Source organism: Pseudomonas sp. ML2-2023-6 (assembly GCF_037055265.1).
Taxonomy (GTDB): Bacteria; Pseudomonadota; Gammaproteobacteria; order Pseudomonadales; family Pseudomonadaceae; genus Aquipseudomonas; species Aquipseudomonas kulmbachensis.
The window spans coordinates 3616757-3846171 of the sequence record NZ_CP146347.1 but is presented as its reverse complement, the minus strand read 5'-3'; the positions used below and the strand labels follow the sequence as shown (position 1 = coordinate 3846171).

208 protein-coding genes, 1 tRNA gene and 3 pseudogenes (2 of these 212 running past the window's edge) are annotated in these 229415 nt (G+C 58.4%); 138 read left to right on the top strand and 74 right to left on the bottom strand.

The window, feature by feature from the left end; translation table 11 throughout:
* Both V6L79_RS17660 and V6L79_RS17655 read right to left on the bottom strand, forming a co-directional pair.
* Positions 1-449 carry the 5' portion of a GNAT family N-acetyltransferase gene (locus V6L79_RS17660; protein WP_321833605.1) on the bottom strand. The gene continues 7 nt to the left of window position 1, outside the view, so 449 of the gene's 456 nt are visible here — the first part of the coding sequence; its start codon is at positions 447-449; the stop codon falls past the left edge of the window.
* A 17-nt stretch (positions 450-466) separates the two neighbouring features.
* The gene (locus tag V6L79_RS17655; protein ID WP_338579268.1) at positions 467-1444 is read right to left on the bottom strand and encodes a threonine dehydratase; all 978 of its coding nucleotides are present in this window, start codon (positions 1442-1444) and stop codon (positions 467-469) included.
* 85 nt (positions 1445-1529) lie between these two features.
* Between V6L79_RS17655 and V6L79_RS17650 the strand changes: the two genes are divergently transcribed.
* The 3 genes from V6L79_RS17650 to V6L79_RS17640 all read left to right on the top strand — a co-directional run bounded on the left by V6L79_RS17650 (position 1530) and on the right by V6L79_RS17640 (position 3886).
* The gene (locus tag V6L79_RS17650) at positions 1530-2915 is read left to right on the top strand and encodes a PLP-dependent aminotransferase family protein (protein ID WP_338579267.1); all 1386 of its coding nucleotides are present in this window, start codon (positions 1530-1532) and stop codon (positions 2913-2915) included.
* Between the two features lie 35 nt (positions 2916-2950).
* Positions 2951-3175 carry a hypothetical protein gene (locus tag V6L79_RS17645; RefSeq protein WP_095000442.1) on the top strand — a complete coding sequence of 75 codons (225 nt, stop codon included), beginning with the start codon at positions 2951-2953 and terminating at the stop codon, positions 3173-3175.
* Positions 3176-3283: 108 nt separating this feature from the next.
* Entirely contained in the window at positions 3284-3886 is a 603-nt protein-coding gene (locus V6L79_RS17640; RefSeq protein WP_261738624.1) for a hypothetical protein, read from the top strand.
* Between the two features lie 44 nt (positions 3887-3930).
* On the opposite strand, the gene V6L79_RS17635 is transcribed toward V6L79_RS17640, so the two are convergent.
* The 4 genes from V6L79_RS17635 to V6L79_RS17620 form a co-directional block, all read right to left on the bottom strand.
* Positions 3931-4608: an RES family NAD+ phosphorylase gene (locus V6L79_RS17635; protein WP_321833601.1), complete on the bottom strand. Its 678-nt coding sequence runs from the start codon at positions 4606-4608 to the stop codon at positions 3931-3933.
* A complete protein-coding gene (locus tag V6L79_RS17630) occupies positions 4608-5009 on the bottom strand; it encodes an MbcA/ParS/Xre antitoxin family protein (protein ID WP_261738622.1) in 402 nt (133 codons plus the stop codon). The genes V6L79_RS17635 and V6L79_RS17630 overlap by 1 nt, the downstream gene beginning before the upstream one ends.
* A gap of 80 nt (positions 5010-5089) precedes the next feature.
* Positions 5090-6166 (bottom strand): DUF1615 domain-containing protein, encoded by a 1077-nt coding sequence (locus tag V6L79_RS17625; RefSeq protein WP_321836519.1) that lies wholly within the window; start codon positions 6164-6166, stop codon positions 5090-5092.
* A gap of 76 nt (positions 6167-6242) precedes the next feature.
* Entirely contained in the window at positions 6243-6584 is a 342-nt protein-coding gene (locus tag V6L79_RS17620; RefSeq protein ID WP_261738621.1) for an FKBP-type peptidyl-prolyl cis-trans isomerase, read from the bottom strand.
* 302 nt (positions 6585-6886) lie between these two features.
* Between V6L79_RS17620 and V6L79_RS17615 the strand changes: the two genes are divergently transcribed.
* The 4 genes from V6L79_RS17615 to V6L79_RS17600 all read left to right on the top strand — a co-directional run bounded on the left by V6L79_RS17615 (position 6887) and on the right by V6L79_RS17600 (position 11438).
* Positions 6887-9145, top strand: a complete 2259-nt coding sequence (locus V6L79_RS17615) for a FepA family TonB-dependent siderophore receptor (protein WP_321833598.1) — start codon at positions 6887-6889, stop codon at positions 9143-9145.
* 130 nt (positions 9146-9275) lie between these two features.
* Positions 9276-9566: an iron transporter gene (locus V6L79_RS17610; protein WP_261738619.1), complete on the top strand. Its 291-nt coding sequence runs from the start codon at positions 9276-9278 to the stop codon at positions 9564-9566.
* On the top strand, positions 9563-11101 hold the full coding sequence (locus tag V6L79_RS17605; RefSeq protein ID WP_338579266.1) for a PepSY-associated TM helix domain-containing protein: 1539 nt from the start codon (positions 9563-9565) through the stop codon (positions 11099-11101). The genes V6L79_RS17610 and V6L79_RS17605 overlap by 4 nt, the downstream gene beginning before the upstream one ends.
* Position 11102: 1 nt before the next feature.
* On the top strand, positions 11103-11438 hold the full coding sequence (locus V6L79_RS17600; protein ID WP_261738617.1) for a DUF3325 domain-containing protein: 336 nt from the start codon (positions 11103-11105) through the stop codon (positions 11436-11438).
* A gap of 109 nt (positions 11439-11547) precedes the next feature.
* On the opposite strand, the gene V6L79_RS17595 is transcribed toward V6L79_RS17600, so the two are convergent.
* The 5 genes from V6L79_RS17595 to V6L79_RS17575 form a co-directional block, all read right to left on the bottom strand.
* Entirely contained in the window at positions 11548-12231 is a 684-nt protein-coding gene (locus V6L79_RS17595) for an amino acid ABC transporter permease (protein WP_321833596.1), read from the bottom strand.
* A 2-nt stretch (positions 12232-12233) separates the two neighbouring features.
* Entirely contained in the window at positions 12234-12962 is a 729-nt protein-coding gene (locus V6L79_RS17590) for an amino acid ABC transporter permease (RefSeq protein ID WP_261738615.1), read from the bottom strand.
* Between the two features lie 77 nt (positions 12963-13039).
* Complete coding sequence (locus V6L79_RS17585) at positions 13040-13846, bottom strand: ABC transporter substrate-binding protein (protein WP_261738614.1); 807 nt, start codon at positions 13844-13846, stop codon at positions 13040-13042.
* Between the two features lie 146 nt (positions 13847-13992).
* The gene (locus V6L79_RS17580) at positions 13993-15381 is read right to left on the bottom strand and encodes a HAMP domain-containing sensor histidine kinase (RefSeq protein WP_261738613.1); all 1389 of its coding nucleotides are present in this window, start codon (positions 15379-15381) and stop codon (positions 13993-13995) included.
* Positions 15359-16042 carry a response regulator transcription factor gene (locus V6L79_RS17575; protein ID WP_321833593.1) on the bottom strand — a complete coding sequence of 228 codons (684 nt, stop codon included), beginning with the start codon at positions 16040-16042 and terminating at the stop codon, positions 15359-15361. Before V6L79_RS17575 ends, V6L79_RS17580 begins: the two co-directional genes overlap by 23 nt.
* A gap of 218 nt (positions 16043-16260) precedes the next feature.
* Here V6L79_RS17575 and V6L79_RS17570 point away from each other — a divergent pair, with 218 nt between their 5' ends.
* The 9 genes from V6L79_RS17570 to V6L79_RS17530 all read left to right on the top strand — a co-directional run bounded on the left by V6L79_RS17570 (position 16261) and on the right by V6L79_RS17530 (position 28025).
* On the top strand, positions 16261-17616 hold the full coding sequence (locus tag V6L79_RS17570) for an MATE family efflux transporter (RefSeq protein WP_261738611.1): 1356 nt from the start codon (positions 16261-16263) through the stop codon (positions 17614-17616).
* A 329-nt stretch (positions 17617-17945) separates the two neighbouring features.
* Positions 17946-18926 (top strand): YCF48-related protein, encoded by a 981-nt coding sequence (locus V6L79_RS17565; RefSeq protein WP_321833590.1) that lies wholly within the window; start codon positions 17946-17948, stop codon positions 18924-18926.
* A complete protein-coding gene (locus tag V6L79_RS17560; RefSeq protein ID WP_261738609.1) occupies positions 18923-21349 on the top strand; it encodes an RND family transporter in 2427 nt (808 codons plus the stop codon). The genes V6L79_RS17565 and V6L79_RS17560 overlap by 4 nt, the downstream gene beginning before the upstream one ends.
* Before the next feature lie 149 nt (positions 21350-21498).
* A complete protein-coding gene (locus V6L79_RS17555; RefSeq protein ID WP_261738608.1) occupies positions 21499-22749 on the top strand; it encodes a helix-turn-helix transcriptional regulator in 1251 nt (416 codons plus the stop codon).
* Positions 22750-22840: 91 nt separating this feature from the next.
* Positions 22841-23608 (top strand): SDR family oxidoreductase, encoded by a 768-nt coding sequence (locus V6L79_RS17550; protein WP_338579265.1) that lies wholly within the window; start codon positions 22841-22843, stop codon positions 23606-23608.
* A gap of 16 nt (positions 23609-23624) precedes the next feature.
* The gene (locus V6L79_RS17545; RefSeq protein ID WP_261738606.1) at positions 23625-24458 is read left to right on the top strand and encodes an SDR family NAD(P)-dependent oxidoreductase; all 834 of its coding nucleotides are present in this window, start codon (positions 23625-23627) and stop codon (positions 24456-24458) included.
* A gap of 230 nt (positions 24459-24688) precedes the next feature.
* Positions 24689-25726 (top strand): Rieske 2Fe-2S domain-containing protein, encoded by a 1038-nt coding sequence (locus tag V6L79_RS17540; protein WP_261738605.1) that lies wholly within the window; start codon positions 24689-24691, stop codon positions 25724-25726.
* A 28-nt stretch (positions 25727-25754) separates the two neighbouring features.
* Positions 25755-26930 (top strand): MFS transporter, encoded by a 1176-nt coding sequence (locus V6L79_RS17535; RefSeq protein ID WP_338579264.1) that lies wholly within the window; start codon positions 25755-25757, stop codon positions 26928-26930.
* A gap of 81 nt (positions 26931-27011) precedes the next feature.
* Positions 27012-28025 (top strand): AraC family transcriptional regulator, encoded by a 1014-nt coding sequence (locus V6L79_RS17530; RefSeq protein ID WP_261738603.1) that lies wholly within the window; start codon positions 27012-27014, stop codon positions 28023-28025.
* Here V6L79_RS17530 and V6L79_RS17525 read toward each other — a convergent pair.
* The 3 genes from V6L79_RS17525 to V6L79_RS17515 all read right to left on the bottom strand — a co-directional run bounded on the left by V6L79_RS17525 (position 28011) and on the right by V6L79_RS17515 (position 31986).
* A complete protein-coding gene (locus tag V6L79_RS17525; protein WP_338579263.1) occupies positions 28011-29552 on the bottom strand; it encodes a SulP family inorganic anion transporter in 1542 nt (513 codons plus the stop codon). The two genes, V6L79_RS17530 and V6L79_RS17525, sit on opposite strands and share 15 nt — an antisense overlap.
* A 370-nt stretch (positions 29553-29922) precedes the next feature.
* Entirely contained in the window at positions 29923-30978 is a 1056-nt protein-coding gene (locus V6L79_RS17520; RefSeq protein ID WP_321833577.1) for a permease, read from the bottom strand.
* Between the two features lie 231 nt (positions 30979-31209).
* Positions 31210-31986, bottom strand: coding sequence for an IclR family transcriptional regulator (locus V6L79_RS17515; RefSeq protein ID WP_261738600.1), 777 nt, complete (start codon positions 31984-31986; stop codon positions 31210-31212).
* Positions 31987-32158: 172 nt separating this feature from the next.
* On the opposite strand from V6L79_RS17515, the gene V6L79_RS17510 reads away from it, so the two are divergent.
* Genes V6L79_RS17510 through V6L79_RS17500 form a run of 3 tightly spaced genes read left to right on the top strand, consistent with a single transcriptional unit; the run spans position 32159 to position 34925 of the window.
* Complete coding sequence (locus tag V6L79_RS17510) at positions 32159-32920, top strand: ABC transporter substrate-binding protein (protein WP_261738599.1); 762 nt, start codon at positions 32159-32161, stop codon at positions 32918-32920.
* 59 nt (positions 32921-32979) lie between these two features.
* On the top strand, positions 32980-33636 hold the full coding sequence (locus tag V6L79_RS17505) for an amino acid ABC transporter permease (protein ID WP_261738598.1): 657 nt from the start codon (positions 32980-32982) through the stop codon (positions 33634-33636).
* A complete protein-coding gene (locus V6L79_RS17500) occupies positions 33633-34925 on the top strand; it encodes an FAD-binding oxidoreductase (protein WP_321833575.1) in 1293 nt (430 codons plus the stop codon). Before V6L79_RS17505 ends, V6L79_RS17500 begins: the two co-directional genes overlap by 4 nt.
* A 47-nt stretch (positions 34926-34972) precedes the next feature.
* On the opposite strand, the gene V6L79_RS17495 is transcribed toward V6L79_RS17500, so the two are convergent.
* Both V6L79_RS17495 and V6L79_RS17490 read right to left on the bottom strand, forming a co-directional pair.
* Positions 34973-35194 (bottom strand): YgdI/YgdR family lipoprotein, encoded by a 222-nt coding sequence (locus V6L79_RS17495; RefSeq protein ID WP_261738596.1) that lies wholly within the window; start codon positions 35192-35194, stop codon positions 34973-34975.
* A 376-nt stretch (positions 35195-35570) separates the two neighbouring features.
* Positions 35571-36245, bottom strand: coding sequence for a histidine phosphatase family protein (locus V6L79_RS17490; RefSeq protein WP_338579262.1), 675 nt, complete (start codon positions 36243-36245; stop codon positions 35571-35573).
* Positions 36246-36507: 262 nt separating this feature from the next.
* Between V6L79_RS17490 and V6L79_RS17485 the strand changes: the two genes are divergently transcribed.
* The 7 genes from V6L79_RS17485 to V6L79_RS17455 all read left to right on the top strand — a co-directional run bounded on the left by V6L79_RS17485 (position 36508) and on the right by V6L79_RS17455 (position 43977).
* Positions 36508-37212 carry a YoaK family protein gene (locus tag V6L79_RS17485; RefSeq protein ID WP_261738594.1) on the top strand — a complete coding sequence of 235 codons (705 nt, stop codon included), beginning with the start codon at positions 36508-36510 and terminating at the stop codon, positions 37210-37212.
* A gap of 80 nt (positions 37213-37292) precedes the next feature.
* The gene (gene hutC, locus V6L79_RS17480) at positions 37293-38045 is read left to right on the top strand and encodes a histidine utilization repressor (RefSeq protein WP_261738593.1); all 753 of its coding nucleotides are present in this window, start codon (positions 37293-37295) and stop codon (positions 38043-38045) included.
* A 300-nt stretch (positions 38046-38345) separates the two neighbouring features.
* Positions 38346-39506 (top strand): CaiB/BaiF CoA-transferase family protein, encoded by a 1161-nt coding sequence (locus tag V6L79_RS17475; protein WP_261738592.1) that lies wholly within the window; start codon positions 38346-38348, stop codon positions 39504-39506.
* Entirely contained in the window at positions 39503-40645 is a 1143-nt protein-coding gene (locus tag V6L79_RS17470) for an acyl-CoA dehydrogenase family protein (RefSeq protein WP_261738591.1), read from the top strand. Before V6L79_RS17475 ends, V6L79_RS17470 begins: the two co-directional genes overlap by 4 nt.
* A 131-nt stretch (positions 40646-40776) precedes the next feature.
* On the top strand, positions 40777-42204 hold the full coding sequence (locus V6L79_RS17465; RefSeq protein ID WP_261738590.1) for a cytosine permease: 1428 nt from the start codon (positions 40777-40779) through the stop codon (positions 42202-42204).
* A 76-nt stretch (positions 42205-42280) separates the two neighbouring features.
* The gene (locus tag V6L79_RS17460; protein ID WP_321833569.1) at positions 42281-43045 is read left to right on the top strand and encodes an electron transfer flavoprotein subunit beta/FixA family protein; all 765 of its coding nucleotides are present in this window, start codon (positions 42281-42283) and stop codon (positions 43043-43045) included.
* Positions 43046-43047: 2 nt separating this feature from the next.
* Entirely contained in the window at positions 43048-43977 is a 930-nt protein-coding gene (locus V6L79_RS17455; RefSeq protein ID WP_261738588.1) for an electron transfer flavoprotein subunit alpha/FixB family protein, read from the top strand.
* A gap of 54 nt (positions 43978-44031) precedes the next feature.
* Here the strand turns inward: V6L79_RS17455 and V6L79_RS17450 are convergent, their stop codons facing one another.
* A complete protein-coding gene (locus V6L79_RS17450) occupies positions 44032-44361 on the bottom strand; it encodes a hypothetical protein (RefSeq protein WP_261738587.1) in 330 nt (109 codons plus the stop codon).
* A 664-nt stretch (positions 44362-45025) separates the two neighbouring features.
* Between V6L79_RS17450 and selD the strand changes: the two genes are divergently transcribed.
* The 7 genes from selD (at position 45026) to V6L79_RS17415 (ending at position 52890) form a co-directional block, all read left to right on the top strand.
* Positions 45026-46060 carry a selenide, water dikinase SelD gene (selD, locus tag V6L79_RS17445; RefSeq protein WP_321833567.1) on the top strand — a complete coding sequence of 345 codons (1035 nt, stop codon included), beginning with the start codon at positions 45026-45028 and terminating at the stop codon, positions 46058-46060.
* Positions 46060-47166, top strand: coding sequence for a tRNA 2-selenouridine(34) synthase MnmH (gene mnmH / locus V6L79_RS17440; protein WP_321836517.1), 1107 nt, complete (start codon positions 46060-46062; stop codon positions 47164-47166). The genes selD and mnmH overlap by 1 nt, the downstream gene beginning before the upstream one ends.
* 145 nt (positions 47167-47311) lie before the next feature.
* Positions 47312-48976 carry an AMP-binding protein gene (locus V6L79_RS17435; protein WP_261738584.1) on the top strand — a complete coding sequence of 555 codons (1665 nt, stop codon included), beginning with the start codon at positions 47312-47314 and terminating at the stop codon, positions 48974-48976.
* Between the two features lie 15 nt (positions 48977-48991).
* Entirely contained in the window at positions 48992-49759 is a 768-nt protein-coding gene (locus V6L79_RS17430; RefSeq protein ID WP_261738583.1) for an SDR family NAD(P)-dependent oxidoreductase, read from the top strand.
* A gap of 10 nt (positions 49760-49769) precedes the next feature.
* Positions 49770-50963 (top strand): acetyl-CoA C-acyltransferase, encoded by a 1194-nt coding sequence (locus V6L79_RS17425; RefSeq protein ID WP_338579261.1) that lies wholly within the window; start codon positions 49770-49772, stop codon positions 50961-50963.
* A gap of 9 nt (positions 50964-50972) precedes the next feature.
* Complete coding sequence (locus V6L79_RS17420) at positions 50973-52100, top strand: acyl-CoA dehydrogenase (RefSeq protein ID WP_338579260.1); 1128 nt, start codon at positions 50973-50975, stop codon at positions 52098-52100.
* Positions 52101-52116: 16 nt separating this feature from the next.
* Entirely contained in the window at positions 52117-52890 is a 774-nt protein-coding gene (locus tag V6L79_RS17415; protein WP_321833564.1) for an enoyl-CoA hydratase, read from the top strand.
* Between the two features lie 66 nt (positions 52891-52956).
* Here the strand turns inward: V6L79_RS17415 and V6L79_RS17410 are convergent, their stop codons facing one another.
* The 7 genes from V6L79_RS17410 to V6L79_RS17380 all read right to left on the bottom strand — a co-directional run bounded on the left by V6L79_RS17410 (position 52957) and on the right by V6L79_RS17380 (position 59658).
* Positions 52957-54108 carry an acyl-CoA dehydrogenase family protein gene (locus V6L79_RS17410; protein WP_261738579.1) on the bottom strand — a complete coding sequence of 384 codons (1152 nt, stop codon included), beginning with the start codon at positions 54106-54108 and terminating at the stop codon, positions 52957-52959.
* Positions 54109-54111: 3 nt separating this feature from the next.
* A complete protein-coding gene (locus V6L79_RS17405) occupies positions 54112-55218 on the bottom strand; it encodes an enoyl-CoA hydratase/isomerase family protein (RefSeq protein ID WP_338579259.1) in 1107 nt (368 codons plus the stop codon).
* 148 nt (positions 55219-55366) lie between these two features.
* Positions 55367-56137 carry a 3-hydroxybutyrate dehydrogenase gene (locus V6L79_RS17400; protein ID WP_261738577.1) on the bottom strand — a complete coding sequence of 257 codons (771 nt, stop codon included), beginning with the start codon at positions 56135-56137 and terminating at the stop codon, positions 55367-55369.
* Between the two features lie 116 nt (positions 56138-56253).
* Complete coding sequence (locus V6L79_RS17395) at positions 56254-56535, bottom strand: peptidylprolyl isomerase (protein WP_016781241.1); 282 nt, start codon at positions 56533-56535, stop codon at positions 56254-56256.
* Positions 56536-56627: 92 nt separating this feature from the next.
* On the bottom strand, positions 56628-57509 hold the full coding sequence (locus tag V6L79_RS17390; protein ID WP_261738576.1) for a triacylglycerol lipase: 882 nt from the start codon (positions 57507-57509) through the stop codon (positions 56628-56630).
* 110 nt (positions 57510-57619) lie between these two features.
* Positions 57620-58708: a 3-deoxy-7-phosphoheptulonate synthase gene (locus V6L79_RS17385; RefSeq protein WP_338579258.1), complete on the bottom strand. Its 1089-nt coding sequence runs from the start codon at positions 58706-58708 to the stop codon at positions 57620-57622.
* A 707-nt stretch (positions 58709-59415) separates the two neighbouring features.
* Positions 59416-59658: a DNA-binding protein gene (locus V6L79_RS17380; protein WP_261738574.1), complete on the bottom strand. Its 243-nt coding sequence runs from the start codon at positions 59656-59658 to the stop codon at positions 59416-59418.
* Between the two features lie 81 nt (positions 59659-59739).
* On the opposite strand from V6L79_RS17380, the gene V6L79_RS17375 reads away from it, so the two are divergent.
* From V6L79_RS17375 to V6L79_RS17355, 5 genes are all read left to right on the top strand, one after another.
* Entirely contained in the window at positions 59740-60087 is a 348-nt protein-coding gene (locus tag V6L79_RS17375) for a helix-turn-helix transcriptional regulator (RefSeq protein WP_338580328.1), read from the top strand.
* A 149-nt stretch (positions 60088-60236) separates the two neighbouring features.
* Positions 60237-60875 (top strand): UvrY/SirA/GacA family response regulator transcription factor, encoded by a 639-nt coding sequence (gene uvrY, locus V6L79_RS17370; RefSeq protein ID WP_261738573.1) that lies wholly within the window; start codon positions 60237-60239, stop codon positions 60873-60875.
* A gap of 2 nt (positions 60876-60877) precedes the next feature.
* Positions 60878-62701, top strand: a complete 1824-nt coding sequence (gene uvrC, locus V6L79_RS17365) for an excinuclease ABC subunit UvrC (RefSeq protein WP_261738572.1) — start codon at positions 60878-60880, stop codon at positions 62699-62701.
* A 32-nt stretch (positions 62702-62733) separates the two neighbouring features.
* On the top strand, positions 62734-63291 hold the full coding sequence (gene pgsA / locus V6L79_RS17360) for a CDP-diacylglycerol--glycerol-3-phosphate 3-phosphatidyltransferase (RefSeq protein WP_261738571.1): 558 nt from the start codon (positions 62734-62736) through the stop codon (positions 63289-63291).
* Positions 63292-63354: 63 nt separating this feature from the next.
* Positions 63355-63430: transfer RNA gene (locus tag V6L79_RS17355), tRNA-Gly, on the top strand.
* 108 nt (positions 63431-63538) lie between these two features.
* On the opposite strand, the pseudogene V6L79_RS17350 reads toward V6L79_RS17355, so the two are convergent.
* Positions 63539-64033: pseudogene (locus V6L79_RS17350) on the bottom strand (prepilin peptidase); the annotation flags it as partial.
* Between the two features lie 211 nt (positions 64034-64244).
* Between V6L79_RS17350 and pstS the strand changes: the two are divergent.
* From pstS to V6L79_RS17310, 8 genes are all read left to right on the top strand, one after another.
* Entirely contained in the window at positions 64245-65276 is a 1032-nt protein-coding gene (gene pstS / locus V6L79_RS17345; RefSeq protein WP_321833521.1) for a phosphate ABC transporter substrate-binding protein PstS, read from the top strand.
* Positions 65277-65351: 75 nt separating this feature from the next.
* A complete protein-coding gene (pstC, locus tag V6L79_RS17340; RefSeq protein ID WP_261738553.1) occupies positions 65352-66317 on the top strand; it encodes a phosphate ABC transporter permease subunit PstC in 966 nt (321 codons plus the stop codon).
* Positions 66317-67210 (top strand): phosphate ABC transporter permease PstA, encoded by an 894-nt coding sequence (gene pstA, locus V6L79_RS17335; protein WP_261738552.1) that lies wholly within the window; start codon positions 66317-66319, stop codon positions 67208-67210. Before pstC ends, pstA begins: the two co-directional genes overlap by 1 nt.
* A 76-nt stretch (positions 67211-67286) precedes the next feature.
* Entirely contained in the window at positions 67287-68048 is a 762-nt protein-coding gene (gene pstB / locus V6L79_RS17330) for a phosphate ABC transporter ATP-binding protein PstB (RefSeq protein WP_261742447.1), read from the top strand.
* A 102-nt stretch (positions 68049-68150) separates the two neighbouring features.
* Positions 68151-68852, top strand: coding sequence for a hypothetical protein (locus V6L79_RS17325; protein WP_261738551.1), 702 nt, complete (start codon positions 68151-68153; stop codon positions 68850-68852).
* On the top strand, positions 68849-69484 hold the full coding sequence (locus V6L79_RS17320) for a hypothetical protein (protein ID WP_338579257.1): 636 nt from the start codon (positions 68849-68851) through the stop codon (positions 69482-69484). Before V6L79_RS17325 ends, V6L79_RS17320 begins: the two co-directional genes overlap by 4 nt.
* A 116-nt stretch (positions 69485-69600) precedes the next feature.
* Positions 69601-70698 (top strand): carboxynorspermidine decarboxylase, encoded by a 1098-nt coding sequence (locus V6L79_RS17315; RefSeq protein ID WP_338579256.1) that lies wholly within the window; start codon positions 69601-69603, stop codon positions 70696-70698.
* 28 nt (positions 70699-70726) lie between these two features.
* Complete coding sequence (locus tag V6L79_RS17310) at positions 70727-71971, top strand: saccharopine dehydrogenase family protein (protein WP_338579255.1); 1245 nt, start codon at positions 70727-70729, stop codon at positions 71969-71971.
* Between the two features lie 122 nt (positions 71972-72093).
* Here the strand turns inward: V6L79_RS17310 and V6L79_RS17305 are convergent, their stop codons facing one another.
* The gene (locus tag V6L79_RS17305) at positions 72094-72984 is read right to left on the bottom strand and encodes a LysR family transcriptional regulator (protein ID WP_261738547.1); all 891 of its coding nucleotides are present in this window, start codon (positions 72982-72984) and stop codon (positions 72094-72096) included.
* Between the two features lie 165 nt (positions 72985-73149).
* Between V6L79_RS17305 and V6L79_RS17300 the strand changes: the two genes are divergently transcribed.
* The 4 genes from V6L79_RS17300 to V6L79_RS17285 all read left to right on the top strand — a co-directional run bounded on the left by V6L79_RS17300 (position 73150) and on the right by V6L79_RS17285 (position 78393).
* Entirely contained in the window at positions 73150-74232 is a 1083-nt protein-coding gene (locus V6L79_RS17300; protein ID WP_261738546.1) for a 4-oxalomesaconate tautomerase, read from the top strand.
* Between the two features lie 45 nt (positions 74233-74277).
* Complete coding sequence (locus V6L79_RS17295) at positions 74278-75603, top strand: dicarboxylate/amino acid:cation symporter (protein WP_261738545.1); 1326 nt, start codon at positions 74278-74280, stop codon at positions 75601-75603.
* A gap of 140 nt (positions 75604-75743) precedes the next feature.
* Entirely contained in the window at positions 75744-77048 is a 1305-nt protein-coding gene (locus V6L79_RS17290) for a citrate:proton symporter (RefSeq protein ID WP_338579254.1), read from the top strand.
* A gap of 91 nt (positions 77049-77139) precedes the next feature.
* Positions 77140-78393, top strand: a complete 1254-nt coding sequence (locus tag V6L79_RS17285) for an OprD family porin (RefSeq protein ID WP_338579253.1) — start codon at positions 77140-77142, stop codon at positions 78391-78393.
* Positions 78394-78532: 139 nt separating this feature from the next.
* Here the strand turns inward: V6L79_RS17285 and V6L79_RS17280 are convergent, their stop codons facing one another.
* A complete protein-coding gene (locus tag V6L79_RS17280) occupies positions 78533-79432 on the bottom strand; it encodes a LysR family transcriptional regulator (protein ID WP_338579252.1) in 900 nt (299 codons plus the stop codon).
* A gap of 130 nt (positions 79433-79562) precedes the next feature.
* Here V6L79_RS17280 and V6L79_RS17275 point away from each other — a divergent pair, with 130 nt between their 5' ends.
* The 9 genes from V6L79_RS17275 to V6L79_RS17235 all read left to right on the top strand — a co-directional run bounded on the left by V6L79_RS17275 (position 79563) and on the right by V6L79_RS17235 (position 89582).
* On the top strand, positions 79563-80390 hold the full coding sequence (locus V6L79_RS17275; protein WP_338579251.1) for a MaoC family dehydratase N-terminal domain-containing protein: 828 nt from the start codon (positions 79563-79565) through the stop codon (positions 80388-80390).
* Positions 80391-80437: 47 nt separating this feature from the next.
* Complete coding sequence (locus V6L79_RS17270; protein WP_338579250.1) at positions 80438-81601, top strand: acyl-CoA dehydrogenase family protein; 1164 nt, start codon at positions 80438-80440, stop codon at positions 81599-81601.
* 37 nt (positions 81602-81638) lie between these two features.
* The gene (locus V6L79_RS17265) at positions 81639-83009 is read left to right on the top strand and encodes an MmgE/PrpD family protein (RefSeq protein ID WP_338579249.1); all 1371 of its coding nucleotides are present in this window, start codon (positions 81639-81641) and stop codon (positions 83007-83009) included.
* Positions 83006-84211 carry a CaiB/BaiF CoA-transferase family protein gene (locus tag V6L79_RS17260; protein WP_338579248.1) on the top strand — a complete coding sequence of 402 codons (1206 nt, stop codon included), beginning with the start codon at positions 83006-83008 and terminating at the stop codon, positions 84209-84211. Before V6L79_RS17265 ends, V6L79_RS17260 begins: the two co-directional genes overlap by 4 nt.
* Positions 84212-84227: 16 nt before the next feature.
* Positions 84228-85055: a CoA ester lyase gene (locus V6L79_RS17255; protein WP_338579247.1), complete on the top strand. Its 828-nt coding sequence runs from the start codon at positions 84228-84230 to the stop codon at positions 85053-85055.
* Positions 85056-85144: 89 nt separating this feature from the next.
* Positions 85145-86137: a TRAP transporter substrate-binding protein gene (locus V6L79_RS17250; protein ID WP_261738536.1), complete on the top strand. Its 993-nt coding sequence runs from the start codon at positions 85145-85147 to the stop codon at positions 86135-86137.
* Positions 86138-86233: 96 nt separating this feature from the next.
* Entirely contained in the window at positions 86234-86872 is a 639-nt protein-coding gene (locus V6L79_RS17245) for a TRAP transporter small permease (protein ID WP_321833498.1), read from the top strand.
* Positions 86869-88149: a C4-dicarboxylate TRAP transporter large permease protein DctM gene (dctM, locus tag V6L79_RS17240; RefSeq protein ID WP_321833496.1), complete on the top strand. Its 1281-nt coding sequence runs from the start codon at positions 86869-86871 to the stop codon at positions 88147-88149. Before V6L79_RS17245 ends, dctM begins: the two co-directional genes overlap by 4 nt.
* Positions 88150-88370: 221 nt before the next feature.
* Positions 88371-89582 carry a YeeE/YedE family protein gene (locus tag V6L79_RS17235; RefSeq protein ID WP_338579246.1) on the top strand — a complete coding sequence of 404 codons (1212 nt, stop codon included), beginning with the start codon at positions 88371-88373 and terminating at the stop codon, positions 89580-89582.
* Between the two features lie 59 nt (positions 89583-89641).
* Here V6L79_RS17235 and V6L79_RS17230 read toward each other — a convergent pair whose 3' ends face one another.
* From V6L79_RS17230 to V6L79_RS17215, 4 genes are all read right to left on the bottom strand, one after another.
* Positions 89642-90040 carry a hypothetical protein gene (locus V6L79_RS17230; RefSeq protein WP_261738532.1) on the bottom strand — a complete coding sequence of 133 codons (399 nt, stop codon included), beginning with the start codon at positions 90038-90040 and terminating at the stop codon, positions 89642-89644.
* Positions 90041-90354: 314 nt separating this feature from the next.
* Positions 90355-91881 (bottom strand): nucleobase:cation symporter-2 family protein, encoded by a 1527-nt coding sequence (locus V6L79_RS17225; RefSeq protein WP_338579245.1) that lies wholly within the window; start codon positions 91879-91881, stop codon positions 90355-90357.
* A 126-nt stretch (positions 91882-92007) separates the two neighbouring features.
* Positions 92008-93366 (bottom strand): 8-oxoguanine deaminase, encoded by a 1359-nt coding sequence (locus V6L79_RS17220; protein ID WP_338579244.1) that lies wholly within the window; start codon positions 93364-93366, stop codon positions 92008-92010.
* Between the two features lie 801 nt (positions 93367-94167).
* The gene (locus V6L79_RS17215; protein WP_261738529.1) at positions 94168-94590 is read right to left on the bottom strand and encodes an ester cyclase; all 423 of its coding nucleotides are present in this window, start codon (positions 94588-94590) and stop codon (positions 94168-94170) included.
* A gap of 131 nt (positions 94591-94721) precedes the next feature.
* Between V6L79_RS17215 and V6L79_RS17210 the strand changes: the two genes are divergently transcribed.
* Positions 94722-95615 (top strand): LysR family transcriptional regulator, encoded by an 894-nt coding sequence (locus tag V6L79_RS17210; RefSeq protein WP_261738528.1) that lies wholly within the window; start codon positions 94722-94724, stop codon positions 95613-95615.
* Between the two features lie 290 nt (positions 95616-95905).
* Positions 95906-96490, top strand: a complete 585-nt coding sequence (locus tag V6L79_RS17205; RefSeq protein ID WP_261738527.1) for a dihydrofolate reductase family protein — start codon at positions 95906-95908, stop codon at positions 96488-96490.
* A 404-nt stretch (positions 96491-96894) separates the two neighbouring features.
* Here V6L79_RS17205 and V6L79_RS17200 read toward each other — a convergent pair whose 3' ends face one another.
* Complete coding sequence (locus tag V6L79_RS17200) at positions 96895-97410, bottom strand: DUF2938 domain-containing protein (RefSeq protein WP_338579242.1); 516 nt, start codon at positions 97408-97410, stop codon at positions 96895-96897.
* 79 nt (positions 97411-97489) lie between these two features.
* Here V6L79_RS17200 and V6L79_RS17195 point away from each other — a divergent pair, with 79 nt between their 5' ends.
* From V6L79_RS17195 to V6L79_RS17185, 3 genes are all read left to right on the top strand, one after another.
* Positions 97490-97930, top strand: coding sequence for a helix-turn-helix domain-containing protein (locus V6L79_RS17195; RefSeq protein WP_261738525.1), 441 nt, complete (start codon positions 97490-97492; stop codon positions 97928-97930).
* Between the two features lie 253 nt (positions 97931-98183).
* Entirely contained in the window at positions 98184-99392 is a 1209-nt protein-coding gene (chrA, locus tag V6L79_RS17190; protein ID WP_338579241.1) for a chromate efflux transporter, read from the top strand.
* 137 nt (positions 99393-99529) lie between these two features.
* Complete coding sequence (locus V6L79_RS17185; protein WP_321833480.1) at positions 99530-100492, top strand: hypothetical protein; 963 nt, start codon at positions 99530-99532, stop codon at positions 100490-100492.
* Positions 100493-100564: 72 nt separating this feature from the next.
* Here the strand turns inward: V6L79_RS17185 and V6L79_RS17180 are convergent, their stop codons facing one another.
* Positions 100565-101449, bottom strand: a complete 885-nt coding sequence (locus V6L79_RS17180; RefSeq protein WP_261738522.1) for a LysR family transcriptional regulator — start codon at positions 101447-101449, stop codon at positions 100565-100567.
* Positions 101450-101563: 114 nt separating this feature from the next.
* On the opposite strand from V6L79_RS17180, the gene argC reads away from it, so the two are divergent.
* A complete protein-coding gene (argC, locus tag V6L79_RS17175; protein ID WP_261738521.1) occupies positions 101564-102493 on the top strand; it encodes an N-acetyl-gamma-glutamyl-phosphate reductase in 930 nt (309 codons plus the stop codon).
* A 71-nt stretch (positions 102494-102564) separates the two neighbouring features.
* Here the strand turns inward: argC and V6L79_RS17170 are convergent, their stop codons facing one another.
* Complete coding sequence (locus tag V6L79_RS17170; RefSeq protein ID WP_261738520.1) at positions 102565-103356, bottom strand: PhzF family phenazine biosynthesis protein; 792 nt, start codon at positions 103354-103356, stop codon at positions 102565-102567.
* Positions 103357-103514: 158 nt separating this feature from the next.
* A complete protein-coding gene (locus tag V6L79_RS17165; RefSeq protein WP_261738519.1) occupies positions 103515-104273 on the bottom strand; it encodes an SDR family oxidoreductase in 759 nt (252 codons plus the stop codon).
* A gap of 101 nt (positions 104274-104374) precedes the next feature.
* Between V6L79_RS17165 and V6L79_RS17160 the strand changes: the two genes are divergently transcribed.
* Positions 104375-104968, top strand: a complete 594-nt coding sequence (locus V6L79_RS17160) for a TetR/AcrR family transcriptional regulator (protein WP_338579240.1) — start codon at positions 104375-104377, stop codon at positions 104966-104968.
* 56 nt (positions 104969-105024) lie between these two features.
* Here the strand turns inward: V6L79_RS17160 and dctA are convergent, their stop codons facing one another.
* Complete coding sequence (gene dctA, locus V6L79_RS17155; RefSeq protein ID WP_261738517.1) at positions 105025-106332, bottom strand: C4-dicarboxylate transporter DctA; 1308 nt, start codon at positions 106330-106332, stop codon at positions 105025-105027.
* Positions 106333-106434: 102 nt separating this feature from the next.
* Entirely contained in the window at positions 106435-107604 is a 1170-nt protein-coding gene (locus V6L79_RS17150) for a mandelate racemase/muconate lactonizing enzyme family protein (protein ID WP_261738516.1), read from the bottom strand.
* Between the two features lie 99 nt (positions 107605-107703).
* Here V6L79_RS17150 and V6L79_RS17145 point away from each other — a divergent pair, with 99 nt between their 5' ends.
* On the top strand, positions 107704-108579 hold the full coding sequence (locus V6L79_RS17145; protein WP_321833467.1) for a LysR family transcriptional regulator: 876 nt from the start codon (positions 107704-107706) through the stop codon (positions 108577-108579).
* A gap of 156 nt (positions 108580-108735) precedes the next feature.
* On the opposite strand, the gene V6L79_RS17140 is transcribed toward V6L79_RS17145, so the two are convergent.
* Positions 108736-110226 (bottom strand): MFS transporter, encoded by a 1491-nt coding sequence (locus tag V6L79_RS17140; protein WP_338579239.1) that lies wholly within the window; start codon positions 110224-110226, stop codon positions 108736-108738.
* Between the two features lie 114 nt (positions 110227-110340).
* On the opposite strand from V6L79_RS17140, the gene soxR reads away from it, so the two are divergent.
* Positions 110341-110820 (top strand): redox-sensitive transcriptional activator SoxR, encoded by a 480-nt coding sequence (gene soxR / locus V6L79_RS17135; protein ID WP_261738513.1) that lies wholly within the window; start codon positions 110341-110343, stop codon positions 110818-110820.
* On the opposite strand, the gene V6L79_RS17130 is transcribed toward soxR, so the two are convergent.
* A complete protein-coding gene (locus tag V6L79_RS17130; RefSeq protein WP_261738512.1) occupies positions 110808-111209 on the bottom strand; it encodes a GFA family protein in 402 nt (133 codons plus the stop codon). The genes soxR and V6L79_RS17130 overlap by 13 nt on opposite strands.
* A gap of 181 nt (positions 111210-111390) precedes the next feature.
* Between V6L79_RS17130 and V6L79_RS17125 the strand changes: the two genes are divergently transcribed.
* The gene (locus V6L79_RS17125; RefSeq protein ID WP_261738511.1) at positions 111391-112254 is read left to right on the top strand and encodes a sensor domain-containing diguanylate cyclase; all 864 of its coding nucleotides are present in this window, start codon (positions 111391-111393) and stop codon (positions 112252-112254) included.
* Between the two features lie 5 nt (positions 112255-112259).
* Here the strand turns inward: V6L79_RS17125 and V6L79_RS17120 are convergent, their stop codons facing one another.
* Entirely contained in the window at positions 112260-112799 is a 540-nt protein-coding gene (locus V6L79_RS17120) for a DUF1523 family protein (protein WP_261738510.1), read from the bottom strand.
* Between the two features lie 261 nt (positions 112800-113060).
* Between V6L79_RS17120 and V6L79_RS17115 the strand changes: the two genes are divergently transcribed.
* From V6L79_RS17115 to V6L79_RS17100, 4 genes are all read left to right on the top strand, one after another.
* A complete protein-coding gene (locus tag V6L79_RS17115; protein ID WP_261738509.1) occupies positions 113061-113570 on the top strand; it encodes a sigma-70 family RNA polymerase sigma factor in 510 nt (169 codons plus the stop codon).
* Entirely contained in the window at positions 113567-114517 is a 951-nt protein-coding gene (locus V6L79_RS17110) for a FecR domain-containing protein (protein WP_321836927.1), read from the top strand. Before V6L79_RS17115 ends, V6L79_RS17110 begins: the two co-directional genes overlap by 4 nt.
* 118 nt (positions 114518-114635) lie before the next feature.
* Positions 114636-117035 (top strand): TonB-dependent receptor, encoded by a 2400-nt coding sequence (locus V6L79_RS17105; RefSeq protein WP_338579238.1) that lies wholly within the window; start codon positions 114636-114638, stop codon positions 117033-117035.
* Between the two features lie 115 nt (positions 117036-117150).
* The gene (locus V6L79_RS17100) at positions 117151-118176 is read left to right on the top strand and encodes a GlxA family transcriptional regulator (RefSeq protein ID WP_261738506.1); all 1026 of its coding nucleotides are present in this window, start codon (positions 117151-117153) and stop codon (positions 118174-118176) included.
* 3 nt (positions 118177-118179) lie between these two features.
* On the opposite strand, the gene V6L79_RS17095 is transcribed toward V6L79_RS17100, so the two are convergent.
* From V6L79_RS17095 to V6L79_RS17080, 4 genes are all read right to left on the bottom strand, one after another.
* The gene (locus tag V6L79_RS17095; protein WP_321833451.1) at positions 118180-118659 is read right to left on the bottom strand and encodes a hypothetical protein; all 480 of its coding nucleotides are present in this window, start codon (positions 118657-118659) and stop codon (positions 118180-118182) included.
* Between the two features lie 125 nt (positions 118660-118784).
* The gene (locus V6L79_RS17090; RefSeq protein ID WP_321836516.1) at positions 118785-119105 is read right to left on the bottom strand and encodes an addiction module antidote protein; all 321 of its coding nucleotides are present in this window, start codon (positions 119103-119105) and stop codon (positions 118785-118787) included.
* A 1-nt stretch (position 119106) separates the two neighbouring features.
* Positions 119107-119400: a type II toxin-antitoxin system RelE/ParE family toxin gene (locus V6L79_RS17085; RefSeq protein ID WP_261738503.1), complete on the bottom strand. Its 294-nt coding sequence runs from the start codon at positions 119398-119400 to the stop codon at positions 119107-119109.
* A gap of 177 nt (positions 119401-119577) precedes the next feature.
* Positions 119578-120804, bottom strand: coding sequence for an MFS transporter (locus V6L79_RS17080; protein ID WP_338579237.1), 1227 nt, complete (start codon positions 120802-120804; stop codon positions 119578-119580).
* Between the two features lie 122 nt (positions 120805-120926).
* On the opposite strand from V6L79_RS17080, the gene V6L79_RS17075 reads away from it, so the two are divergent.
* A complete protein-coding gene (locus tag V6L79_RS17075; protein WP_261738501.1) occupies positions 120927-121376 on the top strand; it encodes a helix-turn-helix domain-containing protein in 450 nt (149 codons plus the stop codon).
* Positions 121377-121456: 80 nt separating this feature from the next.
* On the opposite strand, the gene V6L79_RS17070 is transcribed toward V6L79_RS17075, so the two are convergent.
* From V6L79_RS17070 to V6L79_RS17060, 3 genes are all read right to left on the bottom strand, one after another.
* The gene (locus tag V6L79_RS17070; RefSeq protein ID WP_338579236.1) at positions 121457-122638 is read right to left on the bottom strand and encodes an acetyl-CoA C-acetyltransferase; all 1182 of its coding nucleotides are present in this window, start codon (positions 122636-122638) and stop codon (positions 121457-121459) included.
* A 25-nt stretch (positions 122639-122663) separates the two neighbouring features.
* Positions 122664-123323 (bottom strand): CoA transferase subunit B, encoded by a 660-nt coding sequence (locus V6L79_RS17065; protein ID WP_261738499.1) that lies wholly within the window; start codon positions 123321-123323, stop codon positions 122664-122666.
* A 63-nt stretch (positions 123324-123386) separates the two neighbouring features.
* Complete coding sequence (locus V6L79_RS17060) at positions 123387-124085, bottom strand: CoA transferase subunit A (RefSeq protein WP_338579235.1); 699 nt, start codon at positions 124083-124085, stop codon at positions 123387-123389.
* A gap of 134 nt (positions 124086-124219) precedes the next feature.
* Here V6L79_RS17060 and V6L79_RS17055 point away from each other — a divergent pair, with 134 nt between their 5' ends.
* The 7 genes from V6L79_RS17055 (at position 124220) to V6L79_RS17025 (ending at position 131015) form a co-directional block, all read left to right on the top strand.
* A complete protein-coding gene (locus V6L79_RS17055) occupies positions 124220-125119 on the top strand; it encodes a LysR family transcriptional regulator (protein ID WP_261738497.1) in 900 nt (299 codons plus the stop codon).
* Positions 125120-125290: 171 nt separating this feature from the next.
* The gene (locus tag V6L79_RS17050) at positions 125291-126271 is read left to right on the top strand and encodes a quinone oxidoreductase (protein WP_261738496.1); all 981 of its coding nucleotides are present in this window, start codon (positions 125291-125293) and stop codon (positions 126269-126271) included.
* A 21-nt stretch (positions 126272-126292) separates the two neighbouring features.
* Positions 126293-127141, top strand: coding sequence for a TauD/TfdA family dioxygenase (locus V6L79_RS17045; protein ID WP_261738495.1), 849 nt, complete (start codon positions 126293-126295; stop codon positions 127139-127141).
* Positions 127142-127203: 62 nt separating this feature from the next.
* Entirely contained in the window at positions 127204-128256 is a 1053-nt protein-coding gene (locus tag V6L79_RS17040; RefSeq protein WP_261738494.1) for a 3-keto-5-aminohexanoate cleavage protein, read from the top strand.
* A gap of 91 nt (positions 128257-128347) precedes the next feature.
* Positions 128348-129679 (top strand): MFS transporter, encoded by a 1332-nt coding sequence (locus tag V6L79_RS17035; RefSeq protein WP_261738493.1) that lies wholly within the window; start codon positions 128348-128350, stop codon positions 129677-129679.
* 8 nt (positions 129680-129687) lie between these two features.
* Positions 129688-130008, top strand: coding sequence for a Rieske 2Fe-2S domain-containing protein (locus V6L79_RS17030; RefSeq protein ID WP_261742446.1), 321 nt, complete (start codon positions 129688-129690; stop codon positions 130006-130008).
* Positions 130005-131015, top strand: a complete 1011-nt coding sequence (locus V6L79_RS17025; protein WP_338579234.1) for a putative sulfate exporter family transporter — start codon at positions 130005-130007, stop codon at positions 131013-131015. Before V6L79_RS17030 ends, V6L79_RS17025 begins: the two co-directional genes overlap by 4 nt.
* 57 nt (positions 131016-131072) lie before the next feature.
* On the opposite strand, the gene V6L79_RS17020 is transcribed toward V6L79_RS17025, so the two are convergent.
* A complete protein-coding gene (locus tag V6L79_RS17020; protein WP_261738491.1) occupies positions 131073-132092 on the bottom strand; it encodes an AraC family transcriptional regulator in 1020 nt (339 codons plus the stop codon).
* A gap of 253 nt (positions 132093-132345) precedes the next feature.
* On the opposite strand from V6L79_RS17020, the gene V6L79_RS17015 reads away from it, so the two are divergent.
* The 7 genes from V6L79_RS17015 to V6L79_RS16985 all read left to right on the top strand — a co-directional run bounded on the left by V6L79_RS17015 (position 132346) and on the right by V6L79_RS16985 (position 143410).
* Complete coding sequence (locus V6L79_RS17015) at positions 132346-132900, top strand: alpha/beta hydrolase (protein ID WP_261738490.1); 555 nt, start codon at positions 132346-132348, stop codon at positions 132898-132900.
* Between the two features lie 109 nt (positions 132901-133009).
* Complete coding sequence (locus V6L79_RS17010) at positions 133010-134872, top strand: DUF1302 domain-containing protein (protein ID WP_338579233.1); 1863 nt, start codon at positions 133010-133012, stop codon at positions 134870-134872.
* A gap of 39 nt (positions 134873-134911) precedes the next feature.
* The gene (locus V6L79_RS17005; protein ID WP_261738488.1) at positions 134912-136270 is read left to right on the top strand and encodes a DUF1329 domain-containing protein; all 1359 of its coding nucleotides are present in this window, start codon (positions 134912-134914) and stop codon (positions 136268-136270) included.
* 66 nt (positions 136271-136336) lie between these two features.
* Complete coding sequence (locus tag V6L79_RS17000; protein ID WP_261738487.1) at positions 136337-137410, top strand: YCF48-related protein; 1074 nt, start codon at positions 136337-136339, stop codon at positions 137408-137410.
* Between the two features lie 31 nt (positions 137411-137441).
* Complete coding sequence (locus V6L79_RS16995; protein WP_338579232.1) at positions 137442-139973, top strand: MMPL family transporter; 2532 nt, start codon at positions 137442-137444, stop codon at positions 139971-139973.
* Positions 139966-141744, top strand: a complete 1779-nt coding sequence (locus tag V6L79_RS16990; protein WP_338579231.1) for an acyl-CoA dehydrogenase C-terminal domain-containing protein — start codon at positions 139966-139968, stop codon at positions 141742-141744. The genes V6L79_RS16995 and V6L79_RS16990 overlap by 8 nt, the downstream gene beginning before the upstream one ends.
* 22 nt (positions 141745-141766) lie before the next feature.
* A complete protein-coding gene (locus V6L79_RS16985) occupies positions 141767-143410 on the top strand; it encodes a fatty acid--CoA ligase (RefSeq protein ID WP_338579230.1) in 1644 nt (547 codons plus the stop codon).
* A gap of 15 nt (positions 143411-143425) precedes the next feature.
* On the opposite strand, the gene V6L79_RS16980 is transcribed toward V6L79_RS16985, so the two are convergent.
* From V6L79_RS16980 to V6L79_RS16965, 4 genes are all read right to left on the bottom strand, one after another.
* Entirely contained in the window at positions 143426-144550 is a 1125-nt protein-coding gene (locus V6L79_RS16980) for a tryptophan 7-halogenase (RefSeq protein ID WP_338579229.1), read from the bottom strand.
* Positions 144537-146561 carry a CTQ-dependent lysine 6-oxidase LodA gene (gene lodA / locus V6L79_RS16975; RefSeq protein WP_338579228.1) on the bottom strand — a complete coding sequence of 675 codons (2025 nt, stop codon included), beginning with the start codon at positions 146559-146561 and terminating at the stop codon, positions 144537-144539. The genes V6L79_RS16980 and lodA overlap by 14 nt, the downstream gene beginning before the upstream one ends.
* A 497-nt stretch (positions 146562-147058) precedes the next feature.
* Positions 147059-147331: a hypothetical protein gene (locus tag V6L79_RS16970; protein WP_338579227.1), complete on the bottom strand. Its 273-nt coding sequence runs from the start codon at positions 147329-147331 to the stop codon at positions 147059-147061.
* Between the two features lie 399 nt (positions 147332-147730).
* Entirely contained in the window at positions 147731-149068 is a 1338-nt protein-coding gene (locus tag V6L79_RS16965; RefSeq protein ID WP_321836942.1) for an amidohydrolase, read from the bottom strand.
* A 178-nt stretch (positions 149069-149246) separates the two neighbouring features.
* Between V6L79_RS16965 and V6L79_RS16960 the strand changes: the two genes are divergently transcribed.
* The 9 genes from V6L79_RS16960 to V6L79_RS16920 all read left to right on the top strand — a co-directional run bounded on the left by V6L79_RS16960 (position 149247) and on the right by V6L79_RS16920 (position 158154).
* Positions 149247-150203 carry an AraC family transcriptional regulator gene (locus tag V6L79_RS16960; protein ID WP_338580327.1) on the top strand — a complete coding sequence of 319 codons (957 nt, stop codon included), beginning with the start codon at positions 149247-149249 and terminating at the stop codon, positions 150201-150203.
* Between the two features lie 148 nt (positions 150204-150351).
* A complete protein-coding gene (gene benA, locus V6L79_RS16955; protein WP_261738479.1) occupies positions 150352-151707 on the top strand; it encodes a benzoate 1,2-dioxygenase large subunit in 1356 nt (451 codons plus the stop codon).
* Complete coding sequence (gene benB, locus V6L79_RS16950; RefSeq protein ID WP_321836943.1) at positions 151707-152195, top strand: benzoate 1,2-dioxygenase small subunit; 489 nt, start codon at positions 151707-151709, stop codon at positions 152193-152195. The genes benA and benB overlap by 1 nt, the downstream gene beginning before the upstream one ends.
* Positions 152196-152265: 70 nt before the next feature.
* Positions 152266-153276, top strand: a complete 1011-nt coding sequence (gene benC / locus V6L79_RS16945) for a benzoate 1,2-dioxygenase electron transfer component BenC (protein WP_261738477.1) — start codon at positions 152266-152268, stop codon at positions 153274-153276.
* 21 nt (positions 153277-153297) lie between these two features.
* Positions 153298-154059: a 1,6-dihydroxycyclohexa-2,4-diene-1-carboxylate dehydrogenase gene (locus V6L79_RS16940; RefSeq protein WP_261738476.1), complete on the top strand. Its 762-nt coding sequence runs from the start codon at positions 153298-153300 to the stop codon at positions 154057-154059.
* Positions 154060-154094: 35 nt separating this feature from the next.
* On the top strand, positions 154095-155213 hold the full coding sequence (locus tag V6L79_RS16935) for a muconate cycloisomerase family protein (protein WP_321833417.1): 1119 nt from the start codon (positions 154095-154097) through the stop codon (positions 155211-155213).
* 135 nt (positions 155214-155348) lie between these two features.
* Entirely contained in the window at positions 155349-155639 is a 291-nt protein-coding gene (catC, locus tag V6L79_RS16930) for a muconolactone Delta-isomerase (RefSeq protein ID WP_261738474.1), read from the top strand.
* Between the two features lie 38 nt (positions 155640-155677).
* Positions 155678-156604, top strand: coding sequence for a catechol 1,2-dioxygenase (gene catA, locus V6L79_RS16925; RefSeq protein ID WP_261738473.1), 927 nt, complete (start codon positions 155678-155680; stop codon positions 156602-156604).
* A gap of 125 nt (positions 156605-156729) precedes the next feature.
* Positions 156730-158154 (top strand): FAD/NAD(P)-binding protein, encoded by a 1425-nt coding sequence (locus tag V6L79_RS16920; RefSeq protein ID WP_338580326.1) that lies wholly within the window; start codon positions 156730-156732, stop codon positions 158152-158154.
* A gap of 49 nt (positions 158155-158203) precedes the next feature.
* On the opposite strand, the gene mgrA is transcribed toward V6L79_RS16920, so the two are convergent.
* Positions 158204-159241, bottom strand: a complete 1038-nt coding sequence (gene mgrA / locus V6L79_RS16915; protein ID WP_338579226.1) for an L-glyceraldehyde 3-phosphate reductase — start codon at positions 159239-159241, stop codon at positions 158204-158206.
* 361 nt (positions 159242-159602) lie between these two features.
* Between mgrA and V6L79_RS16910 the strand changes: the two genes are divergently transcribed.
* Both V6L79_RS16910 and V6L79_RS16905 read left to right on the top strand, forming a co-directional pair.
* A complete protein-coding gene (locus V6L79_RS16910; RefSeq protein WP_321836945.1) occupies positions 159603-160703 on the top strand; it encodes a polyamine ABC transporter substrate-binding protein in 1101 nt (366 codons plus the stop codon).
* A gap of 89 nt (positions 160704-160792) precedes the next feature.
* A complete protein-coding gene (locus tag V6L79_RS16905) occupies positions 160793-161905 on the top strand; it encodes a P1 family peptidase (protein ID WP_338579225.1) in 1113 nt (370 codons plus the stop codon).
* Positions 161906-162058: 153 nt separating this feature from the next.
* Here the strand turns inward: V6L79_RS16905 and V6L79_RS16900 are convergent, their stop codons facing one another.
* On the bottom strand, positions 162059-163798 hold the full coding sequence (locus V6L79_RS16900) for a dipeptidase (RefSeq protein ID WP_338579224.1): 1740 nt from the start codon (positions 163796-163798) through the stop codon (positions 162059-162061).
* Between the two features lie 103 nt (positions 163799-163901).
* Positions 163902-164684: a LuxR C-terminal-related transcriptional regulator gene (locus V6L79_RS16895; RefSeq protein ID WP_321833408.1), complete on the bottom strand. Its 783-nt coding sequence runs from the start codon at positions 164682-164684 to the stop codon at positions 163902-163904.
* A 93-nt stretch (positions 164685-164777) separates the two neighbouring features.
* Here V6L79_RS16895 and V6L79_RS16890 point away from each other — a divergent pair, with 93 nt between their 5' ends.
* Both V6L79_RS16890 and V6L79_RS16885 read left to right on the top strand, forming a co-directional pair.
* Positions 164778-165602 carry a carbon-nitrogen hydrolase family protein gene (locus V6L79_RS16890; RefSeq protein WP_338579223.1) on the top strand — a complete coding sequence of 275 codons (825 nt, stop codon included), beginning with the start codon at positions 164778-164780 and terminating at the stop codon, positions 165600-165602.
* Positions 165599-166699, top strand: coding sequence for a polyamine ABC transporter substrate-binding protein (locus V6L79_RS16885; protein ID WP_261738466.1), 1101 nt, complete (start codon positions 165599-165601; stop codon positions 166697-166699). Before V6L79_RS16890 ends, V6L79_RS16885 begins: the two co-directional genes overlap by 4 nt.
* A 419-nt stretch (positions 166700-167118) precedes the next feature.
* On the opposite strand, the gene V6L79_RS16880 is transcribed toward V6L79_RS16885, so the two are convergent.
* Together V6L79_RS16880 and V6L79_RS16875 are read right to left on the bottom strand one after the other, a co-directional pair.
* Positions 167119-168705 (bottom strand): transporter substrate-binding domain-containing protein, encoded by a 1587-nt coding sequence (locus V6L79_RS16880; protein WP_338579222.1) that lies wholly within the window; start codon positions 168703-168705, stop codon positions 167119-167121.
* Positions 168706-168715: 10 nt separating this feature from the next.
* Positions 168716-169339 carry a response regulator transcription factor gene (locus V6L79_RS16875; RefSeq protein WP_261738462.1) on the bottom strand — a complete coding sequence of 208 codons (624 nt, stop codon included), beginning with the start codon at positions 169337-169339 and terminating at the stop codon, positions 168716-168718.
* Positions 169340-169555: 216 nt separating this feature from the next.
* Between V6L79_RS16875 and V6L79_RS16870 the strand changes: the two genes are divergently transcribed.
* The 3 genes from V6L79_RS16870 to V6L79_RS16860 all read left to right on the top strand — a co-directional run bounded on the left by V6L79_RS16870 (position 169556) and on the right by V6L79_RS16860 (position 172341).
* Positions 169556-170641 (top strand): fimbrial protein, encoded by a 1086-nt coding sequence (locus tag V6L79_RS16870; RefSeq protein ID WP_338579221.1) that lies wholly within the window; start codon positions 169556-169558, stop codon positions 170639-170641.
* A 278-nt stretch (positions 170642-170919) separates the two neighbouring features.
* Entirely contained in the window at positions 170920-171702 is a 783-nt protein-coding gene (locus tag V6L79_RS16865) for an EAL domain-containing protein (protein WP_338579220.1), read from the top strand.
* Between the two features lie 9 nt (positions 171703-171711).
* On the top strand, positions 171712-172341 hold the full coding sequence (locus V6L79_RS16860) for a thiol:disulfide interchange protein DsbA/DsbL (RefSeq protein WP_338579219.1): 630 nt from the start codon (positions 171712-171714) through the stop codon (positions 172339-172341).
* Here the strand turns inward: V6L79_RS16860 and V6L79_RS16855 are convergent.
* Positions 172338-173567, bottom strand: coding sequence for an MFS transporter (locus V6L79_RS16855; RefSeq protein ID WP_338579218.1), 1230 nt, complete (start codon positions 173565-173567; stop codon positions 172338-172340). The two genes, V6L79_RS16860 and V6L79_RS16855, sit on opposite strands and share 4 nt — an antisense overlap.
* 177 nt (positions 173568-173744) lie before the next feature.
* Entirely contained in the window at positions 173745-174959 is a 1215-nt protein-coding gene (gene mhpT, locus V6L79_RS16850) for a 3-(3-hydroxy-phenyl)propionate transporter MhpT (protein WP_261738457.1), read from the bottom strand.
* Between the two features lie 298 nt (positions 174960-175257).
* Here mhpT and V6L79_RS16845 point away from each other — a divergent pair, with 298 nt between their 5' ends.
* Positions 175258-176541 carry an OprD family porin gene (locus tag V6L79_RS16845; RefSeq protein ID WP_338579217.1) on the top strand — a complete coding sequence of 428 codons (1284 nt, stop codon included), beginning with the start codon at positions 175258-175260 and terminating at the stop codon, positions 176539-176541.
* Between the two features lie 156 nt (positions 176542-176697).
* Here V6L79_RS16845 and V6L79_RS16840 read toward each other — a convergent pair whose 3' ends face one another.
* Positions 176698-177186: a MarR family winged helix-turn-helix transcriptional regulator gene (locus tag V6L79_RS16840; RefSeq protein WP_261738455.1), complete on the bottom strand. Its 489-nt coding sequence runs from the start codon at positions 177184-177186 to the stop codon at positions 176698-176700.
* A gap of 200 nt (positions 177187-177386) precedes the next feature.
* Here V6L79_RS16840 and V6L79_RS16835 point away from each other — a divergent pair, with 200 nt between their 5' ends.
* The 8 genes from V6L79_RS16835 to V6L79_RS16800 all read left to right on the top strand — a co-directional run bounded on the left by V6L79_RS16835 (position 177387) and on the right by V6L79_RS16800 (position 188792).
* The gene (locus tag V6L79_RS16835) at positions 177387-178217 is read left to right on the top strand and encodes a p-hydroxycinnamoyl CoA hydratase/lyase (protein WP_261738454.1); all 831 of its coding nucleotides are present in this window, start codon (positions 177387-177389) and stop codon (positions 178215-178217) included.
* 72 nt (positions 178218-178289) lie between these two features.
* Complete coding sequence (locus tag V6L79_RS16830) at positions 178290-179738, top strand: aldehyde dehydrogenase (RefSeq protein ID WP_261738453.1); 1449 nt, start codon at positions 178290-178292, stop codon at positions 179736-179738.
* 111 nt (positions 179739-179849) lie between these two features.
* A complete protein-coding gene (locus V6L79_RS16825; protein WP_338579216.1) occupies positions 179850-181733 on the top strand; it encodes a feruloyl-CoA synthase in 1884 nt (627 codons plus the stop codon).
* Positions 181730-182971 carry a thiolase family protein gene (locus tag V6L79_RS16820; RefSeq protein WP_338579215.1) on the top strand — a complete coding sequence of 414 codons (1242 nt, stop codon included), beginning with the start codon at positions 181730-181732 and terminating at the stop codon, positions 182969-182971. Before V6L79_RS16825 ends, V6L79_RS16820 begins: the two co-directional genes overlap by 4 nt.
* A 9-nt stretch (positions 182972-182980) precedes the next feature.
* Complete coding sequence (locus V6L79_RS16815) at positions 182981-184741, top strand: acyl-CoA dehydrogenase (protein WP_338579214.1); 1761 nt, start codon at positions 182981-182983, stop codon at positions 184739-184741.
* Between the two features lie 430 nt (positions 184742-185171).
* Entirely contained in the window at positions 185172-186503 is a 1332-nt protein-coding gene (locus V6L79_RS16810; RefSeq protein WP_261738449.1) for an MFS transporter, read from the top strand.
* A 117-nt stretch (positions 186504-186620) separates the two neighbouring features.
* The gene (locus V6L79_RS16805; protein ID WP_321833379.1) at positions 186621-187847 is read left to right on the top strand and encodes an OprD family porin; all 1227 of its coding nucleotides are present in this window, start codon (positions 186621-186623) and stop codon (positions 187845-187847) included.
* A 231-nt stretch (positions 187848-188078) separates the two neighbouring features.
* Positions 188079-188792: a GntR family transcriptional regulator gene (locus V6L79_RS16800; RefSeq protein WP_261738447.1), complete on the top strand. Its 714-nt coding sequence runs from the start codon at positions 188079-188081 to the stop codon at positions 188790-188792.
* Positions 188793-188795: 3 nt separating this feature from the next.
* Here the strand turns inward: V6L79_RS16800 and V6L79_RS16795 are convergent, their stop codons facing one another.
* Both V6L79_RS16795 and V6L79_RS16790 read right to left on the bottom strand, forming a co-directional pair.
* A complete protein-coding gene (locus tag V6L79_RS16795; protein ID WP_338579213.1) occupies positions 188796-189746 on the bottom strand; it encodes a PDR/VanB family oxidoreductase in 951 nt (316 codons plus the stop codon).
* 65 nt (positions 189747-189811) lie between these two features.
* Complete coding sequence (locus tag V6L79_RS16790; protein ID WP_321833376.1) at positions 189812-190870, bottom strand: aromatic ring-hydroxylating dioxygenase subunit alpha; 1059 nt, start codon at positions 190868-190870, stop codon at positions 189812-189814.
* 291 nt (positions 190871-191161) lie between these two features.
* Here V6L79_RS16790 and V6L79_RS16785 point away from each other — a divergent pair, with 291 nt between their 5' ends.
* A complete protein-coding gene (locus V6L79_RS16785) occupies positions 191162-192346 on the top strand; it encodes a sugar transporter (protein ID WP_261738444.1) in 1185 nt (394 codons plus the stop codon).
* Between the two features lie 31 nt (positions 192347-192377).
* On the opposite strand, the gene V6L79_RS16780 is transcribed toward V6L79_RS16785, so the two are convergent.
* Together V6L79_RS16780 and V6L79_RS16775 are read right to left on the bottom strand one after the other, a co-directional pair.
* Positions 192378-193121, bottom strand: a complete 744-nt coding sequence (locus V6L79_RS16780; protein WP_261738443.1) for a response regulator transcription factor — start codon at positions 193119-193121, stop codon at positions 192378-192380.
* A 9-nt stretch (positions 193122-193130) separates the two neighbouring features.
* Entirely contained in the window at positions 193131-194375 is a 1245-nt protein-coding gene (locus V6L79_RS16775; protein ID WP_321833373.1) for a GAF domain-containing sensor histidine kinase, read from the bottom strand.
* 268 nt (positions 194376-194643) lie between these two features.
* Here V6L79_RS16775 and V6L79_RS16770 point away from each other — a divergent pair, with 268 nt between their 5' ends.
* Genes V6L79_RS16770 through V6L79_RS16750 form a run of 5 tightly spaced genes read left to right on the top strand, consistent with a single transcriptional unit; the run spans position 194644 to position 200026 of the window.
* A complete protein-coding gene (locus tag V6L79_RS16770) occupies positions 194644-195666 on the top strand; it encodes an ABC transporter substrate-binding protein (protein ID WP_338579212.1) in 1023 nt (340 codons plus the stop codon).
* Between the two features lie 25 nt (positions 195667-195691).
* Positions 195692-197146 carry a sugar ABC transporter ATP-binding protein gene (locus V6L79_RS16765; RefSeq protein WP_338579211.1) on the top strand — a complete coding sequence of 485 codons (1455 nt, stop codon included), beginning with the start codon at positions 195692-195694 and terminating at the stop codon, positions 197144-197146.
* The gene (locus tag V6L79_RS16760; RefSeq protein WP_338579210.1) at positions 197143-198141 is read left to right on the top strand and encodes an ABC transporter permease; all 999 of its coding nucleotides are present in this window, start codon (positions 197143-197145) and stop codon (positions 198139-198141) included. Before V6L79_RS16765 ends, V6L79_RS16760 begins: the two co-directional genes overlap by 4 nt.
* Positions 198138-199100 carry an ABC transporter permease gene (locus tag V6L79_RS16755; RefSeq protein WP_261738438.1) on the top strand — a complete coding sequence of 321 codons (963 nt, stop codon included), beginning with the start codon at positions 198138-198140 and terminating at the stop codon, positions 199098-199100. Before V6L79_RS16760 ends, V6L79_RS16755 begins: the two co-directional genes overlap by 4 nt.
* 14 nt (positions 199101-199114) lie before the next feature.
* Positions 199115-200026, top strand: coding sequence for an SMP-30/gluconolactonase/LRE family protein (locus tag V6L79_RS16750; RefSeq protein ID WP_261738437.1), 912 nt, complete (start codon positions 199115-199117; stop codon positions 200024-200026).
* Positions 200027-200066: 40 nt separating this feature from the next.
* Here V6L79_RS16750 and mntP read toward each other — a convergent pair whose 3' ends face one another.
* Both mntP and V6L79_RS16740 read right to left on the bottom strand, forming a co-directional pair.
* On the bottom strand, positions 200067-200636 hold the full coding sequence (mntP, locus tag V6L79_RS16745) for a manganese efflux pump MntP (RefSeq protein ID WP_261742442.1): 570 nt from the start codon (positions 200634-200636) through the stop codon (positions 200067-200069).
* A gap of 403 nt (positions 200637-201039) precedes the next feature.
* Positions 201040-201477 (bottom strand): hypothetical protein, encoded by a 438-nt coding sequence (locus V6L79_RS16740; RefSeq protein WP_321833363.1) that lies wholly within the window; start codon positions 201475-201477, stop codon positions 201040-201042.
* A 266-nt stretch (positions 201478-201743) separates the two neighbouring features.
* Here V6L79_RS16740 and V6L79_RS16735 point away from each other — a divergent pair.
* The 6 genes and pseudogenes from V6L79_RS16735 to V6L79_RS16710 all read left to right on the top strand — a co-directional run.
* Positions 201744-202190: pseudogene (locus V6L79_RS16735) on the top strand (TauD/TfdA dioxygenase family protein); the annotation flags it as partial.
* Positions 202191-202225: 35 nt separating this feature from the next.
* Positions 202226-202828: pseudogene (locus tag V6L79_RS16730) on the top strand (TauD/TfdA dioxygenase family protein); the annotation flags it as partial.
* Positions 202829-202856: 28 nt separating this feature from the next.
* A complete protein-coding gene (locus V6L79_RS16725) occupies positions 202857-203876 on the top strand; it encodes an ABC transporter substrate-binding protein (RefSeq protein WP_261738430.1) in 1020 nt (339 codons plus the stop codon).
* A 5-nt stretch (positions 203877-203881) separates the two neighbouring features.
* A complete protein-coding gene (locus tag V6L79_RS16720; RefSeq protein WP_321833358.1) occupies positions 203882-204742 on the top strand; it encodes an ABC transporter ATP-binding protein in 861 nt (286 codons plus the stop codon).
* A gap of 18 nt (positions 204743-204760) precedes the next feature.
* Positions 204761-205627, top strand: a complete 867-nt coding sequence (locus tag V6L79_RS16715) for an ABC transporter permease (protein ID WP_261738428.1) — start codon at positions 204761-204763, stop codon at positions 205625-205627.
* A gap of 247 nt (positions 205628-205874) precedes the next feature.
* Positions 205875-206861: a hypothetical protein gene (locus tag V6L79_RS16710; RefSeq protein WP_261738427.1), complete on the top strand. Its 987-nt coding sequence runs from the start codon at positions 205875-205877 to the stop codon at positions 206859-206861.
* A gap of 20 nt (positions 206862-206881) precedes the next feature.
* Here V6L79_RS16710 and V6L79_RS16705 read toward each other — a convergent pair whose 3' ends face one another.
* Both V6L79_RS16705 and tauA read right to left on the bottom strand, forming a co-directional pair.
* On the bottom strand, positions 206882-207319 hold the full coding sequence (locus V6L79_RS16705; RefSeq protein WP_338579208.1) for a YqaA family protein: 438 nt from the start codon (positions 207317-207319) through the stop codon (positions 206882-206884).
* A 204-nt stretch (positions 207320-207523) separates the two neighbouring features.
* The gene (gene tauA, locus V6L79_RS16700; protein ID WP_338579207.1) at positions 207524-208498 is read right to left on the bottom strand and encodes a taurine ABC transporter substrate-binding protein; all 975 of its coding nucleotides are present in this window, start codon (positions 208496-208498) and stop codon (positions 207524-207526) included.
* A gap of 267 nt (positions 208499-208765) precedes the next feature.
* Between tauA and V6L79_RS16695 the strand changes: the two genes are divergently transcribed.
* Positions 208766-210799 (top strand): c-type cytochrome, encoded by a 2034-nt coding sequence (locus tag V6L79_RS16695; protein WP_338579206.1) that lies wholly within the window; start codon positions 208766-208768, stop codon positions 210797-210799.
* A gap of 118 nt (positions 210800-210917) precedes the next feature.
* On the opposite strand, the gene mrdA is transcribed toward V6L79_RS16695, so the two are convergent.
* The gene (gene mrdA / locus V6L79_RS16690; RefSeq protein ID WP_338579205.1) at positions 210918-212813 is read right to left on the bottom strand and encodes a penicillin-binding protein 2; all 1896 of its coding nucleotides are present in this window, start codon (positions 212811-212813) and stop codon (positions 210918-210920) included.
* 169 nt (positions 212814-212982) lie between these two features.
* On the opposite strand from mrdA, the gene V6L79_RS16685 reads away from it, so the two are divergent.
* Positions 212983-213900: a pyridoxal-phosphate dependent enzyme gene (locus tag V6L79_RS16685; protein ID WP_321833347.1), complete on the top strand. Its 918-nt coding sequence runs from the start codon at positions 212983-212985 to the stop codon at positions 213898-213900.
* Positions 213901-213917: 17 nt separating this feature from the next.
* Here the strand turns inward: V6L79_RS16685 and V6L79_RS16680 are convergent, their stop codons facing one another.
* Together V6L79_RS16680 and V6L79_RS16675 are read right to left on the bottom strand one after the other, a co-directional pair.
* Positions 213918-214466 carry a cytochrome b gene (locus tag V6L79_RS16680; RefSeq protein WP_261738422.1) on the bottom strand — a complete coding sequence of 183 codons (549 nt, stop codon included), beginning with the start codon at positions 214464-214466 and terminating at the stop codon, positions 213918-213920.
* Positions 214467-214561: 95 nt separating this feature from the next.
* Positions 214562-215518 (bottom strand): DUF1853 family protein, encoded by a 957-nt coding sequence (locus V6L79_RS16675; RefSeq protein ID WP_338579204.1) that lies wholly within the window; start codon positions 215516-215518, stop codon positions 214562-214564.
* A 101-nt stretch (positions 215519-215619) separates the two neighbouring features.
* Between V6L79_RS16675 and V6L79_RS16670 the strand changes: the two genes are divergently transcribed.
* The 6 genes from V6L79_RS16670 (at position 215620) to pepN (ending at position 222297) form a co-directional block, all read left to right on the top strand.
* The gene (locus V6L79_RS16670; protein ID WP_095000386.1) at positions 215620-216510 is read left to right on the top strand and encodes an NAD(+) kinase; all 891 of its coding nucleotides are present in this window, start codon (positions 215620-215622) and stop codon (positions 216508-216510) included.
* Positions 216510-217481 (top strand): metallophosphoesterase, encoded by a 972-nt coding sequence (locus tag V6L79_RS16665; protein WP_261738420.1) that lies wholly within the window; start codon positions 216510-216512, stop codon positions 217479-217481. Before V6L79_RS16670 ends, V6L79_RS16665 begins: the two co-directional genes overlap by 1 nt.
* Positions 217478-218356 carry a rhomboid family intramembrane serine protease gene (locus V6L79_RS16660; RefSeq protein ID WP_338579203.1) on the top strand — a complete coding sequence of 293 codons (879 nt, stop codon included), beginning with the start codon at positions 217478-217480 and terminating at the stop codon, positions 218354-218356. Before V6L79_RS16665 ends, V6L79_RS16660 begins: the two co-directional genes overlap by 4 nt.
* A 183-nt stretch (positions 218357-218539) precedes the next feature.
* Entirely contained in the window at positions 218540-218800 is a 261-nt protein-coding gene (locus V6L79_RS16655; protein ID WP_261738418.1) for a YeaC family protein, read from the top strand.
* Complete coding sequence (locus tag V6L79_RS16650; RefSeq protein WP_338579202.1) at positions 218797-219627, top strand: DUF2797 domain-containing protein; 831 nt, start codon at positions 218797-218799, stop codon at positions 219625-219627. Before V6L79_RS16655 ends, V6L79_RS16650 begins: the two co-directional genes overlap by 4 nt.
* A gap of 12 nt (positions 219628-219639) precedes the next feature.
* Positions 219640-222297, top strand: a complete 2658-nt coding sequence (gene pepN / locus V6L79_RS16645; protein ID WP_321833335.1) for an aminopeptidase N — start codon at positions 219640-219642, stop codon at positions 222295-222297.
* Between the two features lie 98 nt (positions 222298-222395).
* Here pepN and V6L79_RS16640 read toward each other — a convergent pair whose 3' ends face one another.
* The gene (locus V6L79_RS16640) at positions 222396-223109 is read right to left on the bottom strand and encodes a FadR/GntR family transcriptional regulator (protein WP_261738415.1); all 714 of its coding nucleotides are present in this window, start codon (positions 223107-223109) and stop codon (positions 222396-222398) included.
* Positions 223110-223182: 73 nt separating this feature from the next.
* Here V6L79_RS16640 and V6L79_RS16635 point away from each other — a divergent pair, with 73 nt between their 5' ends.
* Complete coding sequence (locus tag V6L79_RS16635; protein WP_338579201.1) at positions 223183-223947, top strand: MgtC/SapB family protein; 765 nt, start codon at positions 223183-223185, stop codon at positions 223945-223947.
* A gap of 85 nt (positions 223948-224032) precedes the next feature.
* Here the strand turns inward: V6L79_RS16635 and alr are convergent, their stop codons facing one another.
* Positions 224033-225262: an alanine racemase gene (alr, locus tag V6L79_RS16630; RefSeq protein ID WP_338579200.1), complete on the bottom strand. Its 1230-nt coding sequence runs from the start codon at positions 225260-225262 to the stop codon at positions 224033-224035.
* Positions 225263-225553: 291 nt separating this feature from the next.
* Between alr and V6L79_RS16625 the strand changes: the two genes are divergently transcribed.
* Genes V6L79_RS16625 through V6L79_RS16610 form a run of 4 tightly spaced genes read left to right on the top strand, consistent with a single transcriptional unit; the run spans position 225554 to position 229076 of the window.
* Positions 225554-226591 (top strand): isopenicillin N synthase family oxygenase, encoded by a 1038-nt coding sequence (locus tag V6L79_RS16625; protein WP_338579199.1) that lies wholly within the window; start codon positions 225554-225556, stop codon positions 226589-226591.
* Between the two features lie 27 nt (positions 226592-226618).
* Complete coding sequence (locus tag V6L79_RS16620; RefSeq protein WP_261738411.1) at positions 226619-227434, top strand: MetQ/NlpA family ABC transporter substrate-binding protein; 816 nt, start codon at positions 226619-226621, stop codon at positions 227432-227434.
* On the top strand, positions 227431-228408 hold the full coding sequence (locus V6L79_RS16615) for a methionine ABC transporter ATP-binding protein (protein ID WP_338579198.1): 978 nt from the start codon (positions 227431-227433) through the stop codon (positions 228406-228408). The genes V6L79_RS16620 and V6L79_RS16615 overlap by 4 nt, the downstream gene beginning before the upstream one ends.
* Positions 228405-229076, top strand: a complete 672-nt coding sequence (locus tag V6L79_RS16610) for a methionine ABC transporter permease (protein ID WP_343228827.1) — start codon at positions 228405-228407, stop codon at positions 229074-229076. The genes V6L79_RS16615 and V6L79_RS16610 overlap by 4 nt, the downstream gene beginning before the upstream one ends.
* 9 nt (positions 229077-229085) lie before the next feature.
* Here the strand turns inward: V6L79_RS16610 and V6L79_RS16605 are convergent, their stop codons facing one another.
* Positions 229086-229415: the 3' portion of an EamA family transporter gene (locus V6L79_RS16605; RefSeq protein ID WP_338579197.1), read on the bottom strand. It continues 111 nt past the right edge of the window; the window shows 330 of its 441 coding nt (coding positions 112-441); the start codon falls outside the window, past its right edge — the gene reads right to left on this strand; it ends in the stop codon at positions 229086-229088.

The window sequence follows — 229415 nt, the reverse complement described above, 5'->3', positions numbered from 1 at the left end:
TCCAGACTCAGTGCCATGATCACGGTGCGCTCGGCCCCGTGAAATTCATCGCGGACTTTGTGAAAACCCAATTGCGCATAGAACGATTGCGCCGTCAGCGAGGAGGGCACCCGCAGCTCTTCGAGCTGGGCCGAAACAGCGGCTTCCTTGAGGCGCGCCATCAATTGCTGGCCGATGCCCCGACCCTGATGGCGCGGGCTGACGAAAACGCTGCGCACCACCGCCTGATCCAGGCTTGCGGTGCCGACCACATGCTGTTCGACCACGGCCACGTACATCTGGCGCTGCTTCATCAGCCTCAGGATCGAGGCCGGGCAGAAGTTCTCTTCGACCTGGGCGATCACCTCGGGCGGATAATCCCGCGCATTGGATTCGTGCAAGGCGGCGATCACCACTTTGCTGATGGCTTGTGCGTCGCTCTCGATGGCGCGGCGAATCTGGCACTGCATACAGACTCCTTGTTCTTTTATGACTTGGCTGATGGGGCACAGTCTTCGGCCAAAATACTGGCATACAGCTGACGGTCAATATTGGCCCCGCTTAAAATGAGCGCAATCCGACGGCTTTGCTGGCGCGATTGTTCGCTGATCAATCCGGCCAGCGCGGCGGCACCCGCACCTTCGGCGGTGTTGTGAGTGGTTTCATGGTAGACCCGAATGGCGTGGGCGATCTCCTGATCGGTTACCCGGATAACCCGTGCCGCGCCCTTGGCAATTATCTCCAGCGCCTCAGGCAGCGGCTGACGACAGGCCAGCCCGTCAGCGAATGTATTGGCGGAGTCCGTGCAAACCAGGCGGCCCTGTTCGACACTTTGCGCAAAGGCATCGGCCTGGCTGGATACGACGCCGACAATCTCGGTCTTTAGACCCAACAGATCACGGGTCTGGATCAATCCGCAAATTCCCGAACCCATGCCGATGGGTACATACACCGTATCCAGTTCTTCCACGGCTTCCAGCAACTCCAGAGCATACGTGGCGACCCCGCGAATCAGGTCCGGATGGAAGGCAGGCACCAGATGCAACTGACGGGTTTGCGCCAGTGCTGCGGCTTCGGCCCGCGCTTCGTCGAAGTCCTTGCCGCACTCAATGACCGTCGCCCCCAGTGCCCGCATGGCGGCGTTTTTTTCCAGCGAGTTGCCTTCAGGTACCACGATACGGATCGACAGACCCAAGCTCCGGGCCGCGAGCGCCAGGCTTTGCCCATGATTGCCACGGGTGGCGGTGACCAGGCCTTTGATATGTGGCTCCCGAGCCAACAAACCCTGCACATATAACAAACCGCCACGTACTTTGAATGCACCGGTGGGGGTGTGGTTTTCATGCTTGACCCACACCGTGCAACCCATACGCTCAGCCAGCAAGGGCCAGGCCAGTTGCGGTGTGGGCGCCAGGGTCTGGTGTACGGTTTGTGCTGCAAGGCGAAGGGCATTCAAGTCAAACATGGCGCACCGTCATCGAGGGATTTGACTCGATTCTAGGCACAACGCATTGTATGGGCCGACCCTTATATTGCATGGCCGACAATAAATGTGGATACCAACGCTTAGCGACACCGAGCAGCCGCGCTATCTGGCGTTGGTCGATGCCATCACCCAGGCCATCGCCAGCGGCGAGTTGCAACCCGGCGCACGCTTGCCGCCACAGCGGCGACTGGCCTGGGCGCTGGGCTGGAACCCCAGCACCACCATGCAGGCCTATCGCGAGGCGGCGCGCCGGCACCTGGTGTCGGGTGAGGTCGGGCGTGGCACTTATGTGCTGGCGGGCAGTCAGGAAGCGACCCTGTTTCGGCTGCAACACGCCGATGAGCACACGGCCCGCATTGACCTGAGAACCAATGTGCCGGCCATCGACAAGATTGGCGAGCAAGATGCACAGGCCTTGTCCTGGTTGCTCGACAGTAGCCAGGCGATCCGTTTGCAGGGCTACCTGAGTGCAGCGGATTTATTGCTGGCACGGGTACAGGGCGCGGCCTGGCTCAACGGACGAGGGCTGAAACTGAATGTGGACAACATCATGCTGTGCACCGGTGCTCAGCAGGGGCTGTTCACCGTACTGCTGTCGTTGTGTCAGGCAGGTGAGCCGGTGCTGGTCGAAGCCTTTACCGCGCCGGGAATAAAGGCTGCCTGCGCTCAGTTGCGTTTACCCATGCATGGGGTTGCGATGGATCGCCAGGGCATTGTGCCGGAAGACTTCGATCGGATGATCCGCGCCACGGGGGCACGGACTGCGGTACTAACGCCAACTCTGCAGAACCCGACCTCGGCGGTGATGAGCGTTGAGCGCAAACAGGCGATTGCCCAGATTGCCCGGCGTCACGGCGTGCATGTGATCGAAGATGATGTGTACGGCGCGCTGACTGACAGCCCGCCGCTGCACCTGTTTTTACCCGAATTCGGGGTGTTGGTGACCAGCCTGTCCAAGACCGTTGCGGCGGGTGTACGCCTGGGCTGGATCGCCGCGAGCCCACAACTGTTGGCGCGTATCGATCCCTATGCACAGTCGGCGCACTGGGGTGTTTCGCCGCTGTGCATGGCCATCGCTTGCCAATGGATCAGCGATGGCACGGCGCACGCGCGAGTGCAGTGGCAAACGCAGGAAGTTGCCCGGCGCTGGCGTTTGGCAAAAAAGATCCTTGGTCCGTCGATGTATCAGGCAGACACGCCTTCGCCGCATATCTGGGTAACAGTGGCTGAGGGTGCCGAAACCTGCCGTGCAGCCGGGGTTGATGTAGTGCCTGCGGATGTATTTGCGGTGAAGTCCACGGCGACCGATGCGGTGCGCATCAGCCTGACGGCGGCTGCCAGTGCCCAGGTTTTGAAAGTGGCGCTGGAGCGGATTACGGCAATACACCCACCTTGTGGGAGCCGGCTTGCCGGCGATAGCATCACTGGCAAGCCAGCTCCAACAGCTTGACCGACGCGTTCAGAATCCTCACAAAAGGCAGATCCATGCGCAGAGAAATTGGCTACTGGCACCGCGAAGGTCGCGAGTTGTTTTATTACCTGGAATTCAAACCCGAAACCGCCGAGTTTTACCTGACCTGCGAACACACCCCCGCAGAGGGCGAAGGCAGTGTGCGCTCGGTGTTGCTGAGCGAAGCCCGGGGCGAGCGCTACTACGAAGATGCGTTATTGATCATCAAGGAGGAACTGTTCAAGCAATACACCCTCTGAGAGGTGTCGCGATCAATGATCTGGTTTAAGGCCAGGGCAAGATAAGTCGATAATGCCGGGGGCCCGGCAGGTGTCGGGTCAGGACGTTGTAATTGAAAGGAGCTGTAGATGCGCGCGTTTTATATCTTTACCCTGTTGGGTACCTTGCTGTTGGCCGGTTGCGCAAGCAACCCGATGGACCCGGTCGCGGACCAGACGATACCTGCAGCTGCGCCGGACAAGGCACAAGTGGTGTTTATGCGCGATGCCTATACCGGCAAAGCGATTGTCTCTTCGCTGTATGACGTGACCGATGGCAAGACCCAATTTATTGGCGTAATGGCCAACGGCACGAAAATCGCCTACCCGACCACGCCAGGCAAACATACCTTTATGGTGGTGTCAGAAGCGGCGGACTTTATGGAAGCCGATCTTGTTGCAGGCAAAACCTACTACGCGCTGGTGACGCCGCGTATGGGCTTGTGGAAAGCACGTTTTTCACTGTGGCCTATCAGCAATGACCCTGAGGCGGCTCACAGCCTGAAGTCCAAGAACTTCAAAGGCTGGGTTGAAGATACCGATCTGGTGACCAACTCGCCGAAATCACTGGCCTGGTACGAGCGTGTTAAAGCCAGCATTGAGAAAAAACGCGCTGAATACTGGCCGGTCTGGCAGGAAAAGAGCGCTGACGCGGTTGCCGAGCGTACGCTCAAGCCGAGCGATGGCTTGTAACACTTGAGTCGAGGCAGGGCGGCGACAGTCATGTCGCCCTGACCTCATCTGGGTACTTCACTGACCTGCAACACCCAGGCAATCGCCTGCGTCCTTTCATCCCACACATACCGAAAATGCTGGCCCTGCACGGGTAGCGAAAGCGCTGGTGGGCGGAACGCTGCGACACATTCGTGGCCGCTCAGGCGCACGCTGTTGTACAGCAGCCCCCAAACACCCTCTTCGCGCAATGGCCGGGCGAAGGCCTGGGACAGGCCATAGCTGGCAGGTGCCGGCTGATGCAAGCCGGGGTCGCCACGCACATCTATCATCGGCTGCACCACACGGTTGATATAGGTACGCATGGTGATTTCAATACTGGGTTCGCGGGTGGCCCGCCAGAATTGCTCCTGATGAAAACAGGTTTCAGCAATCGCCGCCTCGACGCTGCTGGCGCAGTAATACACACCGTAGCTGCCATCGGTAAAGCGACTGGCTCGGCCAATATGGGTAAAGGCGGCCATCACCGGTGTTGAGCCTTCGCCGCACAGGCGGTCTTCTGGCCTGACCCTGTTCAGCACCCCGGCCTGGTCTCGCAGGCGATCATTGGTCAAGCTTTCGAGGACAAAGGCAATCTCCAGATCGGCCGGGTCCAGGGTGTCTTCAAATACTGAGATGGGCGGGAAAGCGCTGTTGATGATGCGATAAGCCTTGTTCCAGCCAGGCAGCACTGCATCTGGCATCAGCCGCGTACTCCATCCAGATAACGGCGCACATCCGCCAGGTCGACCACCTGGCCCGCAAGCATATAGCTCAAGGCACTCTGGCCATTAAAAGGCGCGGCGGTGTTGGCTTTGTGCACCCATTCATAGGCACGCTCAGGCTGATTACTGAACAGAATGCGCAACGCCTTGTGCATGCCCATCAGGTATGAAATGCGCTCCAGAGTGTCATGAGGCAAACGCACGTTCGGCAGCTTTTTGTACTTGAAGTATGTGGTGTTGCCGATGGAGCCGAGCAGTGTGCACTGTTGCTCCTTGGTGCACCCCCAATGTTCCATCAGGCTGAAGAAAAAGGTCAGGGCAACGCGACCGGCATCGCCGCTGGTGATATCGGGCTGGGGGTCGTGGGCAACTAGATGCATGACTGCCTCCAAGGTGTTTATGCCCTCAGCCTACACCCGATATGAATTATTTCAAGAAAACAGTTCGTATCTGAATATGTTCAGCGCCTTGGCAGTGTCTTCGCCCGGTTCATGCACTGCTGACGACGTTCATCTACCCGCTTGGCAAACCAGGCGGTGGTCAGGTTGCGGGTGATTTTCGGGCTTTGCAGGGTGATCCCCGGCAGTACGGCGCGGGGTAGGGGTTTGCCTTGTTGGCGATCGGCGAGGGCAAAGACGCCCTGGTAGAGATCGGTTTTATTGAAGTCCAGACTGTCGCCTTTTTCGAGTTGGCGGCGGATAGCGTTATTGCTCAAGCCCAATTGCTTGCCCAAGGCGCGCACCGCCAGCTCAGTCGAGCCGAGGTTGTAAGAGCCGGGGATGGTCAGATCGCCATCCAGTGCCAGCGGGATGCCTGAAGCCTGACTTACGGCGCTCTGAAACGCGGCATTGCGACTGGCGTACCAGCCGGCATTGAAGTCGGCAAAACGGTACAGCGATTGTGTGTAGTCGACCGGGTAGCCCAACAGGTGGGCGATGCCGAAATACATGCCACCGCGTCGGGTAAAGACTTCCCGGCGGATCGAGTGGGCAACGGGGTAGGGATATTCCCGCGCCTGTTTCTCGGCAAAGGCAATACTGACCTGCATCGGGCCGCCGGTGTGAACAGGATTCAAGCTGCCAAACAGGCTTTTGCCCAGCGGCACCATGCCGATAAAGTCGTCAAAAATAGCGCTCAGCTGACCTTCGGTGCGGGCCGCATCGAGGCGTTGGTTGTAGGTTTTACCGGTGGGCGAGGTGATATTCAGCGCGCTGCGCACCACAAATTCGGGGATATGCAGCTTGCCGGCGCGGCGGTTGATTTCGGTACGGGCGATAGTGGCCAGCCCCGGCACCGGCGGATCGGCCTGAAAGGTCGACTCCTGCTCTGTAACGGCCAATACCGAACACAGGTTTTCATCGGTGGGGGACAGCCCTTGTGCGGCAAAGGCTGCATAAATGTCAGTTGCCCAGCCCTGGCGATCCGAGGTCTTGGCCGGTAGCAGTTGCACGATGCGTGAGCGGGCCTGATCGGGGGTTATATCCGGCAGTGTGCGCGAGGCCTGGCTGCTGCAACCCGCCAGTACAACCAGCGGCATCAGCGGTAATAAACGCCTGAAAAATCGATTCACCCGATCAAACTCCTTAAACAATGCAGTGTGGGTACGCAGGCAATCAATCGTCGCGCGTCAGCACTTCCAGCAGTTCGATCTCAAACCGCAGGTTAGAGTTCGCAGTGATATGCGCGCCCATGCTTCTTTCACCATAGGCCAGGTGTGCGGGAACCTGCAGTGCACGTTTGCCGCCTACCTTCATTCCCATGAGGCCAATATCCCAGCCTTTAATTACCCGGCCGGTGCCAATAACGCACTGGAACGGCTTGCCACGTTGAAACGAAGAGTCGAACACAGTGCCATCTTCGAGCCAGCCGGTGTATTGCGTAGTGATCAATGCGCCTTTGACCACGGCTTTGCCGTCGCCGTGTAACAGGTCAGTGATGTGCAGTTCGTCAGTCATGGGCGGCTCAGAAAGTAGGATGAACGATTGATTTAGGCAGGGTTTTTCTCAATTTGAAGAGCATTTAGCAATGGATTTAAATTTTTTTCTGTGGGAAAAGGCTCTAAAACAAAGGGATTGGGGAACTTGCGAATGAGGTCCGATGTCAATTGCGCTTTACTCTCAATTGAGAGTGTTTATCATTACAGCCCTGGCAGTGCCGGGGAGAGCTAAACCACGACGTGCCCTTTTGGGGGCGTGCGTCAGCGATTTCCAGCCTTTGGCCTGCTGAGCACACTCCATTGTTAAGGGATCAACTGGACATGTCGTCTCGATTCAACCGCAGTCATCTTTCACTGGCTCTCATGGCCGCACTGGCTTCGCCAACCCTGCTCGCCGATGCACTTGAACGCGAGCGTGACGAAGTACCGGTAGAGGCCGCCGATTTGCCGGTGGATGGCACCCGACAGGCGCTGCAACTTGAAGAAACCCGCGTACTGGGCACCGCAGCCCAAGAGCTGAAGCAGGCTCCGGGTGTGTCGATCATCACCGCCGAAGACATCAAAAAACGCCCGCCCGCCAATGATCTCTCTGACATCATCCGTCGTGAGCCGGGGGTCAACCTCACTGGCAACAGTTCCAGCGGCGCGCGCGGTAACAACCGCCAGATCGACCTGCGCGGCATGGGCCCGGAAAACACCCTGATCCTGATCGACGGCAAACCGTCTTCTTCGCGTAACGCCCAACGTTATGGCTGGAGCGGCGACCGTGATACCCGTGGCGAAACCAACTGGGTGCCGGCCGAAGAAGTCGAACGCATCGAGATCCTGCGTGGCCCGGCAGCGGCACGTTATGGCTCAGGGGCAATGGGCGGGGTGGTCAATATCATCACCAAGCGCCCTTCGGACAAGCTTAGCGGCTCGATGACGGCCTATTACCTGTCGCCGGAAGACGACTCGGAAGGCGTCAGCAAGCGCACCAACTTCAATCTCAGCGGACCGATCACGGACGATCTGGTGTTTCGTGTATATGGCGGTGTAAACAAGACGGATGCCGATGATGCGGGCATCAACACCGCAGCCCAAGCGTCCCCCGACAGTGTAGTGGCTGGCCGCGAAGGCGTGCGCAACAAGGACGTCAATGGCTTGCTCAGCTGGCAGTTCACCCCGGAGCAGAGCCTGGATCTGGAAGCCAGCTATAGCCGCCAGGGCAATATTTTTGCCGGTGACACCATGCTCAATAGCGGTGGTGATTTCGTTAACAGCCTGACCGGTAAAGAAACCAGCGTGCTGCAGCGCAGCAGCTTTTCGGCGACCCACAATGGCTCGTTCGACTGGGGCTCCACCATGGCTTCGCTAACCCACGACCTGACCCGCAACGCACGCCTCAACGAAGGCCTGGCAGGTTATGGCGAAGGTGCGCCGTCTGAAAGTGCTGGCCGATTCGAATCGCGGTTGCGCAACACTCGAGCCACCGGCGAAGTGAACCTGCCGTTGAACATGGGCACCGCCCAAGTACTGACACTGGGCGGCGAGTACCTCTACGAGTCGCTCAATGACCCGGGCTCATTACGTGTGCAAAGCTGGGATCCGGGCACAGATGGCACGCCGGGCATTCCCGGTACGGACCGTACGCAAACCAAATCCACTGCCAACAGCTATGCGTTCTACGTCGAGGACAATATCGAAGTCGGCGCCAAGACCATCGTCACCCCCGGCGTGCGCTTCGATCACCACAGCGAGTTTGGCGGTAACTGGAGCCCGAGCCTCAACGCTTCGCACCAGATCACTGATGAGCTGAGCATCAAGGGCGGTATTGCCCGTGCCTACAAAACCCCCAACCTGTACCAGTCCAACCCCAACTACCTGCTGTACAGCCGTGGCACGGGTTGCAGTTCGGCAGAGGTGAATATCGGTGGTTGCTACCTGGTGGGCAATCCGGACCTGAAACCGGAAATCAGCATCAACAAAGAGATCGGCCTGGCATTCGACAAAGGCACATGGCGCACCAGCGCCACGTATTTCCGCAACGACTACCAGAACAAGATCAATGCCAGCAACGAATCGGCATTCCGCCTGCCCAACGGGCGTCGCGTGCTGCAATGGGAAAACAGCGGCAAGGCCATCGTGCAAGGGGTTGAGGGCAATCTATTTGTCAGCTTGCGCGACGATCTGGACTGGAACACCAACCTGACCTACATGATCGAAAGCAAGGACAAGGAAACTGGCGATCCGCTGAGTATTATCCCCAAGTACACCCTCAACACTATGCTCGACTGGTATGCCACCGAGAAGCTGTCGTTCCAGGTCAGCGGTACTTACTACGGCAAGCAGGAAGCGCCCAAGCGTAATAATCGCGCCAACGAAGCACTCGACAAATCGGTGCAGCAGCCCGTTGACCCGTATGGCCTGGTGGGCCTGAGCAGTGGCTATGAGTTCAATAAAAACTTCAGTGTGCGGGTGGGCATCAACAACCTGTTCGACAAGCAGCTGTACCGCAAGGGCAACTCTGACGAAGCGGGCGCGCAGACCTACAACGAAGCGGGCCGTGCCTACTTCGCCTCGGTGACCAGCTCGTTCTGATAACAACCCGGGCCTGATCACCGTTAGCGGTGCAGGCACTAACAGGCGCGACATTCGTGAATAACGGGTGCCGCGCCGTTGTCGCATCTGGCGCAGGCAAAACGCAGAGCTTGATGAGGAATTGAAAAACATGAAACTCGCAACCTCGGCCTGGGCGCCGATTGTGTCTCGCACACTGGCTGCATTGGTCGGTGGCTACGTTTTTACCTATGCCTTTACTGCTGCATTGGCGCGGCTGCTGCCGCTGGACAATGTAGATGCCATGATCGTCGCCAGTCTGCTGTCGTTTGTGATCTACACCTTCGCCATCCTGTGGGCGTTTGCCGCCCGCCACCAGTGGTCGGCCTGGATGGGCGCGGTACTTGCGCTACCGTTGGCCGCCATCGGTTTTTGGCCGCAATTGCTGGAGCAACTGGGATGAAACAGACCCTGACCCAATCCATGGCCTGGCTACACACCTGGGGTGGCCTGATTGTTGGCTGGTTGCTGTTCGTGATTTTTTTGACCGGCAGCCTGGCGGTATTCGATCAAGAGATCGATAACTGGATGACCCCCGAACTGCCTGCGCACCACCTCACCGATGAGCAGGCCGCGCAGCGGGCACTGTCCTACCTGCGAGAGCACAAGGCGGACGCGAAGCAATGGGGGATCAGCCTGCCTTACGAGCGTTCGCCGCAGCTTCAGGCCTCTACTGGCGGGCGCCGCGACGGCGTGTCGGTGACACTCGATCCCGACACCGGCGAAGTGATACCGGTACGCGAGACGGTCGGTGGGCGGTTTTTCTTCCTGTTTCACTTCACCTTGCATATGCCACGCATGATCGGCATCTATCTGGTCGGTGCACTGGCCATGGGCATGCTCGCGGCACTGGTCAGCGGCATCGTGATTCACAAGAAGTTCTTCAAGGAATTCTTCACCTTCCGGCCTGCCAAGGGCCAGCGCTCATGGCTTGACGCCCACAACGCCAGTGCCGTGCTGCTGTTGCCGTTTCACCTGATGATCACTTACAGCGGGCTGGCGATTTTTTTGGTGATCTACATGCCCGCCGCAATGGATGCGTTGTTCGATGGCAATCGCGAGGCTTTTTTCAAGGCCCAGGACTCGGCGCCACCGGCGCTTGAGGTCAAGCGCGGGGCGACTGTCGAACCGGCGCCGCTGGTGGCTCTTGGGCCGTTGCTGAGCAAAGCCCGCGAGGTGATGGGCCCATTGAGCGGAGTGAGCATCAGCAACCCAGGGCAGAGCAATGCCGAAATTCAGATCCGGCCGATCCTGGGCAATCGCATCGCTCTGATCAAAGGTGGAGGCATGCGCTTCGACGGGGTCACAGGCGAGCAAATATCCAGGCCGACTGAAATGCGTCCTACGGTGTTGACGCACCGGGTGATTTCGGGGCTGCACTTTGCCCAGTTTGGCGGCTATCCGATGCGCTGGCTGTACTTCGTTTGCGGCCTGATCAGCAGCGCCATGATCGGCAGCGGGCTGGTGTTGTTCACGGTCAAGCGGCGGCGTAAATACGCCAGCGAAAGCCGCGTGGCGCAGGCCCTCTATCGTGTGGTTGAAGCGTTCAACATCACCGTCATGGCTGGCCTGAGCCTGGCCTGCATCAGCCTGCTGTGGGGCAACCGCTTGCTGGCGTCAGGGATGGCAGAACGTGCCGATGCTGAATTGAACGTGTTCTTTGGTGTTTGGGCCTTGAGCCTGGTCCATGCGTTGTTGCGTCCGCGCATGCAGGCCTGGCGCGAGCAACTAGGGCTGGCGGGGCTGATGTGTTTGGGCTTGCCCTTGCTCAGCGTGTTGACGGTTAATCGGCCTTGGGCACTGCATAGCAGCATGGGCCTGGAGCTGACCGCGATGGCCCTGGGTGGCTTGTTGCTGTGGGCCTGCTGGAAAGTATCGCAACCGGTGGTTGAGCGGGTGCCGCGTAAAAAGACTGCCGCTATGGCCGAGGTGAATTGACATGCTGGCTAATTTTTTTGCCGCACTGGGGTTCGCTTACATCGGCATGCTTGCCCTGTGTCAGGGGTTGGAACGCCATTACAAACAGGTCTGGGGCAAACCCCCGTCGGTTCGCTTGAGCCGATTGCTGCGGGTTGCAGGCTGGGTGAGCCTGGGTTTTAGCTTCTGGTTTTGCGGGCAGGCCTGGGGTTGGGCGATGGGGCCGGTCGGCTGGTTTGGTATGCTCTCATTGAGTGGTTTTGGGTTACTGATGCTGTTGCCGTACCGGTCACGGCTGGCAGTGTGGTTGCCCATGGGTTTTGTGCCGGTGTGGGCGCTGATTGAAACCCTGGCCTGAAACCTGAAACCTGAAACCTGTAGCCGCTGCCGCAGGACCTTCTTTTGTAACCTTGATAGCGTGGGGGCCGCTGCGCTGCCTATCGCAGCCTGCGGCAGCGGCTACAGGTTTACTTGCGTGCGGTCTTGGGTTTTACCCAACGATTGGCAATCAAGTCCAGGCTGCTGCAAAACACGAAGTACACCAGTGCCACAAACAGGAAGATCTCGGTCGGGTGCACCATCACCCGATTGCTGACCTGGGTGGCGACAAACGACAGCTCGCCAACCCCAATCACATACGCCAGCGAGGTGTCCTTGATCAGTGAGATCCATTGATTGAGAAAAGACGGCAGCATCATTGGCAAAGCCTGCGGCAGGATGATCAGGCGCAGCACTTGCCAGCTCCCGAGCCCCAGCGCCTTGCCCGCAGCCCATTGCCCGGGAGGCAGGCTGCTGATCCCGGCATACACCGAGTGCGCCAGATACGCGCCACCGATCAGCGACAGCGCGCATACCACCGTGGCCAGTGCCGGTACATCGACCTTGAACATGATGGGCAGCAGGAAGTAACTCCAGAAAATCAGCATCACCACTGGAATCGCTCGCAAAAAGCCCAATACGCCGAGCAACAGCCAGCGCACTTTTCCGCGAATCATCACCAGCGCAATACCCAGCACCAGCCCCAGCACCGCCGAGATTACCCCGGACAGTGCACTCAAGAGCAAGGTCAGGGCTGCGCCGCCCAGCGGGCCGTTGGGCCAGGCGCCAATCAAGAAGTACGACAGATTGTCGCTAATTACCGAAAAATCCATGTTTACACCACTCCCTGGCGATACCACTTGCTGCGTGCAATCAATTGGCCGATCACCTCGATCAACGCAATGCTGGCCACATATAGCAGGGTGGCAAAACCGAAGGCTTGAAAGGTCTTGAAGGTTTCAGTCTCGACCTGACGCGAGGCGTAAGACAGTTCAGCCAAGCCAATGGCCATGGTCAGCGACGAGTTCTTCAGGGCATTCATGTACTGCCCCAACAATGGTCCCAAGGCCGTGCGCAGTGCCTGCGGGAACACGATATAGCGCCACACCTGCGCCGGTTTGAAGCCCAGCGCCAGGCCCGCCGCCCGTTGCTCAATGCGCACCGAACTGACCCCTGCGCGAAACTCTTCGCAAATAAAGGCGGCGGTATAAAGCATCAAGCCCCAGAACCCGGCAAGAAACTCGAAGGACGGCCATTCGATTTCAAACAGACCCAATGACAGGCTGCGCGGCTGATTGAGCCACATCACCAGCCCTTCGGGCAGCATCGCCGTGACCCCGAAGTACCAAAAGAACAGCTGCACCAGCAGCGGTGTATTACGAAACAGGGCCAGGTAGGCCCGTGCTGGCCACGACCACAGGCGCGACGGTGAGAGGCGCGCCAGACACAGCAAAAAGCCCAGCCCGGTTGCCACCAGGCAGGTCAGGAGCGAAAGAATCAGGGTGAGGACAAAACCATCGAGCAACCAGTGCAGGTATTGCGGGGCAAGCAGTTCACCGAACATAAACAGCGTCCATCCAGAAACGAACAAACCCGTCCGGTTGACCGGGACGGGCTTAAAGGTGCCGCGAAAAAGGGGAGTTAGCTTTTGTCACCGATCTTGTACAGACGGGTCAGCGGGGTCTTGGTGGTCGGGCCGAACCAAGTGTCATAGATGCCCTGTGCCTTGCCCTGGGCTTCCAGGTCGGTGAGGGTCTGGTTGACCACTTCGGTCAGGCGCGCTTCACCTTTTGGAATGCCGACGCCGATCAGGTCATTGGAAATGGTGAACGGCGGCACTTCGTATTTGTCCTTGTCCGGCACATTGGCCAGCAGGCCGATCAGCTTCGGGCCGTCCTGGGTGATGGCTTGCACGTTGCCGTTGCGCAGGGCAGTGAAGGCGAACGGAGTGTCATCGTAGGCCACCACTTTGGCGCCCGGGAACTTCTCGCGCAGCACACCTTCGTTGACCGTGCCCTTGTCGACACCCACGCGCCATTTGTTCAGTTCTTCCGGGGACTTGAGCGTGCCTTTCTTGACGATAAATTGCTGGCCCGAGGCGAAATACGGAATGCTGAAATTCACCTGCTCGGCGCGTTCAGGGGTGATGGTGAAGTTGGCCAGTACCAGATCCACCTTGTTTGCCACCAGCAACGGCACACGGTTGGCCGGGTTGGTCGGCTGTAGTTGCAGCTTCACGCCCAGCTTGTCAGCAATGGCCTTGGCGTAGTCGACATCCAGACCCTCAATCTGCTTGCTCTTGGCATCGACAAAACCAAACGGCGGGTTGCTGTCAAACGAAGCCACGCGCAGCACACCGGATTTTTTGATGTCATCCAGACGATCGGCGTGGGCCAGGCCAGACAAAACAGCCAAGGTCAGAGCGGTGAGGGCAGTGAGTTTTTTCATTTCGTTCTCATCATGAGTTGGAAGAGTTATGACGAGAGTCTTGCAGGAAAATTAGCTTTTAAAAAAGAATATAAAATGATTTAAATATTCTATTTTGGTATATGCAGTGGCGCCACTCACTCCCATAGGTATTGTGCAAAATTGGTCTACCCCTGATTTATCAGACTTTGCCGGCAATGCAGCGTTAGCCAGGCGCCGCCGCCTTCGCGGTTACTGACGTCCAAAGTAAAGCCATGCAGGCTGACGATGGCGGCGACGATGGACAGCCCAAGGCCAAAACCACCGTGCTTGTCATCACAACGGTAAAAGCGCTGGAACACGGCGACCCGCTCGGCTTCTGGGATGCCGGGGCCAGTGTCGAGCACCTCAATGCGCGGGCTGGCGCCATCGTCTGTGGCACGCAAGATCACTTCACCTCCGGGTGGGGTGAATTTGATCGAGTTGCTCAGCAGGTTGGCCAGCGCCTCGAACAGCAGCGCCCGATCGCCTGTCAGGCTGGGCAGTGTTTGCGCTGCGTCGAGAGTCAACGTGACCTGGCCCTCTTCAGCCAGTGGCAGGTAAAAGTCGTACAGTTCTTGTAGCAAGGGCAGCGGGTCGAGTTGCACAAAACCCGAGCGCCGTTGATGGTCTTCCAGCTCGGAAATACGCAGCAAGCCGCGAAAACGCGCCATCAGGGTGTCGGTTTCGCCAATCACTTCGTCCAGTTGCAGCGCTTCGGGCGAACCTTCCACGGCTTGCTGTCGAATTCTGTAGAGCTGCGCCCGCAGGCGAGTGAGCGGGGTACGCAGGTCGTGGGCGATGTTGTCGCACACGCCCTTGACCTCGTGCATCAGCCGTTCGATACGGTCGAGCATGGCGTTGACAATAGCGGCGAGCATGTCCAGTTCGTCACGCCGATTGGACAAGGGCAGGCGGTAGGTCAAATCCCCGGCGACAATGGCTTCGGCGCTGGCCTGGATGGCCCGGATGCGCTGCAGCGGGCGCCTGCGCAACAAGTGCCAGCCCGCAATCCCTGGGATAATGGTCAGCGACAAGCCCCAGAACAGCGCGTGCAAAATGATCCGGGTGACGGCAAACAGCGAGCCGTTGTCGCGCACCAGTACCAGCCAGCGCCCGTCATTGGTCTGGCTGGCCACGGCATCGCAGCTGTCTTGCGGCAGGTTGGGATCGTCGGAGTCGATGCAGGTGCTCAAGGCGTGGATCTGGCCATCCAGAGGCAAGCCTGCAGGGATTGTCTGGATCGGGCCGCTCAGCGGCTTGTGTTGCGCGTCGAACAGCCCATAGGCATCAACTGCACGCATATCGAACGTCATGCTGGTGGCCAGCGCTTCGTCCAGTTGCTCGCCTTCGAACCGGGCAAACAAATGCTGGCGCTGCATAAGTGAATGCTTGGCCAGGTTGCCCAGGTAATCCGAGACTTCGTAATACAGCACCCCCATGAGGATGCAGCTCCAGGCCACGAACAGAAAACTGTACAACGCCAGCAGTCGACTGCTGGAAGAACGCCAGCCCTTAGAGGGGTTCGGCAATGACATAACCCGAGCCTCGAACGGTGCGAATCAGAGGCACTTGGCCGGGCGGGTCGATTTTTTTGCGCAGGCGACCGATATGCACGTCGATCAGGTTGGTGCCCGGGTCGAAGTGATAGCCCCAGACTTCCTCGAAAATCATCATGCGAGAGAGGATTTGCCCGGTGTTGCGCATCAAAAATTCCAGCAGCTTGTACTCGGTGGGCAGCAGGCTCAGCTGTTGTTCGTTGCGGCTGGCTTCGCGGGTAATCAGGTTGAGTTCCAGATCGCAAACCCGCAATGAAGTTTCGAATTTGTCGACCGGGCTTTTGCGTCGTAACAGAACTTCAACCCGGGCCGCCATTTCGTCGCTGGCAAAAGGTTTGGTCAGGTAGTCATCCCCACCGGCGCGCAGGCCGCGTACCCGCTCGTCGACATCGGAGAGGGCGCTGATCATCAAAATCGGGGTGCTGACGCCAATGGTGCGCAGGGTGGTCACGATCGCCAAACCGTCCAGCTCGGGGAGCATGCGGTCGAGGGTGATCAGGTCGTAGTCGCCACTGACCGCCCGGACCAGGCCTTCACGGCCATTGGCTACCCAATCGACCTCAAGGCCGTGGCTGGTCAATTCAGCCACGATTTCTTTCGCCGTTACGGCATCGTCTTCAATGGTCAAAATACGGGTCATACCGTCACCTGATGGGCTTTTGCAGCGGTGAGCACATTTTGCCCACAAAAAGCTGAAACGTTTCTGAATATTTCTTCATGTTCAGCAACCCGTCAGGAAGGGTAGTTGAAATCACCTGTGGTGAGACCTTGAGTTCGTGTCGTGGTTATGCTCAACAGGAACATTCGGATACATTTGCGGTATAACCCTCGTTGTTAATTTTTTCAGGCACTTTGTTCATGCAAACCCCCTCGCAACGGCCGCTGTGGCGAACCTACCTGATTTTCCTCGCGCCGATGGTGCTGTCCAACTTCCTGCAGAGCTTTTCCGGCACCCTCAACGGTATTTATGTCGGGCAACTGCTCGGCACCCAGGCGCTGGCGGCTGTGTCGGGAATGTTTCCCATCGTGTTCTTCTTTATCGCGCTGGTGATTGGTCTGGGGGCCGGTGCGTCGGTGCTGATTGGCCAGGCCTGGGGCGCGCGGGAGACCACGATGGTCAAACAGATCACCGGGGCTACCTTGACCCTTGGTGCGCTGATCGGCCTGCTGGCGGCGGTGCTGGGCAGCCTGCTGGCACGGCCAGCCCTGCAGGCATTGGGCACACCGGTTGACGTGCTGGAAGAGGCAGTCGGCTATGCCCGGGTGATGATGTTGATCATGCCGTTGCTGCTGGTGTTTATTCTTTTTACGCAAATACTGCGTGGGGTCAGTGATACGGTTTCGCCGTTGCTGGCGCTGATGGTGTCTACGGCGGTGGGCTTGCTATTGACCCCGGCCCTTATCCTCGGCTGGATCGGGCTGCCACCGATGGGTATTCAAAGCGCGGCCTATGCGGGGCTGGTGGGTAATATTCTGGCCATGCTGTTTTTGGTGCTGCGCCTGCGCCATAAAAATCATGTGATGGCCCCGGACCGTGAGCTGTGGGCTGCATTGCGCCTGAACCGGGAGATTCTGGGCAAGGTGCTGCGCATCGGTTTGCCTACCGGCGTGCAGATGGTAGTGCTATCGCTGTCGGAGCTGGTGATTCTGGCGCTGGTCAACAGCCACGGTTCCCAGGCTACGGCGGCTTATGGCGCGGTGACCCAGATCGTTAACTACGTGCAGTTCCCGGCGCTGTCGATTGCCATTACTGCCTCGATTCTGGGTGCCCAGGCCATTGGTGCCGGGCGTATCGAGCGCATTGGGCCGATCCTGCGTACCGGTTTGCTGATCAACCTGTGCCTGACCGGAGCCCTGATTGTGCTGGGCTATGTGCTCTCGCACTGGCTGCTGGGGCTGTTTATTACCGACGTTGATGCACGTGTACGGGCTGAGCATCTGTTGCACATCATGTTGTGGAGCATTCTGGTATTTGGCTTCCAGGCAGTTATCGGCGGGATCATGCGTGCCAGCGGCGTAGTACTGGTGCCGATGGGAATCACGATTTTCTGCGTGCTGTGCATCGAGTTGCCGGTGGCCTATGCGCTCAATGCGCATTTTGGGCTTGAGGGCGTATGGATGGCGTTCCCGGTGACCTATATCGCCATGCTGGGCTTGCAGACCGCTTACTACCGGCTGGTCTGGCGGCACAAGCAGATTCAGCGGCTGGTTTGAGCCACTCTCTGTAGATACTCTGTTCCAGGTCAAGCCCCAGTGGGAGCGAGCCTGCTCGCGAATGATCTTCGCGAGCAGGCTCGCTCCCACGCTTGAAGTATCTCTGTAGCCGCAGCCTCGCGTAGCTCGTCAGCGGCTACAGGTGGCGTGCATCACCCACCATCAGGGCTAGGCCATTTGGACGATGTGCCCGTGACTGACCAGTCCGATGATCGAAGGCAGGTTCTGGCACCTCGCCGAGTAGGTAGCCAGAGCATCCACGATTATAAAAAGAGGACTGGCTGCATGAACTCTGCCCAGCAACTGAATCGTGCAGCGAGGCATCGACCATGCGCTCAATAATCGGCTATCTGGTTTGCCTGATTGTCGCTGCAACCATCGCGTTTACCTTCTCCCCCCGTCATGCCTCTAACGTCGCTTCGGCCCAGTTGCGCCCCGATCGTCTGCAAATCAACGGCATGCTGTATCTTGATCAGCGTGTAGTTGCAGTGGGTGAACGCGGCAATATTTTGCTCAGCGATGATCAGGGTGTGTCCTGGCAGTCGGCTGCGGTCAAGCCACAACGTGATTTGACCCTGACCGCACTGGTGGCACTGCAAGACAAAAGCTTGCTGGCAGTGGGTCATGATGGCTGGATTCTGCGCTCTGATGATGCAGGCGCGAACTGGTCCGAGGTTCGCTATGACGCTGAAATCGCCGAACCGTTGCTGGGTGTCTGGAGTGCGGGCGGTAATCGTGTGCTGGCGTTCGGTAGTTTTGGCAAGTTCTACCAGTCCGATGATGACGGTCGCACTTGGCAAGCCCAGCCATTGGAGGTGGACAGTGCCCACCTGAACGGCATGGACGGCGGTGCCGACGGTCGGCGGATGGTGGTCGGCGAGCAAGGGCTGGTGTTGCGCAGTGACGATGCGGGCCGCAGTTGGGAGAAGCTGGCTCCGTTCTACAACGGTTCATTGTTTGGCGTGGTGCGCTTGAGCCCGGATCGCTGGGTGACCTACGGCATGCGCGGCCATGTGTTTGTCAGCCAGAACTTTGGCCAGACCTGGCAGGCGGTGAATGTTGGCAATCAGTTGCCCCTCTACGGGCATGCTCTGTTGCCCAATGGCGGGGGCTTGCTGATTGTCGGCGCGGGCAGCTCGCTGGTGCGTCTGGATGGTAATGGTGCGCTGGTCAGCGCTACTCGTCTGCCGGGTCTGGGCACACTGACTTCGGCGGTATTGATCGGCTCTCGGCGCTTGCTGGTGGGCGGCGAGCGCGGTGTGTTCCAGGGCGCTGATGGTGGTGTTGCGGCGCTGGGAGGTGCCCAGTGAGTAGTCAGAAAACTGCGATAAACCGTGTGGTCGAGCGTATCGCCGACCTGTTGATTACTTGGCGCAAGGGTTTGCTGGCGCTGTTTGTGCTGTTGACCCTGGCCCTGGGTTACAGCGCTACCCATACGCAATTGGACCCGGGCTTTAACAAGCAGATCCCGGTACGCAACGCGTTTATGGTCAACTTCCTCAACTTCAGCCAGTACTTCACCGGCGCCAACCGCTTTTTGGTCAGCGTGAAGTGGAAGGGCGAGGGCGATATCTATAACCGCCAATACCTCGAAACCCTGAGCAAGGTTACGGATGATGTTTTCTTCATCAATGGTGTCAGTCGCGCCAGTGTGACTTCGCTGTTTACCGCCAATGTGCGTTACATCGAAATTACTGAAGACGGTTTTTTTGGTGATGTGGTGGTGCCTCCGCGCTTTACTGGCTCGGCCGAGGATCTGTCCCAGGTACGCAACAACGTCGCCCGTTCGGGGCAGGTCGGACGCTTGGTAGCCAACGACCTGACCTCCTCGATGGTGCGCGCCGACCTGCAGGATCTGGACCCCCAGACCGGCAAGTCGGTGTCGTATGCCGAGGTAGCCAAGCGGCTTGAGGACATTCGCTCCAAGTACAGCAATGACGAGATCGAGATCAATATCGTCGGCTTTGCCAAACTGGTGGGGGATGTGGTTGAAGGGCTGACTACAGTGATCGGCTTCTTTGTGATTGCCTTTGTGATCACGGCCCTGATGCTGTGGGTGTATTCACGCTCATGGCGGCTGACCGTCGTGGCTCTGGCTGTGGCGCTGTTGCCGGTGGTCTGGCTGCTGGGGTTGCTGCCTTTGCTGGGGCTGGGGATCGACCCGATGTCGATTCTGGTGCCGTTCCTGATCTTCTCGATTGGCGTGTCCCATGCGGTACAGATGACCAATGCCTGGAAACAGGATGTGCTGGGCGGCTGCTCGTCGGTGCAGGCGGCGCGCGGTGCCTTTTGCAAGATTTTCATCCCCGGCTCCCTGGCCTTGCTGATGAATGCCTTGGGCTTTGGCGTGATCATGCTGATCGATATTCCCATCGTGCATGAACTGGGCGTGACCGCGTGCATTGGGGTGATGCTGATGATCATCACCAACAAGCTGATGCTGCCGATCATCCTGTCGTATTTGAAGCTCGAGCCGAGCGCTCTGGCGCAAGGACTCAAGGTTCAGGGCAAGCACGCATTGTGGTGGCGGCTGTCGGCGCTGGCCGAGCCGAAACCAGCGTTGGCAGTCTTTGTAGTCAGCCTGTTGCTGCTCGGAGTCGGCGCCTGGAAGGCCCGGGATCTAGCGGTAGGCGATATTGGCGTTGGTGCGCCGGAACTGCGGGCAGACTCGCGTTACAACCAGGACAACCAGAAGATCATTAACAGCTACTCCATTGGTCTGGATGTGATGTCGGTGTTTGTACAGGTCAAAGGCATTGAAGAAGGTTGCCTGGCGCCGCAGGTGATGCGGGCCATCGAGTCGTTCGACTTTCAGATCCGCAGCGTGGCCGGGGTGCAGTCGGTACAGAGTGTGGCGGGCATGGGTAAAACCGTGATTGCCGGCAATAACGAAGGCAACCCGCGCTGGTCGGCGATCCCGGGTTCCGAACGCGGTTTGAGCCAGGGATCCCGTGCTTACATGCCGGATGACGGGCTGGTGACTGAAGGCTGCCAGCGCATGCAGATACTGGTGTTTCTAACCGACCACGAAGGTGCGACGGTGAGCCATGTGGTCGACGAAACCCAGCGCATCATTGCCGGTCTGCAAGGTCCGAATGTGGAGTTTCTGATGGCGGGCGGCAACGTCGGTGTGATGGCCGCGTCCAACGAAGCGGTCAAGCAGGCCGAGGTGGTGATGCTCGCTGCCCTGTTCGGCTCGGTGGCGCTGTTCTGCTGGCTGACCTTTGGCTCATTGCGCGCAGTACTGTGCATTCTGGTGCCGTTGGCGATTGTCGCGATCCTGTGTAATGCCCTGATGGCAACCCTGGGCATCGGTCTGAAAGTCGCGACGTTGCCGGTGATGGCGCTGGGCGTGGGCGTCGGGGTCGATTACGGGATCTACCTGTACGAGCGGATTGCCCATGAAATGGCCGACGGCAAGGACCTGCGTAACGCCTTCTACCAGGCCATGTGCCAACGCGGTACGGCGGCGGTTTTTACTGCACTGACCATGTCCATCGGTGTTTGTACCTGGGCCTTTGCCCCCTTGAAGTTCCAGGCCGATATGGGCGTGCTGCTGTCGTTCATGTTCCTGGTTAACGTGCTCGGGGCGATCTTTTTACTGCCTGCGCTGGCGGCCTGGTTCAATCTGGGGCGCCCGTTGGTCAAGGTTAAACCCCGGGGCCAGGATGTGCCTGCCGGGCATTACCCGCTCAAGCCGAGCGTTGCCGCCAAGGACTCGTCAAACCGCTGAAACAGACAGCTTGCCGGGCTTGTATGGCGACCAACATAAAGACACACTGAGGTGCTTTTGCGCAGGGCTGCAGTACCTGCGCAGAGGCAAGCCGCTGGTAATAAGAACAATAAAAAGGGCAGGTCCTGAACCTGACCCAATGCGAGGAAATGTCCGTGGATACAGTGACCCTGAATCATCAAACCCTGGCCAGTCTGGGACTTGAACTGGCCGATTACGATCAAATGATCGGCAGCTTCTACGACGGGGCGCTAGACCCGAAAGTCATGGGTCGTACCTTGTGCGCGGTTCGCAACATGTTCCAGGCCAACTACGCGACCTTGATTCTGCGCGTGCCGGATCAGCCTGACCTGGGCCTGATGATTGTGGCCGGGGATATTGAAGGCGAGGGTGAACTGACGTATCAAACCTACCCGCAAGCCAATACCCCGTTCGCCGGGCAAGCGCTGGATCAGGTGTTTACGGTTGAAGACCTGATGAGCGAGTCCGAATGGATGAGTTCGGCGTATTTCAAGGCTTACTGCGGCCCGCAAAATGTCTTCCATGTAATGGGGGCCGATATTTCCACCCCTGAAGGTGGCAAGCTGCGTTTTCGTCTGACCCGGCCCAAAACCTCTCCGAAATTTTCCAGTGCCGAACGTGCGTTGTGCAGCAGCTTCCTGCCGCATTTGCGCCGGGCCTTGCACTTGCACAACCTGCTCGATCGCAGCGAGTCCATGAGCGAGCTTTATGCGCAGGCTATCAGTCGCCTGTCCGTGGCGACCATTGTGCTCGACGAAACCGGCAAGGTGCTGCGCCTGAACCCGGTGGCCGAAGAAATCCTCAAAAACGCCGATGGCCTGAAACTGGTGGGTGGCAGGCTGGAAGCCACTTACCCCAGCGACAACCGTGAGCTGCAGCGTCTGGTCAAGCATGCCTTTAGTCAGGAAGTGCGCGATGGCGGGGTGACGGCAGATGCGATGTCCGTGACCCGACCTTCGGGGCAGGTCAGCTTGGGGCTGGTGGTCGAGGCTATTCCTTCGCTGGAATGGGCTGAAGGCAAGAGCAAACCGGCGGCGGTGATCTATATCCGCGACTCGGTCGGCAAGTCGCTGGCCAGCGAGGTGGTGACCAAGCAGCTGTTCAATCTGACCAAGGCTGAAACGGCGCTGGCGATGGAGTTGGCCAACGGTTTGTCCTTGGAAGAGGCCGCGGAAAACCTGAATATTCGACGCAACACCGCACGGGCGCATCTGCGTTCTATTTTCTCCAAGACCGGTGTGCGCCGTCAGACCGAGCTGGTAAGGATTCTGCTGAACAGCGTGGTCGCGCTGGGAAAGCCCAAGTGCGCCTTGCGAGCGGCTGAGTCAGTGATAGTGCCAGCGCCACAGTTGGCGCGGCCGCTTCGTAAAAGCGCTTAAACATCGTTTACCGGCCGACGGTGGCGATTGATCGCCACTGTCGGTTGCTCTTCAGCCAGGCTACTGCGCCTGCATCATCAAGGAAAGTCATATGCCAGTTACAGCTGTCAGCGGTTCCGCTTCCGGGATCGGCGCCGCCGTGTGCGCGGTATTACGGGCTGCGGGGCACCGCATTATCGGGATCGACCGGGCTAATGCCGAGGTGGTCGCTGACCTGTCGACCCGTACCGGGCGTCAGACAGCCGTGGCCCAGGTGCTTGAGCAGTCGGGCGGGGTGCTTGATGGCCTGGTGTGCTGCGCCGGACTTGGGGTGACGGCTTCTTCAAGCAGCCTGGTGCTGGCAGTGAACTACTTCGGCGTCAGTGAACTGCTTGACGGTTTGGCTGACGCGCTGGCCAAGGGTGAAAACCCGGCCGCGTTGGTGATTGGCTCGGTGGCCGCCACCCAGCCCGGTGCTGATCAACAGCCGATGGTTGCAGCGCTGCTGGCCGGTGACGAGACGCAAGCCCTGGCGCTGGCCGATGCACTGGGCCAGCCCCATATCGCCTATGCCAGCTCCAAATACGCGGTGACCTGTGAGGCACGGCGCAAGTCGGTGCAATGGGCTGCGCAAGGTATCCGCTTGAACGTGGTTGCACCGGGCGCGGTGGAAACTCCGCTACATCAGGCGGCCAAGGAGGATGCCCGGTTCGGCAAGGCAGTACGTGAGTTTGTCGCGCCATTGGGGCGTGCGGGAAGTCCTGCTGAAATTGCTCAGGTGGTGGCATTTCTGCAGTCGACACAGGCCAGTTTTGTCACTGGCAGCGTGATGTTTGTCGACGGTGGCATGGATGCGATGGTGCGCGCGCAGCGCTTTTGACCTTTAAGGAGCTCTTATGAACAAAGTGGCATTTATTACCGGCGCCAGTCGCGGTATCGGTCGTGAAACCGCGCTGGCGTTTGCCCGTGCAGGTTTCGATCTGGCCATCAGCGCTCGCAGCCTGGATGAGGGCGAAAGCCATACCCACGGCTTGCGCAACCCCGACGGCACAGCGCTACCCGGCAGTTTGAACGCCACGGCGGCAGCGATCCGCGAACTGGGGCGCAAGGCGCTGGTGGTACGCATGGACCTGCTCGACAGCGAATCGGTGCTCGCGGCAAGCCGTGCGGTGGTTGCCGAATATGGTCGGGTGGATGTGCTGGTCAACAATGCGATCTATCAGGGCAGCGACCTTAACGCAGCGTTTATGGAGTTGCAGCCCGAGACCCTGGAGCGGGTGTTTCAGGGCTATGTAATGACCCCGTTTTTGCTGACCCGGGCCGTGGTCAGCCAGATGCTGGAGCAGGGCGCCGGGGTGGTGATTAACGTCACCTCCGGCGCGGGTGAAACTGATCCGCCGGTGGCGGCGGGCAAGGGCGGCTGGGGCTATGCCTATGGCGCGGGCAAGGCGGCGGTATCGCGTTTGTCGGGTATTTTGTCGGTGGAGTTCGGCGAGCAGGGGATCCGCGCCTACACCCTCAACCCCGGCGTCGTGACCACCGATGCCTTGCGCGCCACCATCGGTGACAAGGGCGTGATTGCCTTGCGCGCAGGTTCTGCGCCACCCCAGGTGCCAGCAGCGGTGATGCTGTGGCTGGCGACCAACGATGCGGCAGTCGATCACCAGCGCAAGACCATTCATTGCCAGCCATTTGCCAGGGAACACGGGATTGTCGAGGACTGGCGGTAATACGAATTTGCACTCTCAAATGCTGTAGCCACTGTCCAGGAACGAGGCTGCGATAAGGGACGAAGGACCTTCAAGACATCGAGGCCGCTGCGCAGCCCATCGCAGCCTCGTTCCTCGACAGCGGCTACGGCGCCTCGGTGTACTAGTCCATCTGAACGATGAACCCGCCTCGGACCTCGGTGAAGATCATTCGGTAAGCGCCCTGGCCCTTAACCTGAGGAATAATAAAAATGACTAAACTCGCAGAAATCCACGTCGAGAATACTTTGTCACCGCGTTTTGGCCGTGGCTGGCATTGCCTGGGCGAAGCTAATGAATTCCGTGATGGCAAGTTGCATACCCTGAATGTGTTTGGCTCGCGACTGCTGGCTTTCGCCACGTCCACTGGCGCGATCAGTGTGCTGGACGCCCATTGCCCGCATATGGGGGCCGACCTGTCCCAGGGCACTATCGAGAATGACCGGGTGGTCTGCCCCTTCCACCACTGGCAGTACGACGCCAGTGGCAAGTGTGTCGAGATCCCTTACTGCAAGCGTATTCCGCCCAAGGCCAAAACCCGCGCCTGGCAGACCTGCGAAGTGAACAAGCTGCTGTTTGTGTGGAACAACCCTGAAGGCAAGCCGCCTGCCGAAGGCGTGGTGATCCCGCATCTGCCGGAAATGGACAGCGATGAGTGGCTGCACAGCTGGTACATGGACAAGCTGATCATCAATACCAACCCTCGTGAACTGGTCGACAACCTGGTGGATGCCCAGCATTTCGGCCCGGTACATGGCACGCCAACCAAGTATTTCCACAATGTGTTCGAAGGCCATATCGCTCAGCAAATATTCCACGGCGACTCCGAACGCTTGGGCGGCGACCTGGTGGCTGAATCGGCCTATTACGGCCCCGCGACTCACCTGACCCGCATGCGCGCCATGTTCGATGGTCAGGAAATCAAGTCCATCCTGCTTAATTGCCACGTGCCTATCGGCCCCAACAGTTTTGAACTGCGCTTTGGCTGCATGGTGAAAAAAGTGCCGGGCTGGACCCAGGAACAGAACGAAGCCCTGGCGTTGGATTACGTGCAACGCAACCGTGATTCGTTCTATCAGGACGTGGATATCTGGACTCACAAAGTGCGGGTCAACAACCCGGTTTTGGCCGAGGGTGATGGTCCGGTGTATCAGTTGCGCGAGTGGTATCAGCAGTTCTTTACAGACGAAGCCAGCGTTGCGGCGAACATGGCCGAGCGTCGTGAAATCACTACCGTAGATCACCGCTGATTGATTGCTTGAGCGAAGGGCACTGCCGATGACGCTGAACCAACGTAAAACCCTGACCTTTATGTTGGCCGCCAGCCTGGCGTCGACCATCGGTGGCTTGCCCTTCAATACCCTGCCCATTCTGCTGGGCTCACTGGCGGACAGTTTCGGTTTTGCACCGTCGCAAATCGGTTTGCTCGGCTCTGTGTGCTTCAGCGGCTATCTGGTGGGGACGCTGGTTGCTGTGGGCTTTATCGACCGCTGCAACTGGCGCGTCCTGACGTTTGGCTGCGCATTGGGCGCGGCGCTGGCATTGCTGGCCTCTTCACAGTTGCCGGCCCCTGCACAGCTGCCGTTGTGGGCGCTGATCGGTTTTTTTGCCGCACTGATGACCTGCCTCGGGCTGCGGATCATGGCCGAGATGCCCAACAAGGAGCGGGCGTTTGGCATGCGCCAGGGGATTGAGCTGGGCTTGGTGGCGCTGGTGCTGTTTGTGTTGCCTTCGATGGTGATCAGCAACTATCACTACGCCGGTGGCGCGCTGGTGCTGGCGGCCATGATTCTGTTACTGAGCCTGAGCGCCTTTGCGTTGCCGCGCCGCAGTGATTTCGCGGTACAGGCGGATTTGGCTAAAGAAAATTCCCTTCGAGGCCGTTTTCTCTTCCCTGTGCCTGCGTATTGGGCACTGGGGTTTTTCTTTGTGTTTGGTGCCGGGCAGATCGGTCTGTGGGCATTTCTTGAACGTCTTGGGCATGGTCTGGACGTGGCGCCCGCACAAATGGGGGTGGTGTTTGCGGTGCTTAAACTGCTCGGTGGCGGTGCGGCCCTGGCGCTGGCGCTGATTGGCGACCGACTCGGTACACGCTGGCCGCACTTGCTGGTGCTGGCGGTAATCGGTACGGGTTTGCTGTTGCTGGCCTATGCCGAAGGCTTTGTCCTGTACGCCCTGGGGGCCTGGATCTGGGAGGTGGGTTTCTGCTGGGGCTGCATCTACCAGACCGCTGCGGTTGCGAGGCTCGACCCGAGCGGGCGTTCGATCATGTTGATTCCTGCTGCCTTTGCCTTGAGCTCTATGGTCGGGCCAGCGCTGGCCGGGCAATTGGTGGTGGACGGTTTTGCCGGTCTGTTATGGCTGGCTCTGGCTACCGCGGTGGTCCCGGTGGTGGCGTTTGCCGGGTTGCTGGCCAAGCGTTTGGCAGCACCGCCATTGGCGCTGGCCGTATAAGGCTAAGGTACTGCTGGCTTTTTGATCCGTGCTGCTTAAGATGGCCGTCATCTAAAAGTCATCGGGCTTGGAACCGGGCCAATGCTGAACAAGGACACCATCTCCATTCATCTGGTGCGCGAGGCGCTGTTGCAGAGTTGTGCGCCGGGCAGTGCCACGGATGAAGTGTTGCACAAGGTCGGTATCGCTCCGGCGCTGCTCGACGAGCCGCAGGCCCGCGTGCCTGCAATAGTCTATGCACGTCTGTGGCGGCTGTTGGCGCGACGTCTGGATGACGAATTTTTTGGCATGGACCCACACAAGTTGCGCTCCGGCAGCCTGGAATTCATGTGCCGCACGGCCATGGCGCAGCCGACGCTGGCCCAGGGGCTGGAGGTGGTGCTGGGGTTTCTGTCGTTGATGCTTGAGCGCTTGCCGGCGCGGTTGGTGCGCCAGCAAAGCCTGGCCGAAATCGTCTTGCAGGAACCTGACCAGCAGACGAGCCGTGGCTTTACCTACTTCACCTACTGGATGATCGTGCACGGTGTGGCCTGCTGGCTGGCCGGGCGACGACTGCCGATTCTGGCCATCGAGCTGCGCTGTGAAGCGCCCGATTACTGCGGTGACTACGAAGTGATGTTCTCCGAGAACCTGCGCTTTGAGCGGCCACGCACACGGATGATTTTTGCCGCCGATTGCCTGGATGCACCGATCAAGCGCAACGCCCAGGAACTGAAGCGTTTTTTGGCCGAAGCTCCGGCCAATATTCTGGTCAAGTACCGTGACCCGTTGAGCCTGGCCAGCCAGATCAAACAGGATTTGCGCCAGTTGCCAGCCGAGCAGTGGCCTGAAACCCAGGGCATGGCGCAGAGCTTGTGCATGTCGGCGTCAACCCTGCGCCGCCGTTTGGCGGACGAGGGGCAAACCTTTCAAGGGATCAAGGACGGCGTGCGCAAGGAACTGGCGATTGGCTGGCTGGCCGACCCCGACCACAGCTTTGCCGACATCGCCCAGCGCCTGGGTTTTGCCGACACCAGCTCGTTTTACAAGGCCTTTCGCAAATGGTCAGGGACCAATCCTGGGCATTACCGGAGTTTGATTTTAGGCGGTGGCTGAACCCAGGCCCCGGGTGGTGCGCAGTCGGCCTTCCAGACGGCGTTTCAACCCCTGGGGTTCAATGATCAGCTTCGAGCCCTTGGCGGCATTGGCCCGCCCCCATTCCTCGAACAACTCCAGGCAGGAGTGATCGATATAGCTCAGGTTATTAAGTGGTACATATACGCTGCTGCCTGCTGGTACGCGAGCCAGTACCTGAGTTAATGCCGGTACTTTGAGGAAGGTCGCAGAACCATTGAGCCGCAACTCCATCTCGCCGCTTTGGGGCAGGTCAATCAAGCTGATTTTCAGACGTGCTGCTTTCCACGCCAAGTTGGCCAGGGTCAAGCCGAAACCCAGCAGTACCCCGGTCAGCAAGTCGGTGAAGATGATCGACAGCGCGGTTGCGGCATAGGTCAGCATCGGGATGCGGCCATAACGGGCCAGGCCGCGGAAGGCCTTGAGGTCCACCAATTTGATCCCGGTGTAGACCAGTACTCCCGCCAGGCTTGCCACTGGAATGCTTTGCAGCACACTGGACAGCAACATCACAAAAGCCAGCAGCCAAAGGCCATGGAACATTGCCGAAAGACGGGTGGTGGCGCCTGCCTGAACATTGGCCGAGCTGCGCACGATCACTCCGGTCATTGGTAATGCACCGAGCACGCCACAGAGCATATTGCCGACTCCCTGTGCCGTCAGTTCCTTGTCAAAATCAGAGCGCTTGCCGTTGTGCATACGGTCGACGGCCGCTGCGGACAGCAAGGTTTCTGCACTGGCGATAAACGCCACTGCAAACGCCGCGATCAACAGATTGGGATCGGCCAGGTTCAGCAGGTCGGCTGGGCGCAGCCAGTCGATAGCGTCCGCCAGGTTTTCCGGGACTTCAACCCGTTTTACCTGCAACGCCATTATCAGGCTGACCAGAGTGGTCAAGCCCACGCCGAGCAGGGCACCGGGGACAAAGCGCAGTTTTTGCGGGCGTAATTTGTCCCACGACCACATCACCAGAATGGTTGCCAGGCCCAGGAGTCCTGCCTGCCATCCAAGGCCACCACCCAGGGTTGGGATGGCTTGCGCCAATGCCTGCGGGAAACCTGCAAGGTTGTCCAGGCCGGAAGGTTTTGGCACGCCGTCGAGCATTACATGGATTTGCGACAGCACAATCAGCACCCCGATCCCGGCAAGCATGCCGTAGACCACAGCCGGGGCGGTGACGCGGAACCAGCAGCCCAGGCGCAAACGTCCGGCCAACAGTTGCAGAAAACCTGCCAGCAGCAGGATCGGCCCCAGCATGACCATGCCATGCTGGCGCACCACTTCGAATACCAGTACTGCCAGACCGGCTGCCGGGCCACTGACTTGCAGCGGCGACCCCGCCAGCCACCCCACGACCAGGCCGCCGATGATGCCGGTGATCAAGCCTTTGGCCGGTGGCATCCCGGAGGCGATGGCGATGCCCATGCACAAGGGCAGGGCGACCAGAAACACAACCACAGAGGCCAATAGCTCCCGTGGCAGTAGCGTTTTTAATTGCGCAGCACGCATGATGATTCTCCCTGGGGATTCCTGGAGGCGTGGCAAGGCCTGGCGTCATGTTCGGCCGCCACCGATACCTCGTTGGGATAGGTTTGGACGCGCGCTTCAGGTATCGCGCAAGGAGTTGTCTTCGGTGAGGAGATGCAAGTCAGGAAGGGTAGTAGTTGCAGTCGGGAGCTGTGTCACCTTGTTATCCATCGTTCATCCTCTGTGGTGGAGCAGGGGAATAGCTAATGCGAGTCATTTGTGACTCGCTGGTCACGTTAGCCCCCGAAACTTAACTGAACCTTAATTGACCGCTCTAGCACGGGCTTTACGGTGATGGTCAGAAGTTTCGCGAGCCCGCCCGCTCCACAGGCGCAGGGTGTTGTTGGCGGTTTTAAAGCAACCACATTCCGACCAGACCGCTGAGTACACCGACCAGCATGGTCATCAGAGCCACGCTGACCAGAACCCGGGTGTCGAAGTCTTTGCGTAGCATTAGCAGTGACGGCAGGCTGACGCTCGGCAAGGTCATCAGTAGCGCCACGGCTGGCGCTGTGCCCATGCCTAGAGCCATCATGGTCTGCACAATCGGAATTTCCGCCGCCGTGGGGATCACAAACAGCGTGCCGATAATGGCCAGAGGGACCAGCCACATCAGGTTATCGCTCATGGCGCCGTCCACATGGGGGAACAGCCATACGCGTGCTGCGCCCAGCAACAGCACTGCCAGCAGATACACCGGAATGGTATTCCAGAACAATTGCCACAAGGTCTGGCCCCAGCGGCTGAAGAAGTTCTGCTGGTCAATCTGGCTGGCCTCGGACACTGCGTCCAGTGCCGCGTCGGGGATACTTTCGGGGCGCGAGATGCGTTGTGCAATCAGTGACACACCAACCACCAGCACGATCCCGGCGACCAGGCGCAGAACACTAAAGCCCCAGCCCAGTACAAAGCCCATAAACACCAGGGTTGCAGGGTTGAGTACCGGGTTGGCGATCCAGAAGGCCAGTGCTGCGCCTACCGAGACTTTTTGCCGACGCATGCCAGCGGCTACAGGCGCCGCGCAGCAGGTACACATCATGCCCGGCAAGGCGAACAGGCCACCACGCAGGGTCGAGCCCAGCCCGGCCTTACCGAACAGGCGCAGCAGCCAGTCACGGGGGATCAGTACCTGAATCAGCGAGCCTAGAATGACCGCCAGCACGGCGGCTTTCCAGATTGCCAGAAAGTACACCTGGGCATAGGCCAGTGCGGCGGCGATGGGTTCGCCCTGATTATCGTTGAGGATCGAGGCACCGATGCTGTGGTTGTCGGCGGCGACAAAAGCCTTGAGGTAGTAGGGCGACCACTTGACGTAGTACAGACCAATACCGGCAATCAGCAAAAACAGCAGGGGCTTGCACCAGAATGACCAGCCTCTAGTGGGCTTGGCTGGGGAAATACTGGACATAAAGAGTTACCAAACGCAGGGAAATAGCGCCGCATGATACCTGTCCCCGGACCATAAATCCTGTAGCCGCCGACGAGCTCCGCGAGGCTGCGTTCGCGATGAGACAGCAAAACCAGGGTTCAGGGTTTACGGTCGCTGCGCAACCGGACGCAGTCTCGTTCTACTCGTCAGCGGCTACAGATACTTCAAGCGTGGGAGCGAGCCTGGAGCAGAGTATCGACAAGATCGGGGTTACAAGGTCCTGATCGAATTGCTGATTCCACGGGCGCATTGGATAACGGTCGAGGCAACTTTGTCTTCGGCGTCTTGCATGACCCAACGACTGCTGGGCACTACTACGTGTACGGCGGCAACCGGCAGGCCGTGGCTGTTGAATATCGGCGCAGCAATGGTCATGTCGCCGAGGAACATTTCTTCCTTGTTGGTGGCATAGCCCTGTTTGCGGCTGATTTGCACGCGCTCAAAAATGGCCGAGGCATCGGTCAGGGTGTAGCGGGTCAGTTCAACCAGTTCACTGGCTTGCAGCACGCTGTGAACCTCGTCGTCGGTCAGGCCACTCAGGTACGCACGACCGCCCCCGGAGCAGTACATGGGGATGCGGCTGCCGATGGGCATATGGATCGGGATAAATTTTGGCGCGACAAAACGCGAGACAAACACCATGTCCAGACCGTCCGGTTCTGTCAGGTTAACCGTCTCTCCGGTGATCTGGTTGAGCTCGGCCAGGTAGGGGTTGGCGACATCGACCAGGATGTCGGCCGTCAGGTAGTTGTAGCCGATCTCCATGACCTTGGGCGTTAACTGAAAGCGTCGGCTTTGCGGATGTTTGCGCACATAGCCGAGCTCCTCAAGGGTATGCACCATGCGCTGGGCCGAGCTTTTGCTGATGCCCGCCGCCAGCGCGATATCCGCCAGGGTCATGGTGCGCCGCGCTGCTCCAAAGCCGCGAAGAACGGCCAGGCCCTTTTCCAGTGACTGGTTGAAAAGAGGGTTGTTGTTATCGCTCATGGCGCATCCTATGCATTTTTCGGGCATATAAGTATCGATATCCGATACTTATAAATCTCTTTACGATTTAAGTAAATTGGTTATAGTCGATGGCGGCATTTTGTACCAGAGGGTGCAAGGGTTGTTGAGTGCCGCATAGGAACAACCAAAAGCGACCACAGGGAGATTCGCTATGCAAAAACCTTTTCAAGTACTGACGCTTGTTTGCGCCATGGCTGCCGGGCTGATTGGATCAGCCGCAGCTGTTGCAGAGCCTGTGTACAAAGTCGGAGCAACGGCGACGGGCATCCCGTTCACCTTCCTCGATATCAAGAGCGGTAAAATCCAGGGCATGATGGTCGACGCAGCTGAAGCTGTCGGCAAAGCCGGTGGGTTTGGTACCGAAATCCAGCAAACCACGTTTGCCGCACTGATCCCTTCGCTGACTACCAACAAGATTGACCTGATTTCCGCCGCCATGCTCAAGACCCCCGAGCGTGAGAAGGTTGTGCAGTATTCCGATCCTATCTTCAGCTACGGCGAAGGCCTGATGGTTCAGGCTGATGATCAGAAAGAATACAAGACCATGGCTGACCTGGCCGGTGAAGTGGTCGGTGCGCAAGTGGGCACGGTGTTCCTTGATGCGCTGAACAAGCACGGCGGCTTCAAGGAAGTCCGTAGCTACGACTCCATTCCAGACATGATGCGCGACCTGAAACTGGGTCGTATCAAGGCCGCATTCGGTGATCGCCCGATCATCGCCTACCAGTTGGCCCAGGGCAAAAACCCGGACGTGAAACTGTCGAGCAGTTATGTGCCGGTGGTGATGGGCGACGTATGCCTGGTCATGCGTCAGGGCGACGCCGAGAAACTGGCGCAGGTCAACAAGGGCATTGCTGCGATCAAGGCGGACGGCTCGCTGCAACGCATCATCGAGAAGTGGAAGCTGAACTGATGATCCTGTGGCCCCCGCGATGCGGTGGGCCACTTTTTGTAGCGGTGCGCAGGTAGTTTATGTTTCTCCAGGATGCGTTGGACTTTCTTCCGATTCTGCTCAAAGGCGCTGTGGTCACGGTTCAGGTCACGGCGGGGTCGTTCCTGCTCAGTTCAGTGATTGGCCTGCTGTTCGCACTGATGATGGTTTCCAAAATTCGTGCCGTCGCCTTGTTCGCCATTGGCGTGGTCAATGTGATTCGCGGACTGCCGATCATCGTGCAGCTGTTTTATATCTATTTTGTATTACCCGACTTCGGTATCCAGCTCAGCGCCATGCAGGCTGGGGTGGTCGGCTTGGGGATAGCCTATTCGGCTTATCAGGCCGAGAACTTCCGGGCCGGAATTCAAGCCATCGACATTGGCCAGATCGAAGCTGCCGAGTCTTTTGGCATGCGCGGCCTGCTGATCATGCGCAGGATCGTATTGCCCCAGGCGTTTCGCATTGCCTTGCCACCCTATGGCAACACGCTGGTGATGATGCTCAAGGACTCGTCACTGGTATCGACCATCACCGTGGCCGAGATGACTCGCCAAGGGCAACTGATCGCGTCTTCGACGTTTGAAAACATGACGGTCTACACCCTGGTTGCGTTGCTCTATCTGTCGATGAGCTTGCCGCTGTCCTATGGCTTGCGTCGTCTGGAAGGCCGTTTTGCGCTGCGGAGGCGTACATGAAGCCAACGTCAAAACTGAAACTGCCGCCTTCGCTATGGTCCGCGACCTCTCGTCCTGGAGCGCTGACCCGGCCCCTGGCAGAAAACAAGCGCGTCGATGTGGCGATTGTCGGTGCCGGCTACACCGGGCTGGTGACTGCGCTGCGCCTGGCGGAGTCGGGTGTCAGTGTGTGTGTGCTGGACGCGGGAGAGCCAGGCTGGGGGGCTTCGGGGCGCAACGGCGGGCAGGTGATTCCGGGGCTAAAATACGATCCGGATCAGTTGATTGAGCGCTTCGGTGCGGTGCGCGGTGAGAAGATCATCGAAGCGTGCGGCGGGGCAGCGGACGAAGTGTTTTCCTTGATTCGCGAGTACGGCATTGCTTGCGATGCCACGCGCAAGGGCTGGATCCAGCCGGCTTTTTCCTGTGCCACGATGAAGACCCTGGAGCACCGTGCCCGACAGTGGCAGCAGCGCGGCATCGCAGCCGAGTTGCTGGACAGCGATGCTGTTTGCCAGCGTATCGGCACGCAAAATTACGTGGGCGGGTGGGTTGATCCGCGAGCTGGCAGTCTGCATCCGCTGAACTATGCCCGGGGCTTGGCCAGATCGGCACTGGGCCGTGGGGTGATGATTCACAGCGACAGCCGGGTGACAGACCTGCGCCGAATTGGCCCGCAATGGCAATTGACCACCGCCCAGGGGCACACTGTCACCGCCGAGCGCGTGGTGCTGGCGACCAATGGCTATACCGATGGCTTGTGGCCCGGGCTGCGCCAAACCGTGCTGGCGGCCAACAGTTTCATGATCGCGACCCGGCCACTTTCACCAGAGTTGCGCAAAACCATTTTGCCCGGTGGGGAAGTGTGTTCGGATGCCCGGCGCTTGTTGTTGTATTTCAAGCAGGATGCTCAGGGCCGCGTGTTGCTGGGCGGGCGAGGGCCCTTCGCCGAGCCGCGTCGGGCTGAAGATTGGGGGCATCTGGAGCGCTCGCTGGTCAGCGTGTTTCCACAATTGGCGGGGGTCGCGATTGAATACCGCTGGAGCGGTCGTGTGGCGCTCAACCATAGCATGCTGCCGCAATTACATGAGCCGCAACCGGGGCTATCAATCCTGATGGGCTACAACGGGCGCGGTATTGCGATGTCGAGCACCTTGGGCAAGCACCTTGCGGCGCGGATCTCAGGCGCCAGCGATGACTTCCCGTTTCCGGTGACGCCGATTCGCCGAATTCCCTTTCACAGCTTGCAGCGCTTGTACGTGGCGGCGGGTATCAGCTACTACCGGCTGCTGGATGCGCTGAACGGGTAAGGGCAGCGGCAAGTTTCAAGGTTGCCGCTTACAGCCTGATGCTGTTGTCAGTCCGACTTGATGGTGGAGACATCATCAGCCCTGATCTTGATGTGTTTGCCTGCAATGTCCACGAACTCATAGAAGCCGTCCTTGTTGGTGGTGTTTGGCAGGTCTTTGGTCAGGTACTGCGTGCCGTTTTGCAGGGTCACAACGCTCGGGGTCGCGCAGCCAGCCAATCCCAGCAAGGCCACCAAAAGCAGGGGTAAACCGATAACGTTGATCTTCATGCGTGTACCTTGAGCTGTTGGCAAGTAAGAAAATAGTCGCGCCGGGCTTCGTTCTGCCGCCAGCGCTGCGAAGCAGTTGCTGGATCTGACAGCGTTTTTTCGATTTTGTGCCTGACGTCTTTGCTGGCGAGGAATGTACCTGTAGCTACTCTGTTCCAGGTCAAGCCCCAGTGGGAGCGAGCCTGCTCGCGAATGATCTTCGCGAGCAGGCTCGCTCCCACGCTTGAAGTATCTCTGCCGCTGATGAGGCACGAGGCTGCGATGGGCTGAGGCCCCGTGCCTCGTCAGGGGCTATAGGGGCTACAAAAAATCGTGGTGATGGTATAGGCATGTTCTGGCGCGGACAATGTTTATACCGGGGCAGAGCGTTGGCCGATCAGCTCGGGCAGGTCCTGGAGCCATTGTCCAGAAGCTGCTTTTCAGTGCGGTTGAGCAGTGTGGCCTTGCCGTCTTTCCAGGTCAGGGTCAGCACATACAGTGAGTCAAAGTCACTGCCGGGCCAGTCTTCAATCAATGAGGTTTTCTTGCCCAGCGCGTTGCTGGCGACGTCATTGATCAGCTCTGGCAGGTAGCCGTGGGACCAGGCGGTGTAGATGGTCGAGTTGTGATACTGGTCGTCGGTCAACTCATTGGCCAGGGCACGAGTGTCATTGGCCGAGTACTCCAGATTGATTGGCAAGCCCAGCTTGATGGCGCTGGGGTTGATGGTCATCAGTGGCCGTACGTAGCTGTAGGCGTCATCATCGGCGCCCTCTTCAACCTGGCGTGAGGGGTTGGCGGCAAACACGTAGTCGGCCTTGCCATAGCGTTGCGGCAGCAGGGTAGCCAGATCAATCGCGCGGTTAAGCCCCTGACAGGTGAGCTGGCCAAGGCCGTCGGCCGGTTTTTCGGCATGGCGCATAAACACCAGGGTCTGCACACCGTCTACCGGCTGGGCAAAGACGTCATCCGCATGTATGGCCAGAGTAATGGCGCCAGCGACCAATAACAGCGGGATAGCCGCCAGTACGTAGGGCTTGAGTCGAGGTTTAATCCAAACAGACTGGGTCATGGGGTTCTTCTGATTACATCTATTGAGGCTGATTGGCCTGGCACATCGAGCGTATCAGCCCGTGTGTTTCTCCTTGTTAGTGCTGCACTATCTAAGCTTTTTCATTCCTGAACAAAGCGTTCATTAGATACCGGTTTCAAAATTGGTTCGATTTTACCTGCGCTAGATAGCTAATAGTCCTACAGGTCGAGTGCTATGGTGGCTTTTTTATATGACAAAATCGTTCGCTCTTTAGTCCGGTATCTCGACAGAGGCTCCCGAAATGCTCCCAGCGCCATTCAGAAAACCGACCAATCCCGTGCACCTGCGTGTTCGTGCCTGGCGCGGCCGGGTGGGTTTGGCAATGGTCGCGAGCTTGTCGGTTCTGGCTGGCATGACTGACGCCATTGGCTTTCTGGCCACCGGCAATTTCATCTCGTTTATGAGTGGCAATACTACGCGTCTGGCCGTGGCGGTCGGTGAGGGTGACGTGAGCATGGTGGTACGCCTGCTGCTTGCGGTGCTGGCGTTTATTCTCGGCAATGCCCTGGGAGTATTGTTGGGGCGCTGGAGTGGGCGGCGGGCATTGCCGTTGATGCTGGTGATTGCCGGCTTGTTGTGTACCGCCGCGTTGCTGCCGCTGGCGACACAAGTACCCGCGTTGCTGGCGGCGATTGTGGCGATGGGCATGCTCAATGCGGCGGTGGAGCAGGTTAATGGCTTGCCGGTGGGTTTGACGTATGTGACCGGGGCGTTATCGCGTTTTGGTCGGGGCCTGGGGCGATGGATGCTGGGCGAGCGGCGCAGCGGCTGGCGAGTGCAGTTGGTGCCCTGGACCGGGATGTTGCTGGGCGCGGTACTGGGCGCGGTGCTGGAGGCGCAGTTCGGGCTCAAGGCCATGCTTTTCAGCGCCGGTTTTGCCGCAGCTCTGGGGCTGCTGTCGCTGAGAATTCCGCGTCGCTGGCAGCGCGATTACATGCCGCGCTAAACGCCCGTTTTTCTTCGCCCACGCTGGGCGTAAACTGGCCCGGCGCACCAGCATGCCCAACCCTACGAACAGGAGTCGTTGTGTCCAAGTCAGTCGATGACAATTCATCCCTTGAGTCATTTTCCATTGAGAGTCCTGCGCCGCTGTACGCGCGCGTCAAACAGGCCATCGCGCAAAAAATCCGTTCGGGCGCCTGGTTGCCCAATTCCAAGCTGCCTTCCGAGAGCGAGCTGCTCACCCTGCTGGGCGTGAGCCGCATGACCATCAATCGCGCATTGCGTGAGTTGACTATCGAAGGGCTGCTGGTACGCATGCAGGGGGTGGGAACTTTTGTGGCGGTGCCCAAAGGCAATGCGGCGTTGTTCGAGATCCACAATATTGCCCAGGAAATCGCCGACCGCGGCCACGTGCATCGCTGTGAGGTAATGGTGCTGGAAGAGGTCCCGGCCAAGGTTACACCTGTGCTGCCGTTTGCCCTGGATGGGGTCAAACGCTTCTTCCACTCGGTGATGGTGCATTACGAAAACAATGTGCCGGTGCAAATCGAAGAGCGCTATGTGAATGCCGAGATTGCCCCGGAATACTTGCAGCAGGACTTCACCCGTACCACCGCCTATGCCTACCTGATGAACCTGGCGCCACTGACCGGCGGTGAACATGTGGTGGAAGCGATTCATGCCAAATCTGCGGAATGCCGCTTGCTGAACGTCAAGCGAAATGAGCCATGCCTGCTGATTCGTCGCCGCACCTGGGCCGCTCAAGGCCTGGTGGGTTGTGCCCGGCTGGTGTATCCGGGTTCGCGCTATCGCCTGCAGGGTCAATGCGGGAACTGAGTGGTGGTTTGTAGCGGGTAGCGGTGTGTTACTCGCGTTACTTTTGGTGCGTTTTTGTTACCTTCCTACCTGTTGATGCACAAAGTTGCGGCACATTTTTGCAATTTTTCCGTGCGTAAAATTCTTTTTGTGAAAAACATTAGTTTTTTAACTATCTGATTTTAAATAATATTTTTCACTAATTTTAGCCTTCCTGCGCGATGCCTTTGGCGTGTTGGCCCTTCACTTGCATTCACTTGTACATACAGGTTGGTATAAGTGCGCACTAGTTTGCGCTGCTTGAGCATTTGAGGGGGTGGCATGAACAACAGTCCGTTTACGCAACAACTGCAAGGTGTACGGGTGCTGGATATCAGTCGCGTACTGGCCGGGCCGCATTGCACTGCGATGCTCGCTGATTTGGGGGCCGATGTGATCAAGTTCGAAGTGCCCGAGGAGGGTGATGATGCCCGTCACTTGGGGCCGTTTCTGGACGGTGAAAGTGTCTACTTCGGCCTTATTAACCGCGGTAAGCGCAGCGTTGAAATTGATTTCAAAAACCCAGCGGATCGCCAGCGTTTCTACGAGTTGGTGGCCGATGCTGATGTTGTGGTCGAGAATTTTCGCCCCGGCGTCACTCAGCGTTTGGGCATAGATTTCGACAGCCTCAAGCAGTACAACCCGCGTCTGATCTACGCCAGCATTTCCGGTTTTGGCCAGGAAGGTCCGCTGTCCAAGCGCCCGGCATACGACATCGTGGCGCAGGCCATGTCCGGCCTGATGAGTGTCACCGGATTCGCTGCCACCGGCCCGACCCGCAGCGGTGAGGCCATTGGCGATTTGTGTGCGGGGGTTTATGCGGCCTGGGCCATCAGCTCGGCGCTGTTTGCCCGTGAGCGGCATGCACCGGGCGCGCAGTACATCGATGTGGCCATGTTTGATGTGCTGTTCAGTCTGCAAATGACCGGTCTGTCCAACCTTTACGCCAACGGTGTGGCGCCGGGGTTGGTGGGTAATCGGCATCCGGTCTCGACCCCCTTTGATACCTACTGCGCGGCAGACGGTCAGGTGGTCATTGCGGTGGCAAGTAATCGCTTGTTTGAGCGCTTGTGCCAGTGCATGGGCCAGCCGGAACTGGCGACCGATGCGCGCTTTATCAATGACACCCAGCGCACCCTGAATGAACCGGCCCTGCGCGCCACCATTGAAGCCTGGACGGCGCAGCACAGTGTTGAACATTTGTGCGACGGCCTGCTCGATGCAGGTGTTCCGTCATCGCCCGTGTGGGATCTGGCACAAGCTGCGAGCAGTGAGCACGCCCGTGTGCGCCAGTTGCAGTTTCAGCCTGCGGGCGCGGTATTGCCGCTGGTGCCGCAACCGGTGTTCTTCAATGGCCTTAAACCCCACGCAACCACTATTGCCCCACGTTTGGGGGCAGACAACGCCGTATTTGGCTTGAGTAAAGCAGGAGCACACGCATGAACTTCGAAATGACTGCAGAAGAGTTGGCCGTGGTCGACAGCGCCGAGCAAGTGGCCCGCGAAGTGATTCAACCACTGGCCCAGCACTACGACGAAACCGAAAGCTTTTGTCTGGCGAGCATCCGGGCCCTGGGCGATTTGGGCTGCATGGGCATCAACCTGCCAGAAGAATACGGCGGCCTGGGCATCGGTAGCTTGGCGATGAGTCGTGTAGTGGAAGCGGTGGCGGGGGCCTGTGCCTCCACCGCATCGGCAATGACCGCACACTTTTTGGCCACGGACTCGATCCTGCTCGGCGGCACCGAGCAACAAAAACAGGAATGGTTGCCACGTGCAGCCAGCGGCGAGTTACTCGGTGCCTTTGCCCTGACTGAACCGGCGGCGGGCTCGAACCCGGCCGATATGCGCAGTCGCGCAGCACGTGAAGAGGGCGGTTGGCGCATACGCGGCAGCAAGCACTACATTACCAACGCCAAGGAAGCCGACTTTATTGTGCTGTACGTGAAGACTGACGCAGACGCCGGGCACAAGGGCATCAGTGCCTTTATGGTGCCCAGGGGCACGGCGGGCATCAGCTTCTCCAGTCCGGAAAAAACCATGGGCCTGCGTGGCAGTACCATCTATGAGCTGGCGCTGGACTGCTGGTTGCCGGAGTCGGCATTGCTCGGTGTTGAGGGCCAGGGGTTCAACACGGCAATGGCGGTGCTGGATCGCGGACGGGTGGAGGTGGCAGCCATGTCGCTCGGGATTGCCAATGCGGCTCTGCAAGCCAGCCTGAGCTGGGTGCGTGAGCGTCAGATCGGGCCCAAGCCTCTGGCGGCGTATCAAGGTACGCAATGGCGACTGGCAGACATGTACGCTCAGCTTGAAAGTGCGCGCATGCTGACCATGAAAGCCGCCGCCCGGCGTGATAGCGGCGAACGTTTCAGCCTGGACTCGGCCACCGCCAAATTGGTGGCCGCCGAATGCGCCGGGTTTATTACTGATGCCGCGCTGCAACTGCACGGTGGTTATGGTTACAGCCGGGATTTACCGCTGGAGCGCTATGTGCGTGATGCACGGATTTTGCGGATTTTTGAAGGCACCTCCGAGGTGCAGAAGATCATCATCTCCCGCGCCTTGCTCGACGCTACCAGGTAATCAACCTGTGGCAGGTGCAGGTTGGGGCCTGCCCGTTGTTGCATGGATGCACTGAAGTCCGGTCAAGGATTGGAAAAGTCTTTCCCAAAACAACACGGCGCACCTGTGGTGCCAGCCTGAAGGAACTGCTTATGTCCACGCTCAACCAAGATTCGCCGCGGGCTACGCTGGTAGAACAGCGTTCTATTGATTACATCCCTGAATCAGAGCGCCATGGGCGCCTGTTCAGCCAGTTCACCTTATGGTTCGGGGCCAACCTGCAAGTCACTGCAATTGTCACCGGGGCCCTGGCCGTGGTGCTGGGCGGCGATGTGTTCTGGTCGCTGATCGGTCTGCTGATCGGGCAAGTACTGGGCGGAACCATCATGGCGTTGCACGCGGCGCAGGGGCCGAAACTGGGCTTGCCGCAGATGATCTCCAGCCGAGTGCAATTCGGAGTCTACGGCGCAGTGATCCCGATTGTGCTGGTGTGCCTGATGTACGTGGGCTTTTCGGCCAGCGGTTCAGTGCTGGCTGGGCAGGCGGTGGGGCAACTGATCGGGGTGAGTGATTCGTGGGGCATACTGATTTTTGCCGCGCTGATCGTGCTGCTGACCATTCTGGGCTATCGCACTATTCACATGATCGGCCGCGTGGCGAGTGTGGTCGGGGTGCTGGCGTTTTTCTACCTGTTCTACACCTTGATTTCACAAAACGACATTGGTTTGTTGCTGAGCAACAAACACTTTTCATTGAGTAGTTTTTTGCTGGCCATTTCCTTGTCGGCGTCCTGGCAGATCGCCTTTGGGCCATATGTGGCGGACTACTCGCGTTACTTGCCATCCAATACCTCGTCGCTGAAAACCTTTCTGGCGGTGGGTCTGGGGTCGGTCGTCGGTTCGCAGATTTCGATGGTCTTCGGGGTATTTGTGGCCGCGTTGGCGGGCAGCAAGTTTGCCGGGCATGAGGTGTCGTACATCGTTGGCATGGGAGCGAGCGGGGCAATGGCGGCGTTGCTGTATTTTTGTGTGGTATTCGGCAAGGTGACCATCACCACACTCAATGCTTACGGCAGCTTCATGTCACTGGCGACCATTGTCAGTGGCTTTCGTGGCAACCATGAAATTTCCAAAGCTTTGCGCCTGTTTTACATCCTGCTCATGGTGGGCTTTGCTACCGCGTTGGCGTTGCTGGGGCAGCATTCGTTCCTCAAGGACTTCTCTGCATTCATCCTGTTTTTGTTGGCTTTTTTCACCCCTTGGAGTGCGATCAATCTGGTTGATTTCTACTTGATCAGCAAAGAGCGCTATGACGTACCGGCACTGTCTAACCCGAATGGCCGATACGGGCGCTGGAATCTGCGGGGTATTCTGGTCTACGCCTTTGGGGTGGTAATTCAGCTGCCGTTTATTGCCACCAGCTTCTATACCGGGCCTTTGGTCGAGCCGCTGGGCGGGACTGATATCTCGTGGATTATCGGCCTGACGCTGCCAGCGCTGGTGTATTACTTCGTGGCGCGTAACTCGGGGCAAGCGGTGCCGGATCAACTGATTTTGCCCGTTGAACCGGCGACGGTTTAAGGGCTTTCCAATCAACACAGGTGTGCGGTGCTGTTTGCTGTCGGCGCTGCCCCTGCAGCCATAGAGGGAAAAAACCATGAAGGTGCTGGCCTGTATCAAACGCGTGGTCGACTACAACGTTAAAGTACGCGTCAAGGCGGACAACTCCGGTGTTGACCTCGCCAACGTCAAGATGTCGATGAACCCCTTCTGCGAAATCGCTGTGGAAGAAGCCGTACGCCTGAAAGAGCTTTCTATAAAAGAAGGGGGTGTTGCGACTGAAATCGTCGTCGTCTGCATCGGCCCGACCACTGCTCAGGAACAGCTGCGTACCGCGCTGGCACTGGGTGCAGATCGCGCCATTCTCGTCGAGTCCGCCGAAGACCTGACCTCGCTCGCCGTGGCCAAGCTGCTCAAGGCAGTGGTCGACAAGGAACAGCCTCAGCTGGTGATCCTGGGCAAACAGGCCATCGACAGCGACAACAACCAGACCGGCCAGATGCTGGCTGCGCTGACCGGTTACGGTCAGGGCACTTTCGCCTCCAAAGTTGAAGTGGCGGGCGACAAGGTTGTCGTGACCCGTGAAGTTGACGGTGGCGCGCAAACTGTTTCGCTGAGCTTGCCAGCGATCATCACCACGGATCTGCGTTTGAACGAGCCGCGTTATGCGTCCCTGCCAAACATCATGAAAGCCAAGAAGAAGCCGCTTGAAGTGCTGACGCCAGAAGCGTTGGGCGTTTCCACTGCGTCGACCAACAAAACCTTGAAAGTCGAAGCGCCTGCTGCACGCAGCGCGGGCATCAAGGTCAAGTCGGTGGCTGAACTGGTCGAGAAACTGAAAAACGAAGCGAAGGTAATCTGACAATGACTATCTTGGTAATCGCAGAGCACGACGGCAAAACGCTGGCTCCGGCCACGCTGAACACCGTAGCCGCTGCCGCTAAAATCGGTGGCGATATCAACGTTCTGGTCGCAGGCCAGGGCATTGGTGCTGTAGCTGAAGCTGCTGCTAACATTGCTGGCGTGGCTAAAATCCTGGTGGCTGACAACGCGGCTTACGCGCATCAGTTGCCTGAGAACGTTGCCCCGCTGGTAGCTGAGCTTGCTGCTGGCTACAGCCATATCCTGGCTGCTGCCACCTCCAACGGCAAAAACATCCTGCCGCGCGTTGCTGCGCAGTTGGACGTTGACCAGATCTCCGAGATCATCTCGGTCATCAGCGCTGACACCTTCACCCGTCCGATCTACGCCGGTAACGCCATTGCCACCGTGCAGTCCACTGCACCGGTCAAAGTGATTACCGTGCGTGCCACCGGTTTCGATCCGGTTGCCGCACAAGGTGGTTCGGCAGCGGTTGAAGCACTTGCAGCGGTTCACGATGCAGGCACTTCGTCGTTTGTCAGCGAAGAGCTGGCCAAGTCGGACCGTCCTGAGCTGACCGCAGCCAAAATCGTCGTCTCCGGCGGTCGCGGGATGCAGAATGGTGACAACTTCAAGTACCTGTATTCACTGGCCGACAAGCTGGGCGCAGGTGTCGGGGCTTCTCGTGCTGCAGTGGACGCAGGCTTTGTACCCAACGACATGCAGGTCGGTCAGACCGGCAAAATCGTTGCTCCACAGCTGTACATCGCCGTTGGTATTTCCGGCGCGATCCAGCATCTGGCCGGTATGAAAGACTCCAAAGTGATCGTTGCGATCAACAAGGACGAAGAAGCACCGATCTTCCAGGTAGCGGATTACGGTCTGGTAGCGGACTTGTTCGAGGCGGTGCCTGAGCTGGAACAGGCGGTATAGCAGCCCAAAAAAAGCCCCGGAGATTATCCGGGGCTTTTTTGTACGGCGGGGTTATCAGCTGTAGCTGTTAACTTTGACCAGTGCCGGCTCGGTTTGAGCCTTTTCCCAGGTCAGGGTCAAGGTTTGCAGGACACGCGCCATGTAGTCGCTATCGGCGGCGGCCTTCTTGCCCACGTAGCCTTGGCCACGGCGGTACATTTTGAGGTGGGCTCGCATTTGTGGGCGTTCCTCCTCGAATCTGGTTTCTTCCTTGCACGATGTCACTGCGTCGATACGCACATCACCGGCGTCGCTGATCCACAGGATGTGGTCGTTCAGCGTGTCTTTCTGAGCGGCGAACAGTCGAGCCAGCTCGTTAACAGTCGGTTGGTTATTCAGGTTCATGGCTAACTCCGTGACTACTCGTTGATCTGTCTAATTGATTCGCGCAACTGCACCTGCAGCGCTACGTAGTGTCCATCTAAAGCAGATCTGCCTTGAGTTCGTCATATGTAGTCGTAAAACAAAGCGCTACATATAGAGCGTAAAGCGAGGGAGAGCAGCGTGAACCAGGATGCCAGGGTGACATGACGCATCAGCCACAAGCTTCTTGAGGACCTTTCGCTAGCCTCTGTCGTCTTTGACGCGGACGATCAAGCCAGGTCAGCTTCATCAATTCTGCCTTGTGGGCAGTACCTATCCCGGAACAGCCCGACAGCTCGTCGAGCATGCATGCAACAACCCTTTCCAGTGCTTCCGGTGGGGAAGACGTCTGCATAATGCTGGGGGAAAAACCTGTCGTCAATACATATGTAGTGATTATTTTTAAGCACTACATATGTGACTGGCAGGTCGATTTTCAGCATGCCGGTCATCCCTCTATGTTCACAAAACCTGTAGCCACTGCCGCAGGCTGCGATGGGTTGCGCAGCGGCCCCAGGGCGCTTCCATCAAAGGCGAAGGTCCTGCGGCCCTTGTCGCAGCCTTCGGCAGCGGCTACAGAAGACCTGCGGTGCAAGGCGCCGCTCTGCTAGTATCAGGCGCTTTGACATTGACTAGAGGTGCCTCCATGAGCGAGCCGATTCGCCTGACCCAGTACAGCCACGGCGCGGGGTGCGGGTGCAAGATTTCGCCTCAGGTACTGGAAGTGATTCTCGCCGGCAGTGGCGCGCAAAACCTCGATCCCAAACTTTGGGTAGGCAATGCGTCACGCGACGATGCGGCGGTTTATGCGCTGGATGACGAACGCGGAGTGGTCTCGACCACCGACTTCTTCATGCCGATTGTCGATGATCCCTACGATTTCGGCCGGATTGCGGCCACCAATGCCATCAGCGATATCTATGCCATGGGCGGCGACCCGTTGATGGCGATTGCGATTCTGGGTTGGCCGGTGCATTTGCTGCCACCCGAAGTGGCCCGTGAAGTGATTCGCGGTGGTCGTGCCGTGTGCGATGACGCTGGTATCCCGCTGGCGGGCGGGCATTCGATCGACACCCCAGAGCCGATTTTCGGCCTGGCCGTGACCGGTGTGGTCAACAAGCGCCACATGAAGCGCAACGACACGGCGACCGCCGGGTGCCTGCTGTACCTGACCAAACCCTTGGGTATCGGCATCCTCACTACGGCCGAGAAGAAGGGCAAGTTGCGCGCTGAAGACGTAGGTCTGGCACGGGACTGGATGTGCACGCTGAACAAGATCGGCAGCCAGTTTGCCAAGCTTGATGGGGTCAAGGCGATGACTGACGTCACCGGTTTTGGCCTACTCGGGCATTTGGTGGAAATGGCCGACGGCAGCCACCTGACTGCGCAGATCCAGTACGCCAAAGTGCCGCTTCTGGCCTCGGTTGAGTACTACCTGGAACAGGGCTGTGTACCTGGCGGCACGTTGCGCAACTTTGACAGTTACGCCAGCAAGCTTTCGCCGCTTCAGGAATTGCACAAGCGTGTGCTATGCGACCCGCAAACCAGCGGCGGCCTGTTGGTTGCCGTCAGTCCGGAGGGCAACCAGGCGTTCCTGCAAATGGCCAGCGAGCATGGCCTGGCACTGGAGCCGATCGGCCAGTTGGTTGAGCGACAGACGTACGCGGTTGAGGTGTCATGATGGCTTATGACGTAACCGACTTCCGCGAGCTGTTTCTCAATGATCGGCCGATGATGGACACCCGTGCGCCGATTGAATTTCATAAGGGGGCGTTCCCCGGTGTAGTCAACCTGCCGTTGATGACCGACCACGAGCGCGAACGTGTCGGTACCTGCTACAAGCAGCAAGGCCAGCAGGCTGCTGTGGTGCTGGGGCATCAACTGGTGTCGGGCCAGACTAAAGCCGAACGCCTGCAGGCATGGGCCGATTTTGCCCGGGCCAACCCCGATGGCTGCCTGTACTGCTTTCGCGGTGGCATGCGCTCGCAAATCGTCCAGCAGTGGCTCAAACAGGATGCCGGGATCGATTACCCGCGTGTCACCGGCGGCTACAAGGCGCTGCGTACCTTTCTGATCCAGACCGTTGATGATGCCGTTGCGCAATGCGCCATGACGGTACTCGGTGGCATGACCGGCACCGGAAAAACCGATGTGCTGGTGCAACTGAACAATGGCCTGGACCTTGAAGGCCATGCCAATCATCGTGGCTCAAGTTTCGGCAAGCGGGCGACCGGACAACCGTCGAATATCGACTTTGAAAACCGTCTGGCGATCGACGTGCTGAAAAAGCGCGCCAAAGGTCACGAAGGTTTTGTGGTCGAAGACGAAAGCCGCACGGTCGGCAGCTGCGCCTTGCCACTGGCGCTGTATCAACGCATGCAAGACGCGCCGATGGTCTGGCTGGAAGACAGCCTGCAAAGCCGTGTCGAGCGTATTTTGCGCGACTACGTCGTGGATTTGAGCGCTGAATTCACTGTCAAAAATGGCGAACACGGCTTCACCCTGTTTGCCCAGCGTTTGCTGGAAAGCCTGGCGAATATTCAGCGACGTCTGGGCGGCGAACGCCATCAGCGTTTGCAGGCCGTCATGGAAGCCGCCCTGCAAGAGCAGGAAAGCTGTGGTGCGGTGGACCTGCACCGGGTCTGGATCGAGGCTTTGCTGCGCGAATATTACGACCCGATGTACGCCTTCCAGCGCGAGAAAAAAGGCTCGCGCATTGCCTTTGCCGGTGATCAGGCGGCAGTGCTTGAGTATCTGCGCGAACAGGCGGGCAACACGGTTTCGTAGCAGCTACCGCGTGTGGTCCGGCATTGGCCAAAGCAGTCACCCAGCTTGAGCGGTTTGACCATTGTTGCAGAGCCTTCGCAAGGCGATTATCAGCAGGATTTTTCACGGTTCCCATCCTAAAAATAAAGACCGAGGGATTCTGCTGATGCGCGACTATCTGACTGCGATGAATGATTTTGACTACCAACGTACCGTGACGGGCGCACTGGACGGCCATTTGGCGGCCATCAATGCCTGTGTCGAGTGCTGTGATCGGCATGCCTTGCCGGGTCGTATTGCGTTGTTCTGGGAGGGTCGCGATGCCAGCAGCGCAACGTATACCTTCACGCAGTTACAGGATCAGGCCGCGCGCTTTGCCAATTTTCTGTTGGCCCAGGGCGTAAAGCGTGGCGATAAAGTTGCAGGCTTGCTGCCGCGTAACGTCGAGTTGCTGATCGTTGCCTTCGCAACCTGGCGGATTGGCGCCATCTACCAGCCGCTTTTCACCGCATTTGGCCCCAAGGCCATCGAGCACCGGCTCAATGGTTCCGGCGCTGCGCTGGTGGTTACGGATGCGGTAAACCGGGCCAAACTCAACGAGGTCAATGATTGCCCTGCGATTGTCACGGTGGCAGGGGCCAAAGGGCAGGGCCTGGTGCGCGGCGACTTCAGCTTTTGGGCGGAGCTGGATAACTATCCGGCTACCTGCGAGCCGGTGATGCTCACCGGTGAAGACCCGTTTTTGCTGATGTTCACCTCGGGCACCACCGGCCCGGCCAAGCCGCTGCTGGTGCCGCTCAAGGCGATTGTCGCGTTCCAGAGCTACACCCGCGATGCGGTGGGGCTGCGCCCTGAGGATTCGTTCTGGAACCTGGCTGATCCGGGCTGGGCCTACGGTATCTACTTCGGGATCACCGGGCCGTTGTCCATGGGCCACCCGATCACTTTGTACGATGGCCCGTTCACGGTCGAAAGCACCTGTCGGGTGATCAAGAAGTACGGCATCACCAACCTCACCGGATCGCCCACTGCGTATCGGATGCTGATCGCTGCCGGGGACGCGTTCTCCAGCAAGATCAAGGGCCAGTTGCGGGTGGTGAGCAGCGCCGGTGAGCCGCTCAACCCTGAAGTGATTCGCTGGTTTGCCGAAGAACTCGACGTCACCATCCATGACCACTACGGCCAGACCGAAGTCGGCATGGTGCTGTGCAACCACCACGGGCTCGATCACCCGGTGCATATGGGCGCCGCAGGTTTCGCCTCGCCGGGGCATCGGATCGTGGTGCTCGATGATAACTATCAGGAATTGCCCGTCGGCCAACCGGGGATTCTGGCAGTTGATCGCAGCCAATCGCCAATGTGCTGGTTTGGTGGCTACGAAGGCTTCAAGACCAAGGCGTTCGTCGGCAATTATTACCTGAGCGGCGACACCGTGGAGCTGAACCCGGACGGCAGCATCAGCTTCGTCGGGCGTAGTGATGACGTGATCACCACCTCCGGTTATCGCGTCGGGCCGTTCGATGTGGAAAGCGCCCTGATCGAGCACCCGGCCGTGGTCGAAGCCGCCGTGGTCGGCAAGCCGGACCCCGAGCGCACCGAGCTGGTCAAAGCCTTCGTGGTTTTGAACCCGCAGTACCTGGGCGATGCGCAACTGGCTGAAACCCTGCGCCTGCATGTACGCCAGCGTCTGGCCGCGCATGCCTATCCCCGTGAAATCGAATTTGTCAGCGAGCTGCCGAAAACGCCGAGCGGCAAGCTGCAGCGCTTTATTTTGCGCAACCAGGAAATTGCCAAGGCTGAACTGGCCGCAAGCGCCAAAGTCTCTGCTTAATAATCAGGAATTATCATGCAAATCGAGAACAAGGTTTTTATCGTCACCGGTGGTGCATCGGGACTGGGTGCAGCCACCGCCGAGATGCTGGTCAAGGCGGGCGCCAAGGTGATGTTGGTGGATATGAACGCCGATGCAGTGGCCGCCCAGGCAGCCAGACTCGGCAGCCAGGCGCGTAGCGCAGTGGCCGACATCAGCCAGGCAGATGCTGCGCAAGCGGCGGTCACGGCTACAGTGGCCGCCTTTGGCGGGGTCAACGGGCTGGTCAATTGCGCAGGTATCGTGCGCGGTGAAAAGATCATCGGTAAAAACGGCCCGCATGCGCTGGAGAGCTTCAGCCAGGTGATCAACGTCAACCTGATTGGCAGCTTCAACATGCTGCGTCTGGCCGCTGCGGCAATTGCTGAAACCGGCGCCGATGCCGATGGCGAGCGCGGAGTGATCATCAATACAGCTTCGGTGGCAGCCTTTGACGGCCAGATCGGCCAGGCCGCGTATGCCGCGTCGAAGGGGGCTATCGCCAGCCTCACCTTGCCTGCTGCTCGCGAATTGGCTCGCTTCGGGATTCGGGTCATGACCATCGCCCCGGGCATCTTTGAAACCCCGATGATGGCCGGCATGACTCCCGAAGTACGTGACTCCCTGGCTGCCGGTGTACCGTTCCCGCCACGCCTGGGCAAGCCTGACGAGTACGCGTCGCTGGTGCGGCATATTATCGAAAACAGCATGCTCAATGGCGAGGTGATCCGTCTTGACGGTGCCTTGCGCATGGCCGCCAAATAAGAGGTGTGAAATGACAATAGCCAATGATCCGGTCGTGATTGTGAGTGTTGCACGCACGCCCATGGGCGGTTTTCAAGGTGACTTCAAGGGCCTGACCGCACCGCAACTCGGCGCTGCGGCGATCCGTGCAGCGGTAGAGCGGGCCGGGGTGGCGCCTGATGGTGTGGAAGAAGTGCTGTTTGGCTGCGTGCTCTCGGCCGGTCTCGGTCAGGCACCTGCGCGTCAGGCCGCCCTGGGCGCCGGGCTGGACAAGGGCACGCGCTGCACCACGCTGAACAAGATGTGCGGTTCGGGTATGGAAGCCACCATTCTGGGCCACGACCGGCTGCTGGCCGGGGGCGTAGATGTGGTGGTGGCGGGGGGCATGGAGAGCATGTCCAATGCGCCGTACTTGCTGGACCGTGCCCGTAGCGGTTACCGCATGGGCCATGGCCGGGTACTGGACCACATGTTCCTCGACGGTCTGGAAGATGCCTATGACCGTGGTCGCCTGATGGGCACTTTCGCCGAAGACTGTGCCCAGCTTCATGGTTTCAGTCGCGAGGCGCAGGATGCGTTTGCCGTGGCTTCGCTGACCCGTGCGCAGCAGGCGATCAAAGACGGCAGTTTCAGCGCCGAGATCGTCCCGGTGCAGGTGACCGTGGGCAAGGAGCAACGCCTGATCAGTGATGATGAGCAACCGCCCAAGGCCAATTTGGCAAAAATTCCTACCCTGAAACCGGCGTTCCGCGATGGCGGCACGGTGACGGCGGCCAACTCCAGTTCGATTTCCGATGGTGCTGCGGCGCTGGTTTTGATGCGCAGCAGCGAGGCGCAAAAACGCGGGCTCAAACCCCTGGCGGTGATCCATGGTCATGCGGCGTTTGCCGATGAGCCAGGGCTGTTCCCGACGGCCCCTGTGGGCGCGATCAAGCGGCTGATGAGCAAGACCGGTTGGGATCTGAACCAAGTTGATCTGTTCGAGATCAACGAAGCGTTTGCAGTGGTCAGCCTGGTGACGATGAGCGAGCTGGATATCCCCCACAGCAAGGTCAATATCTACGGCGGGGCTTGTGCACTGGGGCATCCGATAGGCGCTTCGGGAGCACGGATCCTGGTGACCCTGCTTTCGGCATTGCGTCAGCAAAAGGCCAAACTCGGCGTTGCAGCCATCTGCATCGGCGGCGGTGAAGCCACGGCGATTGCCGTGGAATGTCTGTATTAAGGATTTTTTATGCTGCCCACATCCGAACAATTACAAATTCGCGAAGCGGCCCAACAGTTTGCCCAGGAACGTTTGAAACCCTTTGCGGCTGAGTGGGACAAGCAGCACCGTTTTCCTCGCGAGGCCATTGATGAGATGGCGCAACTGGGGTTTTTCGGCATGCTCGTACCTGAGGAGTGGGGCGGTTGCGACACCGGCTATCAGGCCTACGCAATGGCCCTCGAAGAAATCGCCGCCGGCGACGGATCCTGCTCCACGATCATGAGCGTGCATAACTCGGTGGGTTGCGTGCCAATCCTCAAGTACGGCACCGAGCAGCAAAAACAGGAGTTTTTGATCCCCCTGGCCAGTGGTGCGATGCTTGGCGCTTTTGCCCTGACCGAACCGCAGGCCGGCTCCGATGCCAGTGACCTGAAAACCCGTGCCCGCCGTGAAGGCGATCATTACGTACTCAATGGCTGTAAGCAGTTCATCACCTCGGGGCAAAACGCCGGGGTGGTGATAGTTTTTGCGGTGACGGACCCAGCGGCGGGCAAGCGTGGGATCACTGCGTTTATCGTCCCTACTGATTCGCCGGGCTATAGCGTGGCCCGGGTTGAAGACAAGTTGGGGCAGCATGCTTCAGACACCTGCCAGATCCTGTTTACCGACCTGAAAGTGCCGGTGGCCAACCGCTTGGGTGAAGAAGGGCAGGGCTACAAAATTGCCCTCGGCAACCTGGAAGGCGGGCGCATTGGTATTGCTTCGCAAGCAGTGGGCATGGCCCGGGCTGCCTTTGAAGCTGCCCGCGACTACGCCCGCGAACGCGTGACCTTTGGCCAACTATTGGTTGAGCATCAGGCGGTGGCGTTTCGTCTGGCCGATATGTCGACTGAAATAGCCGTCGCCCGGCAGATGGTTCGTTACGCCGCAGCGCTGCGTGACAGTGGCCAGTCGGCATTGGTTGAGGCCTCGCAGGCCAAGCTGTTTGCATCGGAAATGGCCGAGCGGGTGTGCTCCAAAGCGTTGCAAACCTTGGGCGGTTATGGCTATTTGAGCGATTTTCCGCTGGAACGGATCTACCGCGATGTGCGGGTGTGCCAGATTTATGAAGGCACCAGTGATATTCAGCGCATGGTCATTTCGCGCAATCTTTGAATCGAGGGCATAAGCGATGAGTTACGAAACCATTCTGTTGGACATTCATGGGCAGGTGGGCCTGATTACCCTGAACCGGCCGCAGGCGCTCAACGCCCTGAATGCGCAGTTGGTCAGCGAGGTCAACCAGGCGCTGGACACGCTGGAAGCCGATAACGGGATTGGCTGTATCGTCATTACCGGCTCGAAAAAAGCCTTTGCCGCGGGTGCGGATATCAAGGAAATGGCGGACCTGACCTATCCGCAAATCTATCTCGACGACCTGTTCTCGGACAGTGATCGCGTAGCGACCCGACGCAAGCCGATTATTGCTGCGGTGGCCGGGTTTGCCTTGGGCGGTGGCTGTGAACTGGCGATGATGTGCGACTTTATTCTGGCCGGTGACAATGCCAAATTCGGCCAGCCGGAAATCAACCTGGGGGTGTTGCCGGGCATGGGCGGTACGCAGCGTCTGACCCGTGCCGTAGGCAAGGCCAAGGCGATGGAAATGTGCTTGAGCGGACGCTTGATCGGCGCCGAAGAGGCCGAGCGTTCAGGGCTGGTAGCCCGTGTGGTGCCAGTGGATGAGTTGCTCGACGAAGCGCTGAAAGTGGCGGCGCTGATCGCCAGGAAATCTCTGCCGGTGCTGATGCTGACCAAGGAATGTGTGAATCGCGCTTTCGAAGTCAACTTGGCTGAAGGTGTGCGTTTCGAGCGTCGGGTATTCCATTCGATGTTCGCGACACACGACCAGAAAGAAGGCATGGCGGCGTTTGTGGGTAAACGTGAGGCGGAGTTCAAAAACCGCTAAAGATCAAAGTCCCCTCACCCTAACCCTCTCCCTTTGGGAGAGGGTTAGGGGCTCTCGTAGCACCCCTTAAATCAGATAATTCTTCAATTCCCGCGCAATCACCATCCGTTGAATCTCGCTCGATCCCTCATAGATCTGGGTGATTCGCGCGTCCCGGTAGTAACGCTCCACCGGATAGTCCTCAAGGTAGCCATAGCCGCCGTGGATCTGGATGGCTTTGGAGCACACATACTCGGCCATTTCTGAAGCAAACAGCTTGGCTTGCGAGGCTTCCGAGAGGCAGGGCTTGCCCGCGCTGCGCAGGCGCGCCGCATGCAGGATCAACAGGCGTGCAGCATTGATTCGGGTTTGCATGTCGGCCAGCATGTTGGCGATGCTTTGGTGCTCGATGATCGCTTTGTCAAACTGCACCCGGTCGCGGGCATAGCCCAGTGCCGCCTCAAAGGCCGCCCGGGCGATCCCCAATGCCTGTGCGCCAATACCGATGCGGCCGCCTTCAAGGTTGGACAGGGCGATGGCCAGCCCCTTGCCACGCTCGCCGAGCATATTGGCTTCAGGCACGCTGCAGTTGTTCAGGGTAACGGCGCAGGTGTCCGAGGCGCGGATGCCCATTTTGTGTTCGGTACGGTCGACGATAAAACCTGGGGTGGAGGTGGGCACCAAAAAGGCCGAAATGCCTTTTTTGCCCAAGTCGGGGTCGGTCACTGCAAATACGATGGCCAGTTTGGCGCGCTTGCCATTGCTGACAAATTGCTTGGCACCGTTGATCACCCATTGCCCGTCGCGCAGTTCAGCCCGGGTGCGCAGGTTGTGGGCTTCGGAGCCTGCTTGTGGTTCGGTCAGGCAAAAACAGGCGATGGTCTGGCCGCTGGCAAGCTCCGCCAGCCAGGTTTGCTTTTGCGTCTCGCTGCCATATTTGAGGATGGGCCCGCAGCCCACCGAGTTATGGATGCTCATCAGCGCCCCGGTTGCGGCATCCCCGGCCGAGATCTCTTCCACGGCCAGAGCATAAGCGACGTAATCGACATAAGTGCCGCCCCATTCCTCCGGGACCACCATGCCGAGCAGCCCCAGTTCGCCGAGCTTGGCGACCAGTGCATCGTCGATCCAGCCGGCCTTTTCCCAGGCCTGGGCATGGGGAGCGATTTCGCGGCGGGCAAAGTCGCGGGCCATGTCGCGGATCATCACTTGTTCTTCGCTCAGTTCGATGTCTTGCATGGCTCAGGCTCCCTTCGCGTTGAATTCGGTGAAAAAACTGGCGACATGGTTCGCATCCAGCGCGTCCAGGGTTGGCGGGTTCCAGTGCGGGGTTTTGTCCTTGTCGATAATCAGCGCGCGCACGCCCTCCATCAGGTCACCGCGATCAAACCACTGGCGGTCCAGGTGCAGCTCCAGGGCGAAGCACTGTTCAAGGGGCAACTCGCGTCCACGGCGCAACATTTCGAGGGTGACGGCCATGGCCAGTGGCGAGCGAGTTTGCAGCAGGTCAGCGGTTTCAATGGCCCAGTCGCGGGTTTCTGGTGCAATGACGGCGCGCAGGTGGGCAACAATCCGCGGCAGGTCGTCTTGGGAGAAAACACTGTCAATCAGAGGGCGCAGCCTGGCCAGCGGCGGATCGGGCAATGCAGCTACCGCGAACCTGGCTACCAGCGCAGTCAGGTCGTCAATGGGAGATGTTTGCCAAGCGAGGGTGTTCAGGCACTGATCCAGTTCAGCCAGTTTGCTGCTCTCCAGGTAGCCGTCAGCCAGTCCGCAATACAACGCATCGGCAGCGCGGATTTGCACGCCGCTGACGCCGAGATATGTACCCAGTTGGCCCGGTGTACGGGTCAGAAAATAGCTGCCGCCGACGTCAGGGAAATAACCGATGGCCACTTCCGGCATCGCCAGTTTGCTGCGCTCGGTGACCAGGCGCAGATCCGCGCCTTGCACCAGCCCCATGCCGCCGCCGAGGACGAATCCGTCCATCAAGGCAACCACAGGTTTTGGGTAGCGGTGCAGGGTCAGGTCGAGGGCGTATTCTTCTTCGAAGAACACGCTGTGCAGGGTGTCTTTGTTTTGATAGCTGTCGTACAACGAGCGAATATCGCCGCCAGCACAGAAGGCTTTTTCACCCGCGCCGCGCAGCACTACAGCCTTGATCTGTGGGTCTGTAGCCCAGTTATCCAGGTGTTGCTGAAGGCTGCGGACCATCTGCAGATTGATGGCGTTGAGGCCGCTGGGGCGGTTGAGGGTCAGGTGGCCAATATGGTTGCGGACCTCGGCCAGAATCGTGTCTTGTAGCGGCGCGACATCCGGTGTCGGTGAGGAGGAAACCTGAGCAGTCATCACTAACTCCCTGCTTTGTATTATTTTTAGAAGGTGTTCACGGGCGAACGATAGGCGATGCTAACAGTGCAAATTTGCCCATTACAACCCTGATAAGTGCAGGGTTGGTGTGCATTTTTGCATGTCCGGCGTGCAGTATTGCGCGAACTTATTGCGCCAGCCACCCGCCGTCCACATTCCAGGCTGCGCCGCGCACTTGGCTGCCAGCCTCACTGCATAGAAACAGCACCAGTTCGCCCAGTTGCGGCGGGGTCACGAACTCCAGTGAGGGTTGTTTTTCGGCCAGCAAATCATGCTGCGCCTGGTAGGGGTCAATACCCTGGCTGATGCGCTGGTCAATTTGCTTTTGCACCAGTGGTGTCAGCACCCAGCCCGGGCAGATGGCGTTGCAGGTGATGTTGCTGGTGGCGGTTTCAAGGCCTACCACTTTCGTCAGGCCGATCACCCCATGTTTTGCGGCAACATAGGCGGCTTTGCCGACCGAACCCACCAGCCCGTGAACCGAGGCGATGTTGACGATACGGCCCCAGCCGCGTTTGCGCATGCCGGGCAAGGTCAGGCGGGTGCTGTGGAATACAGAAGAGAGATTGATCGCGATGATCGAGTCCCAGCGCTCTACCGGGAATTCCTCGACGCTGGCGACATGCTGGATGCCAGCGTTGTTGACCAGAATGTCGATGCCGCCAAACTCGCGTTCGGCATAACTGATCATATCGGCGATCTGCGCGGGGTCGCTGACATCCGCCGGATGGTGGCCAACCTTGCCGCCGAACTGTTCGATCTCGGCAATGACTTTGCTGGCATCGCCAAAGCCGTTGAGTATCAGGTCCGCTCCGGCTTTGGCCAGGCTCAGTGCGATGCCCAGGCCGATGCCGCTGGTAGAACCAGTAACCAATGCAGTTTTGCCATTAAGGCTCATGATCAATTCCTCAGTACGATGGTTTCGTGAATGAGGAAACGTAGCACGCGGTTTGCAATTGCGGATACGAAACGGCCCACCAAAAGGTGGGCCGTTTTCACGCAGCGCGGGGAGGATTAGTCCTGGCGGCTGGTGACTTCCAGCAGGTGGTAACCGAACTGGGTTTTAACCGGGCCTTGCACCACGTTGATAGGTGCGCTGAAGACGACGGTGTCGAATTCTTTAACCATTTGGCCTGGACCGAAAGAACCCAGATCGCCGCCCTGACGGCTGGATGGGCAAGAAGAGTTGGCTTTGGCAACTTCGGCGAAATCAGCGCCGCCTTCGATTTGTGCTTTCAGTTCGTTGCACTTGTCTTCGGTGGCAACCAGGATGTGACGGGCAGTGGCTTTGGCCATGAGGGTGTACTCCTTTCAAGAAAGTGCCGAGCCTACCGGATTCAGTGGTTTTTTTCTCGGCAAATGTGCGGTTTTGGGGATTTCATTACCCGCTACAGATCTGCTTGCTTCAGCCGTCTGGCATGTTCCACGTAGAGCTGCATCGGGTCAATGTTCCTGCGGCTTCCTCTTGCTACCTGGTTGATGGTGTCGAGGTGGTCCATGGGGTAATCCGAGCGTATCACCTGGCCCAGATGCGAGCTGAAGCGCCCGACCATCCCGTCGTTTTCCCTGGTCTCGCGGGTAAAGAAGCTGCCAAAAACACGCAGGGCATTGTGCAGGGGGTCGAGCAAGTTCAGTGACTCCGTCAGCCGTGAACCTTTGATGATGCCGCTCCAGGAGTAATAGAAGACGTCATTGACTTGTCCGGGCCCCATGCCTCCCCACGTGGTGGGCAAGCCTTGAGGGTATTTCAGGTTAAAGGCGGCAACGCCTTCGGTGGTCAGGGCATTCAGTGCGTTCAAAGCATGTTGAGGCAGTTGCGGGTGGCCGCTGAGGGCCGACAGGAATGCGCTGAGTGCGGTGGTCAGGGCTGCCGCGACGGTTTCGGGAAGTCGTCCCGGGATCAAGGCCAAGCGCAAACGGTCGGCCAGTTCCGAGCCCTGGTTGGGGCCGCTGACTGAAGTGACGGAGGCGATGACCTCGGGGGCGATGGCTGCCGCATAACGTGCAGTCAGGGCGCCCTGGCTGTGGCCGATAAGGTTGACCCGTGGTGCTCCGGTCTGTCTGCGCAAGCCGTGTATTTGCTCGAGCAGTTGGTCGCCACGGGCTTCATTGCCGTTGGCGGCAGAAATAATCGGCACAAAGACGCTGGCACCACACTCAGTGAGCGCTTGCTTGATGCCATTGAAGTAATGGTGGGAGCCAATCCGGTCGAATCCAAAAAGGCCATGCACCAGTAAAATCGGGTATTGGGTGTTTGCAGAGTCATCCATGATCAATCTCGCTAGGTGTTTTTGAGTCATAAAAACACCTTAGTCGAAACCGGCTTTGCGCAACCGTGGGCATTTTCCCGGGTTGCGCTGTTGTTTGCAGAGCGTGGTTGTCAGGCGATGGCCTTGGCGCTGTGGCGCTGCGCTTGCAGTTGATGGGCGGCGTTGCGCAGCAGTTGCTCGGTTACATCCCAACCCAGGCAGCCATCGGTCACGGAAACCCCGTAGCGCATGTTCGTGCTCAGGGGCTGACAGCCTTCGAACAGATGGCTTTCGAGCATCATCCCAATCAGCGAATGGTCGCCTGCCAGGCGCTGCTCAAGTACCTCATTGAACACTTCAGGCTGACGCAACGGGTCTTTGCCGCTGTTGGCGTGGCTGCAGTCGACCATGATGCGGGTTGCAATAGCGCTCTTTTGCAGTCCGGCGCGGGCCTTGGCGAGGCTGGCACGGTCGTAGTTCGGGCCACTGTGGCCGCCACGTAACACCAGGTGGGTGTCGGGGTTGCCGCGTGTCTCGACGATTGCCGGATGGCCCTGCCTATCGACGCCGAAGTGACGATGGCTGTGTGCCGCAGAGCGCATGGCGTCGCAAGCAATTGCAACACCACCGTCGGTGCCGTTTTTGAAGCCCACCGGCAGATCAAGACCGCTGGCCATTTCGCGGTGGATTTGCGATTCGGTGGTGCGGGCGCCAATGGCCACCCAGCCCAGCAGGTCGTCGAAGTAGCCAGCGGCAATGGGTTGCAGCAGTTCGGTTGCAACCGGCAGGCCCATGCGCAGCATTTCAAGCATCAGTTCGCGTGACAGGGTCAGGCCGTGGGCCATGTCATCGCTGCCATCCAGGTGCGGGTCGTAGGCCAGGCCTTTCCAGCCGACGGTGGTGCGCGGTTTTTCGATATAGGCACGCATGACCAGCAGCAAGTCGTCGCGCACTTCATGTGCCAAGGCTGCGAGGTTGCTGGCGTATTCCAGTGCGGCGAGGGGGTCGTGGATGGAGCAGGGGCCTACGACAACCAGTAAACGGGAGTCTTCACCGTTGAGGATGGCGCGAATGGCTTGGCGCTGATTGCGGACCTGGTTGCCAAGCATGTCGCTCAGCGGCAGCTGCTGCTTGAGTTGCGATGCGCTGGGCAGACGACGGGTCGAAACGGTGGCAGTGGCAGTGTGTACGGTTGGCAGAGCTGAAACGGATGCGTTCATGGTGTGTGCTTCCTGGGCAGGCGACGGGTTGTCCCGCGCGCTCAGCCCTACTGGGGTGTTCGACAATTGGCCAGACTGGCTGTGAGTGCTTGCGTGCCACCAATGTGGGTCCGTTCGGAGGCGGCAGGCTGTCCCGAACGGCGGCTGATAAATCGCCATGCAGTGCAAAGGTCGAAGCGGTAATAAGTGGCGTAGTTCATGGGGTAAATCCTCAATTCAAGAAAATGTCAGGGGCTGAAAAAACAAAACCCCCGGTCGGGAAGCCGACCGGGGGTGAGAATTCTCTGGTAGGCGACCCCTAAGTAGTGGGCGCCGTGTGGGTATCAGGCGCGCCAGTGGCTAAACCAATACCCAAAATAAAATCGTGCTGTGGAGTGCATGTTGTTCGCGCACACAGCAGCAGCCAGACGCGATTGGCGTGTGGTCTTGCAAATGGCTGTGTTGGCGTGATGCAACATGGGTTGTCTCCGATTAGTGGTTTGCAGCTTACTCGACGCGAACCGACTGATTCAATAAAAAAATACTATCTGGAAGAACGATAAAGGCTATTGCCTGACGCCAATGTGCGTACCCAAGGCGCAGCGGTGGGTTACCCGCCGTTGGGTTCTTGCCCTGAAACGCTCTATTTGGGCTTTTGCGACCCATTTTAGTGAGGTGCGAAATGGCCTGCACACTAAATCGGGAGGGTTGGCCAATAAAGCGCATACTCAGGCGAGTACATCATCTTTTGACTCTGTCGGATGCATAGTCCTTGGCACAATGATGCCGTCCTTCATACCCAAAAGAACCGCTACCTTGTGAGCTTCACCGCGTTTTCCTTTTTTGCGGCCGGAGAGCACTTGATAGGTAGTTGCAGGGTCGATTCCATGCTCTCGAGCAAACTCTTGAACGGACTTTCCCTGGTGTTCCAGCCATGCCTTGGCTTGTGCGGCAGTACGGATTCCGGTCATGGTTCAAAACCGTTCAAAGTTGTTTAATATTCATCGATTATACCATCCTCGTGGGTGTTTAAAATGAGGTCTTACATCCAAATGGGTGGAATTGGTTTGCGCTTGAGGCAAGAGAGAGAGCGACTTGGCTTGTCGCAGAAATCTTTTGGCGAAATCGGTGGTGTCGAGGCGAACGCCCAAGGCAAGTACGAAAATGGCGATCGCGCTCCAAAAGCGGACTATCTGTCACGTGTCGCAGGGCGCGGTGTGGATGTGCTCTATGTGTTGACGGGCAGCCCAACCCCAACACTAATCGATAATCTCAGTCAGATAGAAGAAAAGGTTCTGATCAGTTACCGGGTGCTGCATAAGGAAGATCAGGACGCTATCCGCCGTTTGACCACAACCCTGGCAGAGTTGTCGGTCCCGCAGATGGTCAAAGAACGTTGAGATCTTGAGGAGGTCGATCCCGTCAAGGGGTGATTCTTTACAAGGCTTTAACGTTTCGGCATGGATAGTTGACGCATGCCGGTAGGTTGGTGCATTAGTTTTTGCTATGGTATCGGCAATCAAACAAGACCAATTTGCGAGGTGTCGACTTGATTCGGGTTCTAGTGGTCGATGATCACGATCTGGTGCGTACAGGGATCACACGAATGCTGGCCGATATCGAGGGCTTGCAAGTGGTCGGTCAAGCCGAGTCCGGTGAGGAGTCGCTTATCAAGGCTCGTGAGCTGAAACCGGATGTGGTCTTGATGGATGTCAAAATGCCCGGCATCGGTGGCCTTGAGGCTACTCGCAAAATGATGCGCAGCCACCCGGATATCAAGGTTGTCGCTGTGACCGTGTGCGAAGAAGACCCTTTTCCGACGCGTTTGCTGCAAGCAGGCGCGGCGGGCTATATGACCAAGGGCGCGGGCCTGGCTGAAATGGTCCAGGCCATTCGCCTGGTATTCGCCGGTCAGCGTTATATCAGCCCACAAGTTGCACAGCAATTGGCGCTCAAGTCCTTTCAGCCCGCCAGTGATTCCCCTTTCGATGCCTTGTCCGAGCGTGAAATTCAGATCGCGCTAATGATTGTCGGTTGCCAGAAGGTTCAGGTTATTTCCGACAAGCTTTGCCTGTCACCCAAGACGGTCAATACCTACCGCTACCGTATCTACGAGAAGCTTTCAGTCAAAAGCGATGTTGAACTGGCGTTGTTGGCCGTTCGTCACGGCATGGTTGATGCTGGCTAACGATGACTGACGTGTTCGACGCAAGTGCGTTTCTTTCGACCTGCAGCGGTCGACCTGGCGTGTATCGCATGTTTGATAGCGATGCGCGGTTGCTTTATGTGGGCAAGGCCAAGCACCTGAAAAAACGCCTGGCCAGCTACTTTCGCAAAACCGGCCTGGCGCCCAAAACGGCGGCATTGGTTGCGCGGATCGCGCAAATTGAAACCACTATTACCGCCAACGAAACCGAAGCGCTGTTGCTTGAGCAGACGCTTATCAAGGAGTGGCGCCCGCCGTACAACATTCTGTTGCGCGACGACAAGTCCTACCCCTACGTGTTTCTGTCAGATGGCGAGTACCCGCGTCTGAGTATTCATCGCGGCGCCAAGAAGAAAAAAGGCAAGTTTTTTGGGCCCTATCCCAGTGCGGGCGCTATTCGCGAAAGCCTGAGCATCTTGCAGAAGACTTTTCTGGTGCGTCAGTGCGAAGACAGCTATTTCAAAAATAGAACACGACCTTGCTTGCAGTATCAGATCAAGCGCTGCAAGGCCCCGTGTGTCGGTTTGGTCGACCCGCAAGAATATGCCGAAGACGTGCGTCACTCGATCATGTTCCTCGAAGGGCGCAGCAGTGCGCTGACCGACGAGTTGAACAGTGCGATGGAGCAGGCCGCCAGTACCCTCGATTTCGAGCGTGCAGCAGAGGTGCGTGATCAGATCTCCCTGCTGCGTCGGGTTCAGGATCAGCAGAGCATGGAAGGCGGAACCGGCGACGTGGACGTGATTGCCGCCTTTGTTAACCCCGGCGGCGCCTGTGTGCATTTGATCAACGTGCGCGGCGGGCGGGTACTGGGCAGCAAGAACTTCTTCCCTCAGGTAGGCATCGAGGAAGACGTGGCCGAAGTCATGGCGGCGTTTCTCGGGCAGTACTACATCAGCAGCCCTGAGCGCGACCTGCCGAGTGAGCTGATCGTCAACGTGGAGCATGAGAGCTTCGGGGCGATTGTCGAGGCGATAGACGAGCTGCGCGGCCGAGAGCTGGCTATCAGCTACCGGGTGCGTGGCACCCGGGCGCGCTGGCAGCAGTTGGCGGTCACCAATGCCGAGCAGGCGCTGACGGCGCGCCTGACCAACCGCCTGCATGTCGCGGCGCGCTTCGAGGCCCTGGCGCAAGTATTGAAGCTGGACGAGATTCCACAGCGTCTGGAATGCTATGACATCAGTCACTCCAGCGGCGAAGCCACCGTTGCATCCTGCGTGGTGTTTGGCCCCGAAGGTCCGATCAAGTCGGATTACCGGCGCTTCAACATTGAAGGGGTAACCCCTGGTGATGACTATGCCGCCATGCACCAGGCGCTGATGCGCCGCTTCAGTCGGCTTAAAGAGGGGGAGGGCAAGCTGCCGGACATCCTCTTGGTCGACGGTGGCAAGGGCCAGCTGTCGATGGCCCGTGATGTGCTCAATGAGCTGGCGGTGCCGGACCTGATTCTGCTTGGCGTGGCCAAGGGGGCGACCCGCAAGGCGGGCTTTGAAACCCTCTATTTGAACGACGCGGCCCATGAATTCACATTAAAAGGCGACTCGCCGGCCTTGCATTTGATCCAGCAAATCCGTGACGAGGCTCACCGCTTTGCAATTACCGGACATCGGGCGCGACGCGGCAAAACCCGTCGAACCTCAACCCTGGAAGGCATTGCGGGGGTAGGGCCGACACGTCGCCGAGATTTATTGAAACATTTTGGTGGCTTACAGGAGCTATCTCGTGCCAGCATCGAGGAGATCGCCAAAGCACCCGGGATCAGTAAAAAGCTCGCTGAGTTGATTTATGCAAACCTGCACAGCGAGTAGAATGCCACCTCACCTCGTAGCTAGTTGTGCCGATGAATATCCCTAATTTGATCACCGTACTACGCGTTCTACTTATTCCTTTCTTCATCCTGCTGTTCTATCTCCCCTACAGCTGGAGTTATGTAGCCGCCAGCTCAGTCTTCGCATTTGCGGCGGCGACCGATTGGCTCGACGGCTATCTGGCCCGACGACTGGAGCAAAGCACGCCTTTTGGCGCCTTTCTGGATCCGGTTGCCGACAAGCTGATGGTCGCTGTGGCTTTGGTTTTGCTGGTGCAAGAACACCACAACGTATGGTTGACCCTGCCTGCGGCCGTGATTATCGGTCGTGAAATCGTCATCTCGGCGTTGCGCGAGTGGATGGCGGAACTGGGCGCGCGGGCTCAGGTTGCCGTATCGAACATGGGCAAATGGAAAACCGCAGCACAAATGCTGGCGCTGATCATCTTGCTGGCCAACCCTTCGGACTTCAGTTTCTGGGTCCTGGTGGGTTACGGGTTGCTGCTGGTGGCTGCCGGGTTGACCTTATGGTCGATGGTTCAATATTTGCGGGCTGCCTGGCCGCATCTGAAGACGACCTCGGTCAAATAAATAAAACTTTTTGAATCAATGGCTTGACGCATTCTTTTATTGCTATAGAATGCGCCACACCAAGCGGGAATAGCTCAGTTGGTAGAGCACGACCTTGCCAAGGTCGGGGTCGCGAGTTCGAGTCTCGTTTCCCGCTCCAGACATGGCCCTACGAATTCATCGCAATTCGACAGGGCAAGAAAAAAGGACCTTCGGGTCCTTTTTTCGTTTCTGCGGCAGCGTATTTTTGTACAAAATACGCTGAGCACTAACCGACGAATTGCCAATAGAAGTTGGTTATTTGATCACCCCATATCAATGCAGCCCAGCCGGCCATGGCCAGATAGGGACCAAAGGGGATCGGTGTCGATACTTGAGCGTTGCGCAAACGCAGCAACGTCAGGCCGCCCAACGTGCCAGCCAGGGCCGCCAGCAGGATGGTCAGCGGCAATATCTGCCAGCCGCCCCAGGCCCCCAGCAGGGCCAGCAATTTGAAGTCGCCATAGCCCAAGCCGTCCTGGCCGGTGAGCAGTCGAAACAGCCAGAACACTGACCATAGACTCAGGTAGCCAGCCACCGCGGCCCACATCGCGTCCGTCAGCGGGACAAATACTCCGAAGCTGTTCACGATCAAGCCGAGCCACAGCAGCGGCAGTGTCAGCTCATCAGGCAATAATTGGTGGTCGGCATCGATCAGGCTCGCTGCCAGCAAACCCCAACTCAAGACCAATACTCCGGCGGCCTGCCAGCCAAACTGGAAGTTGGCGCGTACCTTGTCGCCAATAAACGCGTCTGCCTCACCGTTCGTCAGGCGGAGTAGCCCCTCGCCATCCTTGTGTACTAACAACGCACTATTACGACTGCCAGCAGCGGCGGGCAGGGTGGCAAAAGGACAGTTTGTCATCCGGCTTTCATAAAAACGTAACAATGCTGCTGCAAAGTTCGGGAGCCCGTAATCACAAGGAGTTCCTTTAATGAAAAGCTTGATGAAGTCTGCTGCACTCGCCGTTGCGGTTTCTCTTTGTGCCACCTCGGCATCCTTCGCCGCAGAGAGCGTACGCCTGACAGGTTCCGGTGCCAGTTTCCCGGCACCGATCTACCTCACATGGTTCAAGGATTTCAGCAAGAAAACCGCGGGTGTCACTGTGGATTACCAATCCAAGGGCAGCGGCGCGGGTGTACAGGACTTCCTGAATAGAACCGTCGATTTCGCCGCCAGTGACTCGGCCATGAAAGAGGAAGACATTGCCAAGGTCCCCGAGGGTGTGCAGTTGCTGCCGATGACCGCGGGTGAAATCGTTCTGGCCTATAACCTGCCGGGTAATCCCAAGGGCCTTAAACTGCCTCGTGACGTTTACTCCAACATCTTCCTGGGCAAGATCACGCGCTGGAACGATCCGCAGATCGTCGCTGCCAACCCCGAGCTGAAACTGCCCGACACGCCGATCACCGTTGTCGTGCGTGCAGACTCCAGCGGTACGACTGCGGTGTTCACCAAGCACCTGGCGGCCATCAACCCGGAGTTCAAGCAGGCGCTGGGTGAGGGCAATACCGTCAACTGGCCAGCCAGCGACAAATTCATCAAATCGCCCAAGAACGATGGTGTGACAGCTACCGTACGCCAGACCCCGGGCGCGATTGGTTACATCGAGTACGGCTTCGCCAAGCTGGCCAAGGTTGACTTCGCCCAGTTGCAGAACAAGGCCGGGCAGTACGTTGTGCCGAACGCTGAGAGCGGTGCCGAGGCACTGGCTGCGGTGAAAATGCCGGAAAGCCTGGTGGCCTGGTTGCCGGACCCGGACGGCGCCAAGTCCTACCCGATCACTTCCTACACCTGGATGATCTTCCGCAAGGACAACGGCAACCCGGCCAAGGCCAAGGCCATGCGTGAAATGGTTGAGTACAGCCTGACTGAGGGGCAGAAAATCGCCGACTCGATGGGTTACATCCCGCTGCCGCAATCGGTTGTCGATCAGGTTCGCAAAGCGTCCGCCAACATCCAGTAAAGCTCGTGAGGCCTCTCTCGGTGTGCGCTGTCAGCCATGCCGGGAGAGTTTCCCCCTCTGTTCCGGACTTAGCCAATGAACAAACCTTTTGTGGTGCCGGTTAACCCGGACTCTGCCTGCCAACCACCTTCTGCGAAGGACTTTCTGGTTGATCGCACCTTTCGTGCTCTTGCGCGTATAGGGGTGGTCCTGGTGTTGGCCTTGGTATTTGCCCTGGTATTCGAAGTAGGGCGCAAGGCGCTTCCAGGCATGGAAAAACACGGTTTTGACGTGATTTTTGGCAGTGTCTGGGACGTTAACCAAGGAAAGTACGGCATTTTGCCGGCTATCTGGGGCACGCTTTACAGCGCCATGATTGCGTTGCTGATCGCAGGCGTTTTCGGCGTCAGCATGGCGATTTTCCTTACTCAGGATTTCCTGCCCGCCCAACTGGCAGCGGTGTTTCGCACCATTGTCGAACTACTCGCAGCCATCCCCAGTGTCGTCTATGGCCTGTGGGGGATCTACGTGGTAATTCCGGCAATTCGCCCGCTCGCGACCTGGTTGAATACGGAACTCGGCTGGATACCCTTTTTCGGCACGTCCTTGAGCGGGCCGGGACTGTTACCGGCAGCACTGGTACTTGCCATCATGATTCTGCCGACCATTGCCGCCGTTTCGCAGGACGCCCTGACCGGCGTACCGATGAAAACCAAGCAGGCCGCATATGGCATGGGAACCACCCATTGGGAAGCGATTCTCAAAGTGATGGTGCCGTCCGCCGCCACCGGCATCTTCGGCTCTTTGGTTCTGGGGCTGGGCCGCGCGCTGGGCGAAACCATGGCCTTGGCCATGTTGGTCGGCAACGCGAACAATATTTCCCTTTCTCTGTTCGCACCGGCCAATACCCTGGCAGCCCTGTTGGCGCTGAACTTTCCCGAAGCAGGACCGAATGAGATCGAGGTGCTGATGTATGCCGCACTGGTACTCATGCTGATCACGCTGATCGTGAACGTTCTCGGCTCGATGATTATGGTTTATGCCCAGCGTGGTAATAAGTGATGACTGACTTAACGTCCCATATAACCGCCTTGCCAAGCCTGCAACGCAAATTTGAAGGCCGCGCTCTGCGCAGTCTGGTGTTGACCACACTGGTTTGGGTTGGCGCGCTGCTGGCCAGCGTACCGCTGATTTCCGTGCTCTACATGCTGATCATGCGTGGAGGGGCGCGCCTGAGCCTGGAAGTATTTACCGAGCTGCCGCCAACCGGTTTCGAGACCGGTGGCGGCTTCGGCAACGCGATGGCCGGCACCTTTGTCATGGTCGGTATCGCGGCTGCAATCGCGGTGCCGGTCGGCATCATGGCGGCCGTGTTCCTGGCCGAACTGGGACCGGACAGCAAGCTGGCGAACGCTGCGCGCTTTGCCGCCAAGATGCTCACGGGCCTGCCTTCCATTCTGGCCGGGGTTTTTGCCTACGCCCTGGTGGTGATGACCACCGGTACCTACTCGGCACCTGCAGGTGGCGTGGCACTGGCGGTACTGATGTTGCCCATCGTGGTGCTGACGGCTGAAGAGTCGATGAAGATGGTGCCCAAGATCATGAAGGATGCCGCTTATGGCATGGGCTGCACCCGCTCACAGGTGATCTGGAAAATCGTATTGCCTACCGGCCTGCCGGCGATCCTGACCGGTGTAATGCTGGCCGTAGCCCGCGCTGCGGGCGAGACCGCGCCGTTATTGTTTACCGCGTTGTTCAGCAACTACTGGATCTACCACGACGGCAGCCTGGCGGTCATGAACCCGACGGCCTCGCTTGCCGTACTGATTTACAACTTCTCCGGCATGCCTTTCGACAACCAGCTCGAGCTCGCATGGGCGGCCTCGCTGGTTCTGGTGATGATTGTGCTGGTCGTGAACGTTATCAGCCGTATTTTCGGCAAACCCAAGTATTGAGCACGGGAGCACCTGAATTTTGAACGTATCAACTGCGCAAAAAACCGCTCCGTTTGTCGCCCAAACGCCTGTGGTCATGGATTGCAAACTGGACAAGATTTTCTACGGCAACTTTATGGCTGTACGTGACAGCCATGTGCCAATCGAAAAAAACAAGATCACCGGCTTCATCGGCCCTTCCGGCTGTGGCAAAAGCACGGTGTTGCGCAGCCTTAACCGGATGAACGACCTGGTCAAAGGTTTTCGTTTTGAAGGGCATGTGCATTTCCTCGGCCAGGACGTCTATGGCAAGGGTGTTGATCCAGTGGTCGTGCGCCGCTATATCGGCATGGTGTTTCAACAGCCCAATCCGTTCTCGATGAGCATTTTCGACAACGTTGCATTTGGCCTGCGCCTCAACCGCTACAAGGGCGACCTGGGTGATCGCGTCAAGCACGCCTTGCAGGGCGCCGCGCTGTGGGATGAAGTCAAGGACAAGCTCAAGGTCAGCGGCCTGTCCCTGTCGGGCGGCCAGCAGCAACGACTGTGCATCGCTCGCGCGATTGCGACTGAACCCGAAGTGCTGTTGCTTGATGAGCCGTGTTCGGCGCTCGACCCGATCGCTACCCGCCGAGTCGAGGAGTTGATGGTCGAGTTGAAGAAGGACTACACCATCGCGCTGGTCACCCACAATATGCAGCAGGCCATCCGTGTCGCTGACACCACGGCCTTTTTCTCGGTGGATATTTCCCAGGGATCGCGCACCGGTTATCTGGTTGAGATGGGGCCTACGACCCAGATATTCGACAACCCGCGTGAACAAATGACCGAGGATTACATCAGCGGCAAGTTCAGCTAGGCAACCCCTCCGTCCGGTCAAGGCCACAGGTCTGCAACAACCAACGGCCTTGACCGGTATCTGCTCGCTTTACTTACTTATCTACCGTTTGCGGGATTGCCAATGTCTGTAACTCATCGTCTTGATTTGCCAGCGATTGAACGCGCACTGCGTGAGGTGCAAAGCCGCTTTGCCGAGCTGAGCATGCACTTTACCGAGCAGCGTGATCCCTTGACTGATGAAGTTCTGCACAATGTGCTTGAGGGCTATGCGCTGATTGACGACTACGTTGCACGTGGTGTCGACCTGTTTGATCTTCAGCAACTGAACCTGATGCTGGAAATCAACGCCACCGTTCTTTGTGGCCGAGACCCGGCACGCCGACTGGAGTACGCCCAGCACCTGGCTGCGACCGAGGAACACTTCTTCAATAACGTTGAGGGTGGGATCAAGGACTTATACAATTGGTACTGCTCGTATCGCAGCGAGTCAGTCTGGAAGCGGGCGGCGGGTGTTTATGTGCGCATCCTCAGCAAGCCGCAACTGTTTATAGAAGGCAATAACCGCAGCGGGTCGCTGATCGTCAGCTACTTGCTGATGCGCGCCGGGCTGCCACCGTTCGTGCTGACACTGGACAACGCCGAGGGCTATTTCAACCCGTCATCGGTTATCCGCAACTCAGCTAAACATGGTGTCAAGGCATTGTACGAACTGCCCAAGATCAAGAAAAAATATGCAGCATTCCTGGAAGAACAGGCACCTGACCCAATGAAGTTTTTTCTCAGTGACAAGCCCATGCCCACCTGTAAGGGCGGGCATCGATGAGCCGCTATCCAATTCTCGATACCTGCCGAGCTTCCGTTGGTCGGGCATGGCAGGCAATCGGCTGTGTTTTTGCGAGGCAACTGTTCGGTCGGCCGCGCATACGGATTTCGTTTGATATCGATGACACGCTGGCCTGCCAGCTCCACCATTGCGCCGTCGAGCGAAGCCGGCTGCCAGCCTGTGTTCATCGTTGGCTGGGTGAGCCGTTGCGGATCGGAACCCGCTCCCTGATCCGGGAGTTACGTCGCCAGGACTGCAGTATTTGGGTGTACACCTCGTCGGGTCGCACTCCGTCCTACATCCGGCGTTGGCTATTGCTGTACGGTATCCGCGTCGACGGAGTGGTCAACAGCGTGCTGCATAACCGTGCTCTGACAGTGCATGGGCTTTCGAACTCGCCATCGAAATTTCCACCGGCATTCGATATCGACTTGCATGTCGATGATTCCGAAGGTGTGCAGATAGAAGGCAAGGATCACGGCTTTCGGGTCGTTGTAGTACGTCCGGATGATGAGAACTGGGCGCAGAAAGTCCTCGATGCAGTCACTGCAGTCCAGGCCCAGCTCGCCTGGCAGCAACCACACCGGTACAAGGAGCCGGTGCGCAAACGCACTGAAGCTTTTTCCTCCTGAGGCATCAACACTAATCATCGACTGCTGGCATGCCGCACTTTCTGCTCTTTCGATCTGCAGTGAGTGCGGGCACAATACGCATCCTTTTTTTGGCTAGCCTTGCCCGAGGCCTCGAAATGATCAAAACGCCATACTACCTAATCGATAAAACAAAGCTGCTGGCGAACATGCAGAAGATCGCTTACGTGCGCGAACAGTCCGGGGCCAAGGCCCTGCTGGCACTCAAGTGCTTCGCCACCTGGTCGGTGTTCGACCTGATGCAGGAATACATGGACGGCACCACATCGTCGTCGCTCTATGAGCTCAAGCTCGGTCGACAGAAGTTCGTTGGCGAGACCCACGCCTATAGCGTCGCCTGGGCCGACGATGAGATCGAGGAGATGCTCGCCAACTGCGACAAAATCATCTTCAACTCCATCAGCCAGTTGCAGCGCTTTACCGAGCGCTCCGAAGGCAAGCCTCGTGGCCTGCGCGTCAACCCGCAGGTGAGCAGCTCTGACTACCTGCTGGCCGATCCGGCACGTCCGTTCAGCCGCTTGGGCGAATGGGATTCGGTGAAAATCGAAGGCGTCATTGATCAGATCTCGGGCTTCATGTTCCACAACAACTGCGAGAACGGCGACTTCAGCCTGTTCGACAAGATGCTGTGTACCATCGAAGAGCGCTTCGGCGAGTTGCTGCACAAGGTCTCGTGGGTCAGCCTCGGTGGCGGCATTCACTTCACCGGTGAAGATTATGCGCTGGACGCGTTCTGCGCACGCTTGAAGGCTTTTTCGCAAAAGTACGGCGTGCAGGTCTACCTGGAACCCGGCGAAGCGGCGATCACCAACAGTGCCTCGCTGGAAGTCAGCGTGCTCGACACCCTCTACAACGGCAAGAACCTCGCCGTGGTAGACAGCTCCATCGAAGCTCACCTGCTGGATCTGCTGATCTATCGCTTGAACGCCAAGCTGGCGCCGAGTGAAGGCGAGCATACCTACATGGTGTGCGGCAAATCCTGCCTGGCCGGTGATATTTTCGGGGAGTACCAATTTGATCGTCCGTTGGCCATCGGCGATCGGCTGTCGTTTATCGACACCGCGGGCTACACCATGGTCAAGAAAAATTGGTTCAACGGTCTGAAAATGCCGTCCATCGTAGTGAAACAACTCGACGGTACAGTCGAAGTGGTTCGTGAATTTGGTTACGACGACTACCTGTCCAGCCTTTCTTAAGCTGGCGGATATAGGAGAGACAAAGCAATTGAAAAAGAACGTTCTTATCATTGGTGCAGGAGGTGTCGCCAAGGTGGTGGCCCACAAGTGCGCGCAGCACAACGACGAACTCGGTCGTATTGCTATCGCGTCGCGCAACATCTCCAAATGTCAGGCCATCATTGATAGCGTCAAGGCCAAGGGCAGCCTCAAAGTGCCCGCCGATATCCAGGCTTTCTCGCTCAATGCCCTGGATGTAGAAGCGACCAAAGCGTTGATCCGCGAGACCGAATCGCAGATCGTCATCAACGTCGGTTCCGCTTTCCTCAACATGTCGGTACTGCGCGCCTGTATTGATACCGGCGTGGCTTACCTCGACACCGCCATTCATGAAGAGCCGGGCAAGGTCTGCGAGACCCCGCCTTGGTACGGCAACTATGAATGGAACCACCTGGAAGAGTGCAAACAGAAGAGCATTACCGCCATCCTTGGCGTGGGCTTCGACCCGGGTGTCGTCAACGCGTATGCAGCGCTGGCGCAGCAACAGCATTTCGACCACATTGATTCGATCGACATTCTCGACGTCAATGCGGGCTCGCATGGCAAATACTTTGCTACCAATTTCGACCCGGAAATCAACTTCCGTGAATTCACCGGACAGGTATGGAGCTGGCAGAACAGCCAGTGGACCAGCAACGCCATGTTCGAAGTCAAGCGCACCGATGATCTGCCGGTGGTCGGTTCGCAGAACCTGTACCTGACGGGTCACGATGAAGTGCACTCACTGTCGAAAAACCTCGACGTGCCCAATGTGCGTTTCTGGATGAGCTTTGGCGAACACTACATCAACGTGTTCACCGTACTGAACAACCTTGGCCTGCTCTCGGAAAAACCGGTTACCACGGCTGAAGGCCTGGAAGTCGTGCCGCTCAAAGTGGTCAAGGCCGTACTGCCTGACCCGAGTTCGCTGGCACCCGGCTATACCGGCAAGACGTGCATCGGTGACCTGGTCAAAGGCACCAAGGATGGCAAGCCCCGCGAGATGTTCATCTACAACGTGGCTTGCCACGAAGAAGCCTTTGCCGAGACGGAAAGCCAGGGCATCTCCTACACCGCCGGCGTTCCTCCAGTGGCTGCGGCCCTGTTGGTGGCCCGTGGCGAGTGGGACGTGCAACGTATGGCCAACGTCGAAGAACTGCCAGCAGAGCCGTTCCTCAAGGCGCTGGATGTGATGGGGCTGCCGACCCGCATCAAGGACGAGAATGGAGATCGTCCCTGGAACAGCAACGTCTGAGACACCTGAAACGAAGGTGAATCGCGCTTCCCGTTCCCTATGCAAAAACGCCGCTCTTTGAGCGGCGTTTTGCTTTGTGCGTTGGAGGTGTCTGTGAAACCAGGGCCACTCAAACAGTTGCGTTATTGCTCCCACTGCTCGAGCAATATTGATACGAATTTTTCCGCTGCCGGAGATAGTGAGGCGCCTCGACGGTAAACCAGCCCCAGCGATCGGTTTACGATGGGATCTATCAAAGGCACGCTCACCAGTGTTGGGTGATCCACGGCAGGCATGGCCAAACTCGGCATTGCCGATACACCCAATCCGGCTTCTACCAGGCCAAGCGAAGTTGACAGGTGTTGCACCTCGTAGAACCACTGCGGGCGCCAGCTCAAGCCCGACAAGGCGTGGTCAAGCAACATCCGGTTGCCGCTCAGTCGACCGACCCCGATAAGGCGGTAATTGCTCAGTTCAGCCCAGGACACCGAGCTACGTTCTGCCAGCTCATGATCGCGTCGACAGGCTAGAACAAAAGGTTCGTTGACCAAAGGCACAAACTCTATGTCGGGGTGCTGGCCGCTCATCATGTTGATGCCAAAGTCGGCTTCGCCGCGCAGCACAGCCTCCAGTCCTTCGTTTGCACTGAGATCAAGAAGGCGGATGCGGATTTGCGGGTAGCGCTCGTTGTAGAGGCGAATCACCGAAGGCAGGAAGTAGAAGGCTGCGGTGGGGATACAGGCGAGGGTGACACGGCCACTTTGGCGCTCGGCCAGCTCTCGGATGTTAAGTATCGAATCGTCGAAGTCATCCAGCAAGCGGCGAGCCTTTGGTAGAAAGTCCCGTCCAACACTTGTAAGACTTACTCTTCTTGTCGTGCGATCAAGAAGCGCTGTGCCCAGTCCATCTTCGAGCTTTTTCATCCTGCGGCTTAATGCCGGTTGGGATAGATGCAACGCATCAGCTGCTTCGTGAAAGCTGCCAAGTTCTGCGATTTTCACGAAAGATCGGATGTCATTGAGCTCATAGTTCATGTCTGTATCTCAGCCGAAGAGAAGAATGCAGCTAAATCATCCTAAATTTATCATTCGTCAAACGCAATAATCCGGCTGATATTTGCATTGGAAACAATTCTGGAAGCCTGCGACTCTTGCTTTCAAGACATCAATCACCCCGATTGATCAACAAGAGTCGATGTCATGCAACGAATTCCCTGTGTGCTAATGCGCGGTGGTACCTCCAAGGGGCCGGTATTTCTCGCCTGGGATCTTCCTGCTGCGATCCAGGAGCGGGACGAGTTATTGCTCAACCTGATGGGCTCTGGCCATGAACTGGAAATTGATGGTATCGGTGGGGGGAGCCCACAAACCAGCAAAGTGGCAATCGTAAGTCCGTCGCTGCACGCTGATGCGGATGTCGACTATCTGTTCGTTCAGGTCATGGTCTCTCAGCGTCGGGTCGATACCGCACCCAATTGCGGCAACATGTTGTGTGCCGTCGGCCCGTTTGCCATCGAGCAGGGGCTGGTAAAAGCCGCCAAAGACCTGACTTGTGTGCGTATTCGCAATCTCAACACCGGGACATTTGTGAACGCGCAAGTACAGACCCCTGACGGAAAGGTCAGCTATGAAGGCAACACTTCCATCGACGGTGTGCCGGGTACCGCCGCTCCCGTGCAACTGACTTTCCTTGATGCTGCGGGTAGCAAGACCGGCAAACTTTTCCCGACCGGGCAACCCCTGGATTTGATTGACGGTGTTGCGCTGACTTGCATCGACATGGCGATGCCTATGGTGATCATTGAAGCTGGTCAGTTGGGTAAGCGCGGAGATGAAAGTCCTGCTGAATTAGATGCCGACGTCGAGTTCCTTCGTCGCCTGGAATCCCTGCGCCTGAAAGCCGGTCTGGCAATGGGCCTGGGTGATGTCAGTGACAAAGTGATTCCCAAGCCAGTGCTGGTGTCACCGGCCAAGGCTGGCGGCACTATTCAAGTGCGCTACTTCATGCCTCACAACTGTCATCGCGCGCTGGCGATCACCGGTGCCATTGGCCTGGCTACTGCTTGTGTCACCGAAGGTAGTGTGATCGCGCAACTGCTCGGCAACGTCAGCGAGCCGCGCTTGAAGCACGTGCGTATCGAACATCCAAGTGGGGGGATAGACGTTGTATTGTCTTACACCGGTGCTCAGGGCGAGACAATTCGTGCCTCGGTAGTGCGAACATCGCGCAGGCTGTTCTCCGGTTTTGTTTACGCCACGGCTTCCCAACGACTCGCCGGGTAATTTCCTCCAGGTCATTGCCGCTTTTGCATCAGCACAATTCTAAAAATGGGTGATGCCATGAAAGTTGTAAAATCGCTCTACTTCCAGATTCTTTGCGCCGTAGTATTGGGCGTGCTGTTTGGACACTTTTGGTCGCAACAAGCCATTGCCTTGAAACCGCTTGGTGATGCGTTCATCAAGCTGATCAAGATGATGATCGCACCAGTGGTGTTCTGCACGATCGTTACCGGTATCGCCGGAATGAGCGACAAGCGCTCGCTAGGGCGTTTGTTAAGCAAGACCATGCTGCTGTTCCTGGCGCTGACCGTGATTAGCCTGATCATCGGCCTGGTGTCGGTCTACCTGTTCAAACCCGGTGTCGGGATGAATATTGACCCGACCCAGCTAAGTACCAAGGGGTTGTCGCAGTACACCGATTCGGCTGCGAAGCTGGGAGTGGTCGAGTTCTTCATGCACATCATTCCTGACACCTTCATGGGTGCTTTCAATAAAGGTGAAGTGCTTCCTGTGTTGTTCATTGCAGTACTTTGCGGTTTTGCGCTTTCGGCCATAGGTGAGCGGGGCAAGCCGGTACTGGATGTATTGGAATCTGCATCACACATGGTGTTCAAGATTTTCTCCTATCTGATGCGCTTTGCTCCGATTGGTGCGTTTGGTGCTTTGGCATTCACCGTAGGCCAGTACGGTATTACATCGCTCGGCTCGTTGGCCAAGCTGATCATGACCTTGTACATCGCCTGTGCCTTCTTCGTCTTTGTAGTGTTGGGGAGTATTTGCCGGGCTAACGGCTTCAGTCTCTGGAAGCTGCTGCGCTATTTTCGGGAAGAATTTTTGGTGGTGCTCGGGACTTCTTCCACCGAGCCGGTAATGCCGCGGATGTTGGAAAAACTCGAGGCCCTGGGATGCAAAAAAGGTGTGGTGGGGTTGGTGTTACCAACGGGTTACTCGTTTAACCTCGACGGCACGGCAATCTACCTGTCGCTGGCAGCGGTCTTCATCGCCCAGGCTTGTAATATCGACCTGAGCTTGACGCAAACCGTGACTATGCTGGCAGTCATGCTGTTGTCCTCCAAAGGGGCCGCAGGCGTCACCGGGGCCGGCTTTGTCGCGCTGGCCTCGACCCTTACCGTAATCCATGACATTCCTCTGGCTGGCCTTGCTCTGTTGATTGGTATCGACCGTTTCATGTCGGAAGCCAGGGCGTTGACCAGCCTGGCAAGCAACGCCGTGGCTACCGTGGTCATGTCCATCTCGGAAAATGCCTGCGATCGCGAAACCCTGATGCGGACATTGGACGGCAAGCCATTGCTCGATGCGGCCCAATCTCGGAACGAGCCTTGGGATGGCCCTAAGGTCGTTGAGCGCGTCTGACCCGTCACTGCAGTTTCATAATCCAATAAATATCTCGTAAGTCCTCCCGCCAGACACCGTTGGTTCGTGTCGTCCGGCGGGATTGGGGTCGTGCGCCTTTGCGTCGGCCGCGCTATTCATAAAAACAAGAGAATTGACCTATGCTCGCATTTCTTGGTTTGGCCATGGTGGTCGTCTTCACCTTTCTAATTATGACCAAACGGCTCTCACCGATTGTCGCGCTTGTTGTAGTGCCGATCGTATTTGCTGTTATTGGTGGCTTTGGCGGCACCACTGGCAAGATGATGCTCGATGGCCTGAAAATGGTCGCCCCTTCGGCTGCGCTTCTGCTGTTCGCCATTTTGTTTTTCGGCCTGATGATTGATGCAGGGTTGTTCGACCCGCTGATTCGAAAAATTCTCAAACGCGTGAATGGCGATCCGATGAAAATCGCTATTGGTACTGCTCTGTTGTCATTGGTGGTCGCACTCGACGGCGACGGTACAACCACTTACATGATTACCTGTGCGGCGATGTTGCCGTTGTACAAACGGATTGGCATGAACCCCATGATCCTGGCAACCATCGCCATGCTGTCCTTGAGCATCATGAGTGGCATGACGCCCTGGGGCGGGCCTGCAACCAGAGCAATCGCGGTCCTGGGCCTGGATGCCGGTGAATACTTCGTCCCGCTGCTGCCGACGATGATTGGTGGTGCACTGTGGGTAGTGTTTACGGCTTTTATGCTGGGCCGTGGCGAGCGCAAACGCATTGGTAATGTCCAATTGCAAAGCGGTGGGGGCAATTGCTACATCAAGGCGATTCTTGAAGATACGCCGCATAAACGTCCCAAGCTGGCCTACATCAACCTGCTGCTGGTGATCGCGGTGATGGTGGCTTTGGTAATGGGGATCATGCATTCGGCGATCCTGTTCCTGATCGGCTTTGTCCTGGCACTGATGATCAACTACCCGCAACTGGATATTCAGAAAGAGCGCATCCTCGCTCATTCCGGCAATGCGATGACGGTGGTGCTACTGGTGTTTGCCGCCGGTATCTTTGCCGGGATCTTCTCGGGCACCAAGATGGTCGACTCTCTGGCGCAAACTATGGTGGACTGGATTCCGCCGTCATGGGGGCATCTGTTCCCGCTGGTGGTGGCGATAACCAGCATGCCGCTGACTTTTATCCTTTCCAACGATGCTTACTACTTTGGGGTGGTGCCGATCCTGGCCAACGCCGCGGCGGCCTATGGCATCGACCCGGTTGAAATCGCCCGGGCCTCGATACTCGGGCAGCCAGTGCACTTGATGAGCCCGCTGGTGGCTTCAACCCTGTTGCTGGTGGGGATGGTTGACCGTGACATCGGCGACTTCCAGAAGGCTACCGTTAAATGGGCGGTGTTGACGTCCCTGGTGATTACAGCTCTGGCCTTGCTGATCGGGGCGATAAGCCTGTTCTCCTGAGTTACCCGATTCGCCTCGATAGTACCGGATGCCTCACGTGTGGGGCGTGCGCTGAGTTGCACCCTGAATAACAATAAAAGAGTGGTTTCATATGAGCATTTCATTTACCCGTTGGGTTTCTTTTCCTCTTGTTGCCATGCTGCCATTGGCCAGTGCAAGTGCAGAAGGGTTTATTGAAGACAGTAAGCTCAAGTTGCAGCTACGCAATGTTTACTTCAATGAAAACTTTCGTGATGAACATGGCTTGAGCGCTCGAGCGGCAAGAATCGCGAAGAGTGAGAGGACGGAATGGGCCCAAGGCTTTCTGCTGGATTACCAGTCGGGATTTACCCCTGGCACCCTCGGTTTGGGTGTTGATGCGCTGGGCCTGTTCGGGGTCAAGCTCGACTCTGGCCGTGGTCGTAGCGGTACTGGCTTGATGCCTGTCCATGATGATGGACGTGCGGCAGACGAGTTCGCAAGTCTCGGAGTGACCGCTAAAGCCCGGCTGGCTAAAACCACGTTGAAATACGGCACTTTGCTCCCCAAGACGCCGGTACTGATTTACAACGATGCACGCCTCTTGCCCCAAACGTATCAAGGCACCCAGATCAGCAGCATAGATATCGAGAACCTCACTCTGACCGGGGGCTACCTGGACCGATTCAAACTGCGAGACTCCACCGACAGTATGCCGATTGTGCCCGATGGCTATGGCGGAGATAAATCAGGGGACTTCAGCTATGCCGGTGCCGAGTACACGCTGAGGAAAAACGTACGCTTGAGTTACTTCTACGGCGAACTGGAAAATTTTTACCGTCAGAATTTCGCCGGTATCCAGCACGATCTTCCCTTGGGCACTGGCGTGCTGACCAGTGACCTACGCTATTTCAACAGTGTCGATAGCGGATCGGCTTACGGCGGCAAAATCGATAACAACATGCTGAGTGGGCAACTGTCTTACGCCATCTCCGGGCATACCTTCGGTGGTGGTTACCAGACCCTCAGCGGCGACGCAGGGTTGCCCTACATCAGCGGTGCAACCGTTTACTCGTTCAGCAACGCCGGCATAGGCAAGTTCATCGAGGAGGACGAGAAGACATGGATGCTGAACTACGGCTACAACTTTGCCGCCCTCGGAGTGCCTGGTCTGGCCTTTACCACTCGCTATCTGAGCGGTAACGACGGTAAGTCCAACACCACGGTCAAGGAGTGGGAACGTGATGCCGAACTTGCTTATGTCGTGCAACAAGGCACCCTCAAAGGCTTGGGCGTGCGGTTGCGTAATTACGTTTATCGCTCTGATTATTCACGTGGGCGAGACAGCAACCGAATCTACTTTACCTACGACATCGCTCTCTGGTGATCTGCTGAACGTGGCCTTATCTTGAACGGAGGCCAGAATACGCTTCTGGCCTGAGCGCGCCCCGGTAGGGGCGATTCAGCGTTCAATGGGGTGGACGTTGTTGCGGCGACCCTGCTCGAACCACCGGGTTCGACCGTGTTTATTCAACGCTCTTGTTATGCGCCAACAACAAATTGATCAAGACCCTGATCACATTGGGCAGCGCTTGCAGGTCGCGGACCAGAATACTTCGCTCACGAACCCGCCAGGGTTCGTCCAGCTCGATGACTGACAAGCCCATTGTCTGCTGATGACGACGGGCTGATGACTCCGGCAGGATGGCGATACCCACTCCCGCTTCGACCATCCTGCACATCGCTTCGAAACTGTAGACCTTGATGCGCATGTTCAATGTCTTGCCGTGCAGGGCGACTTGCTCATTCAAAAAACGCAACAGGGTAGTGCCTTCGTGCAGGCCGATGTGCGGAAAGGCCAGAGTCTCGGCCAGTTTGATCGACTTGCGTTGGGCCAGCGGGTGGCCAAGAGGGGTGACCAGAATCAACTGGTCAGTGCTGAAGTGGATGACCTGCAAACTGTCGGCCTCGACCGGGCCAGCAATGATGCCCATATCTGTTGAGCCATCCATCACTCCGCGAACAATGTCACGGCTCAGTCGCTCTTGCAGATCAACCGTCACTCCCGGTCGTTCGGCGAGAAAACCGGCAAGGATTTCGGGCAGGAATTCGGTGGCGGCCGTGGTGTTGGCAAAGATCTTGATATGCCCCGAAGACTCGGTTCCGTACTCGGTGAACTCGCTTTTCATGTAGTCCACCTGGCGCATGATCACGCGCGCATGGTGCAAAAACAGCTCGCCTGCCGGGGTCAGCTCGACGCCACGGCTGTCACGGTACAACAAGCGGCTGGAGAGGTTCTCTTCCAGGCTTTTGATCCGGGCACTGGCCGCTGCCGGGGAGATAAATGCCTTGCGCGCGCCCTGGGTCATGCTGGGGGATTCGGCGATATGAATGAACAGGCGCAGGTCGACCAGATCAAAATGCATGACTGCTTTCCGCTATGGATTGGTTCTGGCGTTAAGTAAAACCGAACGCCCCCTTACCGAAACGCAGATTCACAGATCGCCTGGCTTTTGGCAATCATGGCCAAAATAACAAGCCACGGGGAAACCACCGATGAGCGATAACGCACTGTCCGCCTGGATCGGTCGAACTGAAGAAATCCAGGATCACCTGAGCCTGAACCTGATCACCCGGATTGCCGCCACTCTCGGTGAGCCGGTGCCGCAGGCCGGGGAAGACCTGCCAGCGTTGTGGCAGTGGTGTTTCTTCCAGTCAGCGATGGAGGAAGGCGCTCTGGGCGGCGATGGGCATCCGGCCCGTGGGGGCTTTCTGCCACCCGCCGATAACCGCAACCGTATGTGGGCGGGTGGCCGTGTGGAGTTCCATACACCGCTCAAGGTGGATGCTCACGCGACGCGTATTTCCACCATCATCGACGTTCAGCAAAAGCACGGAAGGACCGGTTCGCTGCTGTTTGTCACGCTCCAGCATGACTATCTGCAGGATGGGCAACTGGCAATTCGCGAAGAGCAGGACATCGTCTATCGCGAGCCGACACCGCCTAGGCTCGTGGGCAGTGAGCCATTGCCCACGGGCGCCTGGCAGGAGTCCGTTACGCCCAGCACCACCTTGCTGTTCCGCTATTCGGCAGTGACCTTCAATGGTCACCGTATTCACTACGACTGGCCCTATGCGACTGCAACCGAGGGTTATCCGGGGCTGGTGGTGCATGGGCCGTTGATGGCCACGCTGAGTCTGCGCGCCTTCTGCCGCGCCAATCCCCAGGCTCGTGTGCGTGGCTTCGCGTATCGCGGCATACGCCCGCTGATGGCGCCCCATCCCTTTGTGCTGAGGGGGCGCATCGTCGCTGAGGGTAAGGCCGAGCTATGGGTGGGCAATACAGACGGTGTGGCCCAGCAGGGCGAAGTGACATTCGACTGACGATTACCCGGCGGCATTCAGTTCGATAACTACAACAAGGATCTGTAATGAATCCGTATCTGAACGAAGACTACAACGCCATCCGCGAGGGCGTGCGAGCCCTGTGTGCCGAGTTCCCGGCGCAGTACTGGCGCGAGATCGACGAGCAAAAGGGCTTCCCCGAGACCTTTGTCACGGCCATGACCCAAGCCGGCTGGTTGTCGGCAATGATTCCGGAGCAGTACGGCGGCTCGGGCCTGGGGCTGGCCGAAGCCTCGGTGATTCTGGAGGAGGTGAACCACTGCGGCGGCAACTCCGGCACCGTGCATGGTCAGATGTACAACATGTTCACCTTGTTGCGGCACGGCAGTGAGGCGCAGAAGAGCTACTACCTGCCCAGGCTGGCCAGCGGCGAGTTGCGCCTGCAGTCCATGGCCGTGACCGAACCGACTACCGGCACCGACACCACCAAAATCAAGACCACCGCCGTGCGCCAGGGCGACAAGTACGTGATCAATGGGCAGAAAGTCTGGATCTCGCGGGTTCAGCACTCAGACCTGATGATCCTGCTGGCCCGCACAACGCCGCTGGCGGAGGTCGAGAAAAAAGTCGACGGCATGTCGATCTTTCTGGTCGATCTGCGCGAAGCCATCGGCAACGGCCTGACCGTGCAGCCGATTGCCAACATGGTTAATCACGAGACCAACGAACTGTTTTTCGACAACCTTGAAATCCCGGTCAGCAGCTTGATCGGGCAGGAAGGCAAGGGCTTTCGCTACATTCTCGACGGGCTCAATGCCGAACGTACGCTGATCGCTGCCGAGTGCATTGGTGATGGTCGCTGGTTCAATGAAAAGTCCGCGCAGTACGCCCGTGACCGCGTGGTGTTCGGTCGTCCGATCGGGCAAAACCAGGGTGTTCAGTTCCCGATTGCCGAAGCCCATATCGAGCTTGAAGCCGCCGACCTGATGCGCTGGCGCGCCTGCGAGGAATACGACAGCGGGCGCAAGGCCGGTGCGGCGGCCAACATGGCCAAGTACCTGGCGGCCAAGGCCAGCTGGGAAGCGGCCAATGCCTGCCTGCAGACCCACGGTGGTTTTGGCTTCGCCAATGAATACGACGTCGAGCGCAAGTTCCGCGAAACCCGTCTGTACCAGGTAGCGCCCATTTCCACCAACCTGATCCTGTCTTACGTGGCCGAGCACCTGCTCGAGTTGCCGCGTTCTTTCTAAGCAAGTTCTACAAATAGACATTGATGGAGAACGCGGCATGAGTCAGCACACTCAAGCACTCACCGGTTTTTTGGCCGACCTGAATTACGCGCAACTGCCCGAAGCAGTTATCAGCCGCACCGAAGACCTGTTTCTCGACTGGCTGGGCTCGGCCTTGGCCAGTCAGGGAGCGCATCCGATCCCTTTGTTCGAGCGCTATGCGGCAATGATGGGCCCGGCCAGCGGGCCTGCCGGGGTCCTGGTCAATGGCACGACCAGCTCCGCGTATTTTGCTGCGCTGGTCAACGGCGCTAGCTCACACCTGGTGGAGCAGGATGACCTGCACAACAGCTCGGTCCTGCACCCGGCAACAGTGGTGTTCCCGGCGGTGTTGGCTGGCGCCCAGGACCTGGGCAAAACCGGCCGCGAACTGATCCTCGCTGCTGTCGCCGGTTATGAAGCGGGTATTCGCATCGGTGAATTTCTCGGCCGCTCGCACTATCGCACCTTCCACACTACCGCCACGGTCGGCACGCTGGCGGCGGCAGTTGGCGTCGGCAAGTTGATGGATTTCAATCAGGAGCAGTTCACCAACCTGCTCGGTAGCGCCGGAACCCAGGCGGCGGGCTTGTGGGAGTTCTTGCGTGATGCGGCCGACTCCAAGCAGTTGCATACCGCCAAGGCAGCAGCCGATGGCCTGCTTGCCGCCTACTTGACCGCCGAAGGGCTGAGCGGTGCAAGAAACATTCTTGAGGGCGAGCAGGGCATGGCCGCCGGGATGTCCAGCGATGCCAACCCAGCCTGCTTGTCCGATGGTCTGGGCAGGCGCTGGGCGCTGACTGAAACCTCGTTCAAGTTTCACGCGTCGTGCCGCCATACGCACCCGGCGGCGGATGCGCTGCTGGATCTGATGCAGCGCGAGCAGCTGCGCGCCGAGGACATTGCCCGCGTCACCACCCGCGTGCATCAGGGCGCCATCGATGTATTAGGCCGTGTGCTGGTGCCGAAGAGCGTCCATCAGGCCAAGTTCTCCATGGGCACGGTGCTGGGCTTGATCGCCGTTTACGGCAAGGCCGGATTGCCCGAATTTCAGCAACACGCATTGACCGACCCGCGCATCAGTGAGTTTCGCAACAAAGTACATATGGTGCTGGACGACGAAGTCGACAGCGCCTATCCGCAACGCTGGCTGGGCCGGGTGGAGGTGACCACGGTGCAGGGCCGAACCGTGCACGGCCGCATCGACGAGCCCAAGGGCGACCCTGGCAATACCCTGACTCGCGACGAGCTGGAAGATAAATTTCGCCGCCTGTTGGCTTTCTCGGGAGCGCGGAATGACGAACAGGCCAGCGGGCTTGTCGAGCTGGTCTGGTATCTGCGCCATCTCGACGATCTGAGTGTGCTGACCCGCACCGGGAGCTCCTCATGACCGCCACTACAGCCAAGCCCCGCCCGCTGGACGGGATTACCGTGGTAAGCCTGGAGCACGCCATCGCGGCGCCGTTTTGCACCCGCCAACTGGCAGACCTAGGAGCGCGGGTCATCAAGATCGAACGTCCTGGCTCCGGCGACTTTGCCCGTGACTATGACGAGCGGGTCAAAGGCCTGGCCTCGCACTTTGTCTGGACTAACCGCTCCAAGGAAAGCCTGACCCTCAACGTCAAACAGCAGGAGTCGGGGCAGGTGCTCGATAAACTGTTGGCCACGGCCGATGTGCTGGTGCAGAACCTGGCTCCAGGTGCGGCAGAGCGCATGGGGCTGTCTTTTGCAGCCCTGCATGAGCGTTTCCCGCGGTTGATCGTCTGCGATATTTCCGGCTACGGAGATGGCGGTCCCTACGAACAGAAAAAAGCCTACGACCTGCTGATCCAGAGCGAAGGCGGATTTCTGTCCGTAACCGGCGGGCCGGGCGAAAACGACATGGCCAAAGCCGGTTGCTCGATTGCCGACATCGCCGCGGGCATGTACGCATACACCGGCGTGCTCTCGGCGCTGCTGCTGCGGGACAAGACCGGGGAGGGCAGCCGCATTGATGTGTCGATGCTCGAAAGCCTGGTCGAGTGGATGAACTACCCGATGTATTACGCCTACGACGGGGCGCCTCCACCTCCGCGTGCCGGTGCCGCGCACGCCACGATCTACCCCTACGGACCCTTCCCTGCGGGCGACGGCGGTACGGTGATGCTCGGCCTGCAGAACGAGCGCGAATGGCAGCAGTTTTGCGACAAGGTGTTGCTGCAGCCGCATCTTGCGAGCGACCCACGCTTTAATGCAAACGCGCGGCGCTCGGATAATCGCACCGAGTTGCGGGCGATCATTGTTGCGGCCTTTGCCCGGATGAGCGCCGATGAAGTGATTGCACGGCTCGACGCGGCATCGATAGCCAATGCCCATGTCAATGATATGGCGGGTGTCTGGGCGCATCCGCAACTGCAAGCCCGTGATCGCTGGCGCGAGGTGGACAGCCCGGCTGGCAAGCTGCCTGCGCTGTTGCCACCGGGGCGCAACGCAGCCTTCGAGCCGCGCATGGATGCGGTGCCGTACTTGGGCGAACACACCGATAGCCTGCTGAGCGAGTTGGGCTATGGGATGGCTGACATCCAGCGTCTTCACCAGCAAGGAGCGGTATGAGCCATGGAGCACATTTATGAATAACACCACTATTCGTTCGGCGCTGTTTGTCCCGGCCACCCGCCCCGAGCGTATTGCCAAAGCCCTGGGCAGCGGCGCCGATGCGGTGATCGTCGATCTGGAAGACGCTGTAGCGGATAACCTCAAAGCCCAGGCGCGAGCCAACCTGGATGCTTTTCTGGATGCCAACCCGCAGGCCCGGGTACTGGTGCGTATCAATGCGCCGCAGCATGAGCAGCAAGCGGCAGATCTGGCGCTGTGTCGCCGTCAGCCCGGTGTGGTGGCGGTATTACTGCCCAAGGCCGAGAGCGCTGCACAGGTCGAACTGGCTGCGGCGTGTGGCAAACCGATCTGGCCAATTATCGAAAGTGCCAAGGGCCTGCTGGAATTACCGGCCATCGTGCGCGCAGCCGGGGTCGAGCGCCTGACATTTGGCGCTCTGGATCTGGGCCTGGATTTGGGGTTGGCCAGCGCGAGCGTCGCAGCGCTGCGGATACTCGATCAGGCCCGCTACGCCATTTTGCTGCACAGCCGGTTGGCGCAACTGGCGCCACCGCTGGACAGCGTGTTCCCGGATATCAAAAACACTCAAGGCATGACCCGAATGGCCGCCGATGCGAGGGATATGGGGTTTGGCGGCCTGCTGTGTATCCACCCCGGTCAGGTTGCATTGATTCACACAGCCTACATGCCAAGGCAGGAAGAGCTTGAGTGGGCAAGGCAGGTTCTGGCCGCGGTTGCGAGCGGAAACGGAGTGTTCGTGGTCGACGGGCAGATGGTCGATGCCCCAGTGATCGAGCATGCCCGGCGAATATTGCGCCGGGCAGGCTTGCCGTCTGCCTGAGTCAAAAAAGCAGATTGGCAGTCAAGTTCAAACGAAGTTCAGGCAACACCAGGCACTACCAAACTTATAACAACAAGAGGTATGTACCCATGTTCAAGCACACTCTCAAGGCCTTGGCCTGCGCACTTCCATTATTCGCAGGTTTTGCGAGCGCGGCCGACCCCATCAGTATCAAGTTCGCCCACGTGGTCGCCGAACACACGCCCAAGGGGCAGGGCGCGTTGCTGTTCAAAAAACTGGCTGAAGAGCGCCTGCCAGGGCGGGTCAAGGTCGAGGTTTATCCGAACTCGTCGTTGTTCGGCGACGGCAAGGAAATGGAAGCGTTGCTGCTGGGTGACGTGCAATTGCTGGCGCCGTCGCTGGCCAAGTTCGAGCACTATTCCAAGCCGATCCAGATTTTCGATCTGCCATTTCTGTTCAACGATATACAGGCGGTCGACCGCTTCCAGCAGAGCCCGCAGGGGCAGGCCCTGCTCAAGTCCATGGAAGGCAAGGGCATTACCGGCCTCGGTTACTGGCACAACGGGATGAAGCAGTTGTCCGCCAACAAGGCCCTGTACGAACCCAAGGATGCCCGTGGCCTGAAGTTCCGGGTACAGGCCTCCGCAGTTTTGGATGAGCAGTTCAAGGCTCTGCGCGCCGCGCCGCGCAAGATGAGCTTTGCCGAGGTGTATCAGGGCTTGCAGACCGGCGTGGTGAATGGCACCGAGAACACCTGGTCGAACTACGAGAGCCAGAACGTGTATGAGGTGCAAAAGTTCTTCACTGAGTCCAACCATGGCGCCATCGATTACATGGTAATCACCAACACCAAGTTCTGGAACGGCCTGCCGCCAGACGTGCGCACCACGCTGGATACGGTCATGACCGAGGTGACGGTCGAGGTCAACAAACAGGCCGAGGCGCTGAACCAGGCTTCCCGCCAGCGCATTGCCGATTCCGGCAACAGCGAAATCATCTCCCTTACTCCGGAGCAGCGCGAGCTATGGCGTGAAGCCATGCGCCCGGTGTGGAAGAAGTTCGAGAGTGCCATCGGTACCGATGTGATCGAAGCCGCCGAGCAAGCTAACCAAAGCAGCTAAGACCCGGATTGTCGCTGGTGACCCCGTGCGGGGTCGCCAGCGACTTCATCGGTCCCATTTGTCGCTTGGCGACCGCTCTTTATAGGGAGATACCCCATGCACGCAGTCGTTCGTGTCTGGAATCACGCGGAAGAAATGCTGGTGGCGTTCCTGCTTGCAGGCATGACCCTGGTCACTTTTTCGTATGTGGTGTTCAACAACCTTTATGGCATTTTCTACTCGCTGGGGGATTCGCTGCCCTTCGCCAACGAGACCCTGCTCAGCATCGGCGACGGTATTTTGTTTATCGCTCAGGAGATGACCTGGAGCGTGGCGCTGACCAAGGCCATGTTCGGCTGGCTGATCTTTGTAGGTCTGGCCTGGGGCGTACGCATTGGTGCGCACATTGGTGTCGACTTGCTGGTGCGCCAGTTCAACCCCGCCAACCAGCGCCGCGTTGCCTTGCTCGCGGTACTCATCTGCCTGGGCTACTGCGCCCTGATGGCGTACTCCAGCGAACAGTGGGTAGCCACGCTGTATGCGGTCGGCACCAGTGCCGAAGACCTGGACCGCTTTGGCATTCAACAGTGGCAAATCGTAATGATCGTGCCAATCGGCTTTGCCCTGATGTTCGTACGTTTTCTGCAGATTTTCATCCGTATAGCGCAAGGCAAGCAACAAGGCCTGGGCTTGCACAGTGAAGTGGATGACGCCGTCAAGCTGGCGGAAAACGACAAGTCGGGGACCGAAAAATGACCATCGCCTTCCTTTTTGTCGCCCTGTTCGTGCTGATGTTTGTCGGCATTCCGGTGGCGATTTCCCTGGGTTTATCCGGGGCCATGACCATCCTGTTCTTCAGCAACGACTCGGTGCGTTCGCTGGCGATCAAGTTGTTCGAAACCAGCGAGCACTACACGTTGCTGGCCATTCCGTTCTTTCTGCTGTCTGGCGCATTCATGACCAGCGGGGGCGTGGCCCGGCGCCTGATCGACTTTGCCAACGCGTGCGTCGGTCACATCAAAGGTGGCCTGGCCATCGCTGCAATTCTTGCCTGCATGCTGTTTGCCGCACTCAGCGGTTCGTCGCCGGCCACGGTGGCGGCGGTCGGTTCGATTGTCATCGCGGGCATGGTGCGCTCCGGTTACAAGCAGGACTTCGCTGCTGGCATCGTCTGTAATGCCGGGACCCTGGGTATCCTGATTCCACCGTCGATCGTCATGGTGGTCTACGCCACCGCGACCGAAACCTCGGTGGGCAAGCTGTTTATGGCCGGTGTGGTGCCGGGGTTGCTGTTGGGGCTGGTGCTGATGGTCACCATTTACATCATGGCGCGGGTCAAGGATATGCCGTCGCTGCCGCGTGCCTCGCTCAAGGAAATCATGACCGCAGGCCGCAGGGCCGGTTGGGGCCTGATGCTGATCGTGATCATTCTCGGCGGCATCTACTCGGGCATGTTCACACCCACTGAAGCCGCTGCGGTCGCCGCCGTCTATGCTGCGTTTGTGGCCATCTTTATCTATAAGGACATGACCGTTCGCGAATGCCCGAAGGTGATTATCGAAGCGGGAAAGCTGAGCGTGGTACTGATGTTTATCATCGCCAACGCCATGCTTTTTGCCCATGTCCTCACCACCGAGCAGATCCCGCAGTCGATCACCGCCTGGGTGGTGGAGCAGGGCTTTACGCCGCTTGAATTCCTGTTGGTGGTCAATATTGTGCTGCTGGTTGCCGGGACCTTTATGGAGCCTTCGGCGATCATCTTGATCCTGGCGCCGATCCTGTTCCCTATCGCCATGCAGCTGGGCATCGACCCGATCCACTTGGGCATCATTATGGTGGTGAACATGGAAATCGGCCTGATCACGCCGCCCACCGGACTCAACCTGTTTGTTACCTCGGCAGTCACGGGCATGCCGCTGACCCGCGTGGTGCGAGCGGTATCGCCGTGGCTACTGGTGATGCTGGCGTTCCTGGTCCTGGTGACCTACGTACCATTTGTTTCGCTGGCGCTGCCGAACTGGCTGGGGATGTAGGCGTAGCCTTCGTTCCTCTCCAGCGGCATGAGGGATACTTCAAGCGTGGGAGCGAGCCTGCTCGCGAATGATCTTCGCGAGCAGGCTCGCTCCCACTGGGGGGGCTTGACCTGGAACAGCGTATCTACAGCAATAGCCATCTATAACAGGATCAGTCTCACGCTCAGGTTTATACTCGGCGCCATTGCAATCAATCAAAATCCATTGAACCGAGATTTCCCATGAGCAGTTCGCTTCCCATGACACCTGCGCGCAAGCCCGTCGCGCCGCTGGTGGCTTTTGTCCTTTTGTTGCTTGGCGCCGTATTTCTGCAAAACAGCGTCGGCTCGCGCCAGGTGCTGTTGCTGGTGGTCGGCGCGGCGCTGGGTTTGACCCTTTATCACGCAGCCTTCGGGTTTACCTCGGCCTGGCGGGTGTTTCTCAATGACCGGCGGGGTGCTGGTCTGCGTGCGCAAATGGTGATGCTGGCCGTGGCGGTGGTGCTGTTTTTCCCCGCGCTGGGAGCGGGCACTTTGTTTGGCCAGCCTGTGGTCGGGCTGGTGGCGCCAATCGGGATTTCGGTCGTGTTCGGTGCGTTTATTTTCGGCATCGGCATGCAGCTGGGCGGTGGGTGCGCCTCTGGCACCCTGTTTACCGTCGGCGGCGGTAACGCGCGGATGCTGGTGACTCTGTTGTTCTTTATATGCGGTTCGTTGATTGCTACTCATCACGTTGACTGGTGGTTTGCGCTGCCTGCGTTCCCGGCCACCTCCATCGTTAAAAGCTTCGGCGTGGTTCCAGCATTGCTCGTGAGCCTGAGCGTGTTTGCGATCATTGCGGTGGTGACCGTACGCCTGGAAAAACGTCGCCATGGCACGCTTGAAGAAGGCGTGCCCAGCGAACACCTGGGCCTGCGCCGCTTCTTGCGCGGTCCGTGGCCATTGGTATGGGGGGCGATTGGCCTGGCGCTGCTCAACTACGCCACGCTGGCGCTGGCTGGGCGGCCATGGGGCATTACTTCGGCATTCGCGCTTTGGGGCGCCAAGGCTGCGAGCGGGTTGGGTGTGGATGTCGCCAGTTGGGGGTTCTGGCAAATGCCGGGCAATGCCAAGGCCCTGGCCGCGCCAGTTTGGGAAGACATCACCAGTGTCATGGACATCGGCATCGTCCTCGGTGCGCTATTGGCCGCAGGTTTGGCCGGACGCTTTGCGCCCAGCCTGAAAATCCCGGCCCGTTCGCTGTTGGCGGCGGTGATCGGTGGTTTGCTGCTTGGTTATGGTTCGCGTCTGGCCTATGGCTGCAATATCGGTGCGTACTTTAGCGGCATCGCCTCGGGCAGCCTGCATGGCTGGGTGTGGTTGGTGGCTGCGTTTATCGGGAACAGCGTGGGCGTGCGCCTGCGCCCGTGGTTCTTCGCCGGCGAGCGTCGGCAGGTGGCGTTGAGCGGCTGCTGAGAAAGTCGGTATTGCGGGCCTGCTGATCTCTTCGCAGCAGCGCCCGTGTTGTACCGATGCTAGCGACGATAGTAGCGGTGTTCGTCCTCGTAGCGCTGGCGCATGGCCCGATCATGGCGGCGCTCCCAATCTCTATGGCGTTCGGCTTCCCGGCGCGCCTGTTCTCTGCGCCATTGTTCTCGACGCCAGTTCTCCCGGCGTGAATCGTCCCTGCGATCGTGCCAGCGACCGTCATCCCTGTATCGGTCGTCATGGGCAAGTAATGTTGCTGGTTGCCTGGCGTCGATACTGGCCAAGGTCGGCCAAGGGTTTTCGCCAGCCTGGACCGGAACCTCAACGGCTGCGACTTCGGGGGCGAAAACAGGGCTTGAGGCTTTCATTTGTGTGGCTGATGCCGAGCCCACTGCCGCCAACGCGAACAGGCCGAAAAGCACCATTCGTGGGTCATGGAATTTCATGAGCGCAGAAAACCTCTGATTAACAATTGGACGTGTCGCCATCTGGCTGCGGGAACCTTCGGGTTCGGGCCTGCCGCGCAGATGTGCTTATTCACATAGACCAATAAACAGGGAAAAGTTCTAGGTGCCCGTTGCTTAAATCGCCAACGGCCCCAGAGTGCGGTTGTTTTTAGACTTGCTGTTTCGACATGCGTTTTCGGCTTGGAGCGTGTGAAAACCTGGTTGATTAGCCGTTATATTGCCCTTGAACAGGCATCCACAACGGCAGTATGGAAAGCGGCGCGTGCACGCCGCTTTCCTTGGCTCAGGGTGGCCTAGTGTTCCTGCTCGAAGCGCTTTTTGCGCAGTGCCGGGGCCTGCTCATGGCTCTCGTCGCTCTCTATAATCGGTACTTCCTTGCCGTTGCAGTCGAACAGCTTGCCATCGCGGAAAACATCACCGTCATTGAGTTCGCAGATATCCCGGGAGCGCAGGATGCGATCGCTGGCAGCAACGAATACCGATTGCTGGTCGGAGTTACCGGCCCGCAGATGGTTGAACAGCAGGTTGAGCAGGATGGCCATGATCGCTGCCGAGCTGATGCCGGAGTGGAAAATGGTCTCGAACCAGGTCGGGAAGTGATTGTAGAAGTTTGGCGCTGCAATCGGGATCATGCCGAAGCCGATTGATGTGGCCACGATGATCAGGTTCATGTTGTTGCGGTAGTCCACCTGGGCCAGGGTACGGATACCGCTGGCTGCGACGGTGCCGAACAGCACCAGACCGGCACCACCGAGGACGGCGGTAGGCACCGCGGCGACCAGTCTTCCCATCACCGGCAGCAGCCCCAGAGTCACCAGGATCAGCCCGGCGGTGGCCACCACATAGCGGCTCTTGATACCAGTCACGGCGACCAGACCAACGTTCTGCGCAAAGGCACTCTGGGTGAAGGAGCCAAACAGGGGCGCCAGGGCGCTGGAAATCATATCCGCCCGCAGGCCGTTGCCGAGGCGTTTCGAGTCGACTTTGGTATCGATGATCTCACCGACGGCGAGAATGTCTGCGGAGGTCTCGACCATGGTCACGAGAATTACGATCAGCATCGACAGGATAGCGGCGAACCGAAATTGCGGAAGGCCGTAGTGCAGGACTTCGGGCAGCGCCACCAAGGGGCCTTCGAGTACTTGGGAGAAATCGGCCATCCCACAAGCGGTAGCGACCAGTGTGCCGATGACGATTGCCAGCAGAATCGACAGGCGCGAAATACTCGCACTTCCCAGCTTGCTGAGCAGCAGTACGGTGACCAGTGTGAGTGCCGCCAGGCCTATGTTGGCCATGCTGCCAAAGTCGGCTGCCTGACTGTTACCGCCCATGGCCCAGCGTGCCGTGACAGGCATCAGAGTCAATCCGATGGTGGTTATGACGATTCCCGTCACCAGCGGCGGAAAGAACTTGATGATGCTCGAGAACAGCGGCGTGATCAGCAGGCCGATCACCGACGCAACGATTACCGCCCCGAATACCACGGGCAGTCCGCCTGTACCGTCACTGCCAATGATCGCGACCATGGTCGAAACACCGGCGAAAGACACCCCTTGAACCAGAGGGAGGCGACAGCCGAAGAAGGGAATCCCAAGTGTCTGCAGCAAGGTGGCCAGGCCTCCGGCGAACAGCGACGCGGCGATCAACAGGCCCACGTCGGCTGAAGAAAGCCCGGCAGCCTGACCGATGATCAGGGGGACAGCGATGATGCCTCCGTACATCGTCAACACATGTTGAAGACCGTAAGCCAGGTTGGCGCCAATACCGAGGTTTTCGTCCTCTGGACGAGATGAAGCTGAAGCTGAAGCTGAAGAAGTCATGGTGAGTAGCTCGCTTTTGTTATTTTAGATGCGTCTAACAGCACGTTCTCAGTCGCATTCGATGAGTGGGTGGGCGCAGTTGCGCCCGTCGTTGCACTCAGTGTCGAGGGCAGCGGTTGGTACGGGTCACTCGCCGCTGACCAACTGCCGGGCCAACCGGTTGTGGCGTTCCAGCACCAGGGGTAGGTCGACGGTGGTGAGGTGACCGTCCTTGACCACCACACGGCCGTTGATCACGCTGGTGTCGACGTGGGTCGGGGTGCAAAACACCAAGGCGGCTAGCGGGTCGTGAAGGGCGCCGGCATAGGCCAGATGTCCAAGGTCGAAGGCGACGAAGTCCGCAACCATGCCGGGGGCGAGGGCGCCAATATCATTGCGGTTGAGCACCTTGGCGCCGCCCAGTGTTGCGATTTCCAGTGCTTCACGAGCAGACATCGCATCGGGGCCAAAACCGACACGCTGCAACAGCAGCGCCTGGCGTACCTCGCCGATCATGCTGGCGCCATCGTTGGAAGCCGAACCGTCCACACCCAGGCCCACCGGGACACCCTGGTCGCGCATCTTGCGGATCGGAGCGATCCCTGAGCCCAGACGCATGTTCGAGCACGGGCAGTGGGCAACTCCGGTCCCGGTGCGCGCGAACAGCTCAATACCGTGCTGGTCGAGTTGCACACAATGGGCGTGCCATACATCGTGGCCGACCCAGCCCAGGTCTTCGACGTATTCGGCAGGGGTCATGCCGAACTTCTCGCGGCTGTAGGCGATGTCGCTGACGTTTTCTGCAAGGTGCGTGTGCAATGACACACCGTACTGGCGCGCAAGAACTGCTGATTCGCGCATCAGGTCACGGCTCACGGAAAAGGGCGAGCAGGGCGCCACGACCATGCGCAGCATTGAGCCATGGCTGGCATCATGGAACTCTTCGATCAGGCGCTGGGAATCCTTGAGGATGTAACTCTCTTTCTCCACCACGGAGTCGGGTGGTAGACCGCCTAGGCTGCGGCCCACACTCATGCTGCCGCGTGCAGCGTGAAAGCGCATGCCAATCTCTGCGGCGGCATGGATGCTGTCATCAAGCTTGCAGCCATTGGGGTAAATATAGAGGTGGTCACTGGAGGTGGTGCAGCCTGAGAGAATCAGCTCGGCCATCGCCGTTTGGGTCGATACCGCGATCATTTCGGGCGTCAGCCGGGCCCAGATTGGATACAGGTTGGTCAGCCAATTGAACAGCTCACCGTCCTGAGCCGCCGGCACTACGCGGGTGAGGCTCTGGTACATGTGGTGGTGGGTATTGACCAGGCCTGGAATTACTACTTTCCCGGCCATGTCCAGAATCACATCAGCATGTTGGGGCAGCGTTTCGGTAGGGCCGACCTGCTTGATCAGGTTGCCCTCGATGAACAGACCACCGCGCCTGATTTCTCGGCGCTCACCATCCATTGTCACCAAAAGCTCGGCGTTTTTGACCAGTAAAGTTTTGGGCATGGGTGCTCCTCTTCCGTATGGATCTTGGATACAAGTTGATTCTGGGCATACACCTGTTTTCGGCATCAGCGAAGCCCTTGCAGGCAGGTACTGCCTGTATGCAACGTGTTGCTGTCAGGCTCAGACTTCAGCAGACATTGACCCGCAGTGGGTTCCAGGAGGTTCCCGTAGGTGTGGTCGGCGAACGGCAGGAAGACGAATGTGTTGCTTGAACGATGGCTCAAGCAAGCATCGTAGAGGTCGTTGAACGACATCCGTGGATGACGTTCGATGGGTTGGAGCGGCTGTGGATGTTGCATGGTTTTTTGACCGTCGCAATACGCCCCGGCGATTACCGGGGTCGTAGGCGCGGAATAATGTAACCAGAACTTAAAGTTATTGTATACAACTAATGTGTGGCTCTGTTTTTCCGCCGTGATCGGGAGCCATTGCAACAGGGCAAGGTAGGTGAGCGCCTGGCCCTGCCTCCCTTCAGGACAAAAGCACCGGTCACGGCCTGATGGTTTTCGGCGCGAAGGCGGTTTTCGTCGATGGCGACAATGTCCCTGGAGCGATCCTGCAAATCTTTTCGAAAGCTCGGGTGATCCCAGGTATCTGCCAGCAGATCGAACTTGGCCTGAAAGGGCCTGGGTCACCTTTAGGTTTGCCAGATCGTTTTTGCCAAGAGGCAAGCCGGTTAAACCCATGACTTGAGCTTATATACGACGACGAACAAGTTGCCTTGGCAATTCAATCTGTAGAATATAAACAGCTTAAGTATTACCCGGTTTCCAGGCGAGCAAACCAGGCGCTGTGATTTACTTAGTCGTATTCAATAATGCCGAGCTGTTTCGCCATGAATAACTCATTTCGCTCAACAATTTCCTCAATGATCTTTCCCTCGGCATTGAATCGAAAATAAGTTAATGCCGTCCATGCGAGATCTTTTCCTGTGACATCAAACCCGTGCCAGGTATTGGATCCTTTGGCCTGATGCATTAATGCCACTACCACAACGTCGTCGACCACTATTTCTTTCTGAAAGGTCGTATGAATAGACTCATATCGATCAGTTACATTAAGCTTCAATGCTTCTTTAAAACGTTTTACACCCACGATAGGCGCGCTGCAGTCCGGTCGGTGAACTACGACATCATCCGCGAAGAATTCCTCCGCGCGATCCACATCTTTTCCATCAACACAGAATTTAAAATATTGTTTTACGGTCTCTAGATTATGACTCAATTGAATCTCCGTCGTGTTTCCCTCAGCGTAGATAATCTTTGCTGCAAGGGGTATATCTAGATTAGCGGTAGCAATTACTTTGAAAAAGTCTTTAACTGGAAATCACATTTCCACCCACCGGAACAATGCTGATGGATCGCTGGACAGAGTATGAGTTGTTTGTAAAGGTCACTGAACTGGGCAGCTTGAACAAAGCAGCTGAGGCGCTGGGCTTGTCCAATGCCGCTGCAAGCCGTCACCTGGCTGCGCTGGAGGATCGTCTGGGGGCCAGGCTGGTTGAGCGCAGTACCCGTCGACTGTTTGTTACCGAGGTAGGGAAGGACTTCTACAACAATTCCAAAGCTGCTCTGCTGGCCATGCAAGGGGCCACCGACGCCGTCTCTGCGACCAAAAGCCATCCAACGGGTGTGTTGCGTGTCACTGCCTCTTTATCTCTATGCCTGCAGTACATATTGCCCCTGCTGCCGAAGTTCAAACAGCTGTACCCCGATGTTCGCTTGGACGTCGTTGCTGAAAACCGTTATTGCGACATCATTGACGACAACATTGATGTCGCGCTGCGCACGCGTGAAAGTGAGCCTGACACCAGCCTTGTGGTTAGGCGTTTGACTGAGACACGCCGCACGCTAGCCGCGTCGCCTGATTATTTGCAACGCCACGGTTGTCCGGGGCATCCTCAGGAGTTGATTGACCATCAACTCTTGCTCTACACCTACGCCACCGACCCTTATGAAATGGTTTTCCAGCGCGAAGACCAGTCCATAAGGATTTCAACATCAGCCTCGTTCGAGTCCAACGATGGTCAGCTCTTGCGAGCCGTTGCGCTGCAAGGGTCAGGTATTCTTGCTCAACCGACATATGTGATACACGACGATATAGTCTCGGGTCGACTGATCCCGGTTCTGACCGACTGGGAGTTGCCTGGGTTAGCCATCAATCTCGTTTATACATCGCGGTTGCATTTGCCAGCGAAAACGCGCGCTTTCATCGACTTTATCGTCAAGGAGTCTCAACACTTGGACTAATGTAATAGCTCTATGCTTAAGCAATGAGCGCATTTCCGGCACCCGTTCAATACCTCGCCAGATGATCGTTTTGGGTTGATAGCCCTCTGTCAAGAAGGGCTGCTATCGGCCAGAAGAGACAGTCGGGACTGTCTCCTTTACGGAAGGCGGTTTAAGAATGACGTTCGGCTGATGTTCTACTGCGTAACCACGCAACATGGTGGGGAGAGGAAGGGTGGAAATGAAGGCAGAAACCAAGCACTGGCGGGACTTAACGAATATGTAATCAAAATAAAATCAAGGAGATAGTCATGCGGAAAATTGTTTCGTTTATGCATGTGTCACTGGATGGTTTTGTTGCCTCCACCGATGAAGGCATGGCTAGCTTGGGCTGGATCAGTCTGAGCGACGATTTGTTTGGATATGTGGACCAGCGGATTCAGCAGACCGACACCGCGTTATACGGGCGCGTCACCTATCAGATGATGGAGTCCTATTGGCCAACCGCTACCGAGCAGCCCAACGCCAGTACGCATGACCAGGCGCATTCGCGATGGTATAAAACCGCCCGAAAAATTGTGTTGTCGAAAACCCTGCTGGAAAAGAATAATCCTGATACTAAAATCATCAGCAGCCATTTAAGCGATGAAATCAGCAAGCTTAAGCATAGCGCAGGCAGCGATATTTTAGTGTTTGGCAGTCCCGGCGCCACACACGCGCTAATGGCGGAAAACCTCATCGACGAGTACTGGCTATTCATCAATCCGATACTGTTGGGACAGGGTATTCCTTTATTCAAAAATATTAAGGACAGAACTGCTCTCACGCTGGTGAAAAGTAAATTGTTTGACTCGGGAGTGCTGTTCCTGCACTACGAGGTAAAACAAAACCAATGATATGAGGTTGTGATTTTTTAGGGTGATTAGTCTTTTGAGTCGACACATCCATTACTTCGTTTTAGGCCGTTATTGGCGATTCAAAGTGAAGTTGATTCTCCCCCGGAACTCAACAGCGCTTGCTGTCCATCTGACTGCCTTTACATTGGAGTTCCGCTTCCTGGCGCTCGCTGTTATTGCACAGTGTTGTTTGCTGAATCTCACAATTTTGTGGTCTTGCGCATAGAAGTCTATCGGTCTCTTACTAGGGTGAAAGCAGCCCCTCGTGGCGGGCTGCGTTCGGCCAGAAGTAGCCCTTGACTCACATTCAATGCACCCGCCTTTTACCCCGTGTAGCAATCGGCTACAAACAGACACTCAGAACTTACGCTCTTACCCTAAGCACCAGCGCTGCCCAAAGGCACTCAACTTAGGCATAACGATGCCGGAAAGATCTGCATCAACAGCCATCCAGCTACAAAAAGCCCTAGTCCGAAAATCAGATGCGCAGTGATGCTTCTGCGCCTTGCCACGCTTGGTGCCGCTGTCTTCGACGCAGCAATGCCGAAACCGAACGCGGGCTGCATGATGAAGAAAGGCGCAATCACAGTGACCAACCCCATCACCAGCGCAGGCACCAGTGTGTGGTTGCAGAGCCAGGCAAGTCCTTTCGCACCGATCAACACCATTGCGAAGACTATGCCGGTGACGTAATGAAATACCCACCCCAGCAGGCGCTCATTCCTGACAGGAGCCGCCGTCATGATCGTGGAGTGACGAAACTGCCCTTGCAGCATGTGGCCAAGCCAACGACCGACCAGCCCATAGTTAGGCGACGTCAGGCCAAATACTCGTGCTTGAACAAAAGCCGATAGGTCCATGATCAGCGTGGCCCCAATTCCAACAAACAGAATACGCAGTGCTGTCTCGGCTATTTCCATGGTATTGCTCCTTGCCTTGAACCTGTTTTGGAGGTTTGATCCGAGTAGTCTGCAGGTTCAAGTCGACTTGAGGTCAAGTATGAAAGAGCTGGATATTGGTGAGGTGGCACGACGTTCCGGTCTACCGGCTTCAACGCTGCGCTACTACGAAGAGAAAGGTCTTATTCGTTCGATAGGGCGTCGGGGCCTGAGTCGCGTGTTTCATGGCGATGTACTCCAGCGATTGTCCTTGATCGCGCTCGGGCAGTCGGCAGAGTTTTCACTGGACGATCTCGTTGCCATGCAGGATGCGCAGGGCCAGCCTGATATCGATCGCCAGCGGCTTAACGAAAAGGCTGACGAACTGGACCGTACCATCGAGCGCCTTGGCGCCGTACGCGATGAGCTTCGTCGAGTAGCGTCTTGCCCTGCGGCACATCACATTGAATGCTCAAAATTTCAGAAAATGCTGAGCGCTATAGCGACGGGAAATCTCAAAAGAAAAGCCGGAAAAATCGACCTGCGCAGGCGTGGATCGTGAGAGGAGGGCGTGTCTGTTTTGGGTCGACAATTTCCACGATTGGTCGGAAGCGGCCAGTCAGGGCCCTGTCATGAAAGGCCAAATTTGAGGGTGTACCTTCGAACCAGGATCGGAAGGTGTGCCATTTCGAAGGTGTATAGCGCCGCGATGTGATCAAAACAAACTCCTCGAGAGGGGCCGTTTTAGATAGGCGAAATTCGCTATCGTAATTCGATTAATTTACCGGTCTTGTTCTAACCAGGTAGGCACATGCATGGCCAACTCTTATGTCGATAAACGCAGCAGCGCCTGGTCAGTTTTTTTCATCTTCATGCGCCTTGGGTTGACCTCGTTCGGTGGCCCTATTGCGCACTTGGGCTACTTTCGCGATGAGTTTGTCACACGACGGCGTTGGCTGACCGAGCGCACCTATGCGGACTTGGTCGCGCTCTGCCAATTATTACCTGGCCCGGCAAGCAGTCAGGTTGGCATCGCTCTGGGGGTGTCACGCGCAGGATACGGAGGGGCTTTCGCGGCCTGGGCTGGTTTTACGCTACCTTCGGCCATTGCGCTGATCCTGTTTGCGCTGGGCATCTCCCGATATGGCTCAGTCATCTCTCCCGGCGTCCTGCATGGCCTCAAAGTGGTCGCTGTCGCGGTGGTTGCTCAAGCTGTTTGGGGGATGGCGCGGCATCTGTGCACAGACGTGACGCGAGTCACCCTGATGGCGATTGCTACCTGCGTCGCCTTGCTTGAGCCGTCTGCAGGGGGGCAGGTCAGCGTGATTGTTGCTGCCGGGCTTGCAGGTTTGCTGCTGTTCAAACCCGGGCAGCGTGCCGAGCACGATCCATTACCGATCTCCATCAGCCGCCGGGCCGGGGGGATTTACCTGTCTTTATTCCTGGTATTGCTGGTGGGGCTGCCGCTATTGACCCAACTGTGGCCCAGTCAAGCCGTGGCACTGGTGGATGCCTTCTACCGCTCCGGCTCACTGGTCTTCGGTGGCGGGCACGTGGTGCTACCACTGTTGCAGGCCGAAGTGGTGCCCTCCGGCTGGGTCAGTAATGACGTGTTCCTGGCAGGATATGGCGCCGCGCAAGCCATACCTGGCCCCCTGTTCACGTTCGCCGCATTCCTCGGCACGTCGATGAATGTCCCTCCATCAGGATGGGCAGGGGGGATAATCTGCCTTTTGGCGATCTATGCGCCGTCCTTTTTGATCACTCTTGGCGCCTTGCCGTTTTGGGAGCAATTACGCCGTAGCGTACGAACTCAGGCCGCGCTGGCCGGGGTCAATGCCGCAGTGGTTGGTCTGCTGTTGGCTGCGCTTTACCATCCGGTATGGACGAGTGCCATTTTGCAGCCGCAGGATTTCGGTCTGGCCGTGCTGGCCCTGGTTGCGCTGATGTTCTGGAAGGTTGCGCCGTGGCTGGTCGTCATTGGGAGCGGGATTGCGGGCTGGGTGCTGAGTGTCACTATGTGAGGCGTAAGTAGTGGCCAGGGGCGTTCGCTCACCGCTCCATTTCAATGTCCACGTGTGGCCTGTGCCTCGATGCTTTCCCGGAAAGACCGGCCCAGGCTGGCAAACTGAACTATCCCCGACAGGAGTTGGAAAGACAGATGACCAAAGAAATTGAGCAGAGGCTCGAACGTATCCATCACGAGCTGAGCGGCTCCGAACGTGACTTGTCGAGTAACTCCCCGAGGTCGTTGAAGTACTACGTACGGGATATCCAGCGCAGATTGTCCGAATGGTTGATCGAGCACCGCCACCAGCAGGAAAAGCAGCGCCAAGATTTGCTCCGTGCCATGGTGGTGATTGGCGTCATCGGCGTCCTGCTGGCCATTGTGCGATCTGCCGCCAGTGACATGGAGTGGGTGCGCGAACATACCCTGGCATTTCGGCTGTGGGGGGTGAGCTTGTGTCTGATTTTCGTCGGCGTGTTGGTCGAGCGCTCGTCAGTGGTGAAGTCATTGTGGAGCTTCGCCGTCACCAAGTTATTGCTGTCGCTGATCCTTTCCGGGGCGTTGTTCTATGCGCGCGGCAGAGCAGCGGGGCACATCAATGGCGTGTTCCATGTGGACGCCTCCGCCTTGCCCATCACCCTGGTCCTGACCACAGGCCTGGTGCTGTTCAAACTGCTGGTGCCTTTTGTGCTGAGCATCGCGGCGCTGATTCTGGCGCTTCATCTCTTGTTCATCAGCAATTGGGTCAAGGGCAAAGCGACCGGGGATGTCCCGTGGTTCTCTGTGCTGTGCAGTGCGGTGGCGGGTGTGATTCTGTTTTTCGGTTGGAGCTGGCCCAGCGATCAGTTGAGCGATACGCGTATTCCGGAGAAGGTCTATCTGATCGCGCAGGCGCTGGATTTCAACCAAAGACATGAGTGCGCGAATGTCGATCCCGAGCGTCCTGTGGTTTTTCTCGGTGCCGGTCAGGAGTCCGTGCTGGTGGCGCCATACCGCCTGGAGGACTTCGACTTTGCCACTTTCTTTGAAAGCAGGGTGATAGTGCCAACCGCTTTTGTGCGCGAGAAGTGCGAGTACAAGCCGCTGCTGCCCCTGAAGTCATTGGGCAGCTATTGAGAGGTTGTTTCCTGGCGAGTGAATACAGCGCTGCAAGTAGCGCTCTGACGCGCCTTTTGTGATCCTTGTCGGCTACTGCGCACTCAACCCCCACAACACATCCAGTACATATTGCGTAGATCGTTCGATGTCGCCTTCGCGGTGAGCTATGCCCAGCTGCCGCCATAGCAAGGGATGTAAAGGCCGCATAGCGATTCTGGTATCAGGCAAGGGTGTTGAGGCCTCATACGGCAACAGGGTCGCGCCATAACCGGCTGCCACCAGGCTTTTGATCGCATCGTTGTAGTTCAGCTGGATACGCGGGGTTGGCTGGCGTCCATCACTGGCAAACCACTCTGTGGTCAAGCGCGAAAGCCGGGTCGTGTTGTCATTCAGAATTAATGGCTGAGCAGCCAGCCAGTCGGGGCTGACAACCTGCGGACATTCCCAGCGAGCGGGCAAGAAAGCCATGACCGGGTCCCGTCGCCATGGCTTGATCCGTAATTGCCTGACGGGAGTCTGAGGCAGCGCGACCAGACCTATTTCCAAAGAGCCCTCGGCAAGTTTTTTCAACGTTTCCTGCGACGTCAGCACTGCAACCTGCACATCGATTGCAGGGTGGCGCTGGCTCAAGATCTCCAACGCTTGCGGCATCAACTGGGCGATGGCACCGGTGGAGGCGCCCAGCCGCACGCGCCCTGAAAGGCCCTGCACCTGACGCTGCACGTCCTCCAGCGCCTGCTCCGCATCCGCCAGCAGACGTCGCGCGCGCTCCACCAGTGTTTCACCGATTGCCGAAGGCTGAACGCGGCCACGGGTGCGTGACAACAGCTTGCCGCCCACCCGCGACTCCAGGTCGGCGATATGCAAACTGACCGTGGGCGGCGAGAGATTCAGCACGCGGGCCGCCTCGGCAAATGAGCCCAGATCGGCGATAGCAACCAGCGTGCGCAGACGGTCGAGGCTGATTTCACGCATGGAGCGCTCCTTGTTCAGAAAAACTGAATCTCATCGTTTATAAATTCAACTTTTCCTATCTTAACTCCCGACTGATGATTGGGGCTCCTCATTTCCTGAGTCCGAGAGCATTCCATGGCAAGTCCACTTGTATTCATCGACGGCGACCAAGGCACCACCGGGTTGCAAATCCATCAGCGGCTACGCCACCGGACCGATCTGCAGCTTGTCACGCTCAGCGCTGAACATCGCAAGGATCCACAACGCCGAGCCGAGATCATCAATGCCTGCGATATCGCGATTTTATGCTTGCCCGACCAGGCCGCACGCGACGCGGTGGCGAGTATCGAAAACCCCGCAGTACGGGTGATCGATGCGAGTTCGGCACACCGTACCCATCCGGACTGGACCTATGGTTTCGCGCAAATGAACCCGCAGCAGGCGCAGCGCATTGCCACAGCCCGGCGGGTCAGTAATCCCGGTTGCTACCCTACCGGGGCGATAGGGCTGCTGCGTCCGTTACTGGAGGCCGGGTTGTTGCCAAGAGACTACCCGGCAAACATTTATGCCGTGTCGGGCTATTCGGGAAAAGGCCGCGTCGGCGTGCAGGAGTATGAAGGCGAAGGCGCGTCGCCGCCCCCGGCATTTCAGGTGTATGGCCTGGGGCTTGAGCACAAGCATGTACCGGAGATCCAGCAGCAAAGCGGCCTGAGCCAGCCCCCAATGTTCGTACCGGCCTATGGCGCTTTTCGGCAGGGGATCGTGCTGACCATACCGGTGCAACTTCGGTTACTGGCGCCGGGGGTGGATGCGGCGCAGCTGCATGAGTGTCTTGTGCGGCACTATCTGGATGCAGCCCATGTACAGGTGATGTCGCTGCAGGAGGCTAAACAACTGACGCACCTTGATCCTCAGGCGCTTAACGGGACTGATGATCTGCAGTTGGTGGTGTGTGCAAATGAACAGACGGGGCAAGTCTTGCTGGCTGCCATATTTGACAATTTGGGGAAGGGCGCTGCTGGCGCCGCGGTGCAGAATCTGGATTTGATGGTTGCAGAAATCTGACCCCCGACACTCGCCTGGAATGGAATCCGTGGCGCCGGGGGGCAGCATTTCATTGCGCCTTCACCTGGCGCTTACAGGTTAATAATCCCTTCCAGATATTGCACCGCCCGCCCTGAGACAAATACCCGGCCGTCATCAACCCGGCAGTCCAGCACACCGCGCCGACGGGAGGCCTGCAACGCTAACAACCGCGACTTGTTCAAGCGTTTTGCCCAGAACGGAGCCAACCCTGCATGAATGGATCCGGTGACAGGATCCTCATCGCCACCGTTGGCTGGCCAGAAGTAGCGCGAGACAAAATCGTACTGTTGACCGGGCGCAGTGACGACCACATCCCGCGGGCCCAGCTCTTTCAGCTTATCGAGTCGCGGCACCACGCTCTCGACCTGCTGTTGATCGGTATAAATCGCAAAGTAGGCTTGGCGGCTGACCCAATATTCGTTGGGTGTGATCGAAAGACCTTCGAGCAACTGGGCAGGCACATCAACCAGCGGGCGGGGAGCGAGTTCGGGGAAATTCAACTCTATCTCGCCGCCAGGTAACTGGGTGACCGGAATTTCTCCAACTGCCTTGGCCCAGAACGTGATGGACTTGCTGGCACCGGGCTGATTGAACAGCACAAAAGCGCTTGCCAGCGTGGCGTGGCCGCAGAAGTCGATCTCAGTGAATGGCGAGAACCAGCGGATTTCGTATTGTCCGCTCTGGTTAAGCACATAGAACGCAGTTTCCGGCAGCGAATTTTCAATGGCAATCGACTGCATGACCTCGACAGGTAGCCAGGCTTCAAGAGGAACCACGGCTGCCGGGCTGCCCGAGAATACCGTGGAGGTGAATGCGTCGATTTGGTAGAGGTTAAGCTGCATGGCTGAATCCAGTCGGTGTGGGTAAGGCGCACCCTAGCAGTCATGCAGCAACTTTCAGTAGTGACAGAGCCGCGTTTTCTGGAGCATACAGCGGCTGCTTGGGGCTTGTTCCTCGGCAGCCTCTTCCTTGGTAACAGCGCGTGCGCCGAAGCTTACCGTCACTCTGCCGGTGGTTTGTATCCCGCAAGCATTTTCAACACTTCATCATGTGAGCCACTCGCTTCAGCAAACCGTAATGGCTTGGCACGTTCGACGATCAGTTCGCGTGGGGTCGGAGAGATCTCGAGTAGCTCGAAGATTTCATCCAAAAACGCCTCCAACGGCATTGCGTGCTCGTCGTTTTCCTGCCCAAGCAAAGTGGTACGCACACCCGGTGGCGCAAGCTCGATAACCTCGACTGATGAGGCTTCCAGCTGAACTCGAAGGCTTTGAGTGAACGAGTGAACTGCCGCTTTGGTTGCGCTGTAGGTCGGTGTTGCAGGCAGCGGTACGAATGCCAAAGCCGAGCTTACATTCACAATCGTTGCACTGGACTGCGTGAGCAGGTGGGGAGTAAATGCATACACCATGCGGATCGTGCCCAGTAAGTTCGTTGTCACGATATCTTCGGCTGTGCTTAGGCTTTGCGGATCAGTCAGATCCTCCCAGTGCATGATTCCAGCGTTGTTTATAAGAACGTTTAGATTCGGATGGCTGATCGCAAGCGTTTCGCTGCTGCGCTGGATGGATTGTGGATCGGAAACGTCCAGCAATACTGATTCAATACCTGGGTGCTGCGACGTGATCTTGTCGAGCAGAGCTTTGCGACGTCCCGCGATGATGACTTTGTTGCCTGCCTTGTGAAGCCTAAGCGCCAGACCAAGGCCGATACCCGAGGTGCCGCCAGTGACCAGAATCGTATTGCCAGTGCTGTTCATAGTAAACTCCAGAAACGATGCTTAAGTGGACAAGTGTCCGCTTGAGAAAAATGTATCGGACAACTGTCCGTTTAGCAATGCGCTCAAGGAAAATTTTGCTCATGACTGACGATTTGGTGATGCGTTCTGACGCCAAGAAAAACCGTGAACGGATTCTGGAGGTCGCGGTGGTGGAGCTGACTCGTGATCCTGCGGTTCCGTTGAGCACGATTGCGAAGAAGGCAGGGGTGGGGCAGGGCACGTTCTATCGCCACTTCGCCACCAGAGAGAAGCTGGTATTCGAGGTTTATCAATTCGAGATGCAGCAGGTAGCCTCGTTAGCGGAACAGCTCCTGGCGATAAAACCACCTAAGGAGGCCCTCCGAGAATGGATGGACTGCCTCGCTGAATATGCAATGACAAAAGCAGGACTTGCTACCGCAATACAACAAGCTGCGTCTATTTACGAGTTCCCGGGGAAGTCAGGATACGCACCAGTTCAAGCAGCTGCCGAGTCGCTTTTGAGGGCAAATGAGAAAGCCGGAACGATTCGTAGCGGGATTACTAACGACGACTTTTTTCTCGCCATTGCTGGAATATGGCAAATGGACTCCCAGAGCGACTGGCGCTCGCGTCTCGCCAGATTGATGACCTTGGTGATGGATGGTCTGTGCGCTGGCAGCCCCGAAAGCTTAAAGAAAAACGCACAACCTTAAAAATCGGAACCGGTCATAACCGTTTCTGACGCGGAATGACCGGAGCGTGTGACGGATTATTTTTGCGCCAGTAACATCTTCCTTTGCGCCTTTTCGTGTTTCATTGCGGCGATTTCACGCTCGCAGGCCTCGACATCAAACGAGTTATCCCACTTGGCAATGGCGATGGTGCCGATGCCGTTACCGATCAGGTTGGTTACGGCCCTCGCTTCGTTCAGGAACCGGTCAATGCCCAAGAGCAAAACAAGGCCTACGAGAGGGATTGAATGGATGGTTGTGAGTGTTGCAGCCAGCGTCACAAACCCTGCACCCGCAACGCCAGCCGAGCCTTTTGACGTCAGCAGGAATACACCGAGCAAAATCATCTGATCCACAAACGTCAGTGGCGTATTGGTCGCTTGGGCGATAAAGATGGCGGCCATGGTGAGATAGATGCAGGTGCCGTCTGCATTAAAGGTGTACCCCGTTGGCAACACCATGCCCACTACTGATTTTTTGCAGCCAAGCTTTTCAAGCTTCACCATCATGCGCGGCAGTACGGCTTCGGTTGAGCAGGTGCCAAGCGTGATGAGAATTTCATCTTTGAAATAACGAAGAAATTGCATGAGCGGCATGCCTGACCATCTGGCAACAGTACCCAGCACCACCACGATGAAAATCAAGGTTGTGATGTAGAGCGCGACCAGCAACTGGCCGAGTGACAGCAAGGTACCAATCCCGTACTTGCCGATAGTGAACGCCATACCGGCACCAGCACCAATCGGCGCCAAGCGCATGACCATTGCAACGATCTTGAACAGACCTTGCAGGAACAGATCAATGGTGTTGATTAGCGGTTTGCTGGTTTCGCCCATTTGAACCAGAGCAACACCCATTAGTACTGAAAGCAGGATAACCTGAAGCATTACACCATTCGAGAAGGCGCCGATGAATGTATGCGGGATGATATTGAGGAAGAAATCAATGGTGCCACCTTGCTCACTGGCAGCTTGGCTGTATTTACTGACTGCACTTCCATCAAGCGCGCTAGCATTGATGTTCATACCTGCACCAGGCTTCACGATGTTGACCACAATAAGGCCGACGACGAGGGCGATGGTTGAAAGAATCTCGAAGTAGATCAGCGCTTTCACACCAATCCGTCCAACTTCCTTGATACTGCCCATTTTCGCGATACCGACGACCACCGTACCGAAAATAATAGGCGCCAACAGCATTTTGATGAGTTTGATGAAACCATCGGCAAACGGTTGGAGCTTGGCTCCAATATCAGGCATGAAGTAACCGATGGCGGCACCGATCACAATGCCGATCAGCACTTGCACATACAGCTGGCTATACCAGTGTGACTTGGAAATTTCCACGTAAGCACCTCATTTTATTTTTGTGATGGGCGTGTGGCTTGGCGTCAGTGGGGGACGCCGGATTCTGCGGCCTCTTTACAAGAGACCGCAGATTGAGGGCGATTAGCCTTCGCCTAACTCACGCATTACTGCGTACAAGGCGGACTTGGCTTCGAAGCCAACACCTGGAATATCCGGCAGACCGACGTAGCCATTTTCGACGCGGATACCGTCAGCGAAACCGCCGAAAGGCTGGAACACGTCCGGGTAGGATTCGTTGCCGCCCAGGTGCAGGCCTGCTGCGATGTTCAGTGACATCTGGTGGCCGCCATGCGGAACTACGCGTCGGGAAGACCAGCCCATTTCTTCCATCACCTTGAGGGTGCGCATGTACTCTACTAACCCGTAGGACAGGGCACAGTCGAATTGGAGGAAGTCGCGATCAGGGCGCATACCTCCGTGGCGCAGCAGGTTACGAGCATCCTGGTGGGAGAACAGGTTTTCACCGGTAGCCATGGGTAATTCATAGTGATTGGCCAGCTCAGCCTGGAGTGCGTAATCCAGAGGGTCGCCAATCTCCTCGTACCAGAACAGGTTGTACTGTTTGATCGCCTCAGCGTAAGCAATACCAGTCTGAAGATCGAAGCGCCCATTAGCATCGACTGCCAACCGACGACCATCGCCTACCACCTCAAGTACAGCTTCGATGCGACGGATATCCTCGTCCAGCGGCACTGCACCGATCTTCATTTTGACGACGTCGTAGCCGCGATCCAGGTAGCTTTGCATTTCTGCCTTGAGTTTAGTCTGGTCTTTGCCGGGGTAGTAATAGCCACCGGCTGCATAGACCCAGACCTTGTCATCCGCCACGCCGTTACGGTAACGGTCAGCCAGTAGGCGATACAGAGGTTTGCCTTCAATCTTGGCCACCGCATCCCATACAGCCATGTCGATGGTGCCAACTGCGACCGATCGCTCGCCGTGGCCGCCTGGCTTCTCGTTGGTCATCAGGGCTTTCCAGATGGCGAACGGATCCAGGTTGTTGTTTTCATGGTCGACAAGGGTGTCCGGGTCAGCCTCCGTGATACGCGCCAGGAAACGATCACGCATCAGAGCACCCTGGCCATAGCGACCGTTGGAGTTGAAACCGTAGCCGATGACAGGTTTACCATCGCGAATTACGTCCGTGATGACAGCGACGACCGAGCAGGTCATTTTGGAGAAGTCGATATAGGCGTTAGCAATTGGGGAAGCAATAGAGACAGTTTTTTCACGGATGTCTACGATACGCATGACGGGTTCCTCTTGTTGTTTGTGACCCCACGTTATGCTTTGCGATGATCCCCGCCCAATGCTATTAATGCCGCGCCCTATGCACAGGAGGCATTGCCCTTGGAACTCGTTTGGTTAGAGGATTTTTCAGCGCTTGCGGAGTACGGCAGCTTTGTTCGGGCGGCTGAAGCTCGCCACGTTACTCAGCCTGCTTTCAGTCGTAGAGTCCGTTCCCTGGAGAACTGGATGGGCGTCGAGTTGTTTGTTCGCACGCCCCAAGGCGCGACCTTAACCGAGGCAGGAAGACAGATTTTGTCTAGTGCCCAAGAGGCTGCTAGAGGTTTGTACCTGATGCGTTCCGAGGCACAGGAGGTGGCTGGGGTAGCCGCCAAAACACTGCAATTTGCAGCCACACATTCCTTGTCATTCACCTTCTTCCCACGATGGTTGAGAGGTGCAGAAAATGGCGCGCCGATAGATTCGGTACGTCTATATTCAGACAGCATGGCTGTTTGCGAGCAGATGCTAATCCACGGTCAGGTTCAATTCCTGCTTTGCCATCGCCACCCCGACGTCCCACCCTTGCTAGCACCTGATCAGTTCATTGGAAAGAAGGTCGGAGGGGATGTACTCGTGCCACTGGCGAGCGCCTCTGCCAATTTTGGTACTTCTCCTGAAACACTGCCTTACCTGGCCTATACCCACGAGTCGGGGTTAGGCCGAATCGTCGCTCACCGACTCCACGGCAAAGAAGATTATCTTCATCTTAAACCTCTTTTCAGCAGTCACCTTGCCGCCGTTTTGATGTCAATGGCCTTGGAGAGCAAAGGCGTCGCCTGGTTGCCCAAAAGCCTGACAGAACAGGAAATGACTGATGGGCGCCTTGTCAGGGCGCTCGACGAAAGCTGGGATATTCCTTTAGAGATTCATCTAACCCGCCCTACAGCGGCTATTTGCCCTTCTGCAGAAGAGTTCTGGGCCAAGTTGAGTGGCTAGATCCACTGGGCTACCGGCCTTTTTACATACAGATGGAACGTCTATCCTTGACCGTTCCTGGCCGAAACTGTGAAGCCGTAACAGGCCGCTTTCGCCCCGTAGCACACGGTCGTCTGCCTCTATAGACGACCGTGCATTTGAGCACTTAGCGAGCTCCTAAAACTTGGGGCGATTCAGCCGATGCCGCACTACACGCAAGGCCGTAAAAACACCAAGAACCGGTGCGAGTGCGAACACTCCAAAAAGCCAGGTTGCTGCTCTTGATACGCCGCCGACGCCTCCGGGATCAGTCAGGCCAGCGAGGTTTGCCACCATTCCCGCCAGCGCCGCACCGAGCGCTGTAGCGAACAGCTGCACGGTTGTGATCGAAGCGGCTGCCAGGTCCTGTTCCCCCGCCGTAGACACCTGAAAGACGCGGGTCAGCAGATGCGGCCAAGCCAGCCCTACGCCCAGCCCGATTGCGACCAATGCAAGGCAGATAGGGGTAAGTGCCTGCCAGCCACCTTCAGTTTCAGTTCGCATCAAAACGGCAAGCGCAACCATGCCCGCTAATCCAAGGATTGGGCCAGCGAGGATCGCGCGCCGGATGTTTCTACCGCTCACGGCGGCGCTTGCCAGTGAACCCAGGGTCCACCCGGCCGCCATCAGCGCTGCAAGATAGCCAGCGGCGAGCGGTGACTGGTGGTGCAGAACCTGAAGGAATAACGGCACAAATATTTCGCCACTGGTAACGGCTATCGCCAGCAACGACATAGTTGCATAAAGCGCCCCCAAGGCTGATGTGATGCGCAATGCATCTTGTGGCAGCAGCCTGTGTCGGGCGCGGCTTTCCGTTGTGACCAACAAGGCTGTCAGGATGACGGCCGCCGCCAGACCGACCATGTTCCAGAGGAAGGTTGCCGAGACGCTGCCAGCCGACACGACGAGAACAGCCGATGTCAGAAGGACCAGTTGGGTGAGAGGAAGCGGGGAGGGGGCAGTGCTCTGTGTGCTGCGTTTGGGCAGTACGGCCACAGCGAGCAGGGCGAACAGTAGTGCGACTGGAATCAGCGACCAAAACGCAGCCCGCCATATACCGAGCTCCGCGAAGACCCCGCCTACGGCAGGGCCAACGAGCGTTGCCACTCCCCACATTCCGGAGACCAAGGCCATTGCGCGCGGCCATAGGCTTTCATTGAAGACCAGCCTGATCATGGCATAGGACAGCGCGAACAGAAATCCGCCGCCTAGCCCCTGAATCAGTCGTCCGGCAAGCATGACAGGCATTGAGGGGGCGAATGCGCAGATGAGCGTACCAATTGCAAATACCAGGGTTGCGCTGACGTAAGCGCCGCGTGGCCCCGCGCGAATGAGTAATCGCGCCGACAACGCCGAGCCGAGAATCGAGGCTGCAACGAACAGTGTGGTATTCCAGGCGTAGTAGTCGATACCGCCGATGTCCCTTACGACAGATGGCAGAATTGTCGTGGAAATATAAACATTGACCGCATGCAGGACGACGCCGCCTGCGAGCGCAAGCGAACGCACGCCATTTGTACCAGAGAGCAGTGCTCCCCAGCCTGTAGTTGAGGGCGCGCTATCTCCAGATGCCCGTGGGTTCGATCTGTTGTGTGAGGGTTGATCAGATGGGATGTGACGCTTGTCCATGTTGGCTCCACTTCGAGAACTCACCCGCCCCAGCGAATGAAGGCTTGCAAAGGCAAGCCGACACTCTTTATAAAACCTCATGTATAGATGAGGTCAAGAGGGGGCCAGGAATCCATGATCGATGTGCGCGTACCTGTTTCGGTAGGAGAGTTAGCCCGCCGATCGGGCGTTACAATAGCGACCGTCCACTTCTACGAAGCCAAGGGACTGATTCAGGGGCAGCGGACTGCAGGCAACCAGCGTCGTTATGCTCGCGATACTCTTCGGCGCATTGCCATCATCAAGATTGCGAAGCGTGCGGGTATACCGCTGGCTGCAATCAAGGCTGCGCTGGACGAGCTACCCGCTGGAAGACCTCTAACTGCAAAAGACTGGGCGTCCCTTTCCACTAATTGGCGGGACATGTTGACTGAACGGATTCACAGCCTTACCCAGCTTCGTGATCAGCTCGATGGGTGTATCGGCTGCGGATGCCTGTCGATGGAGGACTGCCCTCTGCGCAACCCAGGCGATCATTTGCGTCTGCAGGGTGAAGGTGCCGTCTTGCTGGAACAAGACACCCCGCCTGCCGATCCGGGTAGTCAGTCAACCTGAGGGCCAGAGTTGGCTGGCGTATACCACTGGACGGCGCAGGCATGATGCAGGTGTTTCTGTTTTTGAGTGGCGAAGGGCGTGTCGAGTGTGCCCAGTGCTATCGAAACCCAGTCGGCAAATTCGCCTTCTGAGCGTGACCAGAACAAGGTCGAGCCGCACCGGGTGCAGAACTCGCGCAACACCGTCGCCGAGGAGCGATAGGCTGTAATGCTGGTGGCGCCTTCAAGTATCCGAAGCGCACTGCGGGGGACGCTGGCATACGAAGCAAATGCCGCACCGTGACCTTTACGGCACTGGCTGCAATGGCAATGACTCACTGCTTTTGGCGCAGTGAGCAGTTCATATCTGACCGCTGCGCACAGGCAGCTTCCTTGGTATACCTCAGTCATGTGCCCGTCCGTGCAGATGAAAAAACGCAATCTTAACTATCTCGGCTTGGTCCGTCTCGCGACGGCTTTCTTTTACAACCTCGGACATTGAGGTCGATAGGGCCATTTGAAATGGTTGCTTGGCCATTATTTAGCCATCAGTCTATTATCAAGACGACTTCCAATTGGATGCCCGTGACCTATGGCCGTTGACCTCCTAGCGCTCTATCCCAAACTGGTCCATCTGATGCTGGATACGGTGTTTGTGGTCGACAGGGACAACCAGATCGTTTTTGTGAGTGATGCCTGTGAGGCATTGCTCGGCTACCGTGCGTCCGAGCTGACGGGAACCACAATTACCGATTATATGCACCCTGATGATCTGGAAGCCTCGCATGCCTCCATTGCCCGGGTCATGAATGGTCAATCCCACATGGATTTTCGTAACCGTTACATCCGCAAGGATGGAGGTATCGTGCATATCCTGTGGGCTGCCTTCTGGTCCATGGAGGTCGGGGCGCGGATCGGTGTCGCGCGAGACATAACGGCACTCAGGCAGGCGGAGGATGAATTACGCTTCCTCGCCCATCATGATCCGCTGACAAAGCTGACCAACCGCTCGCTGTTCAATGAGCGGTTGGACGCGGCCCTGCGCGAGGCACGCCAGCACAAGAGCACGCTGGCCTTGCTGTTTCTGGACCTCAATGAGTTCAAGGGGATCAATGATGTTCATGGGCATGCAATGGGCGATAGCGTGCTCTGCATGACGGCGCGACGGCTGGAAGGCTGCGTAAGAGAGACGGACACGGTAGCCCGGATGGGCGGTGATGAGTTCACGGTTCTGTTGACCGATATCCAGTCGCCGGACGCCGTGTCCAAGCGGGTGGAGCAGATTCTGATGAAAATGGCCGAGCCACTTGGCGCTGAGTTTGGCGCGATCAAAATGCCGTCCTGCAGTATCGGCGTGGCCCTTTACCCCGCGGACGGGGAGGACGCCGATACGCTGCTCAACCATGCCGATGACGATATGTACCGGATTAAAAGGCACCACCGCTCAACTGAGTGATTCAATCAATTTACCGGCATTTGCGGACGTCGTTTCACGCGGCGCTTGATAAATACGGCAATAAACACCAGCCCCAGGGCCATCACGCTGAAAAACACCGTATTGAACCAAGGGAAGGGTTCAGTGCGAGTTTTGGTGGCTTCGATTGCGGTAATGTTAGGAAAAACCGAGAAGATCTTGATGCGCCAGCCGTAGTATCGAATCAGTGCCAGTTGCTCGGCATCGCGGGAGTACCCCTGGGCCTTGGCCTGGATATCGGCAGAATCGAACTTGAAATACCAGGGGAAGGACCAGCCGGTATCCTCGTTGCGATACACCATGACTTCCTTGGTGACCGGGTCTTCAGTGTTGATGAAGTAAACATCCCGGGTTGGGCCATCAGCCGGGTTTTCAGCGTTGATCACGCCATTGTGATCGACCCGTTTGACTTCAACCCCCGTGACCATCACCACATCGTGCTGGGGAAGAAAGTAAAACAGCCCAAGCGCTACGGCGCCGACTGCAAGCAGGACCGTGCCCAGAATGATGCCCTTGAGCCACTTCATGCAAAAACCACGTACATATCAATTATTCCTGATTGCTGTTGATTGAACTAATGGCGGAGCTTATCGCAGCCTGTGCAGGGGACTACAAGTTCTGAGTACGTTGCCTACATAATTTGTAGCAGTTTAGTGCTTCATCTACGCAGCAGAGCGCCGCTGGGAGCATCAAAGCGCTGAGCCTGACGAAAAAGAGCTTGGTTTAAAGATATAACACAAATTAGAATCACTCTCATTTACCTCGTCCTACGCACAGGGGCTCTTGAGATGATGGAAGCCGCGACACCGAAAGAGCAGACCCTGCATGCGCTGTATCGCGATCACAGCAGTTGGTTGGAAAACTGGCTGCGCCGACGCATGGGCAACGCATGGGATGCGGCAGACCTGAGCCAGGACACCTTTGTTCGGGTGCTTGCCAGTACCCAGCCCCTGGCTGACTTACGTGAGCCGCGGGCCTATCTGCTGACGGTGGGCAAGCGTCTACTGAGCAACTTCTACACCCGGCGCAGCCTGGAACAGGCCTATCTGGATGCGCTGGCGCAGTTGCCCGAAGAGAGTGTGCCGTCGCCCGAGCAGCGCTGGTTACTGCTTGAAACCCTGCAGGCGCTGGACGAGTTGCTTAACGGCTTGCCGCCAGTGGTGCGTCGGGCGTTTCTCTGGAGCCAGCTCGAAGGGCTGGGGTATCGGCAGATAGCCGAACGCCTGAAAGTGTCTGAGCGCACGGTCAAACGTTATATGGCCCAGGCTTACGAGCACTGTCTGTTGGTGGACGCTTGAAACACTCTGAACCTTCATCCGAACTGCGCAATGTTGCCCGGGCCGCGGCCCAGTGGTTGGCGCTGATGGAGTCCGGAACAGCCTGCGAGCATGATCGCGTGCATCTGCAACAGTGGCGCGACAGCAACAGTGCCCACGAGTCGGCATGGCAGAAGGCCCAATTGCTGCGCCAGCGTTTCCACAAGCTACCCACAGCGTTGGCGATGGCCACTCTTGACCGTCCTGACCCTGGGCGGCGTGCGCTCTTGAAGCAGGCACTGTGTGTGGCGGCTGTGGTGCCAACCGCCTGGCTGGTGACACGCCAGTTGCCGCTGGACGTATGGCGCGCCGATCTGCAAACCGCTACCGGCGAGCACACCCGCGTGCCGCTGGCCGACGGCAGCATGCTGCAACTCAATACTGCCAGTGCCGTCAATGTGGATATGAACGCCCGGTTGCTGACGCTGGTACGCGGCGAAATGGCACTGAAAGTCGCAGGCAGTGCGCCGTTAACCATCGAAGTGCCTTATGGCCGGGTCACGCTCAGCCGCAGCGAAGTTTGCCTGCGTCTTGAAGCTGGCGACTGTCGGGTCTCGGTGATCAGCGGAACGGCGCAATTGCAGCCATTACAGGGGGCCGCGCTGCTGTTGCACGAAGGCCAGCAGGTCAGCTTGGGCGTGACGGGAGCGGGGGCACTAAGTCAGTTCGATCGGCTTCAGCCCGGCTGGCGTGAGCAGGTGCTGATGGCGCAAAACCAGCCCTTGGGGGATTTCTTGCGTGAACTGAGCCGCTATCGCGCCGGTTTACTGCGTTGGGAACCGGCACTTGAACAACTACGGGTGACTGGCAGTTTTCAGCTGGGCAATACCGACCGCATCCTGACGCTACTGGCCGCGACCTTGCCGCTGCAAGTGCAAACACGCACGCGCTACTGGGTCACGCTGGTGCCACGAAACAGGCAGGCGTAAACCCTCCAAAACCTGTACTTGCTGCCGCGGTTACAGGTTTTGAGCAGATTTTGCTGTCCCTTTTTTTCATCTCAGCGGTCATCCAAGGCAAGTGAATAAAATACGAGAGCCTTGTCCCATGCTTGCAGTACCGTCCTTGCGCTTGCGCCCGTTGTTTCGATTGGGTCTTGTGGTGACCCTCAGTGCCAGTCCGTTGTTTATTGCCTGCAGCTGGGCCGACAGTAGCGAGCGCCGAACCTATCAGGTGCCAGCCGGAACTTTGGGTGCGGCCTTGACCCGCTTCGCCGGGTTGGCCGGAGTCAACCTCTCGGTAGACCCTGCGCTCGTCAACGGCCACAACAGCAACGGCCTGTCCGGCGCGTTCGCGGTAGAAGAGGGCTTTGCCCGGCTGCTGCAGGGTTCCGGCCTGCAATTGGTGCCCGCAGGCGACCAGGCCTATACCCTGATTCCTATCCCTCAAGGCAGCGTAGAACTGCCTAGTACCTCGGTTCTCGGTGCCGACGGTACGGCGGGCGGTGAAGTGTTCGCCGGTGGCCAGGTGGCACGCCGTGGTTCGCAAGGTATGCTCGGCTCGCGGGACTTTATGGAAACCCCGTTCAGCATGACCACCTACACCAGCGAGGCGGTCAAGAACCTGCAAGCCCGCACTCTGGGTGACCTGATCGGTAGCGACCCGTCGGTGCGCGCAACCAACCCGGCGGGCGGGCGCTATGAGCAATTCACCATTCGTGGCTTTAGCCTGTTCAACAGCGACGTGTCCTATAACGGCCTCTACGGCATCCTGCCGACTTACACCATCGACATGGAAATGGCCGACCGCGTCGACATCCTCAAAGGGCCAAGCCAACTGATCAACGGCATCTCGCCGCGCGGCAGTGTGGGCGGAGGCATCAACGTGGTGCCCAAGCGTGCCACCGACCAGCCGATCACCGAATTCACCGGCAGCTATGCCTCCAACAGTCAGGTCGGCGGTGCCGTGGATATAGGCCGCAGGTTTGGTGACGAGAACCAGTTCGGCTTGCGTTTCAACGGGGTAAAACAGTCCGGTGATACCGAGTGGGACCACCAGAGCGTTGACCGCGAGATGGCTGTCCTGGGCCTGGATTTTCGCGGCGAACGTTTGCGCCTGTCGACGGATATCGGCCGCACCGAACGCATCACCGACGCCCCGCAGGAGCGGGTGCAGGTTGGCCCCAAAGCCAAGGTTCCGGACGCCAACGATGTGCGCCATAACTACGCAGAACCCTGGACCCAGGCACACACCAAGGACACCTTCGGCGCAGTGAATGCCGAGTATGACGTCAACGACTCGGTCATGGTCTATGGTGCCGTGGGTGCCCGCAAAAGCAACCACGAGTTCCTGCGCCATGCAGTTTCAGTGAGCAACGATGCCGGTGACTTCCGTGTCCTGCCCCGCGATTTTACCCGTGACGAGAATGTGCGCACGGCTTCAGCCGGTGTACGCAACTGGTTCCACACCGGTGCTGTGAGCCATGAGGTCAATCTGGCCGCGAGTTACTTCTACATGGACTTCACCAATGGTGGCGCCCGTTATGCGGAGTCGACCAGCAACCTCTACGATCCCGTTGTAACCCCGACGCCCGGCACGCCCACGCGTCTTGATCCCGAGGTCTACACCGAGAGTCGCTACAGCGGTGTGGCGTTGTCCGACACCCTCGGTTTTTTTGACGATCGTCTGCTCCTGACCCTGGGCGCCCGCTGGCAGCGGGTCAAGGTTGATGACTGGAACAATGACATCAAGAGCAAAACCGCTTACGACGAAGAGAAGGTCTCGCCTTCGGGGGGCATCCTGTTCAAGGCCACCGACGAACTCTCGCTGTACGCCAACTACATGGAAGGCCTGAGCCAGGGCAAGACGGCGCCGTCGATCTCGGTCAACGAAGATGAAATCTTCCCGCCGTTTATCAGCCGTCAAATTGAAGCCGGGGCCAAGTACGACACGGGCCCGTTTGCGATCACCGCCAGTGTGTTCCGGATCAGGCAGCCTGCCTACGAAACCAATGCCACGACCAGTGTCTTTGGTCCTAATGGCAAACGGCAGAACCTGGGGGCCGAAGTGAGCGTGTTTGGCGAACCGCGCAAGGGCCTGCGCCTGCTGGGTGGGGTGATGTACATCGACAGCAAGCTGACGGATACCCTTGACGGCAAATATGACGGTAACCGTGCGCCTGCCACGCCCAAGTACAACGTCAATCTGGGAGCCGAGCTGGATGTGCCGGCTGTACAGGGCCTGACCCTCACCGGGCGCGGTATTTACACCAGCTCGCAGTATCTGGACCAGGCCAATACCAAGGAAATCGACGCGTGGGAGCGTTTCGACGTGGGTGCGCGTTACGCCTTCAAGGTCGATGAGAAGGCTGTGACCCTGCGGGCCAGTGTCGAGAACGTGCTGGGCAAGCGCTACTGGAGCTCGGCGGGCGCCTCGGATGACAGCGAGCCGGGCCTGACCCTCTCGACGCCGCGCACTTATCTGTTGAGTGCAACGGTGGGGTTCTGAGGGCACCGTTTTCACCAGGCAAACGGGTCCGGGTCGCCATCGAACGTGCAGGCACCGCCAGCAGGAGCTTTTTCGCCTGCTGGCGGGTAGCATTACGCCTTATAAATGCACAAAAATGGATCGGACCTTGATCGAGCGACGTCAGTTCAGCACAGGCATGAAGGGCAAAAACCTGCGCTATCTCAAAGACAGCCCCGCTGAGACAGGCCCAATGGTTCGTACCGGTTTTGTGCTGCTCGAGCACTTTTCGCTACCGGCCTTTACCCAGGCTCTGGACAGCATCATTACCGCCAACCTGCTGCGCGCCGACTTGTTTTCGGCACGCACCTATGGCCTGAGCGACAGCGAAGTAGTCAGCGATCTGGGCCTGGTGATCCGGCCCGATGCGCGGATTGATCCTTCGATGATCAATGAGCTGGACCTGCTGGTGATTTGTGGTGGCTACAGGACAGAGCTGAAGATCAGCGACGAACTGATCGGCTTGCTCCGCGCCGCTTCAAACGCGGGCATCACCTTGGGTGGGTTATGGAACGGTGCCTGGTTCCTGGCCAGTGCCGGGCTGCTGGACGGCTACAGATGTGCGATTCACCCCGAACATCGACCCGCTCTGGCTGAAGTGGCCAGGGCGGCACAGGTTACCAGTGAGCCCTACGTTATTGACCGCGACCGCCTGACCGCTTCAAGCCCTGCCGGAGCCTTCCAGATGGCATTGGGCTGGATCAAGGGGCTGCACGACAAGGCACTGGTCGAGGGCATCGAGGATATTCTGGCGTTCGAAGAGTCCCGTTATCGTCGGATCAAACCGGTGCAAAATATCTGCGTCAGTGCGCCGCTGCGTGAAGTGGTGAAACTGATGGATGCCAACCTTGAAGAGCCGTTGGAGCTTGAGCAACTGGCCGTGTTTGTCGGGCGCTCCCGGCGTCAGCTCGAGCGTCTGTTCAAGGAGCAGCTGGGCACCACGCCACAACGTTATTACCTTGAGCTGCGCATCACCGAAGCGCGCCGGTTACTGCAACACACCGAGTTGTCCCAGGTCGATGTGCTGGTGGCCTGCGGCTTTGTGTCGCCCAGTCATTTCAGCAAGTGCTACAGCGCCTACTTTGGCTACCGGCCGTCCAAGGAAGTCCGTTTGGTCAAGTAGAGGTCACTGCGGCGTTGGGCCCTGACGCACCAGCTTGAGTGTCTGGCTAAAGGTGCCATCCGGCTTCGGTTGCGTACTCATTTCACCCGTAAAGCCTGCGTATTTCCCGGTGCTGCCAATGACCGCCACCACCGATGTGCCGACCTCATGCTCTTGGCCTGCCACAACAATGCTGGCTTCAACTTTTCCCGCAGCGTCGGTGAAGGACAGGGTCCATTGGCACTGGCTGTGAACCGCGGGCACTGTATTGATGCAGTAGCCACTGTTGGTGCCGATATCCTGATGCGCTTCGTTCATCAGGGGTTGGTCAAATACAAACAGATCGCCCTGCGAGGGGCCTGGTGGGCCGATGTCGACAGCATTCTTGATCCCACGGTTGCCGTCCGCGAGGGTGACAAGGGTCAGTGATTCAGACTCATGCGCTTGAACGCCAATGGGCAAGGTTGTCAGCAGCAGGAAAAAAGCGTGAAGAGTGTTGTTCATGTGCGTGCCTTTATTTTTGGAAGGGGACGCGCAGCTCTGTGGGCGCAACTGCACCAAAAAAGACTAGCTGCCGGCCATTTGGCACGATAGGGCGGATATGTGAACGCTTGTGACGAGGCGGTTAGTCAGCGTGTAGTTGGCATGGATTTACGGGGTTTGCTGCGTTGAGCTGTTGCTTGCAAATCAATACCCAAGGAATGCATCACTTTAATCACGGTTTCAAACCGGGGCTTGGCACCCGGAGCGAAGGCTTTGTACAAACTGGCACGGCCAAGGCCTGTGTCATTTGCAATGTGCGCCATACCTCGGGCTTTTGCGACGTAGCCAACGGCACGGATAAGCTCGTCAGTATCGCCTTCGGCCAGCACTTGTGTCAGGTATTCAGTGATGGCTTCGTCGGTGTTCAGCAGTTCTGCCATATCAAACGGCAGCAGTGTAGTGGTCATGCTATATCTCCTTTGCCATTTTTTTTGCCTGGCGGATATCGGCAGGCTGTGTGGACTTGTCACCCCCGGCCAGCAAAATCACGATCGAGCCGCCGCGCAGGGTGAAATAAACGCGATAGCCGGCTCCGACATCAATGCGCAGCTCGGATACGCCATCGCCTACGGATTTAAAGTCTCCAAGGTTGCCCGTTATTACCCGGTCAATCCGTCGTGCGATGGCAATGCGTGCACGCAAATCTCTTACATTCAGCAGCCAAAGAGCAAATACCCTGGTTTGCTGTATTTCATGATTCATAAGTGATTGTCTCTATTTGGAGACAGATGGCAAGTACTGATACGTGCCTGCATCCTATTCTCCGATGAGTGGGTGTGGCTGCGCGCCGGTTGTCTGGAAAAAGACTAGCAACCGGGATTCATCGAAGCAGGGTGGATATGTGAGCAGCTATAACAGGACAGGCACCAATGCAGGTCTTTAAGTACAAGTTGCCGGTTGCTCAGCCGTCCCAGGGATATAACGCAATGTCACGGCCCAAAACCCAAGTGCTATCACGCTGACACCGGCGCCAAGCACGCACACGCCAGTCCAACCGTAAGCTGCGTAAAGGGCTGTGGATGCCAGTGCTCCCAGCCCGCTGCCGACGGCATAAAAGAGCATGTAGCAACCCACGATCCGGCTATGTGAGTCGGGACTTGCACTGAAGATCATGCTTTGGTTGGTCACATGAATGGCCTGCGCGCCGAGGTCGAGGATGACCACCCCGATGACCAGCCACAGCATCGAGTAAGGGGTGAGCCACAGGGCAAACCAGGCCAGTATCAGCAACCCCAGTGATACACCGGTTGTCCATTGGCCCAGGCCTTTATCTGCCCACACGCCTGCGCGCGTGGCGGCGAGCGCGCCCACTACACCGACCAGGCCGAATGTGCCGATGGCGGTGTGCGAAAACTCGTAGGGCGTCCGGGTCAGGAGAAACACCAAGGCGCTCCAGAAAATGCCCAGCACCGCAAAAATAAACAACGCGAGCATGCCGCGGATTTGCAGTACGCGGTCTTGTTTGAGCAACGTAAACATTGACCAAACCAGTCGTGGATACGGCATCGGGGCGGCTGAAGGTCGCTGCGTCGGCAAGACGCTGCAAAGGATCAAGCCGAGCACCGTCATCACCAGCGCTGAACCCAGATAAACCCAACGCCACCCAGCCAGGTCCGAGATCAGCCCGGCAGCCAACCGTGACAGCAACAGGCCAATCACAACGGCGCCTTGAACTGTGCCGACCACCCGGCCACGTTCCTGGGGCAGGGCCGAGGTGGCGGCGAAGGCAATCAGACCCTGGGTCATGGCGGTTCCCAACAGCCCGACCGCGAGCATGGCCAAAAGCAGGATCGCGGGGGAGTGGGTTGCGCCGACGCAAAATAGTGCCGCGATCAATGCGCCAATCTGGGCCAACATCAAGCGGCGGCGGTTGATCTGGTCACCCAGCGGCACGACCAGCAGCAAGGCCAGTACGCTGCCGATTTGGGTGGCAGTAATTACCCCGCCAACGGCGCCAGGGCTGATGGCAAAGTCGGCAGCCAGTTGATCCAGCAACGGCTGGGCGTAATAAACGTTGGCCACGCTCAGCCCGCTGGCGCTGGCAAGCAGCGCGACCAGCCCGCGTGGAGTTGCCGCAGGGGCTGGGTAAACATGATCACTGTGCACGGGCAAACCTCTTGGCAATCTAGTCTCAAAATAAGACTTGTTTCATTCTAGGCTAACCAGTCTTAAAATAAAACTTGTTGCGTGAAGTCAATCTGATTTCCGAGGCAAGCAAAGGAGCCTGTATGGCCAAGCAGCACATTGATCCAGCGCCAACCTGTCCGGTGGCCAGGTCTGTGGACTTGATCGGCGACCGCTGGTCGTTGCTGATTGTGCGCGACGCGTTTGATGGCGTTCGGCGTTTCGGTGATTTCCAGAGTGGTCTGGGGGTTGCGCGCAGCGTATTGACCAACCGCCTGAAAAACCTGGTTGAGGCCGGTATTTTTGAAGTGCGCCCGGCATCAGACGGGACCTCGTACCAGGAGTACGTGCTGACGGCGAAGGGCGAGAGCCTGTTCCCGGTGGTCGTTGCATTTCGGCAATGGGCCGAGCAGTACTTGTTCGAGCCCGAAGAGGCGCGTTCGCAGTTGGTGGACAGCGCCACAGGCCTGCCGCTGGGCCTGATGCAACCTGTCACTGACGATGGTCAGGTGATTGCTCCCGAGCAAACCCGGGTCAAAAAAAACCCGGCGTGACCGAAGTCACGCCGGGAGTAGTGCCAGCCAACGCTTGGATATCGTGGGTCCGCACGCTGGCTGTTTGAACGCTTTACACCTTAGCTGCGCTCGATGGCCAGGGCCACGCCCATGCCGCCGCCGATGCACAGGGTGGCGAGGCCTTTTTTGTCGTCGCGCTTGATCATCTCGTGCAGCAGCGACACCAGCACACGGCAACCTGAGGCCCCGATCGGATGGCCCAGAGCAATGGCGCCACCGTTGACATTAACCTTGGCCATATCCCATTCCAGCTCTTTGCCCACCGCCAGCGATTGCGCGGCGAAGGCTTCGTTGGCTTCGATCAGGTCCAGTTGGTTGAGGTCCCAGCCAGCCTTGCTCAGGCAGGTGCGGGTCGCCGCTACCGGGCCGATACCCATGATTGCCGGGTCGACACCGGCGCTGGCATAACCGGCGATCCGGGCCAGTACCGGCAGGCCCAAGGCCTTGGCCTTGTCGGCACTCATCAGCACCACGGCTGCGGCGCCATCATTGATGGTCGAGGAGTTGCCGGCGGTGACGCTGCCGTCTTTCTTGAATGCTGGCTTGAGCTTGCCCAGCGACTCGGCAGTGATCCCGGCGCGGGGTTGTTCATCGACCTCGAAGGACAGTGGATCGCCCTTGCGCTGTGGAATCAGGATCGGCGTGATCTCGTCCGCGAAGCGCCCGGATTCGATGGCCGCGCTGGCTTTTTGTTGCGAGGCGGCGGCGAAAGCGTCCTGTTGTTCACGGCTGAGGTGGTATTTTTCTGCCAGATTTTCGGCAGTGATACCCATATGGTAATCGTTGAAAGCGTCCATCAAACCGTCGTGCAGCAGGCTGTCGAGCATCTTCGCATGGCCCATCCGCAAGCCGGTGCGAGCGGCAGGCAGCACATAGGGCGCCAGGCTCATGCTTTCCATGCCACCGGCGATAATCACCTCGGCATCGCCGCAACGAATCGCCTGGGTCGCCAGGTGCAAGGCCTTGAGGCCGGAACCGCAGAGTTTGTTGAGGGTCAGTGCCGGGACCGTGTGGGGCAGCCCGGCAAGGATCGACGCCTGACGTGCCGGGTTTTGCCCGCAGCCTGCGGTCAGCACCTGGCCGAGGATTACTTCATCTACCTGATCACCCTTGAGGCCAGTTTTTGCCAGCAACTGACGGATCACCGCAGCGCCGAGTTCGGCTGCCGGGATATTGGCCAGCGCGCCCTGAAAACTGCCAATCGCCGTACGAGTAGCGGCGACAATGACGACTTCTTGCATCAAATCTCTCCTAAAAATGGCCGGTTCAGGCGAATTGCATTTCCGGTACGTGGTCCGGAACGATCAGCTTGCCCGCGGTTTTGCGGATGATCTCGTCAACACTGACGCCGGGTGCGCGCTCCTTGAGGATAAACGCACCGTTGTCGATTTCCAGGTAGGCAAGGTCGGTCAGTACGCGTTTGATGCACCCGGCGCCGGTCAGCGGCAGGCTGCAACGCGAGAGCAATTTTGACTCTCCGTCCTTGGAGGCATGGGTCATGGTGACGATGATGTTATCCGCGCCCGCCACCAGGTCCATCGCGCCGCCCATGCCCTTGACCATCTTGCCGGGAATCATCCAGGAGGCGATGTTGCCGTGTACGTCGACCTCGAAAGCGCCGAGTACGGTGAGGTCGATATGGCCGCCGCGAATCATCGCGAACGATTCGGCCGAGGAGAAAATCGACGCGCCCGTACGGGCGGTGACGGTTTGTTTGCCGGCGTTGATCATGTCGGCATCCGCTTCACCGACGCGGGGGAATGCGCCCATGCCAAGCAGGCCGTTTTCCGATTGCAGCATGACTTCCATGCCTTCGGGGATGTAGTTGGCCACCAGGGTCGGGATGCCGATACCGAGGTTTACGTAGAAGCCGTCCTGCATTTCGCGGGCGACGCGCTGAGCCATTTGTTCGCGGGAAAGAGCCATTTTTATTCTCCGTGCTCCGGGTCAAGAGCTTTGAGCTGGGGCTTGGGCAAATTCAGGTGGGGATCAGGAACGCTCGGTGAGCTGTTCGATACGTTTTTCGAACGTGCCGCAAATGATCCGGTCGACGTAAATGCCTGGGGTATGGATCTGCGTCGGGTCCAGCTCGCCGGGTTCGACGATTTCTTCGACTTCAACCACGGTGATCTTGCCCGCAGTGGCGGCCAGCGGGTTGAAGTTCTGTGCAGTGTGGCGGTAGATCACGTTGCCGAAGTGGTCGGCTTTCCAGCCTTTGACAATGGCGAAATCGCCGGTGATGGACTCTTCCATCAGGTAGGCGCGGCCCTTGAACTCACGGGTTTCCTTGCCGTCGGACACGGGCGTGCCGACGCCGGTGGCGGTGAAAAATGCCGGGATACCGGCACCGCCAGCGCGCATTTTTTCGGCGAGGGTGCCTTGAGGGGTCAATTCCACCTCGATTTCGCCGCTCAGCAGCTGCTTTTCGAACAGGGCATTTTCACCCACATACGAGGCGATCACCTTGCTGATCTGGCGATCTTCGAGCAGTACACCGAGACCGAAACCGTCAACCCCACAGTTGTTTGAAACCACGGTCAGGTCGCGGATACCCTGGCGCTTGATCTCGTTGATCAGGTTCTCCGGGATCCCGCACAGGCCAAAGCCGCCAGAGATCACAGTCATGCCGTCCTTGAGACCGGCCAGGGCTTCCTCGTAGGACGCCACGCGCTTGTCGAAACCTGCCATATGCACCTCTTTTATTGTTTGTGGGCTGTGCTTAGCCATTTGTAGCGAGTGTTACCGCACGGGATTGATTTGTTAAGTTGATTTTTAATGTTTATTAATAGGTAAAATGAATTAATCATTTTGAGGCCAAGCCCATGACCGTGAAACAGATCCGCGCTTTCCTTGCTGTGGCCCAGAGCCTGAGTTTTGCCGTCGCCTGCGAGCGCCTGCATCTATCGCAGTCTGCCTTGAGCCTGACCATCAAAGCATTGGAGGAGGGCTTGGGCGGGCGCTTGTTCAGCCGGACCACGCGCAATGTGGCCCTTACCTCGGAAGGCGAATCGCTGCTGCCGCTGGCCCGGCGCCTGATCGCCGACTGGGACAATGCCGAGGATGAGATGCGCCAGCGCTTCACCCTGCAACGTGGGCGCGTGACCCTGGCGGCCATTCCTTCGTTTTCGGGCAACGTGCTGCCAGCTATTTTGAAGAGTTTTCGCGTGCGTTATCCCAAGGTCAACGTCACGGTGAATGACGTGATCAACGAGCAAGTGCTGGAAATGGTGCGTGACCGGCAGGTGGAACTGGGCGTGGCTTTTGAGCCTGCGGCCGGTTCGTCGTTGACGTTTACCCCGTTGTATCTGGACCGTTTTGTCGCGGTGGTGCCTCGAGAGTCCGAGTTGGCAGGGCGCTCGCTGATTGACTGGAAAACCCTGCTCCAACAGCCGTTCATTACCTTGCAACGGCCCTCTGCGGTAAGGGTGATGCTTGAGGAACACCTGCAGGCACGGCAGATGAAGTTGCCGGTTGAGTTCGAGAGTCATCAACTGGCCACGGTGGGGCGCATGGTCGCCAGCGGGCTGGGCGTCAGCGCAGTACCGGCCCTGTGCGCCGAGCAGATGCGCGAACTCGGCGCGTGTTGCATCACCCTGCATGAACCGGTGGTGGAGCGGGCCATAGGCATACTGACCAAGCCCGGTCATGAGTTGTCGGCCGCGGCCCAGGCGATGTTTGACAGCTTGCTGGATAAGTGGCGGGTAGCCAGTGATTTTGAGTAGGCGCCGACTTGTTGTGTATCAATCGTTTGTAGCCTCGTTCTACTCGTCAACTGTCATGAAAAGAGAAGTCGTTGTCGTCTGATGAGAAGCACCTGACCCCCCCGTTGTTTACATTCCAGTCAACGTAAATCGCCGTAGTGCGCTCAGAACGCTGATTGGAGAAACAAAAGCATGGCCCAAGTCGTACGTTTTTACGAAACCGGTGGTCCCGAGGTGCTGCGCTTCGAGGAGGTGGAAGTCGGTGACCCGGGCCCGGGTGAGGTTCGGCTGCGTCACGTCGCCGTTGGCCTCAATTATGCCGATACCTATTTTCGCAACGGCACCTACCCGATCCCGATGCCCAACGGCATGGGCGTTGAGGCGGCCGGTATCGTGGCCGCAGTGGGTGAGGGGGTGAGCAATGTCGCGGTCGGGGATCGTGTCACCTATACCGGCTTCCTCAACACCCTGGGTGCCTACAGCACCGAGCGCCTGATCTCGGCTGCGCCATTGATCAAACTGCCGGAGAGCATCTCTTTCGAAACAGCCGCAGCCATGACCATGCGCGGGCTGACGTCTGCCTACCTGATGCGCCGCATCCATGACTTCAAGGCCGGGGACAGCATCCTGTTGCATGCCGCCGCCGGTGGTGTGGGTCTGATCGTTTCGCAGTGGGCCAAGCTGTTGGGCCTGAAAGTGATCGGCACCGTGTCCAGCGATGCCAAGGGCGAAGTTGCCCGCGCCCATGGTTGCGATCATGTGATCAATTACAGTCACGAGGATGTTGCCAGCCGCGTCCGCGAAGTGACCGATGGTGTGGGCGTCAACGTGGTGTTCGACAGCGTGGGCCAAAGTACCTTTATGGGTTCGCTGGACTCGCTTAAACGCCGCGGCCTGATGGTCTGCGTGGGTACCGCTTCCGGCCCGATCCCGGCATTTAACCCGGCGTTGCTGGCGATGAAAGGGTCGCTGTTCATGACGCGCCCGGCATTGGCTGATTACATCGCAGACCCGGCAGAGAAGGCCGACCTGGCCGGTGAGCTGTTCGATCTGGTGGGCAGCGGCCGGATCAAGATCGAGATCAACCAGCATTACAGCTTGCAGGATGCCGTCCAGGCTCACCGTGACCTGGAATCGCGCAAGACCACTGGCTCGTCGATCTTCGTTATCTAAGGACCAAGGAGGTTATTCGTCATGCAAGTCGAACAACTTACCTGTCACATTGGCGCCGAGCTTACCGGCGTCAACCTTGCCGATGCCGTTCATGACGCGGGCCTGTTCGCTGAGATCCGTGCCCAGTTGCTCAAGCATCGCGTGCTGTTCCTCAGGGACCAGGACATCAGTCGCGCCGATCACGTGGCCTTCGCCCGGCGCTTCGGTGAGCTGGAAAACCATCCGGTGCTTGGCAGCCACCCGGACCATCCCGGGCTGGTGCAGATTTACAAGACCCCGGACAGTCCGGCTGACCGTTACGAGAACAGCTGGCACACCGATGCCACCTGGCGCGATGAGCCGCCGATGGGTTGCGTACTGCGCTGTGTCGAGTGCCCGCCGGTTGGGGGCGACACCATGTGGGCCAATATGGTGGTGGCTTATGAACGCTTGCCAAACGACGTGAAAGCGAAGCTTGAGGGCCTGCGTGCCCGGCACAGCATCGAGGCCAGTTTCGGCGCGGCGATGCCCATCGAAAAACGTCTGGCGCTCAAGGCCCAGTACCCGGATGCGGAACACCCAGTGGTGCGTACCCACCCGGAGACTGGCGAGAAAGTGCTGTTCGTCAATTCATTCGCCACCCACTTCAGCAACTACCACACCGCCGAGCGCGTGCGTTACGGCCAGGACTTCAGCCACGGTGCGTCCGAGTTGCTGCGCTACCTGATTGGCCAGGCGAGCATTCCGGAATACCAGGTGCGCTGGCGCTGGAAGCCAAACAGCATCGCTATCTGGGACAACCGCAGTACCCAGCACTATGCGGTGATGGACTACCCCGCGTGCCATCGAAAAATGGAACGCGCCGGGATCCGCGGCTCAACTACCGACTGACCAACCTCACCTGAAGCCAGATCAATGCCCGTTGGGCGAACAACAATAAAAAGGACACCGACATGCAATTTTTCGACGATTCCCTGCACCCCGAAAACATGGAAAAGGTGGTTATTACCGTCGCCCCTTATGCCCCTGAGTGGATGCCCGAAGACTTCCCGGAAGATATTCCGGTGACCATGGATGAGCAGGTACAGAAGGCTGTTGACTGCTATGAAGCAGGCGCCACCGTACTTCACTTGCATGTACGCGAGCTGGACGGCAAAGGTTCCAAGCGTTTGTCCAAGTTCAACGAGTTGATCGCCGGTGTGCGTGAAGCCGTGCCCGACATGATTATCCAGGTTGGCGGCTCGATTTCCTTCGCGCCTGAAAGCGATGGCGAAGCGGCCCTGTGGCTGTCCGACGACACCCGGCACATGCTCGCGGAGCTGTCGCCTCGGCCGGATCAGGTGACGGTAGCGATCAACACCACTCAAATGAACATCATGGAATTGCTGTACCCGGAGTATCGCGAAGGCACCTCCCTGGACAATCCGCTTTACGAAGCTGCCTACAGCGAAATGACGGTTCCGGCAGGTCCGGCCTGGGTGACCGAACACCTCAAGCGTTTGCAGGCCAACAATATCCAGCCGCACTTCCAGTTGACCGGCATCCATGCCTACGAAACCCTGGAACGCATGGTGCGCAAGGGGCTCTACAAAGGTCCGTTGAACCTGACCTGGATCGGTATTGGTGGCGGTTTCGACGGCCCCAACCCGTTCAATATGTTCAACTTTATCAATCGCGTACCGGATGGCTGCACGCTGACTTCCGAGTCGCTGATCAAGAACATGCTGCCGCTCAATACCATCGCCTTGGCCATGGGCTTGCACCCGCGCGTGGGGACTGAAGACACGATCATCGACCAGCACGGCAAACGCTTTACCAGCGTGCAGCAGATCCAGCAGACCGTGCGCATCGCCCACGAACTGGGACGTGAGATCGCCACCGGCAAAGAGGCCCGCGACATCTACCGTATCGGGGTGCAGTACGAGACGGTCGAACAAACCCTGCTGGCCAACGGCATGGCGCCCAACCGCAAGCCGGGGCAAAAAGGCGTACCGCGTCGCGCGTGAGGTGACATGAAGCAGGAAGCTCGAGGCTTCCTGCTTGCGCAGGACCAAAAAACAACAATAAAAAACAGGTGCAAGACACCGAGGAGGCTGCATGGCCTATCACCACAGCACTGTGGGCGATGAAGAAGACACGTCGGCCGGTATCCCGCGCAGATACGCCTGGATTGTGTTCGCGCTGACTTTTGGCTTGTTGATTTCTGATTACATGTCCCGCCAGGTACTCAATGCCGTATTCCCGACACTCAAAAGTGAATGGGCACTGAGTGACAGCCAACTGGGCCTGCTCAGTGGCATCGTTGCCCTGATGGTCGGCCTTTTGACCTTCCCCCTGTCACTGATGGCCGACCGCTTTGGGCGAGTCAAAAGCCTGGCTCTGATGGCCTTGCTTTGGAGTCTGGCCACTTTAGGTTGCGCGCTGGCGCAGAATTACCAGCACATGCTGATTGCGCGCTTTATGGTCGGTGTCGGCGAAGCGGCCTACGGTAGCGTCGGTATCGCCGTGGTGGTCTCGGTGTTCCCCAAAAGCATGCGTGCCACCTTGGCCAGTGCCTTTATGGCGGGTGGTCTGTTTGGTTCGGTGCTCGGCATCGCCCTGGGCGGAGCCATCGCGGCCAAACTGGGCTGGCGCTGGTCGTTCGCCAGCATGGCGCTGTTTGGTCTGGTACTGGCAGTGCTTTACCCGTTGATCGTCAAGGAAGCCCGCATCGCTCCACAACGTCTGGCGAGCTTAAGGAACCAGAGCAAGACCGTGTTCAAACGTCCGCTGCGGACCTTGTACAGTACCCGCTCGGTGATCGCGGCCTATGTGGGCAGCGGGTTACAGATGGCCGTCACGGGCAGCTTGATCGTATGGATGCCCAGCTATCTGAATCGCTATTACGCGATGGGCGAGGCCAGGGCGGGCAGTGTCGCGGCAATCATGGTGTTGTGTTGTGGCGCCGGGGCAATCCTGTGCGGGATGCTCAGTGATCGTCTTTGCCGTCAGTCACCATTGCGCAAAATCGAGATCTCCATCGCTTACTGCCTGGGCAGCTGCCTGCTGCTGTCGCTGGCGTTGATCCTGCCTGCCGGGCCAGTACAACTGGTGCTGATCGGCATGGGCATGTTGATGGTGGCGGGCACTAACGGTACTTGCGCCGCTATGGTTGCCAACTTGACCCACTACTCGGTGCATGGCACTGCGTTTGCCACCCTGACCCTGGCCAACAACCTGCTGGGCCTGGCTCCTGGACCTTTTATCACCGGCCGGGTTTCGGACGTTATTGGTCTGCATGGAGCACTCCAGTGGATGCCATTGATGAGCATCGCTGCAGCGGCAGTGTTCTTCTACACCCGCCACCATTACCTCAACGATGTGGCCAGCGCCAGGATTCAGGAGGTGGTTGAGACACCCCACAAGCCTGCCTGCGAGGTGCTGTCGTGAGCGCGGTGATGCGAATTGCCGTGCCCGCCGAGAAGGTTCCGGCACCCGGCATGCGCACACTGTTCGAGCCCGCGGGTAACAGCCTGGCGCTGTTCAATGTCGCCGGTCAGCTCTATGCCATCGACGACAGTTGCCCGCATCAGGGCTCTTCGCTGTGCGGTGGCCGACTTGAGGGCCGGGTGATCCAGTGCTGTGCCCACGGCCTGCGCTTTGATCTGGCCAGCGGTTATCTGCTCAATTCCACCCACCTGAAAGTCGCCAACTACCCGATCGAGGTAATCGACGGCCAGGTATTTATTGTCTTTGCTGCAAAGGAACTTGCCGTATGAGTGTTATCGCCTTGGCCTGCGCCCACAGCCGTGTGCGGGAACTGGCTCCCGGTTTTATCGTTAGCCTGACGGTCGCCGCAGCGGCGAGTTTTCTTTCTGAGCACTACGGTGCGCCGGTGATGCTGTTTGCCCTGTTGCTGGGCATGGCGCTGAACTTTCTTGCGGGGGAGGGCACATGCAAGGCGGGTATCGAGTTCACCTCGCGTACCGTGTTGCGCATAGGCGTGGCACTGCTGGGGATGCGCATCACCCTGGAGCAGATTGCGGCGCTGGGCTGGAAACCCGTGGTACTGGTGGTGACGCTCGTGCTGGTGACCATCGTGGTCTCGGTGGTGGCGGCCAAGGCGATGGGTTTTCAGCGCCTGTTCGGCATGCTGACCGGTGGCGCCACGGCCATCTGCGGTGCCTCCGCGGCATTGGCGCTGGCGGCGGCCTTGCCTAACCATCCGCAGAAAGAGCGGGCCACGCTGTTTACCGTGATTGGCGTCTCGGCGTTGTCGACCATGGCCATGATCATCTATCCGATGATTGCCAACTGGCTCGAACTTTCACCGCAACAGTCCGGGGTGTTTCTGGGAGCGACCATTCATGACGTTGCCCAAGTGGTCGGTGCCGGCTACAGCATGTCCACCGAGACCGGCGACACCGCCACCGTGGTCAAGTTGATGCGGGTCGCGATGCTGCTGCCGGTGATCGTCTGCGCCGCAATGATTACTCGTATGCAGGGCGCCGATCCCACAGGCAAACGCCCGCCACTGTTGCCATGGTTTGCCGTCGGCTTTTTGATCCTGGCGTGTATCAACAGCACCGGTTGGGTGGCGCCGGTGGTGCAGGGCTTTACCAATGAACTGTCGCGCTGGTGCCTGGTGGTCGCAATCAGCGCCCTGGGCATGAAAACCCAGCTCAAGGAACTGGCGTCCGTAGGCATCAAACCTATTTTGCTGATGCTGGGGGAGACGGTGTTTCTGGTGGTGCTGGTGCTGCTGTTGATGCGCTGGGGCCTGTAAATCGATGCTCCTTTTGCGCTCGCCCGTGGTCACGTGCGGGCGTTTTTTTGTTTGTGCTCAGTTGTCTTTGCGCAGCGCGATTTTATGCTCGCTACGCCAGGCAGCGGGGGGCATGTCGAACTGGGAAATAAACCAGCGGGTGAATGAACTGGGCATGGAGTAACCGAGCATGTCCGTGATCCGGCCCAGCGAGTAACCGGGGTTCTCCAGATAGCGAATGACCAGGTCGCGGCGCACGCTATTGATCAACTCGCTGAAACTGGCCCCGTCCTCTACCAGACGGCGTTGCAGGGTGCGCACGTTCATCCCTTGGCTCTGGGCAATCTGTTCGATGGTGGCGCGCCCCATGGGCAGCAGCAGGTAGATTGATTTGCGCACATCGAACGCCAGTGAGCCGTTGTTTTTGCCTTGCAGCGAATCCAGGTAGCGCTGCGCATGCCGAGCCATTGCTTCATTGGCCAGCGGGTTGGCAGTGTCGAGGTTGGTGGCGGGGCAAACGATACCGTTGAACTCGCAACCGAACTCAATCTTGCAGCCGAAAATCCGCCGATGCACGCTCAGGTCGCTTGGCGCTTCATGGGTAAAGCACACATTGATCGGGCTCCAGTGCGCGCCGAGCAGGGCGGCACAAAAGCGATGCATGACGGCGATGGCCAGTTCGATGGCCTGGCGGTTGCTTGTGGCGACCTCGGTGATCAGCTCTTCACGAATGATCACGGTCTTGCCGGTCTCCTCAATGAAAATCGCCAGCGAGTCGTTGAGCAGGTGACGGTACTGCACGATCACTTGCAGGGCATCGCGCAGATTGTTTTGGTGGCTGAGCAGCAGGCTGACTTCACCGAAGTCTGACAAGTGACGCAACTCGGCCATGCGCAGGCCCAGGGTTTCACAACCGCTTTGTTGCGCCGAGTGCTCCAGCAGCGTGACAGCGGCGTTGGCCGGAATGCGCTGCTTGGGGTCGCTGAGGATCGCAGGGCTCAAGCCTGCATCAGCCAATAGCGTGTTCACGTTCAGCCGCAAATGGCGAGCCACTTCCAGGTAATTGGTCAGTGCGGCGGATCGGGCTAGAACGGTCATGGCGTGTATGTCTTCCCTTGGGTGACAAAAGAGGTCTCACCAGCGCTACTGCCGCGCATTTATAGAGCTTTGGTCGTGCAATGAAAAGTACCCAAGGGCAAACCATCGCTGTGATCCGCTCCCGCTGTCATCAAAAGAGAAGTGGTTGACGCCAAATGTGAAGCGTTGGGGGCAGTCGAAATCTACTGTGCAGTCAGCAGGGTTCGCAGCGTTGGCGAACGGTTCGATGGCATGTTCAAGGGTGAATGGATCGATGAGTGAAACCACGGTTTTGATTGTTCCGGGCTTGCGTGATCACGTGCCGCAGCATTGGCAGACGCTACTGCAGGCGCGGCTGGGCAAAGTTCGCTCGGTGCCACCGCTGGAGGAGCACAAACTCAGCCTGGCGGCTCGCGTGGACGCAATTCAGCGCGAGCTGCAGACCATCAGCGGCCCGGTAATTCTAGTGGCGCACAGTGCCGGTGTGCTGATGGTTGCGCACTGGGCTGCGGTTCATCAGCGCCCGATCAAGGGCGCCTTGCTGGCTGCACCGCCGGATCTTGAGGCCAGTTGGCCGCAAGGCTATCCGACCTCGCAAAGTCTGCGCGCCAATGGCTGGGACCCGCTCCCCAAAGGGGCTCTGCCATTCCCCTCGATTGTGGCGGCCAGCACCAATGACCACCTTGCCAGCTTGCAGGCAGTCACCAGGCTGGCCCTGGGCTGGGGCAGTGAATTGGTCAACCTGGGCGCGGTAGGTCATCTCAATCCTGCCGCCGGCTACGGCGACTGGCCACAAGCCGATGAGTTGATCCGCACGTTGGATCGCTAGCCAAACCCGCTGAAAGCCCTGCCTCAAATATGCTCGCACCATCGCCAGGACCGGGTGTGAGCCGTTGTTAAAACCAAAAAACAAAAACAAGAAAAACGGAGACAACGTAATGCATAACATCACAGGTCGCAGCCTGCTGAGCAGCGCCATGCTGCTCGCTTGCATGCCCGCAGCTCAAGGGTTTGAACTTACCGACGGCACTGAAGACTGGGCCGTACGCTTCGATAACACGCTCAAGGCCAGCTATGGGCAACGGGTTGAAAGTCAGAACTCGAAAATTGCCGACACCGCCAACCTCAATGACGGCGACAACAACTTCAGTGTCGGCAGCGCCGTCACCCAGCGCGTTGATTTGCTGACCGAGCTGGATGTTGTCTATCAGGGGAAAATGGGTTTTCGGGTCAGCGGCGCAAGCTGGTACGACCACGCGTATGACCATGTGGGCTCCAACTCCAATCCGTTTCCGGGGCAGGCGGGCAACGCCGGTAATCTGGTGGCGGCCCGACCTGCTGGCGGAGGGGCGATTCAGCCCGGTGACTCGCTCAACGGCCATACCGCTCGCAAACATGGGCTGAGCAACTACACCGACCGTTATTACAACGGGCCGTCCGGCGAAATCCTCGATGCCTTTGTGTTTTACAGCACCGAAATTGGTGACGAGTCGATGCTCAGCGCCAAGCTCGGCAAGCACAACGTGTATTGGGGCGAAACCCTGTTCAACGCGGCCAACGGTATCAACTACGGGCAGTCGGCTCTTGACCTGGCAAAGCTGTACAACGTACCCGGCACCGAAACCAAGGAACTGTTCCTGCCGCGCAACCAGCTCTCCGTGTCTTTCACGGTCAACCCTGAGCTGACCCTGGGCGCGCAGTATTTCCTGGAGTTCCAGAACTCGCGCCTGCCTGAAGGCGGAACCTATATGGGCGGCTACGACATGCTGGGCGAGGGCGCCGATGTGTTCTGGCTGCCCGTGCCGGGATTGCTGGGCGGGGCCGGTGCCTACTACGGTGCCCCCCGTGGGCATGATGTCAAACCGCGCAACTCCGGTGATTACGGGTTGATGGCTAAATGGAGCCCGGAGTGGCTGGACGGCACCTTGGGCTTCTACTACCGCAACACCTCGGACCCCATGCCCTCGGTTCTGATCAACGCGCCCAACCTGCACCTGCCGGGGCTGGCCGGTCTGGAAGGCGTCGAGTACCTGACGGCCTATGCCGATGACATCGATATCTACGGCATCAGCCTGTCGAAGGGCGTGGGGCCGGTCAGCGTGGGGCTTGACCTGAACTACCGCGAAAACATGCCGCTGGTGAGCAACTTCAGCACCATCAACTCGACGCTGGCGGCGCAGGCGGGGGCGGGGCTGGTCAACGGCGCCAACCTGATTGGCGGCGTACCGGGCAAGGGCGATACCGGGCTTGCCCGGGGCAAGACCTTGCATATTGTGCTCAATGGCCTGGTGAGTTTTGGCAAGACGCCGCTGTGGGACTCATCGTCACTGGCGGTTGAAGGTGCGATGACCCATCTGGTGAGTGTCGACAAGGGCAAGCAGACCTTCAAGGGCGACTCCAGCTACAGAGGCGTCGATAAGGTCGACACCAATGCCTACACCCTGGCGGTCAACCTGACCCCGACCTGGTTTCAGGTGTTCCCGGGCGTCGATATGTATATGCCGCTGGCCTACAACGTTGGCCTCAAGGGCAACTCGGCGGTGCAACTGGGCGGCAACGAAAATGCCGGCAGTTACTCCATCGGCGTCGCGGCGGATATCTATCAGAAGTACAAGCTGGACCTCAAGTACGTCGATGCTTTTGGCCCTTTCGATACGTGTGAAACCGGCTTCGACAACAACACCCCGGGTGCCAATGGCCTGTACCAGTGCATCCCCGGCCAGATCACTTCCCAAGCCGGACTGTCGCCGCTGTTGAAAGACCGCGGCATGGTCACGGCCTCGTTCAAGACCACCTTCTGATTGACGCTCGAATTATAAAAACAAGTGGAGAGAATTCAGATGCGATTTCTAAACAACATACTGGCAGTGTCCCTCGCTGCAGTGATCAGCGCCCAGGCCCAGGCTGGTGTATCGGCTCAGGACGCGGCAAGGCTGGGCACCAGCCTGACCGGAGTCGGCGGCGAGATGGCGGGCAATGCAGACGGTTCGATCCCGGCCTACAAGGGCGGATTGACCACCCCTCCGGCCAGTTTCAAGGCCGGTGAAAACATGCGGCCCGACCCCTTTGTCGATGAGAAGCCGGTACTGGTTATCGATGGTAAAAACGTCGACCAGTACAAGGGCATGCTGACTGCCACCACGGTGGAACTGGCCAAGCGTTACCCCACCTATCGTATCGATGTGTACCCCACCCACCGCACGGTCGCCTTGCCCAAGACGGTGCTGGACAACAGCCTGAAAAATGCCACCGATGCCAAGAGTCTCAACGGCGGCCTGGCCATCGATAACGTACTGCCCGGTGTGCCGTTTCCGATTCCGCAAAACGGCAGCGAAGCCATGTGGAACCACCTGTTGCGCTACCTGGGTACCAATTTCAATGCCAAGTACGATTCATGGAACGTAGACGCTGCGGGGGTGCCGACACTGTCCACCACGGCGCTGGCGTACATGAATTATCCGATCTACGAAAACATGTCAAAGCCGGTTGCCAGCAGCGATATTTTTTACCAGATGAAGCTGTATTACACCGGGCCTGCGCGGCGTGCGGGCGAGGCAATCATGCTCAAGGACTCCGCCGACCCGCTGGCCCAGCCGCGCAAGGCCTGGCAGTACTTGCCGGGGCAGCGCCGAGTCAAGCTGGCGCCGGACCTGGCCTATGACACGCCCAACCCCGGCACGGCCGGAGCCAATACCTACGACGATACGTTTGTGTTCAACGGGGCGCTGGACCGCTACGACTGGAAGCTGGTGGGCAAGCAGGAAATGATCGTGCCCTACAACACTTACAAACTCACGTACGCGCAGCAGGCCAAGTTGCTGATAACGCCCAACCACCTTGCCCCCGACTATGTGCGCTGGGAGAAACACCGGGTTTGGGTGGTGGAAGCCACGCTCAAGCCCGGTGCACGCCACATCTATCACAAGCGTCGCTTCTATCTGGATGAAGACAGCTGGATCGCTCTGGCCTCCGATCAGTACGATTCGAGCGGCAAACTCTACCGTGGCGCCTTCACCTTTCTCAGTCAGAGCTACGACAAGCAGACCCCTGACACGACACCTTTCATGATCTATGACCTGGTGGGCGGCAACTACAACATCAACGGCATTGTGGGTCCGTACGGCGGCATCAAGTACAGCGAGACCCTGTCTAAAGTGCAGTGGGCACCGGACGCCCTGGCAGGGGCCGGGATTCGCTAAGTGACCGACTCTGGCCCCGGGTTGTGCTCAGGCGCAGCCCGGCGTCGCTTGCCTGGAAGGTGCGGTATGGGTTCTTTGAAAAAAATCATGCGGGTGCTGCTGTGTTCGATGCTCGCGCCGTTGCCGGTCGCCGCTCTGGCGGCGGGCTATGTGGATGTGCTGGAACTGCCAGCCAAGCCCAGTGCTTTGGCCGTGCACAGCCCTTTGGTGGGTATCGCTCGCGCAGGTGAGCGATTGGTCAGCGTGGGGCAGCGCGGCCACATTGTGTATTCCGATGATGCGGGCCAGCACTGGGTGCAAGCCAGCGTGCCGCTGAGCAGTGATCTGAATGCGGTGTTTTTTCCGTCGCCCCGCCAGGGCTGGGCGGTGGGCAATGATGGGGTGGTACTGCACAGCAGCGACGCTGGCGTCACCTGGAGCAAACAGCTGGACGGTCGCCAGATCGGCGATTTGCTGGTCAGGCATTACACCGCGCTGGCAACTGCCGAACCGGCCAATGAGCAATGGCCATTGCTGGTCGCCGAAGGTCAGCGCCTGGCCGCAGAAGGCGCCGACAAGCCGTTGCTGGATCTGTGGTTCGCCAATGACCGGCTCGGTTATGTGATTGGCGTCTTCAACCTGATCCTGCGTACCGAGGACGGCGGTCAGAGCTGGACCCCGTTTCAGGACCGCACCGACAACCCCCAGGGGTTTCATCTGAATGCCATCGCCTCGACCGGCGACGGCCTGTATATCGCCGGCGAGCAGGGCCTGCTGCTCAAATGGCAGGCTGACCAGCAGCGGTTCGCGGCCTTGCAGCCGCCGTATCAGGGCAGTTTTTTCGGGGTGGTCGGCAAGCCTGGTGAAGTGATCGTCTACGGCCTGCGCGGCAATGTGCTGCGCAGCACTGATGGCGGGGCGCACTGGAGCCCGCTCAACAGCGGGGTGCAGAGCAGCATCACGGCCGCGATCATCGATGCGCAAGGTCAATACGAGCTGTTTAGCCAAGCCGGGCACGTGCTGGTCAGCCAGGCGGGCGGCAGCGGCTTGCGGGCGCTGGCGCAGCAGAACCTGCCGCCGGTGGCTGGCGCTGCCCTGGCCGCCGACGGTTCGCGGGTGGTGGTGGGTAGCCGTGGTGCCCAGGCACTGGTCGGCAAGTAAGACCTCGAAAATCTAGAGCGAGAACCCAGACATGGGCAATATAAAGCAAGACAGCATGCCGGTGATCCACGATCTGCGTGATTTCGATCGCCAGTCCGGCAACCTGCTGGAACGGCTGGTGTTCAACCACCGCCCGCTGTTCATGGTGCTGATGGCACTGATTACGGTGGTGCTGGGCTATATGGCGGTGACACGTCTGGAGCTGCGGCCCAGTTTTGAAAAGATGATTCCCCAGAGCCAGCCCTATATCCAGAACTACCTGGAGAACCGCCAATCCTTGCGTGGCCTGGGCAACTCGGTACGGGTGGTGGTCGAGAACACCGGGGGGGATATTTTCGACCCCGCTTATCTGGAGGTTCTCAAACAGGTCAACGACCAACTGTTTATCACTGAAGGGGTTGATCGGGTCTGGATGAAATCGCTGTGGAGCCCCGGCGTGCGCTGGACCGAGGTCACTGAAGAGGGTTTTCAGGGTGGCCCGGTAATGCCCGGGACTTATCGGGGTTCGCCTGCCGACATTGAGCAACTACGCCAGAATATCAGCCGTGCCGGGATCGTCGGCAGCCTGGTAGCCAGTGACTTTAAATCCAGCATGTTGATCGTGCCTCTGCTGGATAAAACCTCGGCCACGGGCCAGGGCATCAACTACCAGCAGTTCTCGCGTTTGCTCGAGGAGCAGTTGCGCGACAAAATCGAATTCGCCGGTGACAGTGCCGCCCGCAAGGCCGGGGAGGAGGGCAAGGGCCAGTACAAGGTGCGGGTGATTGGGTTCGCCAAACTGATGGGCGACCTGATCGATGGCCTGATTCAGGTCATGATGTTCTTCGGCCTGGCGGTGCTCACTTCGCTGCTGATCATCTACTGCTATACCCGCTGTGTGCGCAGCACGCTACTGGTAGTGGGGTGTTCGCTGGTCGCGGTGGTCTGGCAACTGGGTATCGTTGCATGGCTGGGCTATGCGATTGACCCGTACTCGGTACTGGTGCCGTTCCTGATCTTCGCCATCGGCGTGTCCCATGCGGCGCAAAAGATGAACGGCATCATGCAGGACATCGCCCGTGGCACCCACAAGCTGATCGCCGCCCGCTATACCTTCCGCCGCCTGTTTATTGCCGGGGTCACCGCGTTGCTGGCGGATGCGGTGGGTTTTGCGGTGTTGATGCTGATCGATATCCCGGTGATCCAGGACCTGGCCGTCACCGCGAGTATCGGGGTCGCGGTGCTGATTTTTACCTCTTTGTTGTTGATGCCAGTGGCGCTGTCCTATGTAGGCGTCGGGCGCAAGGCGGCCGAACGTGCGCTGAAGCTCGAAACACGGGCAGACGGGCACAAAGGGTTCGGCAAGCTTTGGGATCTGCTCGACCGTTTCACTACACGCAAATGGGCAACAGGCGCGGTGCTGGTGGCGCTCCTGATGGGTGTTGGCGGCTTTGTGGTCAGTCTGCAACTGCAAATTGGCGACCTCGACAGCGGCGCTCCGGAGTTGCGCGCCGATTCGCGCTACAACCGTGACAACGCCTACATCACCAGTCACTACGCACTGTCCAGCGACCTGTTCGCGGTGATGATCAAGACCGCGCCGGAAGGGTGCCTGAATTACCAGACGCTGATTCTCGCCGACCGACTGGCCTGGGAGTTACAGCAGTCGCCCGGTGTCCAGGCCACGTCGTCGCTGGTCAACGCCGTGCGCCAGATTACGGCGGGCTCCTACGAAGGCAACCCCAAGCTCAACAGCATTCAGCGTAATCAGGACGTGCTCAACTATGCCGCCCAGCAGGCCTCGGTCAATTCCCCGGAGTTGTTCAATACCGACTGTTCGCTGATGCCTGTGATTGCCTTTCTCAAGGACCACAAGGCCCAGACCCTGGACGCAGTGGTGAACATTGCCGACACCTTCGCCAGACAAAACAGCACCCCGGATCGTCAGTTCCTGCTGGCTGCCGGTACGGCGGGGATCGAGGCCGCGACCAATATTGTGGTGCGCGAAGCCAACCGCACCATGCTCCTTTACGTGTATGCGGCGGTCACGCTGTTTTGCCTGATCACCTTTCGCAGTTGGCGCGCCACGCTGGTGGCCTTGCTGCCGCTGGTGCTGACCTCGATCCTGTGCGAAGCCCTGATGGTGTTCATGGGCATCGGGGTAAAAGTCGCGACCCTGCCGGTGATTGCCCTCGGCGTGGGGATTGGCGTGGACTACGCGCTGTATTTGCTCAGCGTGCAACTGCATTACCAGCGCCAGGGTCTGTCGCTGGGCGAGGCCTACCGCAAGGCGGTGTCCTTCACCGGTCGGGTAGTGGGGTTGGTGGGCATTACCCTGGCGGCTGGCGTGGTGTGCTGGGTCTGGTCGCCGATCAAGTTCCAGGCGGACATGGGCATTTTGCTGACCTTCATGTTCCTGTGGAACATGCTGGGCGCGCTGATCCTGATTCCGGCCTTGTCATATTTCCTGTTGCGCGGCCCCGCGTTTATCCCTCGTGTTGCCCCTGAGCAACCGGCCGCCAACATTCAAAAACCGGGCATGCGTCGTGCCCGCACACTGTCCGAGAAAGCCAATCATGTCTGAATACACAGCTCCCCTGCGCGACATGCGTTTCGTGCTCAATGAAGTTTTTCAGGTGTCCAGGCTTTGGGCCCAACTACCAGGTATGGCCGAGGTGGTGGATGAGCAAACCGCTGCCGCGATCCTTGAGGAAGCAGGCAAGATCAGCGCCGGGATCATCGCGCCGCTGCGCCAGACAGGCGATGAGCAAGGTTGTACCTGGAGCAGTGCGGGGGTTAAAACCCCGGAAGGTTTTGTCGCCGCTTACCAGGCATTTGCCGCCGGTGGTTGGGTGGGGCTCGGCGGTGCTCCGCAGTTCGGTGGCATGGGCATGCCCAAGGCAATTAGCGCCCAGGTCGAGGAAATGGTCAACTCGGCCAACCTGTCGTTCGGCCTGTACCCGATGTTGACCGCCGGGGCCTGTCTGTCGATTTACGCCCATGCCAGCGAAGAGTTGAAGCAAAAGTACCTGCCGAACCTGTATGCCGGGGTCTGGAGCGGTTCCATGTGCCTGACCGAGGCCCACAGCGGCACCGACCTGGGGCTGATCCGCACCCGCGCCGAGCCACGGGCTGATGGCAGTTACGCGATCAGCGGCAGCAAGATGTTTATCACCGGCGGCGAGCATGACCTGAGCGAGAACATCATTCATCTGGTACTGGCACGCCTGCCGGATGCACCTGCGGGGCCCAAAGGTATCTCGCTGTTTCTGGTGCCCAAGGTGATGGTCAATGCCGATGGTTCCTTGGGCCAGCGCAACGCGCTGTCCTGCGGCTCCATCGAGCACAAGATGGGGATCAAGGCGTCCGCCACCTGTGTGATGAACTTCGACCAGGCCACCGGCTGGATCATCGATGCACCGAACAAGGGCCTGGCGGCAATGTTCACCATGATGAACTACGAGCGTCTGGGCGTAGGTATCCAGGGGCTGGCCCAGGGCGAGCGCTCTTATCAGGGCGCTGTCGAATATGCTCGGGAGCGTCTGCAAAGTCGTGCACCGTCCGGCGCGCAGTATCTGCATCAGGCCGCCGACCCGATCATCGTGCACCCGGACGTGCGCCGCATGCTGCTGACCATGAAAGCGCTGAACGAGGGTGGGCGGGCATTTTCCAGCTACGTGGCCCTGCAATTGGACACCGCCAAATACAGCGAAGACGCGGCCACCCGCCAGCGCGCGCAAGACCTGGTAGCCCTGCTGACCCCTGTGGCCAAGGCATTTCTCACCGATATGGGGTTGGAAACGACGCTGCACGGGCAGATGGTCTTCGGCGGTCATGGCTATATTCGTGAGTGGGGCCAGGAGCAACTGGTCCGCGACGTGCGCATCACCCAGATCTACGAAGGCACCAATGGCATCCAGGCCCTGGACCTGGCAGGGCGCAAGACTGTGGGCAGCGGCGGGGCACTTTACCGGTTGTTCGCCGACGAGATGCGTCAGTTCACCGCGTCTGCTGGTGCCGAGCTGGCCGAGTTCTGCAAACCGCTGAACGCGGCCCTGGACAATCTGGACGAACTGACCGCCTGGTTGCTGGATCGCGCCCAAAACAACCCCAATGAAGTCGGCGCAGCCTCGGTCGAGTACCTTCAGGTGTTCGGCTATACCGCCTACGCTTACATGTGGGCGCGGATGGCCGGGGCGGCGCTGGGCAAACAGCAAGAGGAGGACTTCTACGCCAGCAAGCTGGGCACTGCGCGTTTCTACTTCGCTCGCCTGTTACCGCGAATTCACTCCCTGAGCGCGTCAGTCAAGGCGGGCAGCGAAAGCCTCTACCTGCTCGATGCTGCGCAGTTCTAAAACAGTTTCAGGAACAACCACAATGCTGAACACAAAAATAATTCCACCAGCACCCGGGGCCTACACCTACCCCCTGTTAATCAAGAGCTTGCTGCTGTCGGGTGAGCGCTATGAGCCCGACAATCAAATCGTCTATGCCGACACGCTGCGCTACAGCTACAAGACTCTTAACCAGCGCATCCGCAGGCTGGCCAATGCGCTGACTACTGCTGGGGTCAAGGCGGGAGACACGGTGGCCATGCTCGACTGGGACAGCCACCGCTACCTGGAGTGTTTTTTTGCGGTGCCGATGATTGGTGCCGTGCTGCACACGGTCAATATTCGTCTATCAGCGGATCAGGTGCTCTACACCATGAACCACGCCGAAGATGATCTGGTACTGGTGCATGATGACTTTGCGCCCTTGATCGAGCAGATTCACGCTGGGTTGACCACGGTTAAAGGCTATATCAGGCTTTCGGATAACCCCGCGAGCGGCACTCAATTACCGGTGTTGGGCGAGTACGAAAACCTGCTGGCCGAGGCTTCGGCTGACTATGACTTCCCCGACTTTGATGAAAACTCGGTGGCGACGATTTTCTACACCACGGGCACCACCGGCAGCCCCAAAGGGGTGTACTTCACCCATCGCCAGTTGGTGCTGCACACTCTGACGGCCGCCGGTTCCCTGAGCGGTTACCAGAGCATGCCACTGCTGCGCTCCGATGACGTTTATATGCCCATCACCCCGATGTTCCATGTGCATGCCTGGGGCGTGCCCTATGTGGCGACCCTGATGGGCATCAAGCAGGTGTACCCCGGACGTTACGAACCCAACAGCCTGGTCAGGCTGTTTCGCGAAGAGAAGGTCACATTCTCGCATTGCGTACCGACCATCCTGCAAATGATCCTCGGCTGCGACGAAGCCAAGGATACGCGCTTCGACGGCTGGAAAATGCTCCTGGGCGGCAGTGCCCTGACCTTGGGAATTGCCAGCCAGGCCAGCGCCAAAGGGATCCAGGTTTACAGCGGCTACGGCATGTCCGAGACCTGCCCGTTGCTGTGCACCAGTTTCCTCAGTGCAGCCGAGATCCAACAGTCGACCCAGGTGCAGCTCACTCAGCGCATCAAGACCGGCATGCCCACGCCGATGGTGGACCTGAAACTCATCGATGGCAGCGGCCATGTCGTGGCCCACGATGGCGAGTCCCTGGGCGAGATCGTGGTACGGGCGCCATGGCTGACCCAGGGCTATTTGCATGAGCCCGAAAAGGGCGCCGAACTGTGGCAAGGCGGTTGGATGCACACCGGCGACCTGGCCTCCATCGACCCCAAGGGGCGGGTTGAAATCAAGGATCGAATCAAGGACGTGATCAAGACAGGAGGCGAGTGGATCAGCTCTCTGGACCTGGAAAACCTGATCAGCGAACACCCCTCGGTGATCTCTGTCGCCGTGGTGGGGATTGCTGACGAACAATGGGGGGAGCGGCCAATGGCGCTGGTCGTGTGTGTGCCAGGGCACACGGTCGATCAGCCGATGCTCGAAGCCCACCTGCTACAGTTTGTGGCCTGTGGCCGGATCAACAAATGGGCCATCCCCAAGCAGTTCGACTTTGTGGCCGAAATCCCGAAAACCAGTGTTGGCAAGATCAACAAGAAGTTGATTCGGGAAAATCAGCGACTGTAGCAAAACAGGGATAACTCAAATCACCTCAGCATTGCCCTGGCGACGAGCCCAGAACGGTTGATCGCTGTACCGGGTTTCGACGTTGTAATAGCTGCGCTTGAGGGTTTGATATTCCTCCACATGCCGCTGGATATCGTCAGCGTAAGCAGCCTGTTGCAGGGCGTGATCCTGAGGCCGGTCAATGCAACTGGCGGCAAGTCGCGCGGCGTGTATTCCAGTGCTCAAGGCGTAGCCGATACCCATGGATGACAAGGGATCGAACGCCGCTGCGGCATCACCCGCTGCAACCCAGCCATTGCCACAACTGGGTTGCAGTTGCTGTGAATGGGCAGGCCATACGTGCAGCTCACCCGTCAGGGTCCGTTCTCCCAAGCGCAGGCGTGTATTGGGGGCCTGTGCGAGTGCGCTTTTCCAGAGCATGGACCGGTCGCAATGGGAGGCTTGCAAGACGTCGGCGTCGGTCATCAGCACGGCAATTGTCCTGCCATCCGGGATCGGTGCGCTGTACCACCAACCCAGCGAAATGGCTTCGACCAATGAGCTGGATTCGACCGGCGTATCGCTGGCGGCAAAGTAGGCTGACACGCCCACCAGACGATCATGTTGTACCGTCTTTGCGCCAAGCGCTCGCCCGAGCCAGGCACTGCGCCCACTGGCGTCGATCAGGTAGCGGCACCAGATCGGTTGATCAGGCTCATTGTCCAGTTTGACTGTCCAGCCTGACGCTTGCCTGTGGACCTGCCTTACTCGTGCCCCCAGCACCAGATGTGCGCCGAAACTGCGGGCTGCATTGGCCAGGCCAGCATCGAAACGTGCGCGATCCAGATGCCAGCCGTGCCCGCGACCGGTAAACAGGAAGTCGCGGGTGCTGACCTGTGCATCTCCCCAGGCAGCCGTGAAGGCATGGGATGGGGCAAAATTACCCTGGCGAAAATGCTCGCCAACCCCCAGATAGTCCAGCAAAGGCAGGACGGCAGGGGACAAAGTCTCACCAACCTTGTCCTGTCCATAGCCGGTTTGTTCCACCAGCATCACCGAGAGACCGGTATGACGAAGCAGGGTGAGGGCCGCCGCACAACCGGCGGGACCTCCTCCTGCAATCACCACATCAACGATCTTCGGCTCGTTAGCGGCCAACATGACCTCGAGTCGACATGGCCCCGAAGACCTGGATTTTCTTATGCTGCGGGTCGGGCGCCAGATACCAGGTGTTAAAGAAGTTGACGTCAGCACCGCTTACCACGTTGGCCGCACTGGCCACCGCCACACTGGCGCTGATGAAACGCTCGTTATTGCGCTCGGTCTCCACGAAGTTGGGGAACAGATCGCGATAAGGCCCTGTCACTTCGTTGGTGATAAACCCCAGGTAATGCCAGGCCTGGATCATCTCCGCGAAGCTATTGATGCCCCGGTTGTAGATCGATTGCATGCCCGCGGGTATTCCGGCCTGCTCCTGAGCCTGTGCCGATAGATTGCCGGGGATAATGTTCCAGGGGCTTTGTGGCGGCCACCAGTAGGCGTAGTACGCAGGAGGTTTAGGAATGCCGTCTGCCTTGTTGGTTTGCGGGTCAGTGAAGTTGATGTTCTGCACGGTGCACTGATAAAAGTCCGACTGCCATGGTGTGGCCATGCGCTTGGTCAAGTCTCCGGGTTCGCAACCCTGGAAGGTGGTCGAGGGGTCGGTCTCGTTTTCACAAGGCTCCAGGCCGTGTTGGCGGTAGTAGTCTTCATCGTGCCTGTGTTTGATCCGATAAGGGGCTTCATAAAGCTCCTTGCTGTAAAGACTCCATGTGACCTCAATGCCCGGACAGAACGGCCCGCCAACGCAGTTGCCGATGCTTGCGCGGTCCAATTCGACCACCTGCGACACGGGCTCGCACTCAAGGTTGTCAAACTTGCCGTCTGCCCATTGGCTTAGCAGGAAGTATTGGGTCCGGGTCAAGGTCAGGAACTTGTCCAGTACCTCATTGCTGACAGAGTTGGAACCCGAATTGAGCGGCATCAACGGAGCGTTGCTGCCCTTGTCGAATAACTCGGCGGTTTGGCCACCGGTAAAACCGTTTTCGCCGGGCCTGCGGAATAAGCTGAAATAAGCCTGACGGTACTGCAGGGCCTTTTCACTGGGGTCAGTCGCATCGAAAGGCGCAGGCGAAAAACTGTTGAGTGCCGGGATCGCTGCCACCCAACGGTAACCCGCCGGACGCTTGATAATCGGCTCAATATCGCGCTGGTAGTTGGCGATGTAATTGGTGTTGTACTGTTGTTGGCTGTAAAGCTCAGGGTTAAGGTTCAGCTCACGGACACCTACATCGAACGCCACATCATCGAGAGTGACAATGTTCTGCAGTTCGGGTGCGAACTTGGGTGAGGCCACAACACACCAGGCCTTGAGGATTTGCGGCTCGCTACTGTCCTTGAACGTCAGCTTGCAGGTAACCGGGCCATCAGAGATATCGTCATGCCAACTGTCGGCCCCGGCAAAGCTGGTGATGGGCAAATTGCCTCCGGCATGGCCGAATCCGCCCAGTACCAGCAACCGACCCTGACTGTCGGTAAGGATCGCACCTAACGTATTGATGGCAAGGCCCTGGCTTGGCTTGTCGTTAGGGGCGTACGACGGAAACGAACCGTGGGTGTAGTCCGGGGGGATGTTGGTGCGGGCGAATTGCAGTTGAGGCTGGAGCGAGCCGGATACAGAGCGTGGGCCTGGATCAATAAGCAACTGGCTTTGTCGATCGTTGGTAGCAACGTTGCTGTTGCGCAAGGGCACTTTCCAGGCCTCATAGCTGTTGTCAGCCCCCAACAGCAGGTTGCCCTGTAATTCACTGAAGGTATACCAAGCGGCTTTTTTGTTGGCCAGGTGAACCGTCCACTCCATACCGGCAATAGCGGGGTCGGCCAGTGTTACCTCATGGCTTGTTCCGTCATCATCCACTGCAAACAGGCAAAAGCGCGCGGCCTGACGCTTGATACAGGCCTGCCCGTCCTTGTACTGACTGACATACACGGGTTGCCCGTTATCCAGAACTTGGTCTCCCTGTGGGCTGCAAACCAATGGTCTGCCGCCCAATTGCTCCGGGGCCAGATAAAAGTCCGTCAGACTGTTGCCCACACGCGCAATACCGATGCTGGGACCGATTACATACTTCATTACCGCTCTCCTTGTCTTGCTTTCCATAGTCCCGCAGCCCATGCAGAGGCGTAGGGGGTTGCTTGCAGGTCACCGCAAGACGACAGGAGCCAATACAGCGTTACCAGACAGATTTGGCCGGAACGTCAGTGCGTAAAGTATGAGGTCACAACGACAGCCCAGGCAGGCGGTCTGTTGGAAAACGAAAGGGGGGGAAAGAGCGACGTCATGGGCAGGTCTGTCCAGTACGCCGAAAACAGTCGGATATGAGTGTTCATCCTTGTAACTGTCCAGATTCCTTGGTCTATGAACTCTAGCCTCTGCTAAACAGATGTCAAATTGATATCGAGCAATATCGATGGGCGATGCCTGGGGATGTCATATTCGGGGGCGCCGAACCCTGTGCGGGAGCTGCGGTGCCAGTTGCTGCATCGCGAGCAGGCTCGCTCCCACAGTTTTTCAGTACAACCGTGGATCTGTGGGAGCTGGCTTGCCTGCGATGGCAGCACCACGGTCTGTCAGTTTGACCGGGCCGCATCTGCCAATAATGAGTCAATTACGCCGCGCGCCAATTCAACGCCGTGAATCACATTCCATAACTGCTCGGCGTCAAAGCCGCTGAGGTGGGGGCGGATATCGTCGGCGTTGGTTTCTGCGCCTTTGAGCAGCAGCGAAACTTGCTGCAGTGCGGCGTGGGCATTGATGCCAGGGTTGATGCCGAACAGGGAAGAGCCATGGTGGGCGCAGGTTTTGAGGGTGTCGAGGGGTGGGTCGGGGACTATTTTGTTCATTGTATTTTCCTGTATTGGCCAAGAGGCTGCCACTGGCCGCTGTCAGGCAGATAGGGTGGCAGCTGCGTGCGGGCTGACAGGCCGAGGGAAAGTACCAAAGCTCGGTGCACTCGAAAGTGCCCCGCACGCAGCCGCCATAACACAGGAAAATGTGTAAAGCGCTGAATTTGGTAAATCCGGGCAGTCTGTCAGGACCGGTCACTGACATCAGTGACCGGGCGAGACTATCCACGCCATTTCAGCGCCGCAAGGCGGTGGGGATTCTCTCGGAAACTTGCCGCGAAGGAAAGCGACTAGGCAGGTGCAGACGTTGCAAGTTATGTGGGAAACACCGCAGATCCACCGTGGGAGTGAGCCTGCTCGCGGTGCTGCTATCGCGAGCAGGTTCACTCCCACAACTCAGAGGCTGCTTGCCGCTCGTCCCGGATAATTCATCACAAACTGCACATGGGCCTTCACGCCCGTGGCCAGGGTTGCATCGTCGACGGTGAAGTAGGGGCTGTGGTTGTTCGCCGCTTTGCTCATGTCCTGTCCTTCAGGCGTGGCGCCAAGGAACACGAACAAACCCGGCACCTTTTCGGCGTAGTACGAGAAGTCTTCGCTTGGCGACAGGGACGCGGGCAACAGTTGCACCTTGCCCGGAGCTGCCAGCTCCAGTGCCGGAACCATGGCTGCGGTCAGTTGCGGGTCGTTGCGGGTGACCGGGGCATGGTTGACCAGCAGCAGGTTGGCTTCGGTCTCATAGGCACTGGCGATGCCTTGCACCAGTGGCGGCATTTTTTTCAGCAGGGTGTCGCGCACCGCAGCGCTGTTACTGCGAATGGTGCCGGTCATTTCCACGGTCTCGGGAATGATGTTGGCCGCAGAACCCGCATTGATTGTGCCGACACTGATCACGCCCATGCCTTGGGTCAGGTCGGCACGCCGACTGACCAGGGTTTGCAGGCCGTTAATGATGCCGGCGCTGGCCACCACCGGATCAACGCCGCTCCAGGGCGCCGAACCATGGGTTTGCTTGCCCTTGACGATGATACGAAAGCCATCGCTGCTGTTCAGCACCGTACCGGCTTTGTAATACAAATGACCGGTGGGATAGCCAGCCATCACATGCACGCCGAAGATGGCTTCGACCTTGGGCGAATCCAGGGCGCCGTCGCGGATCATCGCCTGCGCGCCAATCAGGGTGTCGGCCGCGAACTCGTCCACATCTGCCGCGCCTTCTTCCGCAGGCTGGAACAGGAACACCACCGTGCCCGCCACCTGGTCGCGATGTTCGGCGAGCACTTTGGCGGCGCCCAGCAGCATGGCGGTGTGGGTGTCATGCCCACAGGCGTGCATCACCGGCACGGTTTTGCCCAAGCGAATGCCGGTAGCCTGGCTGGCAAAGGGCAGGCCGGTCATCTCCTTGACGGGCAGTGCGTCCATGTCGGCCCGCAGGGCCATTACCGGGCCAGGCAGGCCGCCCTTGAGCACGGCGACCACGCCGGTTTTGCCCACTTGGGTACGCACCTGCAAGCCCAGGGCCTTGAGCTGCTCGGCGACCAGGGCGGCGGTCTTGAACTCCTGATTGCCCATTTCAGGGTTCTGGTGAATGGTGTGGCGCAGGTCGATCACCTGCGTATTGACCGCAGCGACGGCCGGGTCAACCCAGCTCAGGTCGCCAGCCTGGCTGGTGGTGGCAGTCAGTGCGCTGAGCAATGCGAGATACAAAGGGGCAGGGCGTAGACGAGTGAACATCGGTCTTCTCTTGCTTGTTTTTAGATCGCACAGGGTATGTCGTCGCCCACCGCAGTTGCGCAACCGGCGGGCTAAAAGTGTTCGATTACCGAACGTTAGCCAAGAGTCCAATTGCTCTGTCATCGTGCCCAGGCCTACTCTGACAACCATAATAATGACAGTACCGAGTACCTTGCCGATGGATAGCCGCCTGCTGAGTGAGCGCAGTAGCGTGTTCCGACACGCAGACCCACATGCCGTTTCCGATTATGTGAACCAGCATGTCGGCCCGCACTGTATTGGCCTTTCCAGGACCACCCGGCCGCTGGCCAGCCTCAATCACCGTAAATTCGCCGAGCTTGACCTGTGCCGTATCAGTTATGGCGGCAGTGTGCGGGTGACCTCGCCCGCGCTGGAGACCCTCTTTCACTTGCAGGTGCTGTTGAGCGGCAATTGCTTGTGGCGCGGGCCGACCCGCGAGCACCACCTGGTGCCGGGCGAGCTGCTGCTGATCAACCCGGATGACCCGGTCGACCTGACCTACTCCCAGGACTGCGAGAAGTTCATCCTCAAACTACCGGTCAGCCTGCTCGAATCGATTTGCGACGCACAGCGCTGGCGGCGGCCCACGGGCGGTGTGCGCTTTATGCGCAACCACTACCGGCTCGACGAACTGGAAGGGTTTCTCGGTTTGCTGGGCATGGTGTGCCAGGAGTCCGAGGCCAGCGACCCGTTGGTGCGGGTGCAGGAGCACTACACGCAGATTGTCGGCAGCAAGCTGCTGACCCTGATGCAGACCAATATCAGCCGTGAAAACCTGGCATCAGCCAGTGCCGGTATCGAGCGCATCCTCGACTACATCGAACGCAACCTGAAGCTGGAACTGAGCGGTGAAGACCTGGCCATACAAGCGTGCATGAGCCAGCGTTCGCTCTACACCCTGTTCGAACGCCAACTGGGCGTCACGCCCTTGCAGTACATCCGCCAACGCAAACTTGCGCGGGTCCATGCCTGCCTGAGTGACCCGAGTTGCCCGGTACGCAGCCTGACCGAACTGGCGCTGGATTACGGTTTTCTGCACCTGGGACGGTTTTCCGAAAGCTATCGCTTGCAGTTCGGCGAACTGCCGTCGAGCACCCTTAAACGCAGGCATTGAGATACCCAAAAACCCGTAGCAGCTTGGCGAGTGCTGTCTTTAGCCTTTGTGCAGTAATCGGATAGCGATCCGCAGTAAACGGATATTGCTCCTTGTATCGATTCCCTAACCTGACCCGGCCCTGATAATAACAACGGAGGCCCTGGCCATGTCCCTGGGAATCGATTACTTGAATGCCATGCTTGAAGAAGACAAGGAGAAGGGCATCTACCGCTGCAAGCGCGAGATGTTTACCGACCCTGATCTCTTCGAACTCGAAATGAGCCAAATCTTCGAGGGCAACTGGATCTACCTCGCCCACGAAAGTCAGATCCCCAACGTCAACGATTTTTTGACCACCACCATTGGCCGCCAGCCGATTTTTATCGCGCGCAATAAAGCGGGTGAGCTCAACGCCTTTCTCAACGCCTGCAGCCATCGCGGCGCCATGCTGTGCCGGCACAAGACCGGCAACCGCGCCAGCTACACCTGCCCGTTCCACGGTTGGACCTTCAACAACAGCGGCAAGCTGCTCAAGGTCAAGGACCCGAGTGCCGCCGGTTATCCCGAAGGGTTCAATTGTGAAGGCTCCCACGACCTGACCAAGGTGGCCCGTTTTGAGTCCTATCGCGGCTTTCTGTTCGGCAGCCTCAACCCGGACGTCAAATCCCTGAGCGAGCACTTGGGTGAATCGGCCAGGATCATCGACATGATCGTTGACCAGTCTGCCGATGGCCTGGAAGTGCTGCGCGGTGCCAGTTCTTATATCTACGAAGGCAACTGGAAACTCGCAGCCGAAAACGGCGCCGATGGTTACCACGTCAGCTCCGTGCACTGGAACTACGCCGCCACGCAAAACCAGCGCACCCTGCGCGAAGCTGGCGAAGAAATCAAAACCATGAGCGCTGGCAGCTGGGCCAAGAGCGGTGGTGGTTTCTACTCTTTCGACCACGGCCATTTGCTGCTCTGGACCCGCTGGGCTAACCCCGAGGATCGCCCGGCCTACGAGCGCCGAGACGAACTGGCCCGCGACTTTGGCCAGGCCCGCGCCAACTGGATGATCGAAAATTCGCGCAACCTGTGCCTGTACCCCAACGTGTACCTGATGGACCAGTTCAGCTCGCAAATCCGCATCGCCCGGCCAATCTCCGTCGACAAGACCGAGATCACCATTTACTGCATCGCGCCCAAGGGCGAAAGCAGCGAGGCGCGCACCAAACGTATTCGTCAGTACGAAGACTTCTTCAACGTCAGCGGCATGGCCACCCCGGATGACCTGGAAGAGTTCCGTTCCTGTCAGACCGGCTACGGCGCAGGTCGGGGCTGGAATGACATGTCTCGCGGGGCCGAGCACTGGGTCGAAGGCGCGGATGCCGCTGCCGAGGAAATCGACCTCAAACCCTTGTTGTCCGGTATTCGTACCGAAGACGAAGGCCTGTTTGTGCTGCAACACAAGTACTGGCAGCAAACCATGCTCAAGGCCGTTGCCAGCGAGCCAACGCTGATCCCCGTGGAGGCCGTGTAATGAATAGCCTCTATGCCAGCGTGCGGGATTTTTTGTATCGCGAAGCGCGTTACCTGGACGACGCTGAATGGGATCAGTGGCTGGAGCTGTACGCCGCCGATGCCAGTTTCTGGATGCCGTGCTGGGACGACAACGACACGCTGACCGAAGACCCGCAAAGTGAAATTTCGCTGATTTGGTACGGCAACCGTGGCGGCCTGGAAGACCGGGTGTTCCGGATCAAGACCGAGCGCTCCAGTGCGACCATGCCGGACACCCGCACCTCGCACAACTTGAGCAATATCGAGATCGTCGACGAAATCGACGGGCTGTGCCGCGTGCGTTTCAACTGGCACACCCTGAGCTTTCGCTACAAGACCACCGACAGCTACTTCGGCACCAGCTTCTACACCCTCGACATGCGCGGCACGCAGCCGCTGATCAAGGCCAAAAAAGTCGTGTTGAAGAATGACTACGTGCGTCAGGTCATCGACATCTACCACATCTGATCAACGTTGTGATGCGTGCCTGAAGGTGCCAGTGGGCGCCCGGGGCCCGGCATCGCCCGCGAGGTACATTATGAGCTTTCAAATTGCGCTCAATTTCGAAGACGGGGTCACCCGTTTTATCCAGGCCAACGACCAGGAAACCGTCGCCGACGCGGCTTACCGCCAGGGCATCAATATCCCGCTGGATTGCCGCGACGGTGCTTGCGGCACCTGCAAGTGCTTTGCCGAAGCCGGGCAATACGAGCTGGGCGACGAATATATTGAAGATGCCCTCAGCGAAGAGGAGGTTGCCCAAGGGTATGTGCTGACCTGCCAGATGCGCGCCGCAAGCGACTGCGTAGTGCGCGTGCCAGCCTCTTCGGCAGTGTGCAAGACCCAGCAAGCCAGCTTTGAAGCGGTTATCAGCGATGTGCGGCAGCTGTCAGAGAGCACCATTGCGCTGTCGATCAAGGGCGAGTCCCTGAACACCCTGGCATTTTTGCCGGGCCAGTACGTCAATCTGCAAGTACCGGGCAGCGAGCAGACGCGGGCCTATTCCTTCAGCACCCTGCAAAAGAATGGCGAGGTCAGCTTTCTGATCCGCAATGTGCCGGGCGGGCTGATGAGCAGCTTTTTGACCGGCATTGCCAAGGCGGGCGACAACATGACCCTGGCCGGACCACTGGGCAGCTTCTATCTGCGTCAGATCCAGCGCCCATTGCTGCTGCTGGCCGGTGGCACCGGGCTAGCGCCGTTTACCGCCATGCTGGAAAAAATCGCCGAGCACGGCAGCCCGTACCCGGTGCACCTGATCTATGGCGTGAGCAACGACTTTGATCTGGTTGAGCTGGATCGCCTGCAAGCCCTGAGTGAGTGCATTGCCAATTTCAGTTTCAGTGCCTGCGTGGCCAACCCGCAGAGCCAGCACCCGCTCAAGGGTTATGTCACCCAGCATATCGAGGCCTGCCATCTGAACCAGGGGGATGTCGACGTGTACCTGTGCGGCCCGCCACCGATGGTGGAAGCGGTCAACCTGTACATCCGCGAGCAAGGCATTACACCGGCCAACTTCTACTACGAAAAGTTTGCCGCTGCCGCTTGATCCCTTTTATCCGAGGTTGCCATGAACAACAGATTCGATAACAAGGTCGCGCTGGTGACCGGCGCCGCTCAAGGCATTGGCCGCCGGGTGTGTGAACGGTTGCTGGCCGAAGGTGCGCAAGTCATTGCGGTAGACCGTTCCGAGCTGGTTTTTGAGCTGCAAGGCGAGGGCGTGCTGGCCCTGACTGCCGACCTTGAGCAGTACACCGACTGCGCCCGAGTGATGGCGGCGGCGGTGCAAGCCTTCGGCCGACTGGACGTGCTGATCAACAACGTGGGCGGCACCATCTGGGCCAAACCGTTCGAGCACTACCAGGTTGAAGAAATCGAGGCAGAAGTGCGGCGTTCGTTGTTCCCCACTTTGTGGTGCTGCCATGCGGCACTGCCGTACATGCTGGAGCAGGGCCAAGGGGCGATTGTCAACGTCTCGTCCATCGCCACTCGCAGCATCAACCGCGTGCCGTATGGCGCGGCCAAGGGCGGCGTTAACGCATTGACTGCCTGCCTGGCCTTCGAGAACGCCGAGCGCGGCATCCGGGTCAATGCCACAGCCCCCGGCGGCACCCAGGCTCCGCCGCGCCGTATTGCCCGCAACCCCGGCGAACAAAGCGAAGACGAGAAGGGCTGGTATCAGCAAATCGTCGACCAGACCCTCGACACCAGCCTGATGAAACGCTACGGCACGCTGGATGAGCAGGTCGGTGCGATCCTGTTTCTGGCCAGCGACGAAGCCTCCTATATCACCGGCGTAACCCTGCCGGTCGGCGGCGGCGATCTCGGCTGAAAGACTGCTATTACCTATCTGACGGGAAGACTGAAATGCCCCAAGTCCTGATTGAAAGCCTGACGACCCTGATCGTCGACCTGCCCACCATTCGCCCGCATACGCTGGCAATGCACACCATGCGCAAGCAGACCCTGGTGATCCTGCGCCTGCGTTGCAGCGACGGTATCGAAGGTATCGGCGAGGCCACCACCATCGGCGGTCTGGCCTACGGTTATGAAAGCCCGGAAAGCATCAAGGCCAACATTGATGCGCACCTGGCGCCGATGCTGGTGGGCAAGCCTGCAGACAATATCAATGCCGCCATGCAGACCCTGGACAAGATCGCCAAGGGCAACACCTTTGCCAAGTCCGGTATCGAAAGTGCGCTACTCGATGCCCAGGGCAAGCGCTTGGGGTTGCCGGTAAGCGAACTGCTCGGCGGTCGGGTGCGTGACAGCCTGGAAGTGGCCTGGACCCTGGCCAGCGGCGACACCGCCCGCGACATCGCCGAAGCCGAGCAGATGCTGGAGGCGCGCCGCCACCGGATCTTCAAGTTGAAGATCGGCGCTAACCCGCTGGAGCAGGATCTTAAACATGTGCTGGCGATCAAAAAGGCCCTCGGCGACCGGGCCAGCGTACGTGTCGACGTCAACCAGTATTGGGACGAGTCCCAGGCCATCCGTGGCTGTCAGGTACTGGGGGATAACGGTGTCGACCTGATCGAGCAGCCAATTTCTCGGGTCAATCGCTCGGGACAGGTGCGCCTGAATCTGCGCAGCCCGGCGCCGATCATGGCCGATGAGTCCATCGAAAGTGTTGAAGACGCGTTCAGCCTCGCGGCGGACGGCGCGGCCAGCGTATTCGCTCTCAAAATCGCCAAGAACGGTGGCCCCCGTGCTGTTTTGCGCACTGCGCACATCGCCGAAGCGGCGGGCATCGCCCTGTACGGCGGCACCATGCTTGAAGGCTCGGTGGGCACCCTGGCATCGGCTCATGCGTTCCTCACCCTCAAGCAATTGACCTGGGGTACCGAGTTGTTCGGGCCGCTGTTGCTCACCGAAGATATCGTCACCGAGGCGCCGCTGTACCGCGATTTTGAACTGCATATCCCGCGTACCCCGGGCCTGGGCCTGACGCTGGACGAAGAGCGGCTGGCGCGTTTTCGCCGTTAACACTCTGAATAACCCCTGTGGGAGCGGGCTTGCTCGCGATGCAGACGACTCGGTGCACCAGGCCAACCGCGCTGATGCTATCGCGAGCAAGCCCGCTCCCACAGCCACTTCCCCTATTTATTCAAGGAGAACCCCATGCTTTTCCACGTAAAAATGACGGTAAACCTACCGCTGGATATGGACCCGACCAAGGCCGCGAAACTCAAGGCTGATGAAAAGGAACTGGCCCAGCGCCTGCAACAGGAAGGCAAATGGCGCCATTTGTGGCGCATTGCCGGGCATTACGCCAACTACAGCGTATTTGACCTGGCCAGTGTCGAGGCATTGCACGACACCCTGCTGCAGTTGCCGCTCTTTCCTTACATGGATATCGAGATAGAAGGGCTGTGCCGCCATCCGTCCTCGATCCATGACGACGACCGCTAACGCTTTCATCCCTGCATAAAAAAAATAAGGTGAGCCCCATGACCGTGAAAATTTCCCATACTGCCGCGATCCAGAGTTTCTTCAAGGAAGCCGCCGGCTTTGGCAGCGACAACGGCAGCCCGCGCCTCAAAAGCATCATTTTGCGGGTGCTGCAGGACAGCGCTAAAATCATCGAAGACCTGGACATTACCGAAGACGAATTCTGGAAGTCCGTGGACTATCTCAACCGTCTGGGCGGTCGCTCAGAGGCCGGTCTTTTGGTGGCAGGCCTGGGCATCGAACATTTTATCGACCTGTTGCAGGACGCCAAGGATGAGCAGGCCGGTCAGTTCGGTGGCACCCCGCGCACCATCGAAGGCCCGCTGTACGTGGCCGGCGCCCCGATCTTCGAGGGCCAGGCACGCATGGACGACGGCAGCGAGGAGGGCGTTGCCACTGTGATGTTCCTCGAAGGGCAGGTGTTCGATACCCAAGGCAACCCGTTGGCCGGAGCCACCGTCGATCTGTGGCATGCCAACACCAAGGGCACTTACTCGTTCTTCGACCAGAGCCAGTCTGAATACAACCTGCGTCGGCGCATCATCACCGATGCCCAGGGTCGCTATCGCGCCCGCAGTATCGTGCCATCGGGCTATGGTTGCGATCCGCAAGGCCCGACCCAGGAGTGTCTGGATCTGCTGGGGCGTCACGGCCAGCGTCCGGCCCATGTGCACTTCTTTATCTCGGCCTCTGGCCACCGCCACCTGACCACCCAGATCAACCTGTCGGGCGATAAATACCTGTGGGACGACTTTGCCTATGCCACCCGCGAAGGTCTGGTAGGCGAAGTACAGTTTCGCGACGATGGCGCCCGTGATGTGGCTGGGCGTTATGCCGAGCTGACGTTCGATTTCCAGTTGCAGCAGGCAGCCGCCCCGGCCGCCGAACTGCGCAGCCATCGCCCGCGAGCGTTGCAGGACAGCTGATCACTGAAGGTTCGGGTGACCTCAACTGAGAAAGCGAGTGCTTGAATCCGGGCGCTGAACACAGGAGGATCAGTGAAAAACCCCTGCGTTCAGCGCTCTATAAATTCAGGAACGAGTGAATGACGATGAGTGAGCCGCAAACCGGACAGCAAACCCCTGCCATTCGCGAGGCCGATGTTTTGATAGTGGGTGGTGGCCTGAGCGGCACCTTGTTGGCCATGCAACTGCTGCGCTTGCCGGGTGCCCGGCGCATCGTGGTGGTGGAGCCCAGGCCCGAACTGGGTCGGGGGGAGGCCTACAGCGCCACCGAGCTGGGGCATACCCTCAATGGTAATGCGGCGCGCATGAGCGTCGAGCCGGAGGATAGCGATGACCTGACCCGCTGGCTGCAAGCCTATATCGCTGACGGTGGCTGGCCCGAGTCCGACAAGCAGCATGTGCCGGTTGCCGAACTGTTCCCGCCACGCGGTCTGTTCGGGTTGTATGTCCAGCAACGCCTGGCCGAAGCTCTGGCTATCGGCGAGCCGAACGGTTCAAGTTTGAGCCATGTGCGCGATGAAGTGATCGACCTGCAAACCCTTGAACACGGTGTCAGGGTTACGCTCAAGGACGGTAGCCAGTGGCAGGCAGGTGCAGCAGTGTTGGCCACCGGCATGTTTGCGGCAGCCCGTACCGCTCAGCGTGACTCCAGTGGTCTTAACGCAGCGGCGCTGGACCCGTGGAATGTTGAAGCATTGCGAGCGCTGCCGACTGATGCCAGGGTGTTGATCATCGGCTCGGGGCTGACCATGGTCGATGCGCTGGAGTCGCTGAATCAGGCGGGTCATCGCGGACCAATCGAGGTCTTTTCCCGTCATGGTCTGTTACCCCATGTGCGTCGTCAGCCACCGGTCTGGGAAGATTTTTTGAGCCTGGCGCCGGAGCTGCGCAGCCCTTTGCAGTTGCTGCGCGAATTGCGCCGTCAATGTGTTCTGGCGCAGGCGCAAGGTATCGACTGGCAAGCGCCGCTGGACACCGTGCGGGTGCACATCGCCAGGCTCTGGAGCCAGGCCAGCGACGTACAGCGGCGCCAGTTTGTGCGCCACGTGCGACCCTGGTGGGAGAGCCATCACCATCGCTCACCGCCCCAGGGCAATGCCTTGCTGGAGCGGTTGCTTTCACAAGGGCGGCTGACTATTCGTGCGGCGTCGCTGCAAGGGGTCGACAACTCTGGCCCGCGGGTTCGTCTGCGTTACCGTGGGCAAGCCGAGGCGGTATGGGTTGAAGGCGATGGCCTGATCAACTCCACCGGCATCGAGTATGACTGGCGCCGGGTCGATAAAGCCTTGCCTCGGCAACTGCTGCTGCGCGGGCTGATCCTGCCCGGAAATCTGGGCCTGGGAATTGCGGCCGATGCGGGGGGAGCGGTGTTGAATGCGCAAGCAGAACCCGCGCAACGACTGTTTGCGATGGGGCCGCCATTGCGTGGGATGTGGTGGGAAAGTACTGCGGTGACAGACGTTGCGTTACAGGCCAAGGCCTTGGCGCAACGACTGGCAATGCAGTTTTAGCTAACGGTGGGAGCGAGCAGGCTCGCTCCCACAAAAAAGCCAGTAGCGCTTACTCAGCCGTCGAAGGTTTTTGCCACAAGTTAATCCCGCCTTCCTGGGCAAAGCGGTCGATCTCTGCCAGTTCCTCATGGCTAAAGTTCAAGTTCTGCAACGCTGCGACGTTCTCGATGATCTGCTCCGGGTGGCTTGCGCCGATCAGTGCCGAGGTCACGCGCGGGTCGCGCAGGGTCCAGGCCAGCGCCATCTGGGCCAGGCTCTGGCCCCGACGCTTGGCAATCTCGTTCAACGCCCGTACGTGGGCAATATTGGCCTGGGACAAGTGCGATGATTGCAACGAACCACCGCCCGGACGATTGATCCGCGCATCTGCCGGTATGCCATTGAGGTATTTGTCGGTCAGCAAACCTTGTGCCAGCGGGGTAAAGGCGATCACGCCGGTACCGAGTGCTTCGGCAGTGTCCAGCAGGTCCTTCTCGATCCAGCGATTAAGCAGGTTGTACGCCGGTTGATGAATCAACAGCGGGACTTTCCATTCCTTGAGCAATGCCGCCATTTCTCGGGTTTTGACCCCGGAGTACGACGAGATACCGATATACAACGCCTTGCCCTGTTGCACGGCCGTGGCCAGAGCGCTGGCGGTTTCTTCCAGCGGCGTGTCGGGGTCGAAGCGGTGCGAGTAGAAAATGTCCACGTAGTCCAGGCCCATGCGCTGCAGGCTCTGGTCGAGGCTTGCCAGTACGTATTTGCGCGAACCGCCACCCTGACCGTAAGGGCCGGGCCACATGTCCCAGCCAGCCTTACTGGAGATAATCAGCTCATCGCGGTACTGCTTGAAGTCTTCGCGCAGCAGGCGGCCGAAATTGGTCTCGGCGCTGCCGTAGGGCGGGCCGTAGTTGTTGGCCAGGTCGAAGTGATTGATGCCCAGATCGAACGCGGTGCGCAGCAGCGCACGCTGGGTGTCGATCGGTGTGCTGCCGCCAAAGTTGTGCCACAGGCCCAGAGACAATGCGGGCAGCACCAGCCCGCTGCGACCCGTGCGGCGGTAAGGGATGGAATCGTAGCGGTTTGCGGCAGCGATATAAGTCATCAAATCCTCATCGTTCAGGTGTGTTCGTATTCTCTTGAGCAATCTGCGTACCAGCCGTTGCGACTGCACAAATCCCAGCTTAGAGCAGTCGGGTGCTGTCGGTGGGTGAAACATTTGCTGATTGGCTGTTTGTCTGGCAACAGCGAGTGGCGTCCGGACATAGAATCGGACACGCACAGTGGCCATAAAGATCCCCTTTTGGCCTGCCTCCCTCTGTGATCGGGCAGAGCTCTCGGCAAGAATCAAAGCCGCCACGCCATAAAAACAAACCTTTCGTCCTTACCCTTGGCCATTTGCAGGCCGCTGCCGTGTACAGAACATAACAACTAACGATCTCACGCCGAACCTGGGGAACTGACTCATGGACACTATGAAACGCTTACTGGGCGCCACTGTTTGCGGGCTGACGCTGCTGGCCAGCGGTGTACAGGCCGAACAGCGGCAATTGCGGGTTTACAACTGGGCGGACTATATCCTGCCGTCGGTGCCCAAGGACTTCGCCAAGCAAACGGGGATCAAGGTGACCTGGGATTCGTTCGACACCAACGAAGCCCTGGAAGCCAAGCTGCTGACCGGCAACTCGGGGTATGACCTGGTGGTGCCGTCCAATCAGTTTCTCGATACCCAGATCAAGGCTGGGGTGTTCCAGAAACTGGACAAGTCCAAGCTGCCCAACTGGCAGCACCAGGACCCGGCCCTGCTCAAGTTGCTGGACACCAATGACCCCGGCAACCAGTACGCGGTGCCTTATATGTACGGCACGGTGCTGATCGGTTTCAACCCGGCCAAGGTCAAGGCCGCGCTGGGCGAGAATGCGCCGGTGGACAGCTGGGACCTGGTGTTCAAACCGGAGAACATGGCCAAGCTCAAATCCTGCGGCGTAGCGATGCTCGACTCACCGTCGGAAATCCTGCCGTTGGCACTGCACTATCTGGGCCTGGACCCCAACAGTCAGAACCCTGCAGACTATGAAAAAGCCAAGCAACTGATGCTGAAGATTCGTCCCTATGTGACCTACTTCAACTCGGCCAAGTACATGACCGACATTGCCAATGGCGACATCTGCGTGGCCATCGGTTACTCCGGCAGCTTTTACCAGTTCGGCAATCGCGCCAAGGAGTCGGGCAACGGCGTAGTGGTCGACTGGCGCCTGCCAAAGGAAGGCGCGCCGATCTGGTTTGATACGTTTGCGATCCCTAAAAGCGCGAAGAATGTCGAGCAAGCGCATGAGTTTCTCAACAACCTGCTGGAGCCCAAGGTCATCGCCGGGATCAGTGATTTCCTCGGTTATCCCAACGTCAACAAGGATTCGCTGCCACTGATCAACAAGGACATCACCGGCAACCCGAACCTGACACCGACCAGTGAGGCACTTAAATCCTTGTATGTGGTGCAACCGTTGCCGCAGAAAATGGAGCGCGTAAGGACCCGGGTCTGGACCAGTATCAAATCCGACAAGTAACCCCTCGGGGGTAGTGAATGGGGGTTATCGTCAAGTGCTTGCCGGGTTTCTACACTGGGGGCACTTTATCGAACGACGAGAACAGCACCATGCGTATCCGTGAGCTTGGCATCACCATCGGTTCGGGCACTCCGGGCGTGTACAACGCCATCACCGATGTGCCCGGTGTGCGAGTGGGTCATCACACCCTCAATGTTGAAACCGATGAGGTTTCCATCCATTCCGGTGTGACCGTGATTGAACCACGGGCCGGTGCGACGCATCTGCAACCGTGCTTTGCGGGCATGCATGTGCTCAATGGCAACGGTGATGCCACGGGGCTGGAGTGGATTCGCGAGGCAGGGTTGCTGACTTCACCCATCGCCTATACCAACACTCACAGCGTGGGCGTGGTGCGCGATGCTCTGGTTTCGGCCGAGCGCGAATTGGGCAAGCAACACACCTATTGGTGCATGCCCGTGGTGCTGGAAACCTACGACGGTACGCTGAACGATATCTGGGGCCAGCACGTTACTGCAGAGCATCTGCACCTGGCACTGCAGGACGCAAAGTCCGGCCCGGTGCAGGAAGGCAATGTGGGTGGTGGTACGGGGATGATCTGTCACGAATTCAAGGGCGGGATCGGCACGTCTTCACGGGTCTTGAACCCGGAGCAGGGTGGCTGGACCGTGGGCGCGTTGGTGCAGGCCAACTACGGCGTACGTGAAGCCTTGCGGGTGGGTGGGTACCCGGTCGGTACAGTGCTGGATGACGTGCCGTCGCCGTTTAAAGGCGCGGTTAATGTTGGCGTACCGGGCATGGGTTCAATCGTGATTACTATTGCGACCGATGCACCCTTGTTGCCGCACCAATGCACCCGTCTTGCGCAGCGTGCCAGCGTCGGGCTGGCGCGGGTGGGTGGGGGAACGGAAGACTCCAGCGGCGATATTTTCATTGCCTTCGCGGTGGGCAACAACAATCTGCCAGCGGCCAATTTCGGCCATCCGGGCGAGCCGACCACGGCGTTGCAGATGGTCAACAACGACTACATCTCGCCGCTGTTTGTAGCAGCGGCGGATGCGGTTGAAGAGGCGATTCTCAATGCCATGCTTGGCGCTGAAGACCTGTCAGGGTGCGGCAATACCGTGCTGGCGCTCAAGCCCGAACGTTTGCTGGCAGCCTTGAAGCAGGTGGGCTGGAAGCCGAATATCAAACTTGCGTAGCAGCTGCCGCAGGAACGAGGCTGCGTTCGATTGCGAAGCGATCGTAAATCCTGAATCCTCGGTCTAACTGATAGACCGCAAGTTTAGTTTTTACGACGGCTACGCCGTCAAACGCAGCCTCGTTCCTGTGGCAGCTGCTACGGATATTTACCCTCAGAGTTTCGGCAATTGCCCGATGCGGGCCATCATCTCGGTGACGATCTGCAGGTCCAGCATGAACTGCTCTACAGTCTTGAACTCGTTGTCGGTATGCCCGGTGTACTTGACATCGGGCATGGCCAGACCAAATTGCACGCCGTTAGGCAGTTCATGCACCGACGTCGCACCCGCCGAAGTACCGAACTTGTGTTCCATGCCAAGGTTCTCGCTGGCTACGGCCAGCAGGGCCTTGACCCACTCTCCCTCGGGGTTGCGATACATCGGCTCGGCGATGGTGTAGGCAAAGGTCACCGGCACTTGTTTGCGCTTGCTCCAGGCATCCAGTTTTTCGGCGATTTGCGCTTTGAGTGCTTCAGGCGACTTGCCCTTGGGTACGCGCAGGTTCACCGCCAGCTTGAGTGCCTTGTCATCCAGCCCGACAAAGGTCAGTGAAGTGGTCAGCGGTCCCATGAACGCATCGGCAAAACCGATCCCCAGCTTGCCACCCTCGTAGTCCAGCCCCCAGTTGTCGGCGCCATAGTGCGCGGCGTCGGTAATGTGGTTGTGCTTGAGGGCGATCTGGCCGTCAACGCTGCTGATGAAATCAAGCATCCGGGCCACCGGGTTGATCCCGGATTCGGGCTCGGAGGAGTGCGCGGAAACCCCAGTCACCGTCAGCACCACATCTTTGCCGACTATCTTGGCGTTCACCTCGAAATTGTCGCCATTGCGCCGTACATATTCAGCACCGGCCTTGTTCAGACTGGCGGCCAGTTCGTCCGGTTTGTCGGTGACCAGGGTGGCGATCGATGTCGACGGAATCTGGTTGGTTGCCATGCCGCCCGTGAGCGAGATGATTTCTGCGCCCTGACCTTCGGCGTTACGTCGCGCAAAGCTGGCCATGACGGTTCCGTAGCCTTTTTCGGCAATGACCACTGGGTAGCCGCCATCCAGCGCCAGGTTGTAGTTGGGCACCGGGTTGTGTTCGAAGTAATAGGGGATGGCATCACCGGACGTTTCTTCGGTGGTGTCGATCAGCAGCTTGAAGTTCCTGGCCAGTGGCAGCTTCTCTTCCTTGATCACTTTCATGGCGTACATCGCCACCACTATGCCGTTTTTGTCATCCTCGGTGCCGCGTCCGTACATACGGTCGCCGATCAGTGTGACCTTGAACGGATCGAGTTTGGTCCCGTCCTTGAGCACCCAGTTTTCAGGGGTCACGGGTACTACGTCGGCGTGGGCGTGAATGCCGACTACTTCATCGCCACTGCCTTCGAGGGATACTTCGTAGACGCGGTTGTCGATATTGCGAAAATTCAGGTTAAAGGCCTTGGCCAGGTCCTTGATCTTGTCGGCAATCTTGAGAAATTGCGGGTTCTCGTACTGGGGCACGCCGTCCACGTTGACGGTCGGAATGGCAACCAGTTCACGTAGGGTTTCGGTGGCCGCCTGGCCGTATTTCAGGCGTGTGTAGAGGCCCAGCAGACGGTAGATTTCGTTCTGCTGTTCAGCGGTCAGTGCCTTGTGGTCGATAAAGGCACTGATGGTTGGCTCCAGATTGTCGGTTTTGGCCAGTTCGCTTTTGGCTACAGCTCCCAGAAACTGCCTGAAGTCGGTAACCGGCGCGTTGTTGAAAGTCTTGAGGATGACCGCGCTCTGTTGCGGCGTGAGGGTGGCGTATGCAGTGCTGCTGAACGCGGTGAGGCTGGCCATCACCAAGGTTGCAGCAGCCAGTTGCTTGAGTGAAAAATCCATTGTGTGGGGCATTCCTTTGCAGGCAGTTGGTTAGAAATGGGCGTTAAATGAAACAAAACATTTCTCAACTTACACTGCGAGGGAGGGCAACGGTAGGTGCTTTTTACTCTTGCGCCTGTAAAAACAACGAGAACAGTTCGGACTGTGACTTGATCCCCAACTTGCTGTACATGTGCTTGCGATGCACTTTCACCGTCTCGGCCGAAATCGCCAGTTTGCGTGCGATTTCCTTGTTCGAGCAGCCGCTGAGCAGCAGCAGGCCGACCTCCATTTCCCGTGCGGTCAGTGGCGTAGTCAACTGCTCAGTGGCTGCTTCCAGGCGGCTTTGCCAGTTGGGCGTCAGCTCCGGCGCCTCCTTGGGTTCGCGCTCAAAGTTCAGGCGTTGGCGCATCAGTGCGGCTACCCACGGTTGCACCAGCCCCAGCAACGCGGTCTGCTCCAGGCTGAAGCGGCATTGGCTGCCCACTGAAAGGCTCAGGGTGCGTTCGTCGTCGAGTTGCACATTGATATGCACCTCGTCGGTGACGATATTCAGGCGGAAATAACGCTGATAGTAATCGGTCTGCTCAAAGCATTCCGGGGCCACGTCCTGCAGGCGGAATAACCCGCTGCGCGGTGATTCGCGGTTGGCGATGTAAAACGGGTCCAGCAGGTACAGGCCCTTGAGGTAGTCCTGAAACAGCGAATCCATGCCACCGTCTGCGCCGGGGGATTCGGCCAGTACATGCGGTTTGCCTGCGCTGTAAATCAGCACCACCCAGTTATCCACGGGCACATACCGACCCAGCAAGCGCACCAGCGCCGTCCAGAAACCGGGCTGGTCGAGGGTTTCAATAACCCGGCCCATCGCGTCATGCCAGGCCACATCCTGCAACGTCAGAGTCATCTCACTACCCACTGGGTGTTACCCCATCGAAGTCATATATTGGCGCTATGCCGCGCACCATACTCGGCTCATCCCTCCCTGCAAGGATCCGAGATGAAAATTGAATTGGTGCAACTGGAAGGCCATGACGGCGACACCGCTTATAACCTGTTGCGCACTCTGAATGCCATCGCCACCTGTGCTCACGATACCGATTTGCTGGTGTTTCCGGAGACCCACCTGAGCGGTTTTGTCGGTGGCCAGCAGTTGGCGCAGGTTGCCGAACCATTGACCGGTCCGACCCTGCAAACCGTATTGCAGGCTGTGCGTGAGCGGGGTGTGAGTGTGGTGGTGGGGATTGCTGAGGTGCATGACGGCAGTTTCTACAACACCTCGGTACTGGTGACACCCGAAGGGATCGCACTGCAGTATCGCAAGACGCATCTGTGGCCAACCGAGCGTGGCGACTTCTGCCCCGGCGACCGTTTTGGCACTGTGCTCTGGAAGGGCGTTCGGGTGGGTCTGCTGATCTGTTACGACATCGAACTGCCGGAAACCAGCCGTGCCCTGGCACAACTGGGTGCCGAGCTGATCATCGTCACCAATGGCAATATGGACCCCTACGGCCCAGTGCATCGCACCGCGATCATGGCCCGCGCTCAGGAGAACCAGGCTTTTGCGGTGATGGTCAATCGCGTCGGGGCCGGGAATGACGGGCTGGTGTTCGCGGGTGGCAGCATGGTGGTCGACCCGTTCGGGCATGTGCTGTTCGAGGCCGGCCGCGAAGAAGTACGGCATGTTGTCGAGCTGGATTTCGATCAGCTCAAGGCCGCCCGCCGTGATTACGACTACCTCAAGGATCGCCGTTTGTTGCTCTCGGGCGAGCAGCTCGAACATGCCGACGGTCGTCGCGAATTGTTGATCGGAGCCTGCACATGAATTCCAAGCCCGTTATGCGCCTGGCCCTGGCCGCGCTGTTCAGTTGCAGTGCCGTGAACGCCGTTGCGGCTGAGCCCAGGGTCAACATCTACAACTGGTACGATTTTATCGCCCCGGACACGATGAAAAACTTCCAGGCCGAAACCGGCATCAGCTCCATGTATGACGTGTTCGACAACAGCGATGTGATGCAAAGCAAGCTCATGGCCGGTCGCAGTGGTTATGACGTTGTTGTGGCTACCGGTGATCTGTTGCCCAACCTGATCAAGGCTGGGGTCCTCAAGGAACTGGACGCCTCGAAGTTGCCTAATCGCTCGCACCTTGACCCGGCCATTCTGGCCAAGATGCAAAGCAACGATCCGGGTAATCGTTATGCCGTGCCTTATCTGTGGGGCACCACGGGGGTTGGTTATGATGTCGACAAAATCAGGGCAATCCTGGGGCCGGATGCACCGGTTGATTCCTGGGACCTGATTTTCAAGCCCGAGAACCTGAGCAAGCTCAGCCAGTGTGGGGTGGCGATGCTGGACGCCCCCAGTGAAATAATCCCCATCGCCCTGCATTACCTCGGTCTGCCTTACAACAGCACTAACCCCAAGGACTACCAGAAAGCCGAGGCGTTGCTGCTGACCTTGCGGCCATATATTCGCTACTTTGACTCATCCAAATTCATCACCGACCTGGCCAATGGCAACGTCTGCGCGGTGGTGGGTTGGGCAGGCGGCGTGCAGGACGCCAAAACCGCTTCGGAAGTGGCTGGCAACGGCCGCACCATCCGCTACAGCATCCCCCGCGAAGGGGCGCCGATTTGGGTTGAAAGCATGGTGCTGCTCAACGATGCGCCCAACCCGGAGCAGGGCCTGGCGTTTATCAACTACATGTTGCGCCCACAGGTGATTGCACAGACCTCCACCTACCTCAAGTACCCCAATGCCAACCAGGATGCCAAAGCGCTGATAGACGCGAAGATCCGCGACAATCCGCAGATCTACCCTGGCCAACAGGTGATGGACACGCTGTACCCGCTAGAGCCGTTGCCGCTGAAACTTGAGCGGGTACGCACACGGGTGTGGAGCAAGGTCAAAAGCGGTACGTAAACCCCGAAATCGTGTAGATACTCTGTTCCAGGTCAAGCCCCAGTGGGAGCGAGCTTGCTCGCGAATAATCTTCGCGAGCAGGCTCGCTCCCACGCTTGAGGTATCTCCTCAGCGGCTACATGTGTGCGTATCGTCGCCAGTATCACCTCTTGCAAAACTTTCCGTCCGATCAAAGTTCAATCTTTTGTATTCGGATAGTGCGTACTATTAACCACGCCTAAATGTTAAGTAGCCTGTTATTAGATCTGATAGCAGGTCTTTAATTATCCCGTAGTTATATCTTGCCCTTGAACAAGAACCGTCTCGGCCATTCTCGAGAATGGGCTGCTCATCTTATAGGATGGTATGCGGTACAGTTGTTTTGCCTTAAGGAATAGGCAACTACTCCCTCCTATTGAGTCTTAAAAAAATGAAATTTGCTAAATATTGTCGGTTGCTGCATTGGCCCGCCAGCGCCCGGCAATAACCGCGGCTTCATTGGGCGATATTTTCATCAGGGCTTTTTCAATGATGGAAATCAGCTGCGGATTGTCCATTGTGCCGGCAACCCCGATCAGGGCATTGACCCCAGGCAGTACGCCTGAAGTCTTCAGGGTGTTTTCATACTTATAAGACAAGTAGTAGCGGGCCTGGTTGGCCGAGGTCACCGTGTAATCGGCTTTTGCGTCCCGGACCATATTCAAGGCATCGGCGATATTGTCGGTGGAGATCAGGTTCAGGTTCGGATAGCGCTGCTTGATAAACTCTTCAAGCGCGTCCGAGCGGGGTAGTGCAATTGTTTTGAGGTTAGAGTCGCTCAGGTCGAAATTGTCGTAGTCGCTGGTGCGGGTAATCACGGTATATGGGGTGGTGATGATGGGCTGGGTAAACAGGTACTTTTTATCCCGCGAGCGTGTCTCGGACAGAATGCTCAACTGTGCGCTGCCATTGTCGAGCAACACCTGGGCGTCGTGAACCGACCGGGTTCTGATGACTTCGAAATTCAGGCCGGAACTCAGGCGTACCAACTCCAGAAAGTCGGACATGGAACCGCCAAACTGACCGCTGGTGTCAAACAACGCATAAGGCGCCAGATCCTCGCTGACCGCTATTTTGAACGTCGTGTTGCGACTTAGCAGTGCTTTTTCTTCATCGCTCAACAGGTGCAGGAATTCGCCGTTGTAACATTTGAGCGTCGACACCCACCAGTTAACCATATCCACTTTTTGGCAGCGACTGCGGGTACGCAGTTGTCGGCTGATGATGGTTTCAAGAACATGGTTGCTTGGCATCACGCCGAAACTGATCGGGGTGTCGGTGTTCTCAACAGTGAGATTGGTCACCAACTGATTGTTGAAGGTCTGGTTGATCAGATAACTGGTGCTGACGGTGTCACCCAGATAGGCCTCTGCAGAACCGTCGAGCACAGCGGCAATGGCTTCGTAGGGTGACTGGTAGCTTTTGATCGTGGTGTTGCGAAATTTTGAGAATGCCAGGTCGCTGACAAATCCGTCTTTTGTGGTCGCTATAACCGATGCCGGGTTCTTCAGGTCCAGGCTCAACAGGCTGCCGGTCTTTGAGTAAAGAGCGACACGGGTGTACGTGTACTCGGCGGTCAGCCCGGAGCCGTACTCCCTGGCCTCGGCCGGTGTGACGGCATCGACCAGATCAATCTCGCCTCGCCTCAAGGCATCAAAGGCCCGCGCCCGATTATCGAAGCGCAGGATGTCAAAGTGGATACCCAGTTTTTTCTGCAGACCGTACAAGTTGTCGGCGGAGATACCTTCGAGCTCATTCTTGGCTGTGGTAATGGTGAAAGGCGGGAAGTTGGGGCTGCTTACTCCCAAACGGACGACTTTTTTGCCCTCGATCCACTGGTGTTCCTGCTCAGTGACTGGCGCGCTAAACCCGATGTTTTGCCCGACGTTGGACAGCTGGACGGCAGTAGCGGTCATCGCAAAGGAATGACGGACCAGTACGATCAACAGCAGCGCGGCCAGCGTCATGCCCAGGTAATTGCGCTTCATGGACTGATACTCACAACAGGTTCAGTTCTTTGGCGATGCTGGCCAGTTCGATATTGGTGCGCACGCCGAACTTTCTGAGGATTTTGATTTTGTGCCCACTGATGGTCTTGTTGCTTAAATGCAACTTTTCGGCAATTTCAAGATTGCTCAGGCCCTTGGCCAGCAATTGCAGCACGATTACTTCTTTATCGGTCAGTTGGTGCTGCGTGTTATCCGCTTTTTGATCCGATTCGCGGTAGTGCGCCAGGACTTCTCTGGGGAAATACAGATACCCCTCGGCGAGGGTATTGAGTCCTTTTAATAGCACATCCAGGCTGGCGTTTTTATTAATAAAACCCACTGCCCCGGCTTGCATGCAACGGGAGGCATAGGTGTTGGCCGGGTTAGAGGTGAACACCATGGTTTTGACGGGCAGTTGTTCGGCATTAATACGTTGTAGCACCGAGAGTCCGTCCAGACCGTCGATACCGATATCCAGCAACAGATATTCTGGCGCCAAGGCGCGAATTTTGCTCAGTGCATCGATACCGTCGGCGGATTCGGCCAGCACGTCAAAGCCATTGCGCTCCAGCATCGCCTTGATTGCACTGCATATAATAGGGTGGTCGTCGACGATGATAATGGTTTTATTCATAAATCCACTCGCGCAAATATGACTGAAAAAAGCGAGTGGCAGTATAGCGACGCAAATGCTCACCATGTCAGTTAAACGGTGGTTTGGGGGCATTGATATAAGCCACTGAGTGAATTCAAGACCGTTCTTGTGTGTTTTCAAGAAAGTGCAGGGTGCTCGAACACGGATTGTTCTTTAGGGTATGGATACAGACGTATTTATGCAGGTTGGGTGTTTATGAAGTTTATCGGTGTAGATAAACGTTATGTGACAAGTCTCGCGATGGTGTGGGTTTGTGTGTTAGTCAGTGGTGTTGCGCGGGCTGACTGTACGGCTGACTTTGACAACGAGTTTCCGACGTTTGATATGGGTAGCCACTATGTTCCTCGTGATGCGCCAATAGGCTCGGTGATAGGGACGGCAAGTAAAAGTTATACGTATAGCTTCTCGGGTAGTCTCCGATGTAATCGCGGTGATACTCTCTCCACCCTGGCAAATTGGCCCGTTGTGCCGGGCATTAAAGTTCCTGCCCTTTTACACGATGGGACAGTCTTCAAAACCAATATTCCAGGCGTTGGAATGATCGTGGAGAGCAGATGGTTAGCATTGAAAGGGTGGGAAGTAGTGTCTGGTAACTACAGTTATTCACCCTTTACCATTCGAATGACCCAATTGAATGGGGTGATTAGTTTTCCCGCTGTTGTCCGGTTTACCTTGGTTAAAACAAGTCATGATATCCCTGTTGGCACGACCAAGCTGGTAAATGGTACGTCTGCCGTGAGGTTTTATTCGGGCAGTAAAGTTCTGTTTAGTGTTTTTGTTACAGGTTCTGTTATCCGCTCCGAGTGCTCCTTGCCCAATAGTTCCCCCGGAGGGCAGACGTATATCGATGTGCCCATGGGGAGTGTTCAGCGCCGTGAGTTCAAAGGCAAGGACAGCTATCTTGACAGCAAGGCCTTCTCCATTCCGTTAACCAGTTGTGTTGCCGGTACTTACCCGACAGACCAGTCCTGGAACTTTTATGAAAATTCCAATGTGAATATAAAGTTTGAGGGCGCTGGCGGTTCGGCAATTATTGATGCGGCCAGAGGTATTGTGGGCCTGACCACAGATTCAACCGCCAAGGGCGTGGCGGTGCAAATCATGCGTAAAGACGGGGTCACGGCCTTGAAGCTCAATGAGGATGTGCCCCTTGCACAAGTAAAGGGAACTAGCATGAGTATTGATTTGAAAGCCCGCTATATCCAGACCAGTGACAGCCCAATGGGGCCGGAACCGGGTGTGGCGAATGCCAAGGCGGCTTTTAGTGTGACGTATAAATAATAGTTGCTGGCGCGTTCTTGAGCGGTCAAACAAGACCGCTCGGCGAGCTATTCAAGAATTGTCTTATGTTGCGTCAAAGAGCAAGACGATAGGCTGGTATTTTTCCGCAGGTGATTCCTGTGCAGGAGCTTGGGGCTGTTGTTTTTTTTCGCAGGCCTCGAATGACTGCATTGCAGCCATGCTGCGGGGTGGTGAATTTACACGTTGTGGGCGGGGATAATTAAGTTCAAACAAATAATGGTCAGTCGATTTCATCGACGGCCCTGCGTGCTGAGTTGATGTGTGAACTCGAGGTGCTGCGCGCGCTGGATGAGAAAGAAATCATTCCTTATTTTCAGCCAAAAGTATGCCTTGCCACGCAAAAAATCCTCGGAGTGGAAGTATTGGCCCGCTGGAAGCATTCTCAACATGGCCTGTTGTCGCCTCTGTTCTTCCTGCATTTGATCAGTAACGAAGACCTTCACCAGCAGTTGTTCTCTTGCCTGCTTGCCCAGGGGTTGAAGTTGCACAAGTACCTGTACTCCATCGGTGAGTCGCTGGTGTTCTCTTACAATATTGAAGCCAGTCAACTGGCCGATAGTGGTTTTGCCGAAGCGTTGGTATGGCAGATCAAAAAGGCCGGGGTGCCGCTCAATCAAATCACCCTTGAAGTCACCGAAAAAGAGGGCCTGGACCTTGATGCGGAGTGTGTCGAAAACATAGCCACGCTGATTAAACACGGCTTGAAGCTGTCCCTTGATGACTTCGGTACAGGGTATTCGTCAATTATGCGTCTGGCCGATTTGCCCTTCAGTCAGATCAAGCTGGATGCGGAGTTTGTCGCCAGGTCCCAGGGGGTAAAAGAGACTCGCATCATCGAGTGTGTCGCGGCCCTGGCCCGATCTCTGGATCTGGAACTGGTCGCCGAAGGGGTCGAAACACAAGCGCAGTGCGCGCACTTGCAACATCTGGGCGTTGATTCGGCCCAGGGCTATTGGTTTCACAAACCCATGGGGGGTGCTGTATTGCTGAAAGTGATTTTGGCGGACAAGCCCCTGCAACGCTTCTTGCTGCAAGGCTAAGGGATACTCATGTTTTACGGATTCACGGTACGTTTTTTGTGTGCGGTTTTAATTTCAGGCGCTCTGGGCGCAAGCATCGCGGTAGCGGCTAATCAGTACATCGAATTATCGCCCCCCGTAGAGAAGCTCGAAGGCACGCAAATCGAGGTGGTCGAGGTTTTTTCCTATGGTTGCCAGCACTGCTACAACCTGGAAAACACCATCAATCCCTGGGTTGAAACCTTGCCTGCAGATGTGAAATTCGAGCGTATCCCTGCCATGTTCGGCGGCATTTGGGATATCCACGGCCGGCTCTTCCTGACCTTGCAAGTCATGCAGGCCGAGCCATCGGTACATCGGGCCGTGTTTGAGGCGATTCGTCATCGCCAAAAACTGGTGAGCCCCGATCAAATGGGCGACTTTTTGCTGGGGCATGGCATCGACAAGGCGCTGTTTATCAAGGTTTATGCCTCCGATGAAGTACAGGCCAGGGTCATTGATGCACAACAGAAAGTCCGTGCATATGGTGTTACCGGGGTGCCGGTACTGATCGTCGATCGCAAGTACCGGTTTGATCAAAGTGCCGGTGGCCCGGAAGGCATGCTGAGACTGGCCGAGCGTTTGATCTCGCAGGAGCGGGTGGCTCGGCAACAGCCTTAGCGGATACCAGCGTGTTGCACCGGACAGCCCGGTGCCAGTCTGGTAGTACGCCGCCATACCAGGCGCCCCAGGGTAATCGTCCAGTTGCACACAGCAACTGCCAGAATGATCCAAAGCAGGGCAGGCATCCCGTAGTTGACGATGATCTGCCCGGCTAGCCAGGGAAACCCGAACACCCCGATAAAGTACGCCAGGCTGAACAGCACCAGCGACTGCGGCGTATACCCGGCAGGCGCCTCGTTGGCCGCCAGCCCATTGATCACCGAATACGTCAGGCCGTAGCCAACCCCAAGCACAACGGCGGCCAGCAAATAGGTAATGCCGCTGCTGACGAAGAACATCAGCATCAGCACCGAAACCACGATCAAAGCCGTCAGCAGGCAAGCCATGACATAGGGATCGCGCTTGACGATAAAGCCTGCAATCAACAGGCGACAGGAGATCGCTGCACCCATGAAGCCCAAAAAGAAGAGTGAGTAGTCCAGCTGGTTGAGCGCGGCATAAGAGGTTTGAAAACTCGATAGCCCGCCAAAAATGGCTCCGCCCAGCCCGACCATGATAATCGCGAGCACGGCTTTGGAACGCAGCACCAACCCCGCAGCCCGGGGGGTGATTTTGCACACGGTGACCGGGCCGGATGTGCTGTGCTGGTGTTTGATTTTCGGGCCGATGGCGATAAACATCAGGCCGCCCAGCAGGCTGGCAAGCGCCGCCACCAGAAACGCCGACTCCACCGGGTAACCCAACCCCTGGGCCGCGCGCCCGAGCAAGGGGCCGGTGCCGATCCCGCTCATCATGCTGCCCGACAGCAAGGCGAAGTATTTAACCCGTTGCGTGGGCTCGATAAGCATGGCCACGACGATTGGCCCAAGGGTGTAAAACACCCCCCAGCCCAACCCCAGTAACAAGCCGAACACGAGCACTGCTGCGCCATACCCTGGCACGCTGGCAAAGCCCAGGCAGGCTGCGCCCAGCAGCAGCGCCCCGGCGGCAATCGCTTTGGGTGCGCCGAACAGGTCGGTCAGGTGCCCGGAAAAAATCACTGCCATAAAGGTACTGAGCATGGCCACCGAGATGATTGTGCCCGCATCCGACTCGCTGCCGCCGTGGGCCCTGAGCATCATGGCCAATAAAAATGTGCTGCCATAAGACACCGACAACAGGTAGCTGGCCAGGCAGAACAGTCCGAAGACGCCCTTTGCCTGGCTGGGAGGGGAGGATGGCATGGCGGGTCTTCCTTGAGATTCGATTATTGTAGTGCGTCGAACCTTAATAACAGACAGCCCCGCGATCTCAGGATTCAAAGATTTGAATCCTGAGATCGGCATGCTCTAAACAAACAGAGCGCTGGTACGCGGCCGAGACCGTTTTTTAACCACGGTTTCGCAGCCTCGCGTGGCTCGTCAGCGGCTACAAAGCCCCGGTTTCAGGCTCGGGTCCTGATTGGCGCGGGCAATCACCGTAATCACCGCCAAGGCTGCAATCACCAGCCCCGGCGAGGTTGCCAACAACACACCGGCAGTACCGGCCCCGGCGGCAAGGATCTGCCCTGCGGCCAAGGGACCAGCAACCGAACCCAAACGCCCGATGGCCACAGCCGCACCGACGCCGGTAGCCCGCACTGAGGTCGGGTACAGCGGCGGGGCCATTGCATACAGCACCAACTGCGCCGCCATCACAAACAGGCCCACCGCAAAACCGGCCGTGGCCACGGGTACGATCCCCACCGAAAAACCAATCCCGGCCAGTGACGCAAGCAAACCGGCATACACCGCCAGCACCACCTTGATCGGGTTGCAGCGGTCCAGCAGCAGCCCGCCGAGCAAGGAACCCAAGGTGCCGCCGATATTGAACAGCATTTGCACCATGCCCGCCTGCGGCTTGCTAAAGCCCTGGTCGAGCAGCAGCGTGGGCAGCCAGTTCAGCAGCATGTACATCACGGTCAAGGTGAAGAAGTAACTGAGCCACAACGCCAGGGTCGAACGGCCACGGCCTTCACCGAACAGGGCCTGGCCGGTGGAGACGCGCGAGGCCTGGCTGACGTCCTGGCGGAACACCCGCGATTCGGGCAGCAGGATGATCATCAGCGGCACCACCAGCAGCGGTGCCAACCCGCCGATGATAAAGGTGGTTTGCCAGTGTTCATGGGAGAACATCGCCACCACCGCAGCCAGTGCGCCACCCAGTGGCACGCCGCAGTACATGATGCTGATGGCCGTGCCGCGACGGCGTTCGTCCACCGCTTCGGCACACAGGGCGATCAGGTTGGGCAGGGCGGCGCCCAGACCCAGGCCGGTCATGAAGCGCACCAACAGCAGGTGTGAGTAACTGTCTACATAGGCGGTCAGTAACGAAAAGACGCCAAACAGGATGACCGCTGCGACAAGGATTTTTTTACGCCCGATCCGGTCGGCAATCCAGCCACCGAAGAATGCGCCGGGCAGCAGGCCGATGATCCCGGCGCTGAACACCCAACCCATCATTTTCGGGTCCAGGGTGAACGTTTGGCGCAGGCCTGCAGCGGCGGTGCCTGCAGCTTGCAGGTCAAATCCTTCGATAAGCGCAACGATGAAGCACAAAGCGATTGTCAGCGTTGAACGCTGCTGTGGAGTGTTCATGGGCGAACCTCATTATTGTTTTTGTAGGGGGGCTTTCTGCGAGCCAAATAAAGATTAACAAAGATAACTAAAAAAAGAAGCTGTGATGACTGATGGGATAAAAATGCCATTTAAGCCGTTTAAAACAAGGTTTTAGCTTGTTTAACCAGTCGGAATGCATAACTAGATAATAAACATAACGTTCGATTATCGGCTGTTTATGATTGACGTTGCCATGAGTTGTTTACATTCTCGTGCCCAGGAAACGCCACAAGAGCGTTCTGGTTCGTTCAAAAACAACAATAAATGGACATTCAATATGCATAAGCTCAACCAAAGCGCCCTTCGTTTATTCCCTCTCTCGTGCCTTGCCCTGAGCCTGTTTTCCACTCCGCTTTGGGCTCAGGGGTTTATTGAGGACAGCCACGGCACTCTGACCCTGCGCAACTACTACATGGACCGCGACTACAAGGACGGCGGTGCCAAAACCGCTGCACGGGAATGGGCCCAGGGTTTTATCGCCAATGTGGAATCGGGCTTTACCGAAGGCACGGTCGGCTTTGGCCTGGATGTGCGCGGTTTACTGGGGGTCAAGCTGGACTCTTCGCCTGATCGCAGCGGTACCGAACTGTTGCCGGTCAACAGTGACAAGCAGGCCGCAGATGAGTATTCGCGGCTGGCCTTCACCGGCAAACTGCGTGTTAGCCAGACCACGCTCAAGACCGGGGATGTCTCGATCTTCTTGCCGTTTGCCTTTGCCAGCCCGTCGCGCTTGCTGCCCCAAACTTTTCGCGGAACCATCCTCAGCTCGAAAGAGATTGCAGGCCTGACCTTCAACACCGGCTATATCGACGCCATCAACAAGCGCGACTCCACCAATTACCAGGCCATGACCATTGCTTCGCCCAATGGCCGATTCAAGGGCTCGGCAGAAACTTCGCACCTGGCCTACGCGGGCGGTGATTATCAGGTCAGCAAGGAACTTAGCCTGCGCGCCTACCATGTCGAAGTGGCGGATTTGTACAAGCAAAGCACCCTGGCATTGCTGCATGACCTGCCCCTGGGGGGCGGTGTGCTGACTACCGATGTGCGCAGTTTTTTCAGTGATGAAGCGGGCAGCGCCAAGGCTGGCAAAGTCGACAATATCAACGCTTCGGCGTTACTGGGTTATCGACTGGGCGCGCATCGCTTCAGCGTGGGTTATATGCATTCCAGTGGTGATACGGCCACGCCCTATATCTCCGGCACCGAGCTGATGGGCATGAGCGAACTGACCATGAGTTCGGACTTCCTCAATGCCAAGGAGCGCACCTGGCAAGCCATCTATGACTACGACTTTACGGCGGTGGGGCTGGTGGGTTTGAAAGGGCGACTGCGCTATGTGCGCGGTGACAATATCGAGCTGGCGGCCCTGAATGCGGATGATCGCAAGGAGCGGGAATTTCAGATGGAGCTGGGTTATGTGATCCAGAGCGGGCCGCTGAAAAACCTCGGGCTTCTGGCGCGAAAGTCGATCTATCGCAACGATTTCCCGACTGGTGCTGCCTTTCGCGATGAAAACCAGACCCGCTTCCTGGCGATTTACACCTTACCGATCTGGTAGGTCCCCAGCGTAATCACCTGTAGCCGCTGCCGAAGGAACGAGGCTGCGTTCGAGGGCGAAGCCCTCGTGAAACCGGATTACTACGACTGCAGCGCAGCCGGACGCAGCCTCGCACGGCTCGTCAGCGGCTACAGGTATCCACTAATCGCACACTGCTCAGTTCTGATACACCTTCTTCAACAGCCGCAGCAGTTCTTCGCGCTCGGCGCTATCCAGCGCCGAAGTCGCGTCGATATCGCTCTGGGCCGCGATGGCTTTGAGTTCCTTGAGCAGCGCTTCACCGGTCTTGCTGAGGAATATGCCGTAGGAGCGCTTGTCGGGTTTGCATCGGACCCGTACCGCCAGCGCACGACTTTCCAGTTTGTTCAGCAACGGCACCACTTGCGGCGGCTCAATGGCCAGCGCACGGGCCAGGTCGGCCTGCATCAGGCCGGGATGCTGGTCGATGATAGCCATCGCCGAAAACTGCGCGGGGCGCAGGTCATGGGTCGCCAGGCGGCCGATCAGGTTCTGGAACAGCTTGAGCTGGGCGCGGCGCATGGCATAGCCAATCAGTTCGTCCAGCGCGGTGTCCAAGGGGGCCTGTGCGTCCGGGGTTGCAGGCAGGGCCTCCTGAACGTCGGCAGGGGTGGCAGGCTTGGCCATAAAGAAAAGGTCCTTGCGCGAATGAAGTTAATAAACGTATCTAGTTTGCCGCGATTGCAAGGTGATAGCCACCGTTGCTTTGTTTGACGTGCGTTTGCAGGGAATAAATTTGGTTAATTTAATTAATGGTTAATTGACATAACTAATTTTGCCGGTTAGTTTTTACTCAACTTCAAGCGAACAACAAGAGAGCTATCGCCATGAGCAAGTACGAAGGCCGCTGGAAAACCGTCAAAGTAGAAATCGAAAACAGCATCGCCTGGGTGATCCTCAATCGCCCGGAAAAGCGCAATGCCATGAGCCCGACCCTGAACCGCGAAATGATTGATGTACTGGAAACCCTCGAACAGGATTCCGAGGCTGGGGTGTTGGTGCTGACCGGTGCGGGCGATGCCTGGACGGCGGGCATGGACTTGAAAGAGTATTTCCGCGAAGTGGACGCCGGTCCCGAAATCCTCCAGGAAAAAATCCGCCGCGAAGCCTCGCAATGGCAATGGAAGTTGCTGCGCATGTACGCTAAACCGACCATCGCGATGGTCAATGGCTGGTGCTTTGGCGGTGGCTTCAGCCCACTGGTGGCATGCGATCTGGCCATTTGTGCCGATGAAGCGACCTTTGGCCTGTCGGAGATCAACTGGGGCATTCCACCGGGTAATCTGGTGAGCAAGGCTATGGCAGACACCGTGGGCCACCGCCAGTCGCTGTACTACATCATGACCGGCAAAACCTTTGACGGGCGTAAGGCCGCCGAAATGGGCCTGGTCAATGAAAGCGTGCCGCTGGCGCAACTGCGTGAAGTCACCATTGAGCTGGCGCGCAACCTGCTGGAGAAAAACCCGGTGGTACTGCGTGCGGCCAAGCATGGCTTCAAGCGTTGCCGCGAACTGACCTGGGAACAGAACGAAGACTACCTGTACGCCAAGCTCGATCAATCGCGATTGCTGGATACTGAAGGCGGGCGTGAGCAGGGTATGAAGCAGTTTCTCGATGACAAGAGCATCAAGCCCGGCCTGCAGGCTTACAAGCGCTAATCACGATGTTCAGGGTGCGCCGGTTGCACCCTGCAAATGAATTCCCGATAACGACAATAAAGAGGAATCACCATGTTGGACGTGCCCCTGCTGATCGGCGGAAAGTCGTGCCCGGCCCGTGATGGCCGAACGTACGAGCGCTGCAACCCGGTGACCGGTGAAGTGGTATCGCGCGTGGCCGCCGCCACCCTGGAAGATGCCGATGCCGCCGTTGCGGCAGCTCAGGCGGCGTTTCCTGTCTGGGCCGCACTGGCGCCCAACGAGCGGCGTACGCGACTGCTCGCCGCCGCCGAGCTGATGCAGGCGCGGGCCGCCGAGTTTATTGCAACCGCCCCGGAAACCGGGGCCATGCCCAACTGGTATGGCTTCAACGTCAAGCTGGCGGCCGGGATGCTGCGCGAAGCCGCGTCCATGACCACGCAAATCAACGGTGAAGTGATCCCCTCCGATGTGCCCGGCAGTTTCGCCATGGCCTTGCGTCAACCCTGTGGCGTGATCCTGGGGATCGCGCCCTGGAATGCCCCGGTGATTCTGGCTACCCGTGCCCTGGCCATGCCGCTGGCGTGCGGCAACACCGTGGTACTCAAGGCCTCTGAACTGAGCCCGGCGGTCCACCGGCTGATCGGCCAGGTCTTGCAGGACGCCGGGCTGGGTGATGGGGTGGTCAACATCATCAGCAATGCCCCAGCCGATGCCCCGGCAATTGTTGAGCGGCTGATCGCCAACCCGGCGGTACGCCGTGTCAACTTCACCGGCTCAACCCATGTGGGGCGCATTGTTGCCGAGTTGGCAGCACGTCACCTGAAACCGGCACTTCTGGAGTTGGGTGGCAAGGCGCCGTTTCTGGTGCTGCACGATGCGGATCTCGATGCCGCGGTCGAAGCGGCAGCCTTTGGCGCTTACTTCAACCAAGGCCAGATTTGCATGTCCACCGAGCGTCTGATCGTCGACAGTCAGGTGGCAGACGCTTTTGTCGCCAAGCTGGCAGCCAAGGTTGCGACCTTGCGTGCAGGTAACCCCGAAGCGGGCGACTCGGTGCTCGGTTCGCTGGTCGATGCCAGCGCAGGAGCGCGGATCAAGGCGCTGATCGACGATGCCGTCGCCAAAGGCGCACGGCTGGTGGTGGGCGGTCAGGTTGAGGGCAGCATCATGCAACCGACCTTGCTCGATGGCGTGACCCCGAGCATGCGGCTGTACCGCGAAGAGTCTTTTGGCCCGGTTGCGGTACTGATGCGCGGGGAGGGGGATGAAGCGCTGCTGAAGCTGGCCAACGATTCGGAGTTCGGTTTGTCGGCGGCGATTTTCAGCCGTGATACCGGGCGCGCCCTGGCACTGGCGCAGCGGGTCGAGTCGGGCATTTGCCATATCAACGGACCCACGGTTCACGACGAAGCGCAAATGCCCTTTGGCGGAGTCAAGTCCAGCGGTTACGGCAGTTTCGGCGGCAAGGCATCGATCGAGCAATTCACTCAGTTGCGCTGGATCACCTTGCAGAACGGGCCGCGTCACTACCCGATCTGATCGTCTGCACAAGGCATAACAATAACAAGGATGCAGCCACGCGCTGCCATGCCTGCGCCATGCCGCTTAGATGTCGGACGGGCAGCGCATGCCTTGCTGGAGGAATACGACGTGAGTTTCGAATTCAAATTGCAGGCACGGGGCGATGCACCTGCGCCGCGTTATCGCCAGGTAACCATCGGGCACCCGCAGGTCGAAGTGGTGGAAGAAGGCGGCATCTTGCATATGCGCTCGCTCGAAGCGCTGCTGCCAAGACCCGAGCGTTTGCTTGACCGCCTGTTGCACTGGGCGCAGGTAACGCCTGAGCAGACCTTTATCGCCGCCCGGGATACCAGCGGTGAATGGCGGCGCATCAGCTATGCACAAATGCTTGCGGATGTGCGCGCCATTGCGCAAAGCCTGCTCGCTTATGGTCTGAGTGCTGAGCGTCCGTTGGCGATTCTGTCGGGTAACGATATCGAGCATTTACAGATGGCACTGGGTGCGATGTACGCCGGCATACCTTACTGCCCGGTTTCGCCAGCCTATTCGTTGCTGTCCCAGGACTTCGCCAAGTTGCGCCATGTCTGCGACCTGTTGCAGCCGGGTTTGATTTTTGTCAGCGATGCTGCGATTTATCAGCGCGCCATCGAAGCCGTATTACCCGGCGACACGCCATTGGTGGCCGTGCACGGTGAGTTGGCAGGGCGCCCCCAAGTGAGTTTCGCCAGTTTGCTGGCGCACCCCGGTGGCGCCGAGGCCGAAGCGGCTTTCCGGGCGTGCGGCCCGGACAGCATCGCCAAATTTCTCTTCACTTCGGGCTCAACCAAACTGCCCAAGGCCGTGATCACCACCCAGCGCATGCTCTGCGCCAATCAGCAAATGCTGCTGCAGACCTTCCCGGTGTTTGCCGAAGAACCGCCAGTGCTGGTGGATTGGCTGCCCTGGAATCATACCTTTGGCGGCAGTCATAACCTCGGTATCGTGCTCTACAACGGCGGCACGTTGTATCTGGATGGTGGCAAGCCGACCGCCCAGGGCTTTGCCGAAACCCTGCGCAACCTCAAGGAGATTTCGCCCACCGCTTACCTCACCGTGCCCAAGGGCTGGGAGGAGCTGGTCACGGCGCTGGAAACCGACGGTGAATTGCGCGAGCGCTTTTTTGCCCGCATCAAGCTGTTCTTTTTCGCTGCCGCGGGGCTCTCGCAAAGTGTCTGGGACCGGCTCGACCGGGTTGCCGAGCAACATTGCGGCGAGCGTATCCGGATGATGGCCGGGCTCGGCATGACCGAAGCCTCGCCCTCGTGCACGTTTACCACCGGGCCATTGTCCATGGCCGGTTATATCGGTCTGCCCGCGCCGGGCTGCGAGGTGCGACTGGTGCCGGTGGATGGCAAGCTGGAAGGACGTTTTCGCGGACCGCATATCATGCCCGGTTACTGGCGCGCCCCCGAGCAGAGCGCCGAGGCGTTTGATGATGAAGGCTATTACCGCTCCGGTGATGCGATCAAGCTGGCCGACCCTTGCAACCCTCAATTCGGGCTGATGTTCGATGGCCGACTGGCCGAGGACTTCAAGCTGTCGTCCGGGGTCTTTGTCAGCGTCGGGCCGTTGCGCAACCGGGCAGTACTCGAGGGTTCGCCCTATGTTCAGGATCTTGTGATTGCAGCGCCGGATCGTGAATGCCTGGGGGCTTTGGTGTTTGCGCGGTTGTACGAGTGCCGACGCTTGTCGGGTTTGCCCGCGCAGGCCAGCGATGCACAAGTGCTGGCCAGCGAGCCGGTGCGCCTGTGGTTTGCTGATTGGTTGCAGCGCCTTAATCGTCAGGCCAGCGGCAATGCCAGCCGCCTTGAGTGGATTGCATTGCAGGATGAAGCTGCGTCGATTGACCGCGGTGAAATTACCGACAAGGGTTCGATCAATCAGCGTGCGGTACTGCAATGGCGAGCAGCACACGTCGAGGCGTTGTATCGAGGCCTGGAGCCTTCGATCCTGCGTGCCGGTAAACCGTCGTGAGCAGTACGGGGCAATACTCGGCGTTCACGGATGTGGCCATTGTTGAAGCGTTGCGCACGCCATGGGTCGACCTCGGTGGGGCGCTGGCCCAGGTATCGCCAATCGACATGGGGATCAAGGTCGGTCGCGAAGTGCTGGCGCGTGCCGGGCTGGATGGGCGAATGGTGGATTCGGTACTGGCCGGCTCCATGGCTCAGGCCAGTTTTGATGCCTACATGCTGCCGCGGCATATCGGCCTTTACAGCGGCGTGGCGCACCAAGTACCGGCGCTGGCGGTGCACCGTATTTGTGCTACCGGGTTCGAACTGCTGCACCAGGCCGCCGGGCAGGTGCGCGACGGCATGCAACTGGCGCTGTGCGTGGGTACGGAGTCCATGTCGCGCAACCCGATTGCCGCCTACACCCATCGCGGCGGCTTTCGTCTGGGGGCTGCGGTGGAGTTCAAGGACTTTCTCTGGGAGGCACTGTACGACCCGGCCCCAGGGTTGGACATGATCGCCACGGCGGAACACCTCGCCATTCGTTATGACTTGAGCCGCGAGGCGGTGGACAGCTATGCCCTGAACAGCCACCAGCAGGCGTTACATGCCCAGGCCAGCGGCTGGCTGGCGGATGAAATAGTCACCCTGCGCAATGAAGTGTTTGAGCTTGATGGCTATCAGTCGCGGGGCATCAGCCTGCCGCGCCGTTGTGAGACGGTCAGCCTTGACAGCCACCCGCGCTCGACCGATGCAGCGGCTCTGGCCAGGCTTGGGGCAATCCATCCTGGCGGCGTGCAAACCGCGGGCAACAGTTGCGCGGTGGTGGACGGTGCGGCGGCAGCGCTGGTCGCTCGCGCATCGGCGGGCCAGCCAGCCCTGGCTCACCTGCTGGCCACTGCGGTGGTTGGCGTGGAACCGCAACTGATGGGGATCGGTCCGGTGCCTGCAATCCAGCTACTGCTGCAGCGCAGCGGTCTGGCGCTGGATGCCATCGACCGTTTCGAAATCAACGAGGCGCAGGGAGCGCAGGTGTTGGCTGTGGCGCAGGGGCTGGAACTGGACAGGCAAAAGCTTAACTGCCGTGGCGGCTCTATCGCCCTGGGGCACCCTTTGGCGGCGACCGGTTTGCGTCTGGTGCTGACCTTGGCGCGGCAACTGCGCGAACAAAATCTGCGTTACGGGATTGCCGCGGCCTGTGTGGGTGGCGGTCAGGGCATGGCGGTACTGATCGAGAACCCGCTTTTTTCGACGAATTGAGGTTTTCCCATGTGGCAGTACCAGGCGCCGTTGCGCGATATGCAATTTGTCTTTGAACACTGGCTTGATGCCCCGCGGGCCTGGGCGCAAACCACGCGTTTCGAGGGGCTGGATCTGGCCCTGGCGCAGCAGGTTCTGGAACAGGCCGGGCGATTCAGTAGCCAGGTTCTTGCGCCGCTCAACAGCAGCGGCGATCGCCAGGGCTGCGGTTTTGAGGCAGGCCAGGTGACCACTCCGAGCGGTTTTGTTGAGGCTTATCGTGCCTATACCGAAGGCGGCTGGTCAGCCCTGGCCTGCGATGAGGCCGATGGAGGGCAGGGGTTGCCGCAGTTGCTCGATGCGGCGCTGCAGGAAATGCTCTATGCCAGCAACCACGGCTGGGCCATGTACACCGGCATCGCCCACGGCGCCTACCTGTGCCTCAAGGCCCATGCGCCGGAGTGGATCAAGGCGCGATATTTACCGCAGATTGTCAGCGGTGAAATCTTGCCGACCATGTGCCTGACCGAGCCGCAGGCGGGCAGCGATGTCGGCCTGCTACGCAGTCGTGCCGAGCCGCAGGATGACGGCAGTTACCGCGTGACCGCCAGTAAGCTGTTTATCTCGGGTGGTGAGCACGACCTGAGCGCCAATATCCTGCATCTGGTACTGGCCCGATTGCCCAATGCGCCTGCTGGCAGTCGCGGCATTTCGCTGTTTCTGGTGCCCAAGCTATTGGATGACCATCAGACCAACAACGTGCGTTGCGATGGTATCGAACACAAGATGGGAATCAGGGCGAGCGCCACCTGCTCTCTGGTGTTCGAAGAAGCGCAAGGCTGGCTGATTGGCGAGGCCAACCGCGGCCTGGCCGCGATGTTTGTGATGATGAACTCGGCGCGGCTGCATGTTGGCCTGCAAGGCCTGGGACATGCCGAGGCGGCGTGGCAGAACGCGCGCAGCTATGCACGGGAGCGCAAGCAAATGCGCGCCCCCGTGCGGCCTGCCGGGGTGAGTGCCGCAGACGCCGACCCGATCCATTTCCACCCGGCCATGCGCCGCACCTTGCTTGAGTTGCGCGCCTGTACCGAGGGCATGCGGGCTGTGGGCTATTGGGTGGCGCATCTGCTTGATCAGGCCGAGCATCATTCGAGCCCGGTCGAACGTCAGCGTGCCTTGCAACTGGCACAACTGCTGACACCCGTGATCAAGGCGTTTTTCACCGACCAAGGGTTCCACCTGGCCAGCAGTGCGCTGCAGGTATTTGGTGGTTACGGCTATGTGAGCGAGTTCGCCATCGAACAAACCCTGCGCGACAGCCGGATCGCGATGATTTACGAGGGCAGCAACGAAATTCAGGCCAATGATCTGTTGCTGCGTAAAGTGCTGGGCGATGACGGTCAGGCGTTTGCCCAATTGTTGCTGGTGATGCGCGAAGAGGCTGCGCAGGCCTTGAGTACCAATGATTGCGCCAGTTTTGGCACTGAACTGGCGGTGCTCTGCGACAAGCTGGCAGCGGTAGTGAGTGCGGTGCGTGAGCGGGCTGTAGAGGAGGGCGAATATCCCTATCGGGTTGCCGGGGACTTTTTGCAATTGTGCGGCGTTGCGCTGTTGGGGTTTGCCTGGGCGCGTGCGGCGCGTGTTTCCCGGTTGCTGCCCGACAGTGATCCGTTGCAAGCCAGCAAGCTGCAAACCGCACACTTCTTTTTCGCCTATGGGCTTCCCGAGGCTGACTATCGCATTGCGTCAATCCATGCGGCAAAGGCAGGCCTGGCGTTTATTGAGCCCTAGGTTGTCGGGTTAGTGGATCCAATTGACTGGTTGTCTAAGCTAAAAACCAATTGAGCCCGGTGTCAGCGCCTCCTTGTGACGAGACTGGTCGATAATCGAACGGTAAAGTTGAGTCGATAGCCTAAATGTAACTTCTTGTTTTTGAAGGATATAAATTATTTAAGCATATTGGTTTCAGTATTCATCTGCAGATTTTCTGGCGAGTGCGCCAGTTCCTCATATTGCCTGTGGATCCATTAACAGGTTGACTAGCGCCCTGGTGACGGCTGGATCCCCTCCTGACCGTCACCCATAAAAATTACAAAAAAAAGGGTCTCGTCATGAAAGGCTTATCCAGGGCGCAGAACTGCCTGAGTTCTGCCCGTTTTATGTCTGCGCGCAATACCGTTGCTTGCCATGCCCCGATCATTTGCGACAGGCAGGTGCAGTGATGGCTATCGATCTGAAATTACGCGTGGATAACGGTCCGATGGTGGGATTTCAATGGCTTGCCATCGGGATTTGCATCGTGCTGAACATGATCGATGGTTTTGATGTACTGGTGATGGCGTTCACTGCCGCTTCGGTGTCGGCCGAGTGGGCGCTGAACGGAGCGCAAATCGGCATGTTGCTCAGTGCCGGATTGTTCGGCATGGCGGCGGGTTCGCTGTTTATCGCGCCCTGGGCGGACCGTATCGGTCGGCGCCCGTTGATCCTGTTGTGTCTGGTGGTGAGCGGGACGGGCATGCTGCTCTCGGCATTGAGCCAGTCACCGCTGCAACTGGCGCTGTTGCGCGGGCTGACGGGGTTGGGCATCGGCGGGATTCTGGCCAGCAGTAACGTGATTGCCAGTGAATATGCCAGCAAGCGCTGGCGTGGTCTGGCGGTGAGCCTGCAATCCACCGGTTATGCCCTTGGCGCAACCCTGGGTGGCTTGCTGGCGGTCTGGTTCTTGACGCATTGGGGCTGGCGTTCGGTGTTTGTTTTCGGTGGCGTTGCCACCTTTGCAGTGATTCCGTTGGTGCTGCTATGGCTGCCCGAGTCGCTCGACTTCTTGCTGGCCCGCCGCCCGGCCACGGCCTTGCAGCGCATCAACCGTCTGGCCCGCCGACTCGGCCAGCCGGCCCTGAGCCAATTGCCTGCTGTGGTGGCGAGCCCTGCAGGGACCCGTACCGGCCTGAGCAAGCTGTTGGCACCGGCCATGCGGCGCACCACATTGCTGATCTGGTTGTTGTTCTTCCTGGTGATGTTCGGGTTCTATTTTGTAATGAGCTGGACCCCAAAACTGCTGGTGTCGGCCGGGCTTTCGGCGCAGCAGGGCATTACGGGTGGCGTGCTGCTGAGTGTGGGCGGAATCTTCGGCGCGGCACTGATCGGTGGCTTGTCATCACGCTGGCCGCTGACCCGTGTGTTGTCGCTGTTTATGCTGATTACTGCAGGTTTGCTGGTGCTGTTTGTCGGCTCCGGGTCTTCGGTCATGACTGCGTTGGGGCTTGGCTTGCTGATCGGGATGTTTGCCAATGGCTGCGTTGCCGGGCTCTATGCGTTGTCCCCCGTCGTGTATGACGCATCAGTGCGCGCCACGGGCGTGGGCTGGGGTATCGGCATTGGCCGTGTTGGCGCAATTTTGTCGCCTATCGTGGCCGGTTTCCTGCTGGATGGCGGCTGGCAGCCGCTGCATCTGTACGGGGTATTTGCCGTCGTCTTTGTCATTGCCGCAGGTTGTTTGCTGCTGCTCAAACCTTCTGCGGCTCAGGCGCAGCCAGCATTGGCCGAGGCCTGATTCAGCCGCCTGATTAATGCCCGGCCTGGCCGGGCACATTCCTCATACCTACAGAGTTGGGCGGGCTATTTCAGCTGCGGGGAGCGGCTGCGCCCAAAAAACCGGAGAACAATAATAATGAAGATGCTCACCAGTTTGCTGTCGTTGTCTGTTTGCGCATCGGCAATGGCCCAGGACGAAGGTTTTATTGACGGTGCCAAGGCTGATTTGCTGTTGCGCAACTACTACTTCAATCGGGATTTTCGCGATCACAGCGCAGGTAAAAGCAAGGTCGATGAATGGGCGCAGGGCTTTATTCTCAAGTTCAGTTCCGGTTACACCCCAGGACCAGTGGGCTTTGGTCTGGAAGGCATTGCGATGCTCGGGGTCAAGCTCGACAGCAGCCGTGTGGCCAGCGGCTCTGAGCTATTGCCGGTGAACAGTGATGGGCGCGCAGCCGACAATTTTGGTCGTGCGGGGCTGGCGGCCAAGGCCCGCTTTTCGGCAACCGAGTTGAAAATTGGCGAGTTGCTGCCGGATGTTCCGGTGTTGCGCTATGACGATGGTCGCCTGCTGCCCCAGACCTTCCGCGGGGCCATGCTGGTGTCCAAAGAGATTGAAGGCCTGGGGCTGCAGGCTGGGCAATACCGGGCTGTAAGCTTGCGCAACTCTTCGGATATGCAAGATCTCTCGGCCTGGGCTGCGCCGGGGGTGACCTCTGACCGATTCAATTATGCCGGTGCGGAATATCGCTTCAATGAGCAGCGTACGCAGGTCGGCGTGTGGCATTCGCAGCTGGCGGATATCTATCAGCAAAGCTATTTCAACGTGCTGCACAAACAGCCGGTAGGCGATTGGGTGCTGGGCGCCAACCTCGGTTATTTTATCGACAAGGACGATGGCAGTGCGCGTATCGGCCAGGTCAGCAGCCGCACGGCATACGGACTGTTTTCGGCGGCAACCGGTGGCCATACACTGTACCTGGGGTTGCAGCGGGTCAGTGGCGACAGCAGCTGGATGTCGGTCTACGGTAGCAGCGGGCGTACGCTGGGCAACGACATGTTCAACGGTAATTTCAGTAACGCCGACGAGCGTTCCTGGCAAGCGCGTTATGACTACAACTTTGCTGCGCTCGGGGTGCCGGGGTTACTGGCGATGGTTCGCTATGGGCATGGCGACAATGCAACGACCAAGCAGGGCAGCAACGGCAAGGAGTGGGAGCGCGATACCGAGGTCGGGTATACCTTCCAGAGCGGTACGCTGAAGAATCTGAGTGTGCGGGTCAACAACGCCACCAACCGGCGCAGCTTTAACAGCGACTTCGACCAGACCCGGGTAGTGGTGAGTTATCCGTTGTCGATGTAACGCGAGAAGTCTTTGCGTGCCTTGTAGCCGCAGCCTTGTTCCTTCAGCAGCGGCTTAAGATACTTCAAGCGTGAGAGCGAGCCTGCTCGCGAAGATCATTCGCGAGCAGGCTCGCTCTCGCTGGGGCTTGACCTGGAGCAGAGTATCTACAGGTTTGGTTTGTACCTTGCCTGATTCCTGTAGCCGCTCTTGCGTTACTATGCCTGCTCACGTTTTCTGGATGTTGTCTGGATGAGCAAACCAGGTCAATTGGTGCTGATCGCACTGCGCAAAATGATTGCCTCGGGCGAACTGGCCGCAGGCGAACGCTTGATGGAAACTCCCACCGCTGAATTGTTCGGTGTCTCTCGGATGCCGGTCCGTATGGCTTTCCGCACTCTGGAGCAGGAAGGCCTGTTGGTGCGGTTTGGCGGGCGCGGTTTTCAGGTGCGTTCGGTGAGTGCCAATGACATCGCGGGTGCGGTTGAAGTACGCGGTGTGCTAGAAGGCCTTGCGGCACGGTTAACGGCCGAACGCGGATTGTCGGTAGAGGCGCGGGCGGCCCTGGAGTTATGTTTGCTGCAAGGTGATGAGTTGTTCGACAAGGGCTTTGTCACTGAAGACGATCTTGAGGTGTATCACGATCTCAATATGCGTTTTCATCAGGTTATCGTTGAGGGCAGCCACAACCCGGCTATCGCGGATGCGCTGGCGCGCAATGATCATTTGCCGTTTGCTTCGGTGACGGCGCTGGCGGTTGATCGCAAGGATATGGCGCGTGAGTACCGGCGTTTCAACTACGCCCATATGCAGCACCATTCGGTGTTCGATGCGCTGGTCAGTCGCCAGGGTGCTCGCGCCGAAGCAATTATGCGCGAGCATGCCAATGCGACCTTGCGCTATGCCGAAATCTTCGGCTCGGCGACGGCTGATGAGCGGATGAAGGTCATTCACCGCTCCGGTTGAGGCTTAGATATCCAGCACTAGCAGAGGGGATTTCGAGCGCGAGCAGCACGGTGTGAACTGGTCGTTGCAGGCTTGCTCGTCCTCGGTGAGGAACATGTCGCGGTGATCCGGCACGCCTTCAAGCACCCGGGTCAGGCACGTGCCGCACACCCCTTGCTCGCACGACATGGGGATCTCGATGCCGTGACTTTCCAGCACCTGAACCACGGTTTTATCGGCTGGAATATCGAAGACCTGGCCGGTGCTGCCTACCTTGACTGCAAAACTACCGTCATTGCTGCTGTCCACGGGGGCGGCGGCGAAGTATTCGCGGTGCAGCGCCTGTTCCTGCCAGCCTTGAGTGCGGGCACTTTCCAGAATGTGCTGCATGAAACCGCCGGGGCCACACACATACAGATGGTTGTCGGCTTGTGGATTGGCCAGTACCCGGGCTGCATCCAGCGCCGTTTCGGGCTGTTCGTCGAAGTGTAAAAACACCCGGTCGGCAAAAGGCGAAAGCTGGATACGCTCGACAAAGGCTGCTCGCTCGCTGGAGCGGGCGCAGTAATGCACCTCGAAATCTGCCCCGCTGTGGGCCAGGCGTTCCGCCATGCACAGAATCGGTGTGATCCCGATTCCGCCTGCAAACAACAGGCTGCGCCGGGCTTCATGGATCAGCGGGAACAAGTTGCGCGGTTCGCTGATGCGCAGGCGGTCGCCGCTATTGATCTGTTCATGCAGGCTTTGTGAGCCGCCGCGTGAAGCCGGGTCCCGGAGCACGCCAATCAGATAGCGGTGCTGCTCCTCGGGATGGTTGCACAGGGAATACTGACGGATCAGGCCGCCGGGCAGATGAACATCAATATGCGAACCGGCGCTGAACGCGGGCAGGGCGCTGCCATCGACGCTGGCCAGTTCATAACTGCAAATACCTTGGGCTTCGTTGTTGCGCGATACCACCACCACATCAATCATGTTACATCCTCGAAGCGTTGCCATTCTGGGGGGCGGGCGCAGGTGTATGCGCCATGCCCGGGGAGTTACTGCGCGGTGGCGATCAGTTGTGGTTCGGGGGTGCGTTCGCTGGCAATGATGCGGTCCAGAACCCGGCGTGACTGCACGCCGCCCGAGTCAATATTGAGCTTGAGTAATGCGCGTTGCGGGTGGTCCAGCAGGTTTTGCTGCTGGCGCTCGAGCATTTCCAGGTCTTCGCTGAAAATCTTGCCCTGACCCTCGCGAATAGTGGCTGTAAGCTCCTGGTCCTGAGGGTTGAAGTTGCGTGCCATGCCCCAGAAATACCAGATCGAGGTGTCGGTTTCGGGAGTGATAAAGTCAACCACGATGCTCGCTGCCTTGAACTCGGGCGCCGCGTGATATCCGCCTTTGCCTGCGTGAGCGACCCCGACTTCGATCAGGACGTGGCTCGGTGGCGAGAAACGGCAAATCTGCCAGCGGTCCACCGGCACATCGTCGGCCAGATTGTTGCCGCGCAATGCCATGCGCCAGAACGGCGGGGGCATGATGTTTTCCATATGGCGCGCTGTGACCACTTCGTTGCCCTCAACGGTGGTGGTCGGGGCCACTTCGTCGATCTCCTTTTGGCCAATGCTGGAGGCGTGGACGTAGGTCTCGTGGGTCAGGTCCATCAGGTTGTCGATCATCAGGCGATAATCGCAGGCGATATGAAACAGTCCTCCGCCATAGGCCCACTCGTCACTCACCGCCCATTCCAGGTGGTGGATCAGTGCCGGGTCGGCCTGGTCCTGATCGCCGGGCCATACCCAGACAAAGCCGTAGCGTTCGACCACGGCATAGGTTTTGTTGCACGGGAAGCCGCGTACCCGCTGTCCGGGCATCTCGACGGTCTTGCCGTCGCAGCCCATCACCAGGCCGTGGTAGCCGCATACCAGATTGCCGTTTTCGACATAGCCCAGCGAGAGCGGTGCGCCGCGGTGCGGGCAGAAATTCTCGACAGCGGCCACCCGGTTTTCATGGCCGCGATAGAAAACCATCTTTTCGCCGCATATCTGCCTGCCCAAGGGCTTGTCGGTAATTTCATCGGGGGTGCACGCGACATACCAAGTGTTTTTTGGGTACATGACCAATCTCCAGATCAGGTGTTATTGCTTTTATGGATCCATTAGGCGGCATCTTGAACTTTCAAGTCAATTTGCCGCGCTGGAAATATGCGGCTTATTTAGGTGTTTTGGCGATTACCGAACACAAAATTAAAAACGCACACGCATAGTGGATCCATTAAAAATATCTGGATCAATGGCTGATGTTCATCAACGCTTTTGCGATAAGGCTATAAACTACAAGCCTGTGTGGTTCTGACTCCTTGGTCATGGGCCTGTTAGATCATCGATAGCGAGCAGTGCATCCCTTAAATGAGCAACCCCACTTCTTCCTCCAGCGCCAACTGGCAGCCGGTCATCGCGCTGGCGCTGGCCGCTTTTGTGTTCAACACCACTGAATTTGTGCCTGTGGGGCTGTTAAGCGCGATTGGTGCAAGCTTTGACATGACCACGGCCAGTGTCGGGTTGATGCTCACCATCTATGCGTGGGTGGTGTCACTGGCCTCGCTGCCGATCATGTTGATGACCCGCAACGTGGAGCGGCGCAAGTTGCTGCTGATTCTGTTCGGGCTGTTTATTGTCAGCCACGTGCTGTCGAGCCTGGCGAACAACTTCGGGATCCTGTTGCTGAGCCGGATCGGTGTAGCGCTGTCCCATGCGTTGTTCTGGTCCATCACTGCGTCGCTGGCGGTGCGGCTGGCGCCGGAGGGCAAGCAGGTACAGGCGCTGGGCCTGCTGGCAACCGGTACATCACTGGCGATGGTGATGGGTGTGCCTCTGGGGCGTTTGCTGGGTGAGGCCATGGGCTGGCGCACGACCTTTATCGTGATTGGCGGGCTGGCCGCGTTGCTGGTGTTTTGGCTGGCTCGTACTCTGCCATTGCTGCCGAGCCAGAACTCCGGCTCCCTCAGAAGCCTGCCGGTACTGTTCAAGCGCCCGGCGCTGGTGGCGGTTTATGTTCTGACAGCGGTGGTGATCACTGCGCAGTTCACCGCTTACAGCTATATCGAACCCTTTGTGCAAAACGTGGCTGGCATGAGCGGTAGCACCGTCACCTTGATTCTGTTGCTGTTCGGTGGCGCCGGGATTATCGGTTCGCTGTGCTTCAGCTGGTTCCACAAGTACAGCCCGCAAGGCTTCCTGCTCACGGCTGTGGGGCTGCTTGCGCTGTGCCTGTTGCTGCTGTTGCCGGCCAGCAACTGGATCGAGTCCCTGGGCGTGCTGAGTATTGTCTGGGGGGTGGCGATCATGGGTTTTGGCCTGGCGTTGCAGTCCAGGGTGCTGACCCTGGCGCCCGATGCGACGGATGTGGCGATGGCCATGTTCTCGGGCATTTACAACATTGGCATCGGCGGCGGTGCACTGCTGGGCAGCTCGGTTGGCAGCCATTTCGGCTTTGCCTGGATCGGCCTGGTGGGGGGTTCATTGGCAGGGCTGGCGTTGGCGGGTTTTGGCTGGACAATGTACCGTTTGAAACAAGCGGGCCAGGCAACCTGAAGTGTTGACGGCCTTGGGCCGTCAACTGGCATCAGTGCCGTGGGTAGTTGAAGCGCGGGTCCTTTAACCATTCCTGCAGTTCAATTTCCGCCTGTTCCAGTGCAGTGCGGTTCAGCAACTTGCGCAGCAATGCCACATTTACCGCCCGCGAGCGCAGGTTAAAGGCCGGTGCACTGTCATTGTCATCGCCGGGTTGGCGCACACCCAGCTTCTCGTAAAGCTGTTGCAGGCGATTTTGCACGCTGCGCAACGACAAGTTGCGCCGCTGGGCAATAACCCGGTCCGTCAGCCCCAGCGCGATATCTTGCAGCACTTCATACTCGGTATCGGTCAGACCCAGCAGCTGGTTCTGGCTTTTCTGCTGTACCCCGCGCACCTCACGGTCGATCACGCATTGTTGTTCGATAAACAGGCTGCGCAGTGCCAGCCGCAGGCGATCTTCCGAGGCGGTCTTGAGGATGTAGCCGTAGGCCGCTCCCTCCGGCACGATCCGCGAGATCCCCCGCACGTAGGCTTCATCGGCGTAGTTGGACCAGAACATGATCGAGGTGTGCGGGCGTTCACGCCAGATCGCCCGTGCGGCCTCAACCCCGGTACGACGCGGCATTTGCAGGTCCATGACGACCGAAGTGATGGCAAACTCTTGCGCCAGGCGCTCGCCTACCAGCCCGTCTTCGGCCTCATGCAAGCGCACGCATTCGGGCAGTGCGCCTTCGATGACTTCCTTGAAGAACGCGCGATGCACCGGATCGTCTTCGATTAACAGGATTTCCATGACTGTTTCCTATGCCTGACCCGCGTTCGACGGCAGCGGCAGACTGATTTGCACACAGGTGCCTTTACCGTCCGGGCCTTTGTCGATTTGCACATGGGCGCTGAGCAGTTGAGCGCGAACCTGCATGTTCTTGATGCCCCCGGTTTCCAGGCGGCTGACGCTGTTCAGGCCGGGGCCGTCGTCGAGTATGGTCAGGTGCAAGTGGCTGAGGGTAGCGGTAATTTCGACCACAATTGCATGCGGCGCGGCATGCTTGATCGCATTATTGACGGCCTCCTGAATAATGCGAAACAAGGCAATTTTTTGCGGCTCGGCCAAATCGTTGGCCAGCCCGTCCGTGTAATCGCGCAGATGCGTGACTATCGCCAGGCCACTGTTGCGCACACTACGCAGCAACAGGTCTTCCAGGCCTTCGACAAAACCGAACAGTTGCAAGATGGTCGGTTTGACCGCATCAATGATCAGCCTCAATTCCTGCATGCTTTCGTATAGCGCTTGGCCGATGGGGGCCAGATCACTGGCTGCAACCTGGTCGAGCAATTGCAGGCGGGCAAGGCGCCGGTGCAGGCGGGTCATGTCAGCCAGGGTCTGGTCGTGCAGGTCCATACCGATGCGCTGGCGTTCGTTTTCCAGCTCCTCGGTGAGGCGCAGCACACCAAGGCGCAGGCCTTCTTCACGGGCCCGGATCTGCGCTTGGGCAATGGCCAGTTGCTTGGCTTGCTCAGTCTGGCGCAAGGCGTACAGATAGGACGCCAGCAAGTCAGCCACATGCTGGGTGTGGCGCACGTCATCGAGGGTATAGAAGTTGGCCACATGGGTGGAGCAACTTAGTGCGCCGATCACTTCACCCCGGGCGCGCAGCGGCACATGCAGGCGGCTGCGCAAGTGCGCGTCGAAAATCGGGTTGTTGAGCGCGCCGGGGAATTGAAAACGTTCATCGTTCATGGCGTCGTCGCTGAGGATATACGGCTCCATGCCCAGCAGCAGTGTGCGGATCGGGCTGCGCGCTATTTCCAGCGGATGAATCGCAAATTCGCTCCAGACCGTATGCAGACCGGTCTCGTAAGCCGACAGGTGATTGTCGTCGTCCAGCAGCAGGCTGACGTCGAGATGGTCATGGGGCAGGATAAAACGAATCTCTTCGGACACTGCTTCAATCATTGACTGAAAGTCCAGGCGTCCGGCCAGTGCGCGGGAAATTCCCAGAAAGTGGTGCAACACGTTCTCTGCCGCGATGGGGACTCTTTGCGCCATGACCTGCATTCCATGAAAAGGCTCCCCGGTGGTAGCCCTGGGGCGAAGTATGGCCCAAAGAGCAGGCGGCGCAGAGGCAAAAGAGCTGCATGGATGCGCGTTTCTTTTGCGGGATCCCGCAGGTTATTTGCGTGCAAAGGGTATCAAGTGTGCAGTAACGCTCCAGACACAGGCCTTGGGCCCTAGCACACTGGCGGCGCCACTCAGTAAGCAGGTACGACCGAATCAATCGGCGACCGATACCCACAATAATAAAAAGGGTTATGTCATGGAACGTCACATGCTGCGCTGCGCCTTGTTGTCTTCTGCATTGTTGCTTGCCCCCTTTATGTCCGCCCAGGCCGACACGGCCGATAAAACCATCGCACTGTCGAATAATTACGCCGGTAATTCCTGGCGCCAAAGCATGCTCAGCAGTTGGCAGCAAACCACTGACCAGGAGGTGAAGGCGGGGATCATTGCCGGTGCCGACTCATTTACCACCGGCGAAAACCAGGCCACCGAGCAGGCGGCACAAATCCAGAACCTGATCCTTCAGGGTTACAACGCCATCGTCATTGATGCGGCGTCGCCAACGGCCTTGAACGGCGCAGTGAAACAGGCCTGCGATGCCGGAATCATCGTGGTCTCCTTTGACGGTGTGGTGACTGAGCCCTGCGCGTATCGCATCTCCATGGACTTCAAGCAAAGCGGTCTGGATGGTATGGACTATCTGGCCAAGCGCTTTCCTGGCGGCGCCAATATCCTTGAAGTGCGCGGTCTGGCCGGTGTCTCGGTGGACGAGTTGATACACACCGGGGTCATGGCCGGGACGAGTAAACATCCGCAGTTGAAAGTCGTCGGTTCAGTCAACGGCAACTGGTCGCAGACGGCCGCGCAAAAGGCGGTAGCGGGGATCTTGCCGAGCCTGCCGAAAATCGACGCGGTAGTGACGCAAGGCGATGACGGTTTTGGCGTGGCCCAGGCATTTACGGCAGCCGGTCGCCCGCTGCCGGTGATCATCTTCGGCAACCGCGAAGAGGAGTTGGCCTGGTGGAAAAAACAGAAGGACGCCAATGGCTATGAGGCCTTCTCGATCTCCAGTGCGCCAAGCATTTCCAGCCTGGCATTTTGGGTCGCCCAGCAATTGCTCGACGGCAAGCAAATGCCCCATGACTTGTTGTCGCCCGCCATCAGCGTGACTCAGGACACACTCGAAAGCTCGCTCAAGGGGTTGGAGAAGGGCGGCATCGTCAGCCATGTCTATAGCGTTGATGACGTCGCCCAACTGAAGAGCCCTGTGGCGCAGTAAGCGCAGCCAGCCGAGGAAAAGAGTCATGACCATGACCCCAGCACCGCTGGTTGACCTTAAAGGGGTTGGCAAGCATTTTGGCGCCGTGCGCGCATTGAATGAAGTGGATCTGTCGTGTCATGCCGGGGAGTGTCTGGGCCTGATTGGCCACAACGGCGCGGGCAAGTCGACGCTGATGCATATTCTTGCGGGCACCCTGCGCGCTGACTGCGGCGTGTTGCTGATGGGCGGTGAAGATGTACGCCACGGCTACTCGGTGCAGGTGGCACGCCAGCACGGTATCCGCTGCGTGTTTCAAGAGTTGTCGCTGTGTCCCAACCTGACCGTGGCCGAAAATACCCGGCTGATGTGCCCCGGATTGCGCGGCTTTGGCTGGCGGCGCAAAGCTGGCGCACTGATTGTGGCGAGCCTGGACAGTATCTTCCCCGGCCACGGCATCAACCCCGCCGATGTGGTGGCCGACCTGCCTATCGGCCAGCGCCAGATGGTGGAAATCGCCCGGGCCTTTACCTGTGTTGATGAGCACCTGGCGCTGGTGATTCTTGACGAACCGACCTCGTCTCTGGACGCGCGAGTTGCCGAGCAATTACTCGGTTACGTAAGGCGCTATGTTGAAAGCGGCGGTTGTGTGGTGCTGATCAGTCATATCCTCGGCGAGATGCTCGCTACCTGTGACCGGATAGCGGTAATGAGTGACGGCTGTGTGGTTGATGTGCGTGCGGCCCGTGCGTTTACCCATGCCACACTGGTGGAGTCGATGGGCACCGTGACCCGCTCGCAGGGTGAACATTATGAATTCGTCTCCAAACGCGGCAGTGCACAGCCGGTCGTCAACCAACGCCCGGCCCGCCAGCAAAATGGCCAGACTGTTGCCGCCTGGCCCGGTGAGATTGTCGGGCTGGCGGGGTTGGCCGGGCAGGGCCAAAGCCAGTTGCTGGTGCAGTTGTTGCGCGAACGCATTGCAAGCGGCAAGCGTGTGGCGCTGGTCGCGGGGGATCGGCAAACCGATGGCGTGTTCAGCCTGTGGTCGATAGCCGAAAACATCACCATCAGTTCCTTGGCTGCACTCAAGAGCGGCGCGTTGATTGACCCGCAGGCCGAACAGGCGATGGCGGCCGAGTGGCAAGCGCGTATGGGCATTCGCACCCCGGACATGAACCAGCCGATCCTGTCGCTTTCAGGCGGCAACCAGCAAAAGGCCCTGTTTGCCCGCGCCTTGGGCAGCGACAGCGACCTGATCCTGATGGACGACCCAATGCGCGGTGTCGATGTAGGCACCAAGCGCGAGGTCTACGCGATCATCAAGGAGGAGGCGGCCCGTGGCCGGACATTTATCTGGTACACCACGGAGCTGGAAGAGCTTGACCACTGTGACCATATCTACGTGTTCCGCAGCGGTCAGGCGGTAGCAGACGTGCCCCGCAATGAACTGAGTGAAGCGCAAATCCTGCGCAGTTCCTTTCAGGAGGAGGTGGCATGAACGCGCCTCAACCCATGACGTTAAACCCCCAACCCATGCTCAGTGGCACTCAGGGTGCGGCGGTCAACCGCGCCCGCTGGCTGCGCAATGCCTTGCCGGCGTTTTCGTTGATCGTATTGCTGGGCACCATCTTTATCATGCAGCCGCGGGCCATGAGCTACATGGGCATGAACCTGATGCTCAACCTAGCGGTGCCCATTGCCTTGGCGACCATCGCGCAGATGTTGATTATCACGGTCAACGATCTGGACCTTTCTCTGGGCAGCTTTATCAGTTTTGTCGCCTGTGTCGCTGCGACCCTGCTCAACGATCACCCTTTGTTGGGCAGCCTGGCGCTGCTCGGGTGCATCGGGGTGTATGCATTGCTGGGGGCGCTGATCCATATCCGCCAGCTACCGGCGATTGTGGTGACGCTGGGCATGTCGTTTATCTGGGTCGGCGGCGCCGTGCTGCTGTTGCCTGCACCCGGCGGCAGCGCGCCGCAATGGTTGCAGGCACTGGTCAAGATTAAGACTCCGCTGCTGCCGTTTGCGGTGGTGGTCTGTGTTTTGTTGGCCATCGCGGTGCATCTGTTTTTGATGCGCTCAACCTGGGGCGTGGTGTTGCGCGGTGCGGGGGGCAACCCGTTGGCGATTGCCAAGGCGGGTTGGTCGCTGCTGCGGATCAAGGTCACGCTGTACGCCATGGCCGGGAGCTTTGGGGTGTTGTCGGGGCTGTTTCTGGTGGGGCTTACCACATCGGCGGACGCCAATATGGCACTGCGTTACACCCTGCTGTCGATTGCCGGGGTGATTCTGGGCGGGGGTGAGTTCACCGGGGGCCGGGTCTCGCCGATCGGTGCGGTGTTGGGCGCGTTGACCTTGGTGCTGGCCGGTTCGTTGCTGTCGTTTATTCGCATTTCGCCTGACTGGCAGATAGGTGCCCAAGGGGCAATCCTGATCCTGGTGCTGGCGTTGCGCACTGCCGTTAACCGTCTCGAGGTACGCCCGGCATGAACCTGTCCTTGCAGTTGAATCGCGTGCGCAGCAAGCCCTGGTTGTGGTCGTTTCTGGCGGCGTTACTGGTGTGGCTGGCGACCCTGGCGTTCACCCGTGGCGAGGGTGCGGGTGCGCTGACTTCCGGTGCGTTGGCGTTCTCGGCATTCTTCGTGATCGTCGGGGTTGGGCAGATGTTCGTCATCACCACCGGCCCCGGCAATATCGACTTGTCGATTCCGGCCAATATCGCCCTGAGCGGTGCGGTGGGCATGAAGCTTATGGAGGGTCAGGACAGCCTGATTGCCGTGGGGGTGGCCGGTGTACTGGCGGTCGGAGTGCTGATCGGTTGCGCCAACTACGCGTTGATCCGTGTGCTGCGCATTCCGCCGATCATCGCCACTTTGTCCGCCAGCTTTCTGTTGCAGTCCATGGCCATTGCCTACGGCCGCAGTGTGCGCATAGCTCCGCCGGAGCTGTTCTATCAATTTTCCACCGGGCGTCTGCTGGGCATCCCGTACCTGGCATTGGCGGTCGCGTTGCTGACAGTGGTGGCCGGTTATGTCTTGAGCCGAACCCTTTATGGGCGCTGGACTCTGGCCGTGGGGCAGAACATGCGCGCCGCAGAATTGGCCGGTGTGCGGGTCGAGCGGGTGCGTTGGGCCACCTACGTATTGAGTGCCGTGTTTGCCAGTGTGTGTGGCGTGTTGCTGGCCGGGTTTTCCGGCGGCGCATCGCTGAGCATGGGCGATGAATACCTGCTGGCCTCGATTGCGGTGGTGGTCATCGGCGGTACCTCGGTGGCGGGCGGTTTCTCCAACGTGCCGGGCTTGTGGGGTGCGGCGCTGTTTTTGTATTTGCTGGTGAGCATGCTCAACACCTTTGGCGCCAGTGCCGGAGTGCGGTTGATTCTTACCGGCGTGATCATTATCGCGGTGATAGCCGCCGTTAGCGGGCGCAAAAGCCAGCGCAGCCTTTGAATCAGGATAGAACCATGAGCGACGATATCTACGAGTTTCACGACAAGCGTTTTCGCAGCCTGACCTTGCCCAACACCCAGCTTGAGCGCCTTTACGATCAGTGCCGCTGGGCAGAGGGACCGGTGTGGTTCAACGACGGTGGCTACCTGTTATGGAGTGACATTCCCAACCAGCGCATCCTGCGCTGGACCCCGGAGCAGGGCGTCTCGGTGTTTCGTGCCGCCTCCAACTTTGCCAACGGCAACACCCGCGACATACAAGGGCGATTGGTAACCTGCCAGCACGGCACCCGCAGTGTCACCCGCACCGAACCCGACGGCAGCATTACCGTGCTGGCCGACCAGTTTGAAGGCCGGCGCTTGAATTCGCCCAACGACGTAGTGGTGCACAGTGACGGTGGCATCTGGTTCACCGACCCGACTTACGGCATTCTCAGCGACTACGAAGGCTACCAGGCCGAGCCTGAACAGAGCGGGCGAAACGTCTACCGCATCGACCCGCACACGTTGCAAATTGCCTGCGTGGCTGACGACTTTGAACAGCCCAACGGCTTGGCGTTTTCCCCGGATGGGAAAACCCTGTATATCGCCGACTCGGCCCGTTCCCACGACCCGGATGCGGCGCACCATATCCGCGCCATACAGGTTGTCGACAACTGTCGCTTGGGCAGTTCTAGGGTTCTGACTCATATCGAGCCGGGCATACCTGACGGGTTGCGCATTGATGTCCAGGGTAATATCTGGACCAGCGCGGGGGACGGGATTCAGTGCTTTGATGCGAATGGGGTCATGCTGGGCAAGATCAAATTGCCGGAAAAAGTCGCCAACCTTACATTTGGTGGGCCGCGACGCAATCGGCTGTTTATTGCGGCCAATACCTCGCTGTACATGATTCATGTGGCTGTGGCGGGGGCGCAGGTGCCGTAACGGCACAGGGCTCTGGCGCAAGGCCAGAGCCCTGCAAGTGTTACACCGCGCTCAGATGCTCATACAGAATCGTGGCACCCACGATGATCAACACCACCCCGCCAACAATCTCGGCACGCTTGCCGACCAGGCTACCGAGTGCGCGTCCGAGCATGGTGCCGATGATCACCATGGTCATGGTGGCGAGGCCGATGGCGGCTGCGGCCACCAGGATATTGACGTCGACAAACGCCAGGCCAACGCCGACTGCCAGGGCATCGATACTGGTGGCAATAGCTGTGACCACCAGAATCCAGAATCCGTGTTGCGACGGTTTGTCTTCGGGTTCGTCTTCTTCGGGCTTGACCCCGTTGTAGATCATGTACAGGCCCAGCCCCAGCAGCAGGGTGAAGGCAATCCAGTGATCCCATTGCGTGACGTAACTGCTGGCGGCCTGGCCGATGGCCCAGCCGATTACGGGCGTAATGGCTTCAATCACGCCGAAGATAAGGCCGGTGCGCAGTGCTTCGCTGAAACGTGGTTTGTGCAGGCTGGAGCCTTTACCGATGGCGGCGGCAAAAGCGTCGGTGGACATGGCAAAGGCCAGGAGAATCAGGGCAATTGGGTTCAATTCAGTCATCCAGTCGGGCTTGAGACAACGACATAGCACTGCGCGCTCGACTTCAGCACAGGTATGACGTTGGTCTCGCAAATCCAGACGGATGCTATGGCCACGGCAGGTTGCCGAGAATGTTGACCAGAGCGCCGCCACTTGCGTGACGGCCAGCTACTCCCCAAAGAGGGGGCGGACTATAGCAGCAAAATCAGAAAAAAAGCTGAAAGGCTAAATTTCGCCCAGGTTGATTCGTGCTGTAGCCGCTGAGGAGCGCAGCGAGGCTGCGTTCGGCGACGAAGTCGTCGTGAAATCAGGCGCTATGGTGTGCCAGTTGAATCCGGGATTTAGGGTTTTCGACTGCTGCGCAGCCGAACGCAGCCTCGTGCTACTCGTCAGCGGCTACAGGGGTGGCGTATCGTCAGGCCGAGGTGCTGACCATGGAACCCGAACCACCTTTACCCTGAATTGTCAGCGCTTGTAGCAATGCTGCCGTCGCCTCCTGCAACGCCCCAACGGTCGCGGCCACTTGTGCCTGGGCGCCAGCCACTGCTGCCATCTTTGCCTCGGCGCTCATGTTGCTGGCCTGGATCTTTTGCAATTCCTGCATCTGCTGCTGCAGTTGTTTCTGCAGTTGGGCGATGTGTTTTTTAAGCTGCTTGACCGCGTCCGAGCTGTCATCACTGGTGTCAGCCGCTGGCGCCGCATTCGCGTCTCTGGATGCCCGCGGTTTCACCGGGTCGGTGGCTGCCGTGCTGGTGTCACTCACCGCGGTGCTGTCGGGGGCTTTGATGGTGGTCGTGCCGGGCGTGCTCTGAATATTCAGGCTCGATGCCAGGGGATTGATGCTGCCAACCATGTCGATTCGTCCTTTTGACTTTATGTCATTCAAGGCCATCGGCAGATCGCGCCGGTGCTTTAGTCAAAAAGGCAAAAAACAACGAGCAACCACTCATATGCTTATTCTATAAAAGTATTTAAATTAAATTTCTTATATCTATAAAGTCATATCCCTGCGTACAGGTCGACCAATCGACGCGCCGCACGAAATGAACCAGCACGGGACCTCCGTGAGTTTCTGATCGATTGGCGCGCCATTGGGTGTGCCCTGCGTGGGAGTGATTTATGTCTGCACCGTCTGCCTCTGCGATTGCCGTGAGCATCGCCCCTCAAGCCTTTGAAATCCGCCCGTTCAGCGGCGCAGTGGGTGCCGAGATTATCGGCCTTGATCTGGCATTGTCGATCAATGACCAGGACTTTGCGCGTATTCACCGCGCCCATCTGGAGCATCACGTGGTGGTGTTCCGCGATCAGCGCATTACCCCGCAGCAACAGATTGCCTTCAGCCGTCGCTTCGGCATTTTACAAATCCATGTGCTCAAGCAGTTTCTGCTGACCGGCCACCCGGAAATCCTGATCGTCTCCAACATTATAGAAAACGGCCAATCCATCGGTCTAGGCGATGCGGGCAAGTTCTGGCACTCCGATCTTTCCTATAAGGAGCTGCCGAGCCTGGGGTCGATGCTGCATGCCCAAGAGCTGCCATCCGAAGGTGGTGACACCCTGTTTGCCGATATGCACAAAGCCTGGGATGGCTTGCCGCAAGCGTTGCCAACATTATAGAAAACGGCCAATCCATCGGTCTAGGCGATGCGGGCAAGTTCTGGCACTCCGATCTTTCCTATAAGGAGCTGCCGAGCCTGGGGTCGATGCTGCATGCCCAAGAGCTGCCATCCGAAGGTGGTGACACCCTGTTTGCCGATATGCACAAAGCCTGGGATGGCTTGCCGCAAGCGTTGCGCAATGCAGTTGAGGGCCGCTCGGCCGCGCACTCGTATACCGCGCGTTACAGCGAAAGCAAATTCGAAGGCAACTGGCGCCCGACCCTGACCCCGGAGCAACTGGCACAGGTCAGCGAAGTGGTGCATCCGGTGGTCCGTACCCACCCGGAAAATGGCCGCAAGGCGCTGTTTGTCAGTGAGGGTTTCACCACCCGTATCGTCGGCCTGCCCGAAGACGAAAGCCGTCAGTTGCTGGCCGAGCTTTACGCCTACAGCGTGCTGCCAGAGAACATCTATCGCCACCAATGGCAGCCCCACGACCTGGTGTTCTGGGACAACCGCTCACTGATCCATCTCGCTGCCGGATGCCCGAGCCATCTGCGCCGCAAGCTCTACCGCACCACCATTCAGGGCAATGCCCCTTACTGATCGTCCCCATATTTCAAGGAGCATAACCATGCCCACATCAATCAAATCCGTGGCCGCCAGTCTTGGTCTGGGCTTGAGTCTACTCGCCAGCAGTCTTGTGGCTCCGAACGTGGCCCATGCTGAAGGCGAGATCCGAATCGCCGAGCAGTTCGGCATTGTTTACCTGTTGCTCAACGTGGTGCGCGATCAAAACCTGATCGAGAAGCACGGCAAAGAGGAGGGCATTGATATCAAGGTCGACTGGACCCAATTGTCCGGCGGTGCGGCGGTCAACGACGCCTTGCTGTCGGGCTCGATTGATATTGCTGGGGCCGGGGTTGGCCCGCTGCTGACCATCTGGGACCGTACCCACGGCAGGCAGAACGTCAAGGCTGTGGCGTCGCTGGGCAACTTTCCGTACTACCTGCTGAGCAATAACCCGCAGGTCAAAACCATTGCCGATTTCACCGAGAAGGACCGCATCGCAGTGCCTGCCGTGGGTGTATCCGTGCAGTCGCGCTTTTTGCAATACGCCGCGGCCAAGCAATGGGGCGATAAGGAGTTCAACCGGCTGGACAAGTACACAATTGCCGTCCCGCACCCGGACGCCACTGCTGCGTTGATTGCCGGTGGTACGGAGTTGAGCGGGCATTTTTCCAACCCGCCTTTCCAGGACCAGGCACTTAAAAACCCTAATGTGCATGTGGTACTCAATACCTATGACCTGCTCGGCCCGAACTCGCCCACGGTGCTGTTCACCACCGAGAAGTTCCGCAACGACAACCCGAAAACCTACAAGGCCTTTGTCGAGGCGTTAACCGAAGCCGCCGAGTTTGCCCAAAACGACAAGGGTGCTGCCGCTGACACGTATATCCGCGTCACCAAGGCCAAGATTGACCGCGCCGAGTTGCTGAAAATCATCGACAACCCACAGTACGAATTCAGCGTGACGCCGAAAAACACCTACCCGCTGGCCGAATTTTTGTACCGCGTCGGGGCGATCAAAAACAAACCTGAGTCCTGGAAAGATTACTTCTTCCAGGATGCAAAACCGCTGCAGGGGAGCTGATACCCATGAATGCTTCCGTGCAAGGCCACACGGCCAGCCACCTGACCGCAACAGGCCCGGCCCTGTTGTCGGTCGACCAGGTCAGCCTCGAGTACCGCACACCGCAGCGTGTGGTGCGGGCTACCCATCAGGTGAGTTTCGAAATCGACTCCGCTGACCGTTTTATCCTCCTTGGCCCTTCGGGTTGCGGCAAGTCAACGCTGCTCAAGGCGGTCGCCGGGTTTCATTCGCCCTGCGAAGGACACATCCGCCTGCTGGGGCAAGCCGTCACCGCCCCGGGGCCGGATCGCATGGTGGTGTTTCAGGAGTTCGATCAACTGCCGCCCTGGAAGACGGTCAAGCAAAACGTGATGTTCCCGCTGCTGGCTTCCAGAACCCTGCCACGGCGCGAAGCCGAGGAGCGAGCGCTGCACTATCTGGACAAGGTCGGTTTGACGGCGTTTGCCGATGCTTACCCACATACCTTGTCCGGCGGCATGAAGGCTCGCGTGGCAATCGCTCGAGCCTTGGCGATGCAGCCGAAAATCCTGTTGATGGACGAGCCTTTCGCCGCGCTCGATGCTCTGACCCGGCGCAAGATGCAGGAGGAGTTGTTGCTGCTCTGGGAAGAAGTACGTTTTACCTTGCTGTTTGTCACCCACTCCATCGAAGAGGCGCTGGTGGTCGGCAACCGCATATTGTTGCTGTCGCCGCATCCGGGCCGTGTGCGCGCTGAAATCAACAGTCATCAATACGGGCTGCACAGCCTTGGCGGTACGGAGTTCCAACAGGCGGCGCGGCGCATCCACCGGCTGCTGTTTGATGAAAATGACGCTGCAAGCAGCGAACAAGCGCTGAACTTCGCCGATATTCGTATCGCTTATTGAGCTGTGGAGGGTTGCCCGATGAGCCAATCATCATCTGTACGCCAGGAATACGAAGTCGTTCTGGAACCGCTGCTGACAGTGCCAGTGGAACGCGAATTACCGCTCGGCCAGCGACTCTGGCAGCAGGGCTGGTTACGTAAAAGCCTGATTCTGATCGTGCTCGCGGTACTCTGGGAGCTGGTGGCGCGCTACCAGAACAACGACCTGTTACTGCCCACTTTTTTGCAAACCGCCAGCGCCCTGTATGACGGTTTGATCAGCGGCGAACTGCTGAACAAAGTCGGCATTTCCCTGGTGGTACTGCTCAAGGGTTACCTGATCGGTATCGCACTGGCGTTCGCCTTGACCACGCTGGCGGTGTCGACCCAGTTGGGCCGTGACCTGCTGAGCACCCTGACCTCGATGTTCAACCCGCTGCCGGCCATTGCCCTGTTGCCATTGGCGCTGCTGTGGTTCGGGCTGGGGCAGAACAGCCTGATTTTCGTGCTGGTGCATTCGGTGCTCTGGGCCCTGGCCCTGAATACCTATGCGGGATTTCTCGGGGTTTCGCAAACCTTGCGCATGGCCGGGCGTAACTACGGTTTGAAGGGTATTCGCTTTGTGCTGTTGATCCTGATCCCGGCGGCGTTACCCTCAATCCTTGCGGGCCTCAAAATCGGCTGGGCATTCGCCTGGCGCACGCTCATCGCCGCCGAGCTGGTGTTCGGCGCAACCAGCGGCAAGGGCGGCCTGGGCTGGTACATCTTTCAGAACCGCAACGAGTTGTATACCGACAAAGTGTTTGCCGGGTTGGCAGTGGTGATTCTGATCGGTTTGCTGGTGGAGAACCTGGTATTCGATACCCTTGAGCGGGTCACGGTGAAGCGCTGGGGCATGCAACACTGATTGCTCAATGAAACCGTATGTATTTGCATTACTGGACGTACCGCTCCTGATGGCTATCCTCACCTTTAGCTCAGAGCACCCTCGGCTCTCGCTTGGGGTTAAACCGATTCGCCGTCTGAATACCGGTTTTGAAATTTAAAGATCTTTTTTTTCAAAGACGTGTGATAGGTTGATGGCTAAGTGCTACCTTGCCGTTGCGTATAGTTAAGCAATTTGGCATCACTACCTCTCTATCGGAGCGAACGCCATGCAGTTATTCAGAAAGCTGTTGAATATTCTGGGGCAGGCTGATTGCAGCCGCGAGCGTGCAGACAATCCAGTGTTTATCCCGGCCGAGTTTGAAAGTCTCAAACGCGAACTCAATATTGTTGAGCAAGCCAGCCGCCACGGTGAGCAGGGCTACCCTGCGGTAGAAGCCACTCGGTTGACTGCCATCGAAGAGAGTATCCGCACCACACTTGAGTCCGAGCGCAACAAGGTGCTGGCGTGGGCCGACTCGCGGATTGCCACGATTCAGAATCAGCTAAGTGCTCTGGATATCATCAGTACGGTGGACCGCTGCGCTCAGTTTGATCAAGAGTTTGAGCGTGCCATAGACAGTCTTCTGAATGACTACGCTGTACGGCTGCAGCGCCTGGAGTACAGCGCGCGGGAGCAGGAGGCTGAACTGTGTGCTTTCAAGGCACAAAATCACTCCGGATTGCTCAAGCAGCAAAAGCGCCGTAATGACGCGTTGGGTGTCTATCAGGATGAAATTGCAGATGTACGCAATGAGCTTATGGCACTCAAGCAAGAGTTCCTGGAAAAGCTCGAATCGGATGTATTGGCATGTAATCAACAATTGGTTAGTTACCAGTCGGTTCTGGACGAAAAACGCACTGTAAGATCGTTGCGGGCCAGTGGTTTGAACAAGGCGGAAATGATTTTGGCGGGGCTTGTTCAATGCTATCGCGCCGAGAACCAATTGCATCGCAATGGTCGGCGAGTGCCTGCTTACTTCAATGAAAGCATTGCGCTGCAGCCCATTGAGCTATCCGAGATCGACACCGCCGATGATCAAGTTCGCCTGGCTGCACAGCAACTGGCGCTGGTGGGTTTGATTGAGCAGCTGGAGCAGATTCGTACGCGAATTCAGTCGTCGTTCTATCAAAAGTACAATCAATTGACGCCCTTATCCTGGCTGCCCGAATACCCGCCGGTAATGGACGGCCGCATTTCGGCAGAGCCGGTTTAACTTGCCTGCGGGCTGGGCGTTTACGCCCAGCCCAGGGTTAGCCCTGTCAGCAGCAGATAGCGCGCACCCTTGGCCAGGGTGACGATCAGCACGAAACTCCACAGCGGTTCGCGCATAACTCCGGCGATGACCGTGATCGGGTCGCCGATGATTGGTACCCAGCTCAGCAACAGCGACCAGCGGCCATAACGCAGGTAAAACTGCTGCGCCTTGTCGAGTTTTTGCTCGCTGACCGGGAACCAGCGTTTGTGCCGAAAACGTTCGATTGATCGGCCCAGTACCCAATTCAATACCGAGCCCAGGACATTGCCCAGAGTGGCGACTGCCAGCAATGTCAGCGCCACATACTTGCCGGACAACAGCATGCCGACCAGTACGGCTTCTGACTGCATGGGCAGTATCGACGCGGCCCCGAAGGCGGCCAGGAACAGACCCAAATAGCTGGTTAACTCAAACACTCGAAATTACGCAGATGATGGGCGCCACCTTTGTGGGATTAATCTGGCGGTCCTTATCGCAGCCTCGCGCAATGGCTGTCAATGTAAGTGGGGCCCTTGTGGGAGCGAGCCTGCTCGCGAAGATCATTCGCGAGCAGGCTCTCTCCCACGCTTGAAGTATCTAACGCGTTTACCGGGTCGCTCCTCCACGCTCCTCATAACGGGTTATTCAGGCAAAAACTTGTCGCTGACATAGGGTGAATAGTCCGCCAGTACGCTTTCGATCTTGCCTTGATCCTTGAGGAACAAGGCAGTCCGGGCGATATCCTTGGTCGTACCGCCGCCCAGCAACTGCGGTGATTTTTGCTCGGCGGCGGAAGGGAAGTGCGCACCGTGCAGCAATTCGGGAATGTCCTGGGCATTGGCGCCGGTCAGTTTGGCGATTTTCTGCACTTGTTCCGAATCTGCAGTCCAGGCGGCCTGGTGGGCATTGTAGTCGGCGATTGCGTCGAGGCTGACTTTGGCAAATTGCGCGACTATCTCAGGGTGTTTATCGGCAAAATCCTTGCGGGCGACCCAGACTTCAAAGGTCGGCGCGCCCCATTCGCTGACCTGGCCTGCGTCGGCGAGGATTTTTCCGGTCTTGCGGATTTCCCCCAGCGCAGGTGACCAAGTAAACGCACCGTCGATATCACCGCGATTCCAGGCCGCGGTGATTTGCGCGGGGCTGAGGTTGACCACCTTCACTTGTTGCGGGGTAAGGTTCCAGTGTTTCAGCGCGCCCAGCAGGCTGTAGTGCGAAGTAGACACAAAGGGCGTGGCGATGGTCTTGCCGATCAGGTCCTGCGGGCCGTTGATGCCGCTGCCATCACGCACTACCAGCGCTTCGGAACCCTTGATTTGCGCCGTGACGATAAAGGTCACCAACGGCACGTTGCGCGAGGCCGCAGCAGCCAGGGGGCTTGAGCCCAGATTGCCGATTTGCAAATCACCGGAAGCCAGTGCTGCTACCACGGACGGGCCTGAATCAAAGCGGCGCCAGTCGATTTTTTCACCAATGGCCTTTTCATAGCTGCCTTCGGCTTGGGCCAGTTTGGTGGGATCAATGCCGGTGATATAGCCGATGGTCACATCAGCCGCCTGCGCGCCGAAGCTGAGCCCTGCGATGGAAAGAGCAATCAAAAGTGTGCGCATGGACATGGGTGGACCTTGTTCTGATGAGGTAGAAAGACGAGGTCCGGTGGTCCGGTCTGCTGAATCTAAGTGCTTTAAATAAAAGGCGAAAATACCGTTTTGGAACTAGCTTAGAGCGCTCGCTTGCGCCGTCTGGTTGCGCCGCCCATGACCGGGGTCAAACGCCATGCATTTAAAAGCCGGTACAACCCCAGTGTGAGGAATCAATAACAAAACCAGCATGGCCCGTTTCGAGGGGACCACCCCAGATCGACGCCTTAAAGGAATAACGCGATGCTTTCTACCTTCCCACGTCTGGCGTTTACCGGCCTGATGTTGCTTTGCACAGCCCATGTGCAGGCCGGTGAGCCGACAACGGCAACCAACCCCCTGATTCAACGCGGTCAGTACGTGGCCCAGCTTGGCGACTGTATTGCCTGCCACACCGCCAAGGGCGGTGCGGTGATGGCCGGTGGCCTGGAGCTGAAAACGCCGATGGGCACGATTTATTCGAGCAATATCACGCCGGACCCCGAGACTGGCATCGGTCAATACAGCTTTGAGCAATTCGACCGGGCCATGCGTGAAGGGGTCACCCCTGCGGGGCAGAACCTGTACCCGGCCATGCCGTATCCGTCTTACGCCAAGATGAGCGAAGACGATATGCGCGCCTTGTACGGCTACCTGATGCAAGGCGTTACCCCGGTCAAACAGACCAACCTTGAGGCAGACATGGGCTTTCCGTTTAACCAGCGCTGGGGGCTGGCATTGTGGAACTGGGCCTTTGTCGACACTCAGCCATTTGTTGGCGACCCGGCCAAGAGCCCCGAGCTCAACCGTGGCGCCTATCTGGTGCAGGGGCTGGGGCATTGCGGCTCATGCCACACGCCTCGCGGGATCGCCTTCCAGGAAAAGGCCATGAGTGATGCGGGCAGCAGCGGCAAGCACTACTTGGCGGGCGAGACCGTTGAAGCGTGGCGCGCCTTGAGCCTGCGCAATCTGTGGACAGTGGAGGACACCGTACAACTGCTCAAAACCGGGCAAAACCGCTTTGCCACGGTCTCGGGCAATATGGCCGACGTGATTCACCACAGCACCCAGCACTTCACCGATGCGGATCTGACCGCCATCGCCAGCTATCTGAAGTCGCTGCCACCGGGCAAGGATGATTTGCCGATGCCCGCTGTGGCAACCGGGCCGGTCAGGGCGCCAGACACCTTGTTCAGTACTCGGGGTGGTTTGGGATATACCCAGTTCTGCGCCGACTGCCATCGCCCGGATGGCGGTGGGGTCAAGGGGATTTTCCCGCCGCTAAACGGCAACCCGGGGATCGTGGCGGCTAATCCGACCACGTTGCTGCATATCACTCTGACCGGCTGGGAAACTCCGGAAACGGCCGCGCACCCAAGGGTGTACACCATGCCCGGCTTTGCGCGGTTGGCGGATGATGAAATTGCCGAGATCCTGAGTTTTGTGCGCAGCAGTTGGGGTAATGACGCCCCAGCGATCAAGCCTGCGCAAGTGGCCAAAATGCGCAAACAACTTAACCCGCAGACCATCGACGAGACAGCCTTTGTCACCCCGAGGCTGGCCAATCTGCTCAGTGCAGCCAATGCCGATCAAGTGGTGCGTGGCATGCGCTTGCACCTGCAAACCAAGGCATTGCTGCCGGACAACGTTGGCAATGCGCTCAACTGCACCAGTTGCCACTTGAACGCGGGCACCGTGGCCGATGGTTCGCCGTTTGTTGGCGTGTCGGCGTTCTTCCCCAGCTATGCGCCCCGTGCGGGCAAGGAGGTGACGCTGGAGGAGCGGATCAATGGTTGCTTCCGTCGTTCGATGGATGGCAAGCCGTTGCCGGTGACTTCGCCCGATATGCAAGCGATGGTGGCGTACTTTGACTGGATGAAAATGAATACCGTTGCTGGCGACAAGGTTGCGGGCAGGGGTGTGGGCAAGGTTGATCCGAACATCAAGCCCGATCCGGTAAACGGCAAGGCAGTGTATGTGCAGCAATGCGCGGTGTGCCACGGTGACAACGGCGATGGCTTGAAGCACGCCGATGGCAGCTTTGTGTATCCGCCGTTGTGGGGTGATGAGTCGTTCAATATAGGCGCGGGCATGGCGCGCACCTACACGGCGGCGGCGTTCGTCAAACGCAATATGCCGATTGGCTTCCATGAGAAGTTCCCGTTGGGGCAGGGCGGACTATCGGATCAGGAGGCGGTGGATGTGGCCGAGTACTTCTCGCATCAACCACGGCCTGACTTTGTCGATAAGGCCAAGGACTGGCCGAAGGGCGGCAAGCCGGTGGATGCGCGGTACTGAGCCGTGAAGTGCCAGCCAGACTGAGTTGATGCCATCGCGGGCAAGCCCGCTCCCACAAGATCGACGCAAAATCTGTGGGAGCGGGCTTGCTCGCGATTCAGTCAACCCGGTTGCAGCTTCAGACGTGCGGGGTCGTGTGTGCCTTGATCTGCGGGCTGGCGTACTGTGGTTTTAGCACGCCCTGGTTGTCGAGCAGCCAGGCGTCCATCACTTTGCGCACCACCGGGCCTGCAACCCGGCCACCGGCTTCGCCGTTTTCGATCATCACCGAGATCACAATCTGCGGGTCTTCGGCAGGGGCGAAGCCGACAAACAGGGCGTTGTCGCGATTGCGCTCGGCGGTTTTCAGGCGGTTGTAACGTTCGCCCTGCTTGATCGCCACCACCTGCGCAGTACCACTTTTACCGGCAATCCGGTATTGCACGCCCTGGGCCGCTGCCCGGGCAATGCCGCGCGGGTCGTGCATCACCAGTTGCATGGCGTGGTTGACCTGATCCCAGTCTCGCGGATCGCGCAGCACCAGATTGGGAATCGGGTGCTCATCCACCGGTGGCGTTCCGTCAACGGTTTTGGCCAGGTGCGGACGGTTCCATACCCCTTTGTTGGCAATCAGTGCCGTGGCTTGCGCCAGTTGCAGCGGGGTGACCTGCATGTAGCCCTGGCCAATCCCCAAAATCACCGTCTCGCCCGGGAACCAGGCTTGGCGGCGGGTACTGCGCTTCCACTCGCGGGACGGCATCAAACCTGACGACTCTTCGAACATGTCCAGCGACACCTTTTGCCCCAACCCGAACTCCGCCATGTAGTCGTGCATGCGGTCAATGCCCAGCTTGGATGCAAGGTCATAAAAGTAGGTGTCGTTGGAGCGCATGATGGCAGCGTTCAAGTCCACCCAGCCGTCGCCGCTGTGGTTCCAGTTGCGGTATTTGTGGTCGACGTTCGGCAGTTGGAAATAGCCGGGGTCGAACACCCTGGTCGAGGCCGAAATCACGCCGCTGTCCAGACCTGCAATCGCCACTTCGGGCTTGATTGTCGAACCCGGCGCATACAGTCCGCGCAACGCTCGGTTGAACAGTGGCTTGTCGATGGAATCACGCAGCCCGGAGTAGTCTTTTGAGCTAATACCGGTCACGAACAGGTTAGGGTCAAAGCTGGGTTTGCTGACCATGGCCAACACTTCGCCGGTTTTCGGGTCCAGGGCGATGATCGAACCGCGACGGTCTCCGAGTGCATCTTCGGCGGCTTCCTGGAGCTTGATGTCCAGGCTCAGGACGATGTTTTTACCCGCTACCGCATCGGTGTGACGCAGCACGCGCATGACCCGGCCCTGGGCGTTGGTTTCGACTTCTTCAAAACCGACCTTGCCGTGCAATTCGTTTTCATAAAAACGTTCGATGCCGGTTTTGCCTATCGACTGCGTGCCGCGGTATTGGGTGGGATCCAGCTGTTTGGCTTCTTTCTCGTTGATCCGGCCAACATAACCGACCGAATGGGCAAAGTGATCGCCCTGCGGGTAATGGCGTACGAACTGCGCCTCGACATCAATGCCCGGCAGGCGGAACTGATTGACCGCCAGCAGGGCGATTTGCTCCTCACTCAGCTCGTACAGCAGAGTCGAGGGGTCAAACGGGTGGCGCGCCTGCTTCATGGCTTTGGCAAACACCGCGCGGTCTTCTTCAGGCAAATGCAGAATGCTCATCACCGAGTCCAGCACCTTGGCGGTATCGCCGGCCCGTTCGCGGGTGATAGTCATATTGAAACTGGGCTGGTTGTCGGCCAGCAGTACGCCGTTGCGGTCGTAGATAAAACCGCGTTCAGGCGGGATCGGCAGCACATGCACCCGATTGTTCTCGGACACCGTCGAGTTGTAATCGAACTCGGTGACTTGCAGAAAATACATACGCCCGATCAGCGCGCAGCTGATCGCCAGCACCAGCCCGGCGCACGCGATCAGTCTTTTATTGACCAGGCGTTTTTCGCTTTCGTGATCTTTAAGGGGGATCGGATCGGGCATGGTCGGATGGTCTCGCGTCATTAAACAGATAGCAGCAGCCACAGCGAGGCTACGAAATTCGGCGCACACCTTACCAAGAAGCCTGCAGTCGAGTCAGGTTATTGGGCACCCTGAACATGAAAATCGACAGGCTGCTGTAAACTCGCTCTTTTTCCAATTGAGCCTTCCCATGCTGCCCTTGATCGACTGGCACCCCCATGCACCCTTGCAGCGTTTGCATCTTGACTGGCTGCAACAGGCCGGGGTGGAGGTGGCAGTGCTGCGCCTGGACTTGATTGATCCGCTGATCAGCGGCAACAAGTGGTTCAAGCTGACCGAGCATTTACGTGCGGCCCAGGAGGCGGGGGCTGAGGGGCTGATCAGCTTGGGCGGTGCCCACTCCAACCATTTGCATGCCCTGGCGGCAGCCGGCAAGCGTTTTGGCTTTGCCACGGTGGGGCTATTGCGCGGCCATGTGCAGCAAACCCCCACTACGCTGGACCTTGAACGCTATGGCATGCAGTTGCACTGGCTGGGCTTTGCTGGTTACCGGGCACGCCATGAGCCCGATTTCTGGCAGCCCTGGCAAGCCTTGTATCCGGGTTTGCAGCAGGTTCCGGAAGGCGGTGGTGGCTTGGCGGGTGCACTGGGCTGTGTGCCGCTGGTGGCTATGCTGCGTGAGCAACTGGTGGATGTGGGCTGGGATGATTACGACGGCTGGTGGTTGGCGGCAGGTACTGGCACAACCCTGGCCGGGCTGGTGTTGGGCGAGGGGGGTGAGCGCAGGGTTTATGGCGCGCTGGCAGTGCCGACGGATCACGGGGTGGCCCCGCAGGTGGCGGCGATCTTGCAGACGGCAGGGCACAACGAACGCAATTTCGAGCTGATCGATGCCAGCCGTGGCGGTTTTGCCAAGGTTGATCCGGCATTACTGGGGTTTATTCAGGCCAGTGAAACGGCCAGTGGTGTGCCATTGGAGCCGCTGTATACAGCCAAGGCATTAATGGCGCTTGAGCAAGCGGTGAAAGAGGGGAGTATTACACGGGGCAAACGTCTGGTATTCGTCCACACCGGCGGCTTACAAGGCCGCCGGGGGTTTGTAGTTTAAAAAAAGGGGGGCTGGGTTTAGCCGCGTTTAGGCAGCATGCGCAACAGGGTGTTGTCCTTGATCAAATAGTGGTGCGCCAGCCCTGCTACGGCGTGCAAGCCGATCAGCCAATAGCCGATGGTGCCGCCCAGTTCGTGCCAGCTTTTGATTTGCTTGGCGAAGTCCGGGTCTTTGGCGGTCAGCGGCAGGATGTCGAAGCCGTAGAAGTACACTGGCTTGTCGTTGTAGCTCAATACCAGATAGCCCAATACCGGCATGGCGATCATGAACACGTACAACGCCCAGTGCATCAACGTGGCAAGGGCTGTTTGCCAGGCAGGCGGGGTTGGCGTGATTTTCGGCGCTGCACCCAGCGTTCGGGCCAGCAGTCGCAGCCAGACCAGCGCAAACACCGTCAGCCCGAGCATAAAGTGCGCGTCCTTCATCAGGTTGCGGCCGTCGCTGTCTTTGGGGAAGATGCCGCGAAATTCGATTGACGCATAAATCAGTACAAACAACAGCACCATAAGCCAGTGCAGGGCGATGGACATTCGGCTGTAATGTTGGGCGGTGCTTTTCCAGGACATGGTGTTTCCTCACAGTTCAGGTCTGAAGCCTCCATTCTTGTTTGACGGAGTGCTGTTACTTTAAGCGCGTTGGGCAATTTTGCACTTGAGATGTGTCAGCTTTCGGGGGTTCCCGGCACATTTGGCCAAAAATCAGAGACTAAAAACAAGCGTTCGGCTTCTTCCCAGTCACCGTCTTCATTTTCACTCAGGCGCACCAGCAGTTGCGCTGGGGCCTGGGGGTGCAGTTCTGTCAGCCAGATGTCTAGCTGTTGTGCAGTCCATATACCTTCAGGGCCATAGTGCGCCGGGGCGAGCCAGGCATGTCGGAGCAGGGGTTGCCAGCAGCCGGCAGGGCTCTGGCGGGCAAACGCTGGCCAGTCGCGCTGATGCAGCCAGCGCCCACGCAGGTGCTGCGGGTTGGCCCCGTCAGGTGAGCTGGCCTCACCGGGCCACGGGTACAGCAAGTAACCACCGAGCCACAAGTGCGCGCTGAACGTCTGGATATCCAGGCTGGCGAGGATTTCGCGGCTTTCGGGGCGGCCCGACATGGGTAACTGATGTTGGCTGAAGTGCTTGAGTTTGCGGTCCAACCGGTCATTGCTGCCGGGGCCGAGCCATTGCGCAGGGTCCGTGCCGTCACCGTCCTGAGGACCGAGGTAGAGCTTGATCGCCAGTTCCAGGTGATGCACGCCTTCGCGGTCACGCAGCAATAAGTCGAGTTCGCCCAGTGTATGCCCGCCCAGGCGGATAGGCAGGTTGGCGGCCACCAACTCAACGCCGGGGGCGTGCTGCACGGCAAATTGCCACAACCGTTCGTAATAGCGCCCCAGCCGCCGGGTAGTGGCCAGTTCGAGCCAGTGCTGGAGGGGCTCACTGTGCTGATCCAGTTCACGCAACCAGCGTTCCAGTTGTTCCGGAGCCTGGACCCAGTCACTGCCCGCCAACGGATGGCGTTGTGGCCAGGGTGTCTGGATCAGCATCGGCGGGGCGAGAATCACCCACGCCAGATCGCGCACCGCAGGGTGGCGCAGTTGGCGGGGCAGGTTGAGCAAGTCGGGGAAGAGGGTCATTGTCCGAGCATAGCTGTCCTGAGGGCTGAAAGGGTTTTGTCTATCGTGGTCTTTCGCCCATAATCGTTGTTTTCGCACGTATTGAATCCCGCAGGAGCCCCATGGAGCAATTTCGCAATATCGGCATCATAGGTCGTCTGGGCAGCTCGCAAGTGCTCGACACGGTTCGCCGACTGAAAAAATTCCTGCTTGAGCGGCACATGCACGTGATCCTTGAAGACACCATCGCCGAGGTGTTGCCCGGTCATGGTCTGCAAACCTCGTCGCGTAAAATGCTCGGTGAAGTGTGCGACATGGTGATAGTGGTCGGCGGCGATGGCAGTTTGCTTGGCGCCGCGCGGGCACTGGCCCGGCACAATGTCCCGGTACTGGGCATCAACCGTGGCAGCCTGGGCTTCTTGACCGACATCCGCCCCGATGAGCTGGAAGTCAAGGTGGCCGAGGTGCTCGACGGCCACTACCTGGTTGAAAACCGTTTTCTGCTGCAAGCCGAGGTCCGCCGTCACGGCGAGGCCATTGGCCAGGGCGACGCCCTGAATGACGTGGTGCTGCACCCCGGCAAGTCCACGCGCATGATCGAGTTCGAACTGCATATCGACGGTCAGTTCGTGTGCAGCCAAAAGGCCGACGGCCTGATCGTGGCAACGCCCACCGGCTCCACGGCCTACGCGATGTCAGCGGGTGGCCCGATCATGCACCCCAAGCTCGACGCAATCGTAATTGTGCCAATGTACCCGCATACCCTCAGCAGTCGCCCGATTGTGGTCGATGGCAACAGCGAGCTTAAAATCGTGGTGGCCAAGGACATGCAGATCTACCCGCAAGTCTCATGCGATGGTCAGAACCATTTCACCTGTGCACCTGGCGATACTATTAACGTCAGCAAAAAAGCGCAAAAGCTGCGCCTGATCCACCCGTTGGACCACAACTACTATGAAGTGTGTCGGACCAAGCTTGGCTGGGGTAGCCGACTGGGCGGTAGGGCTGACTGATGCTCGATCCAGCGCGCAGTTACGATCTGATCGGTGACGTGCATGGCTGTGCTCATACTCTTGAGCACCTGCTGGAGCGTCTGGGCTATCGCAAACTCGCCGGTATCTGGCGACACCCGCAACGGATAGCGGTGTTCCTGGGTGACATCATTGATCGCGGCCCGCGGATTCGCGAGTCGCTGCATATTGTTTACGACATGGTTCGCGCCGGTCAGGCCCTGTGCCTGATGGGCAACCATGAATTCAACGCGCTGGGCTGGTGCACCCCCGCACCGGTCAGCAGTGGCAAGCAATTTGTGCGTGAGCACACAGCACGGCATGCCCGTCTGATTCACGAAACCCTCGAGCAGTTCGACAAGTACCCCGTTGAATGGCGCGAATTCGTGCAGTGGTTTTACGACATGCCGCTGTTTGTCGACGCAGGGCGCTTCCGGGTGGTCCATGCCTGCTGGGATGCCGAGGTGATCAGTACCTTGCGTGCGCAATACCCCGACGGCTGTATCGACGAGGCGTTCTTGCAGGCGGCGGCAGAGCCCGATAGTTTTGCCAACCTCAGCTTCAATCGACTGTTGCGCGGCACCGACATGCGTCTGCCAGGCGGCATGACCCTGACCGGTGGCGACGGCCTGACGCGGGCGTTCTTTCGCACCAAATTCTGGGAAGACGACCCCAAGACCTACGGCGATATCGTGTTCCAGCCTGATGCTTTGCCCGAGCGGGTAGCGCAGCAGCCCCTGTCCTCCACGGAAAAAGGTGCCTTGTTACGCTACGGCAGTGATGAGCCGCTGTTGTTTGTCGGGCATTACTGGCGCAGTGGCCAACCCGCGCCGATCCGGCCAAACCTGGCGTGCCTGGATTACAGCGCGGTGTTGTACGGCAAGCTGGTGGCTTATCGTCTGGATCAGGAAACCCGGCTGGATCCGAACAAATTTGTATGGGTAGACGTAGATCGCCCTGAGGCCATTCAATGAGTGTTGTAGCTGTTTTACGTTTGCCGCTGTCTGTTGATCTCAGCGCTTTTGTTGGTCTGCTCAGGCGCATGCAGGTGCCGCATCGGGTCAGTGAAGAGGTTGGCGAACAGGTGCTGTGGGCCCCCGAGACTATTGCTGACGATGTGCGCAGTTTGTATCAGCGCTTCCCGGCGGGTGATCCCGAGCATGAGTTGCCTATTGTTGAGCGGCCACCTGCGATGACCCGGCCCGGCTTCGCCCAGCAACTGCGCGACAGCCCGGCTACCGCAATCGTGTTGCTGTTGTGCGTGATCGTGGCGGCCGTGACGCAACTGGGTGACAACTTGTCGACCCTGAGCGCGCTGACCTTCGTCGATTTCAGTATTCAAGGGCAGTACATAACATTTGTGCCGTTGTCCGACAGCCTGGCGTCGGGGCAGTGGTGGCGACTGGTTACCCCGATGCTGATTCACTTCGGCTTTCTGCACATCGCCATGAACGGCATGTGGTACTGGGAGCTGGGACGGCGCATTGAAATGCGCCAGGGCAGTATCAACCTGATCGGCCTGAGCCTGCTGTTTAGCCTGGTGTCCAACTTCGCCCAGTACCTGTTTGGCGGGCCGAGCCTGTTCGGCGGGTTGTCGGGTGTGTTGTACGGGCTGTTGGGGCATGTCTGGATTTACCAGATGATGGCGCCAAACCCCATGTACCACCTGCCTCGCGGGGTATTGGTGATGATGCTGGTGTGGCTGGCACTGTGCATGTCCGGGCTGGTGTCGATGATCGGCTTCGGCCAGATTGCCAACGCGGCCCATGTGGGCGGCTTGCTGATCGGTTGCCTGACCGGTTTACTGGGCGGTCTGTGGGCGCGGCGTAAGCTTGCTATGCACCCGTAGCAGCTGCCGAAGGCTGCGTTCGGCGACGCAGTCGTCGTAAAATCAGGCACTGCGTTATACCTGTTGAATCCGGTTTTCAGGTTTTACGATCGCTTCGCAATCGAACGCAGCCTTCGGCAGCTGCTACGAATGGATTTGCGATAAGCCTTACACCTCAAATTATTAAAGAGTGGAAACAGAACCATGTCCTCTTTCAACGAAATGATTCAAAACATCACCCCCGATATTTATCAGAGCCTGAAACTGGCCGTGGAAATCGGTAAATGGGCTGATGGCAATAAGCTGACTGCCGAACAACGCGAACTGTCGCTGCAAGCGATGATTGCCTGGGAAGTGCAAAACCTGCCAGAAGACCAGCGCACCGGTTACATGGGGCCGCAAGAGTGCAGCTCCAAATCGGCGCCAGTGCCGAACATCCTGTTCAAATCGGATGCTATCCATTGATTGAGATTGGTCGCGGTGCAATCAGCAAAATGTCGGCAAGCCTTGAAACGCCGACCGTTCAATATGCGTTTCGTTTGGGCGATACCGAGGTGCCGGTCAATCCCTTGATCGGCACCAAACTGCGTCTCGAATACCTGGGGCAGATCAACTGCTCCCACTGCGGGCGCAAAACCAAAAAAAGCTTCAGTCAGGGCTACTGCTACCCGTGCATGACCAAGCTGGCGCAATGCGATGTCTGCATAATGAGCCCGGAGCGTTGCCATTACGACGCAGGCACCTGCCGTGATCCGTCGTGGGGCGAGCAGTTCTGCATGACTGATCACGTGGTGTATCTGGCCAACTCCTCCGGGGTCAAGGTCGGTATCACTCGTGCCACGCAGTTACCCACGCGCTGGCTGGATCAGGGTGCCAGTCAGGCACTACCGATTGTGCGGGTGGCAACCCGTCAGCAATCGGGGTTTGTTGAAGACCTGTTCCGCTCGCAAGTGGCCGACCGCACCAACTGGCGTGCACTGCTCAAGGGCGACGCTGCGCCTGTGGACCTCGCCTCGGTGCGTGCACAACTGTTCGAGAGCTGCGCCGAAGGCATGCAAACCCTGCAGGAGCGTTTTGGCCTGCAAGCGGTCCAGCCGCTGCATGAGGTCGAGCCCATCGAGATTCGCTACCCGGTCGAGCAGTACCCGAGCAAGATCGTCAGCTTTAATCTGGATAAAGATCCGATCGTTGAAGGCACGCTGATGGGGATCAAGGGCCAGTACCTGATCTTTGACACCGGCGTTATCAATATCCGCAAATACACGGCCTACCAGATGGCCGTGCATCAGTAAAAGGACTCCAGCATGCGCACCGAACAACCGCAAATGATCTACCTGAAGGACTACCAGGCGCCTGAGTATCTGATCGACGAAACGCACCTGACCTTCGAGTTGTTCGAGGACCACACGCTGGTCCATGCGCAACTGGTGATGCGCCGTAATCCTGCCCGTGGCGCGGGTTTCCCGGCACTGATGCTGGACGGTCAGCAGCTTGAATTGCTGTCGGTCAAACTCGACGACGCCGAACTCACGGCGGTTGATTATCAGCTCGACGACAGCCACTTGACCCTGCACCCGACCACCGCGCAGTTTGTGGTCGATACCAGCGTCAGGATCCACCCCGAAACCAACACCGCGCTGGAAGGCCTGTACAAGTCCGGCGGGATGTTCTGCACCCAGTGCGAGGCCGAAGGCTTTCGCAAGATCACCTATTACCTCGACCGTCCGGACGTGATGAGCACGTTCACCACCACTGTGGTGGCTGAGCAGCACCGCTATCCGATTCTGCTGTCCAACGGCAACCCGATTGCCAGCGGCCCCGATGAAGATGGTCGGCACTGGGCGACCTGGGAGGACCCGTTCATGAAACCGGCCTACCTGTTTGCGCTGGTTGCCGGTGATCTGTGGTGCGTTGAAGATACCTTCACCACCATGAGCGAGCGCACTGTGGCGCTGCGTATTTATGTCGAGCCGGAAAACATCGACAAGTGCCAGCACGCCATGACCAGCCTGAAAAAATCCATGCGCTGGGACGAAGAAACCTACGGTCGTGAGTACGATCTGGATATCTTCATGATCGTGGCCGTGAACGACTTCAACATGGGCGCGATGGAGAACAAGGGCCTCAATATCTTCAACTCCAGCGCCGTGCTGGCCCGCGCCGAAACCGCTACCGACGCCGCTCACCAGCGGGTCGAGGCCATCGTCGCTCACGAATACTTCCACAACTGGTCGGGCAACCGCGTGACCTGCCGTGACTGGTTCCAGCTGTCGCTCAAGGAAGGCTTTACGGTATTCCGTGATTCCGAGTTCTCGGCAGACATGAACTCGCGCACCGTTAAACGCATCCAGGACGTGGCCTTTTTGCGCACCCACCAGTTCGCTGAAGACGCAGGCCCGATGGCCCACGCGGTGCGCCCGGACAGCTTTATCGAAATCTCCAACTTCTACACCCTGACCGTTTATGAGAAGGGTTCGGAGGTGGTGCGCATGATCCACACCTTGCTGGGGGCCGAGGGTTTCCGCAAAGGCAGCGATCTGTACTTCGAGCGCCATGACGGCCAAGCCGTGACCTGCGACGACTTTATCAAGGCCATGGAAGACGCCAACGGCGCCGACCTGAGCCAGTTCAAGCGCTGGTACAGCCAGGCGGGTACGCCGCGTCTGGCGGTGAGTGAGCACTATGACGCACAGCAAAAAACCTACAGCCTGACCTTTGCCCAAAGCTGCCCGGCGACCCCGGACAAGGTCGAAAAACTGCCGTTTGTGATTCCGGTGGAGCTGGGCCTGCTCAACGCCCAGGGCGCTGAAATCGCGCTGCAACTGGCGGGTGAAACTGCCGCGTCCGGCACCAGCCGTGTGCTGTCGGTGACCGAAGCCGAGCAGACCTTTACCTTTATCGGCGTCAACCAAAAGCCGTTGCCTTCGCTGCTGCGCGGGTTCTCGGCCCCGGTGAAGCTGAGCTTTGCCTACAGCCGTGACCAACTGATGTTCCTGATGCAGCATGACACCGACGGCTTTAACCGTTGGGATGCCGGTCAACAGCTGTCAGTGCAGGTGCTGCAAGAGCTGATCGCTCAACATCAACGCGGCGAAGCACTGGTCATGGACCAGCGTCTGGTTGAGGCCTTGCGCAGTGTGCTGGGCAACCCTGAGCTGGATCAGGCGATGGTGGCTGAAATGCTGTCGTTGCCAGGGGAAGCCTACCTGACTGAAATCAGTGACGTGGCCGATGTCGACGCGATTCACATTGCCCGCGAGTTCGCTCGCAAGCAATTGGCCGACAGCCTGTTTGAAGGATTGTGGGCGCGTTACCAGGCCAATCGTGCCGTGTCGAAAGTCACCCCGTACCTGGCTGAAGCCGAGCACTTTGCCCGTCGCGCACTGCAAAACATCGCGCTGTCGTACCTGATGCTTACCGGCAAGCCTGACGTTCTGGCCGCGGCCCTGGAGCAGTTCGAGCACAGCGATAACATGACCGAGCGCCTGACGGCCCTGGCCGTCTTGATCAACTCGCCATTTGTGGCTGAAAAGGCCGCCGCGCTGGCCAGTTTTGCCGAGCAGTTCAAGGACAACCCGCTGGTCATGGATCAGTGGTTCAGCGTTCAGGCGGGAAGCACCCAGCCTGGTGGTTTGCAGCGCGTGCGTGAGCTGATGGAGCACCCGGCGTTCAACATCAAGAACCCGAACAAGGTGCGGGCGCTGGTCGGTGCGTTTGCCGGACAAAACCTGATCAACTTCCATGCGGCTGATGGTTCGGGCTATCGCTTCCTGGCGGATCTGGTGATCCAGCTCAATGCCTTCAACCCGCAGATTGCTTCGCGGCAACTGGCACCGTTGACCCGCTGGCGCAAATACGACAGCGCCCGTCAGGCGTTGATGAAGGCAGAGCTTGAGCGCATCCGCAGCTCGGGCGAGCTGTCCAGCGACGTGTTTGAAGTGGTGAGCAAAAGCCTGGCGTAAACTGCGTGGGTACAAAAGGCGTCGCCCGAGTGATCGGGCGGCGCCTTTTTTGTCTCTGTCTATCCCCAATACATTCGGCAGCGGCTACAACGCTGTGTTCAACAGTTACCCAACACCACATCCAGCGCGTTTCGCGCATCATCCAGTTGCACCAGCGTGGCATGCCGGGCGCCGAGGGCGTCGTGGTTTTCGATGGCGGTCAATATCGCCTTGTGCCGAGGCAAGGCCAGTTCATGCAGGTTGGGTCGGCGATTGGAGTGCTTCAACGCCTCACGCAAAGCCAGCGACAACATATTGCACAGATTGGCCAGCAGGTCGTTGTGAGTCGCGTCGGCAATCCGGCTGTGGAAGTCCAGATCCGGTTGCAACAGCGCTTCGGGGCTCGCTGCGTTTTCCATACGCTCGTAGGCTTCGCGGATCGAGGCCACTTCTTCATCAGTCGCGTGTTGAGCAGCGAGGGCTGCAACGGCAGGTTCGATGATGCTGCGCACGCTGGTCAGCAATGCAAAAAACTCGTTTTGCGGAGAGCTTTGCATCAGCCAGTGCAGTACGTCAGGGTCGAGCATATGCCATTCGCGGCGCGGCTTGACCACGGTGCCCACCCGGGGGCGGGAATACACCAGGCCCTTGGCAACCAATACCCGTGTGGCTTCGCGCAACACGGGGCGGCTGACGGCGTACTCTTCGCACAACAAGGCTTCGGCGGGCAGTTTGTCATCGGGTTTAAAGCGCCCGGAAACAATCTGCATGCCGAGTTCTTGAACGATGCGCGCATGCATGCTTTTGCGCTCGGAGGGCTGACGGTAATCCATTGGGCGCGATTCGATCCTGTCGATGAAAAGCGCCGATCATAGCAGGCTTGTTTACATTCTTTGATTCTGTTCTGTGAGCGACGCTGCCACAGGTTTGCCTGCCGATTCTTCGCGCCGAGCTATGCTGCATTCTTGGCGCCTCGTCGGCGCAAGAGGAGCGGATATGATTTCTGAGGGAGAAATGTGTGTTCGCCTGCTGTTGGCGGCATTTTACGGCAGCCTTATAGGCTTTCAGCGAGAGCATCATTTTTGGACAGCCGGGCTTCGCACGCACATGCTGGTCTCAACCGGTGCCTGCCTGTTCATGATTGTCTCGGCTTTTGGTTTTCAGCAGGCGCTGACCATGCCTGGCACCCAGCTCGACCCATCGCGGATCGCGGCTCAGGTTGTCACCGGCATTGGTTTTTTAGGTGCCGGATCGATTCTGGTCCGTGGTGAAGTTATCAGGGGGCTCAATACGGCAGCCAGCTTGTGGGCTGTGGCAGCCATCGGTTTGTCGGTGGGGGGCGGGTTTTATCTGTTGGGACTGGCGGCTACCTTTTTGATCCTGATGATTCTGGTAGTGATTAAACCGCTGGAACGAATCTACCGCGATTATGTGCAGATTCATGTGGTCAAGCTGGTGGCGCCATCCAGTGCGTTGTCGTGGCAAACGCTTACGCAAATTTTAGGCGAGCGCTCGGACAGGATCAAACAGCTGGTTATCGAGCAGGGGCCGACCAGTGATACCGAAAGCGTCACCATCGAGTTCAGGGGGACGACCAAAGTGATGGCTGATGAGATGATCAGGAAGATTCTGCAAGTGCCGGGTGTCAGGGAGGAATACATCCCGACCTGACACTCTGTGGGAGCGAGCCTGCTCGCGAAGGTTTGAGAAGTTCGCGAACAGGTTCGCTCCCACGCATGTTGTTTGCCGGGTCGAGTTATTTTTCGATCAGGATCTTGGGATTGGAGTTGCCCCACACTGTGTACAGGTCGGCCAACAGTGCGCCGTTGATGTCTTCAACTTCTGCCTGGCTGATTTCAGCCTTGCCCTGTTGTCCGAACAGCACAACTTCATCGCCGCTTTTTACATCCGGCGCGTCGGTAACGTCGACCATCAGTGTGTTCATCGACACTTTGCCCACCACTGGTACACGGTGGCCGTTGATCAACACGATGCCTTTGTTGGTGAAGGCCCGACGATAGCCATCGGAGTAGCCAACGGTGATGTTGGCCAGCTTCGAGTCACGGCCCAGGGTGTAAGTGCGGTCGTAGCCCACGGTGTTGCCTTTGGGGTAGCTGTTGACCGAAGCGACGTGGGATTTGAATTGCATCACGCGCTTGTAGTCGGTGTGGGACGGCACGGTGTCACCGAACAGCGCGCCGCCAGGGCGGACCATGTCCAGATGCGACTCGGGCACTTCAAGCGTGGCAAACGAGTTGGCTGCGTGCAGGGTGATTTTGCTGCGATCCAGTTGAGCCGTGTCGATCAACCACTGGGCCTGCTGGTTGAACGCCTTGAGACCGGCACGCACGTCGTCGGCGTCTTCAACCGCGAAGTGGGTCATGATCGCGCGGACTTCAAGGTTAGGTACTTTGGTGATCGCGACCGCGTCACGGCGGCCTTCGGCAGTGGTCATTTCCACGCCGTTTCGGCTCATGCCGCTGGAGTTCAGGCCCAGATGAACCACCAATGGACGGCCGTGTTTTTCGGCGATCAGGCTGGCTTTGACGGCGAAATCAAGGTTTCCGACCAACTCTTCCATGTTGTACGGCAGCGCGGCTTCCAGCTCGCTGAGGGCGGCCGTACGCACGCGGATCAACTGGCCCTTGAAGCCGCTTTCACGCACTACGCGAGCTTCTTCGTTGCTGGCGACACCCACGCACGGAACACCCGTGGCGATGATCGATGGCATCAGCAGGCCGATACCGTGACCGTAGGCGTCAGCCTTGAGTACAGCGCAGATTTTCGACTTGTCGGCGAGGGTGGCTTGCAGCACATGGATGTTGTGTTCGAACGCGGTTTTGTTGATCTCGACCCAGGCGTTGCTGTCCTGTGTGTTGACTTGGGCAACACCGTTGGCCATCGACAGAGGTGGCGCAGCGAAGGCCGGGTTTTGCAGTAGAGCCATGCCTAAAGAGAGGGCAAGAAGAGTACGGGGGAAGGGCATTTGTCGAGTTTCCATACGTTATTTTTTTAGAGGCAGGGGGTAACGCCAGCAATACTAGGATCGGCTTGCAGGAAATGTCACTCCCTCGGCCGCGGATCTGTCTGAAAGTGTCGTTGTGCCGTACAGGGCGTGGTTTGCAGGCTGTCATCGGCGGGGAAAAGCTGCCTGAAATGAACCTAAGCTAATGCTAAAACGATATTTATTACCTGTTTTTAAGATCGTTTAGCTTTAAGTCAGCGCCGGACACTTCTCGGTCCAGGGTCTTTCAGCTGCTTCACATGGGAGTGAACCATGCCGCATACACGAGACATCATTGCCTTGCCAACCCTGGACTTGTCGTTGCTCGATGGCACGGCTGCCCAGCGCCAGGGGTTCCTTGAAGATCTGCGTCACGCAGCTCGCGATGTGGGTTTTTTCTACCTGACGGGGCATGGCATCGACAGTGAGTTGTTGCAGCAGGTACAGGATCACGCCCGCCGTTTTTTTGCCTTGCCGGACCGCGACAAAACCGCGGTCGGCATGATCAATTCCCCCCATTTTCGCGGTTATAACCGCGCTGCTTCCGAGATTACCCGGGGCAAGCCGGACCTTCGCGAGCAGTTCGATCTGGGAGCCGAAAGGGAGGTATTGCCAACCACGGATAACAGCCCGTATTGGGCGCGTTTGCAGGGGCCCAACCAATGGCCGCAAGCCTTGCCCACGCTCAAGCCACTGTTGCTGGACTGGCAGCAGGCCATGACCGCCATGTCGCTGCGTTTGTTGCGTGCCTTTGCCCAGGTGCTGGCATTGGGGCCAGAAGCTTTTGACCAGCTGTACGGCGATAAACCCAATGAACATATCAAACTGATGCGTTACCCGGGGCAGGCGTCTGACGAGAGTAATCAAGGCGTCGGCGCCCACAAGGACTCGGGCTTCCTGAGCTTTCTGTTGCAGGATCAACAGGCGGGTCTGCAAGTCGAAATTGAAGAGGGGCGCTGGATTGACGCGCTACCTCGGGCCAACACCCTGGTGGTGAACATCGGCGAATTGCTGGAACTGGCCACCAACGGCTATCTGCGTGCCACGGTGCATCGGGTGCTGTCACCTGCCAAGGGCAGCGAGCGCTTGTCGATTGCGTTTTTCCTCGGCGCGCAGCTGGACGCCGTGGTGCCACTTTATCCCTTGCCGGCTGCACTGCTGCGCGAGGCACGAGGCCCGGTCAGTGATCCGGCCAATCCATTGTTTCGCGATGTGGGCTGGAACTACCTCAAGGGCCGTCTGCGCTCGCACCCCGATGTTGCACAACGTTATTACGCCGATGCGTTGATCCCCAATGCGCTGAGCGCTTGAGCCTTCTCCAGATCAAGGATTACCCACATGTTTAAAAAAACAGGACTGACCCTGGCCGTGCTCGGCGCTTTGGTAGCTTCTTTCAACGCGCTGGCCCAGCAGCCGCTACGGGTGGCAGCAGATGCGGTGCCCCATGCGCAGATTCTGGAGTACGTGCAAAAAATCGACCCGCAACTGAACCTCAAGATCATCGAGATCCCGCCCGGTGTTAACTCCAATGAACTGCTGGTACATGGCGATGTGGATGCCAATTACACCCAGCACTTGCCGTTTTTGCGTTCTCAGGAGCAGGCCCTCGGGGTGAAGTTTGCCGTCGCCGCGACGGTGCATATCGAGCCGCTGGGGATCTATTCGCACCGCCACCAACGCTTCGACCAAGTGCCGCAAAATGGCACGGTGGCGGTCCCCAATAACGTGACTAACCTGAGCCGCGCTCTGTATCTGCTGCAGGACAACGGGCTGATCAAGCTAAAGGAAGGTTTCAACGACCCTGCTGCCAATCAGGCGACGCCCAAGGACATCGCAGAGAACCCAAAGCAACTGAAAATCCTTGAAATCGAGTCACCACAGATTCCCCGGGCGCTGGATGACGTGGACCTGGCGGTGATCAATGGCAATTACGCCCTGGAAGCAGGGTTGGTGCCGGCCAAGGATGCACTGGGGCTGGAGAAGGTCGAGCACAACCCCTATGCCAATATCGTGGTGACCACGCTCAAGTTGCAGGACGATCCACGGATCAAGCAACTGGCCAGGGACCTGGCTTTGCCCCAGGTGAGCAAGTTCATTACCGACAACTATTCCGGGTCGGTGATTCCGGTTGCAGCGCTGGACGCTAAGCCATGATCACGGTCGAGCAGTTGAGCAAAACCTACGGGGCAGGGCAGGCACCTGCGTTGGACCAGGTGTCCTTAAGTATCCCCGATGGTGCGATCTACGGGATTCTGGGGCGCAGCGGTGCCGGTAAATCGACGCTGCTGCGGTGCCTCAATCTACTCGAGCGGCCATGTTCGGGGCGTATTTTACTCGACGGCAAGGACCTGACCGCCTTGTCGGAACTTGAACTGCGCCAGCAACGCCAGCGCATCGGCATGATTTTTCAAGGCTTCAACCTGCTGCACTCGCGCAACGTGTTCGACAACATCGCGGTGCCGCTGGAAATTGCCCGGGTCAGCAAGGAGCAACGCACTATTCGCGTGCGTGAGTTGCTCGATCTGGTGGGGTTGAGCGACAAGGCCCAGGCGTTTCCTTCGCAGTTGTCCGGAGGCCAGAAGCAGCGGGTGGGTATCGCCCGCGCCCTGGCTGCCCGACCGGCTTATCTGTTGTCGGATGAAGCCACCAGCGCCCTGGACCCGGACACCACGGCGTCGATTCTTGAGCTGCTGCGCGACATCAACCGGCAACTGGGGTTGACCATTGTGCTGATCACTCACGAGTTGGATGTGGTCAAGGCCATCTGTAATCACGCGGCCTCACTGGCCCACGGTCGGTTGGTCGAAGCCGGGCCGATTGCGCAGTTGCTGGCCAATCCGGATTCAAGCCTGGGCCGGTCATTGCTGCCGGGTTACAGCACCGTCCTGGGCAATCAGAGTCAGGCACTGGAATTGAGTTTTTTTGACAATCTGCTGGCGGCTCCTGTGATCAACGAACTTCAGCAGCAAGGCGTACAGGTCGACTTGCTGGCCAGTGGCGTCGAGTCGGTTGCTAGGCGCAGGGTCGGGCGTTTGCGTGTGTCCCTGGGGCTGCACAGCGCCGAGCCGCAATTGAGCCGGGTGGTGGATTTTCTCAAGCAACGCGGCGTCAGGGTGGAACGTCCATGAACCGTACAATTGAATGGAGCGACATCTTGCAGTTGGTGCTCAATGCCACCGGTGAAACCCTGTACATGGTGCTGCTGGCGGGGCTCTTCACCCTGCTGATCGGTCTGCCTCTGGGCGTGTTGCTGTTTATCAGTCGCAGCAACGGCCTCTACCCGATGCCCAGGCTCAACAAAACTGTGGGTGGGCTGGTCAATATCGGCCGTTCGCTACCTTTTGTGGTGATGCTGATTGCCTTGATTCCGTTGACCCGGTTGCTGGTCGGTACGACGCTGGGCAGTACGGCTGCGGTGGTGCCAATCACCATTGGCGCCTTTCCGTTCTTTGCCCGGATTGTTGAAAATGCCCTTGATGAAGTCGATAAGGGTCGCATCGAAGCCATTCTGGCCATGGGCGGCGATATCTGGCATGTGATTTTCAAAGTGCTGCTGCCCGAGGCGCTGCCCGCGCTGCTGGCGGGCATTACCCTGACTCTGGTGATGCTGATTGGCTTTTCATCCATGGCCGGGATCATTGGCGGCGGCGGGTTGGGGGATCTGGCGATCCGATACGGTTACCAGCGTTTTAACAATCAGGTGATGTTTGCCACCGTCCTGGTGTTGGTGATTCTGGTCCAGAGTGTGCAGAGTCTGGGCGACCGGCTGGTGCGTTCTCTGGCTCACCGGCGCTGATGACGCGGATTACTTGCGCCAGGCAAGCAATACCACGCCCACGGTGATTAAACTGATACCAGCCCATTGGCGGATGTCGAGTTTCTCGCCCAGCAGCGTGACCCCGAGCACGGCGACAATCACCACACTGAGTTTGTCCACGGGGGCCACGAGCGATGCCTGGCCCAGTTGCAGGGCGCGGTAGTAGCAAATCCATGATGCCCCGGTGGCAAGCCCCGACAACACTAAAAACAGATAGCTGCGCGCCGAGATTGAACCCAGCGACTGATATTGGCCGGTGGCATACACAATCAGTGCCAGGCTGACCAACACCACCACGGTACGCAACAGGGTGGCGAA

Bases quoted from the DNA above. Each gene is read 5' to 3' on its own strand.
- V6L79_RS17030 (WP_261742446.1), top strand. From the start codon at position 129,688: ATGCGAATTGCCGTGCCCGCCGAGAAGGTTCCGGCACCCGGCATGCGC.
- V6L79_RS17375 (WP_338580328.1), top strand. From the start codon at position 59,740: ATGGGTGGAATTGGTTTGCGCTTGAGGCAAGAGAGAGAGCGACTTGGC.
- V6L79_RS17455 (WP_261738588.1), top strand. From the start codon at position 43,048: ATGACTATCTTGGTAATCGCAGAGCACGACGGCAAAACGCTGGCTCCG.
- V6L79_RS16910 (WP_321836945.1), top strand. From the start codon at position 159,603: ATGGACACTATGAAACGCTTACTGGGCGCCACTGTTTGCGGGCTGACG.
- V6L79_RS17300 (WP_261738546.1), top strand. From the start codon at position 73,150: ATGCAACGAATTCCCTGTGTGCTAATGCGCGGTGGTACCTCCAAGGGG.
- V6L79_RS16620 (WP_261738411.1), top strand. From the start codon at position 226,619: ATGTTTAAAAAAACAGGACTGACCCTGGCCGTGCTCGGCGCTTTGGTA.
- V6L79_RS17510 (WP_261738599.1), top strand. From the start codon at position 32,159: ATGCAAAAACCTTTTCAAGTACTGACGCTTGTTTGCGCCATGGCTGCC.
- V6L79_RS16680 (WP_261738422.1), bottom strand. From the start codon at position 214,466: ATGTCCTGGAAAAGCACCGCCCAACATTACAGCCGAATGTCCATCGCC.
- tauA (WP_338579207.1), bottom strand. From the start codon at position 208,498: ATGTCCATGCGCACACTTTTGATTGCTCTTTCCATCGCAGGGCTCAGC.
- V6L79_RS16780 (WP_261738443.1), bottom strand. From the start codon at position 193,121: ATGGAAATCCTGTTAATCGAAGACGATCCGGTGCATCGCGCGTTCTTC.
- chrA (WP_338579241.1), top strand. From the start codon at position 98,184: ATGGCCAACTCTTATGTCGATAAACGCAGCAGCGCCTGGTCAGTTTTT.
- V6L79_RS17600 (WP_261738617.1), top strand. From the start codon at position 11,103: ATGCTGGCTAATTTTTTTGCCGCACTGGGGTTCGCTTACATCGGCATG.
- V6L79_RS16720 (WP_321833358.1), top strand. From the start codon at position 203,882: ATGAATGCTTCCGTGCAAGGCCACACGGCCAGCCACCTGACCGCAACA.
- V6L79_RS17610 (WP_261738619.1), top strand. From the start codon at position 9,276: ATGAAACTCGCAACCTCGGCCTGGGCGCCGATTGTGTCTCGCACACTG.
- V6L79_RS17430 (WP_261738583.1), top strand. From the start codon at position 48,992: ATGCAAATCGAGAACAAGGTTTTTATCGTCACCGGTGGTGCATCGGGA.
- lodA (WP_338579228.1), bottom strand. From the start codon at position 146,561: ATGAAGTATGTAATCGGTCCCAGCATCGGTATTGCGCGTGTGGGCAAC.
- V6L79_RS17055 (WP_261738497.1), top strand. From the start codon at position 124,220: ATGACCGTGAAACAGATCCGCGCTTTCCTTGCTGTGGCCCAGAGCCTG.
- V6L79_RS16755 (WP_261738438.1), top strand. From the start codon at position 198,138: ATGAACCTGTCCTTGCAGTTGAATCGCGTGCGCAGCAAGCCCTGGTTG.
- V6L79_RS17555 (WP_261738608.1), top strand. From the start codon at position 21,499: ATGTCCGTGGATACAGTGACCCTGAATCATCAAACCCTGGCCAGTCTG.
- V6L79_RS17270 (WP_338579250.1), top strand. From the start codon at position 80,438: ATGAATCCGTATCTGAACGAAGACTACAACGCCATCCGCGAGGGCGTG.
- V6L79_RS17095 (WP_321833451.1), bottom strand. From the start codon at position 118,659: ATGAACAACACTCTTCACGCTTTTTTCCTGCTGCTGACAACCTTGCCC.
- V6L79_RS17040 (WP_261738494.1), top strand. From the start codon at position 127,204: ATGCAATTTTTCGACGATTCCCTGCACCCCGAAAACATGGAAAAGGTG.
- V6L79_RS16860 (WP_338579219.1), top strand. From the start codon at position 171,712: ATGTTTTACGGATTCACGGTACGTTTTTTGTGTGCGGTTTTAATTTCA.
- pstA (WP_261738552.1), top strand. From the start codon at position 66,317: ATGACTGACTTAACGTCCCATATAACCGCCTTGCCAAGCCTGCAACGC.
- V6L79_RS17585 (WP_261738614.1), bottom strand. From the start codon at position 13,846: ATGAAAAAACTCACTGCCCTCACCGCTCTGACCTTGGCTGTTTTGTCT.
- V6L79_RS16775 (WP_321833373.1), bottom strand. From the start codon at position 194,375: ATGGCGCAAAGAGTCCCCATCGCGGCAGAGAACGTGTTGCACCACTTT.
- V6L79_RS17420 (WP_338579260.1), top strand. From the start codon at position 50,973: ATGCTGCCCACATCCGAACAATTACAAATTCGCGAAGCGGCCCAACAG.
- V6L79_RS17000 (WP_261738487.1), top strand. From the start codon at position 136,337: ATGGGTTCTTTGAAAAAAATCATGCGGGTGCTGCTGTGTTCGATGCTC.
- V6L79_RS16970 (WP_338579227.1), bottom strand. From the start codon at position 147,331: ATGAACAAAATAGTCCCCGACCCACCCCTCGACACCCTCAAAACCTGC.
- V6L79_RS17580 (WP_261738613.1), bottom strand. From the start codon at position 15,381: ATGTCATTGCCGAACCCCTCTAAGGGCTGGCGTTCTTCCAGCAGTCGA.
- V6L79_RS17160 (WP_338579240.1), top strand. From the start codon at position 104,375: ATGACTGACGATTTGGTGATGCGTTCTGACGCCAAGAAAAACCGTGAA.
- V6L79_RS17225 (WP_338579245.1), bottom strand. From the start codon at position 91,881: ATGACTTCTTCAGCTTCAGCTTCAGCTTCATCTCGTCCAGAGGACGAA.
- V6L79_RS17405 (WP_338579259.1), bottom strand. From the start codon at position 55,218: ATGACTGCTCAGGTTTCCTCCTCACCGACACCGGATGTCGCGCCGCTA.
- V6L79_RS17060 (WP_338579235.1), bottom strand. From the start codon at position 124,085: ATGGCAGGTTTCGACAAGCGCGTGGCGTCCTACGAGGAAGCCCTGGCC.
- V6L79_RS17395 (WP_016781241.1), bottom strand. From the start codon at position 56,535: ATGGCCAAAGCCACTGCCCGTCACATCCTGGTTGCCACCGAAGACAAG.
- V6L79_RS17615 (WP_321833598.1), top strand. From the start codon at position 6,887: ATGTCGTCTCGATTCAACCGCAGTCATCTTTCACTGGCTCTCATGGCC.
- V6L79_RS17280 (WP_338579252.1), bottom strand. From the start codon at position 79,432: ATGCATTTTGATCTGGTCGACCTGCGCCTGTTCATTCATATCGCCGAA.
- V6L79_RS17490 (WP_338579262.1), bottom strand. From the start codon at position 36,245: ATGACCCAGTCTGTTTGGATTAAACCTCGACTCAAGCCCTACGTACTG.
- V6L79_RS16990 (WP_338579231.1), top strand. From the start codon at position 139,966: ATGTCTGAATACACAGCTCCCCTGCGCGACATGCGTTTCGTGCTCAAT.
- V6L79_RS17540 (WP_261738605.1), top strand. From the start codon at position 24,689: ATGACTAAACTCGCAGAAATCCACGTCGAGAATACTTTGTCACCGCGT.
- V6L79_RS17015 (WP_261738490.1), top strand. From the start codon at position 132,346: ATGAGTGAAACCACGGTTTTGATTGTTCCGGGCTTGCGTGATCACGTG.
- V6L79_RS16795 (WP_338579213.1), bottom strand. From the start codon at position 189,746: ATGATTGATGTGGTGGTGGTATCGCGCAACAACGAAGCCCAAGGTATT.
- V6L79_RS17415 (WP_321833564.1), top strand. From the start codon at position 52,117: ATGAGTTACGAAACCATTCTGTTGGACATTCATGGGCAGGTGGGCCTG.
- V6L79_RS16875 (WP_261738462.1), bottom strand. From the start codon at position 169,339: ATGAATAAAACCATTATCATCGTCGACGACCACCCTATTATATGCAGT.
- V6L79_RS17200 (WP_338579242.1), bottom strand. From the start codon at position 97,410: ATGGAAATAGCCGAGACAGCACTGCGTATTCTGTTTGTTGGAATTGGG.
- V6L79_RS16995 (WP_338579232.1), top strand. From the start codon at position 137,442: ATGGGCAATATAAAGCAAGACAGCATGCCGGTGATCCACGATCTGCGT.
- benB (WP_321836943.1), top strand. From the start codon at position 151,707: ATGAATAGCCTCTATGCCAGCGTGCGGGATTTTTTGTATCGCGAAGCG.
- V6L79_RS17170 (WP_261738520.1), bottom strand. From the start codon at position 103,356: ATGCAGCTTAACCTCTACCAAATCGACGCATTCACCTCCACGGTATTC.
- V6L79_RS17390 (WP_261738576.1), bottom strand. From the start codon at position 57,509: ATGGATGACTCTGCAAACACCCAATACCCGATTTTACTGGTGCATGGC.
- V6L79_RS16980 (WP_338579229.1), bottom strand. From the start codon at position 144,550: ATGTTGGCCGCTAACGAGCCGAAGATCGTTGATGTGGTGATTGCAGGA.
- V6L79_RS17545 (WP_261738606.1), top strand. From the start codon at position 23,625: ATGAACAAAGTGGCATTTATTACCGGCGCCAGTCGCGGTATCGGTCGT.
- V6L79_RS17640 (WP_261738624.1), top strand. From the start codon at position 3,284: ATGCGCGCGTTTTATATCTTTACCCTGTTGGGTACCTTGCTGTTGGCC.
- V6L79_RS17570 (WP_261738611.1), top strand. From the start codon at position 16,261: ATGCAAACCCCCTCGCAACGGCCGCTGTGGCGAACCTACCTGATTTTC.
- V6L79_RS16810 (WP_261738449.1), top strand. From the start codon at position 185,172: ATGGCTATCGATCTGAAATTACGCGTGGATAACGGTCCGATGGTGGGA.
- V6L79_RS16695 (WP_338579206.1), top strand. From the start codon at position 208,766: ATGCTTTCTACCTTCCCACGTCTGGCGTTTACCGGCCTGATGTTGCTT.
- V6L79_RS17385 (WP_338579258.1), bottom strand. From the start codon at position 58,708: ATGAACGCATCCGTTTCAGCTCTGCCAACCGTACACACTGCCACTGCC.
- V6L79_RS17195 (WP_261738525.1), top strand. From the start codon at position 97,490: ATGAAAGAGCTGGATATTGGTGAGGTGGCACGACGTTCCGGTCTACCG.
- V6L79_RS17120 (WP_261738510.1), bottom strand. From the start codon at position 112,799: ATGAAGTGGCTCAAGGGCATCATTCTGGGCACGGTCCTGCTTGCAGTC.
- V6L79_RS17245 (WP_321833498.1), top strand. From the start codon at position 86,234: ATGCACGCAGTCGTTCGTGTCTGGAATCACGCGGAAGAAATGCTGGTG.
- V6L79_RS17500 (WP_321833575.1), top strand. From the start codon at position 33,633: ATGAAGCCAACGTCAAAACTGAAACTGCCGCCTTCGCTATGGTCCGCG.
- V6L79_RS17620 (WP_261738621.1), bottom strand. From the start codon at position 6,584: ATGACTGACGAACTGCACATCACTGACCTGTTACACGGCGACGGCAAA.
- V6L79_RS17575 (WP_321833593.1), bottom strand. From the start codon at position 16,042: ATGACCCGTATTTTGACCATTGAAGACGATGCCGTAACGGCGAAAGAA.
- V6L79_RS16740 (WP_321833363.1), bottom strand. From the start codon at position 201,477: ATGGTTGGCAGCATCAATCCCCTGGCATCGAGCCTGAATATTCAGAGC.
- V6L79_RS16710 (WP_261738427.1), top strand. From the start codon at position 205,875: ATGCAGTTATTCAGAAAGCTGTTGAATATTCTGGGGCAGGCTGATTGC.
- V6L79_RS17100 (WP_261738506.1), top strand. From the start codon at position 117,151: ATGGATCGGACCTTGATCGAGCGACGTCAGTTCAGCACAGGCATGAAG.
- V6L79_RS17645 (WP_095000442.1), top strand. From the start codon at position 2,951: ATGCGCAGAGAAATTGGCTACTGGCACCGCGAAGGTCGCGAGTTGTTT.
- V6L79_RS16765 (WP_338579211.1), top strand. From the start codon at position 195,692: ATGACCATGACCCCAGCACCGCTGGTTGACCTTAAAGGGGTTGGCAAG.
- V6L79_RS16865 (WP_338579220.1), top strand. From the start codon at position 170,920: ATGTGTGAACTCGAGGTGCTGCGCGCGCTGGATGAGAAAGAAATCATT.
- alr (WP_338579200.1), bottom strand. From the start codon at position 225,262: ATGCCCTTCCCCCGTACTCTTCTTGCCCTCTCTTTAGGCATGGCTCTA.
- V6L79_RS17635 (WP_321833601.1), bottom strand. From the start codon at position 4,608: ATGCCAGATGCAGTGCTGCCTGGCTGGAACAAGGCTTATCGCATCATC.
- V6L79_RS17530 (WP_261738603.1), top strand. From the start codon at position 27,012: ATGCTGAACAAGGACACCATCTCCATTCATCTGGTGCGCGAGGCGCTG.
- pgsA (WP_261738571.1), top strand. From the start codon at position 62,734: ATGAATATCCCTAATTTGATCACCGTACTACGCGTTCTACTTATTCCT.
- V6L79_RS17495 (WP_261738596.1), bottom strand. From the start codon at position 35,194: ATGAAGATCAACGTTATCGGTTTACCCCTGCTTTTGGTGGCCTTGCTG.
- V6L79_RS17520 (WP_321833577.1), bottom strand. From the start codon at position 30,978: ATGTCCAGTATTTCCCCAGCCAAGCCCACTAGAGGCTGGTCATTCTGG.
- V6L79_RS16725 (WP_261738430.1), top strand. From the start codon at position 202,857: ATGCCCACATCAATCAAATCCGTGGCCGCCAGTCTTGGTCTGGGCTTG.
- V6L79_RS16900 (WP_338579224.1), bottom strand. From the start codon at position 163,798: ATGGATTTTTCACTCAAGCAACTGGCTGCTGCAACCTTGGTGATGGCC.
- soxR (WP_261738513.1), top strand. From the start codon at position 110,341: ATGATCGATGTGCGCGTACCTGTTTCGGTAGGAGAGTTAGCCCGCCGA.
- V6L79_RS16675 (WP_338579204.1), bottom strand. From the start codon at position 215,518: ATGACCCTCTTCCCCGACTTGCTCAACCTGCCCCGCCAACTGCGCCAC.
- V6L79_RS16655 (WP_261738418.1), top strand. From the start codon at position 218,540: ATGTCCTCTTTCAACGAAATGATTCAAAACATCACCCCCGATATTTAT.
- catA (WP_261738473.1), top strand. From the start codon at position 155,678: ATGACCGTGAAAATTTCCCATACTGCCGCGATCCAGAGTTTCTTCAAG.
- V6L79_RS17655 (WP_338579268.1), bottom strand. From the start codon at position 1,444: ATGTTTGACTTGAATGCCCTTCGCCTTGCAGCACAAACCGTACACCAG.
- V6L79_RS17305 (WP_261738547.1), bottom strand. From the start codon at position 72,984: ATGAACTATGAGCTCAATGACATCCGATCTTTCGTGAAAATCGCAGAA.
- V6L79_RS17105 (WP_338579238.1), top strand. From the start codon at position 114,636: ATGCTTGCAGTACCGTCCTTGCGCTTGCGCCCGTTGTTTCGATTGGGT.
- V6L79_RS16845 (WP_338579217.1), top strand. From the start codon at position 175,258: ATGCATAAGCTCAACCAAAGCGCCCTTCGTTTATTCCCTCTCTCGTGC.
- V6L79_RS16835 (WP_261738454.1), top strand. From the start codon at position 177,387: ATGAGCAAGTACGAAGGCCGCTGGAAAACCGTCAAAGTAGAAATCGAA.
- V6L79_RS17165 (WP_261738519.1), bottom strand. From the start codon at position 104,273: ATGAACAGCACTGGCAATACGATTCTGGTCACTGGCGGCACCTCGGGT.
- argC (WP_261738521.1), top strand. From the start codon at position 101,564: ATGGCAAGTCCACTTGTATTCATCGACGGCGACCAAGGCACCACCGGG.
- selD (WP_321833567.1), top strand. From the start codon at position 45,026: ATGAGCGAGCCGATTCGCCTGACCCAGTACAGCCACGGCGCGGGGTGC.
- V6L79_RS16885 (WP_261738466.1), top strand. From the start codon at position 165,599: ATGAATTCCAAGCCCGTTATGCGCCTGGCCCTGGCCGCGCTGTTCAGT.
- V6L79_RS17325 (WP_261738551.1), top strand. From the start codon at position 68,151: ATGTCTGTAACTCATCGTCTTGATTTGCCAGCGATTGAACGCGCACTG.
- V6L79_RS16685 (WP_321833347.1), top strand. From the start codon at position 212,983: ATGCTGCCCTTGATCGACTGGCACCCCCATGCACCCTTGCAGCGTTTG.
- V6L79_RS16895 (WP_321833408.1), bottom strand. From the start codon at position 164,684: ATGACTCTGACGTTGCAGGATGTGGCCTGGCATGACGCGATGGGCCGG.
- V6L79_RS16790 (WP_321833376.1), bottom strand. From the start codon at position 190,870: ATGTACCCAAAAAACACTTGGTATGTCGCGTGCACCCCCGATGAAATT.
- V6L79_RS17210 (WP_261738528.1), top strand. From the start codon at position 94,722: ATGGATCGCTGGACAGAGTATGAGTTGTTTGTAAAGGTCACTGAACTG.
- V6L79_RS17470 (WP_261738591.1), top strand. From the start codon at position 39,503: ATGAACTTCGAAATGACTGCAGAAGAGTTGGCCGTGGTCGACAGCGCC.
- V6L79_RS17035 (WP_261738493.1), top strand. From the start codon at position 128,348: ATGGCCTATCACCACAGCACTGTGGGCGATGAAGAAGACACGTCGGCC.
- uvrC (WP_261738572.1), top strand. From the start codon at position 60,878: ATGACTGACGTGTTCGACGCAAGTGCGTTTCTTTCGACCTGCAGCGGT.
- V6L79_RS17380 (WP_261738574.1), bottom strand. From the start codon at position 59,658: ATGACCGGAATCCGTACTGCCGCACAAGCCAAGGCATGGCTGGAACAC.
- pepN (WP_321833335.1), top strand. From the start codon at position 219,640: ATGCGCACCGAACAACCGCAAATGATCTACCTGAAGGACTACCAGGCG.
- benC (WP_261738477.1), top strand. From the start codon at position 152,266: ATGAGCTTTCAAATTGCGCTCAATTTCGAAGACGGGGTCACCCGTTTT.
- V6L79_RS17050 (WP_261738496.1), top strand. From the start codon at position 125,291: ATGGCCCAAGTCGTACGTTTTTACGAAACCGGTGGTCCCGAGGTGCTG.
- V6L79_RS16800 (WP_261738447.1), top strand. From the start codon at position 188,079: ATGAGCAAACCAGGTCAATTGGTGCTGATCGCACTGCGCAAAATGATT.
- V6L79_RS17070 (WP_338579236.1), bottom strand. From the start codon at position 122,638: ATGCAAGAAGTCGTCATTGTCGCCGCTACTCGTACGGCGATTGGCAGT.
- V6L79_RS17535 (WP_338579264.1), top strand. From the start codon at position 25,755: ATGACGCTGAACCAACGTAAAACCCTGACCTTTATGTTGGCCGCCAGC.
- V6L79_RS16665 (WP_261738420.1), top strand. From the start codon at position 216,510: ATGCTCGATCCAGCGCGCAGTTACGATCTGATCGGTGACGTGCATGGC.
- V6L79_RS17150 (WP_261738516.1), bottom strand. From the start codon at position 107,604: ATGCGTATCGTAGACATCCGTGAAAAAACTGTCTCTATTGCTTCCCCA.
- V6L79_RS16905 (WP_338579225.1), top strand. From the start codon at position 160,793: ATGCGTATCCGTGAGCTTGGCATCACCATCGGTTCGGGCACTCCGGGC.
- V6L79_RS17180 (WP_261738522.1), bottom strand. From the start codon at position 101,449: ATGCGTGAAATCAGCCTCGACCGTCTGCGCACGCTGGTTGCTATCGCC.
- V6L79_RS17090 (WP_321836516.1), bottom strand. From the start codon at position 119,105: ATGACCACTACACTGCTGCCGTTTGATATGGCAGAACTGCTGAACACC.
- V6L79_RS17285 (WP_338579253.1), top strand. From the start codon at position 77,140: ATGAGCATTTCATTTACCCGTTGGGTTTCTTTTCCTCTTGTTGCCATG.
- V6L79_RS16615 (WP_338579198.1), top strand. From the start codon at position 227,431: ATGATCACGGTCGAGCAGTTGAGCAAAACCTACGGGGCAGGGCAGGCA.
- V6L79_RS16960 (WP_338580327.1), top strand. From the start codon at position 149,247: ATGGATAGCCGCCTGCTGAGTGAGCGCAGTAGCGTGTTCCGACACGCA.
- V6L79_RS17255 (WP_338579247.1), top strand. From the start codon at position 84,228: ATGAATAACACCACTATTCGTTCGGCGCTGTTTGTCCCGGCCACCCGC.
- V6L79_RS17400 (WP_261738577.1), bottom strand. From the start codon at position 56,137: ATGAGCCTTAATGGCAAAACTGCATTGGTTACTGGTTCTACCAGCGGC.
- V6L79_RS16935 (WP_321833417.1), top strand. From the start codon at position 154,095: ATGCCCCAAGTCCTGATTGAAAGCCTGACGACCCTGATCGTCGACCTG.
- V6L79_RS17130 (WP_261738512.1), bottom strand. From the start codon at position 111,209: ATGACTGAGGTATACCAAGGAAGCTGCCTGTGCGCAGCGGTCAGATAT.
- V6L79_RS17475 (WP_261738592.1), top strand. From the start codon at position 38,346: ATGAACAACAGTCCGTTTACGCAACAACTGCAAGGTGTACGGGTGCTG.
- V6L79_RS17075 (WP_261738501.1), top strand. From the start codon at position 120,927: ATGGCCAAGCAGCACATTGATCCAGCGCCAACCTGTCCGGTGGCCAGG.
- V6L79_RS16625 (WP_338579199.1), top strand. From the start codon at position 225,554: ATGCCGCATACACGAGACATCATTGCCTTGCCAACCCTGGACTTGTCG.
- V6L79_RS17435 (WP_261738584.1), top strand. From the start codon at position 47,312: ATGCGCGACTATCTGACTGCGATGAATGATTTTGACTACCAACGTACC.
- V6L79_RS17525 (WP_338579263.1), bottom strand. From the start codon at position 29,552: ATGCGTGCTGCGCAATTAAAAACGCTACTGCCACGGGAGCTATTGGCC.
- V6L79_RS17625 (WP_321836519.1), bottom strand. From the start codon at position 6,166: ATGCCGCTGGTTGTACTGGCGGGTTGCAGCAGCCAGGCCTCGCGCACA.
- V6L79_RS17065 (WP_261738499.1), bottom strand. From the start codon at position 123,323: ATGGCTCTTTCCCGCGAACAAATGGCTCAGCGCGTCGCCCGCGAAATG.
- V6L79_RS16840 (WP_261738455.1), bottom strand. From the start codon at position 177,186: ATGGCCAAGCCTGCCACCCCTGCCGACGTTCAGGAGGCCCTGCCTGCA.
- V6L79_RS17005 (WP_261738488.1), top strand. From the start codon at position 134,912: ATGCGATTTCTAAACAACATACTGGCAGTGTCCCTCGCTGCAGTGATC.
- V6L79_RS17045 (WP_261738495.1), top strand. From the start codon at position 126,293: ATGCAAGTCGAACAACTTACCTGTCACATTGGCGCCGAGCTTACCGGC.
- V6L79_RS17605 (WP_338579266.1), top strand. From the start codon at position 9,563: ATGAAACAGACCCTGACCCAATCCATGGCCTGGCTACACACCTGGGGT.
- V6L79_RS16830 (WP_261738453.1), top strand. From the start codon at position 178,290: ATGTTGGACGTGCCCCTGCTGATCGGCGGAAAGTCGTGCCCGGCCCGT.
- V6L79_RS17515 (WP_261738600.1), bottom strand. From the start codon at position 31,986: ATGAGCGATAACAACAACCCTCTTTTCAACCAGTCACTGGAAAAGGGC.
- V6L79_RS16750 (WP_261738437.1), top strand. From the start codon at position 199,115: ATGAGCGACGATATCTACGAGTTTCACGACAAGCGTTTTCGCAGCCTG.
- V6L79_RS17220 (WP_338579244.1), bottom strand. From the start codon at position 93,366: ATGCCCAAAACTTTACTGGTCAAAAACGCCGAGCTTTTGGTGACAATG.
- V6L79_RS17205 (WP_261738527.1), top strand. From the start codon at position 95,906: ATGCGGAAAATTGTTTCGTTTATGCATGTGTCACTGGATGGTTTTGTT.
- V6L79_RS16890 (WP_338579223.1), top strand. From the start codon at position 164,778: ATGAAAATTGAATTGGTGCAACTGGAAGGCCATGACGGCGACACCGCT.
- V6L79_RS17650 (WP_338579267.1), top strand. From the start codon at position 1,530: ATGTGGATACCAACGCTTAGCGACACCGAGCAGCCGCGCTATCTGGCG.
- mnmH (WP_321836517.1), top strand. From the start codon at position 46,060: ATGGCTTATGACGTAACCGACTTCCGCGAGCTGTTTCTCAATGATCGG.
- V6L79_RS16640 (WP_261738415.1), bottom strand. From the start codon at position 223,109: ATGGATTACCGTCAGCCCTCCGAGCGCAAAAGCATGCATGCGCGCATC.
- V6L79_RS17505 (WP_261738598.1), top strand. From the start codon at position 32,980: ATGTTTCTCCAGGATGCGTTGGACTTTCTTCCGATTCTGCTCAAAGGC.
- V6L79_RS16965 (WP_321836942.1), bottom strand. From the start codon at position 149,068: ATGTTCACTCGTCTACGCCCTGCCCCTTTGTATCTCGCATTGCTCAGC.
- V6L79_RS16940 (WP_261738476.1), top strand. From the start codon at position 153,298: ATGAACAACAGATTCGATAACAAGGTCGCGCTGGTGACCGGCGCCGCT.
- V6L79_RS16770 (WP_338579212.1), top strand. From the start codon at position 194,644: ATGGAACGTCACATGCTGCGCTGCGCCTTGTTGTCTTCTGCATTGTTG.
- V6L79_RS16785 (WP_261738444.1), top strand. From the start codon at position 191,162: ATGAGCAACCCCACTTCTTCCTCCAGCGCCAACTGGCAGCCGGTCATC.
- V6L79_RS16855 (WP_338579218.1), bottom strand. From the start codon at position 173,567: ATGCCATCCTCCCCTCCCAGCCAGGCAAAGGGCGTCTTCGGACTGTTC.
- V6L79_RS17630 (WP_261738622.1), bottom strand. From the start codon at position 5,009: ATGCATCTAGTTGCCCACGACCCCCAGCCCGATATCACCAGCGGCGAT.
- V6L79_RS17565 (WP_321833590.1), top strand. From the start codon at position 17,946: ATGCGCTCAATAATCGGCTATCTGGTTTGCCTGATTGTCGCTGCAACC.
- V6L79_RS17485 (WP_261738594.1), top strand. From the start codon at position 36,508: ATGCTCCCAGCGCCATTCAGAAAACCGACCAATCCCGTGCACCTGCGT.
- V6L79_RS17115 (WP_261738509.1), top strand. From the start codon at position 113,061: ATGATGGAAGCCGCGACACCGAAAGAGCAGACCCTGCATGCGCTGTAT.
- V6L79_RS17235 (WP_338579246.1), top strand. From the start codon at position 88,371: ATGAGCAGTTCGCTTCCCATGACACCTGCGCGCAAGCCCGTCGCGCCG.
- V6L79_RS17140 (WP_338579239.1), bottom strand. From the start codon at position 110,226: ATGGACAAGCGTCACATCCCATCTGATCAACCCTCACACAACAGATCG.
- V6L79_RS17290 (WP_338579254.1), top strand. From the start codon at position 75,744: ATGCTCGCATTTCTTGGTTTGGCCATGGTGGTCGTCTTCACCTTTCTA.
- V6L79_RS17020 (WP_261738491.1), bottom strand. From the start codon at position 132,092: ATGACCGTTCTAGCCCGATCCGCCGCACTGACCAATTACCTGGAAGTG.
- V6L79_RS17230 (WP_261738532.1), bottom strand. From the start codon at position 90,040: ATGAAATTCCATGACCCACGAATGGTGCTTTTCGGCCTGTTCGCGTTG.
- V6L79_RS16805 (WP_321833379.1), top strand. From the start codon at position 186,621: ATGAAGATGCTCACCAGTTTGCTGTCGTTGTCTGTTTGCGCATCGGCA.
- dctM (WP_321833496.1), top strand. From the start codon at position 86,869: ATGACCATCGCCTTCCTTTTTGTCGCCCTGTTCGTGCTGATGTTTGTC.
- V6L79_RS16985 (WP_338579230.1), top strand. From the start codon at position 141,767: ATGCTGAACACAAAAATAATTCCACCAGCACCCGGGGCCTACACCTAC.
- V6L79_RS17085 (WP_261738503.1), bottom strand. From the start codon at position 119,400: ATGAATCATGAAATACAGCAAACCAGGGTATTTGCTCTTTGGCTGCTG.
- V6L79_RS17010 (WP_338579233.1), top strand. From the start codon at position 133,010: ATGCATAACATCACAGGTCGCAGCCTGCTGAGCAGCGCCATGCTGCTC.
- V6L79_RS17460 (WP_321833569.1), top strand. From the start codon at position 42,281: ATGAAGGTGCTGGCCTGTATCAAACGCGTGGTCGACTACAACGTTAAA.
- V6L79_RS17295 (WP_261738545.1), top strand. From the start codon at position 74,278: ATGGGTGATGCCATGAAAGTTGTAAAATCGCTCTACTTCCAGATTCTT.
- V6L79_RS16815 (WP_338579214.1), top strand. From the start codon at position 182,981: ATGTGGCAGTACCAGGCGCCGTTGCGCGATATGCAATTTGTCTTTGAA.
- V6L79_RS16870 (WP_338579221.1), top strand. From the start codon at position 169,556: ATGAAGTTTATCGGTGTAGATAAACGTTATGTGACAAGTCTCGCGATG.
- V6L79_RS16880 (WP_338579222.1), bottom strand. From the start codon at position 168,705: ATGAAGCGCAATTACCTGGGCATGACGCTGGCCGCGCTGCTGTTGATC.
- V6L79_RS17260 (WP_338579248.1), top strand. From the start codon at position 83,006: ATGACCGCCACTACAGCCAAGCCCCGCCCGCTGGACGGGATTACCGTG.
- V6L79_RS17025 (WP_338579234.1), top strand. From the start codon at position 130,005: ATGAGTGTTATCGCCTTGGCCTGCGCCCACAGCCGTGTGCGGGAACTG.
- V6L79_RS16660 (WP_338579203.1), top strand. From the start codon at position 217,478: ATGAGTGTTGTAGCTGTTTTACGTTTGCCGCTGTCTGTTGATCTCAGC.
- V6L79_RS16760 (WP_338579210.1), top strand. From the start codon at position 197,143: ATGAACGCGCCTCAACCCATGACGTTAAACCCCCAACCCATGCTCAGT.
- V6L79_RS17315 (WP_338579256.1), top strand. From the start codon at position 69,601: ATGATCAAAACGCCATACTACCTAATCGATAAAACAAAGCTGCTGGCG.
- V6L79_RS16610 (WP_343228827.1), top strand. From the start codon at position 228,405: ATGAACCGTACAATTGAATGGAGCGACATCTTGCAGTTGGTGCTCAAT.
- V6L79_RS17425 (WP_338579261.1), top strand. From the start codon at position 49,770: ATGACAATAGCCAATGATCCGGTCGTGATTGTGAGTGTTGCACGCACG.
- V6L79_RS16715 (WP_261738428.1), top strand. From the start codon at position 204,761: ATGAGCCAATCATCATCTGTACGCCAGGAATACGAAGTCGTTCTGGAA.
- V6L79_RS17275 (WP_338579251.1), top strand. From the start codon at position 79,563: ATGAGCGATAACGCACTGTCCGCCTGGATCGGTCGAACTGAAGAAATC.
- V6L79_RS17550 (WP_338579265.1), top strand. From the start codon at position 22,841: ATGCCAGTTACAGCTGTCAGCGGTTCCGCTTCCGGGATCGGCGCCGCC.
- benA (WP_261738479.1), top strand. From the start codon at position 150,352: ATGTCCCTGGGAATCGATTACTTGAATGCCATGCTTGAAGAAGACAAG.
- pstS (WP_321833521.1), top strand. From the start codon at position 64,245: ATGAAAAGCTTGATGAAGTCTGCTGCACTCGCCGTTGCGGTTTCTCTT.
- V6L79_RS17125 (WP_261738511.1), top strand. From the start codon at position 111,391: ATGGCCGTTGACCTCCTAGCGCTCTATCCCAAACTGGTCCATCTGATG.
- V6L79_RS17410 (WP_261738579.1), bottom strand. From the start codon at position 54,108: ATGCAAGACATCGAACTGAGCGAAGAACAAGTGATGATCCGCGACATG.
- V6L79_RS16670 (WP_095000386.1), top strand. From the start codon at position 215,620: ATGGAGCAATTTCGCAATATCGGCATCATAGGTCGTCTGGGCAGCTCG.
- mhpT (WP_261738457.1), bottom strand. From the start codon at position 174,959: ATGAACACTCCACAGCAGCGTTCAACGCTGACAATCGCTTTGTGCTTC.
- pstB (WP_261742447.1), top strand. From the start codon at position 67,287: ATGGATTGCAAACTGGACAAGATTTTCTACGGCAACTTTATGGCTGTA.
- V6L79_RS17185 (WP_321833480.1), top strand. From the start codon at position 99,530: ATGACCAAAGAAATTGAGCAGAGGCTCGAACGTATCCATCACGAGCTG.
- V6L79_RS16920 (WP_338580326.1), top strand. From the start codon at position 156,730: ATGAGTGAGCCGCAAACCGGACAGCAAACCCCTGCCATTCGCGAGGCC.
- V6L79_RS17320 (WP_338579257.1), top strand. From the start codon at position 68,849: ATGAGCCGCTATCCAATTCTCGATACCTGCCGAGCTTCCGTTGGTCGG.
- mgrA (WP_338579226.1), bottom strand. From the start codon at position 159,241: ATGACTTATATCGCTGCCGCAAACCGCTACGATTCCATCCCTTACCGC.
- V6L79_RS17265 (WP_338579249.1), top strand. From the start codon at position 81,639: ATGAGTCAGCACACTCAAGCACTCACCGGTTTTTTGGCCGACCTGAAT.
- V6L79_RS17590 (WP_261738615.1), bottom strand. From the start codon at position 12,962: ATGTTCGGTGAACTGCTTGCCCCGCAATACCTGCACTGGTTGCTCGAT.
- V6L79_RS17595 (WP_321833596.1), bottom strand. From the start codon at position 12,231: ATGGATTTTTCGGTAATTAGCGACAATCTGTCGTACTTCTTGATTGGC.
- V6L79_RS17465 (WP_261738590.1), top strand. From the start codon at position 40,777: ATGTCCACGCTCAACCAAGATTCGCCGCGGGCTACGCTGGTAGAACAG.
- pstC (WP_261738553.1), top strand. From the start codon at position 65,352: ATGAACAAACCTTTTGTGGTGCCGGTTAACCCGGACTCTGCCTGCCAA.
- catC (WP_261738474.1), top strand. From the start codon at position 155,349: ATGCTTTTCCACGTAAAAATGACGGTAAACCTACCGCTGGATATGGAC.
- mrdA (WP_338579205.1), bottom strand. From the start codon at position 212,813: ATGCCCGATCCGATCCCCCTTAAAGATCACGAAAGCGAAAAACGCCTG.
- V6L79_RS17250 (WP_261738536.1), top strand. From the start codon at position 85,145: ATGTTCAAGCACACTCTCAAGGCCTTGGCCTGCGCACTTCCATTATTC.
- V6L79_RS17450 (WP_261738587.1), bottom strand. From the start codon at position 44,361: ATGAACCTGAATAACCAACCGACTGTTAACGAGCTGGCTCGACTGTTC.